Below are 174,900 nucleotides of genomic sequence, written 5' to 3'. Positions count from 1 at the left end.
ATTCCCCGTTCTTCCAGCGACGCCACATCTCGGCGTTCTGCTCGGGCTCCAGCCCTCGATCTTTTCTCGATGTCATTCCGGCCTTTCACAACATGAATCATGTTGCATTGACCGGTTGAGACCACCGGGACCCAGGGCTTCCAAGCTGCGCGCGCCGCGCAGCCGCATGCGCACGCCCTGGATTCCCGCCTGCGCGGGAATGACGGACGTCCGCGTCGCCCCGGTTTCGTCATCCCCGCGGAGGCGGGGAACCAGGGCGTTCAAGCTGCGCGCTGCACGCAGCCGGATGCGCACGCGCCGGATTCCCGCCTGCGCGGGAATGACGGACGGTCCCCTCAGGACTTGTTCGCCTTCTGGAAGCGCTCGAGCTGCTCGTTGCCACGCTCGACCGCGGCGTCCAGCGCTTCCTTGGCGGTCTTCTTGCCGCTCCAGATCTGCTCGGTTTCCTCGTCGATGATGGTGCGGATCTGGTTGTGGTTGCCGATGCGGATGCCGCGCGACTTGTCGGTGACCTTGCGGATCATCTGCGTGACCGCCACGTCCGTGCCCGGCTTCTCCTTGTAGAAGCCGGACTTCTCGGTCAGTGCGTACGACGCCATCGTGATCGGCAGGTAGCCCGTGCGCTTGTGGCTGGCCGATTGCACCTCGGGGCGGGACAGGTAGTTGAAGAAGCTCGCCACGCCCTTGTACGTTTCCGGCTTCTTGCCGTTCATCACCCACAGGCTCGCGCCGCCGATCACCGTGTTCTGCGGCGCGCCGGGAACATCCGGGTAGTAGGGCAGGGTGGAGATGCCGTAGGCGAACTTGGCGTCCTTGGCGACCCGCGAGTACATGCCGGAGGAGCCGGTCTGCATCGCGCATTCGCCGGAGGGGAAGGCGACGTCCGGCTTGTTGTCGCGGCCCTTGTAGACGAACAGCCCCTGCTTGGCCATGTTCGCCAGGTTCTCGAAGTGGCGCACGTGCAGCGGCGAATTGAAGGCGAGCCGGGCGGAGGGCCCGCCGAAGCCATTGTTCTGCGTGGCGAACAGCACGTTGTGCCAGGTCGAGAAGCTCTCCAGCTGGGTCCAGCTGATCCAGCTGGTGGTGAACGGGCACTTGTGGCCGCTTGCCTTCAGGCTGGCCGCGGCGCGGACGACCTCCGGCCAGGTCTTCGGCGGCTTCTCCGGGTCGAGGCCGGCCGCCTTGAAGGCATCCTTGTTGTAGTAGAAGACCGTCGTCGAACTGTTCAACGGAAAGCTGAGCATCTCGCCGTTGGGCGCCGTGTAGTAGCCGGCCACCGCGGAGACGTAGGCCTTCGGGTCGAACTTCGTGCCGCCCATCTTCATCACGTCCGCCACCGGCTTGATGGCACCCTTGGCCGCCATCATCGTCGCCGTGCCCACTTCGTAGACCTGCAGGATGTCGGGCGCGTTGCCGGCGCGGTAGGCGGCCATCGCGGCAGTGAAGGCCTCGCCGTAGGTGCCCTTGTAGGTCGGCACGACCACGTAGTCCTTCTGGCTCGCATTGAATTCCTTGGCGAGGTCGTTGACCCATTCGCCGAGCGGGCCGCTCATCGCATGCCACCACTGGATCTGCACTTGGGCCTGGGCCGGCAACGCGAACGCAGAGGCCAGCGCAAGGGCGCAGAGCTTCAACTTCATGAACTTCTCCTTCGAATTCGGTAGTGTACGGAACCGTTGGCGCGGATTAGACAGAAGGCTCGTCCGTGGCGGCAAGGGGGTTTCCGATAGCCCTTGCGACAGCGCGTTGCTGCACTGCGGTAACATCCCTCTTCAGCCGAAGTTGCATGGTTGGCTGACGTCGCACTGACAAGATGAACGCGCCAACGACACTCGAACAACTCATGGCTGCGGCCGGTGGCGATGCGCCCCGCCTGCGCGAGATCCCGTACAACTACACTTCGTTCTCGGACCGCGAGATCGTGATCCGCGTGCTGGGCTCCCGCGCCTGGGACGTGCTCAATCGCCTGCGCGAGGAACGCCGCACCGGCCGCTCCGCCCGCATGCTGTACGAGGTGCTGGGCGACGTCTGGGTCGTGCAGCGCAATCCCTACCTGCAGGACGACCTGCTCGACAACCCGAAGCGCCGCAAGCTGCTGGTCGAGGCCCTGCACCACCGCCTCACCGAGATCGGCAAGCGCCGCGATCCGCAAGGCGACCCGCAGCGCGATGCCCTGGTGGGCGAACTGCTGCAGGCCGCCGAGCGGGCCGTGCACCGCTTCGATGCCGCCTTCGCTGAAACCGCCGAACTGCGCGCGCGCACCCAGCGCCTGCTGCGCCGCTATACGCGCAAGGACAACATCAAGTTCGACGGCATGTCGCGCGTGTCGCACGTGACCGACGCCACCGACTGGCGGGTCGAATATCCCTTCGTGGTCCTCACGCCCGACACCGAGGCCGAGATGGCGGGCCTGGTGAAGGGCTGCATCGAACTCGGGCTGACCATCATCCCGCGCGGGGGCGGCACCGGCTACACCGGCGGCGCGATCCCGCTGACGTGGAAGAGTGCGGTGATCAACACCGAGAAGCTCGAGGCCATGACGGAGGTCGAGCGCGTCACCGTGCCCGGCCATGCCGAGCCGGTGCCGACGATCTGGACCGAGGCGGGCGTGGTCACGCAGCGCGTCTCCGATGCCGCCGAGCGCGCGGGCTTCGTGTTCGCCGTCGATCCGACCTCCGCCGAGGCGTCCTGCATCGGCGGCAACGTCGCCATGAACGCCGGCGGCAAGAAGGCGGTGCTGTGGGGCACCGCGCTGGACAACCTGCTGTCCTGGCGCATGGTCACGCCCGAAGCGGAGTGGCTCGAGGTCGTGCGCCTCGACCACAACCTGGGCAAGATCCACGACGCGCCGGTCGCCACCTTCGAGCTGCGCTGGTTCGCGGCGGCGAACAAGGTCGACTGGAGCAAGCCCGATCGCACCGAGCGGCTCGAGATCCCCGGCGCGCGCTTCCGCAAGGAAGGCCTGGGCAAGGACGTCACCGACAAGTTCCTCTCAGGCCTGCCGGGCATCCAGAAGGAAGGCTGCGACGGCCTGATCACCAGCGCCCGCTGGGTGGTGCACCGCATGCCGGCGCACACCCGCACGGTGTGCCTCGAGTTCTTCGGCAACGCGCGCGACGCGGTGCCCAGCATCGTGGAGATCAAGGACTTCATGTTCGCCGAGCAGCGCCGCACGGGCACCGTGCTGGCCGGCCTCGAACACCTGGACGACCGCTACCTGCGGGCGGTGGGCTACACGACCAAGTCCAAGCGCGCCGTGCTGCCCAAGATGGTCCTGATCGGCGACATCGCCGGCGACGACCCCGACGCGGTGGCCCGCGCCACCTCCGAGGTCGTGCGGCTGGCCAATTCGCGCAGCGGCGAGGGCTTCATCGCCACCAGCCCGGAGGCGCGCAAGAAATTCTGGCTCGATCGCAAGCGCACGGCGGCGATCAGCAAGCACACCAACGCCTTCAAGATCAACGAGGACGTGGTGATCCCGCTGCCGCGGATGGCGGAATACACCGACGGCATCGAGCGCATCAACATCGAGCTGTCGCTGCGCAACAAGATAGCGCTGGCGAACGAACTCGAGTTCTTCTTCACCCGCGGCAACCTGCCGCTCGGGCGGCAGGACGACGCCGGCGAGATCCCCTCGGCCGAACTGCTGGAAGACCGGGTGCAGCAGGCGATCGCGCTGCTGCGCGAAGTGCGCGCGCAATGGCAGGAGTGGCTTGCCAACGCCGACGCGCTGTTCCCGCAGCTGCAGGACCACACCCTGCGTGCGAGCTGGAAGGTGCAGATCCGCGCGCCGCTGGTGCAGATCTTCTCGGGCAATGCCTTCGCGCCCATCCTGGCCGAGCTGAACGCGATCCACCAGCGGGTGCTCAAGGGCCGCGTGTGGGTGGCGCTGCACATGCACGCCGGCGACGGCAACGTGCACACCAACATCCCCGTCAACAGCGACGACTACGCGATGCTGCAGACGGCGCACGAGGCGGTCAAGCGCATCATGCTGCTGGCGCGCTCGCTCGACGGCGTGATCTCGGGCGAACACGGCATCGGCATCACCAAGCTCGAATTCCTCACCGACGAGGAAATCGCGCCCTTCGCCGAGTACAAGCAGAAGGTCGATCCGCAGGGCCGCTTCAACAAGGGCAAGCTGCTGCGGCCCTCGCTGGCGGGCGAGGTCGACGCGGACACTTCGGTGTATGCCGACCTGACCAACGCCTACACGCCGTCCTTCGGCCTGATGGGGCACGAGTCGATCATCATGCAGCAGTCCGACATCGGCGCCATCGCCGATTCGATCAAGGACTGCCTGCGTTGCGGCAAGTGCAAGCCGGTGTGCGCGACGCACGTGCCCCGCGCCAACCTGCTGTACAGCCCACGCAACAAGATCCTCGCCACCTCGCTGCTGATCGAGGCCTTCCTCTACGAGGAGCAGACGCGCCGCGGCGTCTCGATCAAGCACTGGGAGGAGTTCGAGGACGTCTCCGAACACTGCACGGTGTGCCACAAGTGCGTGAACCCGTGCCCGGTGAACATCGACTTCGGCGACGTGTCGATGAACATGCGCAACCTGCTGCGCAAGATGGGGCAGAAGAGTTTCCGTCCCGGCAGCGCGGCGGCGATGCTGATGCTCAACGCCACCAACCCGCAGTCGATCAAGCTGCTGCGCACCGCCGTCATCGGCGTCGGCTACAAGGCGCAGCGCCTGGGCAATACGCTGATGCGCGGGCTGGCGCATTTCCAGGTCACCGCGCCGCCCGACACGCACATGCCCGCCCCGATCAAGGAGCAGGTGGTCCACTTCGTCAACAAGAAGCTGCCCGGGGGCCTGCCGAACAAGACCTCGCGCGCGCTGCTGGACATCGAGGACCGGAACTACGTGCCCATCATCCGCGACCCGAAGGCGACGACCTCGGAGAGCGAGGCGGTGTTCTACTTCCCGGGCTGCGGTTCCGAGCGCCTGTTCTCGCAGGTGGGGCTGGCGACGCAGGCCATGCTGTGGCATGCCGGCGTGCAGACCGTTCTGCCGCCGGGCTACCTGTGCTGCGGCTACCCGCAGCGCGGCGCCGGCCAGTTCGAGAAGGCCGAGAAGATGATCACCGACAACCGGGTGCTGTTCCACCGGGTGGCCAACACCCTGAACTACCTGGACATCAAGACGGTGGTGGTGTCCTGCGGCACCTGCTACGACCAGCTGCAGGGCTACGAGTTCGACAAGATCTTCCCCGGCTGCCGCATCATCGACATCCACGAGTACCTGCTGGAAAAGGGCATCAAGCTCGAAGGCGCCGGCGGCTACCTGTTCCACGATCCCTGCCATTCGCCGATGAAACTGCAGGAGCCGCTGAAGACGGTGAAGGCGCTGGTCGGCGACAACGTGCGCAAGTCGGAACGCTGCTGCGGCGAGTCCGGCACGCTGGCCGTCGCCCGCCCCGACATCTCGACGCAGGTACGCTTTCGCAAGGAAGAGGAGCTGCGCAAGGACGAAGCGGCGCTGCGCGCCTCCGGTGCGGTCGGCCCCAAGGACAACATCAAGATCCTCACCAGCTGCCCGAGCTGCCTGCAGGGCATGCACCGCTACAACCACGACCTGCAGAACGGCCTGCTGGAGGCCGACTACATCGTCGTGGAGATGGCCAACAAGATCCTGGGCGCCGACTGGATGAAGGAGTACGTGCGGGCCGCCAACGAGGGCGGCATCGAGCGGGTGCTGGTATGAGCATCGCCTGTGCCTTGTGCGATGCGCCGGGCGGCCGGGTGGTCCTTCAGGCGCCGCACTGGCGCATCGTCCATGCGCAGGAGGCCGGCTTCCCGGCCTTCTACCGCCTGGTGTGGCAGCAGCACGTGCGCGAGTTCTCGCAGCTGGCGCCGGCCGACCGTGCGGAGTGCATGGAGACCCTGGTCGTGATGGAGCAGGCCATGCTGCGGCACCTGCAGCCGGAGAAGGTCAACCTGGCGGCGCTCGGCAACGCGGTGCCGCACCTGCACTGGCACGTGATCGGCCGCTACACCTGGGACAGCCACTTCCCCGGCGCCGTCTGGGCGCAGCCGCAGCGCAGCGAGGATCCGGCGCGGCTGCAGGCGCTCGAAGCCCGCCTGCCGGCGTTCGAGCAGGAGTTGCTGGGCGCGCTGCCGCAGCGCCCCTGAAAATCCGCCGCGCCGCGTGACATCCGGCACGACGGCGGCGCGCACTCCTCCAGGCGGGCCACCTCCGGCTCTGCGGCAACCGTGTATAACCGTCCGGTCAAGCGATCCGGTGGCAACGCCGGTCTCCGGAGGTACGTCATGCGCGCCGCGCAACTTGCATTCCAGTGGCTTGCATCCGTCGCCACTGCCGGCTTGCTGCTGGCCGCCCCCGTCCAGGCGCAGACGTCCGCAGGGGAGGTCGAATTCGCACGCGGCGTCGGCTTTGCGCAGACCCCCGGCGAGACGCCCCGGACGCTGGGCCGCGGCCTGCCACTGAAGGAAGGCGATCGCCTGACCACCGCGGAAGGCGCCTCCGCCATCGTCCGGCTGGCCGACGGCACGCGCATGACGATCCGCCCCAAGTCCGAAATCGTCCTGCAGCAGGTCCAGTTCCGCGACAAGGCCCCGGACAACGGCTTGCTCCTGCAGATGGTGCGCGGCGGCTTGCGGGCCGTCACCGGGCTGATTTCCAAGGGCTCGCCGGATGCCGCGCGCATCCAGACCCCCAGCGCCACGATCGGCATCCGCGGCACCGACTTCGATGCCCGGCTGTGCGCGCGCGATTGCGGCACCGAGTCGGCCGCCGTGCCGGAGACCGCGCGGCCGAACGCGGTCCAGGCCAGCGCCAAGGTGGTCGTGGCGCAGGGCGAGGTCTTCGCCATCGACGGCGCCGGCCAGCGCCGGCGACTGGTGGAAGGCGGCAGCATCTATCCCGGCGACCTGGTCGAAACGGCGCGTGGCGCCCAGGCGGTGCTGGCCTTTCGCGACGAATCGCGGGTGACGCTCGGTTCGCAGACGCGCTTTCGCCTCGACAACTTCGTCTACGACGAGCAGAACCCGGGCGAGGGCCGCTTCCTCGCCTCCATCCTGCGCGGCACCGTGCGCGCGCTCACCGGGCTGATCGCCCGGGCCAACAACCGCAACGTCGGCTTCAGCAGCGCCACGGCGAGCATTGGCATCCGCGGCACCGGCTTCGATGTCCTGTGCACGGGGACGTGCGCCGGTGACGTCGCCGCTGCCGACAGCGAAGGCTTCACGGTGTGGACCTGGCTCGGCGCCATCGCGGTGATGCAGCAGGGCCAGACCGCATTGCAGGTGCTGCAGGCCGGCCAGGGCCTGTTCATCCCGGCCTCGGGCGTGGTCCAGCCGGTCACCAGCCAGCCGCTGGTGGAAGGCGCGCGTCCCGACCAGGTGAGCGTGCCGGCCAACCTGTTCGCCACCCGCGGCCTGTCGGACGCCGAGGAGGGCCTGTTCGTGTTCGTGCGCGAGGGCGACGTCGACATCGCCAGCGCGCGTGAAGTGCTGCACCTGGGCCGCGGCGAGGCGGGCTTCGCCGGCCCCGGCGGCGAGACCGCGCGGCCGACGCTGATCCCGAAGTTCATCGAGTTCGACCGCATGCCGCTGCCCAGCGCGCGCAATCCCATGGTGGCGACGGTGCTCACCGAGTCGGGCATCCGCAGCAGCAACGTCTGCAGGTAGCAAGCCGCCATTGACCGTCGCCGCAGCGGCGGATGACAAACACCGGGGCCACCGCCACAATGGCCGGCCGAGAGAAGAACGAGAGCGCGAAGAAACATGAGACGATGCATTGCCCTGGCGCCGGCTGCGCGGCTGTCCCCGCGCGCGCTCGCGGCGCTCGGCGCACTTGCGGCGTTGGCGGCCGGCCCGGCCGGTGCGCAACCATCCTCCGCTGCCGCGCCCGTGCGCCCCAGTCCGCCCATGGCGCAAGCGGCCCCTCCGGTGGTGTTCCCCCTGCGCGGCTTCCAGCTCGAAGGCGAGAACCCGATCGGCGAGTCGGCCGCGCAGCGCGTGCTGGCCCCCTTCCTGCGGCCGGACGCGACGCTGCAGACCCTGCAGCAGGCCACGGCCGCCCTCGAGGCGGCCTTTCGCGCGGCCGGCTTCGGGCTGCACCGCGTCGCCCTGCCGCCGCAGGAGGTCGGGCAGACGGTCCGGCTCTCGATCGTGAAGTTCGCGCTCGGCAAGGTGCAGATCGAAGGACGGCAGATCTACGACGAGGAGAACATCCGCCGCACCCTGCCGGAACTGCGCGCCGGCGAAAGCCCGAATTTCAGGCGCCTGGCGGTGCAGACCGCCATCGCCAACGAGAACCCGAACAAGCAGGTGCAGGTGGGGCTGCATGAATCCGAAGAGCCGGACAGGATCGACGCGACGATCGCCGTGCGCGAGCAGCGGCCCTGGACGCTCGGCCTGTGGGCCTCGAACGCGGGCTCGGCGGCGACCGGCCGCGACCGCGTGACCCTCACCGCCGGCCACACCAACCTGTTCAACCGCGACCACCAGTTCATCGGCGCCTACACCACCTCCCTGCAGCGCACCAGCGACGTCCGGCAACTGGGCCTCGCGTACAAGGTGCCGCTGTACGCCGCCGGCACCGTGATCGGCGCCAGCTACACGCGCTCCGACGTCGTGGGCAACTTCGGCGCCTTTTCCAGCACCGGCGCCGGCCACACGCTGGGCCTGAGCACCACCGTCTACCTGCCGCCGCAGGGCGCGCGCCGCAGCTACGTGAGCCTCGGCCTGGACGACCGCGTGTTCGACGCTGCCAGGATCAACGACATCGTCGCACCCGACGCGCTCGACCGCCGCAGCCGCCCGGTCAGCGTCGGCTACACCGCGCGCACCGAGACCGACCGCTCCGCCTACGGCTACAACGTGGAGCTCGCCGCCAACACCGGGGCCGGCGCGCACAACGACCTGGCTTCCTACCGCAGCGAGGATCCGCGCATCACCACCGTCCACTGGAAGGCCCTGCGCGGTGGCGCCAGCTACACCGCGCCGCTGGCGCAGGCGTGGCTGTGGTCCGCCCGCACGGTGTTCCAGTACAGCCCCGACGTGCTGATTTCCGGCGAGCAGTTCGGCCTCGGCGGCCTGGGGTCCGTGCGCGGCACCGACATCGAGCGGCCGATCTCGGGCGACAAGGGCATTTCCGCCACGGTCGAAGTGAGCACGCCGGAACTCCTCGCCGGGCTGCGGCTGCTCGGGTTCCTGGACGCGGGGTATCTCTGGAACAACAGTCCCGACGCCTTCGCCAGGCCCGCCTCGGACCGGCTGGCGAGCGTCGGCGTGGGGCTGCGCTACGCGGCGGGCGGCTTCGGCGCCTCGCTCGACTACGGTCGGCTGGTCCAGGGCAGCAAGGTGCCGCCGGCGCTCAATTCCAACGCGCCGCAGGACGGCGACGACCGTTTCTATATCAACCTCTCGTATCGTTTCTAAGACGTTTGAACGGCCGCGCTGCGCTTAAACTGGCGGCATGGCCGGTTTGCGCAGCGAGACTCCTTCCCCCGAATCCATCACCCTGCATGGCGCCTCGCGCGTGCTGGAGGTCGGCTTTTCCGACGGTTCGGCGTACCGCATCCCCTTCGAGCTGATGCGCGTGTATTCGCCTTCCGCGGAAGTGCAGGGCCACGGCCCCGGCCAGGAGGTGCTGCAGACGGGCAAGCGCAACGTCGACGTCCTGGAACTCGAGCCGGTCGGCAATTACGGCGTCAAGCCGGTGTTCTCCGACGGCCACGACAGCGGCATCTTCTCGTGGGACTACCTGTATTACCTGGGCTCGCAGCAGGCCCAGCTCTGGCAGGAGTACGAACGCCGGCTGCAGGAAGCCGGCGCCGACCGCGACGCCGCCATGCCGGCCAAGCCCGCGCCTTCCTGCGGCCACTGAGGACGGCGAACCCATGAGCGAGACCCACTTCGGCTTCCAGACCGTCGACGAGCGGGAGAAGGCGCGGCGCGTGCGCAGCGTGTTCGATTCCGTCGCCCCCAGCTACGACGTGATGAACGACCTGATGTCGCTCGGGCTGCACCGGGCCTGGAAGGCCTACACGGTCCTGGTGGCGGACCTGAAGCCCGGCCAGCGCGTGCTGGACATCGCGGGCGGCACCGGCGACCTGGCGCAGGCCTTCGCGCGCAAGGTCGGTGCTAGCGGAATGGTCGTGCACACGGACATCAACGCATCCATGCTGCGCGTCGGACGCGACCGTCTGCTCGATGCCGGCCTCGTCCTGCCCACCGTGGTCTGCGACGCGGAGAAACTGCCGTTCGCCAGGGACAGCTTCGACCGGGTCAGCGTCGGCTTCGGCCTGCGCAACATGACCCACAAGGACAAGGCCCTGGCGGAGATGTTCCGGGTGCTCAAGCCCGGCGGCAAGCTGCTGGTGCTGGAATTCTCCAAGGTGGCGCGGCCGCTGGAGAAGGCTTACGACTGGTATTCGTTCAACGTGCTGCCGCGGCTGGGCCGCTTCATCGCCCGGGACGAGGCCAGCTACCGCTACCTGGCCGAGTCGATCCGCATGCATCCCGGCCAGGAGGAGCTCAAGGCCATGATGAAGATGGCCGGCTTCGGCCACGTGGACTACCACAACCTGACGGTGGGCGTCGCGGCCCTCCACGTTGGAATCAAGTGCTGAGCCCCCACCTGGGCAGGCAAAGGAGTGCGACCATGAAGTTCTGGACCGTGATGCTGGCGATGGCCCTGACCCTCGGCACGATGGACGCCGAAGCGGCACGCCGCTTCGGCGGCGGTGGCTCGTTCGGCCGCCAGTCCCCGAACGTGACGCAGCGGCAGGCGACGCCACCGGCCGTGGCGCCGGCGCCCTCGAGCGTCCAGCCGCAGCGCAGCCCGAGCGCGCAGCCGGGCGCCGCGGCGGCCGCGCAGCAGCCGGCCCGCAGCCGCTGGGGCGGCATGCTCGGCGGCCTCGCCGCCGGCCTGGGCCTCGCCTGGCTGGCGCACTCGCTGGGGCTGGGCGCCGGCTTCGGCCAGTTCCTGCTGTTCGCGCTGCTGGCGCTGGTGATCATGGCCGTGTTCGGCATGATGCGCGCGCGGCGCCAGCACGCTGCGCAGGGCTACGCGTACCCGGGATCGGGCTCCAGCGCCGACGCTCCCGCGTCGCTGCGCCAGTACAACCCGGCCAAGGTGGGCAACGATGCCTCGGCCCGGCCGTGGGAATCCACCTTCGGCGCCGAACACCCGGCCCCGCCCGCGGCGAGCGGCGTGCGCATCGGCTCCGGGCTGCAAGGCCAGGGCGACCCGCTGGCGGGCTCGCAGAACTGGGGCGTGCCGGCAGGCTTCGACACCGAAGGTTTCCTGCAGGCCGCCAAGCGCAACTTCAACACGCTGCAAGGCGCCTGGGACCGCGGCGAGATGAGCACTCTGCGCAGCATGATGACCGACGAGATGCTGGGCGAAGTGCGCAAGCAGATGGCCGAGCGCGAGCGCGAAGGGCAGGGCGCGCCCCAGAGCACCGAGGTCGTCATGCTGGAAGCGCAGTTGCTCGGCATCGAGGAACTCGCCACCGAGTACATGGCCAGCGTGGAGTTCTCCGGCATGATCCGCGAAGAGCCTTCCGCCGGCCCGGCGCCCTTCCGCGAAGTGTGGAACATGATCAAGCCCAAGGACGGCAGCGCGGGCTGGCTGGTGGCGGGCGTGCAGGCGCTGCAATGAGGTGCGGCGTTGAGCGTTGAGCGTTGAGCGAGGAGACAAAACACGCCCAACGCCGAACGCTCAACGCTCAACGGATAATCGGGGGATGGCCACACCATCCCCCGCATCGTTTCTGGACCAGCTGTTCGATCGCGCTGGCAAGCTCCTGCAGCCGCCGCCGTGGATGGTGCAGGAGACGCAACGCCGCCTCGTGCTGACGCTCAACCACGTGCTGCAGCAGGAGCCGGAGGCGCAGGCGCGCCTGAAACGGCAGGCCGGCCGGCTGGTCGAGGCGCACTGGCGCGGCTTCAGCGTGCGCCTGCAGGCCACGCCGGCGGGGCTGCTGGACCTCGGCCCGATCACGCAGAACCCTGACCTCACGCTGACGCTCACCGACGAGTCCCCGTTCTCGATCGCGCAAAGCGCCCTGCGCGGCGAGAAGCCGGCCGTGCGCATCGCCGGCGACGTGCAACTCGCCGCGGAAGTGCAGTGGCTGGTCGACCACGTCCGCTGGGACCTGGAAGAGGACCTGGCGCGCATCGTCGGCGACGCGCCGGCGCACGCGGTGGCCACCGTGGCGCGGCGCATGGTCGAGGCCGTGCGCGGCTTCGTCGGCCGCGGCGGCGCGGCAGCGGCGGCGCCCGGCACGCCTGGTGCGCCCGGGACACCCGAGGGCCCTAGCGCGCCGGGGCAGGCCGGCGGATGACGCGCTACCTGCGCGCGGCCTTCATCCTCTGGGTGATCCTGCGCTACGGGCTGGACGAGCTGGCGCTCTCCGGCTTCCGCGTCACGCGCGGGCTGGCGCGGATCGTCCGGCTCGGGCGCCGCCTCGATGCGCCGCGCGGCCAGCGCCTGCGCCAGGCCTTCGAGCACCTGGGGCCGATCTTCGTCAAGTTCGGCCAGGTGCTGTCGACCCGGCGCGACCTGCTGCCGCAGGACATCGCGGACGAACTCTCGCTGCTGCAGGACCGGGTGCCGCCGTTCCCGTCCGAGGTGGCGGTGGCCATGATCGAGCGGGCCTTCCGCCGCCCCATCGACACCATCTTCGAGAGCTTCGAGCGCGAGCCGGTCGCCAGCGCCTCGATCGCGCAGGTGCACTTCGCCACCCTGCGCCTGCGCACCGGCGAGCTCAAGCAGGTCGCCGTCAAGGTGCTGCGGCCGGGCGTGCTGCCGGTCATCGACAAGGACCTCGACCTGATGCGCATGATGGCGCGCTGGGTCGAGCGCGTCTCGTACGACGCCCGCCGCCTGAAGCCGCGCGAGGTGGTCGCCGAGTTCGACAAGTACCTGCACGACGAACTCGACCTGGTGCGCGAGGCCGCCAATGCCGCGCAGCTGCGCCGCAACATGTCGAGCCTGCACCTGGTGCTGATCCCGGAGATGTACTGGGACTTCGTGCACCCGGAAGTGATCGTGATGGAGCGCATGTACGGCGTTCCGATCAGCCAGGTCGACCGCCTGGTCGCCGCCGGGGTGGACCTGCGCCAGCTGGCCCGCGACGGCGTGACCATCTTCTTCACCCAGGTGTTCCGCGACGGCTTCTTCCACGCCGACATGCACCCGGGCAACATCCAGGTGAGCCTCGCCCAGGGCACCTTCGGGCGCTACATCTCGCTGGACTTCGGGATCATCGGCACCCTGACGGAATACGACAAGGAATACCTGGCCCAGAACTTCACGGCCTTCTTCCGCCGCGACTACAAGCGCGTGGCCGAACTGCACATCGAGTCGGGCTGGGTCCCGCCGGGCACCCGCGTGGACGAACTGGAGGGCGCGGTGCGCACGGTCTGCGAGCCGTACTTCGACCGCCCACTCAAGGAGATCTCGCTGGGCATGGTGCTGATGCGCCTGTTCCAGATGTCGCGCCGCTTCAACGTCGACATCCAGCCGCAGCTGGTGCTGCTGCAGAAGACGCTGCTGAACATCGAGGGCCTGGGCCGCCAGCTCGACCCGAACCTGGACCTGTGGAACACCGCCAAGCCCTTCCTCGAGCGCTGGATGCTGGACCAGGTCGGCCCGCACAAGCTGTGGGAGGAACTGCGCGACCAGGCGCCGCGCTACGCCAAGATCCTGCCCGAGCTGCCGCACCTGATCCACAAGTACCTGCGGCGCGAAGAAAGGCTGCTGCGCCACGAGTCCGACGAACTGATGGCGGAACTCAAGCGGACCAACCGGCTCCTGCAGGGCATCATTTATGGCGGCGTGGGTTTCGCTCTGGGCCTGGTCGTGATGCAATTCGTGGTGCGCATCCGGCTGTTCTGAACAGGGGCCCCGGTTCCCCCCATAATGCTCGGCAGTCGCCGCGCGCCGCCCGCCGCGGCTGCATGCCTGACCAGACCGGAGAGTTCCCATCATGTTGATGGCCTTCATCGCCCTTTACCTGCTGGCGTCCATCGGCATCGGCCTGTACGCCGCCACCCGCGTGAGCAACACGGCGGATTACGCGGTGGCCGGCCGCAGCCTGCCGCTGGCGGTGGTGGTCGCCACCACCTTCGCCACCTGGTTCGGCTCCGAAACCGTGCTCGGGATCTCGTCCCGCTTCGTCTCCGGCAACCTGGGTGCCGTCGTGGAAGACCCGTTCGGCGCCTCCATGTGCCTGATCCTGGTGGGCCTGTTCTTCGCGCGCAAGCTGTACCAGCGCAACCTGATCACGCTGGGCGACTACTACCGCCAGCGCTTCGGCCGCACGATCGAGGTGATCTGCTCGGTCGTCATCCTCCTGAGCTACCTGGGATGGGTGGCGGCGCAGATCACGGCGCTGGGGCTGGTGTTCCACCTGCTGATGCCCGAGCACGTGTCGATGGTCGGGGGGATGATGATCGGCACCGGGATCGTCCTGGTCTACACGCTGTTCGGCGGCATGTGGTCCGTGGCCCTCACCGACTTCGTGCAGATGATCGTCATCGCCGCGGGCCTGCTCGCCATCGCCTGGTTCGCCGCCACCCTGGCCGGCGGCGCCGGCAAGGTGGTGGACTACGCCGTGCGGGAGGGCAAGTTCCATTTCTTCCCGGAGGGCGGCAGCCGCGAGTGGATCTTCTTCTTCGCCGCCGCGATCACGATGATGCTCGGCTCGATTCCGCAGCAGGACGTGTTCCAGCGCGTCATGTCGGCGAAGGACGCGCAGACGGCGGTGCGCGGCCCGGTGATCGGCGGCTCGCTCTACTTCCTGTTCGCGCTGGTGCCCATGTTCATCGTCACGGCCTCGGTCCTGGTGATGGGCGACCAGGCGACCGCGTTGCTGAAGGACGACCCGCAGCAGGTGCTGCCCACCCTGGTGATGACCAGGATGCCGGTGCTGCTGCAGGTCGCCTTCTTCGGCGCGCTGCTGTCTGCCATCATGTCCACGGCGTCGGCCACGCTGCTGGCGCCGAGCACCACCTTCGTGGAAAACATCCTGCGCAACATGCGCCCTGGCATGAACGACGCGCAGACGCTGAAGGCGATGCGGCTGACGGTGCTGGTGTTCACCGCGCTGGTGCTGGCCTACGCGATTTCCATGCAGGGAACCTCGATCTACGAGCTGGTTTCCGGGGCCTACCAGGTGCCGCTGGTGGGTGCCTTCACGCCACTGGTGTTCGGCCTGTACTGGAAGCGGGCGACGACGCAAGGGGCGCTCGCCTCCGTGGTCCTGGGCCTGGGAACCTGGCTGTTCTTCATGGGCAGCCCGGAGCTGGCGGCGGCTTTTCCGCAGCAGCTCGCGGGCCTGCTCGGGGCCCTGGTCGGCATGGTCGGCGGCTCGCTGGCGCCGCAGTGGGTGGCGAACCACACCGGCCACGTGCACCACTTCGAAGGCAGCACGCAGGGCGGCGGCCAGGTCGCCTGAGGCCGGGCACTCCGGCCGCGCGGGGTTGAGTTCCGCCCTGCCGACTATAATTGAGGGCTTTGATCAGACCTCCTGACCTAGCCATGCCCATCTACGCTTACAAGTGCGGCTCCTGTGGCCATGCCAAGGACGTTCTGCAGAAGATTTCCGATCCCGCGCTGAGCACCTGCCCCGCGTGCGGGGCCGACCAGTTCGCCAAGCAGATCACGGCCGCGGGCTTCCAGCTCAAGGGCTCGGGTTGGTACGCGACCGATTTCCGCGGCGGCAGCACGGCCAAGCCCGCGGACAAGCCGGCCGAAGGCGGCAAGACCGAAGGCGGCAAGACCGAGGGCACGCCGGCGCCTGCCGCGAAGCCGGATGCGCCCGCTGCATCCGCGGCGGGCTGCGGCGGCTCCTGCGCCTGCCACTAAGACGTCGATGCACGCCCTGCGCAAGTGGCTGCTGGCGGGGCTGCTCGTCATGGTTCCGGTGGCCGTCACGGTCGCCGTGCTGCGCTGGGTCATCGACACGCTCGACCAGACGTTGCTGATCCTGCCCGCCGACTGGCGGCCGGAGCAGGTGCTGGGCATGCGCATCCCGGGGCTCGGCGTGGTGCTCACGCTGGCCATCCTGCTGCTGGTGGGCGCGATCGCCAGCAACTTCGTCGGCAAGAAGCTCGTCAACTTCGGTGACCGCGTGGTCGCGCGCATCCCGGTGGTGCGCGGCATCTATTCCAGTGTCAAGCAGGTCTCCGACACCCTGTTCTCCGAAAGCGGCAATGCCTTCCGCACCGCGGTGCTGGTGCAGTGGCCGCGCGCGGACGTCTGGACCATCGCCTTCGTGACCGGCACGCCCGGCGGCGACGTCACCACCTACCTGCGCGGCGACGAATACGTCAGCGTCTACGTGCCCACCACGCCGAACCCCACCGGCGGCTATTTCGTGATGCTGCGCAAGAGCGATTGCATCGAACTCAAGATGAGCGTCGACGAGGCGCTCAAGTACGTCGTTTCGATGGGCGTCGTCTCGCCCAGAATCATCACCTGAACCCGAAGAAGGACGCGGCGCCGCAAGGTGGCCGCGGGATGTCCGTGACTGCTCAATCCATGCGTACCACCTATTGCGGCCTGGTGACCGAAGCCCTGCTGGGCCAGACCGTCACCCTGTGCGGCTGGGTGAACCGCCGCCGCGACCATGGCGGCGTGATCTTCGTCGACCTGCGCGACCGCGAAGGCTACGTGCAGGTGGTGTGCGACCCGGACCGGCCGGAGATGTTCAAGACGGCCGAAGGCCTGCGCAACGAGTTCTGCATCCAGGTCAAGGGCCTGGTGCGCGCCCGCCCCGCCGGCACCAGCAACGAGAACCTCAAGAGCGGCAGGATCGAGGTGCTGTGCCACGAGCTCACGGTGCTGAACCCCTCGGTCACGCCGCCGTTCCAGCTCGATGACGAGAACCTCTCGGAGACCACGCGGCTGATGCACCGCGTGCTGGACCTGCGCCGCCCGTACATGCAGAACAACCTGATGCTGCGCTACCGGGTGACGATGGAAGTGCGCAAGTTCATGGACGCCAACGGCTTCATCGACATCGAGACGCCGATGCTGACCAAGTCCACCCCCGAAGGCGCGCGTGACTACCTGGTGCCCTCGCGCGTGCACGATGGCATGTTCTTCGCGCTGCCGCAGTCGCCGCAGCTGTTCAAGCAGCTGCTGATGGTGTCCGGCTTCGACCGCTACTACCAGATCACCAAGTGCTTCCGCGACGAGGACCTGCGCGCCGACCGCCAGCCCGAGTTCACGCAGATCGACGTCGAGACCTCCTTCATGCTGGAGGAAGAGATCCGCGCGATGTTCGAGGGCATGATCCGCAGCACGTTCAAGAACGTCATCAACGTCGACCTGCCGCCCTTCCCGGTCATGAAGCACGCCGATGCCATGCGCCTGTACGGCTCCGACAAGCCGGACCTGCGCGTGAAGCTGGAGTTCACCGAGCTGACCGACGTCATGAAGGACGTCGACTTCAAGGTGTTCTCGGGTCCGGCGAATGCGGAGGACGGCCGCGTGGTCGGCCTGCGCGTGCCGGCCGGCGCGGAAATGAGCCGCGGCGAGATCGACGGCTACACCGAGTTCGTGAAGATCTACGGCGCCAAGGGCCTGGCCTGGGTGAAGGTCAACGACGCCGGCACCGGCCGTGAAGGCCTGCAGTCGCCGATCGTGAAGAACCTGCACGACCGCGCGATCGCCGAGATCCTGGCGCGCACCGGTGCCCAGAACGGCGACCTGATCTTCTTCGGCGCCGACAAGGCCAAGGTCGTGAACGACTCGATCGGCGCCCTGCGCGTGAAGGTCGGCCACAGCGAATTCGGCAAGACGCACGGCCTGACCGAAGGCCAGTGGCAGCCGCTGTGGGTGGTGGACTTCCCGATGTTCGAGTTCGACGAGGACGCGCAGCGCTGGAATGCGGTGCACCACCCGTTCACCTCGCCCAAGGACGGCCACGAGGACTGGCTGGAGACCGACCCCGGCCGCTGCCTGGCCAAGGCCTATGACGCGGTGCTCAATGGCATCGAGCTCGGGGGCGGCTCGGTGCGGATCCACCGCGAGGACGTGCAGAGCAAGGTGTTCCGCGCGCTGAAGATCGGCGAAGAGGAAGCCAAGGCGAAGTTCGGCTTCCTGCTGGACGCGCTGCAATACGGTGCGCCGCCGCACGGCGGCATCGCCATCGGCCTGGACCGCTTCGTGATGCTGATGACCGGCGCCGAATCGCTGCGCGACGTGATCGCCTTCCCGAAGACCCAGCGCGCGCAGGACCTGCTGACGCAGGCCCCCGGCCCGGTCGACGAGAAGCAGCTGCGCGAACTGCACATCCGCCTGCGCAATGCTGCTGCGGCGGGGCAGTAAGGCGAAAGGGCTTTAGCCGTCATCCCCGCGCAGGCGGGGACCCAGAAAGGGGCGCGCAAGCGCCCTTTTCCTTTTTCGCGCGCGAGGAGCGATCGAGGTGATTTGAACGCAGAAGCCGCAGAAGTGCGCAAAAGCCGCAAAAGGGAAAACCGATGTCCTTTCGCGGTTTCTGCGTACTTTTGCGGCTTCTGCGTTGGAAATGGCCGGGTCTGCCGCCAGCTCTGTTGAGGCCTGCCCAAGCCGCCTGCGGCAGAATCATCCAGCGATGTCCCGACCCTTCAAGATCCCGCAATCCGTCCTGGTCGTGATCCACACGCCGGACCTCGACGTGCTGCTGATCAACCGCACCGATTTGCCCGGCCACTGGCAGTCGGTCACCGGCTCGAAGGACCACGAGGACGAGAGCTTCGAGCAGACGGCCGTGCGCGAGGTGCGCGAGGAAACGGGGATCGACTGCGCCGCCGGCCGGCTCACCGACTGGGCGCTCGAGAACGTCTACGACATCTACCCGCACTACCTGCACCGCTACGCCCCGGGCGTGACGCGCAACCGCGAGCACGTGTTCGGCCTGTGCGTGCCGGCCGGCACCCCGGTCACCCTGAACCCGCGCGAGCACACGGCCTGGCAGTGGCTGCCGTACCGCCAGGCGGCCGACACCTGCTTCTCGCCTTCCAACGCCGAAGCGATCCTGATGCTGCCAGAATTCGTGGCATGAGCATCCTGCGCGTCGCCACCTACAACATCCACAAGGGTGTGCAGGGCCTGGGCCCGGTGCGGCGGCTCGAGATCCACAACCTCGGGCATGCGGTGGAACAGCTCGACGCCGACGTCGTGTGCCTGCAGGAGGTGCGCAAGGTGCACCGGACCGAGGAGCGCTACTTCACGCGCTGGCCGGAGCTGCCGCAGGCCGAATTCCTCTGCCCCGAGGGCTACTTCGCCGTCTACCAGACCAACGCGCGCACGCGCCACGGCGAGCACGGCAACGCGCTGCTTTCGCGCTGGCCGGTGGTTTCGCAGGGCCACGAGGACATGTCGGACCACCGCTTCGAGCAGCGCGGGCTGCTGCACGTGCAGGTGCTGGTCAACCGCCGGCAGGTGCACGTGATCGTGCTGCACCTGGGGCTGATCGCGGGCAGCCGGCTGCGGCAGATCGAGCAGCTGGGCCGCTACATCGAGCGCGAGGTGCCGAAGAAGGCGCCCGTGGTCGTGGCCGGCGACCTGAACGACTGGGGCGCCAAGCTGCGGCCCGCCATGAACAAGCTGGGCCTGCAGGACTTCGCCGGCGAGCGCGTCAACACCTACCCCTCGCGCCTGCCCATCACGCAGCTGGACTTCGTCTATGCCCGCGGCATGAAGCCCGCCGGCGTCCACGCCCCGCGCGGCCGCATCTGGTGGCGCATGTCGGACCACCTGCCGCTGATCGCCGACTTCAAGCTCTAGGGAGCCATGGCGCACGCAGTTCCGCTCCTGCGGCCCGGCCATCACCTGCAGCTGCTCGAAGGCAGCCGGGCGTTCTTTCCCGCCCTGGTCGCCGCGATCGACGCGGCGCGCACCGAAGTCCTGCTGGAAACCTACATCTTCGACTTCACCGCCACCGGCGCCGAAGTCGCGTATGCGCTGGAGCGCGCGGCCCGGCGCGGCGTGACGGTGCGGCTGATCGTCGACGGCGTGGGCACGCCCGAGTTGCCGGCCTTCTGGCGCGACCGCTTCGACCAGGCGCCGGTGCAATGGCTGGTGTACTCGCCGGTCGGCGCACTGGGCCTGCTGTGGCCGGGCCAGTGGCGGCGGCTGCATCGCAAGCTGTGCGTGATCGACGACTCGGTCGGTTTCTGCGGCGGGATCAACATCCTCGACGACTTCCACGATCCCAACCACGGCCCGCTCGCCTCGCCGCGTTTCGATTTCACGCTGCGCATCGCGGGCCCGCTGGTGCACGAGATCCGCGCCACCATCGAGCGCCAGTGGTCGCGCATCGCGGCCCTCGGGCAGCTGCGGCGGGCGCGCTGGAGCGGTGCCTTGCAGCTGCTGCGCACCGCGACCGGCCGTGCCGCCCCGCCGCCAGCGCCCGCCGACTCCGTGCACGCGAACGTGCGCGCGGCGCTGCTGCTGCGCGACAACCTGCGGCGGCGCGCCATCATCGAACGCGCCTACCTGCGCGCCATCGGGCGGGCGCGCGAGGAGATCATCATCGCCAACGCCTACTTCGTGCCGGGCGGGCGGATGCGGCGCGCGCTGGTCAGCGCGGCCCGCCGCGGCGTGCGCGTGTGCCTGCTGCTGCAGGGGCGCTACGAGTACTTCATGCAGTACTACGCCTCCCGGCCGGTGTTCGGCGCGCTGCTGCGCGCCGGCGTCGAGATCCACGAGTACGCGCCGAGCTTCCTGCACGCCAAGGTGGCGGTGATCGATGGCCGCTGGGCGACGGTCGGTTCGTCCAACCTCGACCCGCTCAGCCTGCTGCTGGCGCGCGAGGCCAACGTGGTGGTGGAGGACCGCGGCTTCGCCACCCAGTTGCGCGAGCGGCTGGTGGCGGCCATGCAGGACGAGGGGCAGCGCATGGACGCGGCGGCCTACGAGCGGCGGCCGCCGCTGCAGCGCGCCAAGGAGCGGCTGGCGCTGGTCGTCATGCGGGCGCTGCTCGCCATCCAGGGGAAGAAGTACCTGTGAGCGCGGACCTCGTCGTGCAACGCCCTGAAGGCCTGTATTGCCCGCCGGGCGATTTCTACATCGACCCGTGGCGGCCGGTCGCGCGCGCGGTGATCACTCACGCGCATTCGGACCATGCCCGCTATGGCAACGGCCACTACCTGGCCGCGGCACCGGCCGAGGGCGTGCTGCGCGCCCGCCTGGGCGAGATCGCGCTGCAGACGCTGCCCTACGGGGAAGCCGTGCAGCACCACGGCGTGACGGTGTCGCTGCATCCGGCCGGCCACGTGCTGGGCTCGGCGCAGGTGCGGCTGGAACATGGCGGGCAGGTGTGGGTGGCGAGCGGCGACTACAAGGTCGCGCCGGATCCCACTTGCGCGCCCTTCGAGCCGGTGCGCTGCGACGTCTTCATCACCGAATCGACCTTCGGCCTGCCGATCTACCGCTGGTGTCCCGACGAGGAACTCTTCGCCGACATCAACGCCTGGTGGGCGCGCAACGTGGAGCATGGCCGGGCCAGCGTGCTGGCCTGCTACAGCTTCGGCAAGGCGCAGCGGGTGCTGGCGGGCGTCGACCCTTCGATCGGGCCGATCATCGTGCATGGTGCGGTGAAGCCGCTGAACGAGGCCTACGGCGCTGCCGGGGTGGCGCTGCCGGACACGCGCATGGTCACCGAGGTCACCGACAAGGCCGACCTGCGCCGCTGCCTGGTGGTGTGCCCGCCGAGCGCCGTGGGAAGCACGTGGCTGCGGCGCTTCGGCGATGCGCAGACGGCTTTCGCCAGCGGCTGGATGCAGGTGCGCGGCAACCGCCGCCGCGGCGGCTACGACCGCGGCTTCGTGCTCTCCGACCACGCCGACTGGCCGGGCCTGCACGAAGCGATCGCGGCGACGGGCGCGCAACGCGTGATCGTCACGCACGGCAGCGCGGCGGCCATGGTGCGGTATCTGGGCGAGAAGGGCTTGCAGGCGGAGGCGTTCGAAACCGAATACGGCGACGACGTGGTCGAGGCGGATGTGCAGGCTGGGGAGGGGGGATGAAGGCAGGGACATCCGAACGCAGAAGCCGCAAAAGCTACGCGAAAGCCGCGAAAGGAAAATCCTTCGGAAATCTTCTTTTGCGGTTTTTGCGTAACCTTTGCGGCTTCTGCGTTCAAGGTTTTCCCCTTCGCGCCCGCGCCGACGCATGAAGCGCTTCTCCCGCCTCTTCAGCGAGCTCGATGCGACGACCTCCACCAACGAGAAGGTGGAGGCGCTGACGCGCTATTTCGCCGAGGCGCCGGCGCGCGATGCGGCGTGGGCGGTGTATTTCCTGGCGGGCGGCAAGCCACGGCAGGTGGTGAAGACCGGCTCGCTCGTGAGCCTCGCCTGCTACCTCGCGCAGGTCGAGCCCTGGCTGTTCGACGAGTGCTACCAGCAGGTCGGCGATCTCGCCGAGACCATCGCGCTGGTGCTGCCGCGCGGCAACGAGCCGTCCGACGTCGGGCTCGCCGAGTGGATCGAGGAGCGCCTGCTGCCCCTGCGCGGCCTGCCGGACGACGAGGTCGCCCGGCGCGTCGGCACCTGGTGGTGGGAACTCGACACGCTCGGGCGCTTCCTGCTCACCAAGCTGGTGGGCGGCGGCTTCCGCGTCGGCGTGAGCAAGCTGCTGGTGCAGCGCGCGCTGGCCGCCCACGCCGGCATCGACGCCAAGCGCGTCGCCCAGCGCATGATGGGCTACACCGACGGCAAGGTGATGCCCTCGCCGGAGCGCTACGAGGCGCTGGTCGCACAGGCGCAGGAGGGCGTCGTGGAGCAGCCGGATGCCGGCCAGCCCTATCCCTTCTTCCTGGCGCACCAGCTCGATCTGCCGCCGGAACTGTTCTCTGCGCGCCTCGGCCCGGTGAGCGACTGGATGGTGGAGTGGAAGTACGACGGCATCCGCGGCCAGGTCATCCAGCGCGCCGGCCAGGTGTGGATCTGGTCGCGCGGCGAGGAACTCGTCACCGAGCGCTTCCCCGAGATCGAGGCGCTGGCGCGCACGCTGCCGGAGGGCACCGTGCTGGATGGCGAGATCCTGGTCTGGAAGGACGAGGCCGACCCGGAAACGGGCGAGGTCGCGGGCCGGCCGGCGCCCTTCGCCCTGCTGCAGCAGCGCATCGGGCGCAAGAACGTGACGAAGAAGATCCTGGCCGAGGCGCCGGTCAGCTTCATGGCCTACGACCTGCTGGAGCAGGACGGGCAGGACGTCCGCTCGGTGCCGCAAGGCGAACGCCGCGCCCGCCTGGAAGCCCTGCTGGCCGGCACGCGCTTCCTGCTCTCGCCCGTCGAGCGCGAAGACTCCTGGCTGGCGTTCGCCCGCAAGCGGGCCCAATCGCGCGAGCGCGGGGTGGAAGGCTTCATGCTCAAGCGGCTGGATGCCGCCTACGGCACCGGCCGGACCAAGGCCGAGGGCCTGTGGTGGAAGTGGAAGATCGATCCCATGAGCGTCGACTGCGTGCTGGTGTACGCGCAGCCGGGGCACGGCCGCCGGTCCTCGGTCCACACCGACTACACCTTCGCGGTCTGGAACCGTGCGCCGGCCGACCGCCAGGAAGCCGAGGACGTCGTGCGCAAGATGGAGCGCAAGGAGCCGCCGGAGCCCGGCCAACTGCAGCTGGTGCCCTTCGCCAAGGCCTATTCCGGCCTGACCGACGAGGAATTCCGGCAGGTCGACGCCCTGATCCGCAAGTCCACCATCGAGAAGTTCGGTCCGGTGCGCAGCGTCAAGCCCGCCCTGGTCTTCGAGCTGGGCTTCGAGGGCATCCAGCGCAGCGGCCGCCACCGCAGCGGCATCGCGGTGCGCTTCCCGCGCATGCTGCGCATCCGCCACGACAAGCCCCTGCACGAGGCCAATACCCTGCAGGACCTGGAACGCCTGCTGGGCTCGTAGCATCTGGAGGGGGTCGCAACCCCCGGTGTTAAAGTCGACCATGTTGATGAAAGCCGATCCGTCCAGCCAACTGAGCCAGGTCGCCCCCGAGGAGGGCACGCCCGTGTCGGTCAAGATCCGCGAGCGCGTGCTGGCCGCGCGCAAGCGTTTCCATTCCAACGACAACATCGCCGACTACATCGAGCCCGGCGAGCTGGAACTGCTGCTCGACGAGGTCGAGGAGAAGATGCAGGCCGTGCTGGACAGCATGGTCATCGACACCACCAACGACCACAACACCGGCGACACGGCGCGCCGGGTGGCCAAGATGTACCTCACCGAGGTCTTCAGGGGCCGCTACGTCAAGGCGCCGCCGATCACGGAATTCCCCAACGCGGAGCACCTGAACGAGCTGATGATCGTCGGCCCGATCACCGTGCGTTCCGCCTGCAGCCACCACCTGTGCCCGGTGGTCGGCAAGCTGTGGATCGGCGTGATGCCCAACGAGCACACCAACGTGATCGGCCTGTCCAAGTACGCGCGGCTGGCCGAATGGATCATGGGCCGGCCCCAGATCCAGGAAGAGGCCGTGGTGCAGCTGGCCGACCTGATCATGGAAAAGACGCAGCCCGACGGCCTGGCGCTGGTGATGGAGGCCCGCCACTACTGCATGGCCTGGCGCGGCGTGAAGGACCTGGACAGCAAGATGATCAACTCGGTGATGCGCGGCGCCTTCCTGAAGGACCCGACCTTGCGCCGCGAATTCCTCGCCCTGATTCCCCGGAAAGACTAGGCCAGGCACATGCTCGTCCGACTCCTGTATTGCAGCCGCGCGGTGGACGCCAGCGAGGGCGCCATCGAAGCGATCCTGCGCGAGGGTCGCGAGCACAACCAGGCTTCCGGCATCACCGGCATCCTGTGCTACGGCGACGGCATCTTCCTGCAGTGCATCGAGGGCGGCCGCATGCAGGTCAACGAGCTGTACGCCACCATCCAGAAGGACGCCCGCCACAAGGACGTCGCGCTGCTGCACTACGAGGAAGTCCTGGAGCGCCGCTTCGGCGGCTGGAGCATGGGGCAGGTGAACATCTCCAAGCTCAATCACAGCACGCTCCTCAAGTACTCCGAGAAGCCCGAGCTCGACCCGTATTCGGTCTCTGGCAAGGTGTCCCTCTCGCTGCTGGAGGACCTGGCGGCCACCGCCGCGATCTGCGGTCGCGGCTGAAGGCGTGCTCCTCGGCTGCGATTTCTCCAGCACCCCGACGCGCCGCAAGCCGATCCTGATCGCCCTGGGCGAGGAGTCCGGCGGCCGGGTGCAGCTCACGCGGATCGAACGCATCGAGACGCTGGCCGGCTTCGGCGACTGGCTGCGGCAGCCGCAGCCCTGGATCGGCGGCTTCGACTTTCCCTTCGGGCTGCCGCGCGCGCTGGTGGAGCACCTCGGCTGGCCGACCGACTGGCGCGAGTGCATGCGCCACTACGCCGGCCTCACGCGGCCGCAGATCCGCGCCACCTTCGCTGCCTACTGTGACGCCCGTCCCGCGGGCTCCAAGTTCGCCCACCGGCGCTTCGACAAGCTCGCCGGGTCGAGCCCCTCGATGAAATGGGTCAATCCGCCGGTCGCGTACATGCTGCATGCGGCGGTGCCGCTGCTGCTGCACGCCGGCGTGCACATCCCCGGACTGCACGAAGGCGATCCGCAGCGTGTCGCGCTCGAGGCGTATCCGGGGCTGCTGGCGCGTGAACTGATCGCGCGGCGCAGCTACAAGAGCGACGAGAAGGCCAGGCAGACCGCGGAGCGCCTGATCGCCCGCAAGGATCTGATCACCGCGCTCGAACAGGGCCGATCGCGCCTGGGCCTGCGAGTGAAGCTGACCCATGCGCAGCACGATGCGCTGGTCGACGACGCCAGCGGCGACAGCCTCGATGCCGTGCTGTGCCTGGTGCAGGCCGCGTGGGCCGCGCGGCAGGGGGCGCCCCGCTACGGCCTGCCGGAAGACCTGGATCCGCTGGAAGGCTGGATCGTGAGCGCGTGATGCTGGCGCGCTTGCCAAATTGCTGCTCACCCGCCCACTCCCGTTGACACGTGGGTGATTGTCAACTATGGTTGACACATGGACGTGCGCACGACGCCGCAGTTCGACCACTGGATGGAGGGGCTGCGGGACGTGCAGGGTCGCGCTCGCATCGTAGTGCGCATCGAGCGTCTTTCGCAGGGCAATCCCGGCCAGCATCGTGTGCTGGCGGGCGGCGTGGTGGAACTGAAGATCGACGTCGGCCCCGGCTACCGCGTGTACTTCACCCGCCACGGCACGCAGCTGGTGCTGCTGCTGTGCGGCGGTGACAAGAGCACGCAGCAGCGCGACATCCAGACCGCTCTCCGGCTCGCAGAGGAATACCCGCCATGACCAAAGAGACCAAGCCCGAGACCAGGCCCTGGAACGTCCAGGACTACCTTCGGACCCCTGAAGATTGCGCCGCGTTCATCGAAGCGGCGATCGAGGAGGCCGGTGACGATCCGGCATTCGTCGCAAAGGCGCTGGGGGAAGTAGCGCGCTCCCGCGGAGTCGCCAGCATCTCCCGCGAGACTGGCATCAGCCGCGAGGGCCTCTACAAGGCGCTTTCGCCGGAAGGCAACCCGAGCCTGGGGACGGTGCTCAAGGTGCTGCGCGCGCTGGGCCTGCAGCTGCAGGTGCGCCCGCGTGGGGAGCCGCAGCAGGCCTGAGGCGGGTCATGCACTGCTTGCAACTGCGAGACAGCCAAGCAGCCGCGGCGCTCCCCGGCCGCCGCCCTTTGCATTAGTCTTCGCACGATCCACATCCAGGGAGCCGCGATGGCGAAGACACCCGAGGTGCGCAAGGGCGAGTGGGGCGGCCTGCATCCGCGCGATGAATTCCGCGAGCGCTTCCGCGCGCGCTTCCACGATCCCGCGTACCGCGGCGAGGACGAGGCCATAGCCCGCCTGGAGGCCATCGCCTGGGAGGCCTACTCGAAGGGCCACAAGGCGCCCGTCACCCGGAAGGCCGGCCGCGAATTCAAGGACCCCGACTACGACCTTTCCGTGGAGTGGTACGAGGCGCGCAACCGGCTGCTCGCCGCGCAGGCGCGCTGGAGCGATCCCGCCACGCCTTCGCGCGTGCTGGTGATCTGCGGGGCGCCCCGCAACGACGGCACCTGCCCCGGCGAGATGTCCAAGACCTTCCGCCTGGCGCGCATCGCGCAGGAGACGCTGCGCGCCGAAGGCCTGGAGGTGGACCTGCTGGACCTGAGCCAGCTCACCTCCGACTTCGACCGCCACATCCACCCGTGCAAGGGCTGCGTGTCCACCGCCATGCCGCTTTGCCACTGGCCGTGCAGCTGCTACCCGAACCACGCCACCCAGCAGGTCAACGACTGGATGAACGAAATCTACGAGCGCTGGACCGCCGCCCACGGCATCCTGCTGCTCACGCCCACGCACTGGTACGCCACCTCCAGCCCGATCAAGCTGATGATGGACCGCCTAGTCTGCGCCGACGGCGGCAATCCCGACCCCACCACCACCGGCGGCAAGGACGCCGCCAAGGCCAAGGCGCTGGAACTGGAAGGCTGGGACTATCCGAAGCACCTCGCGGGCCGGGCCTACGGCGTGGTGGTGCACGGCGACGTGGCCGGCATCGACGGCGCCCGCCGCATCCTGTGCGACCAGCTGGACTGGATGGGCCTGCTGGATGCCGGCGCGAGCAGCCGGCTCGATCGCTACGTCGGCTACTACGAGCCCTACGCCACCAGCCACGACGCGCTGGATGCCGACGAAGCCTTCCAGGAGGAAGTGCGCAACGCCGCCCGCGCCCTGGCGCAGGCGGTGGCCGAACTGCGGCAGGGCCGGCTCAGCGCACCGGGGCGGAATCTCGTGCGTCCGCGTCCGAAGTAGGCGGCTCCGGCAGCACCTCGTCGCGCTTCAGGGTGCCGAAGGCGTGCAGCGCGTCGTTGTCGGTGCGGTACATCTTCAGCAGCGGATCGGGGCCGAGCACGCCGGCGCGTTCCAGCACGCGTTCCACCGGCAGCTTGATGCCGCTGATGTGCAGCGTCACGCCGCGCTCCCGCAGCGTCTTGCGCAGCTGGCTGAACATCTCCACGCCGGTGGCGTCGATGCGGTTGATCGGCTGCGCCAGCAGGCACACATCACGCACTTCCGGGTGCAGTGCCAGGTGCTCCACGATGGCGCGTTCCATGTCGGTGGCCGAGGCGAAGTCCAGCTCCGCGTCCATGCGCAGCGCATAGAGCTGCGGCGCCAGCGGCGGCAGCTTCCACAGGTGGCGATCCCGCAGGCTGCCGTCCGGATGCAGGCCCACCTCGATGATGCGCGGGTGCAGCCGCAGGTACAGGAAGTACGCCAGCCCGATCAGCACGCCCGTGAGCACGCCCCAGTAGATCCGGGGGGCGGAAAGGATGGTGACCGCGAAGGTGGTGAGCGCCGTGGCCGCCTCCACCCGGTCGATGCCCCACAGCTGCACGAAGACGCGCGGCTTGAACAGGCTGGAGACGGCGGCCACGACGACGGCGGACAGCACCGCCTTGGGCACGTGCGACAGGGCCGGCGTGAGGAACAGCAGCACGAGCAGCACGATGACGGTCGCGATCACCGTGGCCCAGCCCGTGCGTGCGCCCGCATAGAGCGTGAGCGCCGAGCGCGAGAACGAGGTGCTGGTGGCGAACGCGCCCGAGAGGCCCGAGGCCAGCTTGCCGACCCCCTGGCCGATCAGGTCCTGGTTGGCATCCCAGCGCTTGCTGTCACGCTGGCTCTCGATCTTGGCGCTGGCGGCCATCTCCAGCGAGCTGACCAGCGTCAGCACGAGCGCGGGTGGCAGCAGCATGGAGAACTGCTCCCACCCCGGCCACGCCGGCCAGTAGAAGGCCGGCAGCCCCTGCGGCAGCGGCCCGACCACCGCGCCGCCGTTGCTGGAATAGCCGGTGAGAAAACTCAGGAGGCCGGCCGCCGCGAGCACGATCAGCATGATCGGCAGCCGCGGCGCGACGCGGCGCGCGCCGACGAACAGCACCAGGCTCACCACGCCGTAGGCGAGCGCCTGCGGGTCGAGGCGCGGCGAATGCAGCAGCTCGCCGAGCGAGCCCTGCAGGCCCATCAGCGCCGGCAGCTGCGAGGCGATGATCAGCAGCGCGGCGGCCTGGCTGAAGCCGGTGAGCACGGGCGAACTCACCAGGTTGAGCACCCACGCCGAGCGCGTCACGCCGACGGCGACCTGCAGGAAGCCGGCCAGCAGCGCCAGCCACACGGCCAGCGCCACCCAGCTCGCGCTGCCCGGCTGCGCCATGCCGATCAGGGAGGCGCCCACCAGCACGCTGCTCAGGGCGGAGGGACCCACGGAAAGGCGCGTCGACGCGCTGAACAGGACCGCGACGACGGCGGGCAGGAAGGTGGCGTAGAGGCCGGCCACGAGCGGCATGCCGGCCAGGCCGGCATAGGCGACGGACTGCGGGATCATCACCACGGCGACGGTGATCGCCGCGATGCCCTCGCCACGCAGCAGGTGCGCGTCGGGGCGGGGCCAATTCAGGAAGGGGAGCCAACGGGACAGCTTGGACATCGGCCCGAGTATCACTCAGCGCTGCGGCATGTCCTTCACCGAGTAACCGAGGCTCACCGTCGCATCGTCCGGGATCGCCGGCATCGTCTCGTTCCAGGCCTCCCAGGCATCGCGCAGTTGCGCCAGCCGGGCCGGCTGCCGCCCCGCGAGGTTGGCACGCTCGCGCTCGTCGCCGGCCAGGTCGAACAGGTAGTCGTGGCCGTCCACGCGCAGGTACTTCCAGTCGCCGTCGCGCAGGGCGCGCTGGCCCCGGTGGTTCATGCGCCAGTGCAGCGGGCGGGCGAAGGTGCGCCCCGGATCCTGCAGCACCGGCGCCAGCGAGACGCCATCGAGCGGGTAGGCCGGATCGGCCGGCGCGCCCGCGAGTTCGAGCATCGTGGCGGACCAGTCCATCGTCATGCACGGCTGCGCCGTGACCTGCCCCGGCCGGATGCCGGCGGGCCAGTGGGCGATCCACGGCACGCGGATGCCGCCCTCCGTGAGGTCCATCTTGCCGCCCACCAGGGGCCAGTTGTCCGAGAAGCGCTCGCCGCCGTTGTCGCTGGTGAAGACGACCAGCGTGTCGCGCTCCAGGCCATGGCGGCGCAGCGCCTGCATCACCGCGCCGATGCCTTCGTCCATGTGGTGGATCATGCGGCGGTAGGTGTGGATGTTGCCGCCATGCAGGTGGAACAGGTTGTCCTTCACCTCCTGCGCCAGCGCCGCATCGTCGCGGGTCTCCCACGGCCAGTGCGGCGCCGTGTAGTGCAGGCTCAGGAAGAAAGGGCGCTGCGGGTCCTGCGCCATGCGGCCCACGTAGTCGACCGCGCGCTGCGAGATCAGGTCGGTCAGGTAGCCTTCCTCGGCCCGCTCCTCCTCGCCGGACCAGAGGTCGTGCTGGCCGTTGGAACTGCAGTGGGTGAAGTAGTCGACGCCGCCCGACATCGGGCCGAAGTACTCCTCGTAGCCGGAGCGCAGCGGGCCGAAATGCGGCGGATAGCCCAGGTGCCACTTGCCGATCAGGGCCGTGCGGTAGCCGGCCTGCTTCAGCAGCGAAGGCAGCGTGGGATGCGCGGGCGGCAGGCCCAGCGTGGCACTGCCGCGGCTGCGGCTGTTGATCGGCTCCTCCGCGGCGCCGCGCAGGCGGTACTGGTAGCGCGCCGTCATCAGCGCGAAGCGCGTCGGCGAGCAGACCGGGGAGTTGGAATAGCCCTGCGTGAAGCGCAGGCCGTCGGCGGCGAGCGCATCGAGCTGGGGCGAGACGGGGCCGAACTCCGCGTCGCGGCCGCCGTAGCAGCCCAGGTCGGCGAAGCCGAGGTCGTCGGCGACGATGAAGATCAGGTTGGGCCGGCGCGCCATCACTCGACCTTCATTCCCGTCACGCGGATCACCTTGCCGTAGCGGTCGGACAGTTCGGCCAGGCGCTTGCCCGCCGCCGCGCCCGCCAGGCCCTCGTAGTGCAGGTCCAGGCCTTCGAGCCGGGCGCGCAGGTCCGGGCGCGCCAGTGCGTCGGCCATGGCCTTCTGCATCGCCTGCACCACCGGCTCCGGCGTGGCCGCGGGCACCATCGCGAGGTACAGGACCTCCTGTTCGAGCTGCGGCAGGCCGGCTTCGGCCACGGTGGGAATCCCGGGCGCGAGCGTGGAGCGCGTGCGGCTGGTGACGGCCAGCGGCGTGATCTTGCCGGCCTTCACGTGCGGCAGCATGCCCGGCGTGGCCAGCACGCCGGCGTCGACTTCGCCGGACAGCACCGCCGTCACGGCCGGCGTGTTGCCCTTGTAGGGCACGTGCGTGATCTTCGCGCCGGTGGCTTCGGTCAGCAGTTCCGCGGCGAGGTGGCCGGGGCTGCCGCTGCCGGCGGAGCTGAAGGTGACCGACTTGACCTTCGCCGCGGCGACCAGGTCCTGCATCGTGCGGAAACCGGTGGACGGATGCACGCCGACCAGCAGCCCCGAGGACGCGATGACGAGCACCGGCCGCAGGTCCGCCGGCTTGAACGGCATGCCCTTGTAGATGTGCGGATTGACCGTGAAGGTGCTGTCGATCCCGAACAGCACCGTGCTGCCGTCCGGCGCCGCCTTGGCCACGGCGTCGGAGCCGATGTTGCCGCTGGCCCCCGGCTTGTTCTCCACGATGAAGGGCTGCTTGAACTGGTTGGCGAGCACGTCGGCGATCGAGCGTGCGATCAGGTCGGACGGGCCGCCGGGCGGAAAGCTGTTGAGAAATTTCACCGGCTTGGTCGGCCACACCGTCTGGGCCACGGCGGGTGCGAGGGCGGCCGCGAGCAGCGCTGCGGCGAGCAGTCGTTTCATCATCCTTCCTTCAGGGCTGGTAGCCCGATTGCGTCACCACCGGCGCCCACTGCGCGCGGTAGGCCTTCAACATGGCTTCGGTCTGCGCCTGCGTGGCCACCACCGGCGACATCTGCGCCGCGAGGAGCTTGCGCTGGGTGTCGGCATCGGCCATCACGTCGCGGATGGCCTCGGCATAGCGCTGCACCAGCGGCCCGGGCATCGACGCCGGCGCGAAGAACGCGTTCCACCCCGTGGCCGTGAGGTTCAGTCCGGACTCGCGGAACGTGGGCACGTCGGGCGCGATGGCCGAGCGCTTCGCGCCGGAGGTGGCCAGGATGCGCAGCTTGCCGGCCTGGTGCTGGGGCAGCACCGTGTCGAGCGTGTCGATCGAGACCGGAATCTGGCCCCCGACCAGGTCGGTGATCAGCGGCGCGGAGCCGCGGTAGCCCACCACCTGCGCCTTGACGCCGGCCGCCTGCGCCAGCATCAGCGCGAAGAAGTGCGGCAGGCTGCCGGTGGCCGGCACGCCGAAGTTGGCCTTGTCCGGGTTGGCGCGCAGCCAGGCGAGCAGGTGCGACAGTTCCCGCACCGGCACGGCCGTGGCGACGCTGAGCGCAAACTCGTAGTCGTTGACGTGCGACACGGCCACGAAGTCGCGTTCGGGGTCGTAGCCGTTGTCCTTGAACACCAGCGGCGCGACGACCAGCACCGCGGGGTTGGCGAGCATCAGCACGTGCTGGCCGGCGGGCGTGGCCTTGACCTGCTGCGCCGCGAGCCGGCCGCCGGCGCCGGTGCGGTTCTCCACGATCACCGTGGTGCCGAGCTTCGCCTGCAGCTTTTCGCCGACGATGCGGGCGACGCGGTCGGTGGCACCGCCGGGCGCGAAGCCGGTCACGATGCGCAGGGTCTCGCCCTGCGCGTGCAGGGCGGCGGTGGCCGGGCCGAGCAGCGTGGCGATCAAGGCGTCTCTTCTTCTCATGGTGGCTCCTGCGGATTCGGCCCATGCTCAATGTAGTGCGGCCACAATGGGTCGGGTGCCCCCATCGTCCTGTCGAAAACCCGCATGAGCGCCACGTTGGGCGAGCCTGGCGCCCACGCCGCCGCCTGGCTCGCCGGGCGCGGCTGGCAGCCCTTCGCCTTCCAGCGCGAAGTCTGGCAGGCCGTGGCCGAGGGCCGCAGCGGCCTGCTGCATGCCACGACGGGCGCCGGCAAGACCTACGCCGTGTGGCTCGGGATCCTCGATGCGCTGCTGCGGCAGCACCCGCCCGGGCGGGCGGCGGAGCCGCTGCGCGCGATCTGGCTCACGCCCATGCGGGCCCTGGCCTCCGACACCGCCAAGGCGCTGCTGCAGCCCCTGCGCGATCTGGCGCCGAACTGGACGCTGGGCCTGCGCACCGGCGATACCTCGAGCGCCGAGCGCGCCAAGCAGGACCGGCGCATGCCGACGGTGCTCGTGACCACGCCGGAATCCCTCACGCTGATGCTCACGCGCGAGAACGGGCGGGCGGAACTCGCCGGCGTCGCGTACGTGGTGCTGGACGAATGGCACGAGCTGATCGGCAGCAAGCGCGGCGTGCAGGCGCAGCTGGCCCTGGCGCGGCTGCGGCGCTTCCATCCGGGCCTGGTCACCTGGGGCCTGAGCGCGACGCTCGGCAACCTGGAGCAGGCGATGCAGGTGCTGTGCGGGCCCGACGAGAATCCGCCGCCGCTGCTGGTGCGCGGCAAGATCGACAAGACGCTCGTGATCGACACGCTGCTGCCGCCGACGCCCGGCAAGTACACCTGGGCGGGGCACCTCGGGGCCGGCATGCAGTTGCCGGTGGTGGAGGAGATCGAGCGCTCCGGCACCACGCTGGTGTTCACCAACGTGCGCTCGCAGGCGGAGATCTGGTACCAGCTCCTGCTGCAGGCGCGCCCGGAATGGGCCGGCCACATCGCACTGCACCACGGCTCGCTGGAGCGGGCCACGCGCGAGTGGGTGGAGCAGGGCCTGAAGGAGGGCACGTTGCGCGCCGTCGTCGCGACCTCGTCGCTGGACCTGGGCGTGGACTTCCTGCCGGTCGAACGCGTGCTGCAGGTCGGCTCCGCCAAGGGCGTGGCGCGGATGATGCAACGGGCCGGCCGCAGCGGCCACGCCCCCGGCCGGCCGAGCCGCGTCACGCTGGTGCCCACCAACACGATGGAGATCGTCGAGGCGGCGGCCGCGCGCGTGGCCGCGCAGCAGGGTCGCGTGGAAAAGCGCAACCCGCCGGCCAAGCCCCTCGACGTACTGGTGCAGCACATCGTGACGATCGCGCTGGGCGGCGGCTTCCGCGCCGATGAACTGTTCGCGGAGGTGAGCAGCGCCTGGTCGTACCGCGCCCTGACGCGCGCCGAGTTCGACTGGGTGGTGGCCTTCTGCGAGCGCGGCGGCGACAGCCTGGGCGCCTATCCCGAATACCACCGCATCGTGCGCGACGAGGAGGGCGTCTACCGGGTGCGGGATGCCGGCGTGGCCAAGCGCCACCGCCTGGGCATCGGCACCATCGTCAGCGATGCGGCCGTGCAGGTGAAGTACCTGACCGGCGCCACCATCGGCACGATCGAGGAGGGCTTCATCGCGCGCCTGCGCCAGGGCGACTGCTTCTTCTTCGCCGGCAAGCTGCTGGAGTTCGTGCGCGTGCGCGACATGGCCGCCTACGTGCGCAAGGCGACGCGCAACAAGGGCACGGTGCCGACCTGGATGGGAAGCAAGATGGCCTTGTCCACCGAACTGAGCGACGCCGTGCTGGAGATGATGGAAGGCGCCGCGCGGGGGGAGTTCGCAGGCCCCGAGCTGGAGGCCGCGCGGCCCATGCTGCAGACGCAGCAGCGGCTGTCGCAGATCCCCACGCCCGGCACCCTGCTGGTGGAAGCCTACCAGTCGCGCGAAGGCCAGCACCTGTACGTGTACCCGTTCGCCGGCCGCAACGTGCACCTGGGCCTGGCGAGCCTGCTCGCCTGGCGCCTGGCGCGCGAGCAGCCCAACACGTTCAGCATGTCGATCAACGACTACGGCCTCGAGCTGGTGAGCGCCGCACCGTTCGACATCGAGCCCGTCACCAGCCAGTTGATCTTCTCGGAGGAGGACCTGCTGCACGACGTGCTCGCATCGCTCAACTCCGGCGAGTTGAAGCAGCGGCGCTTTCGCGAGATCGCGCGCATCGCGGGGCTGGTCTCCAGCGGCTACCCCGGGCAGCCGAAGAGCGCGCGCCAGCTGCAGGCCTCCAGTGCGCTGTTCTACGAGGTGTTCCGCAAGTACGACGCCGGCAACCTGCTGTTGAACCAGGCCGAGAACGAGGTGCTGAGCCAGGAGCTGGAGCTGTCCCGCCTGGCCGAGACGCTGCAGCGCATGCGCACCCGCAGGGTGGTGCTCGCTGCGCTGCGCCACCCCAGCCCCATGAGCCTGCCGCTGATGGTGGAGCGCTTCCGCGAGAAGCTGAGCACCGAGACGCTGGCCGCAAGGCTGGAGCGCATCCTGCGCGACATGGAAGCCGACGAAAGCGCCTAGCGAGACCTTGCCTTCTTCCTACAGCCGCATCCTCCGCGACCCGACCCGGCCGCAGCGGCGCCCCTCGTACATTGGCCTGCGACAGTCAAGGACGTCGTCGGGAGCACGAAATGAACATGGGATGGAAGAGGCCGGCCACCGCCGCCGGGATGGTCATGCTGCTGGCGCTGGCGGCCTGTGGCGATCGGGTGGAGAACACCGAGATGCCGCAGCCCGAGCAGGCCAGCGTCGAGATCAACCGCCAGGGGATGGAGGGCGCGAAGGAAGAAAACCAGGCGCAGGGCGTCGAGAACAACACTTCCACGATGGGGGCCGCGGCGGAGCAGTCGGCCCGGACGGAGGATGCGGATGCGAAGATCGCGTCGGACGTGCAGTCCTCGCTGGCGAACGATCCCGACCTGGCGGCGATGAAGATCGACGTGCACAGCCGCGACGGGACGGTGACGCTGGTGGGCCGGGCGCCGGACCCCGCCGCGCGCGATCGCGCGGGGCAGCTGGCGCGCGGCGTGGCCGGCGTGAAGACGGTGGACAACCTGCTCACGCTGGGGTGATCGGGGCGGCGTAGGCTGGTCTGCGCGCAGCGCACACCAGCGCTTCACGCCGGGGGCGACTCCGTCTTTCCCTTGTCCTGCTGCGGCTGCGCGCCCTGCGCCGGCGTGCGCGAGCGCGTTTCGCTGATCACGTCGTGCACGTAGCGCAGCTTGTCCAGCGCGCCGGGGGAGAGCGCGAACGGATAGGCGTCTTCCTGGCCCAGGCTGCGATTGAGGCTGTTGACCAGCAGCGTGAGCGGCACCCACTGCTCCACCAGCGAATCGAAATCGGGGTGTCCCGTTTCCAGCGGGTTCACGACCTCCTCGACCTCGACGTCCTGCCCCGGGATGCGCAGCCGCGTGTTGTACGAGGCGGCGGTCTCCAGCAGGTCCACCATGTGCAGGTAGTGGGCCCAGGTCTCGGCCCAGTCCTCCCAGGGATGCGCGGTGGCGTACTCGCTCACGAAGCTGTCCTGCCAGTCCGGCACCGTGCCGCCGCGTGCGTAATGGGCCTGCAGCGCCGCCTGGTAGTCCTGCTGCTCGTCGCCGAACACCTTGCGGAAGCTCTCGGTGCGGCCGCCCTCGTCGATCAGGCGGTCCCAGTAGTAGTGGCCGGACTCGTGGCGCAGGTGGCCGAGGAGGGTGCGATACGGCTCGTGCATCTCCTCGCGCCGGCGCACGCGCTCGGCGTCGTCGGCCTCGGCCACGTTGAGCGTGATCACGCCCTGCGCGTGCCCCGTCATCACCGGCTGGCCCGGCAGGTCGGCCAGGAATTCGAAGATCGGGCCGTCGGCGCCGCCCTCCGGCGGGTTCGTCGCCACCAGCCCCAGCTTGGCCAGCGCGTAGAACAGCCGGCGCTTGGCGACTTCGAGCCGGTACCAGCGCAGCGGGTTCGCCGGCACGGAGAGATCCGGCAGCACGCGCGTGAGCCGGCACGAGACGCACAGGCGATTCGGGTCCTGCGCCGGGACGGCGAAGTTGCAGGCGTTCTGCGTGGTGTGGTTGTGGCACAGGCGGTAGCGCAGGTCGGAGGCCTTCCGGCCGCGCGAGCGCGGGCGCCACAGGCCTTCCTGGCCGTCCGGAGCTTCCTCGATGGCGACCATGTTCAGGCGATCGGGCAGGAAGGCCAGCGCGCTGCCGCACTGCAAGCACTGCACGTTCTCGAAGAACAGGGGGTGCCCGCAGAACTGGCAGTGGAATGTTTTCATGTGGAGTCCCCCGCAGACAAGAAAGGCAGGCGCGCCCGCAGGCGGCCTGCCCCCTTCAAGGTCGGCACCGGACGACGCGGGCGGGCCGGTGCCGCCCGCGGGCCGGGATCAAGGACGCACGACGAGGTTGTTGCGCACGGCGCGCACGCCCTTGGTGGCGGCGGCGATGCGGCCGGCCTGGTCCTTCTCCAGCTGCGACTTGGCAAAGCCGGACAGGGCCACTTCGCCATTGAGCGTGTCGACGTTGATCGACAGCCCGCCGGTGGTCTTATCCTCGATCAGCTTCGCCTTGACGGCGGTGGTGATCGTCTTGTCGTCGACGTAGTTGCCGACCGTTTCCTGGCCACGCATGACGGCGCAGCCGCTGGTGACGAGCGTGAGGCCGGTGAGGATCGCGAGGGCGATGGCGCGGGTCTGTTTCATGGGAACTCCCTTCCTGTACGAGGATGTTTATGGTGGTGCGGTCTTCTTGCCAGGAGCCTCGAAAGGGCCGCACCGGTCCCTCCCTGGGCACATTCCGAACTTCATTCGGGCCGTTCGTCGTCCTTGCGGTAGTCCGCCGCGGACATCGCCGCCATCAGCAGGTGCGACAGCTGCGAGGACTTCAGCACGGCCACGATCAGCGTGGTGAGCGAGATCAGCCGCCACGGGCGCGTGAACGTGAGTGCCGCGCCCGCGGCCGCCGAGATCGCCAGCAATTGCATCGGCTTGCGCCGCGCATAACTGCGCATCAGCGGCGTCGTGAGTTCCACCGCCATGTGCGCGGGGTGGTAGCGCCACCAGGTGCGCACCGCATGCCGCAGGCGGCCGAACCAGCCGCCGCCCTCGTACGGTTCGTCGTCCGGGGCGAAGGCATACGGATCGTCGTGGCCTTCGGCGGGCTCCTCGCGCGGGTCGTGCCTGCGCTGGCGCCGCGCTATGTGTTCGACGATCGCCTTGCGGCTGCGCGCGAGCTTCTCGGAGGCGTCGCTCATGACCTGGCGCTGATCGCGCGCAGGGCCTGCGCGTCGGCATCGAGTTGCTGCTTCAGCTCGGCGAAGGCCTTCTCGGGCAGCGGCTTGCGCGCCACCATGAAGGCTCCGACCGCGAGCGCCAGCGTGATGCCCGGCACCACGACCAGCGCCCAGTGGAACTCGGCGTGCATGGCGCCCAGCATGGCCGCCACGCCGGCGAGGATCAGGAACACGAGCAGGCAGAACAGCGTCGCGGCCCAGGCCACGGCCCGTTTGGCGACTTCCTTGCCGACGGAGGAGGCTTCCTCGCGCATGAGCGAGGCATAGCCCGCGACGTGCTCCATCACCAGTTCCGGCTTGGTGATCAGCACCGAGAAGATCGGATGCACCATGGATGGACGCGCTGCCTCTCTTAGAACCAGGTGTCGCGGTCTTCGCGATTGCGCAGCGCGATGATCAGGCCCGCCACCGCGGCGCCGACCGCCGCGGCGATCAGCGCGGACTTGAGCGGATTCTCGGTCACGTAGCGGGTGCCGGTGCGCGCGTAGTCGCCGACGTAACGCTGGGCGGCACCGGCGCGCTCGGACACGCCGCTGCGCAGGTCCTTCATCGAAGCACTGGCGCGATCGAGCGCATCGGCGGCCATCTTGCGCGTGCTGTCCAGCGTGGCTTGCATATCGGTCATGAGGTCCTCTCTTGTTGATTTGGGGGGTGTGCCTGGTCAGTCCTGTTTCACTGGACTAGGGCTTGCGCTTCAGGCTGGCAACGAAGGCGACGAGCGCGAGGACCACGAAGACGAAGAACAGCAGCTTCGCGATGCTGGCGGCTCCCGCCGCAATGCCGCCGAAACCCAGCACCGCAGCGATCAGCGCGATGACGAGAAAGACGACGGCGTAATGCAACACGGATCAAACTCCCAGCAAGCCTTCAGCACAGGGCACGCAGGCGATTCGTGCCTGCGGCTAGCTTAAGGATACGCGCCGACGCAGAGTTCGGGGGACGGCGTGAACGACTGTCATCGCCACGGTAGTTGCGGATGTAGGAGCGAACTGACAGCCGCTGCCGCGCAGGCTAGACAATCTCCGCCACGGGCGCCGTCGCGGGAGCGGCAGCCTTCGGCAGCGTGGCGAGGATACGCGTGCCGTGGCCGGGCTGCGAGCTCACGGTGAGTCGCCCGCCCGCGGCTTCGACCCGGTGGCGCATGCCGGCCAGGCCGTGCGTCGAGGGCTTGGCGTTGCGCACGTCGAAGCCCTTGCCGTCGTCGCGGATCTCGACTTCGACATGGTTGGTGTACTCGCGCACGCCGATCTCGACCTGCGCGGCTTCCGCGTACTTGCCGACGTTGGTGAGCGATTCCTGCACGACGCGGTACACGGTGAGCTGGCTGCCCTCGTCGAGCTGCACCGGCTCCAGGCTGACCGCGACGTCGGTGCCCGAACGTTCGGAAAATTCGCGGGCCAGGATCTCCAGCGCCGCGGTGAGCCCCAGGTTGGCGAGCGAGGAGGGCCGCAGGTCCTCGATGATCCGGCGCTTCAGCGCGATCCCGCTGTTGAGCGAGGCGGTGAGGTGCTGCAGGCGTTCGGTGACTTCCGGCGGCTGCTGCGGGCCGAGCCGCGATTTCAGCCGCGCGACATCGAGCTTGGCGGCCGTGAGCAGCGCGCCGAGTTCGTCGTGCAATTCGCGCGCGAGGTGGCCGCGCTCTTCCTCGCGCACCTGCTGCAGGTGGGTGGCGAGCTGCGCCAGCGAGGCCGTGCGTTCACGCACCTGCGATTCGAGCATGTCGCGCTCCTGCTGCAGCACGGCCTGCTGCTGCTCGCCCGCGAGTTTCAGGCGCGTGGTCTGCCGCAGGTACAGGTAGAACGCCAGCAGCGCCGCGCCGGTGACGATCGCGATGCCGGCGCGCGCGAAGCGCAGGCTGCGCTCGACCTGGTCCTGCGCCAGCGCCATGCTCTGGCTCGCGCTGTCGATCAGGCGTCCGGCCTGCGCGCGGATCGCGTCCATGTGCTCCTTGCCCACGTCGGTGAGCAGCACCGACTTCCAGGCTTCCTCGTTGCCCTGCTTGCGCATGCGCACCGACAGGTCCATCTCCGCCAGCTTGCGCTGCACGTTGAGCGTCAGCCCATTGAGGGTGCCCGCTTCGGAGGAGTTGGGGGCGTAGGCGCTGCGCAGCCGGTCGACCTGCTGACTGATCTGCGCGACCGCGGCGTTGTACGGTTCGAGGTACCGCGGGTCGCCGGTGAGGAGATAGCCGCGCGAGCCGGTTTCGGCGTCGAGCACGTCCTGCAGCAGCTTGTTGACGGAGTTGCGCGTGCGCGTGTACTGCTCGATGCGGTCGAGCGCATCCGACGATTCGTTGTACCCCGTTTCGTTGATACCGATGAGCACGAGCGCGGCCATCACGGCGAGCACGAGGCTGATGGCGCCGCGCGTGGAGCGCAAAGATGCCGGCAGATTCACCCTAAGAACTCAGTGTTGTGCATAAAATCCGCGCACGTCATGACTCAAGGGTAGGCCATTTCCATCCGGAAGTGGGGCACAATGAAAGACGCTTGACGTTGAAGGTGAAGCATGATCAAAGTGGGCATTGTGGACGACCACGCCATCGTGAGGTCGGGCCTCAAACAGTTCTTCTCCGAGCAGGTGGACCTGCGCGTCGTCGGCGAAGCATCGAGTGGACGCGAGGCGATCGACCTCGTGCGCACCACGGAGATGGACGTTCTCGTCATGGATCTGTCGATGCCGGGCCAGAGCGGCATCGATGCACTCGGCATGATCCGCGCGAAGGCGCCCGACGTCGGCATCCTGATCCTCTCGGGCTACCCCGAAGAGCATTACGCGATGAACCTGATCCGCCAGGGCGCGAGCGGCTACCTGAACAAGGAATGCGAGCCGATGGAGATCGTCAACGCGATCCGCACCATCGCACTCGGTCGCCGCTACATCTCGCCGGCCGTGGCCGAACTGCTCGCGCAGCAGCTCAATCGCAAGGAAGGCGGCGCGCCGCACGAGCAGTTGTCCGAGCGCGAGTTCCAGGTGTTCCTCAAGCTCGCCAAGGGTGAGACCGCGGGCGACATCGCCAAGGCGCTGTCGCTCTCGGTCAAGACGGTCAGCACGTACCGCACGCGCCTGATGGAGAAGATGAATCTCTCCTCCAACAGCGACCTGACGTACTACGCGCTGAAGAACAAGCTGATCGACTGAAGCGCGCGCGCTGCGCGCTTCAGGGCGAGCCGCGCGCACCCAGCGCGAGGCAGTAGTCGACCAGCGCGTCGATCTCGTTCGACTTGTCGAACACCGCATCGGCTCCGAGTTGTGCGCAGCGCTTGCGCATGTCGGACGTTGCATAGTTGCTCAGCACCACCACACGTTGTTCCCGGCTGCGGTCCTGGGAGGCTTCGATCACGCCGAGGCCGCTGCCTTGCTTGAGGAACAGGTCCACGATCAGCAGGTCCCATTGGCCACGGTGGTCCGCGATCCACTCCTTCGCGGCGCTCTCGGTCTCGGACCAGCCGAGCGTCACCACCGAAGCCAGCTCCTGCAGCGCGTCGATGAGGTTCTCGCGGATGGTTGCGTTGTCTTCGACGATGTACGTTCGCAGTTCCACTCTGGGCCTTGTGCAGCCGCGGCCGATGCAGGGCCGCCCTTCCCCCCCATGACCGGGCGGATTGTGCCAGTGGCGCCGGCGCCCGGGCGTAGGAGGCTTCCTACCGGCCGTGGCTGTAGGCGTGGGACCACTCACTACGCGGCAGCAAGCCGACTGACGCGATGTTTACCTGCTGGAACACTCGTCTCCACAGGGGCATTTCGACGTCCGGGGTGAAGCCAAATGAAGTTGTTCGTCCAATCCGCCATGATCTTCTTCGGCACGCTGCTGGCCGCGGCGCTGGTCGCCCTGGGCGAGCCTGGCAATGCCGAAGTGCAGATGGCTTCGCAGACCGGCTCCTCCGCCGCGGAGGTGGTCGCACTGCTCGGTCTCGACGACTGAGGCTCAGGCCGCGCGGTGCGTGCCGCACACGGCGCACCCGGGGTCGCGCCGCACCCGCATCTCGGTCCATTCCATGCTGCGGCCGTCCAGCATCTGCAGGCGGCCCGCCAGCGACGTTCCCACCCCTGCCAGCAGGCGCAAGGCCTCCGAGGCCTGCATCGCGCCGACGATGCCCACCAGCGGGGCGAACACACCCATCGTGGCGCAGAGCGCCTCCTCCAGGTCCTGGTCCGGCGGGAACACGCAGGCATAGCAGGGGCTGTCCGCCCGCCGTGGGTCGAACACGCTGACCTGGCCGTCCATGCGGATCGCGGCGCCGGAGACCAGCGGCCTGCCGTGCGCCACGCAGGCCCGGTTGATGGCCTGGCGCGTCACGAAGTTGTCGCAGCAGTCGATCACGACGTCCGCCCTCGGCACGAGTTCGTCGAGCAGCTGTGCGTCGGCCTTGAGCACGAGGGGGCGCACCAGCACGTCCGGGTTGATCGCAGCGACGGCCTCCCGCACCGATTCCGCCTTCGGCCGGCCGACGCGTTCGAGGTTGTGGGCGATCTGGCGCTGCAGGTTGGTGACGTCCACCACGTCGTGGTCGACGATCGTGATGGTGCCGACGCCCGCCGTCCCGAGATAGAGCGCCACCGGCGACCCGAGGCCGCCGGCGCCGACCACCAGCGCGTGCGACTGCAGGAAGCGTTCCTGCCCTTCGACGCCGACTTCGTCGAGGAGGATGTGGCGCGAGTAGCGAAGCAGCTGGTCGTCGGTCATGGAGGGATTGTGGGGGGAAAGGAAAAAGCGGCCCGGTGGGCCGCTTTCTGGATCCCCGCCTGCGCGGGGATGACATGAGAGTGAGAGGGGAACTGGATCCCCGCCTGCGCGGGGATGACATCGCTCGCGTAGCGACGCGATGTCAGTTTTCCTTCTTCTCTTCCTTGTTCTCCACGACCTGGGTCTTGGAGACCACCACCGGCTGGCCCTTGAGCTGGTTCAGCGCCTGCACCAGCTGGAAGTCCTTCTCGCTGCCGAATTCCGGCGGCGTCTTGCGCTCGGTCGGGGCCTTCTTGGCCTCTTCCTCGGCACGCTTGCGGGCTTCCTCGCGGGCCTTCTCGCGGGCCGGATCCTTGGCCTCGTTGGCGGCCTGCTGGCCGCTGCTCAGGTGGTGCTCCAGGTCGGCTTCACGGGTGCGCAGCGCCGAGAACACGTTGCCTTCCGGCGTTTCGTCGACCATGACGTCGGGGACGATGCCCTTGGCCTGGATCGAACGGCCGCTCGGCGTGTAGTAGCGCGCCGTGGTCAGCTTCAGGCCGGTGTCGGGGCCGAGCGGACGCACGGTCTGCACGGAGCCCTTGCCGAAGGTCTGGCTGCCCAGGATGATGCCGCGATGGTGGTCCTGCAGGGCGCCGGCCACGATCTCGGACGCGGAGGCGGAGCCTTCGTTGACCAGCACCACCAGCGGAACCGACTTCAGTTGCGGCGGAATGCGGCGCAGCGGGTCCGCCCCGGCACGGCGCTGGTAGAACTCCGGCGCGGCCTTGTAGACGAACTTGCTTTCGGGCAGCTGGCCGTTGGTGGAGACCACGCTCACGTTCTCGGGCAGGAAGGCCGCCGAGATCGCCACCGCGGAATCGAGCAGGCCGCCCGGATCGTTGCGCAGGTCGAGCACGATGCCGCGCAGGTTGGGTTCCTGCTTGTACAGCTCCTCGACCTTGCGGACGAAGTCGTCGACGGTGCGTTCCTGGAACTGCGACAGGCGGATCCAGCCGAAGCCCGGCTCGATGACCTTGCCCTTGACCGATTGCGTCTTGATCTCCTCGCGGGTGATCGTGACCGGGAAGGTGCGGTTCTCGTCCTTGCGGTAGATGGTGAGGTTCACCTTGGTGTTCGGCTCGCCGCGCATGCGCTTGACGGCGTCCGCCAGCGACAGGCCCTTGACGGCGGTGTCGTCGATCTTGGTGATCAGGTCGCCCGTCTTCAGGCCGGCCCGGAACGCCGGCGAGCCTTCGATCGGGGAGACCACCTTGACCAGGCCGTCTTCCTGCGAGATCTCGATGCCGACGCCGACGAAGCGGCCGGAGGTGCCTTCCCGGAATTCCTTGAAGGACTTCTTGTCGAAGTACTGCGAGTGCGGATCGAGGCTGGACACCATGCCGGAGATGGCATCGGTGATCAGCTTCTTCTCGTCGACGGGCTCGACGTAGTCCGTCTTGATCATGCTGAACACGGCGGCCAGCTGCTGCAGTTCCTCGAGGGGCAGCGGCGCGAGTGAGCCACGGGCAACGGTCTGCAGCGAGACCGTGGTGAGCGCTCCGGCAAGGGCGCCTACGGAGATCCAGCCGGCAATCTTGAGTTTGTGGCTCATGGGTCGGTCTTTAGTCCTCTGACTTTCAATATACACCTGAGAAACTACTCTGATGCACGCCCCGTATGAAGGGTTCCCGGTGGTCTCCGGCGCCGTGTGAAATAAGCGCGGAATCACGCAGGAACCATCCTACAGGGCCTTTCGCGACCCCGGCAGCAGATGTTACGCAGGGCTCAGGCGGAACGGCCCTGGGCCGCCACTGCCGCGGCAGCCCGGGCGGCCGCCTCGGCGTCTCCGAGATAGTAGTGGCGGACAGGCTTGAGCTGCGTGTCCAACTCGTAAACCAGGGGAATTCCGTTGGGGATGTTCAGGCCGACGATGTCGGCGTCCGGAATGTCGTCCAGGTACTTGACCAGGGCGCGCATCGAGTTGCCGTGGGCCGCCACCAGCACCCGCTTGCCGGCCTTGAGCGCCGGCGCGATCGACTCGTTCCAGAACGGCAGCACCCGCGCCACGGTGTCCTTCAGGCATTCGGTGCGCGGGAATTCGGCGTCCTGCACCTTGACGTACCGCCGGTCGGAACGCTCCCAGCGCGGATCGGCCTCGTCCAGCGCCGGCGGCGGCGTGTCGTAGCTGCGGCGCCAGACCAGCACCTGCTCGTCGCCGAACTTCTTGGCCGTCTCCGCCTTGTTCAGGCCCTGCAGGGCGCCGTAGTGGCGCTCGTTGAGGCGCCACGAATGGGCCACGGGCAGCCAGGTGCGGTCCATTTCGTCCAGCACGTGCCACAGCGTGCGGGTGGCGCGCTTGAGGACGCTGGTGTAGCAAAGGTCGAAGTCATAGCCCTCCTGCTTCAGGAGCCGGCCGGCCTGCACCGCCTGCTCCAGGCCCAGAGGCGTCAGGTCGACGTCGGTCCAGCCGGTGAAGCGGTTTTCCAGGTTCCAGGTGGATTCGCCGTGGCGGATCAGGACGAGCTTGTGCATGGCGGCAAAGGGGGAGGAAGGTTGGGACAAACCCGGCATTCTAGAATCGCGGGTTGGCCGGGACCTGACCGGCGCAGAACAAAGGAAAGAGCTGTATGGACGTGCTGCCGTTTCTCACCCACAACTGGGCCCTGGTCCTCATCGCGCTGGTCTCCGGCGGCCTGCTGCTCTGGCCCGGCATTGCTGCAGGCGCCGGCGGCGGCCTCACGCCCGATGGCGCCGTGCAGCTGATCAACCGCGAGAAGGCCATCGTGGTGGACGTGAGCGAGGCGGAGGAATTCGCCACCGGCCATATCCGCGGTGCGCGCAACGTGCCGGTCAACGAGCTGCCGACGCGCCTGCCGGAGGTGGCGAAGAACAAGACCGTACCGCTGATCCTGGTGTGTCCTAGCGGAGCGCGGGCCAAGCGTGCCCTGGGCGTGGTCAAAGGCCTGGGCTACGACAAGGCTGTTGTGCTGGGGGGCGGGCTCAAGGCGTGGAGGGACGCTAACCTCCCGCTGGAAAAAGCCTGAACCACCCCCATCTAACGTCGAATGCAGCCAGTCAAGATGTACACCACGGCCGTATGCCCTTATTGCATCCGTGCCAAGCAGATCCTCAAATCCAAGGGAGTCGAGCAGATCGAGGAGATCCGCGTCGACATGCAGCCCGAGGAGCGGATGAAGATGATGGAGATCACCGGCCGCCGCACGGTGCCGCAGATCTTCATCGGCGAAACGCACGTGGGCGGCTGCGACGACCTGATGGCGCTCGACAGCCGTGGCGGCCTGGCGCCGCTGCTCAAGGCCAGCTGAGGCGTTTCTGGGCCTTCCGCCGGCCTGAGATAATGGCGGGCTGACGCAAACTGCGCCCGCCGGGAGCGTCCCGGCGGGCTTTTTCATTCGCAACCGAGGCAACCAGAGATGGCCGACAACAACGATCCCGTGTTCCAGATCCAGCGCGTCTACATGAAGGAGGCTTCGCTGGAGCAGCCCAACAGCCCGGCCATCCTGCTGGACCAGGAGCAGCCCAGCGTCGACATCCAGCTCGGTGTCGAGGCGCAGCAGGCCGCCGACGGCGTCTACGAGGTGGCCGTGTCCGCCACCGTCACGACCAAGATCAAGGACCGCACCGTGTTCCTGGTGGAGGTCAAGCAGGCCGGCATCTTCGAGATCCGCAACGTGCCGCCGGAACAGATGCAGGCGATCATGGGCAGCGCCTGCCCGCAGATCGTCTACCCCTACCTGCGCGGCAACGTCGCCGACATCGTGACCCGCGCCGGCTTCCCGCCCGTGCACCTGGCTGAAATCAACTTCCAGGCCATGTACGAGCAGCAGCAGGCCCAGCAGGCGCAGGGCGGCGAGGCTTCGCCGATCATCACCTCCGCCTGACGCGGGTCCGGCGCCCGGCTCATGGACATCCTCGTGCTCGGGGCCGGTGCCTGGGGCACGGCGCTGGCCATCAGCGCCGGCCAGCGCCATCGGGTCACGCTCTGGGCGCGCGACGCGGCGCAGGCCGCCGCGATCGCCGGCCGGGGCGAGAACACCGCCTATCTTCCCGGCCACCGGCTGCCTGCCGGCGTGCGCGTGGCATCGCGTGCCGACGGTGAGCCCGGCATGCTGGCCCAGCGCCACGACGTGGTGATCATCGCCACGCCGATGGCGGGATTGCGCCAGATGCTGGTTTCCGTGGCCGGCTGCACGCGGCCCGTGGCCTGGCTTTGCAAGGGCTTCGAGGCGCCGGTCGCACAGCCCTACGGCCTGCTCGGACACGAGGTGCGGGCGGAAGTGGCGCCGCAGCTGGCCGCCGGCGCCCTCAGCGGCCCCAGCTTCGCCCAGGAAGTCGCCCGTGGCCAGCCGACCGCGCTGGTGGCTGCGAGCGATGCGGCGGCCGTGCGGGAAGCGCTGGTGGCCGCCTTCCACGGTCCGACCCTGCGGGTGTACGTCAACGACGACCTCGCCGGCGTCGAAGTCGGTGGCGCGGTGAAGAACGTGCTGGCCATCGCCACCGGCCTGTGCGACGGCCTGGCCCTCGGCCTCAATGCGCGCGCCGCCCTCGTCACGCGCGGCCTGGCGGAGATGACCCGCCTGGGGGTGGCGCTCGGCGCACGCGTCGACACTTTCATGGGCCTCTCGGGCCTCGGTGACCTGGTGCTCACCGCCACCGGCGACCTGAGCCGGAACCGGCGCGTGGGCCTGCTGCTGGCGGAGGGGCGCACGCTGCAGCAGGCCGTCGCCTCGCTCGGCCACGTGGCCGAAGGCGTGTACAGCGCGCGCACGGTGGTGGAGCGGGCGAGCCGCCTCGGCGTCGAAATGCCCATTGCGGCCGGTGTGGTGGACCTGCTGGACGGGCGCGTGTCGCCGGCGCAGGCGGTTGCCGCGCTGATGGGGCGCGATCCTGCGGCCGAGCGCGGCTAACGCCCCCATTTATTCCATCCGTTACCTAGGGAGCTTCCCGCAGTCCGCGGGGCAGGCCGCTGCACGAGACTGCGGGTCCTAACCACAATGGAGTGCCCCTCATGCGCCGTACTGCCCTCGTCCTGGTCCTCGCCGGTTCCGCCGCCATCGTCGCGGCATGCTCCGGCATGGGACCTTTCAGCTCCAGTGGCAACAAGATGAGCTTCTTCGTCACCAGCGCCAATCCCGGCAAAGGCGCGGACTTCGGCGGCCTGGCCGGCGCCGACCGCTATTGCCAGACCCTCGCTTCGGCCGCCGGTGCCGGCGGCAAGACCTGGCGCGCCTACCTGAGCACCACCGGCGCCGGCGGCGTGAACGCGCGCGACCGCATCGGCCGCGGCCCGTGGATGAACGCCAAGGGCGAGGTGATCGCCGGCAGCGTCGACGAACTGCATGCCACCAATCGCATCACCAAGCAGACGGCGCTGACGGAACGCGGCGACATGGTGATGGGCCGCGGCGACGCCGTGAACATGCACGACGTGCTGACCGGTTCCTCGCCGGATGGGCGCGCCATGGCGGCGGCCGGCGACAGCACCTGCGGCAACTGGACGAAGAGCGGCGAGGGCTCGGCTATCGTTGGGCACCACGACCGCACAGGCCTGAACGAGGAGCCGCCGGCGAAATCCTGGAACTCCTCGCATCCGAGCCGCGGCTGCAGCCTGGAGTCGCTCAAGGCGACGGGCGGTGATGGCCGGCTGTATTGCTTCGCGGCGAACTAGGCGTTCGGGCTGGAAACGCCGGCGGGCTCGCTGGCGCTAACGGCAGGCCCGCTGGGGTAACGGCGGGGCCTGACCCGTAGGCTGGTGGTGACGCGCGAAGCGCCGGAACCCCAGCTCTGCGAGCATCGCTGGGGTTTCGCTCCGCTCCACCGCCAGCCTACGCAGGCGCCATGGTGCTTCCTGCGCCGTCCTTACGCCTTCACATCGTCGCTGACCTTCGCCAGCGCGTCGCGCAGTTCGTCGACGTTCGACGGCCGCACGACGCGGGCGACCTCCTGGCCGTCCTTCAGGAAGACCAGCGTCGGCCAGAGCTTGACGCGGAAGCTGCGCCCGAGCGGCCGCCCGGGGCCGTCTTCCACCTGGAGATGACGCACCTGCGGCTGCGAGCCCAGCGCCTGCGCGATCAGCGGCTGGGCGTTGCGGCACCAGCCGCACCAGTTGGTGCCGAAGTCCAGCACGGTGGCGCCGGCGTACGCATCCACCTCCGCGCGGGCGGGTTGCGTGGGGGAATAGGTCGAGTCCATCGCCCCATTGTCAGGGCGCACGCCGCACCGGCCGTCAGCGGCGCGCGCCAGCGCCTGTGGGAGCAACCGCGCCTAATCCAGCACCAGCTGCGTCTGCGTCACCACCGAGCAGAGCTTGCCCTGCTCGTTGCGGATGGTGGTCTGCCAGACCATCGTGGTGCGGCCGCGGTGCAGCGCGACGCTCTCGCCGGTGACCGTCGTGTCGACGGCCGCACCGCCGATGAACTTGGTGCTGGAGTCGGTGGTCGTCGTGCGCTTGCCGTGCGGCAGGTTCAGCACGGTGCCGACGGCGCCCAGGGTGTCGGCGAACGCCATGTGGGCGCCCCCGTGCAGGATGCCGCCGGCCGTGCACAGCTCGGGCCGCACGCGCATCGTGGCCACCACGCGCTCGGGCGTCAGCTCGGTGAGCTGCACGCCCATCAGGCCGGGGAAGAGCGGTGCGAGCAGCTGCTGGATCTCGGCGAGGTTCATGCGCGCGACTGTAGCGGCGCGGCAGGCCGCGCGCCAGCGGGGGCATGCCGCGGCGGTTATGCTCGGCACATGAGTGGCGTGTTCGATTTCTCCCTGTCCGCACTGGCGGAACTGGCCCGCAGCGACGCCGCCCGCGCGCTGGCGGAAGACGTGGGCGCGGGCGACCTGACGGCGGGGCTCGTCCCCGAAGGCCGGCAGGCGCGCGGGCGCGTGCTGGCGCGCGAGAGCGCGGTGATCTGCGGCGCACCGTGGGCCGAGGCCGTGCTGCGGCAGGTGGATCCCGGCGTGCAGCTGCGCTGGCTGGTGGGCGAGGGCGAGCGCTGCAGCGCCGACCAGGTCGTGCTCGAACTGGAGGGCTCCGCCCGCGGGCTGCTCACGGCGGAACGCACGGCGCTCAATTTCCTCCAGTTGCTCAGTGCCGTGGCGACCAGGACCGCGAGCTACGTGGAGGCGGTGCGCGGCACGCGCGCGCGCATCGTCGACACCCGCAAGACGCTGCCCGGCCTGCGGCTGGCGCAGAAGTACGCGGTCCGGACCGGCGGTGGCCTGAACCACCGCATCGGCCTGTACGACGCCGTGCTGATCAAGGAGAACCACATCGCGGCAGCCGGTGGCGTCGTGCCGGTGCTGCAGGCGGCGCAGCGCGTCGCCGCGCACGCGAGCTTCATCGAGATCGAGGTCGAGACGCTGGCCCAGTTGCAGGAGGCGCTGGACGCCGGGGCCGGCATGGTCCTGCTGGACAACATGGACCTGCCCACCCTGCGCGAGGCGGTGCGCATCAATGCCGGCCGCGCGATCCTGGAGATTTCCGGCGGCGTGACGCTCGAGACCGTGCGCGACCTTGCGGAGACGGGCGTCGACCGCATCTCCATCGGCACCTTGACCAAGGACGTGAAGGCGACGGACTTCTCCATGCGCCTGAAAGAAACCTCATGAGCGCCGTGATTCCCATCAAGGACGTCGAGTACGAACATCCGCTGCCCGGCAACACCTGCGACACCAAGCACGCCTGGGCCCGGGTTCCCGTGGAGCCCGCGCCGGCGGAGCGCGCGGCGCTGAAGGAAAAGATCAAGCGCCTGCTCGAGGAACGCAATGCGGTGATGGTGTCGCACTACTACGTGCACCCCGACCTGCAGGACCTGGCGGAAGAAACCGGCGGCATCGTCAGCGACTCGCTGGAGATGGCGCGCTTCGGCCGCGAGCACCCGGCGCAGACGCTGGTGGTCTCCGGCGTGAAGTTCATGGGCGAGACGTCCAAGATCCTGTCGCCGGAAAAGCGCGTGCTGATGCCCGACCTGGATGCGACCTGCTCGCTCGACCTCGGCTGCCCGGAAGAGGAGTTCGACGCCTTCTGCAACGCCCACCCGGACCGCACGGTCGTCGTCTACGCCAACACCAGTGCGGCGGTGAAGGCGCGCTCGGACTGGCTCGTGACTTCGAGCTGCGCGCTCGACATCGTCGGCGCGCTCAAGGCGAAGGGCCACAAGATCCTGTGGGCGCCCGACAAGCACCTGGGCAGCTACATCCAGCGCGAGACCGGCGCCGACATGGTGTTCTGGAACGGCTCGTGCATCGTGCACGACGAGTTCAAGGCCTTCGAGCTGGAGGACCTGAAGAAGCAGTACCCCAATGCCAGGGTGCTGGTGCACCCCGAGTCGCCGGCCGACGTGGTGGCCCTGGCCGATGCGGTCGGGTCCACCTCCGCGATCCTGAAGGCGGCGCGCGAGATGGATGCGCGCGAGTTCATCGTGGCCACCGACAACGGCATGATGCACAAGCTGCGCACGCTCAACCCCGGCAAGGTGTTCATCGAGGCGCCGACCGCGGGCAACAGCGCCACGTGCAAGAGCTGCGCGCATTGCCCGTGGATGGCCATGAACGGGCTGGCCGGCCTGGCCCACGTGCTGGAGACCGGCGCCAACGAGGTGTTCGTCGATCCGGCGATCATCGACCGCGCACGCGTACCGATCGACCGGATGCTGGCCTTCACGGCGGCGCTCAAGGCGGGCCAGCCGGCGGGCGCACTGGTGCCGAACATCGGCGCGGCTTGAGCCGCGTTCAGCTGCAGCTCGTCGTCTCGAGCGGCTCCGTCTCCACCCGTTGCTCGATGGCGGCGATCAGCGGCTTGCCGCGCGTCATCGCCTCCACCACCTCGGGCAGGGCCAGCGAGGACCGGTGGGCCTGCGGGCTGTCCCAGGTCTCCACCACCCAGAGCGTGCGCTCGTCCTGGGTGTCCCTGCCGATGATGTAGTGGATGCAGCCGGGCATCGCCCGGGTGCCCTGCAGCAGGATCGCCATGAGCGCCTCCCGCTGGCCGGGCTCCGCCTTCAGTTTGGAAATCAAGCCGTACACGTGACCTCCCCTGGCTGGACCTGCCATGGTAGGCCGATCGGCGCCCGTTCAGGGATCGAGGTCGTTGCGCAGGGCTTCACGGACGGCCAGCAGCAGCATCAGCAGGCCCAGCACCGCGCCGGCACCGAAGGCCAGGCGGCACAGCAGGTCCGAGTGCCGGCCCAGCAGCCGGCCGCCGGAAGCCCAGACGCTGACCAGGCAGCGGCGTGGGCCGGCGCCAAGGGCGATCCAGGCGGCAGGCGCCACCAGGCAGGCGATCACGAGCGCCGGCAGCCAGCGCGCCAGCAGGCGCCGGCCGGTGCCCTGCGCGATCAGCGTCAGGCCCGCGAGCACGAAGGCGCCGGCGGCGGCATAGATCACCCAGGCCGGCGCGCGGGCGCCGCCGGGCGCGTACAGCATCGCCAATGCCACGGCCGCGCCGACCGCGATCGCCAGCGCGCCGGCCACGAACTGTTCGCGCGCCGGCGTCATCTCAGAAGCTGTGAATGAATTGATCGTGCCCGCGACGGGGCGCATCGGGGCGCAGGCCTAGGCGCGACCCGCAGCCCAGGCTGGCCGCCTGGGCAAGGGGCGCAACGACGGCATGCGTCTCGAGGCGCCCCGGCCCGAAGGGTGAGGCCGCAGGGCGCGGTCCTGAGAGCAAGAGGAGGTTCATGGCGGCCTCACGCGGGTGCGAGCAATTCGTTCACAGCTTCTTCAGTGGCTCTCCGGAACCAGGGGCAGGGTCAGCAGCAACTGCTTGACCGCTTCCGGCAGCACCAGCACCTCCGGCTGCGTGAGCACGCCGATCGCCAGCGCATCGAGCCCTTCGAGCATCGAGCACTTGAAGGAGACGTCCGGCTGCTTGAGGCACTCGACCACGCCCTTGCGCGTGCCGTCCTGGCGGAAGCGGCTCGGATGGAACGAGTAGACGATGTCGTCCGCGTTGCGCGTGTAGACGGTCCGCTCCAGCAGGTCGTCCGGGTACTTGTCGTCCGTCAGGCTGCGGATCACGTAGGCCATGCGCGGCGCCAGCGCCGACAGCGGCTGCTTCGTGTCGGTGGTGTGCGCGCCGTGCAGGCCCACCATGGTCACGCCGATGGGGCGTCCGTCGGAGAACGAGCGCTCGGCGCCGCCCAGGAAGATCAGGCCGCAGGCCGATTCGCACTTGCCGGAGACGGCGGTGGGCAAGCCTTCCGAGCGGATCCGGTTGCCCACCTGGTAGCCGTTCCAGAGGTCGCCGCCGGGGCTTTCGTGCAACAGCACCAGCCTGACCGGGCCGGCGGCGAGGAAGTTGCGCAACTGCACCAGCTCGTTGCCCGTGACCGGACCGGACATCACGAGCACATCGCCGACGAGATTGAAATCCATCGCCCGCGCGGCCGGCGCGGCCAGGATGAAGGCGCAGGCGGCGAGGCCGAACAGGCGGCGGGGGGACGGCATGGTGGCGCCGTTATAGCAAGCGCTCGCCTCCGGCACCAGGGGGTGCGGGTGCCTGCGGGGGTTCATGGCTCGACTGCGGCACTGGGCCGCAATCGCGCCGCCTTCAGGCCACCGGACGCTCGTGGATCGGGCTGAGGGTGGTCGGCACCGCGACCGGCGCCAGCTGCGGGTAGTCGCGGCTGAAGTGCAGGCCGCGGCTTTCGTGGCGCGACCGGGCCGAGCGCACGATCAGGTCGGCCACCGTGACCAGGTTGCGCAGCTCCAGCAGGTCGCGCGTGACGTGGAAGGCGCCGTAGAACTCGTCGATCTCGCCCTGCAGCAGCTCGATGCGGTGGGCGGCGCGGTCCAGGCGCTTGTTGGTGCGGACTATGCCCACGTAGTCCCACATGAAGCGGCGCAGCTCGTCCCAGTTGTGCGAGATGACCACGGCCTCGTCGGCATCGGTCACGCGGCTGTCGTCCCACTGCGGCACCGCGGGCGGCGCGGGCAGCGGCGTGGCGAGGATGTCGTTGGACGCCGAGCGGGCGAACACCATGCACTCCACCAGCGAGTTGCTGGCCAGCCGGTTGGCGCCATGCAGGCCGGTGTAGGCGGTCTCGCCGATGGCGTGCAGGCCCGTGAGGTCGGTGCGGCCGGACAGGTCGGTGTGCACGCCGCCGCAGGTGTAGTGCGCCGCCGGCACCACCGGGATCGGCTGCTTCGTGATGTCGATCCCCAGCTCCAGGCAGCGGGCGTGGATGTTCGGGAAGTGCTCCTTCACGAACTCCGGCGGCTGGTGCGAGATGTCCAGCAGCACGCAGTCGAGGCCGTGCTTCTTCATCTCGAAGTCGATGGCGCGGGCGACGACGTCGCGCGGCGCGAGTTCCAGCCGCGGATCGTGGTTCGGCATGAAGCGCGTGCCGTCCGGCAGCATCAGCCGCCCGCCCTCGCCGCGCACCGCTTCGGAGATCAGGAAGTTCTTGACGTGCGGGTGGTACAGGCAGGTCGGGTGGAACTGGATGAACTCCATGTTCGTCACCCGGCAGCCGGCGCGCCAGGCGGCCGCGATGCCGTCGCCGGTGGCGGTGTCCGGGTTGGTCGTGTACAGGTAGACCTTGCCGGCGCCGCCGGTGGCCAGGATGGTGTGCGGCGCGCGGAAGGTGACCACTTCGTCGGTGCGCTCGTCCAGCGCATACAGGCCCAGGCAGCGGTTCGGCGACTGGCCCAGCTTGGCGGCGTAGATCAGGTCCACCAGCATGTGCTGTTCCAGCACGGTGATGTTGGGCGTGCGCCGCACGCGCTCGATCAGCGTGCGCTGCACCGCGGCGCCGGTGGCGTCGGTCACGTGCACGATGCGGCGCGCGCTGTGGCCGCCCTCGCGGGTGAGGTGCAGGTGGCCGTCCTCTTCCGAGAAGGGCACGCCTAGCGAGCGCAGCCAGTCCACGCTTTCCGGCGCGTGCTCGACGACGAAGCGGGTGGCCGCCGGGTCGGACAGCCCGGCGCCGGCCACCAGCGTGTCGTCGACGTGGCTGTCGAAGCTGTCGTTGCGGTCCATGACGGCGGCGATGCCGCCCTGCGCCCAGCCGCTGGAGCCGTCGGTCATGGCGCGCTTGGTCAGGATCGCCACGCGGTGCGTCGGCGCCAGGTGCAGGGCCGCGGACAGGCCGGCCAGGCCGCTGCCCACGATCAGGACGTCGAAATCGCGAGGAAGGGCTTGGCTCACGATGTCTCCCGGAAACGGTTGTTGTTGTGGTGCGTCAGGCGGGCTGATAGGCGAGCCGGACGTAGATGGGGGCGTAGGCCTCGGCCTGGGTCAGCTCGATCAGCGTTTCCTTGGCCAGTTCGAGCGTGGCGATGAAGGTCACGATCAGCACCGGCACGCCCTTGGCGGGGTCGAACAGCTGCTCGAACTCGATGAACTTGCGGCCCTGCAGCTTCTTGAGCACCATGCTCATGTGCTCGCGCACCGAGAGTTCCTCGCGCGTGATCTTGTGGTGCTGCACCAGCCTGGCCCGGCGCAGGATGTCGCGCCAGGCTTCCTGCAGGTCCGCCAGTTCCACGTCGGGAAAGCGCGGCTGCAAGGATTGCTCGATGTAGACCTGCGCGCGCAGCACGTCGCGGCCCACCTGCGGCATCTCGTTGAGGCGGAAGGCGGCGGCCTTCATCTGCTCGTATTCCAGCAGGCGGCGCACCAGCTCGGCCCGCGGGTCCTCGGCTTCCTCGCCTTCGGCCGTCTTCTTCGGCGGCAGCAGCATGCGCGACTTGATCTCGATCAGCATGGCCGCCATCAGCAGGTATTCGGCCGCGAGTTCGAGGTTGCGCTCGCGGATCTCGTCGACATACGTCAGGTACTGGCGGGTCACCGCCGCCATCGGGATGTCGAGGATGTTGAAGTTCTGCTTGCGAATGAGGTACAGCAGCAGGTCCAGCGGGCCTTCGAAGGCTTCGAGGAAGATCTCGAGCGCGTCCGGCGGGATGTACAGGTCCTGCGGCAGGGCGAACAGCGGCTCGCCGTACAGGCGCGCGAGCGCGACCTGGTCGACCACCTGCGGCAGGCCGCTGCCGTCGCCGGACGCGGGCTGCTCCGCTGCGTCCGGCAGGGGCCCCCGATCCTTGCGGGGGCGCTGCGCGGCTTCGCTTCTCTCCATCAGGCGGGCGTCAGCGGCGCTGGCGCGGGTCGTCGCCGTAGGCGTACGGCTTGGCCGGCACGCGCGACTGCTTCCACTCGTTCATCAGCTCGCGATCGATGTGCTTGTCCCACCAGATCGCCCGGCCGGCGCGCTGCTGCGCCTCCAGGTCGGGCTTCTCGGTCTTGAGCTGCTCGATGAACTGGGTGACGTCGGAGCTGTAGTCCGGGCGACGGAAGATGCGTTGGAGGATGCTGGCCATGGCGGCGATTTTACCCGGGGGGTGTCGTGGGGCCTTTTGACGCCGGACAGGGGCTGGTCCTGGCCGCTCACGGCCAGCCTACGCGGCGACCTCTTCGGAGGCCAGGTGGCGCTCCAGCTCCAGCAGGAAGCCGGCCCGCTCGATCACCTCCCGTGGCTGCTCGTGCAGGTTCTCCATCGCCAGCGATCCCTGCCGCAGCAGGATCACCTTGTGCAGCTGGCGCAGGGCATCCAGCCCCGAGGTGTCCAGGTGCACCAGGTGCAGCGCGTCCAGCACCACGCTCGATCCGGGCGGCAGGCTTTCCACCGCCTGCACGATGGGGTCGATCTTGGCCGTGGCGCCGAAGAACAGCGAGCCGTACAGGTCGTAGCGCAGCGTGCCGTCCTCGGTGGGCGCCAGCGCCACGCTGAAGAGGGACGACATCTTCTGGATGAACAGCACGCAGGCGGCCAGCAGCCCCACCTGCACGGCGACGGTGAGGTCGAATACCACGGTCAGCGCGAAGGTGCCCGTCATCAGCAGCCGGTAGTGCGTGCTGTACTTCTTCAGGTGCGCGAACTCGCGCCACTCGCCCATGTTCCAGGCCACGAAGAACAGGATGCCGGCCAGCACCGACAGCGGCACCAGCAGCGCCAGCGGGCCGGCCGCCAGCACCACCACCGCCAGCGTCACCGCGTGGATCACGCCCGCCACCGGCGAGGTCCCGCCGGCGCGGATGTTGGTCACCGTGCGGGCGATGGTGCCGGTGGCGGGCATGCCGCCGAAGAACGGCACCACGAAGTTGGCGATGCCCTGCGCCATCAGCTCCTGGTTCGGGTCGTGCCGCGGCAGGTTGGACACCTGGTCCGCCACCCGGGCGCACAGCAGCGACTCGATCGCGCCCAGCGCCGCGATGGTGAGCGTGGGCGACACCAGCTGCTTGACGGTGTCCCAGCTGAAGTCCGGCAGCCGGAAGGCGGGCAGGCCCTGCGGAATGCTGCCGAACTTCGTGCCGATGGTCTCCACCGGCAGGCGGAAGTACCAGGCCAGGGCCGTCAGGGTGACCAGTGCGACGATGGGGCCCGGGATCCGGGCGCCGACCTCGCTGGCCTCGTGCATGCCGGGTAACTGCTGCGCGAGCTTCTTGACCGGGGACTCGGAATGCCACAGCCGCGGCCACAGGAACAGGCCGACGAAGCAGGCGGTGCCGAGGACGAACGCGAACGGGTTGAAGGAGTCCAGGTGCGTGGCCAGCGTGCGCAGCTGGGCGAAGAAGTCCGCCGGCATCCTGGGGATCGACAGGCCCAGCCAGTCCTTGACCTGCGAGGCCGCGATCAGCACCGCGATGCCGTTGGTGAAGCCGATCACGATGCTGACCGGCACGTAGCGCACCAGCCGGCCGAGCCGCAGCAGGCCCATGGCGAACAGCAGCACGCCGGCGCAGGTGGTGGCGATCAGCAGGTTGGCCAGGCCGTAGCGCTCCACGATGCCGTAGACGATGACGATGAAGGCGCCGGCCGGGCCGCCGATCTGCACGCTCGATCCGCCGAACAGCGAGATCGCCAGGCCGGCGATGATGGCCGTCCAGAGGCCGGCCTCGGGCTTGAGGCCGGAGGCGATGGCGAAGGCCATGGCCAGGGGCAGGGCGACGATGCCGACGGTGAGGCCGGCGCCCAGGTCGCGGCTGAAGCGGGCGCGGTCGTAGCCGCGCAGCGCGTCCAGCAAACGGGGACGGAAAGCGAAGGAAAGCAAGGGGAACTCCGGAAGTGAACGGAACGGGCGGGTTCAGTTCGCTGCCGGAGGGCCGCAGTGGTGCAGCCGGGTGATGAAGCGCCTGCGGCGGGACAGCGGCAGGACTGGCTGGGTGGCCATGCCTGCAGTTTACGCCTTCCACGGTCGAGGTGGGCGGGGACTTACTTTGCAGGGGTGCGGCATGCCCGCAGCGGGCTTGCTTGATCCAGCGCGTTGCCCGCAGCCCACAAAGCGCTCGCCTCGGCTCCCCCCGGGTGGAAGAATCGATCGATGTCATGGGGGCTCGACGCCGGGCGCATGCTGCGCCTCGACTGGATGCTGGTGGTTATCGGCGCCTGGCTCCTGATCGGGCTGGCGGGGGTACTGGCGCTGCGCCGCTTCACCTTCGTGGCCCGCGTCCTGTTCCCCCTCGGGGGCGCCCTCGGCGTCGCGCTGCTGGTGCTGGCGCTGCCCTCCGTGTTCGCGCCGCCGCAGGTCGCGGTGCTGCCGGTGGGGCTGCCCACGCTGCCCTTCCACCTGCGCCTCGACGGACTGGCGGCCTTCTTCCTGATGGTGATAGGCGGCGTGGCGGCGGGCGTCTCCGTGTTCGCGGCCGGCTACTTCCGCCGCGCCGAGGGCACGCCGCCGGGGCTGCTGTGCCTCGAGTACCACCTGTTCCTCGCCGCCATGACCCTGGTGGTGCTGGCCGACGACGCCTATTCCTTCATGGTGATGTGGGAGACGATGGCACTGTCCTCCTACTTCCTGGTCACCGCCAACCATCGGGTGGCGGAGGTGCGCCGGGCGGGCTACGTGTACATCGTGATGGCGCACATCGGCGCGGTGGCCATCCTCCTGTGCTTCGGCGTGCTGCAGGCCGACACGGGAGACTACACCTTCGCCAACATGCGCGCGCAGGACCTGTCGCCGTTCTGGGGCTCGGTCGCCTTCCTGCTGGCGCTGCTCGGGTTCGGCGCCAAGGCCGGCCTGCTGCCGGTGCACGTGTGGCTGCCGGAGGCGCACCCCGCCGCGCCCTCGCCGGTGTCCGCGCTCATGAGCGCTGTCATGCTCAAGACCGCGGTGTACGGCGTGCTGCGCGTGGCCTTCGACCTGCTGCATACCCACGCCTGGTGGTGGGGCGGGCTGCTGCTGGCGCTCGGGCTCGCCACGGCGCTGTTCGGCGTCGTCTTCGCGGCGGTGCAGGTGGACATGAAGCGCCTGCTCGCCTATTCCTCGATCGAAAACATCGGCCTGGTGTTCGCGGGCATGGGCCTGGCGCTGATCTTCTCGGCCTACGGCATGAAGCCGCTGGCGGCGCTGGCGCTCACCGCGACGCTGTACCACGTGGCGAGCCACGCGGTCTTCAAGAGCCTGCTGTTCCTGAGCACCGGTTGCGTTCTGCATGCCACCGCCGAACGCAGCCTCGGCAAGCTCGGGGGCCTGATCCGCTACATGCCTTTCGTGGCGTGGGTCACGCTGGTCGGCGTGCTGACCAGCGCCGGCCTGCCGCCGCTGGCCGGCTTCGTCTCCGAGTGGCTGCTGCTGCAAAGCTTCCTGTTCACGCCGGAACTGCCCGATTCGCTGCTGAACATGCTGGTGCCGGTGGTGGCGGCGCTGATCGCCCTGGTGGCGGCGCTGGCGGGCTACACGATGGTGAAGTTCTTCGGCGTGATCTTCCTCGGCCAGCCGCGCGAGGAGAAGCTGGCGCAGGCGCACGACGCCGGCGCGTGGGAGCGGCTGGGCATGCTCTGGCTGGCCCTGGGCTGCGTCGCGCTCGGACTGCTGCCGGTGCAGTTCATCCAGTTCATCGACCCGGTCACCCGGCAGCTCGTGGGCGCGGGCCTGGGACAGCGGCTCGCCGCCGACGGCGGCTGGCTGCTGGCGCCCAGCAGCGTCGAGCGCGCCAGCTACGGGCCGGTGATCTTCCTGCTTGGCGTGGCCGCGAGCTTCGCGCTCGCCTTCCTGGTGGTGCGCAAGCTCTATCACGGGCGCATCCGCCGCGCCCCGGCCTGGGACTGCGGCCATCCCTGGCAGACGGCCCGCATGCAGGACACCGCCGAGGGCTTCGGCCAGCCGATCCGGCAGATCTTCGAACCCTTCTTCGTGATGCGGCGCGAACTGCCGACGCCCTTCGACGCGCAGCCCCGCTACCGGGTCGTGGTGGAGGACCACTTCTGGCGCTGGATCTACCTGCCGCTGGTGGCGCTGGCGACGCGGCTGGCCCGGCTGGCCAGCCTGCTGCAGCAGGGACGCATCTCCGTCTACCTTCTCTACAGCTTCGTGACCCTGGTCCTGATGCTGCTGGTGGTGCGGCGATGAGCCTGTCGGGCGTCATCGCGCAGGCCCTGGAGATCGCGGTGGCGCTCGCGCTCGCGCCGCTGCTCACCGGCTGGGTGAACCAGTGGCGCGCGCGGCTGCAGAACAAGTCGCCGCCGGGGCTGCTGCAGCCCTACCGGCTGCTGCACAAGCTGTTCCACAAGGACTCGGTGGTCGCCGAGCATGCGTCGCCGCTGTTTCGCGGCGTGCCTTACGTGGTGTTCGGCTGCATGGCGCTGGCCAGCTCCATCGTCCCGACCCTGTCCACCGACCTGCCGCTCGCACCCGCCGCCGACGCCATCGCGCTGGTCGGCCTGTTCGCGCTGGCCCGCGTGTTCATCTCGCTGGCGGCGATGGACGTCGGCACCGCGTTCGGCTCGCTCGGCGCGCGGCGCGAGATGCTGATCGGCTTCCTCGCCGAGCCGGCGCTGCTGATGGTGCTGTTCTCGGCCTCGCTGATCTCGCGCTCCACCTCCCTCACGACCGTGGTGGAGACGCTCGCGCACCGCGAACTGGCGATCTACCCGGCGCTGGCCTTCGCGCTGGTGGCCTTCATCATGGTGGCGCTGGCGGAAAACGCGCGGGTGCCCGTCGACAACCCGGCGACGCACCTGGAGCTGACCATGATCCACGAGGCGCTGATCCTGGAGTACTCCGGCCGCCACCTGGCGCTGATCGAGTGGGCGGCCAGCCTGAAGCTGTTCGCCTACTCCTGCATCGGCATCGCGCTGTTCATGCCCTGGGGCATCGCGGAGGCGCAGGCCCCGGTGGCGCTGCTGCTGGCGCTGCCGGTGCTGGTGTTCAAGCTCGCCGCCGGCGGGATCGGGCTGGCGCTGCTGGAGACGCTGGCCGCCAAGATGCGGATCTTCCGGGTGCCGGAGTTCCTGGCCTCGGCCTTCCTGCTGGCCGTGATCGGCATCCTGGTGCACCTGCTGCTGGCGGTGAATCCGGCATGAGCTCGGTCCTCATGCAAGCGATCAACCTGCTCGGCGCGCTGCTGCTGATGCTGGCGTTCGCGATGAGCGCGCAGCGCCGCATCCTGTCGCTGATCAACCTGTTCACGCTGCAGGGCCTGGCGCTGGTGGTCTCCACCGCGGTCGTCGGCTACGCCACCGGGCAGCATCACCTGTACCTGTCGGCGGCGCTCACCTTCGCGCTGAAGGTGGTGCTGATCCCCATCCTGCTGCACCGCATCGTCGACCGGCTGAAGATCCGCTGGGACGTGGAGACGCTGATCAACATCCCGACCACCATGCTGATCGGCATCCTGGTGGTGATCTTCGCCTTCAACCTCGCCACGCCGATCGCGAAGCTCTCGACTTCGCTGGCGCGCGGCACGCTCGGCATAGCGCTGGCCTGCGTGCTGCTGTCCTTCCTGATGATGATCACGCGGGCCAAGGCCGTGCCGCAGGTGATCGGCTTTCTGGCGATGGAGAACGGCCTGTTCTTCGCCGCCACGTCGGCCACCCACGGCATGCCCATGGTGGTGGAACTGGGCATCGCGCTGGACGTGCTGATCGGCGTGCTGATCCTGGGCGTGTTCATGTTCCAGATCCGCGAGCAGTTCGACAGCCTGGACATCCGCCACCTCGAAACGCTGAAGGACCAGTAGTGGGCATCGACCTGATCTTCCTGCTGCTGGCCATTCCCCTGGCCGGCGGCGTGGTGCTGGCCTTCGTGGGCCACCGCGACGAGGCGCCGGAGATCAACGTGGCCTTCAGCCTCGGCGGCTTCCTGGCCGCGTGCGGCCTGACCGCCCGGGTGGTTTCCGAGGGGCCGCTGTTCGCGCTGGGGCAGGAGTTCTTCATCGACCCGCTCAACGTGTTCCTGGTGACGCTGACGGCCTTCGTCGGCCTCACCACGGCGATCTTCTCGCGCCCCTACATGCGGGTGGAGCGGGACCACGGCAAGATGACGCCCAGGCGGCTGCGCCTGTACCACAGCATGTACCAGCTGTTCGGGTTCACCATGCTGCTGGCGCTGACCACCAACAACATGGGCATGCTGTGGGTGGCGATGGAGGCCGCCACGCTGACCACCGTGCTGCTGGTGAGCGTGTACCGCACGGCCGCCAGCCTGGAGGCGGCGTGGAAGTACTTCATCCTGTGCGGCGTGGGCATTGCGCAGGCGCTGTTCGGCACGGTGCTGCTGTACATGGCGGCCGAGAAGGTGCTCGGCGCCGAGGGCGGGGCGCTGCTGTGGACGCACCTGCAGGGCGTGAAGTCGCAGCTCGATGCGAACGTGATGACGCTCGCCTTCGCCTTCCTGCTGGTGGGCTACGGCACCAAGGTGGGTCTCGTGCCGCTGCACAACTGGCTGCCCGATGCGCATGCCGAAGGGCCGACGCCGGTCTCCGCCGTGCTCTCGGGGCTGCTGCTGAACGTGGCGCTGTACGCGGTGCTGCGCTGCAAGGTGCTGGCCGACGGCGCGCTGCAAAGCCACCTGGCCGGCAACCTGATGATGGGATTCGGCCTGCTCTCGGTCGTCGCCTCGGCCTTCCTGCTGCTGCGGCAGAAGGACGTCAAGCGCATGTTCGCCTACTCCTCGATCGAGCACATGGGGCTCATGACCTTCGCCTTCGGCATGGGCGGGCCGATCGCCAGCTTCGCGGGGCTGCTGCACATGACGGTGCACTCGCTGGTGAAGTCGGCGATCTTCTTCGCCGTCGGCCATGCGGCGCAGAAGGCCGGCACGCAGGCGATGGACGAGATCCGCGGGCTGATCAAGGTCAGTCCGACGGTCGCGTGGGGGCTGATGCTGGGCTCGCTGGCGATCCTGGGCATGCCGCCCTTCGGCGTGTTCGCCAGCGAATTCCTGATCGTGACGACGGCGATGCGCGAGCATCCCTGGGCCACGCCCTTCCTGCTGGTGGCGCTCGGGGTGGCCTTCGCCACCGTGTTCAGCCGCGTGCAGCCGATGGTGTTCGGCGAGACCACGGTGCAGCGCCTGCCCCACCCGCCGGCGCTGGTGCCGGTGTTCCTGCACCTGGGGCTGGGCCTGATGCTGGGCCTGTACATCCCGCCGTACCTGGATGCCTGGTACCGCCAGGCGGCACGCATGCTGGGAAGCTGACATGGGCATCACCCGGCTGCACCTTCCCTTCGCCCGGCTGGGCGCGCCGCTGCCGATCTGGCACAGCGCCGTCGACCGCGGGCAGTGGCTGGCCGCCGCGGGCAGCGTCGCGCAGTCGGGCGGGCGGCTGGTGGCCCTGTGGGGCACGGACCGCGGCGAGGCGCTCGCCGTCTGCGCCGCCTACGCCGTGGAAACGGGCCTGTACTGGGTCGAGCTCGGCATCGATGCGCAGGCAGCGCGCTATCCCGGCATCGCGCACCTCTTTGCCTGCGCGGACCGCATGCAGCGCGCCACCTTCGACCTGCTGGGGATCGCGGCCGAGGGGGCCCAGGACCAGCGGCCCTGGTTGAACCACGGCGCCTGGCCGCCGCAGCACCGGCCGCTGCGCCTGGGCGAGGCAGACGCGGCGATCGCCCCGCAGGCGCTGCAGGACTATCCCTTCGTGCGGGTCGAGGGCGACGGCGTGCACGAGATCCCGGTCGGCCCGGTGCACGCCGGCATTATCGAGCCGGGCCACTTCCGCTTCTCCGTCGTCGGCGAGAAGGTGCTGCGGCTGGAGGAGCGCCTGGGCTATGCCCACAAGGGGATCGAACGGCGCTTTCGCGACCTGCCGGCGCTGGAGGGCCACCGGCTCGCCGGACGCGTCTCGGGCGATTCCACCGTTGCCTTCGCGTGGGCCTACTGCATGGCGCTGGAGTCGGCGCTCGGCTGCGACCCGCCCGCGCGCGCCACGTGGCTGCGCGCGCTGATGCTGGAGCGCGAGCGGGTCGCGAACCACCTGAACGACCTGGGCTTCCTGGGCAACGACGCGGCGCTCGGCTTCGGGCTGGCGCAGTTCTCCCGCCTGCGGGAGGACTGGCTGCGCCTGTCCGGCGAGGCCTTCGGGCACCGGCTGATGATGGACGGCGTGGTGCCGGGCGGCGTGGCGGCCGATGTCGACGGCCCCCTGCGCGAGCGCCTGCTGCGCCAGTGCGACGCGATCGAGGCGGAGGTTCGGGCGCTGGAAGGCATCTACGAATCGCACGCCGGCCTGCAGGACCGCTTCGCGACCACCGGCGTCGTCAGCCCCGAGCTCGCCTTGCGACTCGGGCTCACGGGGCTGGCGGCACGGGCCAGCGGCCAGTCCATGGACCTGCGCTGCGACCAGCCGTGGCCGCCCTACGCGGGCCTGCAGGTGCGGCGCGCGGGCCATCGCAACGGCGACGTCGCAGCCCGGGTGGCGGTGCGCTTCCAGGAGACGCTCGAGTCGCTGCGCCTGCTCCGCCTGCTGTGCGACGGCCTGCCGGCCGGCGCGGCGCGCAGGCCCGTCGCGCCGCCCGCCGGGCCGGCCGTCGGCGCGGGCTGGGTGGAAGGCTGGCGCGGCGAGGTGCTGGTGGCACTGGAACTCGGCCCCGGCGGCGCGGTGCGGCGCTGCCACTGCCACGATCCGTCGTGGCAGAACTGGCCGGTGCTGGAGCACGCGGTGATCGGCAACATCGTTCCCGACTTCCCGCTGATCAACAAGTCCTTCAACCTCAGTTACTCGGGGCACGACCTCTGATGTGGAAGATCCTGCGGCAGATCGCCCGGGCCGGCGTCCCGTCCGAGGCGCCGCCGTTCGCGCCGGCAGCGGACGACGCCGCGGGCGTGCAGCGCATCCGCGAGGAGATCCTGCAGATCCTGGGCCAGGCGCTGGCGATCCGGCAGGTGGATGCCGGCTCCTGCAACGGCTGCGAGCTGGAGATCAACGCGCTGACCAATCCCTACTACAACCTGGAGGGACTGGGGATCAGGTTCGTGGCGAGCCCGCGCCACGCGGACCTGCTGCTGGTCACCGGCTCGGTGTCGCGGAACATGGAAACGGCGCTGCGGCGCACCTACGAAGCGACGCCCGAGCCGCGGCTGGTGGTCGCGGTCGGCGACTGCGCCTGCGACGGCGGGATCTTCGGCGCAGGTTATGCGACCTGCGGTGCGGTCGCGAACGTGCTGCCGGTGGATGTGGTGGTGCCGGGTTGCCCGCCGCCGCCGCTGGCGATCATGCAGGGCATCCTGGCGGCCGTGCGGCGGCGCCGGTGAGCCGGCTTACTTGTCGTCGTCGCCGCCGGGCAGCACGGCGCCGGCGGCGGCGCCGACGGCCTTGCCGGTCAGCTTCACGGTGCCGACGGCGGCGTCGACGGCCAGGCCGCCCGCGGTGGCCGCCAGGCCGACGGCGGCACCGGCGACGGTGATGACGGTGCAACCGGACAGGAGCGCGGCGGCGAGGCCCGCGACGGCGGCGCGGAGGAGGTACTGCATGCGCGCGAGCTTAACCGAGCAGCCTCAGCCGGGCCGCTGCTTTACATGGCTGCCGCGCCGCGGGCGCAACACAGGCGGGGAGTTTTGCCGCGCTGGCGGCTGGTGAGGTGCGCCGGGTAGCTCGCCGGCGGGGCTACGACCGTAGGCTGGCGGTGAGCTGCGCGAACCCCAGGGTTCGCATGCTGGGGTTCGCGCAGCTCACCTCCGGCCGCTGTCGCGGCCCCAGCCTACGGCCGATCACGACGGCGCCGTTGACGACTGCTAGCGCACCCGCATGCCGGGCTGGGCGCCGGGCCAGGGATTGAGCACGTAGATGCCGCCCGCCTTGTCCTCGGCGTGGCTGGCGGCCAGCACCATGCCCTCGCTGACGCCGAACTTCATCTTGCGCGGTGCCAGGTTGGCCACCATCACGGTCAGCTTGCCCACCAGTTCCCCGGGCTGGTAGGCGGACGCGATGCCGGCGAACACGTTGCGCGTCCTGCCCTCGCCGATGTCGAGGGTGAGCCGCAACAGCTTCTTCGCCCCCTCCACCGACTCGCAGTTGACGATCTTCGCGATCCGCAGATCCACCTTCGTGAAGTCGTCGATCGTGATCTCCGGCGCGATCTCCTCGCCCCCCGGCGGCTCTTCACTCCCTCTCCCGCCTGCGGGAGAGGGTTGGGGTGAGGGGGCTGTCTCCGCCGCCGGCTCGAACAACGCATCCACCTGCTTCATCTCCACCCGCTGCATCAGGTGCTTGTACTCGCCCACCTGGTGCCCGGCCCCCAGCGGCGTGCCGGCGTTGCTCCACTCCAGTGGCGCGCAGTTGAGGAACTGCTCCGCCTGCGCGGCCAGTTCCGGCAGCACCGGCTTCAGGCAGGCCGTCATCACCTTGAAGGCCTCCAGGCATTCCGAGCAGACCCGCGCGGCCTCCTCTCCCTTGCCCTCCTTCAGCAGCTTCCAGGGCGCCGCCGTGTCGAAGCGCGTGTTCACCTGGTCGGCGAAGGCCATCACCTCGCGCAGCGCCTTGCCGTAGTCGCGGCTCTCGTACAGCGACTTCACCGAGTCGACGAGCCTGTCCACGCCCAGCGCCGCCAGGTCGCCGGCGACCAGCTTGCCGCCCGGCACGAACTTCACCGCGCGGCTGGCGATGTTCACGTACTTGCCGATCAGGTCGGCGTTCACGCGGGCCACGAAGTCGTCGGGGTTGAAGTCCACGTCCTCCACCCGGCCATTGAGCTTGGCGGCGATGTAGTAGCGCAGCCACTCCGGGTTCATCCCGAGCGAGAGGTACTTCAGCGGATCGATCCCCGTGCCGCGGCTCTTGGACATCTTCTCGCCGCTGACGGTGATGAAGCCGTGCACGTTCACCTGCGTCGGCGTCTTGCGCTGGCTGAACTGCAGCATCGCCGGCCAGAACAGGGTGTGGAAGTAGACGATGTCCTTGCCGATGAAATGGACCTGCTCCACCTCCGGATCGGAGACGTACTGCTCGAAGCTCGCGTCGGTCCGCGACGCCGGGTGCCAGTGGTTCTTCGCCTGCCCCTTGTCGAAGTGGTTCTTCAGGCTGGCCAGGTAGCCGATCGGGGCGTCGAGCCAGACGTAGAAGTACTTGCCCGGCGCATCCGGGATCTCGATGCCGAAATAGGGCGCGTCGCGGCTGATGTCCCAGTCGGCCATGCCGGCCTCGAACCATTCGCCGGCCTTCTTCGCGACTTCGGGTTGCAGCTTGCCGTCCTGCGTCCAGGCCTTGAGGAAGTCGACGACCTCCGGCTTGGACAGCTGGAAGAAGTAGTGGTCGGAGCTGCGCAGCTCGGGCCGCGCGCCGGTGAGGGTGGAATACGGCTCGATCAGCTGGGTGGGCGTGTAGACGCTGCTGCACACCTCGCAGGAGTCGCCGTACTGGTCCTTGGCGTGGCAGACCGGGCACTCGCCCTTGATGTAGCGGTCCGGCAGGAACATGCCCTTGACGGGGTCGTAGAACTGCTCGATGCGGCGCGTGGTGATCAGGCCGTTGGCCTGCAGGCGCCGGTAGATGCCCTGGGCGAGCTCGGTGTTCTCCGGGCTGTCGGTGGAGTGCCAGTTGTCGAAGCGGATGTGGAAGCCGTCCAGGTACTGCTTGCGGCCGGCGGCGATGTCCGCCACGAAGGCCTGCGGCGTCTGGCCCGCCTTCTCGGCCGCGATCATGATCGGCGCCCCGTGCGCGTCGTCGGCGCCGACGAACTGCACCATGCTGCCCTGCATGCGCTGGCTCCGCACCCAGATGTCGGCCTGGATGTACTCCATGATGTGGCCGATGTGGAACTTGCCGTTGGCGTAGGGCAGGGCGGTCGTGACGAAGAGCTTGCGCTGGGGCATGGGGGTTTTCCTGGGGAACCGGGGATTCTAGATTGCATGAGTACACTTCCAAGAACGGAAGGACTCAAGCTCTATGGCCACCCAGGAACAGCTGCTCGCCGCCCTCGCGGGCGTCACGGACCCGAACACGGGCAAGGATTTCGTCAGCACCAAGGCGGTGAGGAACGTGCACGTGGAGGGCGGCGACGTCTCCTTCGACGTCGAACTCGGATATCCGGCCAAGAGCCAGGTGCCGGCCCTGCGCAAGGCGCTGGTCGCGGCGGCCAAGTCGGCGCCGGGCGTCTCCAACGTGTCGGTGAACATCACGACCAAGGTGACCCCGCATGCCGTCCAGCGCGGCGTGCAGCTGATGCCCAACGTCAAGAACATCATCGCCGTGGCTTCCGGCAAGGGTGGCGTCGGCAAGAGCACCACGGCGGCCAACCTGGCGCTGGCGCTCGCCGCCGAGGGCGCCTCGGTCGGCGTGCTGGACGCCGACATCTACGGCCCCAGCCAGCCGATGATGCTGGGCATCTCGCGCCGCCCGGAGAGCGACGACGGCAAGACCATGGAGCCGCTGGAGAACCACGGCGTCCAGGTGATGTCGATCGGCTTCCTGGTCAACCAGGACGAGGCCATGATCTGGCGCGGCCCGATGGCCACCCAGGCGCTGGAGCAGCTGCTGCGCCAGACGAACTGGAAGGACCTGGACTACCTGATCGTCGACATGCCGCCGGGCACCGGCGACATCCAGCTCACGCTGTCGCAGCGCGTGCCCATGACGGGCGCCGTGATCGTGACCACCCCGCAGGACATCGCCCTGATCGACGCCCGCAAGGCCGTGACCATGTTCGAGAAGGTCGGCGTGCCGATCCTGGGCGTGATCGAGAACATGGCCGTGCACGTCTGCAGCAACTGCGGCCACGCCGAGCACATCTTCGGCGAGGGCGGCGGCAAGCGCTATGCGCAGGAGAAGGGCATCGATTACCTCGGCGCTCTGCCGCTGGCGATGCAGATCCGCGAGCAGGCCGACAGCGGCAAGCCCACCGTGGTGGCCGACCCGGACAGCGAAGCCGCCGGCATCTACCGCAGCGTCGCGCGCCAGGTGGCGATCAAGATCGCTTCCAAGGCGAAGGATTTCTCCTCCAAGTTCCCGACCATCACGGTCTCCAAGAGCACCTGAGGAGGCCGTCGTGATCCAGCGCCCCAGCATCGACGTGGCGGTGATCATGCGCAAGGTGCGCACGAGCAGCCGCTGGCAGGAATGGCGATGGGAGCTGGAAGACGTCGTCGAGAACGAGGAGACGTTCGGTGCCGAGCCGCGCCTGCTGCACCGCGACGCCGCCGGCGAGCGCTGGCTGCACCCCGGCTTCCCGGTGGAACTGTTCCGCACCGACGGCGAGGGCTACTTCCTGAACCTCAGCTCCCCGGCGCCCTGCTTCTTCGTGCTGTGGCGCATGGAGGAGGAGCCGACGGTCGCCGACGAGCCCATCCCGCGGCCCATCATCGTGAGCCTCAGCTACCACGATGCGGGCCGCTGGCTCGATGCGCAGGAGACGGTGGAACAGGTTCCGGCGCCGCCCGACGTGGTCGAGTGGATGCGCGCCTTCGCCGAGGAGCACTACGTGCCCGAGCCCAGGAAGCGCAAGCGTCCGGAGAGCTTCCGCCGCCTCGAAGACCGCTTCGGGCAACCGGCCTCGGTGAGCACGCACAAGAAGTACGGCGGGGAGAACTGAAGTGGCCGATGGATTCCTGGGGCGATGGTCGAAGCGCAAGGAAGCGGTGCGCAAGGGGGAGGAGATTGCTCCGGAGCCCGAGCGGCGCGTCGAGGCGAAGGCCGTTCCCTCACCCCAGCCCTCTCCCGCAAGCGGGAGAGGGAGCGAAGTCACTCCCTCTCCCCCCCGGGGAGAGGGCGGGGGTGAGGGGGCTGCGGCGCTCGAGCCGCCCCCGACGCTCGAAGACGTCCAATCCCTCACCCAGGACGGCGACTTCACCCGCTTCGCCAGGCCCGGCGTTCCCACGGACGTCAAGAACGCCGCCTACAAGAAGCTCTTCTCCGACCCGCACTTCAACGTGATGGACGGGCTCGATGTCTACATCGACGACTACTCCAAGCCGGACCCGATCCCGCCCGAGATGCTGCGCAAGCTCGCCAGCGCGAAGTTCCTGAACCTCTTCGACGACGAGGAAAAGGACGAGGACGCAGCCGAAGCGGCGACGGGCGTTGCAAGGGAAGTCGCTGATGACCCCGGCGCGCAAATCGTGGCACAGTCGGGCAGCCCGGCGGACCCTGCATTCCCGTCGGCGAAAGACCATGCCGACCCTGATCTGCGACTGCAACAAGACGATGCCCCTGGACCCGAAAGCCCTGGGGCGGGCGCTCGATGAAGACCTGACGCTGCACTCGACGCTGTGCCGCCGCGAGGCGGGCGCGTTCCAGCAGGCCGTGAAGGGCGGCGCCGATGTCGTGGTGGCCTGCACCCAGGAAAAACGGCTGTTCGCCGAACTGGGCCAGCAGACCGAAGGCGCCGTGTCCCCGGTGCGCTTCGTCAACATCCGTGAAACGGGCGGCTGGAGCCGCGACGCGAAGGGCGCCTCGCCCAAGATCGCGGCGCTTCTCGCCGCCGCGAAGCTGCCCGAACCGGAGCCGGTGCCCACGGTCAGCTACAAGAGCGAAGGCCGGCTGCTCGTGATCGGCCCGCTGGAAGACGCCGAGCGCTTCGCCGCGCTGCTGGGCGACGCGCTGGACGTGACCATCTTCTCCCGCGGCGGCAGTGGCGCGCAGGAGCGGCGCTTCCCCGTCCTGGGCGGCCGCATCGACCAGCTCTCGGGCTGGCTGGGCGCCTTCCGCCTGGCCTGGTCGCAGGACAACCCGATCGACCTGGACCTGTGCACGCGCTGCAATGCCTGCGTCGCCGCCTGCCCGGAGCAGGCGATCGGCCTGGACTACCAGGTGGACCTCGACGCCTGCAAGAGCCATCGCGCCTGCGTCAAGGCCTGCGACGTGGCCGGCGCGATCGATTTCACGCGCGCACCGGTCGCCCACGACGACACCTACGATCTCGTGCTGGACCTGCGGCGCCAGCCCTCCTTCCTGCAGCATGCCCCGCCGCAAGGCTATTTCCACCTGCCGCCGGGAGAGGAGAACGGCCCCCGGGCGCTCGAGGTCGTGATCCGGCTGCGCGAGCTGGTGGGCGAATTCGAGAAGCCGAAGTTCTTCGCCTACAAGCAGAAGCTGTGCGCCCACAGCCGCAACGAGAAGATCGGCTGCAATGCCTGCGTGGACATCTGCTCCGCCGAGGCCATCTCCAGCGAGAAGTCGCGCCAGCAGATCAAGGTCAATCCGAACCTGTGCGTCGGTTGCGGCGCCTGCACCACGGTCTGCCCCACCGGCGCGCTCAGCTACGGCTATCCGCGCGCTGGCGAGCAGGGCACGAAGATCCGCACGCTGCTTTCCACCTTCGAGCGCGCCGGCGGCACCGCGCCGGTCCTGCTGCTGCACAGCCAGGAGCGCGGCCAGCAGCTGGTCGAGGAACTCGGTCGCGCGGCCCGCGTCGGTGCGGCCGCTGGCGTGCCCGCCAACGTGATCCCGCTGGCGGTGTGGCACGTGGCGAGCATCGGCATCGACCTGTGGCTGACGGCCGTCGCCCAGGGAGCCGCGCACATCGCGCTGCTGGCCACCAGCGAGGAGGCCCCGCAGTACCTGGAAGCCCTCGAGCAGCAGATGCAGGTGGCGCAGGCGATCCTGGAAGGCCTGGGCTACGCGGGCCGGCACTTCAGCCTGCTGCGTGCGCGCAATGCGAGCGACCTCGACCAGGAACTGCAGCTGCTCGCACCGCGCCGCGGTGCGACGCCGCAGACGCGCGCCCCGTTCGCCGTCTCCGGCGAGAAGCGCACCACGCTCGACCTCGCGCTCGACCACCTGGTGGAGCACGCGAATGCCCGGCCGGAGGCGATCGCGCTGCCCCCTGGCGCGCCCTTCGGCAGCATCACGGTCGACAAGGACAAGTGCACCCTGTGCCTCAGTTGCGTCGGCGCCTGCCCGGCGAGCGCCCTGCAGGACAACCCGCAGGCCCCGCAGCTGCGGCTGGTCGAGAGCAACTGCGTGCAGTGCGGCCTCTGTGCCGGCACCTGCCCGGAAAAGGCGATCACGCTGCAGCCGCGGCTGCTGCTGTCGCCGGTGCGCAAGCAGCCGCGCGTGCTCAACGAGGCGCAGCCCTATGGCTGCATCCGCTGCGGCAAGCCCTTCGGCACCCTGCGCGGCATCGAGGCCATGATCGGGCGGCTCGCCGGCCACTCGATGTTCCAGGGCCAGGCCCTGGAACGCCTGAAGATGTGCAGCGACTGCCGCGTGATCGACATCTATTCCGCGAGCGACGAAGCCCGCATCTCCGACGTATGAGCGAATCCCTGCCCACCACCAGCGCGCTGGACGAGGAAACCGCGCGCGCCGAGATCTACGGCCTGCTCGCGCAGCTGTACTACGCGCCGCCCCCGCCGCCGTTGCTGGAGGCGCTGCGGCTTGCGGTCACCGAGGCCCCGGCGCAGGGCGCCTTCCTCGAGGAGCCCTGGCGCGCGCTGGTGGGCGCGGCGCGGGTGCAGGAGGCCGAGGCGATCGCCGAGGAATACGAGGCGCTGTTCGGCGGCGTGGGCAAGCCCGAGGTCTACCTGTTCGGCTCGCACTACATCAGCGGCTTCCTCAATGACAAGCCGCTGGTTCGGCTGCGTGCCATGCTCGCCGAGCTCGGCCTCGGGCGCGACGAGGCGAGCGCCGAAACCGAGGACCACGTCAGCTACGAGTTCGAGGTGATGCGCTACCTCATCGCAGGCGACGACGTGGCGGTGGCCAACCTCACTCGGCAGCGCGAGTTCTTCACCGCGCACCTGCAGCCCTGGGTGAACGAGCTGTGCGAGGCCATCGCGGCGCATCCCCGCGCGCGGTTCTACGCGGTGCTCGCCGACTTCACGCGTGCGTTCGTGAATGTCGAAGCGCAAGGCTTCGACATGTTGTCGTAGCGCTCTCGACTTAAGTACTTTCCCTGCGGCTTGCGCTTTATTCCACCCGCTGGTCGGGGCGGCACGGTGCTGCACGTCTTTCGGCGACATTGCTTCCTGTCGGGCTCCTGTCACGCGCAGCGCGCTTGGCGTTTTCCCTGACGCTTAACTTCGTTTTCGAATTGCCGTGAAGTTTTCCCTCAACTACAGTTAAGAGGAGAAGTTCATAAGAGCTTGAAGGAGACACCATGTCCGACTCGCAGGCCAGGAAACCATCTCGCCGCGGATTCATGTTCGGTGCCGCCGCTGCCGGCGCCGCGACCGCAGCGGTGGTCACGCTTCCCAAGTCTCCCCTCGCGGAGACGCCCCTCGCCGAAGTGGAGCCGCCCAAGCCCGCAGCCGGCGGTGGCTATCGCGTGACCGAACACGTCAAGCGCTACTACAAGACCACGCTCGTCTAACTCGCTGGAGAGTTCCATGTTGCTGACCAAGAAGACGGGTGGCACCCAGGCTGCCCCGCGCTCGCCGTTCGTGCACAGCCTGCAGCGCGGCCTGTCCTCGGCGCTGCCCACGATGGACCGCCGCGCCTTCCTGCGCCGGTCCGGCCTCGGCGTCGGGGTGGGCATTGCCGCTTCCTCGCTCACGCTGGTGAAGAAGGCGAAGGCCGCGGACGGCAAGGGCCCGGCGATCGGCGACGGCAACGTCGTCGTCCGGCGCACCGTCTGCACCCACTGCTCCGTCGGCTGCGCCATCGACGCAGTGGTGGAAAACGGCGTGTGGGTGCGCCAGGAGCCGGTGTTCGACTCGCCGATCAACCTCGGCGCCCACTGCGCCAAGGGTGCGGCCATCCGCGAGCATGGCCACGGCGAGTTCCGCCTGCGCTACCCGATGAAGCTGGTCAACGGCAAGTACCAGCGCATCTCCTGGGACCAGGCGCTCGACGAGATCAGCGCCCGCCTGCAGGACCTGCGCAAGGCCAGCGGCCCCGAGTCCGTGTTCTGGATCGGCTCGTCCAAGCACTCGAACGAGCAGTCGTACCTGATGCGCAAGTTCGTGAGCCTCTGGGGCAGCAACAACTGCGACCACCAGGCCCGCATCTGCCACTCCACCACGGTGTCCGGCGTCGCCAACACCTGGGGCTACGGGGCGATGACCAACTCGTACAACGACCTGCAGAACAGCAAGGCGGCCCTGTACATCGGCTCCAACGCCGCCGAGGCGCACCCGGTCTCCATGCTGCACATGCTGCATGCCAAGGAGAACGGCACCAAGCTGATCGTGTGCGACCCGCGCTTCACCCGCACGGCCGCCAAGGCGGACCAGTACATCCGCTTCCGCTCCGGCGGCGACATCCCGCTGCTGTTCGGCATCCTGCACCACATCTTCAAGAACGGCTGGGAAGACAAGAAGTACATCAACGACCGCGTCTACGGGATGGACAAGGTCCGCGAGGACGTGCTGGCCAAGTGGACGCCCGACAAGGTGATGGAAGCGTGCGGCGTGCCGGAAGAGCAGGTCTTCAAGGCCGCCCAGACCCTGGCGATGAACCGGCCTTCCACCATCGTGTGGTGCATGGGCCAGACGCAGCACTCCATCGGCAACGCGATGGTCCGTGCCTCCTGCATCGTGCAGCTGGCGCTGGGCAACATCGGCGTGCCGGGCGGCGGCGCCAACATCTTCCGCGGCCACGACAACGTGCAGGGTGCCACCGACATCGGCCCCAACCCCGACTCGCTGCCCGGCTACTACGGCGTCGCCGAAGGCGCGTGGAAGCACTACGCCACGGTGTGGGGCGTCGACTACGAATGGCTCAAGGGCCGCTTCCAGAACATGACGATGATGACCAAGCCGGGCATCACCGTCTCGCGCTGGATCGACGGCGTGCTGGAGAAGAACGAGCTGATCGACCAGGATCCCAACCTGCGCGGCGTCGTCTACTGGGGCCATGCGCCGAACTCGCAGACGCGCGGCCTGGAAATGAAGCGCGCGATGGACAAGCTGGACCTGCTGGTCGTCGTCGACCCGTACCCGTCCGCCACCGCCGCCATGGCGGCCATGCCCGGCGACCCGAAGGACTTGAACGCCAACCGCGCGGTCTACCTGCTGCCGGCGGCCACGCAGCTCGAGACCAGCGGCTCGGTGACGGCCTCCAACCGGTCGCTGCAGTGGCGCGAGAAGGTGATCGAGCCGCTGTGGGAAAGCCGCACCGACCACATGATCATGTACCAGCTGGCGCAGAAGCTCGGCTTCGGGCAGGAACTGGTCAAGAACTACAAGATGCAGAAGGTCAAGGGCATGGACGAACCCGTGCCGGAAGACATCCTGCGGGAAGTCAACAAGTCCAACTGGACCATCGGCTACACGGGCCAGAGCCCCGAGCGCCTGAAGGCGCACATGAAGCTGATGGGGCAATTCGACGTCAAGACGCTCAAGGCCAAGGGCAGCGCCAAGGACCCGACCACCGGCTACGACATCGAGGGCGACTACTACGGCCTGCCGTGGCCCTGCTACGGGACGCCTGAACTCAAGCACCCGGGTTCGCCCAACCTGTACCAGACCTCGCGCCACGTGATGGACGGCGGCGGCTGCTTCCGCGCCAACTTCGGCGTCGAGAAGGACGGCGTCAACCTGCTGGCCGAGGACGGCTCGGCGCCGCTCGGCAGCGAGATCCAGACCGGTTATCCCGAGATCGACCACCTCTTCTTCAAGAAGCTGGGGTGGTGGGATGAACTCACGCCGACGGAACGCGCCGCGGCCGAGGGCAAGAACTGGAAGACCGACCTCTCCGGCGGCCTCATCCGGGTGGCGATGAAGAACCACGGCGTGTATCCGTTCGGCAATGCCAAGGCGCGCGCGGTGGTGTGGAACTTCCCCGATCCGATCCCGCAGCACCGGGAACCGATCTACAGCACGCGGCCGGACCTGGTCGCCAAGTACCCGACGCACGACGACAAGAAGGCCTTCTGGCGGCTGCCCACGCTGTACAAGTCGCTGCAGCAGAAGAACATCGCCGACAAGCTGCCCGAGAAGTACCCGCTGATCCTGAGCTCGGGCCGCCTGACCGAATACGAAGGCGGTGGCGACGAGACGCGTTCGAACCCGTGGCTGGCCGAACTGCAGCAGGAAGCCTTCGTCGAGATCAACCCGCAGACGGCCACTTCGCGCGGCATCAAGCAGGGCGACCGCGTCTGGCTGCGCACGCCCACGGGCGCGCAGCTGAACGTGATGGCGCTGGTCACGGAGCGCGTCGGGCCCGACACGGTGTGGATGCCGTTCCACTTCGCCGGCCGCTGGCAGGGCAACGACATGCTGGCGTACTACCCGAACGGGGCAGCCCCCGTGGTCCGCGGCGAGGCGGTGAACACCGCCACCACCTACGGCTACGACAGCGTCACCATGATGCAAGAGACCAAGACGACGATCTGCGACGTGCAGCGCGCGTGAAGACGAGGAGACCACGATGGCAAGAATGAAATTCATCTGTGACTCCGAGCGTTGCATCGAGTGCAACAGCTGCGTCACGGCCTGCAAGAACGAGCACGAGGTGCCCTGGGGCGTCAACCGCCGCCGCGTGGTCACCTTGAACGACGGCGTGCCGGGCGAGCGTTCGATCTCGGTGGCGTGCATGCACTGCTCCGACGCGCCCTGCATGGCGGTGTGCCCGGTCAACTGCTTCTACCGCTCCGAGGAAGGCGTGGTGCTGCACGACAAGGACACCTGCATCGGCTGCGGCTATTGCAGCTATGCCTGCCCCTTCGGCGCGCCGCAGTTCCCGGCCGCCGGCACCTTCGGCGTGCGCGGCAAGATGGACAAGTGCACCTTCTGCGCCGGCGGCCCCGAGGCCAACGGCTCGCAGGCGGAGTTCGAGAAGTACGGCCGCAACCGGCTGGCCGAGGGCAAGCTGCCCGCCTGCGCCGAGATGTGCTCGACCAAGGCGCTGCTGGCCGGCGACGGCGACGTGGTGGCGGACATCTTCCGCAACCGCGTGCTCAAGCGCGGCAAGGGCGCGGAAGTGTGGGGCTGGGGCACCGCCTACGGCTCCAAGCAGGCCGGCCAACCGAACGGAGCCAAGTCGTGACCAGAACCTTCCTCCTCCTGTCGCTTGCCGCGCTGGCCGTGGCCGGTTGCGCCGAGCGCGAGCAGACCGCCTCCGGCATCAAGAGCGATACCGCGCCCTTCAGCGGCACCAACAAGCAGCCGCCGTTCACGGCCGTGGGTTGGAAGCCGGGCGACCGCGCCAACTGGGAGCAGCAACTCAAGACGCGCACCGTCAATGGGCAGAACGACTATGTCAAGGTTCCTTGATGTCCTCGCCGCGGGCGCGCTGACGCTGGCGCTGGCCAGCGGCGCCCTCGCCCAGTCCACCACCTCCACGCCGGCCGGCAGCGGCTCCACGGCGACGCCGGGCGGCGGTGCGCCGGCGGCGAACAAGGTGGTGCCGGACGACATCCCGCCCGGCCAGGGCGCGGGCGTCCCCGGCATCCAGGGCCAGAACATCTTCGACGTGAAGCCCGAGGTGAAGCGCGACGCTTCCTCCGAAGCGGGCTACATGGAGCAGAACAACGGCCAGCGCAACGCCGTCCAGCCAGGCAACAACGCGCCGATGTGGCGCGGCGTGCAGGCCGGCCGCCAGGGCTACTCGAGCCTGCCCATGAGCCAGGCGCCGGAAGCGGGCGTGCTGATCCAGGAGCCGGTGCAGTACCCGGGTTCGCGCATGACCACCGCCGGCCAGGCCTGGCGGGAGACGCGCAACAACTGGATCCTTCCCTACGGCGGCTCGCTGCTGCTGATCGTGGCGGTGGCGCTGGCGATCTTCTACTTCGTCAAGGGGCCCCTGGGCCATTCGACGGTGGACAGCGGCCCGATGCGCATCGAGCGCTTCACGCCCTTCGAACGCGCGGCGCACTGGGTGAACGCCATCGCCTTCGTGGTGCTCGGCATCTCCGGCATCATCATGGCGTTCGGCAAGTTCTTCCTGCTGCCGGTGGTCGGGCTCACGCTGTTCGGCTATTTCACCTACCTCCTGAAGAACCTGCACAACTTCTTCGGCCCGCTGTTCGCCGTCTCGCTGGCGGTGATCATCGTCACCTTCATCCGGGACAACTTCCCGCAGAAGGGCGACCTGCGCTGGCTGCTGCGGCTGGGTGGGCTGCTGAGCGGCAACGAACTGCCCTCGCACCGCTTCAACGCGATGGAGAAGGTGGTGTTCTGGGTCGGCACGCTGCTGCTGGGCGTGATCGTCGTCGGCTCCGGGCTGGTGATGGACAAGCTGATCCCCAACCTGCTGTACGACCGCCAGACCATGCAGGTGACCAACATGGTCCACGCCACCGCCGCCGCGCTGATGCTGGTCGTACTGTTCGTGCACATCTACGTCGGTACCGTCGGTTTCAAGGGCGCCTACACCGCCATGCGCCACGGCTACGTCAACGAACCCTGGGCGCAGGAACACCACGCCTACTGGTACGAGGACATCAGGGCCGGCAAGATCCCGGTGCAGCGCAGCAAGCCGCTGGTCGTCGTGGACGACACGCAGACCGTGCGCACAGTCTGAGGAGCGACAACAACATGATCCGTCTGACGATGACCGCCATCGCGCTGGCCGTGGCCGGCACGGCCCTGGCCAAGCTGCCGGCCCCGGACGAGGCCGCCAAGGCCAAGGCCGCGGAAGCCGCCGCAAAGTCGGCCTGGCAGGGCAAGGTCGATGCCTTCAAGCTGTGCCAGGTGCAGAACCAGATCGCCGCGAAGTACAAGTCGAGCCACCCGGAACCGAAGCAAGCAACTGCAGCCGCCCCGGGCGCCGCCGGGATGACGCCGACGGCCGCCGCACCAGGGGCGCCGGCGGCCGCCACCGCGACGCCTGCACCCACGACCACGGCGGCGGCGGCGCCAGCGCCAGCCAAGCCGCCCACCCCCACGGCCGCTTCGGCCTCGCAGGGTGGCAGCACGCCGGTCGCCACCGTCGCCGCGCCGAACGCCGTCACCATCCCGCCTTGCGGCGACCCGGGCCCCTTCGCCTACGCCCCGCCGGAGCAGAAGCCGCTGGAAACCTCGGGCGCCCATTCGCCCGCGGCCACCGCGACCAGCCCGCCGAGCGTGCGGGCCGAGTCGGGCACCATGACCTCCGGCAAGACCGGCGGCACGCCCAAGCAGTAGACGCGCGCCCACGGTTCCAAGGCCAGCCCCCGCGGCTGGCCTTTGTGTTTGCGGTAGCCTCCGGGCCATGACCCGCCCCGTGCTCACCGAAGCCCGCGCGCCGCTCACGCGCAGCGTGCGGACCGTCAACGAATTCGGCGAGGAGGAGAGCCTCTCCATCCCCGCGGAGCGCGACCTCACGCTGTACGTCGACCGGCGCGAGCTGGTCACGCTCATGACGCTGGGCGCGCATCCCGAATGGCTGGTGCTCGGCTACCTGCGCAACCAGCGCCTGGTCGACTCGCCGGATGCCATCGAATCGGTGACGGTGGACTGGGAGGTGAACGCCGCCGCCGTCAAGACCCACGCGGGCATCGAACGCATCGAGGAACGCACGGCGCACCGCGTGGTCACCACCGGCTGCGGGCAGGGCAGCGTGTTCGGCCACATGATGGAGGAAATCGACAGCGCCCCGCTGCCCGAAGCGCGCATCACGCAGGCGCAGCTTTACGGCATCGTGAACGCGATCCGGCTGCAGGAAAGCACGTACAAGTCCGCCGGCTCGGTGCACGGCTGCGCGCTCTTTCGCGGCGAGGAGATGCTGCTGTTCGTGGAGGATGTCGGCCGCCACAACGCGATCGACACCATCGCCGGCTGGATGTGGCTGCGCGAACAGGAGGCGCCGCTCGCGCCGACGGCCGACGAGCCGCTGGTGTTCTACACCACCGGGCGCCTCACCAGCGAGATGGTGATCAAGTCGGCGCAGATGGGCGTGGCCGTGGTCGTCTCGCGCAGCGGCATCACGCAGATGGGCTACGAGATCGCCGAGCGCATCGGCCTGTGCGCGATCGGGCGCGCGACCAACCGCCGCTTCCTCTGCTACACGACACCGGAGCGCCTGGTGCTGCAGCCGGAGCTGGCCGGCACCCGCCTGCGCGCCGCGCAGTGACGGAAGTGCCGGCGCGCTTTGGCATGATGCGGCCATGAACGACACCATCCCCGAGCGGCCCAGCCTGCGCGGCTGGCTGCGCGAGGGGCTGCGGGCCGCCTTCCTGCGCCGCCCGCGCATGGGCAGCGCGCAGGTGCGACCGCGCGAACTGCTGCTGCTCGTGCTGCTGTCCACCGGCGTCGAGATCGTCCTGGGCCGCTTCGAAATCGACGGCCCGGCCCAATTCAGCGTGCGGGCCTGGCTCGCGCCCTTCTGGTCGGTCGCCGCCATGCTGGCGCTCCTGTGGCCGCTGCTCGCCCTGCGTCCGGGTGACGGCGAGGCGCGGCAGCCGGGCGCCGCCAGCTGGCTGGCGCTCTGGCTGGTGGCAGCCCTGGTGCCCGGCACCGTCTCGCAGGCCCTGGGGATCGCCCAGGCGCAAGGCGTGCTGCCGCAGGCGCTGGCCGGCTCGGCCCTGTTCGCATGGGGCAGCTATGTGCTGCTCTGGGCCTGGTCGCTGGCGATCGCGGTGGTGCTCGCGCGCAGTTTCGGGCTGCACCGGCGGCGGCTGGTGGCCCTGCTTGCCGGCCTGGTCCTGATCTTCGCCGTCACGGCCTGGCAGTTTCCGGAGCGGCCCTGGGAGGTTCCGCAATCGGCCTCGATGGACGAAGCGCCGAAGCTGGCGTTGACGCAGGAGAGCTTCGAGATCCAGCAGTCGGTGTTCGAGCGTGCGGTGGAGTCGCTGGCGCCCCAGCGCCCGGGCGTGACCGACGTCTACGGCCTGGTCTTCGCGCCCTACGCGGCCGAAGACGTGTTCCTGAACGAAAGCACGCTGGTCGCCGACGTCCTGGCGCAGCGCTTCGACGCCCGCGGCCGCGTGCTGCAGCTCGTGAACCACGTCGACACCGTCGGATCGCTGCCCTGGGCCACGCCGATCAACCTGAAGCGCGCGATCGACGCCATCGCCCGGCGCATGGACCGCGAGCACGACCTGCTGGTGGTCTACCTCACTTCGCACGCCGCGCGCGACTTCCAGCTCGCCGCCGCGCATCCGCCCCTGAGCGTCGACGCGATCAGCCCCGGCGAGCTGCGCGTGGCGCTCGACGAAGCGGGCATCCGCAACCGCGTGATCGCGGTCTCCGCCTGCTACTCCGGCGGCTGGCTCGGTCCGCTGGCGAGCAACACCACGCTGGTGATGACGGCGGCGGACGCGGACCACACCTCGTATGGCTGCGGCCGCCTGTCCGAGCTCACGTTCTTCGGCCGCGCCCTGTTCGACGAGCAGCTGCGTCGCACGCACTCCTTCGAGCAGGCCTTTGCCGCCGCCGTGCCGGTGATCCGCCAGCGCGAGCAGGAGGCGGGCAAGCCGGACGGCTTTTCCAACCCCCAGATCAGCGTCGGCGAGGGCCTCAAGCCCCTGCTGAAGGACCTGGCGTCGCGGCTGGAGTCGGGGCCGCCTGCAGCGCGTCCCTGACGCAACGAAACCCGGGATAGAACACGTGGCATTCCATTCGGCCTGGTCCCTCGGCTGGCGCACGCTGTGGCGCGACCTGCGCGGCGGGGAACTGCGCCTGCTGATCGTCGCCGTCACCCTCGCGGTGGCGGCGCTCACCGCGGTGGGCTTCTTCGCCGATCGGCTCCAGCGCGGCCTCGAGCGCGATGCGCGCCAGCTCCTGGGCGGCGACGCGGTGGTGGTGAGCGACCAGCCCACCCCGGCGGCGTTCGAGCAGCAGGCGCGCAGCCTCGGCCTGCGCAGCGTCACCACCCTGGTGTTCCCCTCGATGGCGCGTGCGCCCGACGCCAAGGGCGGCGCCAGCCGGCTGGTGGCGCTGAAGGCGGTGCCCACCGGCTATCCGCTGCGCGGCCACCTGCAGGTGGCGCAGGATGCGGAAGGGCCGGGACGCGCCACCAGCGAGGTCCCGCAGCGCGGCGAGGCCTGGGTCGACGCTGCCTTGCTCGAGTCGCTGGGCCTGGTCGTCGGCGATCCGCTGTTGCTCGGGGACGCGCAGTTGCGCATCTCCCGCGTCATCACGCTGGAGCCGGACCGCGGCGCCGGCTTCCTGAGCTTCGCGCCGCGGGCGATGATCCATGTGGACGACCTGCCGGCCACGCGGCTCGTGCAGCCGGCCAGCCGGATCACCTGGCGCTTCGCCGTCGCCGGCGAGGATCCCCGCGCGGTGGCGCGCTTTTCGCAGTGGGCGCAGGCGCAGGCGCAGGGTCCCGAGGTGCGGGGCGTGCGGGTCGAGTCGCTGGAAGGGGGCCGGCCGGAAATGCGGCAGACGCTGGACCGGGCGGAAAAATTCCTGAACCTGGTCGCCTTGCTGGCGGCGCTCCTGAGCGCGGTGGCCGTGGCGCTGGCGGCGCGCGGCTTCGCCAGCCGGCACCTGGACGACTGCGCCATGCTGCGCGTGCTGGGCCAGAGCCAGCGCACCATCGCCGGCAGCTACGCCTTCGAATTCACGCTGGTGGGGCTGTTCGCCAGCGGGCTGGGCGTGGCGCTCGGCTTCGCGGTGCACTTCGTGTTCGTCGCGCTGCTGGGCGGGCTGGTGGAAAGCCGGCTGCCGGCCCCGGGCGTGTGGCCGGTGCTGTTCGGCCTCGGCATGGGGCTCACGCTGCTGTTCGCCTTCGGGCTGCCGCCGGTGCTGCAGCTCGCGCAGGTGCCGGCGCTGCGCGTGATCCGCCGCGATGTGGGCAACCTCAAGCCGGCGTCCTTGCTGGTGCTCGGGATCGGCGTCGCCGGCTTCGCCGCGCTGCTGCTGGCCGCGAGCAGCGACGTGAAGCTGGGAGGCATCGCCGTGGGCGGCTTCGCCGGCGCGGTGCTGGTGTTCGCCGGCCTGAGCTGGCTGGCGGTGCAGCTGTTGCGGCGCGTCGTGAACGAGGCGACGGCGCCGCGCTGGCTGGTGCTGGCCACGCGCCAGATCGGCGCGCGTCCGGCCTACGCGGTGGTCCAGAGCAGCGCGCTCGCCGTGGGCCTGCTCGCGCTCGTGCTGCTGGTGCTGCTGCGCACGGACCTGATCGCGAGCTGGCGCCAGGCGACGCCGGCGGACGCGCCGAACCGCTTCGTCATCAACGTGATGCCGGAGCAGAGCGAGGCCTTCCTCGCGCGCCTGCGCGGCGCGGGCGTGCAGCGCCTGGACTGGTATCCCATGTTCCGCGGCCGGCTGGTGGCGGTGAACGGACGCGCGGTCGCGCCCGACGACTTCACCGACGACCGGGCGCGCCGGCTCGTGGACCGCGAATTCAACCTCTCCTTCGCCGTGCAGCAGCCGGACCACAACCAGGTGGTCGCCGGGAAGTGGGTGCCGGAGGAGAAGGATGCGATCAGCGTGGAGGAGGGCCTGGCCACCACGCTGGGCCTGCGACTGGGCGACACGCTGCGCTTCGACGTGGCGGGCACCACCAGCGAGGCGCGCATCACCTCGCTGCGCAAGGTGGACTGGGGCTCGATGCGGGCGAATTTCTTCGTCATGTACCCGGTGAGCGCCTTGCCCGACATGCCGGTCACCTACATGGGCGCCTTCCGCGCGCCCGAGCGCAAGGGCTTCGACAACGCGCTGGTGCGCGAATTCCCGAACATCACGGACGTGGACATGACGGCCACGCTGAACCAGGTGCAGGGCGTCGTGGACCAGGTGATCCGCGCGGTGGAATTCCTCTTCGGGTTCACGCTGGCCGCCGGCGTGGTGGTGCTGTTCGCCGCGGTGACGGCGACGCGCGAGGAACGCGCCCGCGAATTCGCGATCATGCGAGCGGTCGGCGCCCGCAGTTCGCTGCTGCGGCAGGTGCAGCGGGCGGAGCTGGTGGGGATCGGGCTGCTGGCGGGCTTCCTGGCCAGCGTCGTGGCCTCCGTCGTGGGCTGGGCGCTGGCGAAGTACGCCTTCGACTTCGCGTGGACGGCGTCGCCCTTCGTGCCCCTGGTCGGGGCGGTGGCGGGCGCCGTGCTGGCGCTGGCGGCCGGCTGGTGGGGCCTGCGCGAGGTGCTGGGCCGCCCGGTGGTGGAGACCTTGCGGCGGGCGGCCGAATAGCGTCTTTGGGAGAATCTCCGCCATGGAGATTCAAGACAAGCCGCCGTACGCGACGCCTTACGAGTGGATCGGCGGCGAGGAGAAGATCCAGGCCCTGGTCGACCGCTTCTACGACCTGATGGACCTGGAGGCCAAGTACGCCGAACTGCGCGCTGCCCACGGCACCGAGCTGGAACGGGCGCGCCAGCATCTGTTCTGGTACCTGTGCGGCTGGCTGGGCGGGCCGCAGCATTACACCGACCGCGTCGGCCACCCCCGGCTGCGGATGCGGCACATGCCCTTCACCATCGGCACGGTCGAACGGGACCAGTGGCTCGCCTGCATGGACCAGGCGATGAGCGAAACCGGCGTTCCGCCGGACCTGCGGGAGCGCCTGCGCCACTCTTTCTTCCAGACAGCTGACTGGATGCGCAATACGCCCGGTTGAGCTGGCAGGCCCGGCCTTATCATGGTCGGGTCAATGGGAAGGAGGTTCAGCGTGGTGTCAGCAACCTGGATCGTCGTGGCGGCCCTGGCCGCCCTGGTCGTGTGGATCGTGGCCGCATTCAACGCGCTGGTGCAGCGGCGCAACCGCATCGCCAACGCCTACGCGCAGATCGACGTGCAGCTCAAGCGCCGCTACGACCTGATTCCCAACCTGGTGGAAGTGGCCAAGCGCTACCTCACCCATGAAGCTTCGACGCTGGAGGCGGTGGCCCGCGCCCGCGGTGCGGCGGTGACCGCAGCGGCCGCCGCGCGGGCGCGTCCGACCGATGCCGCCGTGGTGACGGTGCTCGCGGCCGCCGAACGCGACCTGGGCGGCAGCATGGGCCGCCTGATGGCGGTGGCGGAGGCCTATCCGGAACTCAAGGCCGATGCCACCATGCAGTCGCTGAGCGAGGAACTCACGTCCACCGAGAACCGCATCGGCTTCGCCCGCCAGGCGTACAACGACGAAGTGCTGGCGTACAACGATGCGGCCATGCAGTTCCCGACCCTGGTCGCGGCCCGGCTCTTCGGCTTCGCGCCGGCCGCCATGATGCAGTCGACCCAGAACGCCCAGGAGCGCGAGGCGCCCCGCCTGGCCTTCTGAGCCAACGCGCCGTGCGCTTCTTCGAGCAGCAGGACGCCGCCCGCGGAGAGACGCTGCGGCTGCTGTTCCTGTTCGCCCTCGCCGTGACGGCGACGGTGATCGGCGTGCACCTGGCCCTGGTGCTGTGCTGGGGGCTGCTGAAGCTGTTCTCGCCGTTCCCGCTCGATTTCCCTCGCCTGTTCTTCACGGTCAACGTCGGCGTCACGCTGTTGCTGGTGCTGGGCGGCTGGTGGATCGAGACCTCCAGCCTGCAGATGGCGGGCGGCGCCGAGCGGCTGGCCCGCCGCGTCGGTGCGCGCGAGGCGCGCCCCGCCACCTCGCAGGCGGAACAGCGCCTGTGCAACATCGTCGACGAGGTCTGCATCGCCGCCAACATGCCGCGACCCATGGTGATGGTGATGCCGCGGCACGAGGCGATCAATGCCTTCGCCGCCGGCTGGGACGAGGACGACGCGGTGGTGGCGGTCACGCAGGGCGCACTCGACCTGCTCACGCGCGAGGAACTGCAGGGCCTGGTGGCCCACGAGTGCAGCCACATCCACGAAGGCGACAGCCGCCTGAACATGCAGCTGGCCGGCATGGTCTCCGGGCTGGAGCTGGTGTGGGGTTTCGGCGACGTGGTCCGCGAGCGCGGCGGCGTGGCCGTGCTGTTCGGCAACGCCATCATGGCCATCGGCTCGGTCGGCTGGTGGGCCGGGCGCGCCCTGCAGGCCTCGGTGGCGCGCCAGCGCGAATTCCTCGCCGACGCGCGAGCCGTGCAGTGGACCCGCAGCCGCGACGGCCTGGGCGGCGTGCTGCGCAAGGCGATGACGCAGAAGGCGCAGGCGGACCGGATGCGGGCCGACCCGCCCTGGCCGGTCTCGGTGCAGCACCTGCTGCTGCTGGCGCGCCTGACCGAACGCGGCGGCTGGTTCGACGCCCATCCGCCGCTCGCGCTGCGCGTGCAGCGCCTCTACGGCCGGCCCATGCCGCCGCTGCCGCTGAAGGAGACGGGCGCCACCGAAGTCACGTGGGTTTGAGCAGGACGACCACGGCGCCGGCCCCGCCCTCGTCGCCGCGCGCCTGCACGAAGGCCAGCACCTCGTTCTTCTGCACCAGCCAGCTGTGCACCTTGCCCTTGAGGACGGGCGTCTTGCCCGGCGAGCCCAGGCCCTTGCCGTGCACCACGCGCACGCAGCGCAGCCCCTGGCGCACCGCTTCGCGCAGGAAGCTGGCCAGCGCCTCGCGGGCGTCGTCGGTGCGCAGGCCGTGCAGGTCGATCTCCGACTGGATGCTCCACTCGCCGCGGCGCAGCTTGCGCGCCACGTCGATGCCGATGCCGGGGCGGCGGAAGCTCAGGGCGTCGTCCACTTCGAGCAGGGTGGAGGCATCGAATTCGTCGCTGATCGACTCCTTGAGCACGCGCTGGTCATCGAGCTGGCGCTGGGCGGCGATGGGGGCGACCGGCTCGGGCGGGTGATGCACGCGGCCATGCGTGCGCAGCTTCTGCACCGGCCCGGCGGCGCGCTGGAACAGGTTGCGGTCGGCGTCGAGGCGCTTTTGCGCCTCCGCCCGGGTCGCGGCTTCCTCGCGCGCGAGGCGCTCGCGCTCCGCGATCTGGGCGCGGATGTGGTGCAGGTCCTGCAGCGACTTCGTTTTCAAATCAATCCTTTTTCCGCCATGGAAAGCGCCTGTCCCGGCGCCACGATGACGTGATCGAGCACGCGCACGTCGACCAGGGCGAGGGCGGCCTTGAGCGTCTGCGTGAGCGCTTCGTCGGCGCGCGAGGGCTGCACCGTGCCGCTCGGGTGATTGTGGGCCAGCACCACGGCGGCGGCGTGGTGCTGCAGCGATTTCAGGACGACTTCGCGCGGGTACACGCTGGTCTGAGTCAGCGTGCCGCGGAAGAGTTCTTCCATCGCGATCAGGCGGTTCTGCGCATCGAGGAACAAGGCCGCAAACACCTCGTGGGGACGCCGCGCCAGGTGCAGCTGCAGGTAATTCTTCACGGCCTCCGGCGAGCCGAACACCTCGCGGGCGCGCAACTGCTCGCAGACGGCGCGGCGCGCGAGCTCCAGCACGGCGATCAGTTCCGAGCGCTTGGCGGTGCCGCCCAGGCCATGGACCTTGCGCAGTTCCTCGCTGCCGGCGTGCAGCAGGCCGGCCAGCCCGCCGAAGCGCAGCAGGACGTCCTCCGCCATGTTCAGGACGCCGCGGCCGGCGGTGCCCGTGCGCAGCAGCAGCGCGAGCAGCTCGGTGTCGCTCAGGGCGGCGGCCCCGCGCGCCAGCAGCTTCTCGCGCGGGCGCGCGTCCGCCGGGAGGTCTTTGAGCGCCATCATCGTGCCCCTGGTCCCGACTTCCTAGAATGGAGGGCCAGTTTATCGGGACTTCCATGGCCTCCTCCCTGCCCCGGGTGCAACCGGGCTCCTTCCTCACGCTGCACTACCGGCTCGCGGGCCCCGACGGCGACATCATCAACACCTTCGAGGGCAAGCCCTCGACGCTGACGCTGGGCAACAGCGAGCTTTCGCCCGCCATCGAGCAGCGCCTGCTGGGGCTGGAAGAGGGGACCCGCACGCGATTCGAGATCCCCGCGGGCGAAGCCTTCGGAGAGCGCAACCCGGAGATGGTGCGCTGGATCGCACGCAAGCTGCTGGTGCAAGTGGGCGACCCGAACGTGAAATATTCCGTGGGTGACGTGGTGAAATTTCCCACTCCGGGCGGCGGCGGCCAGTATGCCGGGGCGGTGAAGGAGCTCGGTGCGGACGCCGACGGCGACGGCCACCCGGACGAGGTCCTCCTGGACTTCAACCACCCGCTCGCGGGCCAGCCTGTCACCTTCGAGGTGCAGCTGATCGGGGTGATCTGACGTGGCCGCTCCCCAGGAAATCCTGCTGGCCGAACCGCGCGGCTTCTGCGCCGGCGTCGACCGCGCCATCGAGATCGTCGAGCGGGCGCTGGCCCGCTTCGGCGCGCCGATCTACGTGCGCCACGAGATCGTGCACAACACCTTCGTCGTCAACGACCTGAAGTCCAAGGGCGCGATCTTCATCGAGGACCTCGACGAGGTTCCCCCCGGTGCCACCCTGGTCTTCTCCGCCCACGGCGTGAGCAAGGCGGTGCAGGCCGAAGCGGCTGCGCGCGGCTTCCACGTCTTCGACGCCACCTGCCCGCTGGTGAGCAAGGTCCACATCGAAGTGGCGAAGCTGGCCAGGGAGGGCTACGAGTTCATCATGATCGGCCACAAGGGCCACCCCGAAGTGGAGGGCACGATGGGGCAGCTCGATCACGGCATCCACCTGGTGGAGGACGTGGCCGGCGTCGCGCAGGTGCAGCCGGGCCAGACCGAGCGGCTGGCAGTGGTCACGCAGACCACGCTCTCGGTGGACGACGCCGCGGAGATCATGGCCGCCATCAAGGCGCGCTTCCCGGCCATCCGCCAGCCCAAGCAGCAGGACATCTGCTATGCCACGCAGAACCGGCAGGACGCGGTCAAGATGCTCTCGCGCGAGGTGGACGTGATGATCGTGGTGGGCAGCCCCACCAGTTCCAACAGCAACCGGCTGGCGGAGCTTGCGCGCAAGCTGGGCGTGCCCAGCTACATGGTCGACCACGCCGACGAGCTGAAGGCCGAATGGCTGCAAGGCAAGACGCGCGTGGGCCTCACGGCAGGCGCCTCCGCGCCCGAAGTGCTGGTCGAACACGTCATCGAACGGATCAAGGAGCTCGGCGCGGTGGCGGTGCGCAAGATGGACGGCATCGTGGAGACGGTGAAGTTCCCGCTGCCCAAGGGCCTGAAGCAGTAATCGCCGCTACAGTGCGGCGCATGGACAGGCACGCCATCGAACTGGCCGCCGCGCGCCTGCGCGACGACGGCCGCCGCTTCATCCGCCGCACGCCCCTGTGGCCGCTTCCGGGCGCCGCGCTCGGCGTCGACTGCCGCGAGGTCTGGCTCAAGCTCGAACACCTGCAGGTCTCCGGCAGCTTCAAGGCGCGCGGCATGTACAACCGCCTGCTCGCGCATCCCATCCCCGCCAGCGGCGTGATCGTCGCGTCGGGCGGCAACGCCGGCATCGCCACGGCCGCGGCGGCGCGCGCGCTGGGCGTGAAGTGCGAGGTGTTCGTGCCCACCGTGAGCAGCGCGGCCAAGCAGCGCAAGCTGCGCGAGCTCGGTGCGGATGTCGTCGTGACGGGCGCCGCCTACGCCGACGCCCTGGAGGCGTGCCTCGCGCGCCAGCGCGAGACCGGGGCCTTGCTCACGCACGCCTATGACCAGCCGGAGGTGGTCGCCGGTGCGGGCACCCTCGCGCTGGAGATGGAGGAGCAGGGCGGCCGCACGCCGGAGGCCGTGCTGGTGAGCGTGGGCGGCGGCGGCCTGATCGCTGGCATCGCGGCCTGGTTCGAGCAGCGCAGCCGCGTGATCGCCCTGGAACCCGAGCTCGCGCCAACGCTGTACCGCGCGCGGCAGGCCGGCGCGCCGGTCGATGTGGCGGTCAGTGGCATCGCGGCCGACTCGCTCGGCGCCAGGCGCATCGGCGCGATCGCGTGGGACGTGGCGGCGCGCCATGTCGCGGACGCGGTGTTGCTGCCGGAGGAGGCGATCCGGGCGGCGCAGCTCGCGCTGTGGAAGGAGTTCAAGCTGGCGGTGGAGCCGGCCGCGGCGCTGGGGCTGGCGGCGTTGCAGACGCGGGCGTATGTGCCGCGCCAGGGCGAGACGGTGGCGCTGATCGTCTGCGGCGCGAACCTGGATCCGGGGACGCTGTCGTAATCCGGGCGCTGTCGTCATCCGGGCGCTCTCGTGGCTGGGACCAATGGTACGCAGGGCGCCGAATAAAATGCGCCGATGCTCGACGTCAACCTGCTCCGCAAAGACCTCAACACGGTGATCGCACGCCTGCAGGCGCGCAAGTCGCCGCAGCCCTACCTCGACGTCGAAGCCTTCCAGAAGCTCGAGGCCGAACGCAAGACCATCCAGACCCGCACCGAGGAACTGCAGGCCAGGCGCAACCAGCTGTCCAAGCAGATCGGCCAGCTCAAGTCCAAGGGGCAGTCGGCCGACGCGGTGATGGCCGAAGTGGCGCAGCTCAAGGTGGAACTGGACCGGTCGGCGGCCCGCCTGGACAAGATCCAGCCGGAGCTGCAGGGCCTGCTGCTCGCCGTTCCCAACCTGCCGCACGAGAGCGTGCCGGTGGGCGCCGACGAACACGCCAACGTGGAAGTGCGCCGCTGGGGCACGCCGCGCAGCTTCGACTTCCAGGTCAAGGACCACGTCGACATCGGCGAGCCGCTCGGCCTGGACTTCGGCACCGGCGTGAAGCTCGCCGGCGCCCGCTTCACGGTGATGAAGGGGCAGATCGCGCGCCTGCACCGGGCGCTCGCGCAGTTCATGCTCGACACGCAGACGCAGGAGCACGGCTACACCGAGTGCTACACGCCCTACATCGCCAACGAGGCGACGTTGCGCGGCACCGGCCAGTTGCCCAAGTTCGAGGGCGACCTGTTCGCGGTGAGCAAGGGCGGACAGGAAGGCCTGGCCGACGAGGAGCAGCAGGCGCTGTACCTGATCCCCACCAGCGAGGTGACGCTGACCAACTTCGTTCGCGACGAGGTGCTGGCGGAGTCGCAACTGCCGCTGAAGCTCACCGCGCACACCCCCTGTTTCCGCTCCGAGGCCGGCAGCGCCGGGCGCGACACGCGGGGCATGATCCGGCAGCACCAGTTCGACAAGGTCGAAATGGTGCAGATCGTGCATCCCGAGAAGAGCTATGAGGCGCTGGAGCAGATGACCGGGCACGCCGAGGCGGTCCTGCAGAAGCTAGGCCTGCCGTACCGCGTCGTGCTCCTGTGCAGCGGCGACATGGGCTTCGGCGCTGCCAAGACCTACGACCTGGAGGTCTGGCTGCCGGCGCAGGACACGTACCGCGAGATCAGCTCGGTCTCCAACTGCGAGGCCTTCCAGGCGCGGCGGCTGCAGGCGCGCTTCAAGAATGCGCAGGGCAAGAACGAGCTGGTGCACACGCTCAACGGCTCGGGGCTGGCCGTCGGCCGCACGCTGGTGGCGATCCTGGAGAACTGCCAGAACGCGGACGGCAGCGTGACCGTGCCCGAGGTGCTGCGGCCGTACCTGGGTGGCCTGGAACGGCTGGCGCGCTGAGCGCGCGGGGCGAAGCGCGGCGGGATCAGCCGACAAGGCTCAGCGGCAGCCGCCTACACATCCGTCCTGGTGGGCTTGCCCATCATGCAGCCTCGCGGGCCGCGGCCCGCACAGCTGTAGGAAAGGAGCCCGCACATGGCCAAGTTCTTCATCAAGGCGGCATTGACCGCTTCCACCCTGGTCCTCGCTTCGCAGGCGATGGCCCAGATCGTCCTGTATGAGCGGGAGGGATTCCGCGGGCATTCCGTCGTGGTCAATGGCGAGATGCGCAACCTCGAGCGTCGCGCACTGGGCGACACCGCGGCTTCGGTGGTGGTCGAGCGCGGCCGCTGGGAGGTGTGCGAGCGGCCGCGCTACCAGGGTCGCTGCGCCGTGCTGCGCCGGGGCAACTACCCCGACCTGCGCGGCACCGGACTGCAATGGAACATCGCGTCGATCCGCCCCGCGCGCGAAGGCCGTCGCTACGACTTCGAACCGCAGGCCGCTGCGGGCGGCGACTACGCCTATCGCCGGCGCGCCAGCGAGCGCACGCAGGAAGTCCCGATCCGGGACGTGCGGGCGATCATGGGCGCCGGCAGCCAGCGTTGCTGGGTGGAACGGCAGGCCGTCCCGGCCGCGAACGCGAACAGCAATGTGGGCGGCGCCCTGCTCGGCGCGGTCGTCGGCGGCATCCTGGGCCACCAGGTGGGCGCCGGCAGCGGCAGGGATGCGGCCACCGGTGTCGGTGCGATCGCCGGCGCCGCGGTGGGCAACAACGTCGGGCGCGGTGGCGCGCCGGGCTATGCGACCCAGGACGTCCAGCGCTGCGAGACGGTGCAAGGCGCGCCGGCGTACTACGAGGTGACGTACAACTTCCGCGGCACCCCGCACACCGTGCAGATGAGCGCGCCGCCGGCAGGAAGCACGATCATCGTCAACGAGCGGGGCGAGCCGCGGATGTAGCCAGCAGCCGGTCGGTTCGCGCGGTGGTGCTAAAATCGCCGGCTTCGCACCACGCGAACCGAAATCAGGAGCGGTGGCAGAGTGGTCGAATGCGCCGGACTCGAAATCCGGTATACGGTTTCACCGTATCGAGGGTTCGAATCCCTCCTGCTCCGCCAGGACCTCTTCCCAAGGGGTCCACCTAAGTCCCAGAAAGCAGCAGAAAGCCTTGAGAAATCAAGGCTTTTTGTCTTTTCGGCGATCTCCACGAACTCGAAGATGGACGCCTGGAGCGGTTCCGAGTCGACGATGCGCGGTGCTCACGGAGCGGACCGAGCATGTCAGTGCGCTTGTGTCGGCGCTTTCCGAGCAGGCGTTACGGCCGTTCGTGCTGCATGGCCGCCTGTCCAAGAAGCAGCGCGGTGCCCTGATGGCGGAATTGGAGGCCTTGGCGCCCGATGCGCCCCGCGTTCTGCTGGCGACCGGCAAGCTCGTGGGAGAAGGCTTCGACCATCCTCCGCTCGACACCTTGATCCTTGCCATGCCCGTTTCGTGGAAGGGCACGCTGCAGCAGTACGCCGGCCGTGCATCGCGAGCACGCGGGGAAGTCGGGCGTACGGATCATCGACTTCGTCGATTCAGGTCACCCGGTGTTGTTGCGGATGTGGGAGAAGCGGCGGCGCGGCTACCGCGCGACACGCAGGTGGTGCTGCACGAACTGGTCGTCGATGCGACGAACCACGTGCCAAAAAGCGCGGTAACGGCATCTTGCGGCGGGAAGTGTGGGTGGACGAAACCGGGAAGGTGACGCGGTACAACCTGGCCTACATCCATCACGGAATCTGCGGTGTGGACAACGGACGCGTCGTCGGCTATGACAATGCCCATGGCTTTCACCACAGGCATGTCATGGGGCAGGTCGAGCCCATCGAGTTCCTGAGCTACGAGGACATTGAAGAGCGGTTCGAGCTGGACTACCTTGCGATGAGGGAATGACGATGAAGAAGGTGACGATTGGACTGGGCGATGAGAACGACTTTTTTGAACGAGGTCGCCGGATCGCCAAGGCCGCCGATGCCGGCGAACACATTCCCGAAGAAGCGCTGGTGACGTTCGGCGACCCGGCGGAGCTCGTTCGCGCTCTGACGCCAAGCAGGCTGGCGCTTGTCGCAGCCGTCAAGGAGCGTCCGGACTCCATTCAGGGAATCGCCGACCGGCTTCACCGTGATCGCAGCGCGGTGCGCCGCGACCTCCAGGCATTGATCGATGCCGGCATCGTGCTGGTCGAAAGCCGCGTGCTGCCCGGGCACGGAGTCATGAAATTCTTGCAGGTTCCAGGCAAGAAGGTGGTGCTCCAGGCTGTTCTATGAGAGAGGGCAGCATCCTTCTTTATCAACGCTGAAATTAACGGTATCAGCGCGCAGTCAGGGTGTGACAGTCCGAGCGATCTTGCGGACCTTACGGCCTTCATGCGCCATTTTTACCGTCGTAAATTCCGGGCTGCCGTTGGCCGACGCGAGGATTTCGTTTTGGTGACCGGCACTAGGCGCTGCGCGCGCTCAGCGTGAGTCGGCTTCACCGACCGGCTGGACAAGCTGATCGGGAACGGTGTGCTGGCATGAAGCTGCGGCGCCCCGCTGAGGATCACGGCGGCTGAGCCGCTTCAGGCGACGCTTCATCCGGCGTGGAGCTTGTCTGACACTGCCGCGCGCCCGGCGGGAACAGACTCGGGCCATGAAGACCCGCAGACTCCGCGCCGCGGCAGCGCCAATTGCCGCCAGCCTCGCCCTTCTCTGCACGGCGCTCGCAGCCCAGCAGCCAGGCATGCCCGTCGGCGTCGGACCCCAGCCGCAGCTGCCGGCGCCGCACAAGGACGGATTCATTCCGAACGTCCACATCGCGCCCGCCGAAGGATGGCCGCAGGGCGCGGCTCCCACCGCGCCGGCGGGCTTCCGCGTCACGGCGTTCGCGACCGGCCTCGACCATCCGCGCAACCTGTACACGCTGCCGAACGGCGACGTGCTGGTCGCCGAGAGCAACCGGCCGCCGCCGCTGAACGGCGAGAAGGACAAGATGGCGCAGGGGATCCGCGGCAAGGGCATGAAGGTGGTGCAGAAGCGCGCCGGCGCGGGCACCCCGAGCCCGAACCGCATCATCCTGCTGCGCGACGCGGACGGCGACGGCATCGCCGAAACGCGAAGCGAATTCATGTCCGGCCTGTTCTCGCCCTTCGGCATGGTGCTGGTGGGCGACCAGTTGTACATCGCCGATGCGGACGCCGTCGTGAAGGTCCCCTACCAGGCGGGCCAGACCAGCATCACCGCCAAACCCGTCAAGGTGGCGGACCTGCCGGCCGGTGCGAACCACCACTGGACCAAGAACATCGTCGCGTCGCCCGACGGCACGAAGCTGTATGCATCGGTCGGATCCAACAGCAACATCGGCGACAACGGCATGGCTTCCGAGCAGGGTCGCGCGGCGATCTGGGAGATCGACCTCGCGACCGGTCAGAAGCGCCTCTATGCCTCGGGTTTGCGCAACCCGACGGCCCTGGCCTGGGAGCCGCAGACGAAAGCCTTGTGGGTGGTCGCGAACGAGCGCGACGAACTGGGCAACGACCTCGTGCCCGATTACCTCACCTCCGTGAAGGACGGTGCCTTCTACGGCTGGCCGTGGAGCTACTGGGGCCAGCACGTCGATGCGCGCGTGAAGCCGAAGAACCCGCAGATGGTCGCGAAGGCGATCGCGCCGGACTACGGGCTGGGCTCGCATGTGGCGCCGCTCGGGCTTGCGTTCTCCGACGCGCGCATGCCGCCGAACTACGCGAGCGGCGCGTTCATCGGCGAGCACGGCTCGTGGAACCGCAAGCCGCGTGCGGGCTACCAGGTGGCCTTCGTGCCGTTCTCGGGTGGAAAGCCGTCGGGCCCGCCGGTGGAATTCCTCGGCGGCTTCCTGTCGAAGGACGGCAAGGCCTACGGTCGTCCGGTGGGCGTGGCGATCGACGGCAAGGGCGCGCTGATGGTCGCCGACGACGTCGGCAATGCGGTCTGGCGGGTGGCGGCCGGGGGGTGACGTCGCGGCGCGACCCTTCAGCAGCAGCCGTGGAATGAAGCCTGCGCCCCTGCTCCTGACAGCGTTGCTCGCTGCTTGCGGCGGCGGGGGCGACGAGGGCGCGGGCGGCGGCGCCGTGAATGCCCCTGGGCCGCGCGCCTTCACGCTCGTGACCTCGGTGGCCGCCTCGGGCCTGGACCAACCGATGTTCGCCACTGCGCCCGCCGGCGATGCGCGTCTCTTCGTGGTCGAGCGCCCGGGCCGCATCGTCATCGTGCAAGGCGGCACCCGATCGGGCACGCCCTTCCTGGACATCTCCGCCCGGGTCGGGACGACGGGCGAAGGCGGGCTGCTCTCGATGGCCTTCGATCCGCAGTACGCCCTCAACGGCTTTTTCTTCGTCTACTTCACCGAGCCCACCGGCGACATCGCGATCGAACGCTTTCGTGTTTCGGCTGGCAATCCGGACCTCGCGGATCCGGCGCCGCTGCGCATCCTGACGATTCCCCACCGCGCGTTCTCCAACCACAAGGGGGGACTGGTCCGGTTCGGGCCCGATGGCTTCCTGTATCTCGGGACCGGCGATGGCGGTGGTGGCGGCGATCCGCTGGGCAACGCGCAGGACCTGGACTCCCTGCTGGGCAAGCTCCTGCGCATCGACGTGCGGAATTCCAGCGCGGCGGCACCCTACGCGATTCCATCCGCCAATCCCTTCGTGGGGCAGCCGAACCGGCGCGGCGAGATCTGGGCGTACGGACTGCGCAATCCGTGGCGCTACGCGTTCGATGCTCCGACCGGTCGCCTCTACATCGCCGATGTCGGGCAGGATCGCATCGAGGAGGTCGACGTCAACCCCGCCGACAGCGCAGGGCTCAACTACGGCTGGAATGTCATGGAAGGTTCGTCCTGCTTGGGCGCGACCCCCTGCAACAGGACAGGGATCACCTTGCCGGTGCTGGAGTATGCGCACGACGCGAACGGCGGATGTTCGATCACCGGCGGCTTCGTCTACCGCGGAAGCGCCATCCCGGAGATCCAGGGCCGGTATTTCTATTCCGACCTTTGCAGCGGCTGGCTGCGCAGCTTCGTGTTCAGCGGCGGCGTCGCCACCGATCCCCGGCAATTCATCGCCAGCATGGGGACGGTCATCTCCTTCGGCGAGGACGGGCAGAAGGAGTTGTACGTGCTGACGGACGCAGGACAGGTGCTGCGCATCGACCGGGAGTTCCGCTAGCAAGCGGTCGCGCGGCGCGCGGCGGTGTCGTCACAGGTGAGCTCGCACGTTGCCCTGTGCGTATCGGCTGACATGCGCGTGAGGCGAAGGCGCGTCCTGCAACCTGTGCCGAGGCCTTACCGTTGGGGCTTCCAACCACGGAAGGAACAGTGATGAACGAGCGCAAGCCAATTGCATCCGACAGTGACAAGCATCCGGCGGCCAAGGGAGCCGTCGCCGGCGGGGTCGTCGGTGGGGTCGCGGGCGGAGCAGCTGCAGGTGCGGCCGTCGGCGGCATGACCGGACCGGTCGGCGCGGCGGTGGGTGCCGCTGTCGGTGCCGCGGTGGGCGCCATCGCCGGCCGCAGGAAAGCGGACCCGGCGCTGGAAGACGCCTACTGGCGCGACAACTATTCGACCCGGCCCTATGTCACCAGCGGCGCCAAGTACGACGACTACGGCCCCGCCTACCGGTATGGCGTGGACGCGTACTCGCGCTATCCGGATCGCTCCTATGACGAAGTCGAGCCCGAACTGAGCCGCGACTGGAACAGCGCCCGCGGCAGCTCGTCGCTCGAATGGGAGCGCGCGAAGCACGCCACGCGCGATGCCTGGCATCGTGCGGGCAACGCGGTCGAGCGCGCCGTCCCCGGCGACTCGGACCACGACGGCCGCTGACGCCTCAGCGCGTTTCAGGAACGGCGCCGCGGGGCGCCGTTCCTGCATCCGGCTCCTGCGCAGACGACGGCCCGGCGGATGGCAGGCTCAGCCCGGTGATCTCCATGCTCGCCAGCTCGAAGGCGAAGCGCAGTTGCGCGCGCTCGACGAGCAGCCGCAGCAGCAGCGCCCCCGTGACCTGATCGCACGCCATGTGCAGGCCGCTGGCGTTCACCTCGGCGTGCCCGACCGACAAGCCGGGGAGTTCGAGGGTGAGGCCCCGGCCCACGGACTCCGAGTGGATGCGGACCATGTTGCGGCCTTCGGCGCGGCCCACCACCTCGGCGCGCACGCCGGGCGCAGTGAAGCGGCCGTCGCCGAGCTGCACGCTTCCCGAGACGGCAGTGCGGTCGAACAGCAGCCGCGCCTGCTCCGTCAGCCCCAGTCCCTGGCCGGCGCGCGCCTGCCGCAGCAACCCCTCGGCAAAGGCCTGCAGGAGCAGTTTGCCCCGATTCGAAACCAGCGCCCCGAGAAAGGCACCCCGCCGCTCGTATTCCACGCCGCCCACCGGCGTGGACGGGAACTGGCACAGGTAGCTGCGGCCGTTGGGCGCGTCGACGTAGATCCCGAGCCGGCTGACGCCCATGCGCGAATCCGGCCCGACGTGTTCGACGGTCGCGTCGTTGAAGTCGACCTGCCCCTGGCGGATGGGAACCGTCACGTCGGCGTCGAACAGCAGGTGCGCATCCACGATCTTCGCGCGCAGCGTGCCCTCGGCTTCGGCGAGTGGGCCGAGGCACCACCTCGCAGCGGGGCCTTCGCCTGTCGTGGCGTTGCCGGCGGGCTGTGCGGCCGAACCGGCGGGCGGCGTGTGCAAGTCGGCCTTGCTTGGCGGCGGGAACACCAGCGGTCCATGGACCTTCACGCCCGAAAGTTCGGCCTTGGCGGCTTGCAGGCTGCGCAGGCGCGGCCTGCCTTGCCCGATGTGCACCTGGCCGACGAGCTTGTGCAGGGCGAGCCGGCCCACCTCCAGCACCAGCGCCCCCGAGGCAAGGCGCAGCGCCGTGGCTTCGATCCTGCGGATCGCGATCTCGCGCCCGCCATCGGGCGTCGTGCTCCATGCGATGCCGTCGAGGGAGAAACGATTGCTCGCGTCCGGCTCGGTGGCTCCGAACTCCAGGCCGAGGATGACGTCGAGCAGCGAGGCTGGGAGCGTGGCGGCCATGAACGATGTTCCCAGCAAACGCCGCGGCCGTCCACAGCGCCTGCTCCTAACTGCGGCGCACGTCCTGCGGCAAGCGGTCCCGCAAGCCGCGCCTCGCCAGCTTCAGCGGCGTGCGATGCGCGGTCCATCCGGCCTGCCGTGAAGGCGTCAGTGCGCGCAGCGCGCGGCCGATCCGCACCGCAAGCCCGTACCAGGCCGGCCGCTGGTTGAGCCAGGCCCATGCCTTCCACGCCAGCGCCTCTTTCCAGTCCTTGGCGGCCCCCTGGCCAGCCAGTGGCGCGTGGCCGGGCAGGGCATCGTGCCGGGCGGCATGGCGCAACTGCATCAGCAGCTCGGGGATCGGGATGCCGACCGGGCAGACCTCCGCGCACGCACCGCACAGGCTGCTTGCCGTCGGCAGCGCCTGCGTCGGCTCCAGGCCCAGCAGGTGCGGGGAGATGATGGAGCCGATCGGCCCCGGATAGGTCGTGCCGTAGGCCAGGCCGCCGATGCGCGCGTACACCGGGCAGTGGTTCATGCAGGCGCCGCAGCGGATGCATTGCAGCGTCGAGCGGAACTCGGCGTCGCGCCAGGCCTGCGTGCGGCCGTTGTCCAGCAGCACCAGGTGCACCGCGCGCGGCCCATCGAGCTCGCCGGGGCGCCGGGGGCCGGTGATCACGTTGAAGTAGGTCGTGACCGCCTGCCCGGTGGCCGAACGCGTGAGCAGGTTGAACAGCGGCAACACGTGCTCGAAGCGCTCGACGACCTTCTCGATGCCGGTGATCGCGATGTGCACGTCGGGCACGGTGGTGCACATGCGGCCGTTGCCCTCGTTCTCCACCAGGCACAGCGTGCCGGTCTCGGCCACCATGAAGTTGACGCCGGAAACGCCGACCTTGGCATCGCGGAACTCGTTGCGCAGCACGCGGCGGCCGATGGCGATCAGCGCGTCGACGTCCTCCGTGTACGGCGTGTCCGGGATCTCGTCGGCGAACAGCTGCGCGATCTGCTGCTTCGTCTTGTGGATCGCCGGCATGATGATGTGGCTGGGCCGCTCGCCGGCAAGCTGCACGATGTACTCGCCCATGTCGGACTCGAGGCAGTCGATGTCGTGCTCCGCCATCCGGTGGTTCAGCTCGATCTCCTCGCTGACCATCGACTTGCCCTTGACCATGCCTTGCGCGCCGGCATCGCGGGCGATCGCCAGGAAGATCGCGTTCGCCTCCGCGGGCGTCGCCGCCCAGTGCACCTGCACGCCCTGGGCCGCCAGGTTGCGCTCCAGCAGCTCCAGCAGGTCGGGCAGCCGCGACAGGCTGTAGCGGCGGATTTCCTGGCCGACGTGGCGCAGCGGCTCGAAGGTCTGCGGCTGGCCGAAGTGCGCCGCGCGTTTGACCTGCAGGAAATCCATGGCGCTGCGGAAGCTGGCCCGCAGGTGCGCGGCGTTGACGGCCTCGCGCGCGTTCTCCTTGAAGCGGCGCGGGTCGACGAAGTGCAGGGGTGCGGCGTGGCCGTGGGCGTCGGCAGGGGTGGCCGGATTCATGGCGTGGACTCCGTGAGATCGTCGACCAGCACGATCACGAGCTCCTTCGGCCCATGCGCGCCGTAGGCCAGGACCTGCTGGATGTCCGCCGTCTTGGAGGGTCCGGTCACCAGCAGCAGGTTCGTCGGCAGCTCGGGCGGGCGCTCGCCGGGATACAGCGCGTGGATGGCCGCCGGCAGGCTGGCGTGCAGTCGGCTGGCCATCAGAACGGCCACGTGCACGGGCGGCACCAGCGAGAGCGAGCGCGGCTCGTGCCGGCCCGGGCACAGGACCAGCGTGCCGGTGTCGGCGATGCCGGCGACGGTGCTCGTCACGCCCGCTTCGATCGTGTCGAAGAATTCGCCCTTCCAGTCTTCGAGCCGCTGCTCGAAGCGTCGCACGACGAGGCCTTGCAGCGCCTGGTCCAGCCCCGGCTGCAGGGGCGAGCCAGCGCCGATGGCGACGCTGCGCAGGCCGCGCCGCACCAGCGCTTCGCGCACCGCACCGGGCCAGTCGTCCGGCCGGGCGTGCATCACGTCGGCGCGCCAGCCCCGGGCGGCGGCTTCGAAGGGCTCGCACAAGCTGGCCGGATCGATGCGGGGCCCGACCCGACCGCGGCCGAAGGCGCTCTCGAAGTAGGGGGTGAGGTCCGGCGCCGGCAGCGGCGCGGTGGGGACGGCGCGCAGCGCCGCGAAGATGGCGCGGCGGGCAGGGCGGGTGTCGGGCAAGGGCATGGTGCTGATGCTCAGTCGGTGACGCGTTGCGCGGCGTCTTCGGCGCCGCCCTGTTCGCGCAGGAAGCTCGCCAGGTGCACCATGCGCGGCAGCGCCTCGCCCGCGGCGCGACGCTTCTCGGCCGCGTGGTGCAGGTTCAGCAGGCAGCCGCAATCGGCGCTCACCACCACGTCCGCGCCGGTGTCGCGCAAGGCGTCCAGCTTGTCCGAGACCATGGCGCCGGAGATGTCGGGATGGCGCGCCGAGAAGGTGCCGCCGAAGCCGCAGCATTCGGTGACGCGCACCGGTTGCACCACTTCCACGTCCGGCAGCGTGCGCAGCAGCGCCTCGCTGGGCACGTGCGTGCCCATCTCGCGGCGTGCGCTGCACGAGGTGTGCAACGCCACGCGCAGCGGGCGTGCCGCGGGCACCGCGGGCGTCGGCAGCGCGAGCCCCAGCACCTCCTGCGCGAAGGCGCTCCATTCGACGACGCGGTCGGCGATGTCCTGCGCCCGCGCCTGCAACGCGGGGTCGTCGGCGAACAGCTTGGGCCAGTGATGCTTGATCATCCCGGCGCAGGATCCGGACGGCACCACGATCGGCCAGCGCTCCGGAAAGATCGCCAGCTGCGACTGCGCGACGCCGCGCGCCTCGGCGAAGAAGCCCGAGCTGTAGGCGGGTTGCCCGCAGCAGCTCTGCGCCTGCGGGAACACCACTTCGATCCCCGCCTCCTGCAGGAGGCGGATCGCATCCACTCCGGCCTGCGGTGCCATCAGGTCGACCACGCAGGTGGAGAAGAAGTACACGGTCGCGGGACGCGTGCTCATGGGAGACCCCTGGCGTCAGGCACGCCGGCGGCGCAACACCGTCATCAGCACGGCGGCACCCAGCACGCCGGCGGCGGCGGCCAGCCACATCGGCGCCGACGAACTGGCGGCAGCCGGCAGCGACGCGCCCTGGCCCGTGTAGCCCGGGATCATCCACGGGAAGACGTAGGCCTGCAGCGTCGTGATGATGCCCACCAGCGTGGCCAGCAGCAGGCTGTGCTTGACGGTGAAGCGGAACAGGTCCGATTCCTTGCCGACCAAGCCCACGGCCGCCGTCGCCACCGCGATCGACTGCGGCGAAATCATCTTGCCGGTCACGCCGCCGGTGGTGTTGGCCGCGACCAGCAGCGTATCGGGCACGCCGATCTGCTGCGCGGTGGTCGCCTGCAGGTTGCAGAACAGGGCATTGGCGGAGGTGTCCGAACCGGTCAGGAACACGCCCAGCCAGCCGAGCAGCGGCGAGAAGAAGGTGAACGCGACGCCGGTGCCGGCAAGCAGCAGGGCGAGCGTGGCCGACAGGCCCGAGTAGTTGGCGATGAAGGCGAAGGCCAGCACCATGCCGATCGAGTAGATCGGGCGGGCCAGTTCCTTGAAGGTGCCGGCGAATTCGAGCACGGCGTCCTTGGCGCGCATGCGCAGCAGCACCAGGCTGATGATGGCGGCGATCAGGATCGCGGTGCCGGTGGCCGACAGCCAGTTGAAGGAATAGGAAGCGGCGTACGGGCTGGCCGCCTTGACGATCGGCGGCATCTTGATGGCGAGCTTGTCGAGGAAGGGCACCGAGGTGTTGATCACGGTCCAGGCCAGCATGCCGCCCTTGGCGAACAGCGCCTTGAACGGCTTGAGCGACCAGATCGTCACGACGATGGTCAGGATGGCGAACGGCGACCAGGCCTTCAGGATCGCGCCGAACGAATGCTTTTCGGCCTTGACGACGACTTCCTGGCCCTCGAAGCGGAAGATGCGGCGCGGCTTCCAGAACTTCAGGAACACGGACAGCGAGATCAGGCTGACCAGCGCGGAGGTGATGTCCGGCAGCTCCGGGCCGATGTAGTTGGCCGTGAGGAACTGCGTGACGGCGAAGGACACGCCGCACACCAGGATCGCCGGATAGGTTTCACGCACGCCGCGCCAGCCGTCCATCATCATGATCACCCACAGCGGGACGATCATCGACAGCAGCGGCAGCTGGCGGCCGGCCATCTGCCCGATGTGGAACGGATCGATCCCGGTGACCTGGCCGGCCACGATGATCGGGATGCCCATGGCACCGAAGGCCACCGGCGCGGTGTTGGTGATCAGGCACAGGCCCGCCGCGTACAGCGGATTGAAGCCCAGGCCCACCAGCAGCGCCGCGGTGATCGCCACCGGCGCGCCGAAGCCCGCCGCGCCTTCGAGGAAGGCGCCGAAGGAGAAGCCCACCAGCAGCATCTGCAGCCGCTGGTCCTCGGTGAGCGAGACCACCGAAGCCCGGATGATGTCGAACTGCCCGGTCTTGACGGTGACCTTGTAGAGGAACACCGCGGTCACGATGATCCACGCGATCGGCCACAGGCCGTAGAAGAAGCCGTAGCCGGCCGAGGCCAGCGCCATGTCGGCGGGCATGCCGTAGGCGAACACCGCCACGCCCAGCGACAGCAGGACCGTGATGGTGCCCGCGATGTGCCCCTTCATGCGCAGGATCGCCAGCGCCACGAAGAAGAAGATGATGGGGATCGCGGCGACCAGCGCCGACAACCAGAGGTTGCCGAACGGATCGTAGATCTGCTGCCAGGCTTGCATGGGGAGAGTCTCCTCGGACGTTGGAAGGGGGCGGAGGGTGGGAGGGGCGGAGGTCAGCAGGCGGCGTCGACGGTGTCGGGACGGCTGCATACCTCCAGGAGGTAGGCGATCGAGCGGTAGGGGCGGCCGGTGTGGTCGGTCAGGCCGATCTCGCACGTACGGTTGGTGGAGACGCCGGAGCAGCATCCACCGGGCAGCTGCGCGGGCACGTGGCGCAGCGCGTGGGCGTTGAGTTCCGGGGCGGTGAAGCCGAGGTCGCCGCCGAAGCCGCAGCAGTTGACGCCCGCGGGCTCCACCACCTGGCTCGTGCAGGCGCGCAGCACCTGGCGCAGCTGGTCGTCGGAGGCCGAGCGCCGGACGCTGCAGTTCACGTGCAGGGCGACCGGGCCGGCGCTGCGGCGGATGCGCAGCCGCGGCAGCAGTGCATCGTGCGCGAACTCGTGGAAGTCCAGCACCTGCAGCCGGCCGGCCAGGTGCTTCTTCATGCGCAGCGAACAGGCGCTCGCATCCATCACCACCGGGTGGAAGCCGCCGCGGCCGTCGCTGGCCGCCGTGAGCAGGGCCTCGGCCAGCGCATCGGCCATCGTGTCGGCCTCCTGCGGGCGCCCCTTGCTGGAAAGCATCTGGCCGCAGCACAGGCGCTCCACGTGCTGCGGCAGGCGCACCGCGTAGCCGGCGCGCGTGAGCAGCGTGGTGATCACTTCGTGCAGCGAAGCCTGGCCGGGCGTGCCGTCACCGAAGATGCGGCCGCCGCAGGTCGGGTAATAGACCACCGGGTCGCCGGCGTGCGGGCGCGGGGTGACGACGGGCCGGCTCGCGCGCGGCATCTGCTGCTTCCAGGCGCCGCGCGAGACGCGCGCGAGCAGGCCGTCGCCCACCACCCGCGCGGCGGCGTGGCCGAGACGCAGTCCCAGGCGCGACGCGCTCGCGAAGGTGTCGTAATGGTCGGCGGTGCAGCGGGCCGCCGCGCGCTTGACCGGGCCGGTGCGCCGCTCCCGCAGCAGGCGCACCAGGCTGCCGGTGTCGATGCCGACCGGGCAGGCGGTGGCGCACAGGCCGCAGCCGGCGCAGGTGTCCAGGCCCAGCGGCCCGAAGGCGGTGTCGATCTCGGCGGTCGACTCCCCGGCGGCGTGCAGCCGCGAACGCTCGCGCCAGCTGGTGATGCGCTGGCGCGGCGACAGGGTGAGCTTGTGCGAGGGGCACAGCGGCTCGCAGAAGCCGCACTCGATGCAGCGGTCGACCATCTCCTCCGCCGCCGGCATCGGCTTGAGGTTCTTCAGGTGCGCCTGCGGATCGTCGTCGATGATCACGCCTGGATTCAGCAGCGTCCCGGGATCGAACAGCGCCTTGATGCGGCGCATCAGCTGCGTGGCCTGCGGCCCCCATTCGCGCTCGACGAAGGGCGCCATGTTGCGGCCGGTGCCGTGTTCCGCCTTCAGCGAGCCGTCGTACTTGTCGACGACCAGCGTGCACACGTCCTCCATGAAGCGGGCGTAGCGCTCGATCTCGGCCGCATCGGAGAAGTCCTGCGTGAAGACGAAGTGCAGGTTGCCTTCCAGCGCGTGGCCGAAGATGATCCCTTCGTCGTAGCCGTGACGGCGCATCGCGTCCTGCAGGTCCAGCGTCGCGGCGGCCAGCGACTCCACCGGGAAGGCGACGTCCTCGATGATCACGGTGGTGCCGGTGCGGCGCATCGCGCCCACCGAGGGGAAGGTGCCCTTGCGGACCTTCCAGTAGCTTTCGCAGACGGCCGGGTCGGTCGAGAACTGCGCCGGCTCCAGCGTCGGCAGCGGCGCCAGCACGCCGAGCGCGGCGTCCATGCGCAGCTGCAGCGCAGGCGCCGTCTGCGCGCGCACTTCGACCAGCAGCGCCGCGGCGTCATCGCCCAGCGTGCGCATCACGGCGGGCATGCCCGGCTTGTCCTGCACCGAGCGCAGCGAGGCGCGATCGAGCAGTTCGACGGCGCTGACCTGCAGCTGGCGCAAGCCGAGCACCGCCTGGCAGGCGCCTTCGATGGTGGGGAAGAACACCAGCGCGCTGGCCTTGCACGGATCGTCGGCCACGGTGTCGTAGGTGATGCGCGAGATGAAGCCGAGCGTGCCTTCCGAGCCGATCATCAGGTGCGTGAGGATGTCGACGGGATCGTCGAAGTCGACCAGCGCGTTGAGGCTGTAGCCCGTGGTGTTCTTGATGCGGTACTTGTGCCGGATGCGCGCGGCGAGCGCGGCGTCGGCCTTCGTCTCGGCGCCCATGCGCGCCAGCGCGGCGAGCAGCTCGCCATGGCTGCGGCGGAACGCGGCCACGCTCGCACCGTCGCCGGTGTCCAGCACCGTGCCGTCGGCGAGCACCACGCGCATCGCCGCCAGCGTGTGGTAGCTGTTCTGCGCCGTGCCGCAGCACATGCCAGAGGCGTTGTTGGCGGCGATCCCGCCGATCTTGCAGGTGGCGATCGAGGCCGGGTCGGGGCCGATCTTGCGGCCGTGCGGTGCGAGCCGGGCGTTCACGTCGCCGCCCACCATGCCGGGGCCGAGTCGCACGCTGGCCGCGCCGTCGGCGATCTCGCAGGTGGCGAAGCCTTCGCCGATCAGCGCCAGCACGCCGTCGGTGACGGCCTGGCCCGAGAGGCTGGTGCCGGCCGCGCGGAACGTGACGGGGCGGCCGTGGGCGCGCGCGGTGCGCAGCACCGCCTGCACGTCGGCTTCGGATTCGACGACCGCGACCACTTCAGGCGTGAGGCGGTAGAAGCTGGCGTCGGTGCCATAGGCGAGCCGCCGCAAGGGATCGGCCACCACCTGCCGCGCCGGAAGCACGGCGCATAGGGCCGAGGCGATCTCACTGTCCCGGGTGCTTGCTGCGCCGCGCATGTCGTCTCCAGTTTTCTTGTTGGTCAGACCAAGTGATCAACGATCTTCGCGTGAAAGCTCCAAAGCAAACTTACAAAGATGGTCAGACCAGCAGTGCAATTGACGAAGCTCAAGTCACGCTCCTGGTCAGGCCAGGGATCGGCGCCCGAACGGCTACGCTTCGCTGGTCGGACCAGGAGATTCGAACGTGACAAGCACCTCCAGCGAGCGGGCCACGCGGCTTTCGGACGCGATCGCGACCCGCATCGAACAGCGCATCCTCGAAGGCACGCTCAAGCCCGGCGACCGCCTGCCGTCGGAGCGCGAACTGGCCGCGAGCCTCGGCGTCTCGCGACCCTCCGTGCGGGAAGCGATCCACAGGCTCGTGGCCAAGGGGCTGCTGCACACGCGCGAACGCGGGGGCACGCAGGTCACCGACCGCCTGGCCGCCCACTTCACGGATCCCTGGGTGCAGATGCTGGCCGGCCACCCCGACGTGCACCGCGACATGCTCGAATTCCGCGCCTTGCTGGAATCGCAGGCGGCCTACTGGGCCGCCGATCGCTGCACCGATGTCGACATCCAGCTGCTGGACGCCGCGCACGCGACGCTGCAGGCGCAATACGACGGCGCGCCGCTCGACGAGTGCGTGGACGCCGACCTTCGCTTCCACCAGGCCATCGCCGAGACCTCGCACAACGTGCTGGTGAGCCACCTGTGCGCCAGTCTCATGAAGGTGTCGCACGGCCACATCTCGGACAACCTGCGGGCGCTGCATCCCAGGCCGCACCGCTGGGAGCAGCTGCGCGGCCAGCACCGCGACATCTGGCTGGCCATCCGCGAGCGCCGGCCCGAGGACGCCGCACGGGCCACGCGGGCCCACATCGATTTCGTGCGCCAGTCGATGGAGGAGAACGCGCTGGCCCAGGAGCGGCGCGCCGTGGCCCTGCGCCGCAGCGCGAACGCGACCCTGCCCGAGCACGAGTGAGTCCACAATGCGCGGATGCCTTCCTCCGAACCCGGGCCGCTGCCAGGACCGCCGCTGCGCACCGTTGCCGCGGCCCGCTACGTCACGCCCCTGCGCGAAGGCGGATCGATGCCGGCCGTCGTCGAAGGCGATGACGACGGCCTGTATGTCCTGAAGTTCCGCGGTGCGGGGCAGGGGCCCAAGGCGCTCATCGCCGAACTGGTGGCGGGCGAGCTGGCCCGGGTCCTGGGTCTGCTGGTGCCCGAGATCGTGTTCATGGAGCTGGACGCAGACCTGGCGCGCACCGAGGCCGACCCCGAGATCCAGGACCTGATCCGCGCCAGCGTGGGCCTGAACCTGGCGCTGGACTTCCTGCCCAGCGCGCTGGCCTACGATCCCCTGGTGCACCAGCCCGATGCGCAGCTTGCTTCGCGCATCGTCTGGTTCGATGCCTGCGTGATGAACGTCGATCGCACCGCGCGCAACACCAACATGCTGCTGTGGCACCGGCGCCTTTGGCTGATCGACCACGGCGCGTCGCTGTACTTCCAGCACCAGTGGGACGACTACATGGCGCGCAGCCGGTCCCCGTTCGCGCCCATCAAGGACCACGTGCTGCTGCCGCAGGCAGCCGCGCTGGAAGCGGCGGACGCGGAGTGCCGGCCGCTGCTTTCCGAGCAGGTGATTGCGCGTGCGGTGGACCGGATTCCCGATGCCTGGCTGACCGACACCGAGACCTTCGCCGAGCCGGCACGCCAGCGCGAGGCGTACCGCAATTTCCTCGTGGCGCGCGTGCAGGCGTCGCCCATCTTCACGCAGGAGGCCGTCCGTGCACGATCCCTGCGCGTATGACTACGCCTTGATCCGCGTCCTTCCGCACGTGGAGCGCGGCGAGTGCATCAATGCGGGCGTGCTGGTCTGCAGCACGACGCGCGGCTTCCTCAAGGCCCGCGTCGAGCTCGACGAGGCACGGCTGCTCGCGCTCGACCCGGCGGCGGACCTCGCCACCGTCTCGGCCGCGCTGGAGGCCTTCGTGCGCATCTGCGAAGGCGGGCCGCAAGCCGGGCCGATCGGCGCCTTGCCGCTGCGCGCCCGTTTCGACTGGCTGGTGGCGCCGCGCAGCACCATCCTGCAGACCTCGCCGGTCCACTCCGGCCGTTGTACCGATCTCGAAGCCGCGCTGGAGCACCTGCTGCAGCGCATGGTGCGCCGGCCGGTGCGCTGAACGGCCGGGCCGCGCGGCCCATGGAAGGTGGCGTGCCCCGCCGGCGCGGTTTTTTGCTACGCTGAAAGCTCTTTCGCGGAGGCCTTCATGCGCAAGCTTCTCTGCCTCGTCATGGCTGCAGGACTGGCGGCGCCAGCATGGCCGGCTGCCGCTCCCGCCCCTGCGGCCCAGCGGACGGCGAGCGACACGGCCAGGGCCGCATTCCTGAAGAAATGCATCCGCGACGTGACCAAGCGCTCCTGCACGGCGCCACCGCAGGCGCGCACGGGCAAGTAGGGGTTGCTGCCGCCCAAGGAGGTGCGACATGGACTGGAACCGCACGCTGCGCGAGGGACTGGTGTCCGGCACGCTCGCCGGCCTCTTCTCCGCGGCCATGCTGCTGGTGGGAGGCAAGCGCGATGCCGGCAGTGCGCTGGCGCCGGTGAATGCGGAAAGCCACTGGCTCTGGGGCGACGAGTCGCTGCGCGCGGACGGCGCCAGCTGGCGGCACACGCTCACCGGCCTGGTCACGCACCAGCTGGCCACGGTGTTCTGGGCGACGCTGTACGCGCTGGTGCGCGGCGACCGCAAGGCCCCGCAGCGGGTGCCCGAGGCGCTGGTCGGCGGCCTGGCGACCAGCGTGGCCGCGGCGGCGATCGACTACACGCTGGTGCCCAGGCGGCTCACGCCGGGTTTCGAGCACCGGCTGTCCCGGGGCTCCATGGTCACCGTATTCGCTGCCATTGCCGGCGGCATCGCGCTCGGCTCCTGGCTGCTGCGGGAGCGCGACTGAAGCAGGCGCGCTACTGCAGGCCCGCCGTCGGCTCCATCTGCTGCAGGTAGCGTTCCTGGATGGCACGGCCCGTGTGCACGAGCAGGTCGAGGACCTCTTCGTGCCAGCCCGTCGCCGGCCATTGCTGGTGCTCGATCAGCAGCGCGTAGGTGGAGCGCATCTTCTGGTGCAGCGCGTGCGCTCCCACGTCGCCGCAGATGCCGATCAGCGAATGCAGCAGTTCCCTGGCCGACTCCAGGTCGCGGCGCGCGACCGGATCCTGCAGCTTGCCGAGCAGCACGCGAGTGGCCTGCAGCGCCTCGGGTACCGCCTCGTCGATCATGCCGATGCGGCGCAGGCTCTCGAGCCGGTTGAAATTGAGCAGTTCCTTGGCCGCGGCGTCGGGGGTCGCCGGTTTCGTCTCGCGGGGGGAAAGCGGCGCCTCGGGCCGCGCTGCCAGCTGCCTGGCGAGCGCGCCCAGGAGTTCGCCCGGTTCGGCGGGCTTGGAAACCAGCGCGCCGATGCCGGCGGCGCGCGCGTTGGCAAGCGCCGTCTGGTCGTCGCGCGCGCTCAGTGCGATCAGAACGGGCTTGGGAGACAGGGCGGAGGCGCCCACCGCCCGCGCGAGACCGAAGCCATCGAGCACCGGCATGTGGATGTCGGTGATGATCGCGTCCACGGCCACGAGCTCGAGCATCTTGAGCGCCGCGGCACCGTCCGAGGCTTCCACCACTTCGATGCGGCGCTCCTCGAGGAGCAAGCGCAGGTAGCGCCGGTTGAACTCCTGGTCGTCGACCAGCAGGATCGTCTTGCCCGCCAGGCCCGCCGCCGCGAGGTCGGTGTCTTCGCCGCGCCGCGCGTGGTCGTACGCGCGGGTGAGCGCCTCCACGAGCTCGACCTGCGAGCACTGCTTGTGGACCAGGGCATCGACCGAGACCCGCTCCAGCTTGGCGCGCGCCACGTAGGGCGATTCGGCGGTGTAGGCCACGATCGGCAGCCGCGCCATGCCGGGGATGCGACCGGCGCGGATGCTCTCCGCCGTGGCATAGCCGTCCAGGACGGGCATCGACACATCCAGCACCATGGCATCGAAGGGGCCTTGCGACAGGACGTCCAGGGCCTGCTGCCCGTTCTCGGCCTCCGCGACCTGCACGCCCAGCGGTTCGAGCATGCACCGGGTGGTCTTGCGCAGCGCCGCCACGTCGTCCACCACCAGCACCCGCTTGCCCGCGAAGGCCATCCTGGCCTGCTCCAGCACGCGCGCTTCGTGCGCGGCGATGTCGGCGGGCGCGACGACCGGGAACCGCAGCACGAAGCGGGTGAACTGGTCCGGCTCGGACTCGCACGCGATGTCGCCGCCGAACGCGAGCATCGTGCGCTTGCAGAACGACAGGCCCAGGCCCGTGCCGTCCGCCTTGCCCGAGGTCTGGAAGGATTCGAACACATGGGCCAGCACGTCCGACGTCATGCCGGGCCCGGTGTCCTCGAAGGTCACGCACTGGCCGCCGACGGTGATGGTGACCCGCGCCCGGGGATGGTCGCCGAAGTAGTGCAGGGCGTTCTTCAGCAGGTTGAACAGGATGAAGATGTAGCGCGTCTCGTCGCCCTTGAACACGAAGTCTTCCGCGACGCGCAGATCCACGCGCAGGCGGTGGGTCGGGCTCTCGTAGCCGAATTCGTCCACGGCCTTGCGCGTCGTCCGCTCCGCCGAGAGATAGCGCATGTTCGACGTGTCCGGCGGCTTCGAGTGGATCTCGTCCAGCGTCATGGCGATCATCTGCATGCCGCGGTCGATCGCCAGCTTGCCCTGGGTCAGCTCCTTGTAGACGGCGTCGAGTTCCCGCACCGGCATGGCAACGTCGCGGCCGTCGGCGGTGGGCCGCGGCAGGTTGCGGCTGATGCTCTCCAGCCGGTAGCGCAACTGGCCCAGGGGGTTGCGCAGTTCGTGCGCGATCGAACCGGCCAGGTCCTGCAGCGTTTCCACCCTCTGCTGCCCGAGCAGCGCCTTGAGGTTGTTGCGCATGAACAGCAGGCCGGCCGCCACGCTGTAGACCATGGCCTGCACGTGCACGGACTTCACGATCGCGTGGTTCAGGGTGTCGAAGTGCGGGATCGTGAGCCAGCCCGCAAGGACGCCGAGCGCGATGCCGGCCCCGATGTTCACGAGGGCCAGCAGGTAGTGCGGGAAGATGACGATGACGAAGAACACCATCGTCACTTCGAGCATCGATCGCAGCACCGAGTAGTTGCTTCCGAGCAGCTGGTAGGTGGAGTAGAACGGCAGCGCGTACAGCACTGCCGCGAACCAGACCCAGGGCAGCAGCGGCCTGGCGCGCGCCGGCCAGCGGGGACTCAGGCACACGGCGAGGCACAGCAGCACGCCGATCGAGCGCAGGCCGAAGCTCTCGTATTCGACCGGCGTGACGTACAGCCACAGGATGCCGTAGCCGGTGTAGATGGCGGTGCCGACCGCGCTGGCCACGATCATGCTGCGGCCGGACGCCTTGGTGCTCGCCCGCAGTGCGGCCGCGAAGCTGCGGAACAGGTCTCTCAGCACGTGGGGCTCGCCGCGCTCAGAAGACGAATTTGGTGAGCGCGAAGGACATCCCGGCGCTTCCCATCAGGCACATCACTTCGTCCCCCTTGGACAGCTTGCCGGCGCGCCGGGCCATGGCCATGGCCGCCGGGATCGAGGCGGACACCACGTTGCCGGTCTGCGGATAGATGTGGAAGATCTTCTCGGCGAAGCCGTAGCGCTTGCCCACCCCGGTCCATGCAGGCATGGAGGAGGAGTGCGTGAAGACGACATCCGCGTTCTGCGGGTACGCACCGGCGGCGCGGATCAGTGCCGGCATCTCCTCGGCCAGCGCATCGTGCAGCTCGGTGCCCAGCGCGGTGAAGCGGCCCTCGCCGAGCGCCGCCACGGCCTTGTTGACCTCGTAGTAGCCCTGGTAGCCGGCCGTCGGGATCATGCAAAGGTGCGCGAGATCGGGGCGGGACTGGAAGGCGACCGAGAAATTCTCTGGCTTGTGCGGCAGCAGCAGCGTGGCCGTGGCCGCCTCGCCGATGGTGTACGAGGGCAGCAGGTAGTTCATCTCGTCGAGGTTGCGCACCGCGTAGTTCTCGGGGAACCCCGCCATGCCCTCGATCATGTTGAATTCGGCGTTCACCACCAGCGCGTTGCGGAACTTGCCCGCCTTGAACAGGCTGTCCACGAGCGACAGCGCGCGCGTCCAGCTCATGCAGGCATCGACGATGTCGAAGCACTGCGCCTTGTGCATGCCCAGCGTGTTGGCGACCATGTACGAGTTGCCCGGTTCGCGGAAGCCGCCGCCGATGCCGACGTACACCAGGAGATCGATGTCCCTGCAGCGCAGGCCCGAACCTTCGAGCACGTCCTGCACCGCGGACGAGAGATGGTCGATGGGCCGCTCGCCCGGCGCGCGCCAGTTGCGCGCGACCAGGCCGCTGCGATCGAGCAGGGTCTTGACGACCCGCAGCATCTTCTCGAGGTCACCCTGGTAGCCGGAGGAGTAGTGGCGAACGAGCTCCACGACATCGTCGTTGTCGACCCGTCTCTTCGGGAAGCTGGCGGCGACGTTTTCAATGATCATGTGCGTCAAACAGGAAGCGTGCGACCCGGATCGATCGGGTCGCGTGAGTCATGGCGGGAGGGCGTTGCGGCGGCACCGGGCCATCGCAGCAGCGGCGCTGCGGTTCCTCGAGCGGGAACGAGAGGCTGGCTTGCGCTGCGCCATTTTACGTGACATGGGTGCGTGATCCACTCGGAAGCCTTCGCATCCGCTGACGCTGCGCACGCGTGCGGCATGCATTTTTTCACGCCCGCCGCCAACGCCTCGTTCCCTCGACGATCGTGCGCGGAAGAATCCCTCCCGGCCTGCGTCGAACGCTGCATTTCGTACTACGGTCACTCCCTCGCGCCAGCGGGATTCGCGCGTGCTTCGAAAGTAAACACTGCGCCCGCTCCACGGGTGTTGATGCTGCGCAAGGGGACGGGCGCCCGGCGGCGCACGCTTCTCAGATCACGCGGAAGCCGTGCGTGGCGTCGCGCGCGAGCTGCGCCACGAGGCCGAATTCCCAATCGAGGTAGGCCTGCATCGCGGCCCGCGAGGCCTGCGTTCCCTCGTAGGGACGACGGTAGCGATCGATGCGCGGCGAGGCGAGCCGGGTCTCGCCGGCCTCCAGCGGCAGGCCGGCGGCGGTCCACGCGGCGTTGCCGCCCTCCAGCACGCGGACTTGCGCACCCGGGCACAGTGCGCCGACTTCGCTGGCCGCGTGGCGCGCGAGCGCGGAGTCGCCGCAGGTGAGGACGCAGCGCTGCACGCCCCCGAGCCGCTGCAGCGCCTGCGCGAGCTGCGAGCGCAGCACGAACCAGGCGCCGGGAACGTGGCCCGTCACGTAGCGCGCGCTGGGCGAGAAGTCGAGGACGGCCGTGGCTGGCGCCGAGGGATCGTGCAGGCCTTCGGCGAGTTGCAGCGGCGTGATCCACGCCAGCGGCCCCTGCGGCTCCGGCGTGCGGGCCACGACCGGCCCGCGCTCGGTGAAGTCCGCGGGCGTTGCCTGCAGCACCCAGGTCTCCCATCCCATCTGGGCCAGCCAGGAGCCTGTCATGTTCGCGCGCACTCCGTCGTCGTCCACCAGCACGATGCGCGCGCCGCGCACGGGCGCGGCGTGGTCGGTCTCCTGCACCAGCTGGCCGCCGGGGGTGCTGCGGAAACCGGGCAGGTGGCCGGCCTCGAATTCCTCCGGCGTGCGCACGTCGAACAGGTAGGTCGTGCGCGCCGCCTCGGCCAGGAACAGCCGCAGGTCCTGCGCGCTCGCGACGCGGACTCCGGCGCGCTGCGCCACGTCGCGCGCGCCTGCCGCGGCTGCCTCGCGCAGCGCCGGGTCCACCGGGCCGGCGCGCCGGCTGGCGCCGTGGTCCAGGTCCTGGCCGGCCAGCAGCCAGCCCATGGTGCCGTTGCGCAGGGCCGCCACCGGGTTCGGCAGCCCCGCATTCACCAGCGACTGCGTGCCGATGATGCTGGGCGTGCGGCCGGCGCAGTTGACGATGATGCGGGTGGCCGGATCGGGCGCGAGCGCGCGCGCCTTCAGAACCAGCTCCGCGCCCGGCACGCTGATCGCGCCGGGGATGCTCATGGCGCGGTATTCGTCGAAGCGCCGGGCGTCCAGCACCACCACGTCCGCTCCGCCGGCCAGCAGCGCCTGCACTTCCTGCGCCGGCAGCGAGGGCGTGTGGCGCACGCTTTCCACCAGCTCGCCGAACGATTTGCTCGGCGCGTTGACGTCGATGAACAGCTCGCCGCCCGATGCGCGCCACCCCTGCAGCCCGCCGGCGAGCAGCGAAACCTGCGTGTACCCCAGCGCCTGCAGCCGGCGTGCGGCCACTGGCGCCAGCCCTTCGCCATCGTCGTACACCACGATGTCGGTCGCCAGCCGGGGAATGCGGGTCCACGCGTCCACTTCGATCCGTCCGATGGGAAGGTTGGCCGCGAACAGCGGATGCCCGCTGGCGAACGGCTCCTCTTCGCGCACGTCGAGCAGCGCGATCTCGCGTCGCGCGAGCAGGGCTTCGCGCACGCGCAGGGAGGGTGTGGCGGGAATCGAAGGGGCGGGCACAGGCGCAGTCATGGTGCGATTCCAGCACTCGCGCGCCGACCTGCCAAGGCGAATCGCGACAGGGATCGGGTCACGGCGCCGGAAGGCCGTGTCCTGGCGCCGCTGCTCAGTGCTCCATCAACCAGGCCAGGCCTTCGTCGAGGTCCGTGAAGGTGCGCAGGTGCAGGCCGCTCTTCTGCGCTGCCTTTTCGCTGCTGCCGGTGCGGTACCGGGCCGGCACCACGGAGGCGACGCGTTCCAGCGCCTTGAGGCGGTCGGCGGCATGGGAGCCGAGCTGCAGGTGCTCGGTGAAGCTCAGGGCGATTTCCACCTGCAGCAGGTTCAGCAGCGCGCGGCTGCGGTTCGTGCGGTGCGCCAGTTCCGCCGCGAAGTCGATGCAGGCGCACAGCTCCGCGAGGTTCGCCGGACCCGAGACCTCGACCAGCAGGTAGGGCAAGCCGCGTGGGGCGGACAGGCTGAAGGTGTCCATGCGCAAGTCTAGGGCTGTCGGTTCACCGCAGGCCGTGCGCCCCGCGTTTTCCTGGCGCTTCGCGGATTTCGGTTCAGGCGGGCCGATGCTCTTCCGCAAGTCACTCCGAAGCGACACGAGACCTTGCGGCAGATCATGGAAGAACGAATTTCCTGCTCCGCCCGGAAGCGCGGTCGCACCGGCTCAGAGCCAGACCGTCCCGCGCGGCAACTGGACCTCGGAGCCGGGATCGCCCAGGCTGACCAGCGAGCCGATCACCAGGCTGAGGACGGCGATGAAGATGCTGGCCAGGAAGGCCGTTCCGAAGCCGCGGATGGTGAAGCCGCGCACCAGCCCGGCCACCAGCATCAGCATCAGCGCGTTGATCACCAGCAGGAACAGTCCGAAGGTGAGCAGGGTGAGCGGGAAGGTCAGCACCACGAGGACCGGTCGCACGACCGCGTTGGCCAGGCCCAGCAGCAGGGCGGAGATGGCCAGCGCGCGGCCGCCGTCGAAGCGCAGGCCCTTGAAGACGTAGCTGGCGGCCCACAGGCACAGGGCCGTGATGCCCCAGTGGAGGAGGAAAGGGACGAGATGCGACATGCGTGCGGCGAGCATACCGGCTCGGCGGGCAGCGCTGGGCCGAGTGGCCTCTGCTGGTGCCGCCCAGGCTCCTACCGTGCCGCCGCTTCGTCCATGCACTGCTGTTCGGCCTTGGCGCGCGCCACGTTCAGTTCGCCGGCGCGCTGGTCGGGGAGGGTGCAGTCCGAGGAGTCGTCCGGCGGGCCCAGGCCGGTCTCGCATGCGTGGTCCTTGCCGGGGTGAGACGCCAGGCAGGCGACGCGCCGCGCGTCCTGCTGCTGCGCAGCCACGACACAGGCGCTGGCCCAGTAGACATCGTGGATGATGGCGACGTTCTGCAGGCACCAGTCCATGTCCTTGCGCGCGCTGCTGCCCACCGGCGGGAGCGGGCGCAGCACCGGCCGGGCCAGCAGGGCGCCCTGGGGCCACCCGCCGGCGGCGTCGAACATGGCGTGGAACGCAGCGATACCCACCAGCAGGAGCGCTGCCGTGCTTTCTGGGTGATCCCGGATGCGCATGCGTGTTCCTCCAGGACGTCCGGCCGGGGCCGGCCGGCGTAATCTTCCCCCTTTTAGGGCTGTCATGGGGCTGTAGGCTGCGACCTCTACAATCGATGCAAAGCATCGGCTTTTCTCGCCCACCCACCTTTCGAGAGACATCCCCGTGGCTGCAGACCATTCCAAGATCATCTACACGCTGACCGACGAAGCGCCGTACCTGGCGACGCACTCCTTCCTGCCCATCGTGCGCACCTTCACGCAGGCGGCAGGCATCGAGGTGGTCGAAAGCGACATTTCGGTGGCCCACCGCATCCTGGGCGAGTTCTCGGACTTCCTGAGCCCCGAGCAGAAGGTGTCCAACACCCTGGCGGAACTGGGCAAGAAGACGCTGGAGGCGGACGCCAACATCATCAAGCTGCCGAACATCAGCGCCTCGCAGAACCAGCTGCTGGCCGCCATCAAGGAGCTGCGCGGCAAGGGCTTCATGGTTCCCGAGTTCCCGGAGAACCCGCAGACCGAGGACGAGAAGAAGCTCCGCCAGCGCTACGCGAAGATCATCGGCTCCGCCGTGAACCCGGTGCTGCGCGAAGGCAACTCCGACCGCCGCGCGCCGCGCGCCGTCAAGGAATTCGCCCGCAAGCATCCGCACACGATGGCCGAGTGGAGCCCCGCTTCGCGCACCCATGTGTCGCACATGACGCACGGCGACTTCTACCACGGCGAGAAGTCCATGACGCTGGACCAGGCCCGCGACGTGAAGATGGAGCTGATCACCACTTCGGGCAAGAGCATCGTGCTCAAGCCCAAGACTTCGCTGCTGGCGGGCGAGATCATCGACTCGATGTTCATGAGCAAGAAGGCGCTGCTGGCCTTCTACGAGCAGCAGATCGAGGACGCGCGCAAGACGGGCATGCTGTTCTCGCTGCACGTGAAGGCCACGATGATGAAGGTCTCGCACCCCATCGTGTTCGGCCACTGCGTGCGCATGTTCTACAAGGAAGCCTTCGAGAAGCACGGCAAGCTGTTCGACGAGATCGGCGTGAACGTGAACAACGGCATGGCCAACCTGTACGACAAGATCCAGTCGCTGCCGGAGTCCAAGCAGGAAGAGATCAAGCGCGACCTGCACGCCTGCCACGAGCACCGGCCGGAGCTCGCGATGGTCGATTCGGCCAAGGGCATCACCAACTTCCATTCGCCCAACGACATCATCGTCGACGCCTCGATGCCCGCGATGATCCGCCAGGGCGGCAAGATGTACGGCGCCGACGGCCGCCTGAAGGAAGTCAAGGCCGTGATGCCGGAGTCGACCTTCGCCCGCATCTACCAGGAGATCATCAACTTCTGCAAGTGGCACGGCGCGTTCGACCCGCGGACCATGGGCACCGTGCCCAACGTCGGCCTGATGGCGCAGCAGGCCGAGGAATACGGCTCGCACGACAAGACTTTCGAGGTGCAGGAAGACGGCGTCGCCAACATCACGGACCTCGCCACCGGCGAAGTGCTGCTCTCGCAGAACGTGGAGAAGGGCGACATCTGGCGCATGTGCCAGGTCAAGGATGCCGCGATCCGCGACTGGGTGAAGCTGGCCGTCACGCGCGCGCGCAACTCCGGCATGCCGGCGGTGTTCTGGCTCGACCCGTATCGCCCGCACGAGAACGAGCTGATCAAGAAGGTCAAGACCTACCTGAAGGACCACGACACCTCGGGCCTGGACATCCAGATCATGAGCCAGGTGCGCGCGATGCGCTTCACGCTGGAGCGCGTGGCCCGCGGCCTCGACACGATCAGCGTCACCGGCAACATCCTGCGCGACTACCTGACCGACCTGTTCCCGATCATGGAGCTGGGCACCAGCGCCAAGATGCTGTCGATCGTGCCGCTGATGGCGGGCGGCGGCATGTACGAGACGGGCGCGGGCGGCTCGGCGCCCAAGCACGTGCAGCAGCTGGTGGAGGAAAACCACCTGCGCTGGGATTCGCTGGGCGAGTACCTGGCGCTGGCCGTCAGCCTGGAGGACGAGGGCATCAAGACCGGCAACGAGAAGGCCAAGATCCTCGCGAAGACCCTGGACGCCGCCACCGGCAAGCTGCTGGAGAACAACAAGAGCCCCTCGCCCAAGACCGGGCAACTGGACAACCGCGGCAGCCAGTTCTACCTGTCCATGTACTGGGCCCAGGCGCTGGCCGCGCAGACCGAGGACGCCGAACTGGCCGCGCGCTTCGCGCCGCTGGCCAAGAAGCTGGGCGAGAACGAGCAGAAGATCGTCGACGAGCTCAATGCGGTGCAGGGCAAGCCGGTGGACATCGGCGGCTACTACTTCCCCGACCGCAGCAAGGTCGAGGCCGTGATGCGCCCGAGCGCCACCTTCAACGCGGCGCTGGAAGCAGCCCAGGGCTGATCCGGCGGTCGACGGCGCTCAGTCGCGAAAGCGCCGCAGCGCCACGTCGACCACGGCTTCCATGCTGCCCGTCTCGCCACGCTGCTGCCGCAGCAGCGTGGCGTCGTTGCCTTCCCGCAGCATGCGCCGCACGGTATCGAGCGCATCGTCCGCCTGCAGGCCCGGCGCGACGCCGCGCAGCGATGTCACGGTGGCTTCGATGTCCTCGCGCAGGGTCAGCGAGGCATACGTCTTCGGGTGCACGATCGTGCCTTCCAGGCCGAAGCGGCAGGCCTGGAAGCGGTTGTAGTTGTAGACGAGATAGTCGGTCTCCTCCGGCGCCGGCTCGCTGCCCTCGCGCAGCCGCGCGCACAGCACCTGCAGGTAGCCCGCCAGCGCCGCGGCGCGGTCCACCGTCAGGGGCGTGTCGCAAACGCGCAGCTCGATGGTTCCGTATTCGGGCTTGGGCCGGATGTCCCAGTAGAAGTCCTTCATGCTGCGCACGACGCCGGTGCGCTCCATGCGCGCGAAGTACTCGCCCTCGAACGCCGACCATTCCAGCGTGAAGGGAGCGCGGCCGCTCAGGGGGAACGCGAACACCGAATTCAGCCGCGAGGAGCTGAACAGCGTGTCGTGGCGCTGCACGAACGGGGACGACGCAGCGAGCGCGATGAAATGCGGCACGTAGCGGTTCAGCGAATGCAGCAGGAACAGCGCCTCGTCGCCCGAGGTGCAGCCCACGTGCACGTGCTGGCCGAAGATGGTGAACTGCTTGGCCAGGTAGCCATACAGCGCCGACACCTGGTTGAAGCGGGGCTTGGGGAAGATCCTGCGCTCGGACCACTGCTGGAACGGGTGCGTCCCGCCGCCGCAGACGCCGACGTTCAGCCGGTCGCCGGCGCTGGCCAGCGCCTGCCGGATCTCGCGCAGCTGCGCCAGCAGCGTGTCGTGGCGATGGTGGATCGAGGTCGCCACCTCGATCATGCTCTCGGTGATCTCCGGCACCACCGTGCCCGGGAAGGGGCGGCGCTGCAGCACCTCCAGCATGTCCGAGCTGGCATGCGTCAGGTCGAAGTCGCTCAGGCTGACCAGTTGCAGCTCGAGTTCCACGCCCAGGGTGAGCGGCTCGGATTGCGCGAAGGCTTCCAGGGGCATGGTCGCTACTCCCGCCTTTTCCCGGGCCGCGGGTCCTGCACCTCGCCGGCCGCGCGCAGCGCCTGCTGGGTGGCGATCGGGCCCAGCAACTGCAGCAGCAGCGTGGCGGCCGCCACCGGCGCGACCGTGTCGATCAGGTCGATGCCCACGTGGCGGGTGTCCTCCAGCAGCAGCACCACGAAGGTGGAAAGAGGCATCATGGCCAGCGCCGTGAGCATGCCCTTGCGCAGCGTCGTTCCGCTCGCACGCGCGAAGGCGCTCATGGCCAGCACCTTTGCGGCCGCCCGCACCAGCACCAGCGCTGCGCCTAGCGGCAGGCCAGCCCAGGCGCGCCGCCAGTCGGCGCTGGCGCCGACGTAGACGAACAGGAAGACGATCAGGAGGTCGCCGAGCACGCCGAAATTGCGCTGCGCCTGGCTCAGGGTCACGCGGCGATGCCGCGCCACCAGCCCGAAGGCCAGGGTGGCCACCAGCGCAGACAGGTGCAGCAGGTGGGTCAGCGCCACCAGCAGGATGACGGCGATGGCGAAGGCGACGGTCGCGTCCGACTGGTAGCGCCCGACCAGCCGCAGCACCGGGGGCATGCCGCCGCCGAACGCCACCCCCAGGCCCACCGAGAAGAGCACGACCACCGCGCTGTTCGACAAGGCCTTGACCGCGTCGCCGGCGGTATCGAAGGTCCAGAAGCCGACGATGAACTTGAAGGCGAACACTGCGCACAGGCAGTTCACCGCCGTGAGGTGCAGCGCGCGCTCGGTGACCTGGCCCGAACTGCGCAGGTCGTTGACCACGCGCGTCAACGAGGCCGGCGAGGTGGCGGTGGCGATCGAGGCGAGCAGCAGCGATGTGAGCACGGCCGCCCCCATGACGCGCGACAGCGCGTACACGGCCAGGAAGGACAGCGCAACGTCCAGCAGGCCGGTGGCGGCGATCCAGGGGTTCTGCCGGAACCAGTGCAGGTTGATGCGGTAGCCGAATTCGAACAGGATCAGGCCGAAGGCCGTATTGGCGACGAGCCCGCCCAGCGGCCCGCCGCTGGCGGCCACGCTTCCGAGCTGCGTCGGGGCGAAGAGGAAGCCCACCAGCGCATAACTGGCGATGCGGGGGATGTTCCAGCGCTGTCCCAGTTCCCCCAGCAGCCATGCGAGGGCGACGGCCACCGGCCAGGCGAGGGCTAGGGCGACCGCCAGGGTGTCCAGCATGGGGCTAGCGGGCCGGGGCAGGCGTGGACGCGGGAGCCGACGCGGGGGCGGAGGCCGGCAGCGGCGCAGGGGCCGGCGCGGCCGTCGCCGCCGGCGTGCCGCCGGAGGCGATCTGCTCGCGCAGTTCGACCAGCTTGGCCTTGAGCCTGCGTTCGTTGACGGGGCCGACGCGCACCAGGATCTTCTGGCCCGCGGTCAGGCTTTCCAGCTCGGGGTCGACGAACTCGTAGCGCACCCAGGGCCGCGTGGACGGGATCGGCCCCTTCACCTGCGTGAGCTGCAGGCGCGGCGGCTCGACCGGTTCCGGCGTGGCGAGCAGCAGGTCGATCACCTCGATCACGCGGTCATTGAGGTAGCGGTCGCCCATGCCGAGTTCGCGCCAGGACTGCTGCAGCAAGGGGTAGAGGCGGCGGTACATCGCTGCCGCGCGGCCCACGTCCAGCGTGCCGGCCAGCAGCACGAAAGGCGTGTAGCGGGCGGCGTTGTCGGCGGAAATCACGGGGCCGTCGGCCCTTTCCTCCACCGTGAAGCGGCCGCCCGTGGGCAGCACCGGCCAGGCCGCGACCGGCGAATGCTCGCGTCCCAGGCTGTCGATGGTGGCGACCAGCCGGCGCGGGAAACCATCGGTCTGGAGGAAGGAGGTGACCGCCTTGGCGCCCAGCAGGTCGGCGAGCGCCGAGGGGATGTCCTCGTTGCGAAGCGGCTGGTCGACGGCATCCTGCAGCGGGTGCTTGACGGCCGGCGCCGAGGCGGCGGCGACCGGCGCCGAGGACGGCGCGGCCGGCGCTGCCGGCTCCGGAGTCGCCACCGGGCTGCCGTGCGGCTGCGGCGCCTGCGAGCGCCAGATCCACGCGGCCACGACCCCGGCGATCACCAGGCCCGCGACCACCAGCAGGATCCCCGCGGCGCCTTCCGGCGGCCGTGGCGGCCGCTCCGCGGCTTCGGTGCGGAGCTCGGGTTCCGGCTTCATGCGCGGGACAGCCCCGTCAGCGCGCCGGCCGGCGCAGGGTCATGCACACCGCCGCCGCAACGGCGCCGAACAGCGCATGGTCGGCCACGGTGACGGCGCGCAGGGCATCCTCGAACCAGGGAAACGCGGTCGGCGCGATCAGCCAGAAGTCGAAGGCATACAGGGCCACGCCGACGGCGGCCCCGACCAGCAGGCCGGAGCCGGCGCGGCGGCGCCACACCAGGGCGGACACCAGCCGGCCGAAGGCCATGGCCAGGCCGAAATGGATGATGAGCGCCATGCCCAGCACGGTGAAAGTGAACTCCGAAGGGGGCGGTGCCGCATCGGGGCCCATCAGGATGGCGGCGATGCGCTGCAGCGGTTCGGCGGCGCTGCCCGGGCGGGCCGCCGCCGTGAACGAAACCTGCGCCAGCAGGTAGGCCGCGCCGGCCACCAGGCCGCCGACCACGCCGGCCACCGGTTCGGAAACCGCGGTCGGCAGCGGCAGTGACAGTTTCAGCAACGGATCTCGCATGGCTCGCTTTCCCCTTGGGTGTCGCCGGATGCGGGGGCAACGCGGCCAGTATATGGATGTGGACAAATGCAGGACGCCCCACCCCGTTCGAAACAGGGGCACCCGCGCTTCACCGGCGGGTCCGGTTCTTCTGCCAGATCGCCGCGACGATCAACGCATACGCCAGCAGCCGCACCAGGTAGAAGAGCGGCTCCTGTTCGTCGGCATGCGGCACCAGCGCCAGCGCCACCCGGTCGAGCGCTTCGAGCCAGAACGAGGCGGCGAAGTACAGGAACAGGCGGTCGCGGGTCTGGTACCAGAAACGGAAGAAGAACAGGCCGGCGAACAGGGAACCCGCCGCGATGCCGCCCATGAGGAGTCGCTCCAATTCCTACTCCTCGCCCCAGACCAGGCCGACCAGCAGCAGCAGGACGGCCACGCCGGCCGCGACGAGCCGCGCGAGGCTCAGGTCCACGCTCGGGAGAATCAGCTTGTCGAGCACCAGCAACGTGTTGTTCACCGTGAGGAACAGGAAGCACAGCGCGCTCCAGAACAGCAGGCCCGAGCGCGTCGCGCGGTAGCTGCGCCAGAGCAGCAGCAGGCAGGTCAGGCTGGTGAGCGCGCACATGAAATAGATGACTGCGCCCATCACCCGCCGTCCTTCTTCCAGCGGAAGGCGTCGGCGAACTGGTGCGCCCGCTTTTCCACGCGCGAGTGGATCAGGTCCGTGACGCCCACCAGGTTGTGCGAATAGGTGACGGCGACGGCGTCGATGACGGCCGTGAGTTCCGGCGCGCGGGGGGCAAAGAGGAATCCGCCGCTGTCCGTCCGCGCGGCGATGCCGGACTGCTGCATGGCATGGAGCAGCTCCAGCGCCTGGTTCTCGCCGATGTACAGGCGGCTCGCCACGTTGAACGAATCCCAGCCGCGGGCGGGCTCCGATCGCAGCAGCAGCAAGGCCTCGAGGTAGGGCACCGAGGGGATGCTGGTGAGGATGAAACGGCGGACCTCGTCCGGGACCTGTTTATTGCTCATCTCTCCCGTTGTTCTTCATCGGTCCGGTGGGTCGCGCGGCGCGCAGTGGAGGGCAGGAGGTACGGCATCGGAAAAAAAAGGCGCCCCGGCGGGCGCCACCAGTTTTCGCTCGAGTTCGCAATTGTGCCGACGGTCACGGCGTGTCCGGCCGGGCTGCCCGTACGGGCGATCCCCGAGCCAGGCGTCAACCGGCGCCGTTCGCCACCTGCGCGATCCGAATGAGTTCGGCGAGATTGCGCGCACCCAGCTTGCTCATCACCCGCGACTTGTGGACCTCCACCGTGCGCGGGCTGATGCCCAGCCTCTCGCCGACGGCGCGGTTGTCGAGACCCTCGACCACCAGCGCCATCACTTCCCGCTCGCGCGCCGAGAGGGTCGATGCCACCGGGCGGGTGCCGATCGTCGAGGCATCGGGCGGCAGGCCGCTCAGCGCGCGGTCGATGGAGGCGAGCAGCTGCTCGTGGTCGAACGGCTTTTCCAGGAAGTCGATCGCGTTGAACTTGAAGGCCTGGCGCGCCGCGGCGACGTCGCCGTGGGCGGTGACCACGATCACCGGCAGGCGCGAAGGATGGTGCGCCAGCGCCTCCTGCATCTCCAGCCCCGACATGCCGGGCATGCGGATGTCGGCGATCACGACGCCGCGCCATTGCGGCTCCAGCGCGCGCAGGAAGTCCTCGGCGCAGGCGAACACGGCGGTCGGATAGCCACGCAGGCTGAGCAACAGCGCCAGGGCGTCGCGCACGGAAGGATCGTCGTCGACGATGAAGACCGTCTGCCGGTGCACGGGGCCGCTCATGTCGGAACTCCCGCGGTCACCGGCAGGCTGAAATGGAACTTGCCCCCGGGGCCGGCTTCGGCCCACAGCCGGCCGCCATGCGCCTCGACGATCGAGCGGCTGATGGCCAGCCCGACGCCCATGCCACCGGGCTTTTCGGAGCGGCGGCTCTCGAACACCCGGCTGACTTCGGCGCTGTTCAGACCGCGCGCGGTGTCGACGACGGTGACGATGACCTGGTCGTCTTCCTGCAGCGCGCGGATGGTCACGTGGCGCTGCGCCGGCGCCGCTTCCCGGTCGGCCGAGGCCGCATCGATGGCATTCGCCAGCAGGTTGCGCAGGACGACGGTGATCTGCACCGGGTCCAGCCACACCGCGCCCAGGCCGGGATCGCAGGACCACGCCAGGTTCACGCCCAGGCCTTCGGCGCGCCGCTCCTGCGACTGCACGGCGTCGACGATCAGCTGGCCGATGTCGGTCGGCTGCAGTTCGGTCGAGCGGTCGCGGAAGAACTTGCGCAGCCGGTTCACGACTTCGCCGGCCCGGGTGGCCTCGTCGGCCAGCTTGTCGGTGACTTCGACCAGCGGATCCACCAGCGCGTTGGGCTGGCTTCCGAGCTTGCGCGCGATCAGCTGCGAGGCCCGCGCATAGGTGCTCATGGCGGTGAGCGGCTGGTTCAGCTCGTGGGCGAGCGCCGCCGCCATGTCGCCGGCCGCCGCCAGCCGCAGCGAGGCGCGCAGCGCCTGCTGCGCCTCCTCGCGCTCGTCCACCGTGGCCCCGAGCAGCACGCCGGTGGAGGTCAGGGCGGCCATCAGCACCTGCAGCTCGAACACGGTCAGCGGCTGGTAGGTCGCGGTCTGCACCGCCAGCATCAGCAGCATCTGCACCAGCGCCGCCGACCACACCGCGCCGATCGCACCGAAGCGTGCCGCCGCCCACACGACGGGCAGGAACAGCAGGTAGAAGTACTTGAACTGCTCCTCGGTCGGCTGGGCGAACACGATCAGCATGGCGACCGCGGTGACCACCGCGATCAGCCAGGCCTCGCCCGCGCGCAGCATGGTGCGGGTGGCGGCCGTCCGCTCGCGGCTGGCCAGCACCCACAGCACCGGCAGCGTGACGACCAGGCCCACGCAGTCGCCGATGAAGGCGCGGTGGATCACGGCGGGGATGCGCGCGGCCGGCACCACGTCGGTGGCCCAGAGCGCGGCGGCCCGCAGCACCGCGCCGAGCAGGGCACCCCCGGCGACGACGGCGAGGAACACGACCACGTCACGCCGCGTCACGACCGGCAGCTTCGGAGCTATCCACAGGCGCAGCGCCGCCGCCGTCGCCGCATATCCCGCGGTGACCGTTCCGGCCGACAGCACCATCGCGGGCCATGGGACGGCCTCGTTGCCGACCAGGGCCTCCCCGGAGACCACCGCCACCCACACCAGCCACCAGCTGCGGGGCTGCCAGAGCAGCAGGCCCACGGCCAGCGCGGCCTGCGGGTTCCAGGGCGTGATGTTCAGCCCGCGGGCCGGATAGATGAAGCTGATCCAGGCAAGCCCGACGTAGGCGGCGAAATAAAGGATCATCCTTGCCACGCCGAGACCTGCCGTCTGCCGCCATCCCGCGAGCCGTGCTGAAAGGCTGGACATGCTGCCATTGTGAGCCTGCGGCGCCGGCACGGGCCGGCGCGGGCATCCTCAGGAGCGCGTGGACTTGCGGCTCAGGGGCACGATCGTCCCCGAGCCGGCGTGGCGCTGCACCCGGGTCGAGACGCGCTGGCGCAGCCGCAGCCGGGCCGCGTCGGACAGCATGCGCCCGGCCCACCGGTAGACGTTGAATTCGTGCACCGTGCTGCGCAGGCTGGCCATGCGTTCGCGTTGCTCGCCCGGCGGCATGGTGAGCGCGTGGAACAGCGCGTCCGCCGTTTCCTCCACGTGGTAGGGATTGACGATCAGTGCTTCGGTGAGCTCCCGCGCCGCGCCGGCGAAGCGGCTGAGGATCAGCACACCACGCTCGTCGTCGCGCGCGGCGATGAACTCCTTGCACACCAGGTTCATGCCGTCGTGCAGGCTGGTGACCAGGCACACGTCCGCCGCCCGATAGAGCTTGGTCACCTCGTCGTGCTCATGGTGCTGCGCGAGCAGGCGGATCACCGGCGCGCCGGGCCGCCCGAAGCGGTCGTTGATGCGGTCGACCTGCGCGGCGATGCGTTGCTGGAACAGCCGGTACTCCTCCAGCGCGCCGCGCGAGGGCGCCGCCACCTGCACGAAGGTGAAGCGCTTCTGCCATTCGGGGTACTTCTCCAGCATGCGTTCGACCGCGTGCAGGCGCTCGAGAATGCCCTTGGTGTAGTCGAAGCGGTCGACGCCGACGGCGATGCGGTGGTCGCGCGGGATGTCCAGGCGCTCCATCAGTTCGCTGCGGCACTGGCCGACGCTCGGCCAGGTCCGGGCCTGTTCGGGCAGCGGCCATTCGATCGAGATCGGGTAGGCCTCCACGAAGGTCGGGTCGCCGTGGAAGGTGATGGTCGAGTGTTCGTGCTCGATCCGTGCTTCCAGGTAGCGGTCCACGGTTTCCATGAAGTTCTTGCAGTGGAACTGCGTGTGGAAGCCCATGATCGTGCTGCCCAGCATGCCTTCCAGGATCTCGGCGCGCCAGGGGCAGATGCCGAACGATTCCGGGTTCGGCCACGGGATGTGCCAGAAGCTCAGGATGGTGGCGCGCGGCAGGCGCTCGCGCACCATCGCCGGCACCAGCGCGAAGTGGTAGTCCTGCACCAGGATCACCGGGTCCTCGCTGCGGGCCTCCGCGACCACCGCATCGGCGAACAGGCGGTTCACGCGCTTGTAGTGCTCCCAGTCGGATTCGCGGAACACGGGGCGCACGTGCGCCACGTGGCACAGCGGCCAGAGGCCCTCGTTGGCGAAGCCGTAGTAGTAGCCCTGTTCCTGCTCCGGCGTGAGCCAGATGCGGCGCAGGAGGTATTCGTCATGCCCGGGGGGCAGCGCCACGTGGTCGTGGCGGTCCACCACTTCCCGGTCCGCCGAGCCGCTGCCGTGCGCGATCCAGGTGCCGGAGCAGGCGCGCATCACCGGCTCGACGGCGGTGACGAGGCCGCTGGCGGGGCGACGGATCTCGATGCCGCCGGCGCCGCGCTCGTGCATGTAGGGTTCGCGGTTGGAGACCACGATCACCTGGTCGCCGCGCATCTGCGTGCGCAGCAGCGTCTGCAGCCGGTGCGGCGTCCAGTCGGCATCGGCGCCCTGCAGGCGCTTGTACTCGTCCTCCACTTCGCGCAGCCGCTCGCGCAGGTCGGCGGCCAGCGGCGCGAGCTCCGGGAAGACGGGCGAGTTGGGCCGCAGCAGGCCTTCGCCATGCAGCAGCGCGCGTGTGCCTGCGATCCAGCCGCGCCAGCTCAGTTGCGCCACGATCAGCGTCACCAGCGCGATCACCGCGCCCAGCCCGGTGATCAGGATCACCAGGTAGCGCCGCGTGTCCTGGCTGCGGCGCTCGATGAAGCTCAGGTCGTGCATCAGCACCAGTTCGCCCACCGGCCCCGCTTCGCTCGCCACCGGGTGCACGCTCACGTGCACCGGGCCGCCTTCGATGTGCAGGTTGGTGCCCTTGGAGTTCGCCAGGTCCTCCGCCTGCACGCAGGTCATGTCCTTGGGGAAATGGTCGGTGCGGCGCAGCAGTTCGCCGGTCGGCGAGCACAGGCCGATCGCCACCAGGCGCTCGTCGAGCACCGCGCGGCTGAACAGGGCCTGCAGCTTGCGGCCGCGCGTATCGCTGGCCGCCTCGGCGACGGACTCGGAGAGCGCGTTGGCCACGAGGACGCCGCGCATGTCGAGGTCGCGCGCGAACCAGCGCAAGGTCAGCCGGTCCATCACCGGCACCGCGAGGTAGGCCGCGCCGGCGAGGATCAGGATCAGGGGGATGAGGAAGCGGAGCTGCAGTCCCAACGTTTTCATGCCGAAAGTCTGGCACGCCCCGCATGGCTGGCTTCGATTCCACGGCCGCGTCGCGGGTTTACCCGTACGGGAGGCGCCGGGACCAGCGGCGCCCGGCCGTGGCGGGTTCATTTGGACCAATGCATATACTGGCAGTCCCGCCGCCCCTTGCGATGCCGAACATGAACCCCATCCGATCCTGCCTTCCCATCCTCCTGACGGCCGTGCTCGCCGCCTGCAGCACGCCGCCCAAGCCGGCGGAATCGACCGTGCCCGAGGTGGCCGTGCGGCCGACGCCGCCGGTGGCCACGGTGAGGCCGGCCGCCCCCGCCTCGACCTCGCCCGCGCCGCAAGCGGCAGCGCGGCCGGAATACCTGGACCCCAACAGCCCGCTGGCCCGCCAGCGCACCATCTTCTTCGGCTACGACGATTTCGGTCTCGGCCCCGAGGACCAGGCCATCGTGCAGCTGCAAGGGGCCTACCTCGCCAGGCACCCGGAAGTCGCGGTGCGGCTGGAAGGCAATGCCGATGAGCGCGGCAGCCCGGAATACAACCTCGCGCTCGGCAACAAGCGCGCCGAGGCCGTGCAGCGGGCGCTGCGCCTGCTGGGTGTCAAGGACACGCAGGTCGAGGCCATCAGCTGGGGCGAGGAGAAGCCGCGCGCGAGCGGCCACGACGAGGCCGCCTGGGCGCAGAACCGCCGCGTGGACTTCGTCTACCCCGCGCGGTGAAGCGGCAGCGCACGCGCGTGGGACCTGTGCCATTCGATCACGCATGAGCACGGCCGCGAAAGGCACTCCCAGGAAGGCCCCGGCGACGCAGCACCCCGTCGATCCGGCAACCAAGGTGCTGCGCCGCTTCCGGGTGGTGTTCAACGCCGTCAAGAGCCATTTCCGCGCGGTCGAGAAGACCTCCGGCATCTCCGGCGCCCAGGTGTGGGCGCTGAGCGTGATCCATGCCCGGGCGGGGGTGGGCGTCAAGGAGCTGGCCCGGGCCATGGACGTCCACCAGTCGACCGCCAGCAACCTGGTGCGCGCACTGCAGGAAGCAGGCATGGTCGTCTCCGCCCGCGAAGGCGAGGACCGCCGCGCGGTGCAGCTGTACCTCACCACGCGCGGCCACAAGGCCCTGGGCAAGGCGCCCGGCCCTTTCGAGGGCATCCTGCCCGACGCGCTCAAGAAGCTGGACGACAAGACGCTGGCCCGGCTCGACCGCGACCTGGCCAGCCTGATCCACCTGCTCGATCCGCAGGTGAAGGGTCGCAACGTGCCCTTGGGAGAGCGGGAAGACTGAGGCGCCGTAGCGGCGCCGCTCCGCGGGTCGCGCCTGTCCCGTCCCGCATCGACTGGCCTCGTCGCCGCCCGCGCAGTACGCTCGCGCCATGGCCGCCAGCCTCATGACCGAAGCGCCCGCTCGCGCCCACTACGAAGGCGATTTCGTCGCCTGGAGCGGCGGCTGCATGTTCATCGGCGCCGGCGGCGCCGCCATCGCGCCGCATGCGCACTATGCGATCCAGCTGGCCCTCGGCGCACCGGCGGGACTGTCGGTGCAGTTCGGTCGCCGCGGTGCCTGGCAGGAACTGGCGGCCACCCTGGTCCCCTCGCGCGCGGTGCATGCCATCGACGTCAGCCGCTGCGCCTGGAGCTGCGTCATCTTCATCGAGCCGGAGACGCTGGAAGGGCGGGCCATCACCAGGAGGCTGGCCGGCCAGCCGCTGGCGCTCCCTGCCGATGCGCTGGCCGTGGCGCCGGAGCGACTCGAACGGGCCTGGCGCGTCGAGCAGAGTGCCGACGCGGTGCGCGCGCTGGCGATCCAGCTGGTCGAAGGCCTGTCGCGCACGGTGCGGCAGGAGGCTTCGGATCCGCGCGTGCTGCAGGCGATCGCCCTGATCCGCGAACGCGGCGACGACGGCGTGGTGCTGGAGGAGCTCGCCGCGGCCGTCAAGCTCTCGCCCAGCCGCCTGCGCCACCTGTTCGTGCAGGAGACCGGCATGCCGCTTCGCACCTACGCCCTGTGGCGCCGTCTCCTGCAGGTCTGGGACCGCCTGATGGAGGGCGAAACGCTGTCGCGGGCCGCGCATTCGGCCGGTTTCGCCGATTCGGCGCACCTGTCGCGCACCGCGCGCACCATGTTCGGACTCGCGCCCTCGGCGATGCGGATGACGGGGCCGCTGGCCGCGCGGCAGCGGGACCCGCAACGTCACTTCGGCTGAACGACGGGCCCGGTGAGCGTGCCCAGGAAAGCCGCCAAGTCCTGCAGGTCGGAGGCGGAGAGGCGGATCGGCTGCCGTTCCCGGTGCTTCTCGCCGGCCTGTGCCAGTTCGCTGTGACCGAGCACGGCCGCCGGCGAGCGCCGGTAGTGATCGAGCACCTCCTCCAGGGTGGAGAACTGGCCCGCGTGCATGTACGGCGCGCGCTCCGCCACGTTGCGCAGGCCCGGCGTCCGGAAGGCGGCGAGCTGGCCGGCGTCGTTCGTGGCCAGGAAGCGCAGCTCCCCGCAATCCTGTTCGCCGGCGTCGCTGTACGGACCCAGGCAGTTGAATTCGTCCTGCTGCAGCTTCGCGACGGCGCCGGCGCGGCCCCGATCCGGCTGCGCCGCTTGCGCGGGCGGGACGCCGGTGTTGTGGAAGGCGTGGTCCGTCAGGAGCGGGCCGTTGTGGCAGGTCGCGCACTGGCCCGGGCCGAGGAAGAGCCGCAGGCCGCGCACTTCCGCCGGCGAGAGCACTTCCTGTCCGCGGCCATCGCGCGCCACGGTGGCGGCCGCATAGCGGTCGAACCGGGATTCGCCGTGGCGCACCTGCCGCTCGTAGGCGGCGATCGCCTTGCCCATGTTGGCGAACACGCGGTTCACCGCCGTGCGCGTGGAGGCGGGCAGGGCCTCCCAGGCCGCCCGCTCCGACGCGCTGCCGACGGGCGAGGCGGCGGCCGGCAAGGGCCCGAGCTCCGGCAGCGGGCCGAAGGCCTGCGCGTACTCCCCGGGATACCGGGCAGCCACGGTCCGCACCAGCATGACGCGATTGGCGCCGTGTTCGGCCGGATCCTCCAGCGGCCCGAGGGCCTGCGACCACAGGCTGTCCTTGCGGCCGTCCCAGAACAGGAAGGGCGCGTGCGCCGCGCCCATGACGGGCATGGTGCGGCGCTTGCCCGTCCCCACGCCCTGGCCGACCTTGCGGCCGTCCTGGAACTGTCGGTCGGCGTCGTGGCAGCTCGCGCAGGCGACCTTGCCATTGCCGCTCAGGCGCGTGTCGTGGAACAGGGCGCGACCCAGGGCAGCGGCCTGCGGCTTCGCCTCGTACGCATTCGACGGGTCCGCCGGCGGCGGGCCGGCCTCCTTCAGCTGCATCGAGGCGATCGTGGCGATTTCCTGCGCCGTCCAGCGGTCGCGCGGCGCGCCGTCCTGCGCTGCCACGACCGACACCAGCAGGAGGGCGATGCCGGCGCCTGCGATCGCCAGGGCCTTATTCATGCGTGTTCCTCGCCGCCGTGGTCCTCGGCGCATCGACGACGGTGTTGAACGTGATCTTGTCGGGGCCCGCGGCGGCGTCGATGGCGAGCTTCAACTCCCACCAGCCCGTCATGCTGAACTTCATGCCATCGAGCAGGTAGGTGCCAGCCTCGAGCTCGCGCGTCACCCGCGGCTGCGTCGGCAGGCCGTGACCGTGCTGGGGCATGCCGCCGTCGACGGCGAAGCGTGCATGGACGACGGGGGCGCCGTCGGCGGTGGCCAGCTTCACCCGCCAGGCGTGGAGCTGGTTGATCGCGGGCGGCTGCGGCGGCGGCACCAGCGCCACCCGGTACACGCCGGCGGCGGTCGGCTTGTCGAGCGAGAGGTCCAGGTTGGCGGGAGGGGTGCTGCAGCCGGCGATGGCGGCGGCGAGGGCGAGCAGGGCGAGTGCGGCGGGCCGGGGGAGGGGGTGCATCGGGCGCTCCTTGTGGGATGGAAGGAGCGGATTGTTCCGGTCGCGGCCTTTCCGGAATTGAATGAAAGGGCTGCCGGCGCAGCCCTTTCGTTCAAGTGCAAGGCGGGTCAGGCGGCGGGGGCGAATGCTGCCTTGCCGGCCGTCCAGGCGAGGGCCCCCAGCGCCACGAAGGGCAGCGCGATCACGAAGGCGAGACCGGCGAAGGGCGCGGCCAGCAGCTCGAGCAACAGCATCGCGACACTGCCGGCGGCCTGCGTTTCTTCGGCGGCAGCGACCTGCACCGCCGGCAGCGCTTCGACCTGTACCGCCGCAGCCGCGGGCCGTTCTTCGGCGGCTGCGGCTGCCGTGGGTGCCGGCTTCCTCGCCCCTTCGATGGCGCACCAGAGCAGCATGCCGAGGCCGACGAAGGGAAGCAGCACCGCATAGGCGAGGCCGATGAAGGGCGAGGCGAGGAACAGGACCATGTTCTTCAGCAGCCCGGGGACCCGCGTCGCGAGAGCCGGAGTGGCGCGTTCAGCGGACATCGGGCCGTTGAAGGCGAGGGTGGTGCGCAGTGCTGTCATGGTCTTCTCCGTTGTTGTCTGTCGAAGCCAGAGCATCAGCCGTGCCATGCGCCGCGCGGGCCGTGGATTGCGTTCAGGATCAAGCACTTGCGCCTGCGCACCGGCAGCCCGCCGCCGGCGCGGCCCGCTTCGAAGTACACGGGCGGCATGCAGCGCGCCGCAGCGCCCCGGCGCATCCGCAATGAAATCAAGGCCTTGCACGATGGGCGCGGCGTGCACGCGAAACATGCACCGGCCATCGCAGGCGCGCCGCGCTCCGACGCGCGCCCCGATGCCTGCCGGCGGCACGCCACGCGGCCGTCCTACAGCAACCTCTGCCAAGGGTGGACAGCCCGCCTGCAGGCGCACGCCGAAGAATGCGCAGCTACAGGGTCGCATCTTCGCGCGAACCGTCACGCAGGGACCAACCATGGCAGACGAAGCCGATCTCGCATTCGATTCCGAGCAGCGCCACCTGACGCACGCGCTGGCGGCGCAGCGCCAGCGCCTGAGCGTGCTGCGGCCCGCGGGCAGCTGCCACAACTGCGGCAACACGGAAGGCATCCAGGACCGCCTGTTCTGCGACGGCGACTGCGCCGCGGACTGGGAGTACGAGGATGGCTTGCGCCGCCGGCTCGGCCTGCCGGCGACGCGGGCCTTTGCCCAGGCCGCAACGAGCGCCGCGGCTTCCCACGCCGGCTAGCGCCGGCGTTTGCCGGCCCGTTCTTCGCCGCGGCGGCCCAGCGTTGCCGGCTCCCGCGGCGCACGCACAATCGTCCGATGACCAGCCAACGCGAGCGGATGCTGGCGGGCGAACCGTACGACGCCCAGGATCCCGAACTGGTGGCCGCCCGCGAGCGTGCCCGCCTGCTCTGTGCGCGCATCAACGCCTTGTCTCCGCACGATCCCGGGCGGCGGCAGGTGCTGCAGGAACTGTTCGGTGCCGGCGGCGAGAGCGTCTACGTGACCGCGCCATTCTTCTGCGACTACGGTGGGAACATCGAGCTGGGCGAACACGTCTACTTCAACTTCAACTGCGTGGTGCTCGATGTCTGCCGCGTGCGCATCGGCTCGCACACGCTGTTCGGGCCCGCCGTGCAGGTCTATACCGCCCTGCACCCGATGGATGCGGCACTGCGCCGCCGGCAGGAGTACGGCAGGCCGGTCACGATCGGATCGGATGTCTGGATCGGTGGCGCCGCCGTGATCCTGCCGGGCGTGCAGATCGGGGATGGCGCGGTCGTGGGTGCGGGCAGCGTCGTCACCCGCGACATCCCGGCCGGCATGTTCGCCGCCGGCAATCCCTGCCGGGTGATCCGTCCGGCCTGAGGCGCTACGGCAGCCTGGCGGCCGGGCCGCGCCAGCCCGCGCGTCAGCCTGCGCCTACGCTGGAACCGCCCGCCCTCGGGCTGTCGCCGCGCACACGGCGCGTATCTTGAAGGATCGTAACGACTACCGGAGAAAACAACATGCCCCAGCAGGACGCACTCGCCTTGCTCGATGCCGACCACAACAAGGTCGCAGCCCTGTTCCAGCAGTACAAGACCGCGCATGACGACAACCGCAAGCGCCTGCTGGCGCAGCAGATCTGCCAGGAACTCACCGTCCATGCGCAGATCGAGGAAGAGATCTTCTATCCCGCCTTCGGCCGCGCCACCGGCGACCAGCAGCTCCTGCAGCATTCGCGCAAGGAGCACCAGGAAGCGCGCGAGCTGATCTCGAAAGTGGAGAACACGCCGACCGACGCACGCCTGATGCTCGAACTCGAAGACGCGGTGCTGCACCACGTGAACGACGAGCGCGAGAAGATGTTCCCGCAGGCCCGCAAGGCGCAGGGCCTGGACCTGATGCAGCTCGCGACGCAGCTCGAGGCCCGCAAGAGCGAGCTGATGGCGCCGCACCCGGCCTGACGGCTACTTCTGCTTCTTGGCGATCGCCCGGGCCAGCGCCTTCTTGTCCATGGAGGAGCGGCCCGGCACATCGAGCTGCCGGGCGCGCTCGTACAGCTCCTGGCGGGTGTGCCCGATCGCGTCGACGCCGCCGAAGGTCTCGCCCTTGCCGGCGCGCTTTTCCTTCGTCGTCCTGGTTGACCGCGGGTCCGACGGGCCCTTGTGGTCCTTGGCTTCCCAGTGGTCGCCCACCTTCTCGAAGCTGTGCTTGAGCGACGCATAGGCCGTGCGGCTGGCGCGCTCGCCCTTGCCGTACTCGGCTTCCGCGTGCTTGAGCGTCTCGGCGTAGGTGCGCTGCGCCTTCTTCGGCGAGCGCTCCAGCGTGCTGGGCATGTCGACCCCGGATTTCTTCGGCATGGTGGTCTCCTTTCGCGCTTCCGACCGGTCCATTTTCGGCGGGCAAGGCAAGGGCTCCTGTCGGACGCAGCGCACTGTCGCCCGGTACGGGCTGTGACGGTGGCGCGCCGCTGGGCCGGCTCACTTCCGTACGCATTGCCGGGCACTTCGGGCTGAAACCCGGGTCCAACATCTGTTGCGCGGCGGTCTCAGACGCCCGGAATTGACCCCGCGCAAATGACGGCCGCCGTTATGCATGAGGATGGCGTTACAGTCCGGCTCACGGAGACCCGCATGTTCGCTTCGTCCCACTATCCCCCCCTCGCTGCCGAGCCTGAGGCCCAGGCTCCCTGCGCGCCGGTGCCGGAGGACGAGGGCCGCCACTCGGAAGAGTCGCGCCGCGCAACTGCCGCGGTGTTGCTGCCGCGCGGCAAGCCGGGTGCATGGCTGCTGCTGCTGGTCGCCTGCTGCGCCTTCGTCGTGGTGGAAGCGATCGCCCTGCGGCTGGCCTGAGCCCCACCCGCCAGAAAAAAAAGCCCGGCGCGCAACGCGCCGGGCTTACAGCGGGCCCTGTCTGCAGCCCGTCCCCACGACATCGAAACCTGGAACAGCTGGATGAATCTGATTCCTCACAACTGTTTCAAGAAGTATCTCCGAGCCGGGGACTTCTGCCAACCCCGCTCGGCCCCGTGTTCCGTCCGCCCGTCAGGCCGCACAAAGAAAAGCCCCGCCGCAGCGGGGCTGGCTAGGGAAGCGGCGTCGCGTCAGCCCTGGCGCTGGATCAGCGTGAGGTGTTCTTCCGCCGTCTGGCTGCCGCTGGTGGCGGTGACCCGCAGGTCGTAGCGTGTCCCCGGAATGGGCAGGCCGCCGCGCGGCGCGAGGGCCACGCCGAAGTAGCCGTTGCGGTCCGCCTGCACGGACTGGTCCGCCACCGGCTGGGTCACGCCCAGCACTCCGGCGACGTTGGCCACGGCCTCCACCTGCACCCGCACGTTCGCGTGGGGCACGGTGCGGCCCTGGATGGACAGGTTGCCGGCCGCATCGACCACCATGTTGTTGCTGTGGCTGGTGATCTGCAGCGGCAGCTCGGCGCCCGCCGGCCCGCTGAAGCGCTCGCCCGGCGTGACGTCGAAGGACCAGCTCTTGGTGCTGGCGTTGCCGGCCTGGTCGCGCACCGTCACTTCGGCGGTATAGCGTCCCGGGTCGAGGTCGGCCCGGTAGTGCAGTTCCTCGGGCGTCACCCGGGCATCGGCGGTCACGTCGCGACCGTTCAGGCGCAGGCGCACCGAGGCGGGATCGATGCCGCTGCCTTCGTCGGACAGGTGGGCGCGCACCTGCGTGCGGCCCCGTTCCGCGACGCGCTCGCCGTTGGCCGGCGTGAGCTCGCTGATCTGCGGCGCGCGCTCGTCGCGGCGGGCGCCGACGTCGCGATCCTCGCCGCGCAGGTCCACCCGTGCCGTCTGGCGCTGGCTGCCGCTGCGCAGCGTGGCGACGGCATTGCGGAAGGCATCCAGGTCGTCGCGGCGGCGGACCGTGTAGGTGCCCTCATAGACGCCAGGCCGCACTTCGCTGAGGTCGACCCCCCGGATCACGCCCGGGATGTCCATCCAGGCATCGCCGCCCGGCGCGCCCACCAGGCGGAAGCGCAGTTCGCTTCCGGGCTCGAGCCGGCCCGGGGACCGCAGCACGAAGCGCTCGATGGCCGGGGCCTGGGCCGTGGCAGCAGGCGGCGCCGCGGCCGCGCCCATGGCCAGGGCCTGGAACGACGGCGGGAAGTTGAACTTGCGCGAATAGACCCGCTCGCCGAAGGTCACCCGCGCGGTCATCAGCGTCGTCGGATCGATGCGGTCGCTGCGCCGCACGACGTAGGAGCCGGCGTAGTTGCCGGCCGACTGCTGGCGCAGTTGCACCGCCGGCCCGTTGTCCCCCAGCGTCAGCGTGGCCCGGCGCGCATTCGGCGTCGCGTACAACTGCACCCGCAGCGTGGCCCCGGGGGAGAGGCCGGAGTCCGAGTTGAGGGACATGTTCGTGATCTGCGGGGTGGCGGCGCGGGCGGTGGCCGCCTGCGCAGGCGCCGCGACGAAGCTCGCGGCCAGGGGCGCCAGCAGCATCGCTGCCAGCGCGGTGGATCTCAGTATGGTTTTCACGGACACCTCCAGGAGTTCAGGCTGTTGCCTGCAACTTAGGAGGGTCAGCTCGGCCGGCGTGTCGGAGGCGTCCTGCGCGGCGCGTGGGAACCGCGCCCCCGCGGGTGCCGGTCAGGTCGACTGAGCCATGTCACTGCGGGCCGCCGGGCGGCTGGGGCGGTCGGGGCAGGCGCGAATCCTGCGGCATCTCGCTGGCCGAACCGGCCTGGAAGTTGGTCAGCCGCGTTTCCTCTCCCATGTCGCCGAAGAAGCGTTCGGCGGCCTCGCCCTCGGCCACCTGCGCCCGGTACCACGCGACCGCGCCGGCGCCGAGCAACAGCAGCACGATGCCGCCCCAGGAGTGCAGGACCATGGACAGGCCCAGCAGCACCAGGCTGACCAGCACGGCGGCGGCGGCGAAGAAGGCAGTTCGGCTCATGGCGTCGGGGGCGGCCACATCGTAGCGACGGCGCTGGCCCGGATCCGTAACCGATCGCGCCGGGACTCAGCGAACCGGCTGCGGTTCGCCGGGCGCCGCCGGCTCCTCCGCCGAGGCGGCGCGCCCGGGCCGCCGACCCATGTCCTGCGGATCGTCCACCGAGGCCATCGCGTTCACCAGCTTCTGCACGCCGCGCATCTGCTGCACCTGCTCCAGCAGGCCGTCGCGTTCCTTGGACAGCACGCGGCCGCCCAGGCGGACGACGCCGTTGTCGACGCTGACGTCGATCGTGTCGGGATGGCTCACCAGCCGGCCGAGCCGGGTCTGGATCTGGTCGCGCAGGTCGGCGTCGCTTTGCGGGTCGGCCTGGGTGACGCGGTGGTACGCGCGCGTGCGCTGGCGAGCCTGCCGCCTCTCCTGCGGCAGGCCGCTGCGAACGAGTTCGGCCAGCAGCCGGCGGCGCTGCGCCCCCAGCTCTGGGTCGAGGTAGTACATGGCCAGCGCGCCGGCTGCCACTGCGCCAAGGGTGCCTAGGGGCCTCATGGGTTGCTCCGCTTCGCCGGAAAGAGGTTCAAGCATAAGTCGATTCGCGCCGCGGGGCAGCGGGCTGGATCTTGACGCTGGTCACCTGTTCGAGCCCCGCCAGCACCGCCTGCAGGGCGAACCGGTGCTGGCGCCACAGCGCCATGAAGCGCTTGTCGTGGTCCGATTCCAGCCAGTGCTCGGGGTCGCGCAGCCACAGCGCCTGCTGCGTGCCCAGGAAACTGATGATGCGGTTGTGGACGGCCACCAGCTGCGCCATGTCGCCGGCCAGTTCCGGGAACCAGGCCATGCGGATGGTGCAGGCGTCGTCCAGCGCCTCCGCCGCTTCCGGGGGCTCGCCCTGGAACACGGCGGCCAGGCGCTGGGCGCACACCCATTCCGAATAGCGTTCCAGGGCCTGCAGCAGGCGCTGGGCCTGCTGGCGGCGCAGGTCGTGGCGGCCCTGGTGGCGCGCCAGCACCCAGCTGAGGACGCCGATCGCGATCAGCACGGCGAGAAGCCAGAAGGCCAGGTAGAGGGTGGAGTCCATCGGATCGGGCTTCAGGCCGCACGCTTGGCGCGCGTCGTTGCAGGGGGGCTTTTCTTCGCTGCGGACTTGCCGGCCTTCTTGCGCGGGCTGGCGGCCGCCACGGCGCGTTCCGCCTCCGGCCGCTGGCTGGCGGTGCGGGACCGGCTCGCAGCCTTCTGCGCCGGCGCTCTGGCCGGCGCCGGGGCGGGCGCCGCCTTCGCGCCGCCCTTGAGGCTGCGGCGCAGCAATTCGGTCAGGTCGATGACGTCGGCGCCCTGCGCGTCGGGGGCCGGCTCCAGCGGTTCGACGGTGCTCGCCTCACCCGCCTTCGCCTTGGCTTCCACCAGCTTCATCACCGCGTCGTGGAAGTTGTCGCGCAGTTCGTCCGCGTGCCAGTGGCCGCTCATCTCCTCGATCAGGTGCCTGGCCATGGCCAGCTCGGTGTCGCGGATGCCGGCCGCCTTGCCTTGCGCCGGCAGGTTCAGGCCCTCCCAGGACCGGATCTCGCCGCCCCAGCGCAGCAGGTTCAGCACCAGCGCCGGGCCGCAGGGCAGCACCACCGCCAGGTGCTGCTTGCTGCGGATCACCACCCGCGCGAGCGCCGCCTTGCCGGTTTCCCTGAGGGCCTCGCGCAGCAAGGCATAGACCTTCTCGCCCTTGTTGATCGGTGCCGTGTAGTAGGGTTTCTCGAGATAGACGAAGGGCACCTCGTTCACGTCCATGAAGGCCGCGATCTCGATCGTCTGGGTGGTGCGGGGGTAGGCCTCGGCGATTTCATCCGGCGACAGCACCACGTACTGGCCCTTGCTGAATTGGACGCCCTTGACCACGTCCTCCTTGGCTATCTCCTTGCCGGTGCGCTTGTTGATGCGCTTGTAGCCCACCGGGTCGAGGGTGCGGCGGTCCAGCCAGTCGAAATCGACGTCGGTTTCCTCGGTCGCCGAATAGAGGCCGACCGGGATGTGCACCAGCCCGAACGTGATGGCGCCCTTCCACAGGGATCGGGTGGAAGTCTTCGCCATGCCCTTGGTATCTGCCATTGAAAAAGTATGTGCGGATGTTTCCGGGCAGTTTGCGAAGTTGCCCGGCCGCAGCGTGTCGGACGCGCGCCGCCGGTCCTGTAGGCAGCCATCGACACGTGCGCGGGGGCGGGGCGCGACGCAAGGCCGCGGGGCGCAAGCGGCTGCGCCGGCGAGGCGGGGGGCCACGGCCGGCGCAGGGGCGGGGAAGAGGGGGAGGGGCAGAGCGACAGGGGCAAGGTTCCCGCGTCCTGTGTGGATGGCGTGGCAGCCACCCCCGGATCGGCGCCGGCGCGGGCCTGGCGGCCCGCGGAGCCTGGCGCGCAGCGCGTGGTCCGTTGCCCGCGGGGATCAGGCGCGGGGAGCTTCGCTGACGGCGGACGCCGTCGCGCGTGCGTGGCGCTTCTTGCCGGCGGCGCGCGCTTCCTCGCTGGTGAACTCGTGCGCGTGGCCGCTCTGGTGCGCCGCGCGGCCGCCGAGGCTGGCGATCTCGCGCTGGCGCTGCGGATCCATCGCAGCGAAACCGCGCAGCGACTTCTTCGTGGCGGGCTTCATGTTGTCGGCATCGTGGACGGATTGTTCCATGGGGTCCTCGTCTAGGTTGGTCTGCGAACGCGGGGGGCTCGCCCGCTGTCCAGGGTCTTGCGTTGCCGGCTTGGTGGGCGTCAGGCCAACGCAACGGCAGAGTCTGTGCGCAATGCGCTGCGCAGCTTGTAGGACGATGCCTCTAGCTATGTCGGTGAGGTCCTTCGCACGCGCGCGCAGCATCGGAAGCTGCAGACAGGCGATGTTCTAGACTCGGACGATGAAACCGGAGTCCCTGCCCGCCCCCGCCACATCGGCCGAACGAGAGTGGGTGGAGGGCGAACTGGTTCGCAGCCTGATGCGCACGCAGCGCAGTACCCAGTGGCTGGCGCTGTTGCTGGTGGCGATGGTGGTGGGCATCCTGTCGGACGACAACGAACCGGAGCGCCTGATCGCCTGGGTCGTGGTCTGGGTGGCGGTGGCCGCCTGGCGCCTGTGGGTGATCCAGGAGTACCGCACCCAGGTCATGGGGCAGCCGACGCAGGCGCACCTGGCGTTCTTCCGCCGCCGCCTGTGGGTGTGGCCGGTCTCGGCGCTGGTCTGGGGTCTCACGACCGAGCTCTATTTCGACCGCTCGCCCCTGGGCGACCAGTACATCTGCTGGCTGATCATGGCGGGGCTGGCGATGTTCTCGATCAACAGCCTGTCGGCGCGCCTCGGCGTGATGCGGGCCTACCTGGACATCCTGGCCGGCACCTCGCTGGCCGTCATGGCGTGGCGCATGGTGGTCGAACTGCAGCTGCAGGGCCCCGTGTACCACTGGTGGGTGGCACTGCTGCTCGTGATCTTCTGGCAGGTGCTGCGCATCGCGGGCGAGCGCCTGCACGAGACGCTGCGGCGCAACTTCGAGCTGCAGTACCGCAACATGCAGCTGATCGAGTCCCTCACCCGCCAGACGCAGGCGGCGCTGGACGCCGTGGAGATCAAGAACCGCTTCCTGGCCAGCGCCGCCCACGACATCCGGCAGCCGGTGCACGCGCTGGGGCTGTACGCCGACTGGCTGCGCGGCGAGCCGGAACTGGTGAACGAGCTGGCGCCCAAGATCGTGGCGGCGACCAAGGCCGTCAACCACCTGTTCGATTCACTGTTCGACCTGGCGCGGCTCGACTCGGGCAAGGTGCGGCTGAACGTGGAGGCGGTGGATCTCGCCAAGCTGCTGCGCAGCCTGGAGCTGCAGTACCGGCCCCTGTGCCAGGCCAAGGGCCTGGCGCTGCGCATGCACGTGTGCCCGGGAACCGTCCGCTCCGACCCGATCCTGCTGCAGCGCGTCGTCGGCAACCTCATCTCCAACGCGGTGAAGTACACGCAGAAGGGCGGCGTGCTGGTGGCTTCGCGCTGCACGCCGGCCGGCATGCGCATCGAGATCTGGGACACGGGTGCCGGCATCGCGCCGGCGCACCAGCGGGAGATCTTCCGCGAGTTCTACAAGGTGCCGGGGCACAGCGGCACCGAGGAAGGCTTCGGGCTCGGGCTGTACATCGTGGCGCGGCTGACGCACATCCTGGGGCATCCGCTCACGTTGCGCTCCCGCGTCGGCCGCGGCACGGTGTTCCGCCTGCAGCTGCAGCCGACCGACGCCCACGAAGCGAGCGAGCGCGCCAGTGCCGCGATGGCGCAGCTGTACCCGGAGCACGAGGAAGCCACCGGGCCCTGATCGCCCGGCGGGGGCTTCAGCTGGCCAGCAGGCCGTGGGTGCGCGCGTAGTGGATCGTCTGGGTGCGGCTCTTGACCCCGAGCCGGCGGAACAGGCGCCACAGGTGCACCTTGACCGTGTGCTCGCTGATCCCGAGTTCGTCGGCGATCTCGCGATTGGACAGCCCGCGATCGAGCATCACGATCAACTGCTTCTGGCGCTTGGACAGCTTGTTGTCCGTGGGTGCGAGTTCCTCGAACTGGCCGTCGGCGGAGAGCAGCGCGCGCAAGGCGTTGCCGATCTCCTGCGCACCCGAGGACTTCTCGATGTAGATGTCGGCGCCGGCCTCGATGCAGGCCTCTTCCGCGTCGCTCGAGGGCGAGGCGGAGAGCACGGCCAGCGGCGTTTCCGGGAACAGGTTCTTGAGTTCATGCACGCCCGAAGTGCCGGTGGTGTCCGGCAGCTTCAGGTCGAGCGTGATCAGGTCCGGCGCGCCGTGCTGCTTCACCGCGGCCTCGATCCCACCGATGCGATCGAGCTCGACGACGTTGGCACCGGGGCGCATCCGGCGCATCAGCATCACGACCGCTTCCCGCATCAGCGGGTGGTCGTCGATGACGTACACGTTCATGGTAGGGTTCAATGTCATTCCTGCGACTAGCCGTCAAGGATAACGCTTCACGCGTGAGGAGTTAGGTGTTAACACCTTCGTTTGCGGCATCGGCAAGCTCCTTCAGCGCCGCTTCCACCTGCTGAGGCAGCACGCCCTCGGCGGGGGCGGCCTTGCCGTCCTGCGGCAGGGTCTGCGCAGCCTTGAGCGCGGCGATGACCTGCCCCGCTTCCCTGGGCGAGGCGAAGCCGGCGCTTTGCAGCAGCAGCCGGCCCTGCGCGTCGACGAACTTGAAGTAGAACAGCCCGTCGGCCTCGCGGTACTGCTTGAAGGCCGGCAGGCTGGCCTTGCCCTTGTCCTTCTTCGCGCCCGCCGCCACGCTAGCCAGCCGGCGCAGGCCGACGGCCTCGCGCAGTTCGCGCATCAGCGGCGTGGCACGGGTGCGCGCCTTGGCGGCGCCGGCCTGCAGCACGTCCTCGAGTTCCTGCGGGTGCGCGACCAGGTGCTCGTACTTCGCGCGCATGGGCGCGATCTCGCGGTCGATGCGCTCGAACAGCAGCTGCTTGGCATCGGACCAGGCGATGCCGGCGGCGTAGGCCTCGCGCAGCGCCTGCGTTTCCTGCGGCGAGGCGAAGGCCTGGAAGATCTGGAACAGCGCCGAGCCTTCCGCCTCCTTGGGCTCGCCGGGGGCGCGCGAATCCGTCACGATCGAGAAGATCTGCTTGCGCACCTGCTCGCGCGGGCTGAACAGGCCGATCACGTTGTCGTAGCTCTTGCTCATCTTCCGGCCGTCCAGGCCGGGCAGCAGGGCCACCGATTCGTCGATCTGCGCTTCCGGCAGCACCAGGTGCTCGCCGTACAGGTGGTTGAAGCTCTGCGCCATGTCGCGCGCCATCTCGATGTGCTGCACCTGGTCGCGGCCGACCGGGATGCGGTGCGCCTGGAACATCAGGATGTCGGCGGCCATCAGCACCGGGTACATGAACAGGCCCATGGTGACGTCGGTGTCGACGTCGGCGCCGGCCGCCGTGTTCTTGTCGACCTGCGCCTTGTAGGCGTGGGCGCGATTGAGCACGCCCTTGCCGGTGACGCAGGTGAGCAGCCAGGTCAGCTCCGTCACCTCGGGGATGTCGGACTGGCGGTAGAAGAAGACCTGCTCGGGGTCCAGCCCCGCGGCCAGCCAGCAGGCGGCGATCTCCAGCGTGGAGCGCTGGATGCGCGCCGGCTCGTCGCACTTGATCAGCGCGTGGTAGTCGGCCAGGAAGTAGAAGTTCTCGGCGCCGGCGCGGCGGCTGGCCTGCACCGCGGGGCGGATCGCGCCCACGTAGTTGCCCAGGTGCGGCGTGCCCGTGGTGGTGATGCCGGTGAGGTAGCGGACGGTTTCGCTCATGCGGTCAACGAAGCAGGAAATTCAGGGGGGAAAGCAGCAGGTCGAGGATCCAGTAGCCGGCCCCGATCAGCGGCCGCAGCCAGAAGGTGCTGACGACGCCGGCCACCACCAGGCCCATCACGATGAAGAAGCCCCAGGGCTCGATGCGGCTCAGGGCATAGGCCTGCCGCGCCGGCAGCACGCCCACCAGCACGCGGCCGCCATCGAGCGGCGGCAGCGGGAACAGGTTGAAGGCCCACATCACCAGGTTGCTCAGGACGCCGGCCTTGGCCATGAGGAGGAAGAAGCGCTCGTCGACGCCGGCCGCGACCAGGACGGTGAACAGCAGGGCCCAGAGGATCGCCTGGATGAAGTTGGAGGCGGGTCCGGCCAGTGCGACCCACACGCTGTCGCGCTTGGGGTGGCGCAGCGCGCCGAAGTTCACCGGCACCGGCTTGGCATAGCCGAAGAGGAAGTTGCCGGAGGTCGCGAAGTACAGCATCAGCGGCATCAGGATGGTGCCGATGGGATCGATGTGCTTGAACGGGTTGAGCGTGACGCGGCCCATCATGTAGGCCGTGTTGTCGCCGAAATGGCGCGCGACATAGCCGTGCGCGGCCTCGTGCACGGTGATCGCGAAAAGCACCGGCAGGGCGTAGATCAGGAGGGTCTGGATCGTATTGGGGTCCACGTCCCCATTGTGTCAGACCGTTGCCGGCGGGCTCTCAGAGCCCCAGGGCCGCCGGGTCGCCGCGGCCCTGGCGCACCAGGATCGCGTCGCCGCCGGTCTGCATCGGCGTGAGGTCCACCACGGTGGTGGGCTGGTCCGGGCAGGGCCCGGCGCCGATCACCGCATCGAGCTGCTTTTCGAAGCGGCCGCGGATTTCCTCCGGGTCGTTCATCGGGTCGGCATCCTGCGGCGCGAACAGGGTGGTCGCCAGCAGCGGCGCCCCGTGCGCTTCCAGCAGCCCCTGCAGCACGCGGTGGTCCGGCACGCGGATGCCGATGGTCTTGCGCTGCGGATGGCTCACGCGCCGCGGCACTTCGCGCGTCGCGTCGAGGATGAAGGTGTAGGCCCCCGGCGTGATCGCCTTGAGCAGCCGGTACTGCTTGTTGTCGACGCGCGCGTAGTTCGACAGCTCGCTCAGGTCGCGGCACAGCATCGTGAGGAGGTGCTTCTCGTCGACCCGGCGGATCTGCCGCAGCCGGTCGGCGGCCGACTTGTCATCGAGGTGGCAGGCGATGGCGTAGCTCGAATCGGTGGGCACCGCCACCACGCCGCCGGCGTTGAGGATCGCCACGGCCTGCTTCAACAGGCGCGGCTGGGGGTTCTCCGGGTGCAGTTCGAAATATTGGGCCATGGCTTCAGCTCGCTGCCGCGCGCCGCTCGCGCGCGCTCAGCCAGGCGCCGGCGGCGCCGCAGACCGCGATCATGCCCATGCCGATGACCGAGAGGTGATCCGGGACATGCGAAAAGACCAGGACGCCGCCGAGGACCGCGAAGGCGATCTGCGTGTACAGGTAGGGCATCAGCGTCGCCGCCGGCGCGCGGTAGAAGGCCAGGATCAGGAGGAAGTGGCCGACCGTGGCGGTCAGCCCCATGAAGCACAGCGCCGCCCACAGGCGCAGGTCCGGCAGCGAGGTCCAGACGAAGGGCAGCGCCAGCGAAGCGAGCAAGGTGCCGGTCCACCCCGTGTAGAGGTGCATGGTCACGGGATCCTCGGTGCGGGCCAGCTGGCTGGTGAGCACCTGGAAGGCCGAATTGGAGGCGACCAGCGCCAGCGGCAGCAGGCTGCTCCAGCCGAAGTGGCTGGCGCCGGGGCGGATGATGATCAGCGTGCCGGCGAAGCCGCCCACCACCAGGAGCCAGCGCAGCGCCGAGACGTGCTCCTTCAGCACGGTGGCTGCCAGCACCGTCACCGCCAGCGGCGTGATCATCACGATCGCGGTGAATTCGCCCACCGGCATGTAGCGCAGGCTCAGGAAGGCGAGCAGGCTGCTGGCCAGCAGCAGGAAGCCGCGCACCAGTTGCCACGCCAGGCGCCGGGTGCGCCAGACGGCGCGGCCGCGCGTCGGCAGCACGATCGCCGTGGTCGCCGCGGCCTGGAAGAAATAGCGCACCCACAGCGCCATCAGCAGGGGGACGGTCGCAGTCACCCATTTGGTGGTGGTGTCCAGGGCCGCGAAGCAGGCGCAGGCGCCGACCGTCATCGCGATCCCGGCCAGGGCGTTCGGCCGCGGCAGCGCCGCCGCAACGGCGCTCACTGGATCCGGTCCGCCAGCAGGTCCCAGACCGGCGTGAGTTGCTGCGGCAGGAAGGGCAGCTGGCCGAGGTCGGTGTGGCTCTCGCCGGGGCTGTGGAAGTCGCTGCCGCGCGAGGCGGCGAGGCCGAATTCGAGCGCGGTCTCGGCGTACTTCGCGTATTCCGCCGTGGTGTGGCTGCCGGTCACGACTTCGACGGCGCCGCCGCCGTGGGCCTTGAATTCGGTGAACAGCGCGTATTCCTCGTTGGCGGTGAACTTGTAGCGGGCCGGATGGGCGATCACCGCCACGCCGCCCGCCTCGCGGATCCAGCGCACTGCATCCTTCAGGCCGGCCCAGCGGTGCGGCACGTAGCCCGGCTTGCCTTCCGTCAGGTAGCGCCGGAACACCTCGCCGGTGTCCCGGCACACGCCCGTCTCCACCAGGTAGCGGGCGAAATGGGTGCGGGAGATGAGGGCCGGGTTGCCGGCGTACTTCAGCGCGCCTTCGTAGGTGCCGGGGATGCCGGCGGCGGCCAGGCCGGCGGCGATCTCCAGCGCGCGGTTGCCGCGGCCGCCGCGCGTCTGCGCCAAGCCGCGCTGCATGCCCTCGTCGTCGGCATCGAAGCCGAGGCCGACGATGTGGACCGTCTCGTCGGCGAAGGTGACGGAGATCTCGGTGCCCGTGAGGTACTTCATGCCGTGGGCGTGGGCCGCGGCGGCCGCGCGGTGCTGGCCGCCGATCTCGTCGTGGTCGGTCAGCGCCCAGAGCTCGACGCCATTGGCCGCTGCCCGTGCCGCCAGTTCCTCCGGCGTGAGCGTGCCGTCGGAGACCACGGAGTGGCAGTGCAGGTCGGCATTGAGGATGGACACCGGCGGATTTTACGAGCCGGGCCGCTGGCCTGCCGGCGCGGGGCCATTCAGTTCAGCGCGCCGGCTTCCTTGCGGATGTCGTGCCGCGTCGCCAGGGCGCACGCGATGGCGAGTTCCAGCCCGCGCACGATCTCGTCGACCCGCATGGAGGGCTGTCCCTGCTCCGGCAGCCAGGGCACGTGGACCAGCCCACCGCGAACGCCCTGCCACTCGGGCTGGGCCAGCAGGTGCATCAATCCGTAAAAAGTGTGGTTGCAGACGAAGGTGCCCGCCGTCTGCGACACCTCGGCCCGCACCCCGGCGTCGAGCAAGGCCTGCAGCATGGCCTTGATCGGCAGGCTGGTGAAATACGCGGCCGGCCCATCGGGCACGATGGCGGTGTCGATGGGCCTGGCGCCCGCGTTGTCCGGAATGCGGGCGTCGTTGACGTTGATGGCGACGCGCTCGAGCGACACGGCGCCGCGGCCGCCGGCCTGCCCGGTGCAGACCACGAGCCGCGGCTGGTGCTCGCGCATCAGCTCCTCGAGGCGGCGGATCGAGGCGCCGAACACGGTCGGCAACTCGGCGCCGATCACGCGGTGGCCGGCGATCTGGCGGCCGTGCAATGCATGAACCGCCTGCCAACTGGGGTTCACGTCGCTCCCGCCGAAGGGATCGAAGCCGGTCACCAATACGGACAACGGACTACGTGCTGCCGCGTTTGTTGTAGGTAGCATGCATTCACTCTACAGCAGGAGAACGCGATGCGTTGGGAAGGTAACCGGCAATCATCGAACGTCGAGGACATGCGCGGGGGCGGTGGCGGCGGCGGCTTCGGCATCGGCGGCGGCACCATCGGGATCGGCACCCTCGTGATCGCCCTGGTGGGCGGCGCGCTGCTGGGCGTCAATCCGCTGACGCTCCTGAGCATGATGACGGGTGGCGGTGCGCCGCCGGCGCAGACCGGGCCCGCACCGGCGCCGCCGGCCGACGATCCGATGGCGAAGTTCGTCTCCACGGTGCTGGCCGACACCGAAGACGTGTGGACCGGTCTCTTCAAGCAGGGCGGGGCCACCTACCACGATCCCAAGCTGGTGCTGTTCCGCGGCGCCGTGCGCACCGGCTGCGGCGCCGGGCAGGCGGCGATGGGGCCGTTCTACTGCCCCGCGGACCAGAAGGTGTACATCGACCTGTCCTTCTACGAGACCTTGAAGAACCGCCTCGGCGCGCCCGGCGAGTTCGCCGAGGCTTACGTGATCGCGCACGAGGTGGGCCACCACGTGCAGGACGAACTCGGCATCACCCAGCAGGTGGAGCAGCAGCGGGCGCGCATGGGCGCCGCACAGGGCAATGCGCTGAGCGTGCGGGTGGAGCTGCAGGCCGACTGCTTCGCCGGCGTCTGGGCCAACCATTCGCAGAAGGAGCGCAACACCATCGAGGCGGGCGATATCGAGTCGGCGATGAATGCGGCGGCGAAGATCGGCGACGACGCGCTGCAGCAGTCCGCCGGCCGCGCCGTGGTGCCCGAGTCGTTCACGCACGGCACCAGCGCGCAGCGGCAGCGCTGGTTCATGACGGGCTACAAGGAAGGCAGCGTGAAGTCCTGCGATACCTTCAACACCCGCAATCTGTAGCGCCGGGCATGGAACTTGCGAAAGTGAGACAATAGCAGGTTGATGTCCGAATCTGCATTCTCCAAACTGAACCTGGCCGAGCCGCTCGCGCGCGCCGTCGCCGAGATGGGCTACGAGAGCATGACGCCGATCCAGGCGCAGGCGATTCCCGTGGTGCTGGCCGGCAAGGACGTGATGGGCGCCGCCCAGACCGGCACCGGCAAGACCGCCGCCTTCGCGCTGCCCCTGCTGCAGCGCCTCCTGAAGCACGAGAACGCCTCGACTTCCCCGGCCCGGCACCCGGTGCGCGCGCTGGTGCTCCTGCCCACGCGCGAACTGGCCGACCAGGTGGCCCAGCAGGTCAAGCTGTATGCCAAGTACACCAACGTCCGCAGTGCGGTGGTGTTCGGCGGCATGGACATGAAGCCGCAGACCGCCGAATTGAAGCGCGGCGTCGAAGTGCTGGTCGCCACGCCGGGCCGCCTGCTCGATCACATCGAAGCCAAGAACGCCGTCCTGAACCAGGTCGAGTACGTGGTGCTTGACGAGGCCGACCGCATGCTGGACATCGGCTTCCTGCCGGACCTGCAGCGCATCCTGTCGTACCTGCCCAAGCAGCGGACCACGCTGCTGTTCTCCGCCACCTTCTCGCCCGAGATCAAGCGGCTGGCCAGCAGCTACCTGCAGGACCCGGTGACGATCGAGGTCTCGCGTCCGAACAGCACGGCCACTACCGTCGAACAGCATTTCTTCAGCGTGCCCGAGGACGACAAGCGCCGCGCGCTGCGCCAGATCGTGCGCCAGCGCGCAATCTCGCAGGCCTTCGTCTTCGTCAACAGCAAGCTCGGATGTGCGCGCCTGGCGCGCTCGCTGGAGCGCGACGGGCTCAAGGCCGTCGCGATGCACGGCGACAAGAGCCAGGATGAACGCCTGAAGGCGCTCGATGCCTTCAAGCGCGGCGAGGTCGACCTGCTGGTGGCCACCGACGTCGCCGCGCGCGGCCTCGACATCAAGGACGTGCCCGCGGTCTTCAACTTCGACGTGCCCTTCAATCCCGAGGACTACATCCACCGCATCGGTCGCACCGGCCGTGCCGGCGCCTCCGGCCTGGCGGTGACGCTGGTCGGGCCCGGCGATGCCCGGCTGGTGGCCGACGTCGAGCGACTCCTCAAGCGCAAGCTGGAGATCGAGCCGCTGGAATACGAGGAAGACCGCCCGCGCGGCCGCATCAACGACGGCCGCCGTGCCTGGCGCGAGCAGGGCGACGACGAGGACCGGCGCGAGCGCTTCGAGGAGCGCCGGCGCGAGTCGCGCCAGCAGGCGGTCGACCCGTTCTTCGACAAGCCCTACCAGCCGCCGCAGCGCGAGGAAGCCCCGGCCTGGGAGGCCAGCGGCAAGCCGGCCGGCAACCGCGTGTCCGCCAACATCAAGCCGAAGCGCAAGGTGGCGGCGCTGTTCAAATCGCAATGACCGCGCGCGTTCCGCGCGCATGACCCGCTGGCGCGGATGACGCGCTTCGCTGATGACCTCGTGCTTCGCACTTCGATGACCCCGCTGCGCGGATGCGAAGGCTGGCCGCCTTCGTCTTCATCAGCGCAGCGTGTCATGCAGGCGCGCGGCGCCGAGGTCATCAGCGCAGCGCGTCATCGAGGCGCGTCGCGCCGAGGTCATTCCGTCATTCCCCCGGCGCCTGCGCCTGCTCGCAGGGCTCCTGAATGAGTTCGTGCGCGCCGGCGCTGCTGGCGTCGAGGCGCAGGGCGCTCAGGCAGCCGCCCCACACGCAGCCCGTGTCCAGCGCGATGAGGTCCGGCCGCCGCAGGTAGCCGAGCGTCGACCAGTGGCCGAAGGCGATGCACACGCCGGCGCTGCGCCGGCCCGGCACGTCGAACCAGGGCAGCATGCCGGCCGGCGCCTGGTGCAGGCCGCCCGAGGCCTTCAGGTCCATCACGCCCTCGGGCGTGCAGAAGCGCAGGCGCGTGAGCGCGTTGACGATCACGCGCAGGCGATCGGCGCCCTGCAGGCCGTCCTCCCAGTGGTCCGGCTGGTTGCCCCACATCTGCGCCAGGAAGCCGTCAAGGCCGGGTCCGCGCAGCACCGTTTCCACTTCCGCCGCGAGCGCGAGCGTCTGCGCCAGGTCCCATTGCGGAAGCACGCCGCCATGCACCATCAGCACCCCGTGCGCATGGATCGCCATCGCGCGCCGGCGCAGCCATTCCAGCAATTCCGCGCGATCCGCCGCCTGCAGGATCTCGTCCATCGTGTCGTTGCGGTGCGGCGGGCGGTGACCGCAGGCCACGGCCAGCAGGCTCAGGTCGTGGTTGCCCAGGAGGCAGCGCGCCGCATCGCCGTACGCCATGAGCCGCCGCAGCACCGCGGCCGATGCCGGCCCGCGATTCACGAGGTCACCCAGCAGGTAGACCGTGTCGCGGCTGGGCGAGAAATCGATCTTCGCCAGCAGGCGCGCGAGCGGCGCATCGCAGCCCTGGATGTCGCCGATCAGGTAATGGGCCATGCGGGCATGCGTTGCGAGCGATAAGGGGTGCTGGAACGGGCGACGCGATCGGCCCAGGCCGGCTGGAACAACTCCAGCATGCGCTGCACCGAGCGCAGTGCCAGCGGCGTGGCCAGCACCGGGCCGAGGATGATCCGCCGCACCATCTCCCTCAGGTTCGGCCCGTGGCCCGGCCCGCCGATCACGTCGGTGGTGAAGCGCAGCCGCGGCTCGATGCCGCGCGAGCCGATCGCGTAGTGCAGCTGCTGCGTGAGCACGCCCTTGATGTCCTTCTCGCGCAGGTAGACGAGGCGCCACTCGCGTTCCTCGTGGAAGCCGCGGTGCTTGGTGAAGAGCGCGAACAGCTTGATGCGGTCGAACAGCGCGGCGGCCGCGGCCTGCATGCTCTCCACCGGGCCGCCGGCGCGTTGCAGCGCCTCGGCGAAGCCCTGCAGCTTGCGTTCCATCCAGGCTTCGCTCTGCTCGTACGAGAGGTACTGCACCTGGCGCACCAGCAGCGGCGAATCGGGCGTCATGAGCGGCGAGAGGTCGAACACGATCGCGACGCCGTTGCCGTCACCGCCATAGCCGCGCCACATCGACAGCAGCCCGTCGTCGCCGATCTCGTCGTCGTGCTCCGAGCAGCTGAAGACGTAGACATCGAAGGCCGAATCGCTGTCGAAGGCGGCGTAGAGCGCATCGAAGGCATCCAGCAGCGCGTTGTAGTGCGCCGGCGGGCAGGCTTCGCGCAGGCCGCCGTGGCTGCGCACCGCGTGCATGCCGAGGTTCATGCCGTAGCGCAACTCGTCCACGTCGTTCATGTACAGCGGATTCGAGAACCAGATCTGGCCGGTCTGCGCGATGCGCTCCAGGGTCAGGATCGAGGTGTAGTGCGCCAGCAGCGGCACTTGCGCCGGGTCGGGATGGACATGCAGGTCGGCCCACAGCACGTCATCGAGGCCGGGGTAGGTGGGTTCTTGGGGCATCCGGCAGGGGACGGCGGGCGGCTCCGCCCGGTCCTTGCAGTAAAGTGCAACGCATATGATTCTGTCCTGATTCATGGATTTCCTGCTGATCGCGTTCCTGACGCTGCTCAACGGCCTGTTCGCGATGTCCGAGATGGCGCTCGCGTCGAGCCGCAGGGCGCGGCTTTCGGCCATGGCCCAGGCGGGTGACCGCGGCGCCGATGCGGCGCTGAAGCTGCTGGACCAGCCGACGCGTTTCCTCTCCACGGTGCAGGTCGGCATCACGTCGATCAGCGTGATCACGGGCATCGTGGGCGAAGCCGCGTTCAGCCAGGAACTCGCGGGCTGGCTGCGCGGGCACGGCTTTCCGCCCAAGCCCTCGGGCGTGACGGCCACGGCGTTGGTCGTGACCATCATCACCTACATCAACATCCTGTTCGGCGAGCTGGTGCCCAAGCGCATCGGCCAGCTCTATCCCGAGTCGGTGGCCCGCTTCGCCTCGCGGCCCATGCGCTGGTTGTCGAAGGCGGCATCGCCCTTCGTCAAGCTGCTGTCGGCGTCCACGCAGGCGGTGCTCAAGCTGCTGGCCATCGACACCACCCAGCGCCGCGGCATGACCGAGGAGGAGATCGCCCACAGCCTGGAGGAGGGCGTGGACGCCGGCGTGATCGAGGAGCACGAGCACCAGATGGTGCGCAACGTGTTCCACCTCGACGACCGGCCGCTCACCTCGATGATGGTGCCGCGCTCCGACATGGTCTGGCTCGACGCGGCCACCAGTGTGCGCGACGCGTTGCGGCGCGCCGGCGAAGGCGAGGCGCATTCCTGGTACCCGGTGTGCCGCGGCTCGCTCGACGACGTGATCGGGGTGATCAGCGTGTCGCGCCTGATCTCGCTGGGCCCCGCGCACGAGGGCCCGGTGGAGCCGCACGTGCTGCCGGCGCTGTTCGTGCCCGAGACGCTCAGCGGCATGGAACTGCTGGAGCAGTTCCGCATGCAGGCGGCCCGCACCGTGTTCGTGGTCGACGAATACGGCGTCGTGCAGGGCCTCATCACGCCGCACGACCTGCTGGAGGCGATCACCGGCGAGCTGCAGCCCTCGGGGGACACCGAGGCCTGGGCGACGCGGCGCGACGACGGCTCCTGGCTGCTCGATGGCCTGATGCCGGTGGCGGAACTCAAGGCGCGGCTGGACATCCGCGGCCTGCCGGAAGAAGACAAGGGCCGCTACAACACGCTGGCGGGGCTGCTGATGTCACTGTCGGGGCACCTGCCCCGGCCGGGCGAGAGGATCGATTGCGGCGACTGGGTCTTCGAGGTCGTGGACCTCGACGGGCGCCGCATCGACAAGGTACTGGCGCAGGCCGTGCCGCAGACCGCGGAAGCGGATCGCTGATTTTTCAAAGGAAGAGGAGAGATTCGATGGCGCAACAGATGTTCTACGAAAAGCCGGTGCTGCTCGATCGCGAGAAGCACCGCAAGGTGCACGTGCAGCCGAGCGGCGGCTTCGCGTTCTCGCGCAAGTCCAACTCGCTGTATATCGCGGCGGCGGAGTTCAACGAGGCCTGCAAGGAATACCCGATCGTCTTCACGCGCTCGCCGGACGGCAAGACGGTGCCGGTGGCGGTGCTCGGGCTGCGCGATCGGGAGAACCTGTTCGTCGACAACCAGGAGCGCTGGACGGCGCGCTACCTGCCGGCCTTCCTGCGCCGCTATCCCTTCGTGCTGGCGGAAATCCCCGGCAAGTCGCTGGCCGTCTGCATCGACGAGGCGTACCCGGGAATCAGCGAGACCGAGGGCCAGGCCCTGTTCGACGAGCAGGGGCAGGAGACGGCGTTCCTGAAGCAGACGCTGGAATTCCTGACGCAGTACCAGCGCGAATACGCGCGCACCGAGGCGTTCTGCAAGCGGCTGGAGGACAACGGCCTGCTCAAGGACACCAACGCCCGCGCCGACCTGCGCGACGGCCGCAGCTTCACGGTCAACGGCCTGCGGGTGGTGGACGAGCAGAAGCTGCTGGAGCTGCCCGATGCGACGGCGCTCGAGATGTTCCGCAGCGGCGAGATGCACCTGGTGACGGCGCACCTGCTGTCGCTGTCGAACATCCAGCGACTGGCCGACCGGCTGGCGGATCGCCCGGCGGCACCGGCGACGCAGGCCGCCCCGGCTGCGCCGACCTGAATGCGCGGCGTGGTCAGCCCTGCGCGAACGCAGCGGGGTCGATCACTTCCACCGAGCCCTGCGCCACCAGCTGCTGCAGCAGGGCATCTAGCTGCTGGGGCGCGAGCCGGAACCGCCCGAGCAGCCACTGCCGGTTGACCGGCTGGTTGCTCATCACCGACAAGATGCGGTAGACCTCCGCCGTGCGGCCGTTCTCCGGCAGCCGGGGCCAGGCGCGCAGGCGGAAGATCAGTTCCGGCCGGCGCGGACGTTCGGCCGCTGGTGGCAGCGGGCCTGCCCGGCGGGTGAAGATGTTGCGAACGGTGTCAAGTGCAAAACTTGCCATGGACCCAGTGTGGTCCATGGCTGAGCCGCGCGCGCTAAGAGAAACGTCCAGCGCAACAGCAGTTCTTTTCCTAAGGGTGAACCCTTGTCAATCGAGGGCTCCGACCGTGGCCAGGCCCAGAGCGGTGAGCAGGAGCGAGCCAGTGAGGTGCGTGACCGCAATGGCGATGGCCCAGCCGTGGCGGCCGTGCACGAGGTGGTTCACCACCTCGGCGGAAAAGGTGGAGAACGTGGTCAGTCCGCCCATCAGGCCGGTGACGAGGAACAGCCGCACCTGCGGCGACAGCTCCGGGTGCTGCCCCAGCCAGCCGAGGATGAGGCCGACGAGGTAGCCGCCCAGCAGGTTCGCGGCCAGCGTTCCCAGGGGCAGTGAAGGAAGGATGTGGTTCAGCTGCAGGCCGAGCACCCAGCGCAGCAAGGCGCCGAGCGAGGCGCCCGCCGAAATCGCCGCGACCGACAGCAGGAGGCTCGCGCCGTTCAAGACGCGCTGTCCGTGGGGATGCGGTAGCCGACGCCGCGCACCGTCTGGATCAGCTCGTCGCCCAGCTTCTTGCGCAGGTGGTGCACGTGGACTTCCACCGCCCCGCCGTCACCCACGCGGTTGCCGGTGCGCTCCAGGATCTCCGCCCGGCTCAGCGCCCGCGGCCGGTCTTCCAGCAGCGCCAGCAGGACCGCGAACTCCTGCTCGGTCAGCTCGATGGCCTGGCCGCCGCGCTGGACGAAGCGGCTGTTCGGATCGAGCACCACGTCCTTGTGCAGGATCTGCCCCGCCGACAGCGTGGTGCGGCGGCGCAGCAGCGCGCGCACCACGGCGGCGACTTCCTCGAGGTGCACCGGCTTGATGACGTAGCCGTCCGCACCGAGGTCCAGCGCCGTGAGGCGGGAGCGCAGTTGCGAGCGGGCGGAGATCACCAGCACCGGCGTCTTGGCGTCGGGCAGCTCGCCGGCCGCCGAGCGGCGCAACTTCTGCAGCAGGTCGGTGCCGTCGCCATCGGGCAGGCCGAGGTCGAGCAGGACGCAATCGAAGGGCGTGCTGCGCAGCACCTTCCAGGCGGAGGCTAGGTCGGCGCAGGTGTGGTGTTCCCAGCCCTGGCGCTGCACGACGGCGGCCAGCGTGGTGGACGTGGTCGGGTCGTCGTCGATGATCAGGACGCGTGTCATGAGGGCCGGGGTGTCCCCGGGATTGTGCATGACGCGCGGGGGCCGGGCTGCCCGGCGTTCTGAGCGGGCAGCCCCGGCGGACAGGCGTTCGGCTTAAGCCGTCAGGTCGGGCTTGAGCTCGGCGACCGGAATGATGCCCTGGTCGCCATCCTCGTAGACGAGGTGGGCCACGTTGCCCATCATGCGCCAGCAGGCGGTGAAGCGCTGGCCCTGGAACACGGCCGAGGCGGCCTTGTATTCGCCGGCGGCGGAGGGCTCGATGCGGCGGAGGACCAGTTCGCTGCTGCAGGCGGCCTCGGACAGGCGCACGGAGTCGTCTCCCTGGCGGGCGACGAGTTCCTGCGCGAACGAGGGTGCGGTGGCGAACGCGGCGGCGAGGGCGGCGCAGAACACGGCGGCTTTCATTTCTGTTCTCCCAGAACGTAAGCGCATCTGCAGGCGACGGGATGAAGACTGGAGGTCTGCGCTATGGGCAGCATGGTCGGCGCTGGCACTTCCGCACCCTGTAGGACCGGCGCAGCGGAAACCGTCCGCCAAGTCCGCCTGACTGCTAAGGCGCGCGGGAGGCTGGGGCAGGGTCGCCGTCCTGCCCCGCCTCTGCTGCTGCGGCTGCTGCGCCGCTTCAGGGGGCATTGACGGCGAGCGCGCCGCGACGGATCTGGTCGCGCTCCAGCGACTCGAACAGGGCCTTGAAGTTGCCCTCGCCGAAGCCTTCGTCGCCCTGGCGCTGGATGAATTCGAAGAACACCGGGCCGAGCAGGGTCTCGGAGAAGATCTGCAGCAGCAGGCGCTTGCCTCCCTCGGTCGTGCCATCGAGCAGGATGCCGCGCGCCTGCAGCTCGGGCACCGGCTGGCCGTGCCCGGGCAGGCGCTCCTGCAGCATCTCGTAGTAGATCTCGTTGGGCGCCGTCATCAGCGGGATGCCGTTCATCTGCAGCTGGTCCACCGTCTCCACCAGGTTGTCCGTCAGCAGCGCCACGTGCTGGATGCCTTCGCCGTTGAACTTCATCAGGAACTCCTCGATCTGGCCGGAGCCCCGGGAGGATTCCTCGTTCAGCGGGATGCGGATGCGGCCGTCCGGCGCCGTCATGGCCTTGGAGGCGAGGCCGGTGTATTCGCCCTGGATGTCGAAGTAGCGGATCTCGCGGAAGTTGAACAGCTTCTCGTAGAAGCCGGACCAGAAGGCCATGCGGCCGCGGTAGACGTTGTGGGTCAGGTGGTCCAGCAGCTTCAGGCCCACGCCCTTCGGATGCCGGTCGACGCCTTCGAGGAATTCGAAGTCGATGTCGTAGATCGACTTGCCGTCCTCGTAGCGGTCGATCAGGTACAGCGGCGCGCCGCCGATGCCCTTGATCGCGGGCAGGCGCAGCTCCATCGGCCCGGTGGGGATCTCGATCGGCTGGGCGCCTAGTTCGAGCGCGCGGTGGTACGCCTTGTGCGCGTCGCGCACGCGGAAGGCCAGGCCGCAGGCCGAAGGCCCGTGTTCGGCGGCGAAGTAGTACGCCAGGCTGCGGGGTTCGCGGTTGACGATGAAATTGATCTCGCCCTGGCGGTACAGCAGCACGTCCTTGGACCGGTGCTTCGCGACCAGGGTGAATCCCATCTTCTCGAACAGCGTCTCGAGCTGGTTGGGGACGGGGGAGGCGAACTCGACGAACTCGAAGCCCATCAGCCCCATGGGGTTCTCGAACAGATCAGCCATTGGCAAGACTCCTGCATGAAACGGGGAAGACGTCGTCCCCGCGCAGGCAGGGACCCAGGGAACGCGCGCAGCGCGTCAGGCGATGGCCTGGATTCCCGCCTGCGCGGGAATGACGAAGGCAGGAGGCGCACCCGGCACCCCGCGCACGCTGCGCGCGAGGTGGTCTCCGAAGAAGAGGGCGAAACCGGGCATCTTGGGGGCATTGTGCCGCAGCCGGGGCCGCCCCGCTGACGTGCGTCAATGCCCGCGCGGCCGGGCCGCCGTATCGTCGGGCGGACATGTCTTCCCCCCGCTTTTCCATCCCCAGCACGCACCGGCTCCAGGACGACGTGCAGGGGCTGCTCACCGGCACGCTGTTCGTCGCCCTCGGCATCTTCCTGATGAAGAGCGCGGGCCTGGTGCCGGGCGGCATCGTCGGCCTCGCGCTGCTGCTGCACTACGGCACCGGGTTCGACCTCGGGGCCATCCTGTTCGTCGTGAACCTGCCGTTCTACGTGCTCGCGTGGACGCGCATGGGGCGCGTCTTCACCTTGCGCACGGCCATCGCCGTCACGCTGCTGTCGCTGCTCTCGTGGTGGCTGCCTCACGCCGTGATGCTGCAGCAGATCGACGGTGCCCTGGCGGCGGTGCTGGGCGGCCTGCTGTGCGGCGCCGGCATGCTGATCATCTTCCGCCACGGCGCCAGCCTGGGCGGGCTGAACGTGCTGGTGCTGCGACTGCAGGAGCGCTTCGGCTGGCCGGCCGGCAAGACCCAGATGGCCATCGACGCGCTGGTCGTGCTGGGCGGCGGCTGGAGCGTCGGCGATCCGCGGCGGCTCGCCTTGTCCATCCTGGCCGTGGTCGCGCTCAACCTGGCGCTGGTCTACAACCACCGGCCCGGCCGCTACCAACCCGTCTGAACGGTTTTACACGCCGCTTGCATGGCAGAGGCGCCGTCCTACGGGCCGGCGGCACGGCCGGCCGCAAGCTCCGACTGCCTCGTGTGAGGCACATCGTTCGGAGTCGACATGCACAAGAGAGATTTCCTGGGTGGCCTGGTCACCCTGTCCCTCGGCGCCTGGGCCCTGCCGTCCCAGGCGCAGGTCATCGTCCGCATCGCGCCGCCGGCGCCGCGCGAGGAGCGGATCCCGCCGCCGCGCCGCGGCTTCGTCTGGGCGGAGGGCTCCTGGGACTGGAACGGCCGGCGCTACGTCTGGCGGCCGGGCCACTGGGTGCGCGCGCGCCGAGGCTACCGCTACCGCGCCGACCGCTGGGTGGAACGCAACGGCGGCTGGGTGCGCGAGCGCGGCGGCTGGGCCCGCGGCGACCGCGATGGCGACGGCGTGCCGAACCGCCTGGACGCGCGCCCGAACAATCCGAACCGCAACTGAGCGGGTTCGCGCAGGGGAAGGGTTAGCATTCCCCTCCGATGCGAATCCTGGTGGTGGAAGACGACAAGGTACTGGCCGACGCGCTCTCGCGCGCGCTGGTGCAGTCGGCCCATGCGGTCGACATCGTCTCCACCGGCGAGGACGCCGACAGCGCGCTGGCGCTCGCCATCTACGACCTCGCGATCCTCGACATCGGCCTGCCGGGCCTCAGCGGCCTGGAGGTGCTCAAGCGCCTGCGCTCGCGCAAGTCCACCATGCCGGTGCTGATGCTCACCGCCTTCGACACCATGGAGGACCAGGTGCGCGGCCTGGACCTCGGCGCCGACGACTACCTCTCTAAACCGTTCGACCTGCCGGTCCTCGAGGCGCGCGTGCGGGCGCTGCTGCGCCGCGGCACGCAATCCACGCCCTACCTGGACCACGGGCTGCTGCGCTTCGACACGGTGGGCCGCCGCGTCTTCCACGACAAGAAGCCGCTGGACCTCTCGCCGCGCGAGCTCGCCGTGCTGGAGCTGCTGCTGATGCGCGAGGGCCGCGTCGTGAGCAAGGAGCAGATGGTCAACCACCTCTATGGCTGGGGCGACGAGGTGGGCGCCAACGCGATCGAGGTCTACGTGTACCGCCTGCGCAAGAAGCTCGAGCCCCTGGGCTGCGAGATCCGCACCGTGCGCGGCATGGGCTACCTGATGGAACGCGACGATGGCGAAAACTGAGCCTCGCCTGCAGCGCAAGCTGCTCGCCTGGCTGCTCGGGCCGCTGCTGATCCTGCTGCTGCTCGACGCCATGGCGGCGTACTGGAGCTCGCAGCGCCTGGCCAACCTGGCCTACGACCGCGCGCTGCACGAGATCGCGCGCGAGATCGTGCTGCACGTGCGCAACGAGGGCGGCCGGCTGCGGCTGGAGCTGTCCGAAACCGCGGGCAGCATCCTCCTCACCGACGCCCAGGACCGGCTGTACTACCGCGCCGACGCCGGCGACGGCACGGTGCTGGGGGGCGATACCGCGCTGCCCCTGGGGCGGCGCGTGGCGCCCGGCGGCGAGCCGCTGTTCTCGCAGGAGACGGTGCACGGGCAGGCGGTGCGCATGATCGTCACGCGCATGCGGGTGGGCGAGTCGCCCGGCGCGCCCATGGTGCAGGTGCAGGTGGCCGAGACGCTGAACAAGCGCAACCGGCTGGCGCTGGAGATGGTGGCCAACGTGGTGCTGCCGCAGCTGCTGCTGATCGTGATGGCGACGGCGCTGGTGTGGTTCGGCGTCTCGCGGGGCCTCGAGCCGCTCAAGCGCCTGCGGCGCGCCGTCTCCAACCGCTCGCACCTGGACCTGAGCCGGATCGACACCCACGACGTCCCGGGCGAAGTGCGGCCCCTGGTCGACGAGGTCAACGATCTCATGGCCCGCCTGGGCAAGACCTTCGACTTCCAGAACCGCTTCGTGGCCGACGCGGCCCACCAGCTCAAGACGCCGGTCAGCGGCCTGAAGGCGCAGATCGAGCTGGCGCTGCGCGAGAACGACCCGGAGCGCGTGCGGCATTCGCTGGCGCAGCTCTATATCAGCGCCGACCGGCTGTCGCGGCTGGTGCGCCAGCTGCTCTCGCTGGCCCGCAACGAGCCCGGTGCGCTGGAGACGGTGCAGTTGCAGCCGCTGGACCTGAACGCGTTCGCGCTGGAAGTCAGCATGGAGTGGGTGCCCAGCGCCATCAAGCGCAACATCGACCTCGGCTTCGAAGGCGTCGACGAGCCGCTGATGATCGACGCCGATCGCGACCGGCTGCGCGAACTGGTCAACAATCTGATCGACAACGCCATCCGCTACAGCCAGCAGGGCGGCCGCGTGACGGTGCGCGCCGGCCACGCCGGCGACGGCCAGTGCAAGCTGGCCATCAGCGACGACGGCCCCAGCATCCCGGTGGCCGAACGGGCGCGCATCTTCGAGCGTTTCCACCGCCTGTTGGGCACGCAGGAGGACGGCAGCGGCCTCGGCCTGGCCATCGTGAGCGAGATCGCGACGCTGCACGGCGCGCGCATCACGCTGGAGGAGGATGTGGACGGCGTGGGCAACACCTTCAGCGTGCTGTTCCAGCCCAGCGCCGGCACACCCCGGGACAACCCTGAGCTGACCGAGGCGCTGTAAGCGCGCTGAAAGCTGGGCGACAAGATGCTGACAGCGGCCCTGCAAGTGGCTGTCAGCGGCGCCCCGTACTCTCGCTGGATCGGATCCGACACGGGTCCGGCACTATTTCCAGGAGACAACATGGCCTTCCTCACCAGCCCGGATTTCTGGGTTGCCCTCATGCAGATCATCCTGATCAACATCGTGCTGTCCGGTGACAACGCGGTGGTGATCGCGCTCGCGTGCCGCTCGCTGCCGCCCAAGCAGCAGAAGAACGCGATCATCTTCGGCAGCGTCGGCGCGATCGTGCTGCGGGTGATCCTGACCTTCTTCGCCGTCTACCTGCTGACGCTGCCCTACCTGAAGCTGGTCGGCGCGGCACTGCTGCTGTGGATCGGCATCGGCCTGCTCAAGGGCGACGACGGGGAAGAGGACATCGAGAGCAACGCCGGCCTGATGGCGGCGATCAAGACCATCATCATCGCCGACCTGGTGATGAGCCTGGACAACGTGATCGGCGTGGCCGCCGCCGCCAAGGGCAACGTGCCGCTGCTGGTGATCGGCCTCGTGATCAGCATCCCGCTGATCATCTTCGGCAGCACGATCATCCTGAAGCTGATGAACCGCTTCCCGATCATCATCACCGTCGGGGCGGCGCTCCTGGGCTGGGTGGCCGGCGAAATGGCCATCGGCGATCCGGCCGTCAAGGGTTACATCGACGCCACCATGCCCTTCCTGCACACCATCGCCCCGGCGCTCGGTGCGGTGATCGTCGTGGCGGTCGGCAAGTACCTCGCCAGCCGCGCCGAGGGCGAGCACGAAGAGCGCGCCGCCGACCAGCCGGCTGCCTGAGGCCGCATGCGCCAGCTGCTGGTTGCCGTCGATCCCCACAGCCCGATGCGCACGCGTTCGGCGGTGGCGGAGGCGGTGCGGATCTACCGCGAGGAGTTCGTGGGCATCCGCCTGGTGCGGGTGCAGCCCCAGCTCTCCGGCCATGTGGCGATGTTCTTCGGCACCCGCGAGCTGCAGCAGCTGCAGCAGGACGCGGGTGACGAGGAACTGGCCTACGCGCGCTCGCTGCTCGACGCCGAGCACATCCCCTACATCGCCACGGTGCTGGTGGGTCGCACGGCGGAAACGATCGCGCAGGCGGCACGCGAGTTCGGCTGCGACCGCATCCTGTTCGGCACCGAGGAACCGGGGCTGGCCGGCAAGATGTTCGGCTCGCTGGCGCAGCAGGTGCGCCACCTGCTCGGCTCCGGCAAGCAGTACCAGGTGATCGGGTCCTGAACCCTGGATCCCCGCCGAAGCACAAGGCGTCATTCCCGCGCAGGCGGGAATCCAGGGATGAAGCGCGGCGCCTGATTGCGGCAAGATGGTGCTCCCCGTGACCCCGGAGGAGACCATGGACACCGCCATCCGCCGCCAGACCCTGGCCGACCTGCTGCGTCGCAGCGCCAAGCGCTTTCCCCAGCAGGCCGCGATCGTCTGCGGCGAGACGCGCTGGAGCTTCCGCGAGTTCGACGCGGTGACCGACCGGCTCGCCGCCGGCCTGGCCCGCATGGGCGTGGCCAAGGGCGCGCGCGTCGCGGTGCTGGCCCGCAACTCGCATGGCTTCGCGGCGCTGCGCTTCGCGCTGGCCCGCCTGGGCGCCGTGCTGGTGCCGATCAACTTCATGCTCAAGGCCGAAGAGGCGGCGTACATCCTGCGGCATGCCGGCGCCGTGGTGCTGGCGACCGACTCCGGGCTGGCGGAGCTCGCGCGCAGCGCCGCCGCGCTCGGCACCCAGGTGCGGCAGTTCGTCTGGCTGCCGTCCGAGGAGGCCACGCAGCCCGCCGCCGGCATGGTCCGCTTCGACGAGCTGATTGCAGGGCACGAGGCCCCGCCGGAGGTGGACCTGCACGGCGGCGAGCTGGCGCAGATCGTCTACACCAGCGGCACCGAGTCCAGCCCGAAAGGCGCGATGCTGACGCACGACGCCGTCATCTGGCAGTACGCGAGCTGCGCGGTCGACGCGAGCATCGCCGCCACCGACGTCACCTTGCACGCGCTGCCGCTGTACCACTGCGCGCAGCTCGACGTGTTCCTCGGCCCGAAGATCTACGTCGGCGGCACCAGCGTCATCACCGCGAAGCCGACGCCCGACAACCTGCTGCCGCTGATCGCGAAGCACCGCATCACCTCGTTCTTCGCGCCGCCCACGGTGTGGATCGCGCTGCTGCGTTCGCCGCTGTTCGACAGCACCGACCTCTCCTCGCTGCGCAAGGGCTACTACGGCGCCTCGATCATGCCGGTGGAGGTGCTGCGCGAGCTCGCGCGCCGCCTGCCGGACGTGCGCTTCTGGAACCTCTACGGCCAGACGGAGATCGCGCCGCTCGCGACCATGCTGGGCCCCGAGGACCAGTTGCGCAAGCCGGGCTCCTGCGGCCGCGCGGTGCTGAACGTGGAGACGCGCGTGGTCGACGACGCGCTGCGCGACGTGCAGCCCGGTGCAGTGGGCGAGATCGTGCACCGTTCGCCCCATCTCATGCTCGGCTACTTCCACGACGACGAGCGCACCCGCGCCGCCTTCGAGGGCGGCTGGTTCCATTCCGGCGACCTCGCCACCATCGACGACGAGGGCTACATCACCGTCGTCGACCGCAAGAAGGACATGATCAAGAGCGGCGGCGAGAACGTCGCCAGCCGGGAGGTGGAGGAGATGGTCTACCGGCTGCCGGGCGTCTCCGAAGTGGCGGTGGTCGGCGTGCCGCATCCGCGCTGGGTCGAGGCGGTGCTGGCGATCGTCGTCCCCAAGGCCGGCCACGCGCTGACCGAGGCCGAGGTGCTGGCGCACTGCCAGCAGCACCTGGCGGGCTTCAAGGCGCCCAAGGCGGTGGTGTTCTGCGAGGCGCTGCCCAAGAACCCGAGCGGCAAGCTGCTCAAGCGCGAACTGCGGCGGCAGCACGAAGCGCATTTCACCGGAGCTTGAGCGATGGCCGACGACATCCTGGGCCTCGACGCGAGCACGCTGTCGCGGCGCATCGCCGCGCGCGAGCTCTCGTGCCGCGCGCTGATGCAGGCGAGCCTGGCGCGCATCGCGCAGCTCAATCCGCGCCACAACGCGATCGTGTCGCTGCGGCCGGAACACGAACTGCTCGCCGAAGCCGACGCCCGCGATGCGGCCCTCGCGCGGGGCGAGCGGGCCGGCTGGATGCACGGCTTTCCCGTGGCGATCAAGGACCTCGCCGACGTCCAGGGCCTGCCCACCACGCTGGGCTCGCCGGCGGTGGGCCGCCGCATGCCGGCGGCCGATGCGCTGTTCGTGCAGCGCATGCGCCAGGCGGGCGCGATCGTGATCGGCAAGACCAACACGCCGGAATTCGGCCTCGGCTCGCACACCTACAACCCGGTGTTCGGCATCACGCGCAACGCCTGGGATGCCGGCAAGTCCGCCGGCGGCAGCAGCGGCGGCGCCGCCGTGGCCATCGCGCTGGGCATGCTGCCGGTCGCCGACGGCAGCGACATGGGCGGCTCGCTGCGCAATCCGGCCGCGTTCAACCACATCCTCGGTTTTCGCCCTTCGCGCGGCCGGGTTCCCGCCGTCCCGGCCGAGGACGTGTTCTTCCAGCAGCTCGGAACCGAAGGCCCGATGGGCCGCACCACGGAGGATGTGGCGCGGCTGCTGTGCACGATGGCCGGCTGGGACGCGCGCGCACCACTGTCGCTGGCCGATCCGCTGCCGCTGCCCGACGCCGACGACCCGATCGCCTGCGCGCCCGGCAAGCGCATCGGCTGGCTGGGCAGCATCTGGCCCGACCTGCCGCTGGAGCCCGGCATCCGCGAGCTGTGCGAGCAGGCGCTGCGCAAGCTGCAGTCCGCCGGCTGCACCGTCGAGCCCTGCACGCTGGACATTCCGCGTGAGACCAACTGGACGGCCTGGCTGCGGCTGCGCCAGATGCTGGTTGGCGGCAAGCTGGGCGCCCTGTACGCGCAGCCGCAACTGCGCGAACGGATGAAGCCCGAAGCCCGCTGGGAAGTGGAGCAGAGCTTCCAGCTCACGGCGGCGCAGCTGTACCAGGCCACCGTGCAGCGGACCGCCGTCTACCAGGCCTTCCGCCGCCTGTTCGAGCGCTACGACTACCTGGCGGCGCCCAGCGCGCAGGTGTTCCCCTTCGACGCCGAACTCCACTGGCCGCAGTCGGTGGCGGGCGTCGCGATGGACACCTACCACCGGTGGATGGAGATCGTCACGCCCTTCACGCTGGCTTCCCTGCCGGTCGCGAGCGTGCCGGTCGGCTTCAACGCCGCGGGCCTGCCGATGGGCCTGCAGCTGGCCGGCCCCGCGCGCGCGGACCTGCAGGTGCTGGCGCTGGCGCGCGCCTTCGAGGCGATCGCTCCATGGACGACGCAGCGGCCGCCAGCGCTGGCCACCCTGGCCTGAGCGCGGAGCCGCGCTTCGCTGCCGACGCGATGCTGGGGCGGCTGGCCCGCTGGCTGCGCGTCCTGGGCTGGGACACCTTCTACGACATCGCGGTCGCCGATCCGGTGCTGGTGCGGCTGTCGGGGGAGGAGGACCGCGTGCTGCTCACGCGCGACCGCCACCTGCTGCGCGAGCTGCGGCCGGCCCGCGCGCTCGAAGTGCGGCAGGACGACCCGCTGGTGCAGCTGCGCGACGTGGTGCAGGAACTGCGGCTGCCGGCACCGCCTGCCTTGTTCACGCGCTGCCTGCTGTGCAACGCGCCGCTGCGGGTGCTGGAGCCGGCGCAGGCGCAGCCGCTGCTGCCGCCCGGCGTGCGCGACGTGCCCGGGCCGGTGCGCCGCTGCCCGGCCTGCGGCCGCCTCTACTGGAACGGCTCGCACGTGCGCCGCATGCGCAGCGCGATCGAGCGGGTGCTGCCCGGGTGGATCGCGCGCGACGCGGACCCGACGGAATAGCGCGCGGCCGGGGCCGCCCGGCGGACAAATCGCACGCCTCCTCGCGTGGCAGCTTGCGTTTACATGGGCGAAATGTTGTCCTTCGACCGCCTTGCCAGAATCCGCCGCGGAGTCGAGGAACAGGAGACCATGAAACACATTCCCTTTGCCGCCCTCCCCGTCGCGGATCGGCAGGCGCTCGCCGAAGCCCTGCGGCGCAGCGGCGTGCCGCTGCGGCACGTGTGCATCTCTTGCACGGAGCCGACCTCCGCGGACGAGGCACAGGGCGTGGCCACGGTCACCGGTGCGGGCTGGATCCGCAGCTACGCGGCGGAGGCCGGCTGGATCGGGCAACTGGAACACGACCTGCTGGCCCTGCGTCCCGCAGCGCCGGCACAATCCGGTCTTCCCGACAAGCAAGGAGACACGGAATGAACAAGCGCCACCTGCTGCGCTGCGCCTTCGGCCTCGCGGCGGTCGCCCTCGCCGGCTTCGCCCAGGCCCAGGACTTCCCGCCGAAGAAGCCGGTGACTTTGGTCGTGGGCTTCGCGCCCGGTGGCGCCGCGGATGCCGCCGCCCGCCTGATCGCCAAGAAGCTCGGGGACAACATCGGCCAGAGCGTGGTGGTGGACAACCGCGCCGGCGCGGGCGGCAACATCGCGCACCAGCTGGTGGCGAACGGGCCCACCGACGGCACCATGATCCTGCTCGGCTCCATCGGTCCGCTGACCATCGCGCCGCACATGATGAAGGTGGGCTACGACCCGTTCAAGGACCTGGCACCCCTCTCGGGCGGCGTGCACTTCCCCAACGTGCTGGTGGTGAACGCCAACTCGGGCATCAAGACGCTGGCCGACTCCGTGGCGCTGGCGCGCAAGCAGGCCGGCTCCGTGACCTTCGCCTCCACGGGCCCGGGCTCCGCCTCGCACCTCACGGGCGAACTGTTCGGGCAACAGGCCAAGGTCGAAATGACGCACGTGCCGTACAAGGGCGGCTCGGCAGCCATGCCGGACCTGCTGGCCGGGCGCTTCACGGCGTACTTCGCCGCGCCGCCCACGGCGCTGCCGCACATCGAATCCGGCAAGCTCACGCCGCTGGCGACCACCGGCCTGACGCGGCCGGCCTACCTGCCGAACGTCCCGACGGTGGCCGAATCCGGCTATCCCGGCTTCGAGGCACTGAACTGGTATGCCTTCGTCGCCTCGGCGAAGACGCCCGCGCCCATCCTGGACCGCTGGAACCAGGAAATCGTCAAGGTGCTCGAAGATCCTTCGATCCGCGAGCAGTTCCAGAAGCACGGCCTGACCCCCCATCCGACTTCGCGCGCGGAGCTGACCGACTTCATGCGCAAGGAGTCGGCCAAGTGGGGCGCGATCGTGCGCGATCGCAAGATCAGCGCGGAGTAGCGTTCACTTCGCGGGCGGCGCTGGCGCGGGCACCATCACCCGCAGGGCGCCGCGCCGGATGCGATAGTGCAGCGGCGTCGCCAGCATCGCGATCTCGCCGTCGGTGGCCACGCGGATGCGCGCTTCGTGCGTGCCGATCACGAAGGCTTCACCGGTCACCATCTCGAAATCCTCCGCCTGGTCCAGGCGCTTGAACAGGGCGCGCAGCGCCAGTTGCAGCAGCGCCAGCCGGCCGCGCCGGCGCGCCATGTAGAGCGCGAGCTCGCCGCCTTGCAAGCTCTCGCGCGCGCCGATGTCCAGCCCTTCCATCGTGTAGCGGTTGTTGCCGATGAAGACGAAGGGCGTGCGCCGCACCTGGTCCTCGGCTTCGGATGCGATGCGCACGGCCAGCCCGTGCGGCCGCTGCGTCGCCCGCAGCGTGGCGCTGGCGAGCGCGCGCCACTTGCTCTTGCCCAGGTGCATGCGCTGCAGCTCGCGCTCGCGCACGATCTCGGGGTACAGGCCCAGGCTCGAGTTGTTGATGAAGACGTGGCCGTTCACCTCGCCGACGTCGACCTGCAGCACGCGGCCCTGCGCGATCGTGCGCACCGCATCTTCCAGCTTCGGCGGGATGCCCAGGTCCTTGGCGAAGTGGTTGAGGGTGCCCAGGGGCAGCACGCCTTGCACGCTGTCCGTGCCGGCGAGCGACGCGGCGACGGCGGCCTGCGTGCCGTCGCCACCGCCGGCCACCACCAGGCGCGTGCCCTGCGAGTGCGCGCGCTCCAGGGCGGCACGCAAGGCGTCGGCGTCGTGCGCCATCACCACCTCGGCCTCCAGGCCGGCCTGCGCGAACAGCGCCGTGAGTTCCTCGGCCCGCTCCGGCCCGCAGCCGCTGCCGGAGCGCGCGTTCACGACCACCAGCGCGTGCCGGGAAGGGGGTGCGGTGCTGGCCATGCGCGCGAGCATACCGATTTGGGCGCCTCCTTCGCGCGGGAAGGGCGGCGGGTGCGCGAGGCTATCGGTCGGCGACTACGGCCGCGAGGACTTCGGCCGGCGGCGTGGCGCGGCCGAAGTGCGGCTGGATCACGAGTTCGATCACCACGTCCTCGACCAGCGCCCGCAGCAGGCGCGGCTCGCCGGAGCGCAGTTCGCATTCGATCAGGAGGCGCCGGCGCGACATCCAGCGCGTGTCGACGTTGTCGCAGGCACCGACGAACACCAGCTGCGGCTCCACGCTGCGCAGCAGGGCCCAGCGCTTGCGCACGAACACGCCGGAGCTCTGCGGCGCGAGCAGGGGGCTTTCCGGCATGCCGCGCACTTCGGCGACGAAGGCGCCGTCGGGGGCGGTGGCCTGCGGCTTCGCCAGCGGATAGGTGCGGCGCCAGGAGCCCTCGCGCACGAGCACGGCGGCAGCGACGAGCAGCACGGGCACGAGGCCGATGAGGAGGACGGTACGGAGCTTCACGGCAATGGTGATTCTCGGGCAGAGGCGCAACGCTGGGGTTCACGCGCTGCGCGGTTCACCGCGAGCCTGCGGGGCGCCGCCAGCGGATGCGCCACGTCGTAGGCTGGCGGTGAAGCGCGCCAGCGCGTGAACCCCAGCGCTCGCCCTGGCGAACTGCAAGCCGGCGCGGGCAGTGCAGGCAAACTCAGTGCGCCGCGCTCGCCTCGTCCAGCAACGCCATCGTCGCCGCATCCAGCTTCAGCTCCGCGGCTTTCGACAGCTCCTGCAATTGCGCGACGGACGTCGCACTCGCGATCGGCGAGGTGATCGCCGGCTGCGCCATCACCCAGGCGATCGCCACCTGCGCCGGCGTGGCATTGCTGCGCTCCGCCGCCTCGTCGAGGGCTTTCACGATGCGCTGCCCGCGCGCATTGAGGTACTTCTGCACCACCGTCGGGCCGCGCGCGCTCCTGGCGGCGTCCTCCGGGGCGCGGTACTTGCCGCTCAGGAAGCCGGCAGCCAGCGCGTAGTAGTTGATCACGCCGACGTGCTCGCGCCGGCACAGCGCCTGCAGGTCGTCTTCGAACTCGAAGCGGTCGTACAGGTTGTACAGCGGCTGCAGGCTCTCGTAACGGGGCAGGCCCAGGCGCGCGCTGGTCTCCAGCGCCTGCTGCAGGCGCCCGGCACCGTAGTTGGACGCGCCGATGGCGCGCACCTTGCCTTGCGCGACCAGCTGGCCGAAGGCCTCCAGCGTCGCATCGAGCGGCGTCGACGCGTCGTCGCGGTGCGCCTGGTACAGGTCGATGCAATCGACGTGCAGGCGCCGCAGCGACTCCTCCACCGCGGCGCGGATGCGTTCCGGCTTCAGGCCGATGCGGCCTTCGCCCATGTCGTTGCCGACCTTGGTGGCGATCACCAGCCTGCTGCGCCGGCCACCCTGGCGCACCCAGCGGCCGATCACCGATTCCGATTCGCCGCCCGTGTGCCCGGGCGCCCAGCGCGAATACACGTCGGCGGTGTCGACGAAGTTGAAGCCGGCGTCGATCCACGCATCGAGCAGCGAGAACGAGGTGCGTTCGTCGGCGGTCCAGCCGAACACGTTGCCGCCGAAGCACAGGGGCGAGACCTGCAGCTCGGAGCGGCCGAGGGGGCGGTAGTCCATCGCGCTTCCTTGAGAGTTGTCACACGCCGCCGTGCGGGTGCGTGGGGTCCACCCACAGCACCTGCTCGGGCTTTTCGACCGGCTCGATGTCCAGGTTGATCGCGACCGCCTGGCCGTCGCTGCGGCACAGGACGCATTCGAGGACCTCGGTGGGGCTGGCGTTGATCTCCTGGTGCGGCACGTAGGGCGGCACGTAGATGAAGTCGCCGGGCCCGGCTTCGGCGGTGAACTCCAGGTGCTCGCCCCAGCGCATGCGCGCGCGCCCCTTGATCACGTAGATCACGCTCTCGAGGTGGCCGTGGTGGTGGGCGCCGGTCTTCGCATTGGGGTGGATGGTCACCGTGCCGGCCCACAGCTTCTGAGCGCCGACGCGCGCGAAGTTGATCGCCGCCTTGCGGTCCATGCCTGCGGTGGAGGGCACGTTCGGGTCGAGCTGGTTGGCCGGGATCACGCGCACGCCGTCGTGCTTCCACTTCGGTTCGGCGGCGTCGCTGTCGTGCGGGTGGTCGTTCATGGGGCGGCAGCGTAACCCGCGCGCGCACAATCGTGCAATGACCGAAGCCGATGTGCCCGTGCTCGACGCCAAGGGGCTGCGCCGCCTGGCCGCTGCGCAGCCGCGCCAGCCCTGCCCCGCATGCGCGGCCGTGCGGGCGCCGGGCTGGGAAGCGCTGGGCACTTCGCTCGACCGCGGCGCCTTGCGCAAGGTGGCGACGCTGCGGCAACCGGACGTCGAGGACCCCACGCTCGAAGAGCACCACCCGAACGGCACGCACGGCTGGTCGCCCGACGCGCCGATCGCACCCGCGTTCTTCCCGTACAACCGGTGCGACGTGTGGCAGTGCGCGCAGTGCGGGCGGGCCTTCCTGCGCTACACGGAGTACGGCGGCTACTACGTGGAAGAGCGGATCCGCGAACTCCGGCCCGAGCTCATCGCCGGTGACTGAGCGCTGCTGCCGCCGCGCTGCTCACCGAGCTCATCGCCGGTGACTGAGCGCTGCTGCCGCCGCGCTGCTCACGCCCGCTGTAGTCCGGAGGCCGACAAGCTTCGGTTCCGCCCTCCTACCGCTGGGGCGGGGCCTGGACCGTTTCCTGAGAGGGGACGTGATTTGAACCCACTCGAAAGGAATACAGCATGAAGAAGGACGTCATCGGACTGGCTGCCGCCCTGTGCCTGGGCTTCACGGCAAGCGCCTTCGCGGCCGACAACACCGGCATGGACAAGGACGCCTACAAGGCCGCCAAGGAGAAGATCGAGGCGCAGTACAAGGCCGACAAGAAGGCCTGCGACGGCATGAAGGACAACGCCAAGGACATCTGCAACGCCGAAGCCAAGGGCAAGGACAAGATCGCCAAGGCGGAACTCGACGCGCAGTACAAGCCCAGCCCCAGGGCCGACGAGAAGGTCAAGACGGCCAAGGCCGACGCCGACTACGACGTCGCGAAGGAAAAGTGCGACGACCAGAAGGGCAACGCCAAGGACGTGTGCAAGAAGGACGCGAAGGCGGCCCACACCGCGGCCAAGAGCCAGGCCAAGGCGGAAGCGAAGGCCGCCCAGAACGGCGCGAATTCCGGCGCCGCCGCCGAGGCGCGCCAGGATGCGTCCAAGGACACGGCCGATGCGCAGTACGCCGCCGCCAAGGAGCGCTGCGACGCGATGAAGGCCGGCGCCAAGGACCGCTGCATGGCGGACGCGAAGAAGAAGTTCAACAAGTCCTGAACGAGGGGCGGCCGGGGCGGCCGCTTCAGGACCGGGGCTGGCGGCATGGTGGGGTCCGTGGCCGCCGGCCCCACAATGAAAAGGTCCGGCACTGCCGGACCTTTTTTCCGCTGTGCGCGGACCTCAGGTGCGATGGTGGATCACGACGGTGCGGTTCACCTCGTGCCGGCCATGATGCGCCGGGTGCACGACGACGACCTTCTTCATGTGGTGGCGCTGCTGCGGATGCACCACCACCACGCGGCGCACGTGCCGCTCGTGCAGGCGGTCGTTGCCCTGGGTCTTCACGATGTGCCTGGTCACGGTGCCGTGCGGCGTGTCGCGGGTGACGGTGATGTCGCGGGTGGTGGTGGCGGCGAAGGCCGAGCCGGCCAGGGCCAGGGCGAGGCCGAGCGCGAGGTTCTGCAGTTTCATGCGGTTCTCCTGGTGTATCGATCTGGGATGCATGCCTTGCAAGGGGCACATCTTCATGACGCGCCAGGCGGCCCGCGCGCTGAAAGCGCGTTTCGATGCACTCCGCCAGCCTTCTCCTACTGCACCCCGATGCCTTGCAGGTAGGCGTCGATCGCCTTGGTGCCGACGGTCTCCAGGTCGAAGCCCTCGGGCTCCAGCAGCCAGTTCTGGATCAGCCCGTCGACCAGCGCGTGCAGCCCCTGCGCCGCGGTGGTGGCGGGGACGGCCAGGCGCACGCCGTGCACCTCGGCGCTCCTGAGAAGGGCCTGGCGGAACTGGCCCACCACCCGGTCCTGCATCTGCCGGTGGCGTTCGCGCACCTCGCACAGGCTGTCGACGTACTCGACCTTGTGGGTGGCGACCTCGAACACGCGCCGGGTCTGCGGGTCCTCCACCGTCTGGCGCAGGGCGGCGCGCAAGGCCTTCTTCAGGCGCGGCACCGGATCGCCGCCCGTCGGCTCCTGGACCGATGCCAGTGCGCACTGCAGGGGCATCACGACCCGGTCCATCATTGCGTTGAACAGGTCCGCCTTGTCGCGGAAGTGCCAATAGATGGCGCCGCGCGTGGTGCCGGCGGCCAGGGCGATGTCGTTCAGCGAGGTGCCGGCCACGCCCTGCGCGAGGAACACGCGCTCGGCCGCATCCAGCAGGCTGTTGCGGGTGGCGAGGGCGTCTTCCTTGGAACGGCGGGCCATGGCAGGGGTGCCCGAATATACATTCAAACCTGTATGTATACTCGCGGGTTCCGCCGGTCCGCCCCCGGCCTGCTCTCCCCGTCCACCATCACCGCACAACAACATCCATGGCTGCTCGCGTGCCACAGGGCCTTGCGTCCTTCCTCCTCGTGCTCCTTCTCGCCGCCTGCAGCAAGGAGTCGGGCACACCCGCGGCGGGCGCAAGTGGCGGCGCGCCAGCCGCCCCGCCGCCGCCCGAAGTCGGCGTCGTGACGGTCGCCACCGGCGACGTCGGCCTGGTCACCGAGCTGCCGGGGCGGCTCGAGCCCGCGCGTGTCGCGCAGGTGCGGGCGCGCGCCGCCGGTATCGTGCAGAGCCGGCTGTTCCGCGAAGGCAGCGACGTGCGCGCCGGGCAGGTTCTGTACCGCATCGACCCGAGCCCCTACGCCGCCGCCCAGCAGAGCGCGCGCGCCTCGCTGGCCAAGGCGGAGGCCAACCACTCGCAGGCCGCCGCCCTGGCGCAACGCTACAAGCCGCTGGTCGAGGCCAACGCGATCAGCAAGCAGGAATACGCCAACGCGGTGGCGGCCGAGAAGCAGGCCGAGGCCGACGTCGCCTCGGCCCGCGCAGCGGTGCGCACGGCCGACATCAACCTGAGCTACGCCTCGGTGACGGCGCCGATCTCCGGGCGCATCGGCCGCTCGCTGGTCACCGAGGGCGCGCTGGTGGGGCAGGGCGAGGCGACGCCGCTGGCGGTGATCCAGCAGATCGATCCGCTCTTCGTCAACTTCACGCAGTCGGTCACCGAGGTGATGAACCTGCGCCGCGCGCTGGAGCAGGGGCGCCTGAAGCGCGCCGGCAGCGAGGGCGCGCAGGTGCGCGTGGTGCTGGAAGACGGCACCGAGCATCCGCAACCCGGCCGCCTGCTGTTCGCCGACCTGAGCGTGGACCAGAACACCGGCCAGGTGACCCTGCGCGCCGAGGTGCCTAACCCGCGCGCGATGCTGCTGCCCGGCATGTACGTGCGCGTCAAGGTCGAACAGGCCAAGGCGCAGCACGCGATGCTGCTGCCGCAGCAGGCCGTCACCCGCTCGCCGCAGGGCGACACGGTGATGGTGGTCGATGCCAAGGGCCAGGTGGCGCCGCGCACGGTGAAGATCGGCGGCTCGCAGAACGGCCAGTGGGTGGTGCTCGGCGGCCTGCAGCCCGGCGAGCAGGTGATGGTGGACGGCTTCCAGAAGGTGCGCCCGGGCGCGCCCGTCAAGCCCGTGCCCTGGGGTGCGAACGGGCCCGCGGGCGCCGCCGCCGCGCCGGCTTCCGCGGCGAAGCCGGCCGCCTCCGCCGCCTCCGCCGCTGCGGCCGGAGCCTCGGCGCCGGCCTCGGCCGCCGCTTCGCAGTCGGCCAGGAGCTGAGGAGCGCGCGATGTCCAAGTTCTTCATCGACCGGCCGATCTTCGCGTGGGTGATCGCGCTGTTCATCATCGTGATCGGCGCCGTCGCCATCACCAAGCTGCCGATCTCGCAATACCCGCCGGTGGCGCCGCCCGCCATCGTGCTGACCGCGGTCTACCCCGGCGCCTCGGCCCGCACGCTGGAGGAAAGCGTGATCAGCGTGATCGAGCAGGAAATGAACGGCTCGCCCGGCCTGATCTACATGGAGTCGGTCACGCAGGCCAACGGCGTCGGCCAGATCACCATCAGCTTCGAGCCGGGCACCAACCCCGACCTGGCGCAGGTGGACGTGCAGAACCGCCTGGCGCGCGCCACGCCGCGCCTGCCGGCCGCCGTCACGCAGCAGGGCGTGCGCGTCGAGAAGTCGCGCTCCAACTTCCTGCTGTTCACGATCCTCTCCTCCGACGACCCGAACTTCACGCCGGTGGACCTGGGCGACTACGCGTCGCGCAGCGTGCTGCCTGAAATCCAGCGCATTCCCGGCGTCGGCCAGGCGCAGCTGTTCGGCACCGAAGCGGCGATGCGCGTCTGGATCGATCCGGAAAAGCTGGTGGGCTTCAACCTGTCCACCAACGACGTGAACAACGCGATCCGGGCGCAGAACGCGCAGGTCTCGGCCGGCACGATGGGGGACCTGCCCAACATCACGGGCCAGTCGATCGCCGCCACCATCGTGGTGCCGGGCCAGCTCACCACGCCGGAGCAGTTCGGCAACATCGTGCTGCGCTCCACGCCGGAGGGCTCCACCGTGCGCCTGAAGGACGTGGCGCGGGTGGAACTGAATGCCCAGAGCTTCGCCACCGCGGCGCGCCTGAACGGCAAGCCGTCGACGGGCATCGGCGTGCAGCTCGCGCCCTCGGGCAATGCGCTGGCGACGGCCGACGCGATCCGCAAGCGCATGGGCGAGCTGGCGCCCTACTTCCCGCGCGGCATGAAATGGGACATCCCGTACGACAGCTCACGCTTCGTGCGCATCTCCATCAAGCAGGTGGTCGAGACGCTGCTGGAAGCCGTGGCGCTGGTGTTCCTGGTGATGTTCCTGTTCCTGCAGAACTGGCGCTACACCATCATCCCGACGCTGGTGGTGCCGGTGGCGCTGCTGGGGACCTTCGGCGCGCTGCTGGCGCTGGGCTTCTCGATCAACGTGCTGACCATGTTCGGCATGGTGCTGGTGATCGGCATCGTGGTGGACGACGCCATCGTGGTGGTGGAGAACGTCGAGCGGATCATGAGCCACGAGGGCCTGCCGCCGCGCGAAGCCACGCGCAAGGCGATGGGCCAGATCCAGGGCGCCATCATCGGCGTGACCGTGGTGCTGATCTCGGTGTTCGTGCCGCTGGCCTTCTTCGCGGGATCGACCGGCAACATCTACCGGCAGT

Annotated in this window: 182 protein-coding genes, 1 tRNA gene and 1 pseudogene (1 of these 184 cut by a window edge); 103 read left to right on the top strand and 81 right to left on the bottom strand. The window is 69.6% G+C overall.

What is annotated here, in order from left to right:
* Positions 1 to 335 precede the first annotated feature (335 nt).
* Positions 336 to 1,640 carry a sn-glycerol-3-phosphate ABC transporter substrate-binding protein UgpB gene (gene ugpB, locus JI746_RS14670; protein WP_201690436.1) on the bottom strand — a complete coding sequence of 435 codons (1,305 nt, stop codon included), beginning with the start codon at positions 1,638 to 1,640 and terminating at the stop codon, positions 336 to 338.
* 173 nt (positions 1,641 to 1,813) lie between these two features.
* On the opposite strand from ugpB, the gene JI746_RS14665 reads away from it, so the two are divergent.
* From JI746_RS14665 to JI746_RS14550, 24 genes are all read left to right on the top strand, one after another.
* Positions 1,814 to 5,710: a DUF3683 domain-containing protein gene (locus JI746_RS14665; protein ID WP_201690435.1), complete on the top strand. Its 3,897-nt coding sequence runs from the start codon at positions 1,814 to 1,816 to the stop codon at positions 5,708 to 5,710.
* Complete coding sequence (locus JI746_RS14660; RefSeq protein ID WP_201690434.1) at positions 5,707 to 6,138, top strand: HIT family protein; 432 nt, start codon at positions 5,707 to 5,709, stop codon at positions 6,136 to 6,138. Before JI746_RS14665 ends, JI746_RS14660 begins: the two co-directional genes overlap by 4 nt.
* Before the next feature lie 138 nt (positions 6,139 to 6,276).
* The gene (locus JI746_RS14655; RefSeq protein WP_201690433.1) at positions 6,277 to 7,656 is read left to right on the top strand and encodes a FecR family protein; all 1,380 of its coding nucleotides are present in this window, start codon (positions 6,277 to 6,279) and stop codon (positions 7,654 to 7,656) included.
* Between the two features lie 240 nt (positions 7,657 to 7,896).
* Positions 7,897 to 9,411 (top strand): ShlB/FhaC/HecB family hemolysin secretion/activation protein, encoded by a 1,515-nt coding sequence (locus tag JI746_RS14650; protein ID WP_201690432.1) that lies wholly within the window; start codon positions 7,897 to 7,899, stop codon positions 9,409 to 9,411.
* 37 nt (positions 9,412 to 9,448) lie between these two features.
* A complete protein-coding gene (locus JI746_RS14645) occupies positions 9,449 to 9,859 on the top strand; it encodes a gamma-butyrobetaine hydroxylase-like domain-containing protein (RefSeq protein ID WP_201690431.1) in 411 nt (136 codons plus the stop codon).
* Positions 9,860 to 9,872: 13 nt separating this feature from the next.
* Complete coding sequence (ubiE, locus tag JI746_RS14640; protein ID WP_201690430.1) at positions 9,873 to 10,604, top strand: bifunctional demethylmenaquinone methyltransferase/2-methoxy-6-polyprenyl-1,4-benzoquinol methylase UbiE; 732 nt, start codon at positions 9,873 to 9,875, stop codon at positions 10,602 to 10,604.
* 32 nt (positions 10,605 to 10,636) lie between these two features.
* Positions 10,637 to 11,638, top strand: a complete 1,002-nt coding sequence (locus JI746_RS14635) for a Tim44 domain-containing protein (RefSeq protein WP_201690428.1) — start codon at positions 10,637 to 10,639, stop codon at positions 11,636 to 11,638.
* Positions 11,639 to 11,723: 85 nt separating this feature from the next.
* On the top strand, positions 11,724 to 12,323 hold the full coding sequence (locus tag JI746_RS14630) for a hypothetical protein (protein ID WP_201690426.1): 600 nt from the start codon (positions 11,724 to 11,726) through the stop codon (positions 12,321 to 12,323).
* The gene (gene ubiB, locus JI746_RS14625; RefSeq protein ID WP_201690424.1) at positions 12,320 to 13,879 is read left to right on the top strand and encodes a ubiquinone biosynthesis regulatory protein kinase UbiB; all 1,560 of its coding nucleotides are present in this window, start codon (positions 12,320 to 12,322) and stop codon (positions 13,877 to 13,879) included. The genes JI746_RS14630 and ubiB overlap by 4 nt, the downstream gene beginning before the upstream one ends.
* Before the next feature lie 91 nt (positions 13,880 to 13,970).
* Positions 13,971 to 15,440 carry a sodium:solute symporter family protein gene (locus tag JI746_RS14620; RefSeq protein WP_201690422.1) on the top strand — a complete coding sequence of 490 codons (1,470 nt, stop codon included), beginning with the start codon at positions 13,971 to 13,973 and terminating at the stop codon, positions 15,438 to 15,440.
* 83 nt (positions 15,441 to 15,523) lie between these two features.
* On the top strand, positions 15,524 to 15,850 hold the full coding sequence (locus tag JI746_RS14615; RefSeq protein WP_201690420.1) for an FmdB family zinc ribbon protein: 327 nt from the start codon (positions 15,524 to 15,526) through the stop codon (positions 15,848 to 15,850).
* A 7-nt stretch (positions 15,851 to 15,857) separates the two neighbouring features.
* Complete coding sequence (locus tag JI746_RS14610) at positions 15,858 to 16,466, top strand: DUF502 domain-containing protein (RefSeq protein WP_201690419.1); 609 nt, start codon at positions 15,858 to 15,860, stop codon at positions 16,464 to 16,466.
* Between the two features lie 59 nt (positions 16,467 to 16,525).
* Entirely contained in the window at positions 16,526 to 18,319 is a 1,794-nt protein-coding gene (aspS, locus tag JI746_RS14605) for an aspartate--tRNA ligase (RefSeq protein ID WP_201690418.1), read from the top strand.
* A 265-nt stretch (positions 18,320 to 18,584) separates the two neighbouring features.
* Positions 18,585 to 19,034 carry a dihydroneopterin triphosphate diphosphatase gene (gene nudB / locus JI746_RS14600; protein ID WP_201690417.1) on the top strand — a complete coding sequence of 150 codons (450 nt, stop codon included), beginning with the start codon at positions 18,585 to 18,587 and terminating at the stop codon, positions 19,032 to 19,034.
* On the top strand, positions 19,031 to 19,759 hold the full coding sequence (locus JI746_RS14595) for an endonuclease/exonuclease/phosphatase family protein (RefSeq protein WP_201690416.1): 729 nt from the start codon (positions 19,031 to 19,033) through the stop codon (positions 19,757 to 19,759). Before nudB ends, JI746_RS14595 begins: the two co-directional genes overlap by 4 nt.
* A gap of 6 nt (positions 19,760 to 19,765) precedes the next feature.
* Positions 19,766 to 20,983 (top strand): cardiolipin synthase ClsB, encoded by a 1,218-nt coding sequence (clsB, locus tag JI746_RS14590; protein ID WP_201690415.1) that lies wholly within the window; start codon positions 19,766 to 19,768, stop codon positions 20,981 to 20,983.
* Complete coding sequence (locus JI746_RS14585) at positions 20,980 to 22,002, top strand: ligase-associated DNA damage response exonuclease (protein ID WP_201690414.1); 1,023 nt, start codon at positions 20,980 to 20,982, stop codon at positions 22,000 to 22,002. Before clsB ends, JI746_RS14585 begins: the two co-directional genes overlap by 4 nt.
* Positions 22,003 to 22,147: 145 nt before the next feature.
* The gene (locus JI746_RS14580; protein WP_201690413.1) at positions 22,148 to 23,872 is read left to right on the top strand and encodes an ATP-dependent DNA ligase; all 1,725 of its coding nucleotides are present in this window, start codon (positions 22,148 to 22,150) and stop codon (positions 23,870 to 23,872) included.
* Between the two features lie 40 nt (positions 23,873 to 23,912).
* On the top strand, positions 23,913 to 24,644 hold the full coding sequence (folE, locus tag JI746_RS14575; protein WP_408004101.1) for a GTP cyclohydrolase I: 732 nt from the start codon (positions 23,913 to 23,915) through the stop codon (positions 24,642 to 24,644).
* 9 nt (positions 24,645 to 24,653) lie between these two features.
* A complete protein-coding gene (locus tag JI746_RS14570; RefSeq protein WP_201690411.1) occupies positions 24,654 to 25,076 on the top strand; it encodes a BLUF domain-containing protein in 423 nt (140 codons plus the stop codon).
* A 4-nt stretch (positions 25,077 to 25,080) separates the two neighbouring features.
* Positions 25,081 to 25,887, top strand: coding sequence for a DUF429 domain-containing protein (locus tag JI746_RS14565; protein ID WP_201690410.1), 807 nt, complete (start codon positions 25,081 to 25,083; stop codon positions 25,885 to 25,887).
* Positions 25,888 to 25,965: 78 nt separating this feature from the next.
* A complete protein-coding gene (locus tag JI746_RS14560) occupies positions 25,966 to 26,259 on the top strand; it encodes a type II toxin-antitoxin system RelE/ParE family toxin (RefSeq protein ID WP_201690408.1) in 294 nt (97 codons plus the stop codon).
* Positions 26,256 to 26,576 (top strand): addiction module antidote protein, encoded by a 321-nt coding sequence (locus JI746_RS14555; protein ID WP_201690406.1) that lies wholly within the window; start codon positions 26,256 to 26,258, stop codon positions 26,574 to 26,576. Before JI746_RS14560 ends, JI746_RS14555 begins: the two co-directional genes overlap by 4 nt.
* A 108-nt stretch (positions 26,577 to 26,684) precedes the next feature.
* The gene (locus tag JI746_RS14550; protein WP_201690404.1) at positions 26,685 to 27,764 is read left to right on the top strand and encodes a flavodoxin family protein; all 1,080 of its coding nucleotides are present in this window, start codon (positions 26,685 to 26,687) and stop codon (positions 27,762 to 27,764) included.
* On the opposite strand, the gene JI746_RS14545 is transcribed toward JI746_RS14550, so the two are convergent.
* Genes JI746_RS14545 through JI746_RS14530 form a run of 4 tightly spaced genes read right to left on the bottom strand, consistent with a single transcriptional unit; the run spans position 27,721 to position 32,691 of the window.
* Positions 27,721 to 29,439 (bottom strand): SulP family inorganic anion transporter, encoded by a 1,719-nt coding sequence (locus JI746_RS14545; RefSeq protein WP_201690402.1) that lies wholly within the window; start codon positions 29,437 to 29,439, stop codon positions 27,721 to 27,723. The genes JI746_RS14550 and JI746_RS14545 overlap by 44 nt on opposite strands.
* A gap of 15 nt (positions 29,440 to 29,454) precedes the next feature.
* A complete protein-coding gene (locus JI746_RS14540) occupies positions 29,455 to 30,777 on the bottom strand; it encodes a sulfatase family protein (RefSeq protein WP_201690400.1) in 1,323 nt (440 codons plus the stop codon).
* The gene (locus JI746_RS14535) at positions 30,777 to 31,730 is read right to left on the bottom strand and encodes a Bug family tripartite tricarboxylate transporter substrate binding protein (protein ID WP_236599830.1); all 954 of its coding nucleotides are present in this window, start codon (positions 31,728 to 31,730) and stop codon (positions 30,777 to 30,779) included. Before JI746_RS14535 ends, JI746_RS14540 begins: the two co-directional genes overlap by 1 nt.
* A 10-nt stretch (positions 31,731 to 31,740) precedes the next feature.
* Complete coding sequence (locus JI746_RS14530) at positions 31,741 to 32,691, bottom strand: Bug family tripartite tricarboxylate transporter substrate binding protein (protein WP_201690397.1); 951 nt, start codon at positions 32,689 to 32,691, stop codon at positions 31,741 to 31,743.
* Positions 32,692 to 32,775: 84 nt separating this feature from the next.
* Here JI746_RS14530 and JI746_RS14525 point away from each other — a divergent pair, with 84 nt between their 5' ends.
* Positions 32,776 to 35,241, top strand: a complete 2,466-nt coding sequence (locus JI746_RS14525; RefSeq protein ID WP_201690396.1) for a ligase-associated DNA damage response DEXH box helicase — start codon at positions 32,776 to 32,778, stop codon at positions 35,239 to 35,241.
* 116 nt (positions 35,242 to 35,357) lie between these two features.
* Positions 35,358 to 35,792, top strand: a complete 435-nt coding sequence (locus JI746_RS14520; protein WP_201690395.1) for a BON domain-containing protein — start codon at positions 35,358 to 35,360, stop codon at positions 35,790 to 35,792.
* Positions 35,793 to 35,836: 44 nt separating this feature from the next.
* On the opposite strand, the gene JI746_RS14515 is transcribed toward JI746_RS14520, so the two are convergent.
* From JI746_RS14515 to JI746_RS14485, 7 genes are all read right to left on the bottom strand, one after another.
* A complete protein-coding gene (locus JI746_RS14515; protein WP_201690394.1) occupies positions 35,837 to 36,979 on the bottom strand; it encodes a zinc-binding metallopeptidase family protein in 1,143 nt (380 codons plus the stop codon).
* Between the two features lie 108 nt (positions 36,980 to 37,087).
* Positions 37,088 to 37,402 carry a BON domain-containing protein gene (locus JI746_RS14510; RefSeq protein ID WP_201690393.1) on the bottom strand — a complete coding sequence of 105 codons (315 nt, stop codon included), beginning with the start codon at positions 37,400 to 37,402 and terminating at the stop codon, positions 37,088 to 37,090.
* Between the two features lie 101 nt (positions 37,403 to 37,503).
* Positions 37,504 to 37,953 (bottom strand): hypothetical protein, encoded by a 450-nt coding sequence (locus JI746_RS14505; protein WP_201690392.1) that lies wholly within the window; start codon positions 37,951 to 37,953, stop codon positions 37,504 to 37,506.
* Positions 37,950 to 38,324 carry a phage holin family protein gene (locus JI746_RS14500; protein WP_201690391.1) on the bottom strand — a complete coding sequence of 125 codons (375 nt, stop codon included), beginning with the start codon at positions 38,322 to 38,324 and terminating at the stop codon, positions 37,950 to 37,952. The genes JI746_RS14505 and JI746_RS14500 overlap by 4 nt, the downstream gene beginning before the upstream one ends.
* Before the next feature lie 20 nt (positions 38,325 to 38,344).
* Complete coding sequence (locus JI746_RS14495; protein ID WP_201690390.1) at positions 38,345 to 38,617, bottom strand: hypothetical protein; 273 nt, start codon at positions 38,615 to 38,617, stop codon at positions 38,345 to 38,347.
* Positions 38,618 to 38,672: 55 nt separating this feature from the next.
* Positions 38,673 to 38,837 (bottom strand): DUF1328 domain-containing protein, encoded by a 165-nt coding sequence (locus JI746_RS14490; protein WP_201690389.1) that lies wholly within the window; start codon positions 38,835 to 38,837, stop codon positions 38,673 to 38,675.
* A 166-nt stretch (positions 38,838 to 39,003) separates the two neighbouring features.
* On the bottom strand, positions 39,004 to 40,329 hold the full coding sequence (locus JI746_RS14485; RefSeq protein WP_201690468.1) for a CHASE3 domain-containing protein: 1,326 nt from the start codon (positions 40,327 to 40,329) through the stop codon (positions 39,004 to 39,006).
* A 171-nt stretch (positions 40,330 to 40,500) separates the two neighbouring features.
* On the opposite strand from JI746_RS14485, the gene JI746_RS14480 reads away from it, so the two are divergent.
* Entirely contained in the window at positions 40,501 to 41,133 is a 633-nt protein-coding gene (locus tag JI746_RS14480; RefSeq protein ID WP_193678111.1) for a response regulator, read from the top strand.
* Between the two features lie 19 nt (positions 41,134 to 41,152).
* Here the strand turns inward: JI746_RS14480 and JI746_RS14475 are convergent, their stop codons facing one another.
* Positions 41,153 to 41,536 carry a response regulator gene (locus JI746_RS14475; RefSeq protein WP_201690387.1) on the bottom strand — a complete coding sequence of 128 codons (384 nt, stop codon included), beginning with the start codon at positions 41,534 to 41,536 and terminating at the stop codon, positions 41,153 to 41,155.
* Between the two features lie 222 nt (positions 41,537 to 41,758).
* Here JI746_RS14475 and JI746_RS14470 point away from each other — a divergent pair, with 222 nt between their 5' ends.
* The gene (locus JI746_RS14470) at positions 41,759 to 41,917 is read left to right on the top strand and encodes a hypothetical protein (RefSeq protein WP_201690385.1); all 159 of its coding nucleotides are present in this window, start codon (positions 41,759 to 41,761) and stop codon (positions 41,915 to 41,917) included.
* 3 nt (positions 41,918 to 41,920) lie between these two features.
* On the opposite strand, the gene JI746_RS14465 is transcribed toward JI746_RS14470, so the two are convergent.
* The 3 genes from JI746_RS14465 to gpmA form a co-directional block, all read right to left on the bottom strand.
* On the bottom strand, positions 41,921 to 42,679 hold the full coding sequence (locus JI746_RS14465; RefSeq protein ID WP_201690383.1) for a HesA/MoeB/ThiF family protein: 759 nt from the start codon (positions 42,677 to 42,679) through the stop codon (positions 41,921 to 41,923).
* A 142-nt stretch (positions 42,680 to 42,821) separates the two neighbouring features.
* Positions 42,822 to 44,270 (bottom strand): S41 family peptidase, encoded by a 1,449-nt coding sequence (locus JI746_RS14460; protein WP_201690381.1) that lies wholly within the window; start codon positions 44,268 to 44,270, stop codon positions 42,822 to 42,824.
* A 173-nt stretch (positions 44,271 to 44,443) separates the two neighbouring features.
* Complete coding sequence (gpmA, locus tag JI746_RS14455; protein ID WP_201690467.1) at positions 44,444 to 45,190, bottom strand: 2,3-diphosphoglycerate-dependent phosphoglycerate mutase; 747 nt, start codon at positions 45,188 to 45,190, stop codon at positions 44,444 to 44,446.
* A gap of 95 nt (positions 45,191 to 45,285) precedes the next feature.
* Here gpmA and JI746_RS14450 point away from each other — a divergent pair, with 95 nt between their 5' ends.
* The 5 genes from JI746_RS14450 to JI746_RS14430 all read left to right on the top strand — a co-directional run bounded on the left by JI746_RS14450 (position 45,286) and on the right by JI746_RS14430 (position 48,347).
* Complete coding sequence (locus tag JI746_RS14450) at positions 45,286 to 45,702, top strand: rhodanese-like domain-containing protein (protein WP_201690380.1); 417 nt, start codon at positions 45,286 to 45,288, stop codon at positions 45,700 to 45,702.
* Positions 45,703 to 45,723: 21 nt separating this feature from the next.
* Positions 45,724 to 45,984 carry a glutaredoxin 3 gene (gene grxC, locus JI746_RS14445; RefSeq protein WP_201690379.1) on the top strand — a complete coding sequence of 87 codons (261 nt, stop codon included), beginning with the start codon at positions 45,724 to 45,726 and terminating at the stop codon, positions 45,982 to 45,984.
* 108 nt (positions 45,985 to 46,092) lie between these two features.
* Entirely contained in the window at positions 46,093 to 46,560 is a 468-nt protein-coding gene (gene secB, locus JI746_RS14440; protein ID WP_201690378.1) for a protein-export chaperone SecB, read from the top strand.
* 21 nt (positions 46,561 to 46,581) lie between these two features.
* On the top strand, positions 46,582 to 47,586 hold the full coding sequence (locus JI746_RS14435; protein ID WP_201690377.1) for an NAD(P)H-dependent glycerol-3-phosphate dehydrogenase: 1,005 nt from the start codon (positions 46,582 to 46,584) through the stop codon (positions 47,584 to 47,586).
* Between the two features lie 101 nt (positions 47,587 to 47,687).
* Positions 47,688 to 48,347: a hypothetical protein gene (locus JI746_RS14430; protein ID WP_201690376.1), complete on the top strand. Its 660-nt coding sequence runs from the start codon at positions 47,688 to 47,690 to the stop codon at positions 48,345 to 48,347.
* 191 nt (positions 48,348 to 48,538) lie between these two features.
* Here the strand turns inward: JI746_RS14430 and JI746_RS14425 are convergent, their stop codons facing one another.
* Complete coding sequence (locus tag JI746_RS14425) at positions 48,539 to 48,871, bottom strand: thioredoxin family protein (RefSeq protein ID WP_201690375.1); 333 nt, start codon at positions 48,869 to 48,871, stop codon at positions 48,539 to 48,541.
* Between the two features lie 72 nt (positions 48,872 to 48,943).
* Positions 48,944 to 49,342 carry a PaaI family thioesterase gene (locus tag JI746_RS14420; RefSeq protein WP_201690373.1) on the bottom strand — a complete coding sequence of 133 codons (399 nt, stop codon included), beginning with the start codon at positions 49,340 to 49,342 and terminating at the stop codon, positions 48,944 to 48,946.
* A 69-nt stretch (positions 49,343 to 49,411) separates the two neighbouring features.
* On the opposite strand from JI746_RS14420, the gene nadC reads away from it, so the two are divergent.
* Positions 49,412 to 50,278, top strand: a complete 867-nt coding sequence (gene nadC, locus JI746_RS14415) for a carboxylating nicotinate-nucleotide diphosphorylase (RefSeq protein ID WP_201690372.1) — start codon at positions 49,412 to 49,414, stop codon at positions 50,276 to 50,278.
* Complete coding sequence (gene nadA, locus JI746_RS14410) at positions 50,275 to 51,393, top strand: quinolinate synthase NadA (RefSeq protein WP_201690370.1); 1,119 nt, start codon at positions 50,275 to 50,277, stop codon at positions 51,391 to 51,393. Before nadC ends, nadA begins: the two co-directional genes overlap by 4 nt.
* 7 nt (positions 51,394 to 51,400) lie before the next feature.
* On the opposite strand, the gene JI746_RS14405 is transcribed toward nadA, so the two are convergent.
* From JI746_RS14405 to JI746_RS14375, 7 genes are all read right to left on the bottom strand, one after another.
* Positions 51,401 to 51,694, bottom strand: a complete 294-nt coding sequence (locus JI746_RS14405; protein ID WP_201690368.1) for a putative quinol monooxygenase — start codon at positions 51,692 to 51,694, stop codon at positions 51,401 to 51,403.
* A 48-nt stretch (positions 51,695 to 51,742) separates the two neighbouring features.
* Positions 51,743 to 52,165 carry a hypothetical protein gene (locus JI746_RS14400; RefSeq protein ID WP_201690366.1) on the bottom strand — a complete coding sequence of 141 codons (423 nt, stop codon included), beginning with the start codon at positions 52,163 to 52,165 and terminating at the stop codon, positions 51,743 to 51,745.
* A gap of 225 nt (positions 52,166 to 52,390) precedes the next feature.
* On the bottom strand, positions 52,391 to 53,116 hold the full coding sequence (locus tag JI746_RS14395; protein WP_201690364.1) for a hypothetical protein: 726 nt from the start codon (positions 53,114 to 53,116) through the stop codon (positions 52,391 to 52,393).
* A 103-nt stretch (positions 53,117 to 53,219) separates the two neighbouring features.
* Positions 53,220 to 54,818, bottom strand: a complete 1,599-nt coding sequence (gene nadB, locus JI746_RS14390) for an L-aspartate oxidase (RefSeq protein WP_201690363.1) — start codon at positions 54,816 to 54,818, stop codon at positions 53,220 to 53,222.
* A gap of 34 nt (positions 54,819 to 54,852) precedes the next feature.
* Positions 54,853 to 55,743: a segregation and condensation protein A gene (locus tag JI746_RS14385; RefSeq protein WP_201690362.1), complete on the bottom strand. Its 891-nt coding sequence runs from the start codon at positions 55,741 to 55,743 to the stop codon at positions 54,853 to 54,855.
* A gap of 10 nt (positions 55,744 to 55,753) precedes the next feature.
* Positions 55,754 to 55,984, bottom strand: coding sequence for a DUF3460 family protein (locus tag JI746_RS14380; RefSeq protein ID WP_201690361.1), 231 nt, complete (start codon positions 55,982 to 55,984; stop codon positions 55,754 to 55,756).
* 78 nt (positions 55,985 to 56,062) lie between these two features.
* Positions 56,063 to 57,715 carry a SulP family inorganic anion transporter gene (locus JI746_RS14375; RefSeq protein WP_201690360.1) on the bottom strand — a complete coding sequence of 551 codons (1,653 nt, stop codon included), beginning with the start codon at positions 57,713 to 57,715 and terminating at the stop codon, positions 56,063 to 56,065.
* A gap of 270 nt (positions 57,716 to 57,985) precedes the next feature.
* Here JI746_RS14375 and hyfB point away from each other — a divergent pair, with 270 nt between their 5' ends.
* From hyfB to JI746_RS14345, 6 genes are read left to right on the top strand one after another with little or no spacing between them, the layout of a single operon-like run.
* Complete coding sequence (gene hyfB, locus JI746_RS14370) at positions 57,986 to 60,013, top strand: hydrogenase 4 subunit B (RefSeq protein WP_201690359.1); 2,028 nt, start codon at positions 57,986 to 57,988, stop codon at positions 60,011 to 60,013.
* The gene (locus JI746_RS14365) at positions 60,010 to 60,966 is read left to right on the top strand and encodes a respiratory chain complex I subunit 1 family protein (RefSeq protein WP_201690358.1); all 957 of its coding nucleotides are present in this window, start codon (positions 60,010 to 60,012) and stop codon (positions 60,964 to 60,966) included. The genes hyfB and JI746_RS14365 overlap by 4 nt, the downstream gene beginning before the upstream one ends.
* Positions 60,963 to 61,622 (top strand): formate hydrogenlyase, encoded by a 660-nt coding sequence (locus JI746_RS14360; RefSeq protein ID WP_201690356.1) that lies wholly within the window; start codon positions 60,963 to 60,965, stop codon positions 61,620 to 61,622. Before JI746_RS14365 ends, JI746_RS14360 begins: the two co-directional genes overlap by 4 nt.
* A complete protein-coding gene (locus JI746_RS14355) occupies positions 61,622 to 63,082 on the top strand; it encodes a hydrogenase 4 subunit F (RefSeq protein WP_408004100.1) in 1,461 nt (486 codons plus the stop codon). The genes JI746_RS14360 and JI746_RS14355 overlap by 1 nt, the downstream gene beginning before the upstream one ends.
* Before the next feature lies 1 nt (position 63,083).
* Positions 63,084 to 64,622 (top strand): hydrogenase large subunit, encoded by a 1,539-nt coding sequence (locus JI746_RS14350; RefSeq protein WP_201690355.1) that lies wholly within the window; start codon positions 63,084 to 63,086, stop codon positions 64,620 to 64,622.
* Positions 64,622 to 65,137: an NADH-quinone oxidoreductase subunit B family protein gene (locus JI746_RS14345; RefSeq protein WP_201690353.1), complete on the top strand. Its 516-nt coding sequence runs from the start codon at positions 64,622 to 64,624 to the stop codon at positions 65,135 to 65,137. Before JI746_RS14350 ends, JI746_RS14345 begins: the two co-directional genes overlap by 1 nt.
* A 6-nt stretch (positions 65,138 to 65,143) precedes the next feature.
* On the opposite strand, the gene JI746_RS14340 is transcribed toward JI746_RS14345, so the two are convergent.
* Positions 65,144 to 65,356: a hypothetical protein gene (locus tag JI746_RS14340; protein WP_201690351.1), complete on the bottom strand. Its 213-nt coding sequence runs from the start codon at positions 65,354 to 65,356 to the stop codon at positions 65,144 to 65,146.
* Positions 65,357 to 65,617: 261 nt separating this feature from the next.
* Positions 65,618 to 67,693: a methionine--tRNA ligase gene (gene metG / locus JI746_RS14335; RefSeq protein WP_201690349.1), complete on the bottom strand. Its 2,076-nt coding sequence runs from the start codon at positions 67,691 to 67,693 to the stop codon at positions 65,618 to 65,620.
* A gap of 70 nt (positions 67,694 to 67,763) precedes the next feature.
* Between metG and apbC the strand changes: the two are divergent.
* The 17 genes and pseudogenes from apbC to JI746_RS14250 form a co-directional block, all read left to right on the top strand.
* A pseudogene (gene apbC, locus JI746_RS14330) lies at positions 67,764 to 68,855 on the top strand (iron-sulfur cluster carrier protein ApbC); the annotation flags it as partial.
* Between the two features lie 46 nt (positions 68,856 to 68,901).
* Positions 68,902 to 69,408 (top strand): DUF3305 domain-containing protein, encoded by a 507-nt coding sequence (locus tag JI746_RS14325; RefSeq protein WP_201690463.1) that lies wholly within the window; start codon positions 68,902 to 68,904, stop codon positions 69,406 to 69,408.
* Between the two features lies 1 nt (position 69,409).
* On the top strand, positions 69,410 to 70,060 hold the full coding sequence (locus JI746_RS14320; protein WP_201690345.1) for a DUF3306 domain-containing protein: 651 nt from the start codon (positions 69,410 to 69,412) through the stop codon (positions 70,058 to 70,060).
* On the top strand, positions 69,987 to 72,074 hold the full coding sequence (locus JI746_RS14315; protein WP_201690343.1) for a 4Fe-4S binding protein: 2,088 nt from the start codon (positions 69,987 to 69,989) through the stop codon (positions 72,072 to 72,074). Before JI746_RS14320 ends, JI746_RS14315 begins: the two co-directional genes overlap by 74 nt.
* On the top strand, positions 72,071 to 72,688 hold the full coding sequence (locus JI746_RS14310; protein ID WP_201690341.1) for a TorD/DmsD family molecular chaperone: 618 nt from the start codon (positions 72,071 to 72,073) through the stop codon (positions 72,686 to 72,688). Before JI746_RS14315 ends, JI746_RS14310 begins: the two co-directional genes overlap by 4 nt.
* Before the next feature lie 227 nt (positions 72,689 to 72,915).
* Complete coding sequence (locus JI746_RS14305) at positions 72,916 to 73,128, top strand: twin-arginine translocation signal domain-containing protein (RefSeq protein ID WP_201690340.1); 213 nt, start codon at positions 72,916 to 72,918, stop codon at positions 73,126 to 73,128.
* Positions 73,129 to 73,144: 16 nt separating this feature from the next.
* The gene (locus JI746_RS14300) at positions 73,145 to 76,111 is read left to right on the top strand and encodes a formate dehydrogenase subunit alpha (protein WP_201690339.1); all 2,967 of its coding nucleotides are present in this window, start codon (positions 73,145 to 73,147) and stop codon (positions 76,109 to 76,111) included.
* Positions 76,112 to 76,127: 16 nt separating this feature from the next.
* A complete protein-coding gene (fdh3B, locus tag JI746_RS14295; RefSeq protein ID WP_201690338.1) occupies positions 76,128 to 76,745 on the top strand; it encodes a formate dehydrogenase FDH3 subunit beta in 618 nt (205 codons plus the stop codon).
* A complete protein-coding gene (locus JI746_RS14290) occupies positions 76,742 to 76,972 on the top strand; it encodes a hypothetical protein (RefSeq protein ID WP_201690337.1) in 231 nt (76 codons plus the stop codon). Before fdh3B ends, JI746_RS14290 begins: the two co-directional genes overlap by 4 nt.
* Positions 76,956 to 78,221 (top strand): formate dehydrogenase subunit gamma, encoded by a 1,266-nt coding sequence (locus tag JI746_RS14285; RefSeq protein WP_201690336.1) that lies wholly within the window; start codon positions 76,956 to 76,958, stop codon positions 78,219 to 78,221. The genes JI746_RS14290 and JI746_RS14285 overlap by 17 nt, the downstream gene beginning before the upstream one ends.
* 14 nt (positions 78,222 to 78,235) lie before the next feature.
* A complete protein-coding gene (locus tag JI746_RS14280; RefSeq protein WP_201690335.1) occupies positions 78,236 to 78,823 on the top strand; it encodes a hypothetical protein in 588 nt (195 codons plus the stop codon).
* Between the two features lie 67 nt (positions 78,824 to 78,890).
* Positions 78,891 to 79,751, top strand: coding sequence for a formate dehydrogenase accessory sulfurtransferase FdhD (locus JI746_RS14275; RefSeq protein ID WP_201690333.1), 861 nt, complete (start codon positions 78,891 to 78,893; stop codon positions 79,749 to 79,751).
* A 34-nt stretch (positions 79,752 to 79,785) separates the two neighbouring features.
* On the top strand, positions 79,786 to 81,201 hold the full coding sequence (locus JI746_RS14270; RefSeq protein ID WP_201690331.1) for a C13 family peptidase: 1,416 nt from the start codon (positions 79,786 to 79,788) through the stop codon (positions 81,199 to 81,201).
* 25 nt (positions 81,202 to 81,226) lie between these two features.
* A complete protein-coding gene (locus JI746_RS14265; protein WP_201690329.1) occupies positions 81,227 to 83,752 on the top strand; it encodes an ABC transporter permease in 2,526 nt (841 codons plus the stop codon).
* A gap of 22 nt (positions 83,753 to 83,774) precedes the next feature.
* The gene (locus JI746_RS14260; protein ID WP_201690327.1) at positions 83,775 to 84,179 is read left to right on the top strand and encodes a group II truncated hemoglobin; all 405 of its coding nucleotides are present in this window, start codon (positions 83,775 to 83,777) and stop codon (positions 84,177 to 84,179) included.
* Between the two features lie 54 nt (positions 84,180 to 84,233).
* On the top strand, positions 84,234 to 84,824 hold the full coding sequence (locus JI746_RS14255; RefSeq protein WP_408004103.1) for a LemA family protein: 591 nt from the start codon (positions 84,234 to 84,236) through the stop codon (positions 84,822 to 84,824).
* Between the two features lie 11 nt (positions 84,825 to 84,835).
* Positions 84,836 to 85,843: a M48 family metalloprotease gene (locus JI746_RS14250; protein ID WP_201690325.1), complete on the top strand. Its 1,008-nt coding sequence runs from the start codon at positions 84,836 to 84,838 to the stop codon at positions 85,841 to 85,843.
* Here the strand turns inward: JI746_RS14250 and JI746_RS14245 are convergent.
* Together JI746_RS14245 and radC are read right to left on the bottom strand one after the other, a co-directional pair.
* Positions 85,830 to 86,465: a Smr/MutS family protein gene (locus JI746_RS14245; RefSeq protein ID WP_201690324.1), complete on the bottom strand. Its 636-nt coding sequence runs from the start codon at positions 86,463 to 86,465 to the stop codon at positions 85,830 to 85,832. The genes JI746_RS14250 and JI746_RS14245 overlap by 14 nt on opposite strands.
* Positions 86,462 to 87,139 carry a RadC family protein gene (gene radC, locus JI746_RS14240; RefSeq protein WP_201690461.1) on the bottom strand — a complete coding sequence of 226 codons (678 nt, stop codon included), beginning with the start codon at positions 87,137 to 87,139 and terminating at the stop codon, positions 86,462 to 86,464. The genes JI746_RS14245 and radC overlap by 4 nt, the downstream gene beginning before the upstream one ends.
* A 56-nt stretch (positions 87,140 to 87,195) precedes the next feature.
* Between radC and JI746_RS14235 the strand changes: the two genes are divergently transcribed.
* The 12 genes from JI746_RS14235 to JI746_RS14180 all read left to right on the top strand — a co-directional run bounded on the left by JI746_RS14235 (position 87,196) and on the right by JI746_RS14180 (position 96,819).
* Complete coding sequence (locus JI746_RS14235) at positions 87,196 to 87,672, top strand: FKBP-type peptidyl-prolyl cis-trans isomerase (protein WP_236599828.1); 477 nt, start codon at positions 87,196 to 87,198, stop codon at positions 87,670 to 87,672.
* A gap of 1 nt (position 87,673) precedes the next feature.
* On the top strand, positions 87,674 to 88,609 hold the full coding sequence (gene ispH / locus JI746_RS14230; protein ID WP_201690322.1) for a 4-hydroxy-3-methylbut-2-enyl diphosphate reductase: 936 nt from the start codon (positions 87,674 to 87,676) through the stop codon (positions 88,607 to 88,609).
* A gap of 20 nt (positions 88,610 to 88,629) precedes the next feature.
* Complete coding sequence (locus JI746_RS14225) at positions 88,630 to 89,571, top strand: threonine/serine dehydratase (RefSeq protein WP_201690321.1); 942 nt, start codon at positions 88,630 to 88,632, stop codon at positions 89,569 to 89,571.
* Positions 89,572 to 89,646: 75 nt separating this feature from the next.
* A complete protein-coding gene (serS, locus tag JI746_RS14220) occupies positions 89,647 to 90,957 on the top strand; it encodes a serine--tRNA ligase (RefSeq protein WP_201690320.1) in 1,311 nt (436 codons plus the stop codon).
* Positions 90,958 to 91,092: 135 nt separating this feature from the next.
* Complete coding sequence (locus tag JI746_RS14215) at positions 91,093 to 91,899, top strand: beta/gamma crystallin-related protein (protein ID WP_201690319.1); 807 nt, start codon at positions 91,093 to 91,095, stop codon at positions 91,897 to 91,899.
* A 67-nt stretch (positions 91,900 to 91,966) separates the two neighbouring features.
* Positions 91,967 to 92,057, top strand: a tRNA-Ser gene (locus JI746_RS14210).
* A 137-nt stretch (positions 92,058 to 92,194) separates the two neighbouring features.
* Positions 92,195 to 92,686 (top strand): helicase-related protein, encoded by a 492-nt coding sequence (locus JI746_RS14205; protein WP_330893007.1) that lies wholly within the window; start codon positions 92,195 to 92,197, stop codon positions 92,684 to 92,686.
* A complete protein-coding gene (locus JI746_RS14200) occupies positions 92,665 to 92,874 on the top strand; it encodes a DUF6516 family protein (RefSeq protein WP_330893006.1) in 210 nt (69 codons plus the stop codon). The genes JI746_RS14205 and JI746_RS14200 overlap by 22 nt, the downstream gene beginning before the upstream one ends.
* Positions 92,871 to 93,248, top strand: coding sequence for an HVO_A0114 family putative DNA-binding protein (locus JI746_RS14195; protein ID WP_201690317.1), 378 nt, complete (start codon positions 92,871 to 92,873; stop codon positions 93,246 to 93,248). The genes JI746_RS14200 and JI746_RS14195 overlap by 4 nt, the downstream gene beginning before the upstream one ends.
* A gap of 364 nt (positions 93,249 to 93,612) precedes the next feature.
* Complete coding sequence (locus JI746_RS14190; protein ID WP_201690315.1) at positions 93,613 to 94,950, top strand: PQQ-dependent sugar dehydrogenase; 1,338 nt, start codon at positions 93,613 to 93,615, stop codon at positions 94,948 to 94,950.
* A gap of 34 nt (positions 94,951 to 94,984) precedes the next feature.
* The gene (locus tag JI746_RS14185; RefSeq protein WP_236599826.1) at positions 94,985 to 96,163 is read left to right on the top strand and encodes a PQQ-dependent sugar dehydrogenase; all 1,179 of its coding nucleotides are present in this window, start codon (positions 94,985 to 94,987) and stop codon (positions 96,161 to 96,163) included.
* Between the two features lie 152 nt (positions 96,164 to 96,315).
* Entirely contained in the window at positions 96,316 to 96,819 is a 504-nt protein-coding gene (locus tag JI746_RS14180; RefSeq protein ID WP_201690313.1) for a hypothetical protein, read from the top strand.
* A gap of 4 nt (positions 96,820 to 96,823) precedes the next feature.
* On the opposite strand, the gene JI746_RS14175 is transcribed toward JI746_RS14180, so the two are convergent.
* The 6 genes from JI746_RS14175 to JI746_RS14150 are packed head-to-tail and all read right to left on the bottom strand — an operon-like array spanning position 96,824 to position 105,707.
* Complete coding sequence (locus JI746_RS14175; RefSeq protein WP_201690312.1) at positions 96,824 to 98,023, bottom strand: hypothetical protein; 1,200 nt, start codon at positions 98,021 to 98,023, stop codon at positions 96,824 to 96,826.
* Between the two features lie 46 nt (positions 98,024 to 98,069).
* Entirely contained in the window at positions 98,070 to 99,542 is a 1,473-nt protein-coding gene (locus tag JI746_RS14170; RefSeq protein WP_201690311.1) for a LutB/LldF family L-lactate oxidation iron-sulfur protein, read from the bottom strand.
* Positions 99,539 to 100,255, bottom strand: coding sequence for a LutC/YkgG family protein (locus tag JI746_RS14165; protein WP_201690310.1), 717 nt, complete (start codon positions 100,253 to 100,255; stop codon positions 99,539 to 99,541). The genes JI746_RS14170 and JI746_RS14165 overlap by 4 nt, the downstream gene beginning before the upstream one ends.
* A gap of 11 nt (positions 100,256 to 100,266) precedes the next feature.
* Positions 100,267 to 101,061: a (Fe-S)-binding protein gene (locus JI746_RS14160; protein ID WP_201690309.1), complete on the bottom strand. Its 795-nt coding sequence runs from the start codon at positions 101,059 to 101,061 to the stop codon at positions 100,267 to 100,269.
* Between the two features lie 15 nt (positions 101,062 to 101,076).
* Positions 101,077 to 102,843 (bottom strand): L-lactate permease, encoded by a 1,767-nt coding sequence (gene lldP / locus JI746_RS14155; RefSeq protein WP_201690307.1) that lies wholly within the window; start codon positions 102,841 to 102,843, stop codon positions 101,077 to 101,079.
* A gap of 53 nt (positions 102,844 to 102,896) precedes the next feature.
* Positions 102,897 to 105,707: an FAD-binding and (Fe-S)-binding domain-containing protein gene (locus tag JI746_RS14150; protein WP_201690306.1), complete on the bottom strand. Its 2,811-nt coding sequence runs from the start codon at positions 105,705 to 105,707 to the stop codon at positions 102,897 to 102,899.
* 187 nt (positions 105,708 to 105,894) lie between these two features.
* Between JI746_RS14150 and JI746_RS14145 the strand changes: the two genes are divergently transcribed.
* The 5 genes from JI746_RS14145 to JI746_RS14125 all read left to right on the top strand — a co-directional run bounded on the left by JI746_RS14145 (position 105,895) and on the right by JI746_RS14125 (position 108,650).
* A complete protein-coding gene (locus JI746_RS14145) occupies positions 105,895 to 106,674 on the top strand; it encodes a FadR/GntR family transcriptional regulator (protein ID WP_201690305.1) in 780 nt (259 codons plus the stop codon).
* A gap of 15 nt (positions 106,675 to 106,689) precedes the next feature.
* Positions 106,690 to 107,505: a HipA family kinase gene (locus JI746_RS14140; RefSeq protein ID WP_330893004.1), complete on the top strand. Its 816-nt coding sequence runs from the start codon at positions 106,690 to 106,692 to the stop codon at positions 107,503 to 107,505.
* Positions 107,483 to 107,878, top strand: coding sequence for a DUF3037 domain-containing protein (locus JI746_RS14135; RefSeq protein ID WP_201690304.1), 396 nt, complete (start codon positions 107,483 to 107,485; stop codon positions 107,876 to 107,878). The genes JI746_RS14140 and JI746_RS14135 overlap by 23 nt, the downstream gene beginning before the upstream one ends.
* Before the next feature lie 87 nt (positions 107,879 to 107,965).
* Positions 107,966 to 108,154 (top strand): hypothetical protein, encoded by a 189-nt coding sequence (locus JI746_RS14130; RefSeq protein ID WP_201690303.1) that lies wholly within the window; start codon positions 107,966 to 107,968, stop codon positions 108,152 to 108,154.
* 28 nt (positions 108,155 to 108,182) lie between these two features.
* Positions 108,183 to 108,650, top strand: a complete 468-nt coding sequence (locus JI746_RS14125; RefSeq protein ID WP_201690302.1) for a hypothetical protein — start codon at positions 108,183 to 108,185, stop codon at positions 108,648 to 108,650.
* A 10-nt stretch (positions 108,651 to 108,660) separates the two neighbouring features.
* Here the strand turns inward: JI746_RS14125 and JI746_RS14120 are convergent, their stop codons facing one another.
* The 6 genes from JI746_RS14120 to JI746_RS14095 all read right to left on the bottom strand — a co-directional run bounded on the left by JI746_RS14120 (position 108,661) and on the right by JI746_RS14095 (position 115,817).
* On the bottom strand, positions 108,661 to 111,186 hold the full coding sequence (locus JI746_RS14120; protein ID WP_201690301.1) for an ATP-binding response regulator: 2,526 nt from the start codon (positions 111,184 to 111,186) through the stop codon (positions 108,661 to 108,663).
* Positions 111,187 to 111,202: 16 nt separating this feature from the next.
* Positions 111,203 to 112,243, bottom strand: coding sequence for a 3-oxoacyl-[acyl-carrier-protein] synthase III C-terminal domain-containing protein (locus tag JI746_RS14115; RefSeq protein ID WP_201690300.1), 1,041 nt, complete (start codon positions 112,241 to 112,243; stop codon positions 111,203 to 111,205).
* A 424-nt stretch (positions 112,244 to 112,667) separates the two neighbouring features.
* A complete protein-coding gene (locus tag JI746_RS14110; protein WP_201690298.1) occupies positions 112,668 to 114,281 on the bottom strand; it encodes a rhodanese-related sulfurtransferase in 1,614 nt (537 codons plus the stop codon).
* 94 nt (positions 114,282 to 114,375) lie between these two features.
* Positions 114,376 to 114,738, bottom strand: a complete 363-nt coding sequence (locus JI746_RS14105; RefSeq protein ID WP_201690296.1) for a hypothetical protein — start codon at positions 114,736 to 114,738, stop codon at positions 114,376 to 114,378.
* Positions 114,739 to 114,921: 183 nt separating this feature from the next.
* Positions 114,922 to 115,320, bottom strand: a complete 399-nt coding sequence (locus JI746_RS14100) for a phage holin family protein (RefSeq protein WP_201690294.1) — start codon at positions 115,318 to 115,320, stop codon at positions 114,922 to 114,924.
* 71 nt (positions 115,321 to 115,391) lie between these two features.
* Entirely contained in the window at positions 115,392 to 115,817 is a 426-nt protein-coding gene (locus JI746_RS14095; RefSeq protein ID WP_201690292.1) for a hypothetical protein, read from the bottom strand.
* Positions 115,818 to 115,962: 145 nt separating this feature from the next.
* Here JI746_RS14095 and JI746_RS14090 point away from each other — a divergent pair, with 145 nt between their 5' ends.
* A complete protein-coding gene (locus JI746_RS14090; RefSeq protein WP_201690290.1) occupies positions 115,963 to 118,200 on the top strand; it encodes an NADP-dependent isocitrate dehydrogenase in 2,238 nt (745 codons plus the stop codon).
* An 18-nt stretch (positions 118,201 to 118,218) separates the two neighbouring features.
* Here the strand turns inward: JI746_RS14090 and JI746_RS14085 are convergent, their stop codons facing one another.
* From JI746_RS14085 to JI746_RS14040, 10 genes are all read right to left on the bottom strand, one after another.
* Complete coding sequence (locus tag JI746_RS14085; RefSeq protein WP_201690289.1) at positions 118,219 to 119,334, bottom strand: YbdK family carboxylate-amine ligase; 1,116 nt, start codon at positions 119,332 to 119,334, stop codon at positions 118,219 to 118,221.
* 5 nt (positions 119,335 to 119,339) lie between these two features.
* Positions 119,340 to 120,536, bottom strand: a complete 1,197-nt coding sequence (locus JI746_RS14080) for a cation:proton antiporter (protein ID WP_201690288.1) — start codon at positions 120,534 to 120,536, stop codon at positions 119,340 to 119,342.
* A gap of 4 nt (positions 120,537 to 120,540) precedes the next feature.
* A complete protein-coding gene (locus JI746_RS14075; protein ID WP_201690287.1) occupies positions 120,541 to 121,506 on the bottom strand; it encodes a DUF3014 domain-containing protein in 966 nt (321 codons plus the stop codon).
* Between the two features lie 16 nt (positions 121,507 to 121,522).
* Positions 121,523 to 122,020, bottom strand: coding sequence for a hypothetical protein (locus tag JI746_RS14070; protein ID WP_201690286.1), 498 nt, complete (start codon positions 122,018 to 122,020; stop codon positions 121,523 to 121,525).
* Positions 122,021 to 122,129: 109 nt separating this feature from the next.
* Positions 122,130 to 122,387 (bottom strand): DUF5985 family protein, encoded by a 258-nt coding sequence (locus JI746_RS14065; RefSeq protein WP_201690285.1) that lies wholly within the window; start codon positions 122,385 to 122,387, stop codon positions 122,130 to 122,132.
* 3 nt (positions 122,388 to 122,390) lie between these two features.
* Positions 122,391 to 122,648, bottom strand: a complete 258-nt coding sequence (locus tag JI746_RS14060; RefSeq protein ID WP_201690284.1) for a DUF5985 family protein — start codon at positions 122,646 to 122,648, stop codon at positions 122,391 to 122,393.
* Entirely contained in the window at positions 122,648 to 123,034 is a 387-nt protein-coding gene (locus JI746_RS14055; protein WP_201690283.1) for a hypothetical protein, read from the bottom strand. Before JI746_RS14055 ends, JI746_RS14060 begins: the two co-directional genes overlap by 1 nt.
* Positions 123,035 to 123,218: 184 nt before the next feature.
* On the bottom strand, positions 123,219 to 123,830 hold the full coding sequence (locus JI746_RS14050; protein WP_201690282.1) for a response regulator transcription factor: 612 nt from the start codon (positions 123,828 to 123,830) through the stop codon (positions 123,219 to 123,221).
* Positions 123,827 to 125,452: an ATP-binding protein gene (locus tag JI746_RS14045; RefSeq protein ID WP_201690280.1), complete on the bottom strand. Its 1,626-nt coding sequence runs from the start codon at positions 125,450 to 125,452 to the stop codon at positions 123,827 to 123,829. Before JI746_RS14045 ends, JI746_RS14050 begins: the two co-directional genes overlap by 4 nt.
* Before the next feature lie 48 nt (positions 125,453 to 125,500).
* Positions 125,501 to 127,774, bottom strand: coding sequence for an alpha,alpha-trehalose-phosphate synthase (UDP-forming) (locus JI746_RS14040; RefSeq protein ID WP_201690279.1), 2,274 nt, complete (start codon positions 127,772 to 127,774; stop codon positions 125,501 to 125,503).
* A gap of 161 nt (positions 127,775 to 127,935) precedes the next feature.
* Between JI746_RS14040 and pal the strand changes: the two genes are divergently transcribed.
* The 3 genes from pal (at position 127,936) to JI746_RS14025 (ending at position 129,965) form a co-directional block, all read left to right on the top strand.
* Entirely contained in the window at positions 127,936 to 128,484 is a 549-nt protein-coding gene (gene pal / locus JI746_RS14035) for a peptidoglycan-associated lipoprotein Pal (protein ID WP_201690277.1), read from the top strand.
* A gap of 43 nt (positions 128,485 to 128,527) precedes the next feature.
* Positions 128,528 to 129,046 carry a MarR family winged helix-turn-helix transcriptional regulator gene (locus JI746_RS14030; RefSeq protein WP_201690275.1) on the top strand — a complete coding sequence of 173 codons (519 nt, stop codon included), beginning with the start codon at positions 128,528 to 128,530 and terminating at the stop codon, positions 129,044 to 129,046.
* A gap of 88 nt (positions 129,047 to 129,134) precedes the next feature.
* Positions 129,135 to 129,965 carry an AraC family transcriptional regulator gene (locus JI746_RS14025; protein ID WP_236599825.1) on the top strand — a complete coding sequence of 277 codons (831 nt, stop codon included), beginning with the start codon at positions 129,135 to 129,137 and terminating at the stop codon, positions 129,963 to 129,965.
* Here JI746_RS14025 and JI746_RS14020 read toward each other — a convergent pair.
* The 3 genes from JI746_RS14020 to JI746_RS14010 form a co-directional block, all read right to left on the bottom strand.
* On the bottom strand, positions 129,953 to 131,218 hold the full coding sequence (locus JI746_RS14020; protein ID WP_201690274.1) for a cytochrome-c peroxidase: 1,266 nt from the start codon (positions 131,216 to 131,218) through the stop codon (positions 129,953 to 129,955). The genes JI746_RS14025 and JI746_RS14020 overlap by 13 nt on opposite strands.
* Complete coding sequence (locus tag JI746_RS14015) at positions 131,211 to 131,672, bottom strand: FixH family protein (protein WP_201690273.1); 462 nt, start codon at positions 131,670 to 131,672, stop codon at positions 131,211 to 131,213. Before JI746_RS14015 ends, JI746_RS14020 begins: the two co-directional genes overlap by 8 nt.
* Before the next feature lie 107 nt (positions 131,673 to 131,779).
* Positions 131,780 to 132,463 carry a hypothetical protein gene (locus JI746_RS14010; RefSeq protein ID WP_201690272.1) on the bottom strand — a complete coding sequence of 228 codons (684 nt, stop codon included), beginning with the start codon at positions 132,461 to 132,463 and terminating at the stop codon, positions 131,780 to 131,782.
* Positions 132,464 to 132,644: 181 nt separating this feature from the next.
* Between JI746_RS14010 and JI746_RS14005 the strand changes: the two genes are divergently transcribed.
* From JI746_RS14005 to JI746_RS13995, 3 genes are all read left to right on the top strand, one after another.
* On the top strand, positions 132,645 to 132,917 hold the full coding sequence (locus tag JI746_RS14005) for a hypothetical protein (protein ID WP_201690271.1): 273 nt from the start codon (positions 132,645 to 132,647) through the stop codon (positions 132,915 to 132,917).
* Between the two features lie 77 nt (positions 132,918 to 132,994).
* Positions 132,995 to 133,543: a sugar O-acetyltransferase gene (locus JI746_RS14000; protein ID WP_201690270.1), complete on the top strand. Its 549-nt coding sequence runs from the start codon at positions 132,995 to 132,997 to the stop codon at positions 133,541 to 133,543.
* Between the two features lie 140 nt (positions 133,544 to 133,683).
* On the top strand, positions 133,684 to 134,124 hold the full coding sequence (locus tag JI746_RS13995) for a hemerythrin domain-containing protein (protein WP_201690268.1): 441 nt from the start codon (positions 133,684 to 133,686) through the stop codon (positions 134,122 to 134,124).
* Between the two features lie 3 nt (positions 134,125 to 134,127).
* On the opposite strand, the gene JI746_RS13990 is transcribed toward JI746_RS13995, so the two are convergent.
* Positions 134,128 to 134,520, bottom strand: coding sequence for a ChaB family protein (locus JI746_RS13990; RefSeq protein ID WP_201690267.1), 393 nt, complete (start codon positions 134,518 to 134,520; stop codon positions 134,128 to 134,130).
* Between the two features lie 273 nt (positions 134,521 to 134,793).
* Between JI746_RS13990 and JI746_RS13985 the strand changes: the two genes are divergently transcribed.
* On the top strand, positions 134,794 to 135,012 hold the full coding sequence (locus tag JI746_RS13985; protein WP_201690266.1) for a hypothetical protein: 219 nt from the start codon (positions 134,794 to 134,796) through the stop codon (positions 135,010 to 135,012).
* Positions 135,013 to 135,263: 251 nt separating this feature from the next.
* On the opposite strand, the gene JI746_RS13980 is transcribed toward JI746_RS13985, so the two are convergent.
* The 6 genes from JI746_RS13980 to JI746_RS13955 all read right to left on the bottom strand — a co-directional run bounded on the left by JI746_RS13980 (position 135,264) and on the right by JI746_RS13955 (position 139,719).
* A complete protein-coding gene (locus JI746_RS13980; protein WP_201690265.1) occupies positions 135,264 to 136,646 on the bottom strand; it encodes an Ig-like domain-containing protein in 1,383 nt (460 codons plus the stop codon).
* A 130-nt stretch (positions 136,647 to 136,776) separates the two neighbouring features.
* The gene (locus tag JI746_RS13975; protein ID WP_201690264.1) at positions 136,777 to 137,064 is read right to left on the bottom strand and encodes a hypothetical protein; all 288 of its coding nucleotides are present in this window, start codon (positions 137,062 to 137,064) and stop codon (positions 136,777 to 136,779) included.
* Between the two features lie 66 nt (positions 137,065 to 137,130).
* Complete coding sequence (locus JI746_RS13970; protein WP_201690263.1) at positions 137,131 to 137,607, bottom strand: BON domain-containing protein; 477 nt, start codon at positions 137,605 to 137,607, stop codon at positions 137,131 to 137,133.
* A 28-nt stretch (positions 137,608 to 137,635) separates the two neighbouring features.
* Positions 137,636 to 138,136 (bottom strand): FxsA family protein, encoded by a 501-nt coding sequence (locus tag JI746_RS13965; RefSeq protein WP_201690262.1) that lies wholly within the window; start codon positions 138,134 to 138,136, stop codon positions 137,636 to 137,638.
* 11 nt (positions 138,137 to 138,147) lie between these two features.
* Positions 138,148 to 139,155 (bottom strand): non-homologous end joining protein Ku, encoded by a 1,008-nt coding sequence (ku, locus tag JI746_RS13960; RefSeq protein ID WP_201690260.1) that lies wholly within the window; start codon positions 139,153 to 139,155, stop codon positions 138,148 to 138,150.
* 330 nt (positions 139,156 to 139,485) lie between these two features.
* Positions 139,486 to 139,719 (bottom strand): KGG domain-containing protein, encoded by a 234-nt coding sequence (locus JI746_RS13955; protein WP_201690258.1) that lies wholly within the window; start codon positions 139,717 to 139,719, stop codon positions 139,486 to 139,488.
* A gap of 220 nt (positions 139,720 to 139,939) precedes the next feature.
* On the opposite strand from JI746_RS13955, the gene JI746_RS13950 reads away from it, so the two are divergent.
* Positions 139,940 to 141,373 (top strand): sensor histidine kinase, encoded by a 1,434-nt coding sequence (locus JI746_RS13950; RefSeq protein ID WP_201690256.1) that lies wholly within the window; start codon positions 139,940 to 139,942, stop codon positions 141,371 to 141,373.
* A 16-nt stretch (positions 141,374 to 141,389) separates the two neighbouring features.
* Here the strand turns inward: JI746_RS13950 and JI746_RS13945 are convergent, their stop codons facing one another.
* The 7 genes from JI746_RS13945 to pcp form a co-directional block, all read right to left on the bottom strand.
* Positions 141,390 to 141,983: a response regulator transcription factor gene (locus JI746_RS13945; RefSeq protein WP_201690254.1), complete on the bottom strand. Its 594-nt coding sequence runs from the start codon at positions 141,981 to 141,983 to the stop codon at positions 141,390 to 141,392.
* Between the two features lie 61 nt (positions 141,984 to 142,044).
* Positions 142,045 to 143,352, bottom strand: a complete 1,308-nt coding sequence (locus JI746_RS13940; RefSeq protein ID WP_201690252.1) for a tryptophan--tRNA ligase — start codon at positions 143,350 to 143,352, stop codon at positions 142,045 to 142,047.
* 4 nt (positions 143,353 to 143,356) lie between these two features.
* Entirely contained in the window at positions 143,357 to 144,022 is a 666-nt protein-coding gene (locus JI746_RS13935) for a site-2 protease family protein (protein WP_201690251.1), read from the bottom strand.
* Between the two features lie 34 nt (positions 144,023 to 144,056).
* Positions 144,057 to 144,692, bottom strand: a complete 636-nt coding sequence (locus JI746_RS13930; protein ID WP_201690249.1) for an L-threonylcarbamoyladenylate synthase — start codon at positions 144,690 to 144,692, stop codon at positions 144,057 to 144,059.
* 4 nt (positions 144,693 to 144,696) lie between these two features.
* A complete protein-coding gene (locus JI746_RS13925) occupies positions 144,697 to 145,623 on the bottom strand; it encodes a DMT family transporter (protein ID WP_408004102.1) in 927 nt (308 codons plus the stop codon).
* Entirely contained in the window at positions 145,593 to 146,444 is an 852-nt protein-coding gene (locus JI746_RS13920) for a 3',5'-nucleoside bisphosphate phosphatase (protein ID WP_201690247.1), read from the bottom strand. The genes JI746_RS13925 and JI746_RS13920 overlap by 31 nt, the downstream gene beginning before the upstream one ends.
* Positions 146,445 to 146,491: 47 nt before the next feature.
* Positions 146,492 to 147,160, bottom strand: coding sequence for a pyroglutamyl-peptidase I (pcp, locus tag JI746_RS13915; RefSeq protein WP_201690245.1), 669 nt, complete (start codon positions 147,158 to 147,160; stop codon positions 146,492 to 146,494).
* Positions 147,161 to 147,187: 27 nt separating this feature from the next.
* On the opposite strand from pcp, the gene ypfJ reads away from it, so the two are divergent.
* Both ypfJ and JI746_RS13905 read left to right on the top strand, forming a co-directional pair.
* Positions 147,188 to 148,057, top strand: coding sequence for a KPN_02809 family neutral zinc metallopeptidase (ypfJ, locus tag JI746_RS13910; protein WP_201690243.1), 870 nt, complete (start codon positions 147,188 to 147,190; stop codon positions 148,055 to 148,057).
* Positions 148,058 to 148,099: 42 nt separating this feature from the next.
* Positions 148,100 to 149,506 (top strand): DEAD/DEAH box helicase, encoded by a 1,407-nt coding sequence (locus tag JI746_RS13905; RefSeq protein WP_201690242.1) that lies wholly within the window; start codon positions 148,100 to 148,102, stop codon positions 149,504 to 149,506.
* Between the two features lie 205 nt (positions 149,507 to 149,711).
* On the opposite strand, the gene JI746_RS13900 is transcribed toward JI746_RS13905, so the two are convergent.
* On the bottom strand, positions 149,712 to 150,548 hold the full coding sequence (locus JI746_RS13900) for a symmetrical bis(5'-nucleosyl)-tetraphosphatase (protein ID WP_201690240.1): 837 nt from the start codon (positions 150,546 to 150,548) through the stop codon (positions 149,712 to 149,714).
* Entirely contained in the window at positions 150,533 to 151,513 is a 981-nt protein-coding gene (locus tag JI746_RS13895; protein ID WP_201690238.1) for a DUF2971 domain-containing protein, read from the bottom strand. Before JI746_RS13895 ends, JI746_RS13900 begins: the two co-directional genes overlap by 16 nt.
* A gap of 73 nt (positions 151,514 to 151,586) precedes the next feature.
* On the opposite strand from JI746_RS13895, the gene JI746_RS13890 reads away from it, so the two are divergent.
* Together JI746_RS13890 and JI746_RS13885 are read left to right on the top strand one after the other, a co-directional pair.
* On the top strand, positions 151,587 to 152,888 hold the full coding sequence (locus JI746_RS13890) for a hemolysin family protein (RefSeq protein WP_201690237.1): 1,302 nt from the start codon (positions 151,587 to 151,589) through the stop codon (positions 152,886 to 152,888).
* A 26-nt stretch (positions 152,889 to 152,914) separates the two neighbouring features.
* On the top strand, positions 152,915 to 153,673 hold the full coding sequence (locus JI746_RS13885) for a SapC family protein (RefSeq protein WP_201690236.1): 759 nt from the start codon (positions 152,915 to 152,917) through the stop codon (positions 153,671 to 153,673).
* A gap of 13 nt (positions 153,674 to 153,686) precedes the next feature.
* Here JI746_RS13885 and JI746_RS13880 read toward each other — a convergent pair whose 3' ends face one another.
* From JI746_RS13880 to hppD, 5 genes are all read right to left on the bottom strand, one after another.
* Positions 153,687 to 153,998: a hypothetical protein gene (locus JI746_RS13880; protein WP_201690235.1), complete on the bottom strand. Its 312-nt coding sequence runs from the start codon at positions 153,996 to 153,998 to the stop codon at positions 153,687 to 153,689.
* A gap of 87 nt (positions 153,999 to 154,085) precedes the next feature.
* Positions 154,086 to 154,478 carry a fluoride efflux transporter CrcB gene (gene crcB / locus JI746_RS13875; RefSeq protein WP_201690234.1) on the bottom strand — a complete coding sequence of 131 codons (393 nt, stop codon included), beginning with the start codon at positions 154,476 to 154,478 and terminating at the stop codon, positions 154,086 to 154,088.
* Positions 154,475 to 155,158, bottom strand: coding sequence for a response regulator transcription factor (locus tag JI746_RS13870; RefSeq protein WP_201690233.1), 684 nt, complete (start codon positions 155,156 to 155,158; stop codon positions 154,475 to 154,477). The genes crcB and JI746_RS13870 overlap by 4 nt, the downstream gene beginning before the upstream one ends.
* Before the next feature lie 93 nt (positions 155,159 to 155,251).
* Entirely contained in the window at positions 155,252 to 155,563 is a 312-nt protein-coding gene (locus JI746_RS13865) for a hypothetical protein (protein WP_201690232.1), read from the bottom strand.
* A 217-nt stretch (positions 155,564 to 155,780) separates the two neighbouring features.
* The gene (gene hppD, locus JI746_RS13860; RefSeq protein ID WP_201690231.1) at positions 155,781 to 156,860 is read right to left on the bottom strand and encodes a 4-hydroxyphenylpyruvate dioxygenase; all 1,080 of its coding nucleotides are present in this window, start codon (positions 156,858 to 156,860) and stop codon (positions 155,781 to 155,783) included.
* Between the two features lie 278 nt (positions 156,861 to 157,138).
* Here hppD and JI746_RS13855 point away from each other — a divergent pair, with 278 nt between their 5' ends.
* The 11 genes from JI746_RS13855 (at position 157,139) to JI746_RS13805 (ending at position 166,641) form a co-directional block, all read left to right on the top strand.
* A complete protein-coding gene (locus tag JI746_RS13855; protein ID WP_201690229.1) occupies positions 157,139 to 157,759 on the top strand; it encodes a YitT family protein in 621 nt (206 codons plus the stop codon).
* A 108-nt stretch (positions 157,760 to 157,867) separates the two neighbouring features.
* On the top strand, positions 157,868 to 158,230 hold the full coding sequence (locus JI746_RS13850; RefSeq protein ID WP_201690227.1) for a YXWGXW repeat-containing protein: 363 nt from the start codon (positions 157,868 to 157,870) through the stop codon (positions 158,228 to 158,230).
* A 38-nt stretch (positions 158,231 to 158,268) separates the two neighbouring features.
* Positions 158,269 to 158,943 carry a response regulator transcription factor gene (locus tag JI746_RS13845; RefSeq protein ID WP_201690225.1) on the top strand — a complete coding sequence of 225 codons (675 nt, stop codon included), beginning with the start codon at positions 158,269 to 158,271 and terminating at the stop codon, positions 158,941 to 158,943.
* Positions 158,930 to 160,360, top strand: a complete 1,431-nt coding sequence (locus JI746_RS13840; RefSeq protein ID WP_201690223.1) for a sensor histidine kinase — start codon at positions 158,930 to 158,932, stop codon at positions 160,358 to 160,360. The genes JI746_RS13845 and JI746_RS13840 overlap by 14 nt, the downstream gene beginning before the upstream one ends.
* 120 nt (positions 160,361 to 160,480) lie before the next feature.
* The gene (locus JI746_RS13835; protein WP_201690221.1) at positions 160,481 to 161,191 is read left to right on the top strand and encodes a TerC family protein; all 711 of its coding nucleotides are present in this window, start codon (positions 160,481 to 160,483) and stop codon (positions 161,189 to 161,191) included.
* A 6-nt stretch (positions 161,192 to 161,197) separates the two neighbouring features.
* Positions 161,198 to 161,629 (top strand): universal stress protein, encoded by a 432-nt coding sequence (locus JI746_RS13830; protein ID WP_201690219.1) that lies wholly within the window; start codon positions 161,198 to 161,200, stop codon positions 161,627 to 161,629.
* A 115-nt stretch (positions 161,630 to 161,744) separates the two neighbouring features.
* Entirely contained in the window at positions 161,745 to 163,310 is a 1,566-nt protein-coding gene (locus JI746_RS13825) for an acyl-CoA synthetase (protein WP_201690217.1), read from the top strand.
* A gap of 3 nt (positions 163,311 to 163,313) precedes the next feature.
* Complete coding sequence (locus JI746_RS13820) at positions 163,314 to 164,762, top strand: amidase (protein ID WP_201690216.1); 1,449 nt, start codon at positions 163,314 to 163,316, stop codon at positions 164,760 to 164,762.
* A complete protein-coding gene (locus JI746_RS13815) occupies positions 164,720 to 165,256 on the top strand; it encodes a Mut7-C RNAse domain-containing protein (RefSeq protein ID WP_201690215.1) in 537 nt (178 codons plus the stop codon). Before JI746_RS13820 ends, JI746_RS13815 begins: the two co-directional genes overlap by 43 nt.
* Before the next feature lie 72 nt (positions 165,257 to 165,328).
* A complete protein-coding gene (locus JI746_RS13810; protein WP_201690214.1) occupies positions 165,329 to 165,670 on the top strand; it encodes a hypothetical protein in 342 nt (113 codons plus the stop codon).
* A complete protein-coding gene (locus JI746_RS13805; protein WP_201690213.1) occupies positions 165,667 to 166,641 on the top strand; it encodes a Bug family tripartite tricarboxylate transporter substrate binding protein in 975 nt (324 codons plus the stop codon). The genes JI746_RS13810 and JI746_RS13805 overlap by 4 nt, the downstream gene beginning before the upstream one ends.
* A gap of 3 nt (positions 166,642 to 166,644) precedes the next feature.
* Here the strand turns inward: JI746_RS13805 and JI746_RS13800 are convergent, their stop codons facing one another.
* The 4 genes from JI746_RS13800 to JI746_RS13785 all read right to left on the bottom strand — a co-directional run bounded on the left by JI746_RS13800 (position 166,645) and on the right by JI746_RS13785 (position 169,740).
* Positions 166,645 to 167,574: a diacylglycerol/lipid kinase family protein gene (locus JI746_RS13800; protein ID WP_201690212.1), complete on the bottom strand. Its 930-nt coding sequence runs from the start codon at positions 167,572 to 167,574 to the stop codon at positions 166,645 to 166,647.
* 61 nt (positions 167,575 to 167,635) lie between these two features.
* Positions 167,636 to 168,085: a hypothetical protein gene (locus JI746_RS13795; protein WP_201690211.1), complete on the bottom strand. Its 450-nt coding sequence runs from the start codon at positions 168,083 to 168,085 to the stop codon at positions 167,636 to 167,638.
* 184 nt (positions 168,086 to 168,269) lie between these two features.
* Positions 168,270 to 169,226, bottom strand: a complete 957-nt coding sequence (locus tag JI746_RS13790) for an aldo/keto reductase (protein WP_201690209.1) — start codon at positions 169,224 to 169,226, stop codon at positions 168,270 to 168,272.
* Positions 169,227 to 169,245: 19 nt separating this feature from the next.
* On the bottom strand, positions 169,246 to 169,740 hold the full coding sequence (locus tag JI746_RS13785; protein ID WP_201690207.1) for a cupin domain-containing protein: 495 nt from the start codon (positions 169,738 to 169,740) through the stop codon (positions 169,246 to 169,248).
* 37 nt (positions 169,741 to 169,777) lie between these two features.
* Here JI746_RS13785 and JI746_RS13780 point away from each other — a divergent pair, with 37 nt between their 5' ends.
* Positions 169,778 to 170,170 (top strand): hypothetical protein, encoded by a 393-nt coding sequence (locus JI746_RS13780; protein ID WP_201690205.1) that lies wholly within the window; start codon positions 169,778 to 169,780, stop codon positions 170,168 to 170,170.
* A 188-nt stretch (positions 170,171 to 170,358) separates the two neighbouring features.
* A complete protein-coding gene (locus tag JI746_RS13775) occupies positions 170,359 to 170,943 on the top strand; it encodes a hypothetical protein (RefSeq protein ID WP_201690203.1) in 585 nt (194 codons plus the stop codon).
* Positions 170,944 to 171,066: 123 nt separating this feature from the next.
* Here JI746_RS13775 and JI746_RS13770 read toward each other — a convergent pair whose 3' ends face one another.
* Positions 171,067 to 171,357, bottom strand: coding sequence for a hypothetical protein (locus tag JI746_RS13770; RefSeq protein ID WP_201690202.1), 291 nt, complete (start codon positions 171,355 to 171,357; stop codon positions 171,067 to 171,069).
* A 116-nt stretch (positions 171,358 to 171,473) separates the two neighbouring features.
* Positions 171,474 to 172,091: a TetR family transcriptional regulator gene (locus JI746_RS13765; protein WP_201690201.1), complete on the bottom strand. Its 618-nt coding sequence runs from the start codon at positions 172,089 to 172,091 to the stop codon at positions 171,474 to 171,476.
* 107 nt (positions 172,092 to 172,198) lie between these two features.
* Here JI746_RS13765 and JI746_RS13760 point away from each other — a divergent pair, with 107 nt between their 5' ends.
* Positions 172,199 to 173,482 carry an efflux RND transporter periplasmic adaptor subunit gene (locus JI746_RS13760; RefSeq protein WP_201690200.1) on the top strand — a complete coding sequence of 428 codons (1,284 nt, stop codon included), beginning with the start codon at positions 172,199 to 172,201 and terminating at the stop codon, positions 173,480 to 173,482.
* 10 nt (positions 173,483 to 173,492) lie between these two features.
* Positions 173,493 to 174,900 carry the beginning of an efflux RND transporter permease subunit gene (locus JI746_RS13755; RefSeq protein ID WP_201690199.1) on the top strand. It continues 1,763 nt past the right edge of the window, so the window shows 1,408 of its 3,171 coding nt (coding positions 1–1,408); the start codon lies at positions 173,493 to 173,495; the stop codon falls past the right edge of the window.

Origin of the sequence: Ramlibacter alkalitolerans, assembly GCF_016722765.1 — a bacterium.
GTDB classification, from domain to species: domain Bacteria; phylum Pseudomonadota; class Gammaproteobacteria; order Burkholderiales; family Burkholderiaceae_C; genus Ramlibacter; species Ramlibacter alkalitolerans.
Note: the sequence above shows the minus strand (reverse complement) of the source record. Positions and strands in the feature narration are given on the sequence as shown.

Excerpts from the sequence above, each read along its gene's own strand:
- fdh3B (WP_201690338.1), top strand. The coding sequence starts at position 76,128 with ATGGCAAGAATGAAATTCATCTGTGACTCCGAGCGTTGCATCGAGTGC.
- JI746_RS13895 (WP_201690238.1), bottom strand. The coding sequence starts at position 151,513 with ATGCCCCAAGAACCCACCTACCCCGGCCTCGATGACGTGCTGTGGGCC.
- JI746_RS14300 (WP_201690339.1), top strand. The coding sequence starts at position 73,145 with ATGTTGCTGACCAAGAAGACGGGTGGCACCCAGGCTGCCCCGCGCTCG.
- JI746_RS14570 (WP_201690411.1), top strand. The coding sequence starts at position 24,654 with ATGCTCGTCCGACTCCTGTATTGCAGCCGCGCGGTGGACGCCAGCGAG.
- JI746_RS13985 (WP_201690266.1), top strand. The coding sequence starts at position 134,794 with ATGTTCGCTTCGTCCCACTATCCCCCCCTCGCTGCCGAGCCTGAGGCC.
- JI746_RS14425 (WP_201690375.1), bottom strand. The coding sequence starts at position 48,871 with ATGGACTCGACCTATTCCCCCACGCAACCCGCCCGCGCGGAGGTGGAT.
- JI746_RS14395 (WP_201690364.1), bottom strand. The coding sequence starts at position 53,116 with ATGCCGTCCCCCCGCCGCCTGTTCGGCCTCGCCGCCTGCGCCTTCATC.
- JI746_RS14520 (WP_201690395.1), top strand. The coding sequence starts at position 35,358 with ATGGGATGGAAGAGGCCGGCCACCGCCGCCGGGATGGTCATGCTGCTG.
- JI746_RS13855 (WP_201690229.1), top strand. The coding sequence starts at position 157,139 with ATGTCTTCCCCCCGCTTTTCCATCCCCAGCACGCACCGGCTCCAGGAC.
- JI746_RS14620 (WP_201690422.1), top strand. The coding sequence starts at position 13,971 with ATGTTGATGGCCTTCATCGCCCTTTACCTGCTGGCGTCCATCGGCATC.
- JI746_RS13830 (WP_201690219.1), top strand. The coding sequence starts at position 161,198 with ATGCGCCAGCTGCTGGTTGCCGTCGATCCCCACAGCCCGATGCGCACG.
- JI746_RS14040 (WP_201690279.1), bottom strand. The coding sequence starts at position 127,774 with ATGAAAACGTTGGGACTGCAGCTCCGCTTCCTCATCCCCCTGATCCTG.
- JI746_RS14190 (WP_201690315.1), top strand. The coding sequence starts at position 93,613 with ATGAAGACCCGCAGACTCCGCGCCGCGGCAGCGCCAATTGCCGCCAGC.
- JI746_RS14010 (WP_201690272.1), bottom strand. The coding sequence starts at position 132,463 with ATGTTTCGCGTGCACGCCGCGCCCATCGTGCAAGGCCTTGATTTCATT.
- JI746_RS13770 (WP_201690202.1), bottom strand. The coding sequence starts at position 171,357 with ATGAAACTGCAGAACCTCGCGCTCGGCCTCGCCCTGGCCCTGGCCGGC.
- JI746_RS14315 (WP_201690343.1), top strand. The coding sequence starts at position 69,987 with ATGCCGACCCTGATCTGCGACTGCAACAAGACGATGCCCCTGGACCCG.
- JI746_RS14070 (WP_201690286.1), bottom strand. The coding sequence starts at position 122,020 with ATGCGAGATCCGTTGCTGAAACTGTCACTGCCGCTGCCGACCGCGGTT.
- JI746_RS14020 (WP_201690274.1), bottom strand. The coding sequence starts at position 131,218 with ATGAATAAGGCCCTGGCGATCGCAGGCGCCGGCATCGCCCTCCTGCTG.
- JI746_RS14195 (WP_201690317.1), top strand. The coding sequence starts at position 92,871 with ATGACGATGAAGAAGGTGACGATTGGACTGGGCGATGAGAACGACTTT.
- pal (WP_201690277.1), top strand. The coding sequence starts at position 127,936 with ATGAACCCCATCCGATCCTGCCTTCCCATCCTCCTGACGGCCGTGCTC.
- JI746_RS13825 (WP_201690217.1), top strand. The coding sequence starts at position 161,745 with ATGGACACCGCCATCCGCCGCCAGACCCTGGCCGACCTGCTGCGTCGC.
- JI746_RS14460 (WP_201690381.1), bottom strand. The coding sequence starts at position 44,270 with ATGAGCCACAAACTCAAGATTGCCGGCTGGATCTCCGTAGGCGCCCTT.
- JI746_RS14085 (WP_201690289.1), bottom strand. The coding sequence starts at position 119,334 with ATGCCCCTGGAAGCCTTCGCGCAATCCGAGCCGCTCACCCTGGGCGTG.
- JI746_RS13990 (WP_201690267.1), bottom strand. The coding sequence starts at position 134,520 with ATGCCGAAGAAATCCGGGGTCGACATGCCCAGCACGCTGGAGCGCTCG.
- JI746_RS14420 (WP_201690373.1), bottom strand. The coding sequence starts at position 49,342 with ATGAACCTCGCCGAGATCCAGCAGCTGCTCGCACCGCTCTTCCCCGGC.
- JI746_RS14615 (WP_201690420.1), top strand. The coding sequence starts at position 15,524 with ATGCCCATCTACGCTTACAAGTGCGGCTCCTGTGGCCATGCCAAGGAC.
- JI746_RS14385 (WP_201690362.1), bottom strand. The coding sequence starts at position 55,743 with ATGGAGAGAAGCGAAGCCGCGCAGCGCCCCCGCAAGGATCGGGGGCCC.
- JI746_RS14175 (WP_201690312.1), bottom strand. The coding sequence starts at position 98,023 with ATGGCCGCCACGCTCCCAGCCTCGCTGCTCGACGTCATCCTCGGCCTG.
- JI746_RS14485 (WP_201690468.1), bottom strand. The coding sequence starts at position 40,329 with ATGGCCGCGCTCGTGCTCATCGGTATCAACGAAACGGGGTACAACGAA.
- JI746_RS14025 (WP_236599825.1), top strand. The coding sequence starts at position 129,135 with ATGGCCGCCAGCCTCATGACCGAAGCGCCCGCTCGCGCCCACTACGAA.
- JI746_RS14140 (WP_330893004.1), top strand. The coding sequence starts at position 106,690 with ATGCCTTCCTCCGAACCCGGGCCGCTGCCAGGACCGCCGCTGCGCACC.
- JI746_RS13800 (WP_201690212.1), bottom strand. The coding sequence starts at position 167,574 with ATGGCCAGCACCGCACCCCCTTCCCGGCACGCGCTGGTGGTCGTGAAC.
- JI746_RS14080 (WP_201690288.1), bottom strand. The coding sequence starts at position 120,536 with ATGCTGGACACCCTGGCGGTCGCCCTAGCCCTCGCCTGGCCGGTGGCC.
- JI746_RS13815 (WP_201690215.1), top strand. The coding sequence starts at position 164,720 with ATGGACGACGCAGCGGCCGCCAGCGCTGGCCACCCTGGCCTGAGCGCG.
- JI746_RS13950 (WP_201690256.1), top strand. The coding sequence starts at position 139,940 with ATGAAACCGGAGTCCCTGCCCGCCCCCGCCACATCGGCCGAACGAGAG.
- JI746_RS14045 (WP_201690280.1), bottom strand. The coding sequence starts at position 125,452 with ATGTCCAGCCTTTCAGCACGGCTCGCGGGATGGCGGCAGACGGCAGGT.
- JI746_RS14215 (WP_201690319.1), top strand. The coding sequence starts at position 91,093 with ATGGCCAAGTTCTTCATCAAGGCGGCATTGACCGCTTCCACCCTGGTC.
- JI746_RS14645 (WP_201690431.1), top strand. The coding sequence starts at position 9,449 with ATGGCCGGTTTGCGCAGCGAGACTCCTTCCCCCGAATCCATCACCCTG.
- JI746_RS14610 (WP_201690419.1), top strand. The coding sequence starts at position 15,858 with ATGCACGCCCTGCGCAAGTGGCTGCTGGCGGGGCTGCTCGTCATGGTT.
- serS (WP_201690320.1), top strand. The coding sequence starts at position 89,647 with ATGCTCGACGTCAACCTGCTCCGCAAAGACCTCAACACGGTGATCGCA.
- JI746_RS14050 (WP_201690282.1), bottom strand. The coding sequence starts at position 123,830 with ATGAGCGGCCCCGTGCACCGGCAGACGGTCTTCATCGTCGACGACGAT.
- JI746_RS13835 (WP_201690221.1), top strand. The coding sequence starts at position 160,481 with ATGGCCTTCCTCACCAGCCCGGATTTCTGGGTTGCCCTCATGCAGATC.
- JI746_RS14470 (WP_201690385.1), top strand. The coding sequence starts at position 41,759 with ATGAAGTTGTTCGTCCAATCCGCCATGATCTTCTTCGGCACGCTGCTG.
- secB (WP_201690378.1), top strand. The coding sequence starts at position 46,093 with ATGGCCGACAACAACGATCCCGTGTTCCAGATCCAGCGCGTCTACATG.
- JI746_RS14005 (WP_201690271.1), top strand. The coding sequence starts at position 132,645 with ATGGCAGACGAAGCCGATCTCGCATTCGATTCCGAGCAGCGCCACCTG.
- JI746_RS13775 (WP_201690203.1), top strand. The coding sequence starts at position 170,359 with ATGAAGAAGGACGTCATCGGACTGGCTGCCGCCCTGTGCCTGGGCTTC.
- JI746_RS13850 (WP_201690227.1), top strand. The coding sequence starts at position 157,868 with ATGCACAAGAGAGATTTCCTGGGTGGCCTGGTCACCCTGTCCCTCGGC.
- JI746_RS13995 (WP_201690268.1), top strand. The coding sequence starts at position 133,684 with ATGCCCCAGCAGGACGCACTCGCCTTGCTCGATGCCGACCACAACAAG.
- JI746_RS14235 (WP_236599828.1), top strand. The coding sequence starts at position 87,196 with ATGGCCTCCTCCCTGCCCCGGGTGCAACCGGGCTCCTTCCTCACGCTG.
- JI746_RS14360 (WP_201690356.1), top strand. The coding sequence starts at position 60,963 with ATGAGCTCGGTCCTCATGCAAGCGATCAACCTGCTCGGCGCGCTGCTG.
- hyfB (WP_201690359.1), top strand. The coding sequence starts at position 57,986 with ATGTCATGGGGGCTCGACGCCGGGCGCATGCTGCGCCTCGACTGGATG.
- JI746_RS14350 (WP_201690355.1), top strand. The coding sequence starts at position 63,084 with ATGGGCATCACCCGGCTGCACCTTCCCTTCGCCCGGCTGGGCGCGCCG.
- JI746_RS14430 (WP_201690376.1), top strand. The coding sequence starts at position 47,688 with ATGCGCCGTACTGCCCTCGTCCTGGTCCTCGCCGGTTCCGCCGCCATC.
- JI746_RS13785 (WP_201690207.1), bottom strand. The coding sequence starts at position 169,740 with ATGAACGACCACCCGCACGACAGCGACGCCGCCGAACCGAAGTGGAAG.
- JI746_RS13840 (WP_201690223.1), top strand. The coding sequence starts at position 158,930 with ATGGCGAAAACTGAGCCTCGCCTGCAGCGCAAGCTGCTCGCCTGGCTG.
- JI746_RS14550 (WP_201690404.1), top strand. The coding sequence starts at position 26,685 with ATGGCGAAGACACCCGAGGTGCGCAAGGGCGAGTGGGGCGGCCTGCAT.
- JI746_RS14630 (WP_201690426.1), top strand. The coding sequence starts at position 11,724 with ATGGCCACACCATCCCCCGCATCGTTTCTGGACCAGCTGTTCGATCGC.
- ugpB (WP_201690436.1), bottom strand. The coding sequence starts at position 1,640 with ATGAAGTTGAAGCTCTGCGCCCTTGCGCTGGCCTCTGCGTTCGCGTTG.
- JI746_RS14345 (WP_201690353.1), top strand. The coding sequence starts at position 64,622 with ATGTGGAAGATCCTGCGGCAGATCGCCCGGGCCGGCGTCCCGTCCGAG.
- JI746_RS14055 (WP_201690283.1), bottom strand. The coding sequence starts at position 123,034 with ATGAGCAATAAACAGGTCCCGGACGAGGTCCGCCGTTTCATCCTCACC.
- nadC (WP_201690372.1), top strand. The coding sequence starts at position 49,412 with ATGAGTGGCGTGTTCGATTTCTCCCTGTCCGCACTGGCGGAACTGGCC.
- JI746_RS13880 (WP_201690235.1), bottom strand. The coding sequence starts at position 153,998 with ATGGCAAGTTTTGCACTTGACACCGTTCGCAACATCTTCACCCGCCGG.
- metG (WP_201690349.1), bottom strand. The coding sequence starts at position 67,693 with ATGCCCCAGCGCAAGCTCTTCGTCACGACCGCCCTGCCCTACGCCAAC.
- JI746_RS13760 (WP_201690200.1), top strand. The coding sequence starts at position 172,199 with ATGGCTGCTCGCGTGCCACAGGGCCTTGCGTCCTTCCTCCTCGTGCTC.
- JI746_RS13940 (WP_201690252.1), bottom strand. The coding sequence starts at position 143,352 with ATGAGCGAAACCGTCCGCTACCTCACCGGCATCACCACCACGGGCACG.
- JI746_RS14125 (WP_201690302.1), top strand. The coding sequence starts at position 108,183 with ATGGACTGGAACCGCACGCTGCGCGAGGGACTGGTGTCCGGCACGCTC.
- JI746_RS14115 (WP_201690300.1), bottom strand. The coding sequence starts at position 112,243 with ATGATCATTGAAAACGTCGCCGCCAGCTTCCCGAAGAGACGGGTCGAC.
- JI746_RS13845 (WP_201690225.1), top strand. The coding sequence starts at position 158,269 with ATGCGAATCCTGGTGGTGGAAGACGACAAGGTACTGGCCGACGCGCTC.
- JI746_RS14030 (WP_201690275.1), top strand. The coding sequence starts at position 128,528 with ATGAGCACGGCCGCGAAAGGCACTCCCAGGAAGGCCCCGGCGACGCAG.
- JI746_RS14275 (WP_201690333.1), top strand. The coding sequence starts at position 78,891 with ATGACCCGCCCCGTGCTCACCGAAGCCCGCGCGCCGCTCACGCGCAGC.
- JI746_RS14100 (WP_201690294.1), bottom strand. The coding sequence starts at position 115,320 with ATGTCGCATCTCGTCCCTTTCCTCCTCCACTGGGGCATCACGGCCCTG.
- JI746_RS14635 (WP_201690428.1), top strand. The coding sequence starts at position 10,637 with ATGAAGTTCTGGACCGTGATGCTGGCGATGGCCCTGACCCTCGGCACG.
- JI746_RS14525 (WP_201690396.1), top strand. The coding sequence starts at position 32,776 with ATGAGCGCCACGTTGGGCGAGCCTGGCGCCCACGCCGCCGCCTGGCTC.
- JI746_RS13790 (WP_201690209.1), bottom strand. The coding sequence starts at position 169,226 with ATGGACTACCGCCCCCTCGGCCGCTCCGAGCTGCAGGTCTCGCCCCTG.
- JI746_RS13870 (WP_201690233.1), bottom strand. The coding sequence starts at position 155,158 with ATGACACGCGTCCTGATCATCGACGACGACCCGACCACGTCCACCACG.
- gpmA (WP_201690467.1), bottom strand. The coding sequence starts at position 45,190 with ATGCACAAGCTCGTCCTGATCCGCCACGGCGAATCCACCTGGAACCTG.
- JI746_RS14515 (WP_201690394.1), bottom strand. The coding sequence starts at position 36,979 with ATGAAAACATTCCACTGCCAGTTCTGCGGGCACCCCCTGTTCTTCGAG.
- JI746_RS14655 (WP_201690433.1), top strand. The coding sequence starts at position 6,277 with ATGCGCGCCGCGCAACTTGCATTCCAGTGGCTTGCATCCGTCGCCACT.
- JI746_RS13965 (WP_201690262.1), bottom strand. The coding sequence starts at position 138,136 with ATGGACTCCACCCTCTACCTGGCCTTCTGGCTTCTCGCCGTGCTGATC.
- JI746_RS14150 (WP_201690306.1), bottom strand. The coding sequence starts at position 105,707 with ATGCGCGGCGCAGCAAGCACCCGGGACAGTGAGATCGCCTCGGCCCTA.
- JI746_RS14660 (WP_201690434.1), top strand. The coding sequence starts at position 5,707 with ATGAGCATCGCCTGTGCCTTGTGCGATGCGCCGGGCGGCCGGGTGGTC.
- radC (WP_201690461.1), bottom strand. The coding sequence starts at position 87,139 with ATGGCGCTCAAAGACCTCCCGGCGGACGCGCGCCCGCGCGAGAAGCTG.
- JI746_RS14105 (WP_201690296.1), bottom strand. The coding sequence starts at position 114,738 with ATGGACACCTTCAGCCTGTCCGCCCCACGCGGCTTGCCCTACCTGCTG.
- JI746_RS13810 (WP_201690214.1), top strand. The coding sequence starts at position 165,329 with ATGTTGTCCTTCGACCGCCTTGCCAGAATCCGCCGCGGAGTCGAGGAA.
- JI746_RS14480 (WP_193678111.1), top strand. The coding sequence starts at position 40,501 with ATGATCAAAGTGGGCATTGTGGACGACCACGCCATCGTGAGGTCGGGC.
- JI746_RS14530 (WP_201690397.1), bottom strand. The coding sequence starts at position 32,691 with ATGAGAAGAAGAGACGCCTTGATCGCCACGCTGCTCGGCCCGGCCACC.
- aspS (WP_201690418.1), top strand. The coding sequence starts at position 16,526 with ATGCGTACCACCTATTGCGGCCTGGTGACCGAAGCCCTGCTGGGCCAG.
- JI746_RS13765 (WP_201690201.1), bottom strand. The coding sequence starts at position 172,091 with ATGGCCCGCCGTTCCAAGGAAGACGCCCTCGCCACCCGCAACAGCCTG.
- JI746_RS13805 (WP_201690213.1), top strand. The coding sequence starts at position 165,667 with ATGAACAAGCGCCACCTGCTGCGCTGCGCCTTCGGCCTCGCGGCGGTC.
- lldP (WP_201690307.1), bottom strand. The coding sequence starts at position 102,843 with ATGCAAGCCTGGCAGCAGATCTACGATCCGTTCGGCAACCTCTGGTTG.
- ubiE (WP_201690430.1), top strand. The coding sequence starts at position 9,873 with ATGAGCGAGACCCACTTCGGCTTCCAGACCGTCGACGAGCGGGAGAAG.
- pcp (WP_201690245.1), bottom strand. The coding sequence starts at position 147,160 with ATGCTACCTACAACAAACGCGGCAGCACGTAGTCCGTTGTCCGTATTG.
- hppD (WP_201690231.1), bottom strand. The coding sequence starts at position 156,860 with ATGGCTGATCTGTTCGAGAACCCCATGGGGCTGATGGGCTTCGAGTTC.
- ubiB (WP_201690424.1), top strand. The coding sequence starts at position 12,320 with ATGACGCGCTACCTGCGCGCGGCCTTCATCCTCTGGGTGATCCTGCGC.
- grxC (WP_201690379.1), top strand. The coding sequence starts at position 45,724 with ATGCAGCCAGTCAAGATGTACACCACGGCCGTATGCCCTTATTGCATC.
- nudB (WP_201690417.1), top strand. The coding sequence starts at position 18,585 with ATGTCCCGACCCTTCAAGATCCCGCAATCCGTCCTGGTCGTGATCCAC.
- ypfJ (WP_201690243.1), top strand. The coding sequence starts at position 147,188 with ATGCGTTGGGAAGGTAACCGGCAATCATCGAACGTCGAGGACATGCGC.
- JI746_RS13820 (WP_201690216.1), top strand. The coding sequence starts at position 163,314 with ATGGCCGACGACATCCTGGGCCTCGACGCGAGCACGCTGTCGCGGCGC.
- JI746_RS14075 (WP_201690287.1), bottom strand. The coding sequence starts at position 121,506 with ATGAAGCCGGAACCCGAGCTCCGCACCGAAGCCGCGGAGCGGCCGCCA.
- JI746_RS13970 (WP_201690263.1), bottom strand. The coding sequence starts at position 137,607 with ATGAGGCCCCTAGGCACCCTTGGCGCAGTGGCAGCCGGCGCGCTGGCC.
- JI746_RS13890 (WP_201690237.1), top strand. The coding sequence starts at position 151,587 with ATGGATTTCCTGCTGATCGCGTTCCTGACGCTGCTCAACGGCCTGTTC.
- JI746_RS14400 (WP_201690366.1), bottom strand. The coding sequence starts at position 52,165 with ATGACGCCGGCGCGCGAACAGTTCGTGGCCGGCGCGCTGGCGATCGCG.
- JI746_RS14435 (WP_201690377.1), top strand. The coding sequence starts at position 46,582 with ATGGACATCCTCGTGCTCGGGGCCGGTGCCTGGGGCACGGCGCTGGCC.
- JI746_RS13930 (WP_201690249.1), bottom strand. The coding sequence starts at position 144,692 with ATGGCCCAATATTTCGAACTGCACCCGGAGAACCCCCAGCCGCGCCTG.
- JI746_RS14310 (WP_201690341.1), top strand. The coding sequence starts at position 72,071 with ATGAGCGAATCCCTGCCCACCACCAGCGCGCTGGACGAGGAAACCGCG.
- JI746_RS13905 (WP_201690242.1), top strand. The coding sequence starts at position 148,100 with ATGTCCGAATCTGCATTCTCCAAACTGAACCTGGCCGAGCCGCTCGCG.
- JI746_RS14540 (WP_201690400.1), bottom strand. The coding sequence starts at position 30,777 with ATGGCGCGCCGGCCCAACCTGATCTTCATCGTCGCCGACGACCTCGGC.
- JI746_RS14160 (WP_201690309.1), bottom strand. The coding sequence starts at position 101,061 with ATGAGCACGCGTCCCGCGACCGTGTACTTCTTCTCCACCTGCGTGGTC.
- JI746_RS14000 (WP_201690270.1), top strand. The coding sequence starts at position 132,995 with ATGACCAGCCAACGCGAGCGGATGCTGGCGGGCGAACCGTACGACGCC.
- JI746_RS14180 (WP_201690313.1), top strand. The coding sequence starts at position 96,316 with ATGAACGAGCGCAAGCCAATTGCATCCGACAGTGACAAGCATCCGGCG.
- JI746_RS14280 (WP_201690335.1), top strand. The coding sequence starts at position 78,236 with ATGATCCGTCTGACGATGACCGCCATCGCGCTGGCCGTGGCCGGCACG.
- JI746_RS14450 (WP_201690380.1), top strand. The coding sequence starts at position 45,286 with ATGGACGTGCTGCCGTTTCTCACCCACAACTGGGCCCTGGTCCTCATC.
- JI746_RS14505 (WP_201690392.1), bottom strand. The coding sequence starts at position 37,953 with ATGAGCGACGCCTCCGAGAAGCTCGCGCGCAGCCGCAAGGCGATCGTC.
- JI746_RS14260 (WP_201690327.1), top strand. The coding sequence starts at position 83,775 with ATGGAGATTCAAGACAAGCCGCCGTACGCGACGCCTTACGAGTGGATC.
- JI746_RS14535 (WP_236599830.1), bottom strand. The coding sequence starts at position 31,730 with ATGAAACGACTGCTCGCCGCAGCGCTGCTCGCGGCCGCCCTCGCACCC.
- JI746_RS14060 (WP_201690284.1), bottom strand. The coding sequence starts at position 122,648 with ATGGGCGCAGTCATCTATTTCATGTGCGCGCTCACCAGCCTGACCTGC.
- JI746_RS14325 (WP_201690463.1), top strand. The coding sequence starts at position 68,902 with ATGCGCAAGGTGCGCACGAGCAGCCGCTGGCAGGAATGGCGATGGGAG.
- JI746_RS13780 (WP_201690205.1), top strand. The coding sequence starts at position 169,778 with ATGACCGAAGCCGATGTGCCCGTGCTCGACGCCAAGGGGCTGCGCCGC.
- JI746_RS14185 (WP_236599826.1), top strand. The coding sequence starts at position 94,985 with ATGAAGCCTGCGCCCCTGCTCCTGACAGCGTTGCTCGCTGCTTGCGGC.
- JI746_RS14225 (WP_201690321.1), top strand. The coding sequence starts at position 88,630 with ATGGACAGGCACGCCATCGAACTGGCCGCCGCGCGCCTGCGCGACGAC.
- JI746_RS14650 (WP_201690432.1), top strand. The coding sequence starts at position 7,897 with ATGGCGCAAGCGGCCCCTCCGGTGGTGTTCCCCCTGCGCGGCTTCCAG.
- ku (WP_201690260.1), bottom strand. The coding sequence starts at position 139,155 with ATGGCAGATACCAAGGGCATGGCGAAGACTTCCACCCGATCCCTGTGG.
- JI746_RS13955 (WP_201690258.1), bottom strand. The coding sequence starts at position 139,719 with ATGGAACAATCCGTCCACGATGCCGACAACATGAAGCCCGCCACGAAG.
- JI746_RS14270 (WP_201690331.1), top strand. The coding sequence starts at position 79,786 with ATGAACGACACCATCCCCGAGCGGCCCAGCCTGCGCGGCTGGCTGCGC.
- JI746_RS14555 (WP_201690406.1), top strand. The coding sequence starts at position 26,256 with ATGACCAAAGAGACCAAGCCCGAGACCAGGCCCTGGAACGTCCAGGAC.
- JI746_RS14365 (WP_201690358.1), top strand. The coding sequence starts at position 60,010 with ATGAGCCTGTCGGGCGTCATCGCGCAGGCCCTGGAGATCGCGGTGGCG.
- JI746_RS13945 (WP_201690254.1), bottom strand. The coding sequence starts at position 141,983 with ATGAACGTGTACGTCATCGACGACCACCCGCTGATGCGGGAAGCGGTC.
- clsB (WP_201690415.1), top strand. The coding sequence starts at position 19,766 with ATGGCGCACGCAGTTCCGCTCCTGCGGCCCGGCCATCACCTGCAGCTG.
- JI746_RS14110 (WP_201690298.1), bottom strand. The coding sequence starts at position 114,281 with ATGACTGCGCCTGTGCCCGCCCCTTCGATTCCCGCCACACCCTCCCTG.
- nadA (WP_201690370.1), top strand. The coding sequence starts at position 50,275 with ATGAGCGCCGTGATTCCCATCAAGGACGTCGAGTACGAACATCCGCTG.
- JI746_RS14285 (WP_201690336.1), top strand. The coding sequence starts at position 76,956 with ATGTCAAGGTTCCTTGATGTCCTCGCCGCGGGCGCGCTGACGCTGGCG.
- JI746_RS14580 (WP_201690413.1), top strand. The coding sequence starts at position 22,148 with ATGAAGCGCTTCTCCCGCCTCTTCAGCGAGCTCGATGCGACGACCTCC.
- JI746_RS14465 (WP_201690383.1), bottom strand. The coding sequence starts at position 42,679 with ATGACCGACGACCAGCTGCTTCGCTACTCGCGCCACATCCTCCTCGAC.
- JI746_RS14305 (WP_201690340.1), top strand. The coding sequence starts at position 72,916 with ATGTCCGACTCGCAGGCCAGGAAACCATCTCGCCGCGGATTCATGTTC.
- JI746_RS14595 (WP_201690416.1), top strand. The coding sequence starts at position 19,031 with ATGAGCATCCTGCGCGTCGCCACCTACAACATCCACAAGGGTGTGCAG.
- folE (WP_408004101.1), top strand. The coding sequence starts at position 23,913 with ATGTTGATGAAAGCCGATCCGTCCAGCCAACTGAGCCAGGTCGCCCCC.
- JI746_RS14095 (WP_201690292.1), bottom strand. The coding sequence starts at position 115,817 with ATGCGCATCCGGGATCACCCAGAAAGCACGGCAGCGCTCCTGCTGGTG.
- JI746_RS14560 (WP_201690408.1), top strand. The coding sequence starts at position 25,966 with ATGGACGTGCGCACGACGCCGCAGTTCGACCACTGGATGGAGGGGCTG.
- JI746_RS14545 (WP_201690402.1), bottom strand. The coding sequence starts at position 29,439 with ATGTCCAAGCTGTCCCGTTGGCTCCCCTTCCTGAATTGGCCCCGCCCC.
- JI746_RS14170 (WP_201690311.1), bottom strand. The coding sequence starts at position 99,542 with ATGAATCCGGCCACCCCTGCCGACGCCCACGGCCACGCCGCACCCCTG.
- JI746_RS14500 (WP_201690391.1), bottom strand. The coding sequence starts at position 38,324 with ATGGTGCATCCGATCTTCTCGGTGCTGATCACCAAGCCGGAACTGGTG.
- JI746_RS14495 (WP_201690390.1), bottom strand. The coding sequence starts at position 38,617 with ATGACCGATATGCAAGCCACGCTGGACAGCACGCGCAAGATGGCCGCC.
- JI746_RS14015 (WP_201690273.1), bottom strand. The coding sequence starts at position 131,672 with ATGCACCCCCTCCCCCGGCCCGCCGCACTCGCCCTGCTCGCCCTCGCC.
- JI746_RS14510 (WP_201690393.1), bottom strand. The coding sequence starts at position 37,402 with ATGAAACAGACCCGCGCCATCGCCCTCGCGATCCTCACCGGCCTCACG.
- JI746_RS14665 (WP_201690435.1), top strand. The coding sequence starts at position 1,814 with ATGAACGCGCCAACGACACTCGAACAACTCATGGCTGCGGCCGGTGGC.
- JI746_RS13900 (WP_201690240.1), bottom strand. The coding sequence starts at position 150,548 with ATGGCCCATTACCTGATCGGCGACATCCAGGGCTGCGATGCGCCGCTC.
- JI746_RS13975 (WP_201690264.1), bottom strand. The coding sequence starts at position 137,064 with ATGAGCCGAACTGCCTTCTTCGCCGCCGCCGCCGTGCTGGTCAGCCTG.
- JI746_RS14340 (WP_201690351.1), bottom strand. The coding sequence starts at position 65,356 with ATGCAGTACCTCCTCCGCGCCGCCGTCGCGGGCCTCGCCGCCGCGCTC.
- JI746_RS13865 (WP_201690232.1), bottom strand. The coding sequence starts at position 155,563 with ATGAAAGCCGCCGTGTTCTGCGCCGCCCTCGCCGCCGCGTTCGCCACC.
- JI746_RS13885 (WP_201690236.1), top strand. The coding sequence starts at position 152,915 with ATGGCGCAACAGATGTTCTACGAAAAGCCGGTGCTGCTCGATCGCGAG.
- JI746_RS14130 (WP_201690303.1), top strand. The coding sequence starts at position 107,966 with ATGCGCAAGCTTCTCTGCCTCGTCATGGCTGCAGGACTGGCGGCGCCA.
- JI746_RS14380 (WP_201690361.1), bottom strand. The coding sequence starts at position 55,984 with ATGGCCAGCATCCTCCAACGCATCTTCCGTCGCCCGGACTACAGCTCC.
- JI746_RS14165 (WP_201690310.1), bottom strand. The coding sequence starts at position 100,255 with ATGCCCTTGCCCGACACCCGCCCTGCCCGCCGCGCCATCTTCGCGGCG.